Origin of the sequence: Hafnia alvei, assembly GCF_034424155.1 — a bacterium.
Classification (GTDB): Bacteria; Pseudomonadota; Gammaproteobacteria; order Enterobacterales; family Enterobacteriaceae; genus Hafnia; species Hafnia alvei.
The window spans coordinates 4,492,314-4,722,999 of sequence record NZ_CP139992.1; the positions used below are offsets into that span (position 1 = coordinate 4,492,314).

Below are 230,686 nucleotides of genomic sequence, written 5' to 3' on the forward strand. Positions count from 1 at the left end.
GACTTTCCAGCCAAAAACATAATCAGGTGCTTTTTTACCAGCGACTTTTTTCGCCGCACCGCTGTTTCCCATCACCTCCCTAAACGGCAACGGTTTCCCCAACGGATCGACGGTGGCTTTAAATTTTGCATGAGCGATCGCATCGTCATAGGCGATCACACCCTGATCAAACACGATGTCATCGATCTTAAAAGACCACGCAGACTTTTGATCTTTGGCTTGATCGTCCGTTGATGAATTAGCGAGTTCAAACGTCCAGTTATTCTTACCATTCGCGAGCCTACGCAGTGAAGCATCTGGCTGTTTGAGTTTAATGCGGGGGATATAAACCTGTTTGCCGAGTAGCGCTAGCGGGGCGAGGCTGGCATCAACCCGTTCCAACGTAACCATCGAGACCGCGGGGATCTCCGGTGGATTGCCGAGCACAATATCTTCAGCGTGAATATGCGGCCAAGGCACCCAAGAACGCCAGCCCGTTTCATCGGTCGGGCGTGCCCAATCCACGCCAAGATCGCCTCGAATAGCGAACGGCCGATTAAGTTCTGTAGAGACTTTCTTATTGATCGTCGGCTTGAGGCGGTTCCAATCAAAGGTCATTACAAAGACAACGATCCCAACGATCAATACCACTAAGATCCCTGCTAACCAGCTAAATGCTTTTCCTGTTCTGGTCATGGCATATCCTAAATATTTAATCTAATTGATGATGTTTCCCACACATAACCATAGGTTAAATATTAAAGATATGCCCGTTTACGGGCAAAACAGAAGGCTTGCTACCCGTAAAAACTATTCGCGAAAGAACGTGGGTAATTGATGCAGAGAGTCGAACCGATTCGGACGTGAGAGGTAGAAACCCTGCGCAGCACAGGCCTCTGAACGTTTTACTAACATCCATTCCTGAGGGGTTTCAACACCCTCGACAATAACACCTTTGGTATAACGGCTCATCAGCGCCACTAATGCATAAAACAGCCTAACACCCTCATGGCTTTCACGTAAAAACGAGAACAGCGCACGATCGAGTTTGACGAACTCATAGCGGCACTCCATCAGCGAAGAGAAATTTGCTAACCCGCTGCCGAAATCATCAAGCCATAAACGATGCACATCTTCTAGCGACTGAATGGGGATAGTCAGCGCCGCATACGCATGTTCAACCATTTCAAAGCGCAAATAGGGCATACTTTCCAGCAGATTACGTGCTTCTGGCAATAGCTGAATAGACTGCAGAGTTTGTCCATCAACGTTCACAGATACCAACAAATCGCGCTGCTGAATAAAGCTATGCCAATGCTGAATCAGTCTAAGCTGTTCCAGCACCACATCTTCACGCAGATCCTGTGAGATTTGCTCGAAATAATCTTCAGGCGATAAGCGGCAATCAGGATTATCAGGGTGGTAAACCGCTGTCAGCAATTCAATCGCTAACGGCACACCGCTGGTACAGTAAATAGGCTGGAAGGTATAGCTTCTCTGGCACTGGCTCCAGAAATTTCGCTCGCGGGTAGGCTCCAGTGTGGGCAACGTGGGCATAATCCACCCCGCCTCGATTGTCTTGCCAATTTTCATGTATCCACCATCCGCATACATCATGTGAGAACCACTTTCGTTGCCCTGACGGACAATGAACAAAATCAGTTATCGGCAAGGATCCTTAAATCTTTATAGCCAAAATAATTCAAGTGACTTGAATACGGCTAACGAATCAGCGGTAACCAAATAGCGGAGCTTGGCAAATGAGCTACGCTATTAATTCGTTTTATGGGAATTTATTAGCCTATTTTTTTACACCAATGGAGTATCAAAATGCCTTTCGTTAATATCAAAATCACTCGTGAAGGTGCCACTACCGAACAAAAAGAAGCACTGATTGCCGGTGTCACACAGTTACTGGTCGATACGATGGGGAAAAACCCAGCCACCACCGTGGTTATCATTGAGGAAGTCGAAACCGATAACTGGGGAATTGGCGGAAAAAGCGTGACCGAGCTGCGCAAGAAAAAGTAGCGCCTAGATAGCAAGATCGAAAACTATCGGTTCACCGTGAGATGAGGCATTCAACCACGAATGCCCCTTTTTTAGATCCACATCATATAAAAATAGAACACTGTTTTATTTATATTGACGCTGAGTTTTCCAACGGGGAAACTAAGATAACTGCGTTTTTACGACCTCAATAAAACAGGCTTTCCTTCATGACCATTGCTTCCCATTCCAATGCAAAAATTGCCGTTATCGGCGAATGTATGATTGAACTGTCGCAAAAAGGTGCGGATCTTTCCCGTGGCTTTGGTGGCGACACGCTGAATACCTCGGTTTATCTTTCACGTCAGGTGCCTGAAAATGAACTGGCCGTGCACTATGTCACCGCGTTAGGTACCGATACGTTCAGCAACGAAATGTTGGATGCGTGGCAGCGTGAAGGGGTAAAAACAGAGTTAACCCAGCGCTTGGATAACAAACTTCCCGGCCTCTATTTTATTGAAACTGATGCCAGCGGCGAGCGTACCTTTTACTACTGGCGCAACGATGCTGCTGCGCGCTATTGGCTAGATGGCGAAAACGCCGATGCGATTTGTGACCAATTAGCCCAGTTTGATTATCTCTATCTCAGCGGAATTAGCCTCGCGATCCTCAACGACAATAGTCGTGAGCGCTTACTCACTTTATTAAAACGCTGTCGCGCCAACGGGGGCAAAGTTATTTTTGATAATAACTACCGTCCACGTCTGTGGCAGAACATCGAACAAACACAAGCAGCCTATACCGCCATGCTTGCCTGCACCGATATCGCCTTTTTAACGCTGGATGATGAGGATCTGCTATGGGGTCAAAAACCTGCAGATGAGGTCATTGCACGCACTCACGCGCTAGGCGTGAGCGAAGTGGTGATTAAGCGCGGTGCTGATTCTTGTATGGTCTCAGTCGACGGGCAAACCGTAGATGTACCCGCGGTTAAACTCCCCAAAGAAAAAGTGGTTGATACCACTGCCGCAGGTGACTCATTCAGCGCCGGTTATTTATCAGTCCGCCTACTTGGTGGAACACCAACCGCATCGGCACAGCGCGGACATCAAACCGCTAGCACCGTCATCCAGTACCGTGGTGCTATCATCCCGCAGGAAGCAATGCCTCGCCAATAATCTTTCGATGTCCCATCCTTCCCCTTTATAAGGAAAAGGATGGGAAATCATACCTTTAACAGTCTTCCTGAAATCTATTGGGCTGAAGTTGGCTCTTCTTTTGCCGCCGGGTCCGCCTGTGGTGCAGTAGCGGAAGATGACACATCTTCTGGCACTGCATCAGTGGCCGCCGAGGCATCTTCCATGTTCAGCCCCATGGTATTGTTGTAGACGTCACGCAACGCCTTCACGTTTTCCTCAGGTTCACCGCGTGGCTGGCGCAAGATCAAGGTGGGTTCACGAGAAAGCTGGTTATGCAGCTCCTGATTCAAATCATCCAGAGACAGCGTTGCCAAGAAACTCTGACGCAGCTTTTGGTAGGTTTCAGGAGAAATATCCACTACACCGCTTTGCTGCGAACGCAAATGCTGGCTCATCAGAACATCGGTGTCCGTACGCGCATAAGTCGCAAACAGCTTGGTTAGCTGATCTTTCTTCTGCGCAATCATGGTGTCGAATTCCTGCTGCGTAACGCCGTCATCATGCACCGCAGACATTTCCGTAGCGATAAAGCTCAGAGCCTTATTCAGGTTGGCCTGCGTAGTTGACAGATGGATAGCGCACTGAGAACGCTGATATTGCACCTGACAATCAAACATCAGATTGACCGACCCTTTCAGATCGCTGTTTGCCAACACCTGCTGTAAATGGCTGAACAGCGCTTCGCGAGCAAAATCACTTTTCCAGTAACGTTGAAGAACCTGAGAATCACGGATTGGCTGCCAAGGCACATCCCACGTGATCGACAGCGTATCCTGCTGCGCATTCTCGGCAATCAGGTTAATTGGCGTAGTCGGCAGCGGAGCCAGCGTTGGTAAGGTGGCTGGCGTTTCACGCTTGCCTTTCAAATCGGCAAAAGCCTTGTTGATCTGCTCGCTCAGAGAGCGGGAATCAACGTTACCAACCACGTAAAGCGTCATGGCGTCTGGCGTATACCACTGCTGATAAAAAGCCTTCAGCTGTTGAGTATCTACCGGACGATTTGGCCCCTGACCAGGCTCATGCCCAAGCATCGTTGAGCCTTTGAGACGAAGACGCCATAACGGATCGTTGGCGTCAGAAGGCAGCGTCGCCACTAAATTTTCTGGAGATTGCAGGGCGCTAATCACCGTATTGCTATCAATATTCAGCTTGCCGGCGGTATTCGCCAGCCACTGCAACGCTTCTTTCAGCAGCTCAGGGCGGTTATTCGGCAAGCTTAAATTGTATGCGGTGTAATCATAAGAGCTCACCGCCGGAGGTAACGGGCGCTGAGGGTCGATACTCTGCTGCCAGAACGATTGGAGCTGGCTCGCAGTAAAGTTATCGCTATGCGTTAATGCTAAACGCGGCAACAGATGGGCAAAGCCCACCTGCTGATTTGATTCTACAAGTGAGCCAGTGCTCACTATCATACGCAACTCAATCCGATCGGATGGGCGCTGTGGTGTGGCTAACAACTGCCATGAAAAACCATTATCCAGTTTTCCTTCCTGCCACGCGGGATCGGGCTGTAGTGCTTCAGAATGCACAGAGCTGCTGGCCGCTGCCAACAACAATCCACCAACCATGAGCCGAATTTTGGTGCCTTGCATGTGAACCCCTACTAAATACTGACAAAAATGTGCGAATTCCCCTGAGGAAGATAACCCATCTGGCCTGTAAAAACGGCTAACTCAACGCGATGAGTCAAGCATCGATTTTTAGACCACAAGAGTGGGATTATGTCACCCGACAGAGAGAAAAAAAGTTCTAAACAACATCGACACCAAACAACAAAAGGCTCAGAAAGGTCGCAAGTTAGGATCGCTCGCGCATCTGAAACCGAAAGTATGACGAATGAGTTGTTGTAGAAATGAATGGGCACATTATAAAGATGCCCCCGCTCGCATCAAGCGAATGGGGGCAATCCGTCATGTTCGGTAACAAAAACCGAGGAATAGGAGGGTTATAGGGTCTGTGTTTGGGCTGCGTTGCGGTCTTTTTTACCTAAAACCGCTTTCATTTGTTTTTCATCCAGCTGGCGAACACGCTTCGCAACCACAATTGTCGCCACGCCGTTACCAATCAGATTCGTCAACGCACGCGCTTCTGACATAAAGCGGTCAATACCAAGAATCAGCGCCAAACCCGCTACCGGTAGATGCCCTACCGCTGAAATGGTCGCTGCCAGAACGATGAACCCACTTCCGGTTACACCTGCGGCCCCCTTCGATGACAGCAATAGAACCACCAGCAAGGTAATTTGATGCCAGATATCCATGTGTGAGTTGGTTGCCTGCGCAATAAACACCGCCGCCATGGTCAGGTAAATCGAAGTGCCATCGAGGTTAAAGGAGTATCCGGTGGGTATTACTAACCCCACGACCGATTTCTTACAGCCTACTTTCTCCATCTTATCCAGCATGCGCGGCAGCGCAGATTCAGAGGAGGAAGTCCCTAATACAATCAGCAGCTCTTCTTTGATGTAGGCAATGAAGCGGAAGATACTGAATCCGGTGGCCTTGGCGATGGAACCCAACACAAACACCACAAACAGCACGCAGGTGATATAGAAGCAGATAATTAACTGCCCCAACTGCACCAGCGTTCCGACGCCGTATTTACCAATGGTAAAGGCCATCGCACCGAATGCACCGATTGGAGCCAGTTTCATAATCATGTTAATGATGCCGAAAATGACCTTCGAGAAGCTGTCGATGAAGTTAAACATCATCTGTCCTTTCTCGCCCAAATGATGCAGCGCAAAACCAAACATCACGGCAAACAGCAGAACCTGAAGGATATTCCCACTCGCAAAGGCACCAATGACGCTGCCTGGAATAATATCCATGATGAAGGCAACCAAGCCCTGTTGCGCTGCCTGATCGGCATAGACCGCCACCGCTTTGGCATCCAACGCGGCAGGATCGACGTTCATACCCGCGCCCGGCTGGACAATGTTCACGATCACCAAGCCAATAATCAGGGCAATAGTACTCACGACTTCAAAATAAAGCAGAGCAATTGCGCCGGTACGGCCAACGGCCTTCATGCTTTCCATACCTGCAATCCCAGTTACCACCGTACAGAAGATAACTGGAGCAATAATCATTTTGATCAGTTTAACGAATCCGTCGCCCAGAGGTTTCATCTGTGCGCCGAGGTCAGGGTAGAAATGGCCTAGTAATATCCCCAGAGAAATAGCTAATAACACCTGGAAATAGAGGCTTTTAAAAAGTTTTTTTTTCATATTTATACACTTCCTTATCGGGTACGCACGCATCAGATACAACGCACTAAAGGCCGGGGTTACACTCGGTACAACCATCCTTTATGACTCTGTACTGCGTTGGACGCAAAATAACACCGGCGTAACAATATGGAAATGCAATGTTGTAATTAGTAACCAAATTTTATCATTTTTATGAGCTGAAACGCATCAAACCCGCAACGAAAAAAGGGTTATCACTACAAAGGGAAGGGATTTTTATGGAAGGATGGCCAGCGAACTGGCCATAATCAGTTGTTTACTAAGCGTAATCTTTAAATAAGAAAATACTTTCTCTCAAATTCTTCCTGCGGTAACGCAGGAGAGAACCAGTAGCCTTGCGCATAGTAGATACCGTGTTCAAGCAGCCACTCACATTGCATATGGGATTCAACACCCTCGGCTACTACGTCTAACGCCAGCACATCGGCAATGGACGCCACAATACGAACCAAAGCGTCATCGGCAGGGATCTGGTCGACAAAGTTTTTATCGATCTTAATAATGTCCACCGGCAGATGCTGCAAGTAGTTCAAGCCAGCGTAACCCATACCAAAATCATCTAAAGCAATCTTGATACCGATTTTGCGCAAACGCGCCAACATCTCTGCGGCCTGCTCCATATTGCTGATATAAGCCGTTTCCGTTACCTCAAGATGCAGCATGTGCGGATCGAGTTGGTACTCTCGCAACATTTTTTCCAGCAGCTCAACGTAACTGAGATTAGCAATCTGAATACCTGAAACGTTTAGCGAAATCGGTACGCCGATATTCTGCTTTTGCCAAGCCGACAGTATTTTCATCGACTCGCTAATCACCCATTCATCCAGCGCTTCTATGCCACCCACTTCTTCCGCCAACGGGATAAATTCAGAAGGTAAAGTCAGTTCGCCGTCTTTGCGATTCCAGCGGATCAGCGCTTCTGCACCTGCCAAACGCCCTGTACGCAAGTCAATCTGCGGTTGAAGATAAAGAGAGAAGTCGCCTTGGGTGAGCGCGTTCATAATTTCAGTTTCTTTGGTTAACCGCTCTTTAGCCTTGCGGGCCAGCCTCGGTTCAAAGAACAGGATTTGGTTTTTGCCTTCACGCATCGCCATATTCATAGCGGAACTTGCCTGACTCAAGAGAAGTTCAGCCTCTTTTTTGGCATCCATCGTCTCTTCAGCATTTGGCTGATAAAACGATATCCCAATGCTAGCCGTAGGCCGTAGCGCCAACGTTTCCAGATCAAGCTGCCGCGTAATGGAGTCCATCAGGTTTTTCGCCAAGAGCATCAGCGAATGCGGCCTTTCAACGTTACGCACCAGTACCACAAAGCGATCCTGATTAACCTGCGCCAGCATATCGGCTTCGCTCACACACTCATTCAACCGGCTCACTAATGACGCCAGTAACGCATCGCGCTGTGTGGTGTCCAATACCCCCATCGCCTCTTGCAATGTACTGATATTAATCACAACAATGCCGGAATTCTCTTTGCGGCAAACCAATAAATGCTGCTCCAGTAAAGGAACAAACAGCGTCATATTAGGCAAATTGGTCAGAGGATTGCGCGTAGACATGCGGCTCATCACCTGATGAGCTTTCTCTAACGCCTGCTGATTACGATTATAGTTGCGTACCAATAAGCCCAGCTCATCATCTCCGTGCGATGGAGGTGGCGTAAGCTGATGAAAATTAGGGGTATCAAGCGGCATGCTGCGCAACTCTTGCGCCAGCGCACGCAACGGGTAGACCAATAGCCGATTCATACACCAACTGATGGCAACGGTAAGAATCAAGGCCAGCAAAAGATAGGTCGATACCATGGTAGACAGCGTCGACAAAATAAACTGATAAATGCGGAACGAATCGGCCTGTAAAACCAAGTAAGACGACGGCTGCCGCGCCGCGATATTGCGTTCAATGCCGTAAAGCGGCATTGAAACCTGAACGGGCAGATCGAAAATCTTCATCACCGCTTCAGGTACGGCTCGCTCTTGAGGAAAACGTCCTTTTAGCGCCTGAAGCTCATTGGGCAACATCACGTCGGCACGGCTCAGAATGCCGATCGGAACTAAACTATCGAGAATTTTTTGGGCTCTCACCGCGTCCATATTCAACATGGCTTCAGAAAGCGGCTCACGTACCGAATGGGCCAAATTCTCCAGTTGCTGGACGTAGTCCTCCTTACGCTGGTCCACAAAATGGAACAGCTGAATCACGACAAAAATACAAATCGTAATGAGCGCCACAACCGACACCATTGCCATTTGTTTGATCGTTAAGGAACGACTGACTCGCAAACTGTCTCTCCGATAACATCTAATTTAAACAATAAGAATCCAATACGTGGGGGATACTGTTAGCTAAACACCCCATTGACCCAGCCAGAGTATACTTGATCACATCTGTTTTTAACCCTTAAGCCGAATTCTTTCACAAACAATTACACGCATTTAAGCATAATCGGGTGACGTCGATGCATTTTGCACCATTTTTAACGCCAAATTGGACTCAGTTCAATGCCGACAAAAAACAAAAAGGCCCGTCATGCACAGTACATGCGGGCCTTTTAAGCTTGACCTAATCAAATTCGATATAGAATGATTACTTGAAATCAGCGTATGGCGTTAATGGCTGTGGTGGCAGATCCATATCACCTTGCCAGCCAGCCGCCGAATAGCGGACATAAATCAAACCGTGACTCGGGGTATAGTCTTTCGCTTCCTGAATATCGACGCCTGCACCGATAAACCAGTTCGAAGTGACTCGGCGTTCAATAATCGCTCGTAGGGTATAACCTACGCCGCTGCTGCTGCTGCCACTATCCGTATCATATTTATCAGTGTATTTGTTGTTCGCTTTGTCCGGCGTAGGGATCAAACTTTTAATCGGGTAGCGATCGACGGTGTCGGTTTTCGAATGCGACCAAGACACCGAACCACCCAATTCCCAAGACCAGTTTTCGGTACGTTGGCGATAGTTCACAGGTACACCAAAGGAAACGTATTCCTGCGGGCTATAGTAACCACCTTGCCCCAGCGTATATCCGCTCAAATCCTTATCGTAGTGCCAAATCATATTACTCAGGCCTACGGTCACACGGCGGTTATTTTCGTTGATCAGCTTGTAATAGTACCCCGCCATCCAACGTACGCTGCTGTTGTCAGCAACGTTTTTCCCTGTCAGTTGATCGGCGCTCAAATCAGCCCAAACGCCATGCGCTTCGCCGCGATCGTAGCTGCCGCTGATCCCCAAACCGGTACGGCGTACACCGCCCCATGTAATGCCCGTTTGATCGTCTTTTTGACCACCGAACGCCAACAATGAACTTGATATCGGGCGACGATGAGCATTCACCGTCCAGCCAATATGGTTCCAGTCATTGCTATAACTCAGCCCACCGACCCAGTCCACCACGTCGAAGCCCATTGGGGTGGTACCGAAATCCCCTTCCCAATGGTCATTTTTCCAGCCAGCGGAGAGACTCGCACCCGTTGAGTTTTGGCTATTACCGGGCTTACAGCCGTTAACGTAACAGGTACCAAATTTCTCTTTGTAAGCCCCACCTTTAAAGGAACCCTCCTGCATATTTACCACATCGGTACGCAGGAACATCCGCCCATCGTAGAGCGGTGCATCCATCTGCAGCATGGTGGTATTAGCCGTTAAATCGGAGTAGCCACCGGTACCGCTAGAACTCGCATAGTCATGATCCAGCGTGACATTCACATCCTGCTGTCGATACAAATCAGCCGCATCGGAACGCACACCACGCTTAAGCCAATCATCTTTTTCATCGTTACGCGTTAGACGAGTGAAAGTATCGTTATCCTGCGGTTTGGTTGGCGCAATGCCAGAGGTCACCATCGCATCACGGTAATAATCGAGCGCTTTATCAGGGTTCCCTTGCTTTTGTTCAAAGCGGGCCGCGTCGCGCATCACCAGCGCACCGTCCTGCCCTGGTTCTTTGGCCGCCTGCGGAGTAATACGATCAAAGATCGCCTGCGCTTTCGCCATATCTCCCACGGATGCCCAAGCTCCCGCCACGCGGCGTTCGGTATTCATGCTTGGCGCTTCGGTCGGTTTAACCTGCTGCAATGCCTGTAACTGAGTGCGGGCTTGTTCAAGCTCACCTTGCGCAACGAAGGCTTCAATTTCGCCTAGATGAGCGGAGTCATTATCAGGCTCGCGTTTTAGCACATCGCGATAACCCGCCAGCGCCGCGTCATAATCTTCGCGCTCTAATGCCCAATCGGCGAGCGTTAAATCAACGCGTGTATTGGCTGGCTGTTGACGTAGGTAAGCAATCGCTTCGTCTTCATGCCCCGCATCACGCAGGTCTTGGGCTTTTTTAAGCGTTTCGCTGAAGTGCAAACGGTCAGAAAGCTCACGGATATTGGCATCCCACTTCGCCTGCGGTAATCCATCAATCTGCGCTAATGCCGCCCGATCGCGATCGGTACCAGAAAGATAAAGCGCGTGCGCATAAACCTGTTGAGGATCACCCGGAAGCTGCTGCGCTAAAGCATTGAAAGCGCGGTCGGCTTCATCGGTACGCCCGGCCGCATGCAGGTCTTTAGCAAGGCGGTATGTCAGCCATACGTCATTGGGTGAAAGTGTCAGCGCCTGTTGTAACTTAGCTGCCGCACCTGCCCACTGTTGCTGCTGTTCAAGAGCCTGCGCCTGCTGTTGCAATACGTCACTTTGAATGCTGTTTATAGCACTCTGCATCGTCTTACGCTGGCTACGCGGCAACTGATCCAGATAGGCCATGGCCTTCTCGGGTGACTGGCGTTGGTAAATGTTCACTAACCCACGCACCGCGCTGCTATTGGTTGAGTCGAGGCGCAGTGCCTGCTGATACAATCGTTCTGCGCCCGCATCATCTTTACGTGCAACCGCAACATCAGCTAAACCCAGTACGGCATAGCTATCCGTATTATCGATCCCACGCGCCTGCTGATATTTTTGCTGCGCAATATCCAACTGATTGGCCTTCAGCGCTTTGTCGCCAGACTGGATTGCCAACCAATACTGATTACTTTTAATTAAGCTGACCCACTTATCGCGGTCATATCCGGTCGGATCGGCTTTTAATGCACGTTGGAAATACTCTAACGCTTTTGCACGGTTATCCTGTCGCGCATAGGCCTGACCCAGTGCGCCTAGCACGTCGGAATCATTTGGGCTTGATGCCAATGCCTTCTGCAACTCAGGGATCGCCACCCCGCCTTTTCCGGAGTCAACCATCGCCAAGCCGCGTGAACGGGCAACAAAAGCGGGATCGGAGAGTAATTTTTGCTGGTCGTCTAACTTCTTGCGCGCTTCAACGGTGGAAGGATCTTGCGCGAAAATAACCAGATAACGCTGCAAGGCCGCAACGCTTTGTTCACCGACTGGAATACGGTTAATCTCAGCCATCCACAGATCCGCGGCATCTCCGCGCGTGTTGCTATCCGCCGCCATTTTCTCCAGCACCGCATAAGCTTTCTGCGTTTGGTTGGTATCCAAAAGCATACCCGCCAGCGCCCGGCGCAACTCACCATTACCCGGATTGGTTTGGCTCAACGCTTCCAATTTGGCAATGACGTTGTTTTCTTGACCCGGCTGACGAGCAACGACGCGCAGATACTCCACCGCTAAATCAACGGTCGGCGGCGTACCTTCAAACAATTTATCATAAGCGGCCACCGCCTCAGGAACATGGCCTGCGGTCGCTAATAGACGCGCCTGCTGTAGCTGTTGACGGCCTTCCGGCGTGGTCAGCGCCATATTCAGTTTTGCCTGCTTATAGGCCTCTGAATTCGGCGCCTGCGCTTTCAATTTATCTAGCTGCTGTTGCGCAACCTGCTGATCGCCTTGACGCAACGCCAAGCGCATACGCGCCGCCATCACGTCGGGATTGTTAGGATCCATCAGCTCTAAGCGATACAGCGATTGCGTGACCAGGTCATCGCGATGACTGGCTTCGCCCACGCGAATTTGCTCGAGCAGCCACTGCTCAGGCGAAACCGCTGCATCTGCGGCAACGCCTGCACCAGACAGAGAGGCGAGAGATAAACCGATCGAGAGACTCAACCCGCTTAATGAGAGGTTGCGGTACTTGCGCATGTGCTGCTGTCCCAGTGAGGTAAAAGCTCACCTTTTAAATTAAAACGAAAACGTTGTTGGTCCCATCCTTGACCAAAGAGCGTTAATACGTAGCTGTAATAAGCATCATCGCCCAGCGGATTATCTTGTACCCGTTGGCGCTGAACCGCTTGCGCATCAGAACCGGCAAGGAACGGCAGCAACGCCGCTGAAAAACCTGAATTGCCATATCCTGACGCTTTGCCCGTCGCAACATCGACTTTTTCTGGTGGATATCCAAGCTCGGCGGTCATCGCCGCCATCGGCTGCCACTGCTTAATCAACGCGGCTTTGTTAGGATCGTTATCAGCCATCATGCCCGCCCACAGATAAACACGGATCGCGTCATAACCGCTGACGTTAGGCTTATCCGGCGTGGGTTCCCAGCCTTTGTCTTTGCGCCAGTCTATCCAGTCTGGCACAAATCCTTTCGGTGAACTCTCCAACAACAGACGCTGATTATTTTTATGCAGCGCAGCCCAAGGGCCATGGAAACCGGCCATGCGAGCCATCAGCTGCGGCGGTAAATAGCTTGGGTTAACGGTCCATACCGGCGAATGCGCAAAACCGACGCGCCCTGGCAACAACATTTCACCAAACCCTGGCAACTCAGCCACTTCCTCACGCGCGATGCGCTGAAGCAGCAAAACGCCTAGAGATTGATAGCTGCGCACTTTCCATAAACGGCCCGCTTCCATCAGCGAATAGGCAATCCACAGATCGGAATCCGAAGCCGAATTGGTATCGAGAACGCCCCATTCCTGCTTGCCGTTTTTATCTTTCTCTTTCATACCCCATAGCCAAGCGGGTAAGCGAGCGCTCAGATCGCCCTGCGCTAAATTGTTCTGCGTCCATTGCAGAATATTTTCAAACGTAGGTCGGTCATTGGCGACCAGAGCGAAGAACAGGCCATAGCTTTGGCCTTCAGAGGTCGTAATTTTTTTCGGGCTGCTGGTGTCGATCACCCGCCCTTGTTCACTAATATAGTGCTGTTTGAACTGCTGCCACTCTGGCCAATCACAACTAGCAGCAGCCTGAGTGCAAAAACTCAGCAGGAGCAGACACAGCGCAACCGCGCTGAATCTCGGCTCATGTCGTCCCCCTACGCAGGGGGACTGAGTGAAAAACCTAAACATCATTAATCACGCTCATCAGGAGATAAACGACGACGGCGTAAAATCCGTAGCAGACGCCATAGCACGATGGCCAACAGTACGACGCTCACCGCTGATAACACGGCAACCAGAATCGGATGCGTCGAGAATACATGCCACAGACGTTCCCACCACGGCAGATGACCCACGTAGTAAACATCGCCCACGCGCAGGCTGTTCACACCAGACTCACGGATGACTACAACAGAACCTGACATTGAGGCTTTCTTACCGCTGTCGATCATCGCGTCATTAAGCAGGCTATAGCCACGTGGGCTGTCTGCCAGCAAAGCAACAATGCTACGCTGATCGTGATACGGAGACTGGAAACCAATCACCGCGGCCATGGCACCTTCAGAGCGAATGGTGGTCTGCGAGTCAGGCTTCATTGCGGAAGCTTCTGGCATGATGGTGTCGAGATTTGGTCGACGCATCGGCATTTTGATCCAGCTTTCCGTTGCATCCACCAGCAGATCGATTTTGTCATCCTGTTTGAGTGCATCAGGAATTGAGCCAATTAACAGCACATCGGTATCTTTATCTTTTACCTGTGCCCAATCATCGGTCAGCGATACATTCAGCGCAGGGAAACCGGTTTGAGCACCAATGCTGCCCAATGCGTTTAGCATGGCCGTGACTTGAGCCGGCGTAGATTGTTTACCCACAACCACTTCAGTTTCTGACAAATCGGCTAAGCGACTGAACGGGAACCCGGCGTTGGCGAACGAACGTAAATCCGGCATCGCCATAAAATGACGATAGCCTGAGAAGTCGATGGTTGAAGTGCCATCAATCGCCACCGTGTTAGGGACTGGCTGTGAGGTCACACAGTTATCCACTGACCCGCCGGAAATGGGATTCGCGTAGTCAAAATCAAAGCGCAGCTGGTTACTGGCACCCAGTTTCAAGGCCGGAATAGCCACATCAGTATTTTTATCAATCAATCCTTGGAACAGCGGCAAGCGCATCAACAATGCACCTTTATCGTGCTCAGGCACCAAATTGAACGATTGGATAAACTGATTGTTTAGGCTGATCCGCATGCGGGAACCGTCTTCGCTCGCAGGCGACGTATAACGGTACTTCATACGCATATCAATGCCGGTACTGCGGATCAAGAACAGGTCTGGCGGCAGGTTTAGCGTCACGCTAATCGGCGACGGCTCTAAACCTGTCGATTGCAACTGCTCTGCATAGGTCTGTAGCTCGGAGAACGTCATTGGGCGGTCGGTACGTACCCAGTTTGGCGCATCGTATGGCACGCGAGGTGCCAGCGTTTTAACGCCTTCGACCTCAACGCTGTCACCACGGAACAGAATGTTGCCCTGCGCAATACCGCGCACCGCCGTCATCAGGTCTTTATCATCACGACCCAACACCAGCAGCAATTTCACATACGGGTTATCTGGGCGACTGATCATCTCAACCACAGGCCCATTCACAGCCGGATAATCGCGCAGGAAATCAGGGCGCTTATCGTTGGTCGCAAATACTACGCCGTGTTTTTCCGGCAGTTGGTTAAACAGAACAGGGAAGTTTTGCCCACGCCATTGCGCTTTGCTACCAAACCAAGATGCCAGCACGCCCGCAGCGCGTTGTTCTGACAAGTTAGGCTGACCGGCAAAGACGATAGGCAGCGTTAGCGCACTATAATCGCGAGCATCAAAGAAAGGCTCAGGGAAATGCGACAAATCATTTTTCAGCGGCAACCCTTGGTAGGTCAGGCTGATGGAGCTGTTTTTGCCCACGTCTAGCCAGAGTGCGGTACTCGCTGGATTCTCACAAACGGCACGATAGTGACCAACAAACTCCAGACGAACGCGGTTAAAATCGCTGATGTAGCGAGAATCAATCGGTACCTGTGCGCTGTTTTTCTTACCCAACTGCTCTTTCGCAATCGGCAACACGCCCATGAGTTCATCGTTAAGAAAAACTTTTACCTGAGACTCCACGGGGAATAGCGCGGGCGACGGCGTAAACTCTAAGTTCAGCATCGCATTCGATACCACTTCATCGCTACGCACGCCAAACTCAAACTGTCCGGTAGGATCAACGCCGCGCAAATGCATACTGCCCGGTGCCGGTGCAATCTTAGCGAAGGTTAAGTTAACGTCACGCGTCGGGATCCCAACGACCTGAGGTGCTGGCGCGGCGGGATCGGTCAATGCGGTCGTAGCGGCATTTGTTGTCGCCACATTCTCTGGTTCGGTTACAGGAGACACCGGCTCAGCATGCACCAAAGTGCTAATACCCAATGCCACAGCAGTTAGCCAAAATATTTTTTTATTCATCGCATTATCATCATGTTGAGCCAATGTCTGATTCACCACTTTACTCTTCGTATCTCATCGCACAGAGTCTCCGCTGCGCCTTGAAATCGATGAATAAAGAAAAGTCCCGAAACGCTTATTATTTTTCCTGCCTACTTAAGCTCTGCTCACCCCGCGTGGAATAAACGAAACCGTCCACGCAACCAGAGTGGTAAATCCAACAAACACACTACGTAAAATCGGCGGTGCGTAGTCGGCAAGGCTTTGGTATCCACGGAAACCGAGTTTCAAAATATCCACCAAACTCTCTACCGGTTTGTCTTCTGCAAAACTGTCTTGCCACAGCGCCCAAGTATCTGCGCGGGCAAACGTACACTGAATAAACTCAATGTGCTGGGCTACGCTCATGTTATCCATACGCAAACCGGCTTTTTGTCCGAAGACTCGCGTAACCTTAGCTGGGAAGGAATATTCCTGCTGTCCACGCTTTAGCATCAGCGTGATGTTCTCACCATCCTGCAACACATTGCCTGAGCGTAGCTCAATTCCCACGCCGCCATCAGAATAGTCACGCAGCGTACAAGGGAAAATATGGCCGTCTTTTCGCGCAATTGCCGCAGGCATCGCAATTTCGACACGGTGAGACTGACGAACCTGCTTAGTTTCAACCGATACCGCCACGGCACCGCCTAAAATGACCATGTTGTAGAACACCCACACCATACTCATCGCCACCGTCCAGATCTCATCTTCTGGCCCGAATGACATGCGCCAAATTCCCAGAATCAGCCCGGCAAAGTTCAGCAGAACCAAAATCAGATACGGACGGGTAATTACCCAGTCGACGTGCTGATGCTCAACCAAGCCACCTTTGGCAGTCACGTTAAATTTCCCTTTATGCGGATTAAATAACGCCACCGTAGTAGGACGTGCGATGTACCACGCCAGCACCGTTTCGTAGATTTCACTCCAAAACGAATGGCGGTATTTGCCTTGGATTTTTGAGTTGGTGAGGCTGGAATGCACAATGTGTGGGATAACATACAAAGCGATAGCCAGCGCCGGAGCAAAAATGATGTAGGCGTGCATCAGCAAGAACGCCAACGGCGCGGTTAAGAAAATAAGCCGCGGGATACCCGATAAGAAATGCAGCATGGCGTTGGCATAACAAATACGCTGCGCCAGCTTCAAGCCTTTGCCAAACAGCGGGTTATCCAAACGGAAAATCTGCACCATGCCGCGCGCCCAGCGAATACGCTGACCAATATGCGCCGACAAACTCTCCGTGGCTAAACCCGCCGCCTGTGGAATTCGAATATAGGCCGACGTCCATCCACGGCGGTGTAAACGCAAAGAGGTATGCGCATCTTCCGTCACGGTTTCAACGGCGATCCCGCCCACTTCGTCCAGCGCAGTACGTCGCAATACGGCACAAGAACCGCAGAAGAAGGTCGCATCCCACATATCGTTGCCGTCTTGCAGCAAACCATAGAACAAAGTGCCTTCATTCGGCGTGCGGCGGAAACGACCAAGGTTACGTTCAAAAGGATCGGGGGAGAAAAAGTGGTGCGGCGTCTGCATCATGCCGAGCTTTTTGTCTTTAAAGAACCAGCCCAGCGTTAACTGTAGGAATGAACGCGTTGGCACGTGGTCACAGTCAAAAATCGCTACAAATTCGCCGGTCGCCTGCTTCAGGGCGTTATTGATATTCCCCGCTTTTGCATGTTCATGCGTTGTACGAGCAATATATTTAACCCCTACCGTCTCCGCAAATTCACGAAACTCTTCGCGGCCACCGTCATCCAACAACCAGATATTCAGTTTTTCTTTCGGCCAGTCAATGCCCAACGCCGCGTAGATCGTTGGTTTAACTACGCTCATATCTTCGTTGTAGGTTGGCACCATGATATCGATAGTTGGCCACGACTTAACGTCTTCCGGCATCGGTGCTGGCTGGCGATTAAGCGGCCAAATGGTTTGGAAATACCCCAGAACCAACACTACCCACGCATAGGTTTCTGCGGCAAGCAGCAGCAACCCACAGATTAAACTGACCGGATCGTCCCAGTTTAGCGTTGAGGTATAGCGCCACCAGATATAACGACAAGAAACCGTTAACGACAGCACGATCATCATCAGAGAGGAGAAGCGCCCTGGAATACGCCGCACCACCATGGCAATACCCCACAGCAGCAGTACGAAAACAAACTGGGAACTTAAATCAAACGGCTGGGAGATACATAACAGCGCGAGGATGGTAGAGAAAACGCACATCACGCCTAAAATAATACGCCGAACGCCCTGCCCTAAACGGTTAAAGGCCTCTTCAGACTCTTCCGCACCGTGTTCCTGTACTTTATCAGGCAGACTTTTCAGCCAGCCATGATAGCGATTGTGCAAACCTTTAAAACGCTCACCTAAGCCATAATTTTTTACCGAGCGATGCGCGGAGAACACGATCAACCACAGGGACTGAATGGCATAACGAACGATATCTAACGGGCGTGGGCGCTGTGCATCAATATGGGGAAAAAGCGTGGTTTGCTGGCTACGGATCTGCTGCCAGCGCGGGGATTCCAGTTTTAGAAATAACCAGGCCATGGACAACCAAAAACACCCCAGCGCCGCGCCTAAAGGGGAGGCCTCGTTATACTGGCGGTATTGACGATAGCGATCGGCCAACGCCTGACGCGCTGGCGTCATTAGAAACAGATCGAGTATCCACCTCATAACGCCGACCCATCAGCAACGTTGCCATCGGCATCAAAATGCAGCAAACACCAATTAGCCAACGTCATAATTTCTTCGGTTGCCAGCGAGTGCGGATAATACTCGCCCACCGGTTGCTTGGCGGCGCTCGCCTCAGCCATCGCTTCGTCGCGGTGAATCACCATAGGCAACAGCGAAGGCAAACTTTGCAGCCACAGCTGATAAATATCTTCTTGCAGCTTACTGGTGGCAAGTAGTTGATTTGCAAGCAGGAACGTTCCCTGCGGCAGCGCCTGCTGATGTAAGCGCGTGTGGCAGTTGGTATCAGGAACAATAACGTTAATAACGCCATCGGCAAGAGAAGTGAAATGCTGTGTCAGCGGATGCATACCGTTTGGCACATCTAGCAAAATCCAGTTATAACGGCCATTGGCACGCAATGCTGGAATGTTTTGCGCCCAGTGCGTCCAGCGGTGTATGTCCGTAAAGAATTGCGCATGCTCATCTGCGCTAATCTGTCCGAAAGGTAGAAAATCAAGCAGGTCGGTGTAACGTAGCGCCGCATCTTGCCAAGCCGTACCATCAAATTCAGCACGCGCCCAACCGTTCGTGTGGGCGAAATCCGTATTGAAATGCATACGCAGCAAATTCGCAGGGGTGGCGTCGATGACTAACACGGATTCACCCAGTTGCTGCAACCCCCACGCTAACGCAGCGGTGATAGATGTGGTTCCCACACCTCCTCGCATTCCCTGCAAAGCAATAATTGCCATTACTTAGCGCTCCCTGCAAATTGCATCAGCTCCGCCAAAAGGGGCCAACGGCGGATCACTTCATTCATATGTTCTTGTCTAGATATGTCGATATAGTCAATTTTAGGAATAGAAAATGCTTTGCTTAGAGCTGCAATATCATTTTGGAAAGTAAAAGTAGGGCTATTCTCAATCGGATTATTTCTTTTATCATTCATTCTGCTATCCGTGAAAAATCGGCTATGGTTTATGATTATAGCTAGATAAAGAAAAGCTGTTTCTACAATATAATAGCGAGAACATATCAGTCTTAGTAATTTGTCGTGAATTATTTATAATGTTACATTCCTTTGGGAAATTTCGCTAGTAAACTGATATAAGTTCAATTAATTGGAGCCGCAGAAAAACAACGAGCAAAAGCATTTCGTGTGGCTAAGATAAATCTGTCAATTAGATAAAAACATCAGTTTTACTAGGTATAATCACATTCAGAGAAATTAAACTCTTATGGCGCTATCGTTTTCTCTTGGAGTTCATCAACTATGGGATGAGCTTCGCATTATGCAAGCTCCCGGCCTCTACTGGGTGAGCGCAGATCGCGAAGTTGATGCCAAAAGTTTTTGTCAGCAGGTTATCTCTAGCCAGCCAGCTGAAACACGCGCGGCGTTAATCAGCGTTAATCATCCTCCTCAGGATATCATCAGTGCCAACTACGCTCATGGGCCCGACAAACTTCCTATCTATTCTCTGCCTGAAAGTAAAAAAGCGTTATTTCAGCTGACTGAAGATTTAATGCGCGGTTTAAATCCGAAAAATCGTCTGTTGATGTTGTTAACCCCCTCCAGTATTTGGGAACAGCTGCAACCTTATGAGCTAACCGACTGGATGAGAAATACTGCCCGCTGGTTGCGCCAACAAAACTGTACATTATTGATTTTAGACTACGGGAAAAGCGCCAATAATCAAAGGGCAACGCTTCAGTCTCAACACCGTACGCTATGTGGCCTCGCGAGCCTACGATGGCTTCAGGACCTGCACCGTTATGACGTGGCGTATTGGTGTAACCAAAACGGTGTCACCGCGCAGCAAGACGTCAGCGTTTCTTTTGATGAGCAAGGTTGGCATGCACAGGAAGATGCGTCTCAAGCGCCACAGCCACGCAACGATGAACAGCTCTATCTAGCCCATAAAGGCGTGCTGGAAGGTGCTCCACCGCTGTCAGAAAATTGGCATCTATTTGAGAGCAATCTAGCGCTGTTTAATGCTGCCTATGCAGCACAAGCTTCAACGCTGGTGTTTCAGCTTTCGAACAGCGATCAGCTCGATGCACTGGCGCGAAAAATTCATACTTTGCGCCGTCAGCGCGGCAAAATCATTAAGCTCGTTGTGCGTGAAAGCACACCTTGCTTGCGTTTCAGCGATGAACGTTTGTTATTGGCCTGTGGTGCCAATCTGATTGTGCCGCATAATGCGCCACTTTCACGCTGTTTAACCATGTTAGAAGGGATTCAGGGACAAACCTACCCGCGCCATGTCCCTGCAGATATTAATCTGCTGATTGATGCAATGCGCCCGCTGAATTTGAAAGGATATATTCCTTACAATCCTTTCTGCGAAACGTTGATGTCATTGATGAATAACGCATTATTACCAGAAGACAGCAAAGGAATTCTGGTGGCATTGCGCCCGGTGCCCGGACTGCGCGCTGAACAAGCTCTCACGCTATGCCGCGCTCGCCGCTTCGGTGATTTAGTCACTATTGATGAAAACCGGCTCACACTGTTTCTTTCATCATGCAGAATCAATGACTTAGACGTTGCACTTAAACACATATTTCCACTGCCGGTCGAAGAAGTTTTCTCCAACCGCATGGTTTGGTATCAAGACAAACTGATCATCATGGAACTGCAGCAGATGCAGCTTAATAAGCCATCAAACTGGCATCTTTCCGACCGGCTCGCGCCGTTGGTCGGCAATAAAAGCAGTCCGGTGGCCGAAGAGCGTCCACCTCGGCATTCACCGCAGCCAATCAGCTTATCTCTAGCCTTACATCAGGAGCGTGCTGAATGATGAACGGGATGGATATACTGCAGCTTATCGTGCTTTGTGCGGTGATTTTGCTGCCATTAGGCTACTATTTGCGTAAAAAATTGCCGATGCTGCTTCAGTCAGTACGCCAAGTTTTATTCACGCCGCGCTATTTAAAATCCGAGGGGATCCTGCGGCGTAATACTCGTTTGCAACGTAACACTTCAGTCACGGTAGACCGTAAAAATGACCAAGAATAGTAATACCAAGAACAACATCGCGGACCTGTGGCACTACTGGCGTGGGCTAGGCGGTTGGAATTTCTATTTCCTACTTAAATTTGCCCTCTTGTGGTTTGGCTATCTCAACTTTGATGCACTTTCTAACCTGATTTTCCTCGCCTTTTTGCTTTTCCCTTTACCCAATGCCCGTTTACACCGCTGGCGTAACTGGATTGCCATACCTATAGGTATTGGTCTGTTTTATCACGATACGTGGCTACCGGGTATCAACAGTATTATGAGTCAAGGCTCGCAGCTAGCGGGCTTCTCAGCGTCATACCTTCTGGATTTGGTCAATCGCTTTATCAACTGGAAAATGATCGGTGCAGGCTTCGTAATGCTGGTCGGTTACCTGTTTATCTCACAGTGGATCCGCATAACGGTATTCGTGGTGGGTGCGCTCGTTTGGCTGAATGTGTTGCAAATAGCTGGCCCAGCTATCTCCTTAGTCCCTGATACAGCGAGTAATAGCACCGCGACTGCACCGGCGGCCAACGCCAATACTGGCTCTACATCAGCCGCTGCAACAGGCGACCTGCCGGCACAAACGGCACCACCAGATAGCAAGAACTTGGCCGCTTATCTCGATGCCTTCTATGCCAGTGAAAAACAGCGCCAAACTCAGTTCCCAGCGGCGCTACCAACGGATGCTCAACCCTTTGATTTACTGATTATCAATATCTGTTCTTTAGCATGGTCTGACGTTGATTCCATTGGCTTACAGGATCATCCGCTATGGAAACACTTCGATATCCTGTTCAAAAACTTTAACTCAGCCACCGCCTACAGTGGCCCAGCTTCAATTCGTTTATTACGCGCCAGTTGTGGACAGCCTTCGCATAAAGAGCTTTATTCAGCCGCGGGTCAACAGTGCTATCTGATGGATAATTTAGCTAAGCTAGGCTTTGGTCAGAACCTGATTATGGACCATAGCGGCAAGTTTGGTAACTATCTGGATGATCTACGGAAATATGCTGATTTGCAGCCACCGCTAGAGTCTCAGGCGGGGATTTCAAATGAGCTGACTTCCTTTGACGGCGAGCCCATCTTTAACGATCTCGAGGTGCTGCAACACTGGGAGCAAACGGTTGAAAAATCAGGGGATGCGCGTACTGCAACCTTCTTTAACCTGATTCCGCTGCACGATGGCAACCGAATGGTTGGCAGCAGTAAAGTTGCCGATTATAAGCCTCGCGCTCAGAAGCTGTTTGATCAGTTGGATACGTTCCTTACCCAGCTTGAGAAATCAAACCGTAAAATCATGGTTGTTGTTGTGCCTGAGCACGGTGCTGCGCTAGTTGGGGATAAAATGCAGATGTCTGGCCTACGTGATATCCCAAGCCCAAGCATCACTCACGTTCCCGTGGGCATCAAGTTTATCGGTATGAAAGCACCACAACCTACTGAAATCGTTGTCGATCAGCCAAGCAGCTATCTGGCGCTTTCCGAGCTGGTTGCACGCTCTGTTGACGGCAAACTCTTCACTGAGGCAAGCGTAAACTGGCAGGATCTCTTGAAGGGATTGCCTCAAACCGCACCGGTTTCAGAGAACGATAATGCCATCGTTATTCAGTATCAAGGTAAGCCATACATTCGCCTCAACGGTGGTGATTGGGTTCCTTACCCGCAATAAGATGCTATCGTTAAACAGCTAGAAAGGCTCCCAAATGGGGGCCTTTTTTCTTATGTATAACGCCTTAAAAAACATATTTATTCATTATGCCTATATATTTTTACATATACAGGAAATATATTTCCCTCGGGTAGACGTTATTTTAATATGGATATTTTAATGCATCTTTAACCCAGCAATATATATCTGCAAATACACGTATCCTTAGAATAACGGCAACCGACAATTAAGATTGATATTATTAACATCTGTTAAGATATTTCTAATAAAACAAAAGACTACTATAGCGTTAGCAGACTAATACATCTGGTTTATCTTTTTTTTGCATGCTAATAGTTACCTCATGTACAGATTCACATATAAGAGTACACCCATCCCTTATATCTAAAAAAAGAGCCTATACAGGCTCTTCAAATAAATATCTATATGGATAATCCGCTTTAGGCGCTCTGTGCAGCCTCATCCTGATCGACGGCAAAACAGGCAATAAGCAGATCGCCATACTGCTTAAGCTGCGGTTGTAACTGTTTGCAGGTGCCAAACGCACGACTACAGCGAGCATTAAACGCGCAGCCCGGAGGCGGATTCAACGGGCTCGGCAACTCGCCTGTCAGTTTGATACGCTCACGGCGCATATCGGGATTCAGGCGAGGCGTTGCCGACAGCAGCGCTTGGGTATAGGGATGGCGTGGGTTATTGAACACCGCTTCCTTCGGCCCTTTTTCTACACAACGTCCCAAATACATCACGATGACCTCATCCGCAATATGCTCAACCACGGAGAGATCGTGAGAGATAAATACATAAGACAGCCCCATCTCCTGCTGCAAATCCATCATCAGGTTCAGAACCTGAGCACGCACCGAAACATCCAGCGCAGAAACCGGCTCATCCGCAATCACGACGTCTGGGTTCAGCATCAGCCCACGCGCGATGGCAATACGTTGACGCTGACCACCAGAGAACATATGCGGGTAGCGATCGTAATGTTCGGTTTTCAACCCGACTTTCTCCATCATTGCCAAGGCCTTTTCGCGCCGTTCGGCACCGCTAAGCTTGGTGTTAATGGTGAGCGGCTCCTCAAGAATTGCACCGACTTTCTTGCGCGGATTCAGCGAAGCATACGGGTTCTGGAAAACGATCTGGATTTTCTGGCGACGTAGCTTTTCCGCCGTGGCGTCCGGCTTTAATAAGTCCTGCCCTTGGTAGTACAGCTCGCCGCCGGTAGGAATTTCAATCATGGTCAGCAAACGCCCCAGCGTGGATTTCCCGCAGCCTGACTCGCCCACTACCGCCAGCGTTTTGCCTCTTTCCAGCGTAAAAGAAACGCCGTCTAACGCTTTTACCAAGCGTTCAGCGCCAAACATGCCCTTCTTCACCGGATAGTGTTTTTTCAGATCAATGGCCTGAAGCAGCGGTGCCTGTTTGTTCAATATTGCCTGGCTCATAATGTTGGCCTCCCCGCATCATCGAGCGGCGTATGGCATTTCGCCTTACGTCCGTTGATATCCTTAAGTTCCGGTTCTACCTCACGGCACAAAGCCGTCGCATACGGGCAGCGCGGATTAAGCAAGCAGCCGTTAGGGCGATCGTATTTACCAGGGACAACGCCCGGTAGCGACGCCAAACGCGCCTTGTCGGCGGCAAACTCAGGTAACGCTCGCAGTAAAGCCTGCGTATACGGATGGCGCGGCGTGCGAAATATTTCCTGAGCCGTTCCAGCTTCAACCACCTGACCGGCATACATCACGATAATTTTATGCGCAGCTTCTGCTACCAGCGCTAAGTCATGCGTGATCAGCACCAGCGCCATGTTCTCTTTCTGCTGAAGATCCAGCAGCAACTCAATAATTTGTGCCTGAATGGTGACGTCTAACGCCGTGGTCGGTTCATCGGCAATCAACAGTTTTGGCCGACAGGCAATCGCCATCGCAATCATCACACGCTGACTCATCCCACCGGACAACTGATGCGGATACACATCCAAACGCGAGCCCGGATCGGGGATTCCAACCAGCGTTAGCAGGTCGATGGCGCGCTGACGGCGCGTGCTTTTATTCCCGCCCTGATGCACCTTGAGCGCTTCCATAATCTGGAAGCCCACGGTGTAGCAGGGATTCAGGCTGGTCATGGGATCCTGAAAAATCATGGCGACTTCCGCCCCCACGATTTGACGCCGTTCTTTCTCTGAAATTTTCTGTAAATCGATATTGTTAAAGCTCAGTCCGTTTGCCATCACGCGACCGGGAAAATCAATCAGCCCCATAATCGCCAGCGAACTCACTGATTTACCAGAGCCAGATTCCCCAACAATACCAATGACTTCACCCTGATTGACGCTGTAGCTGATACGATCTACGGCGCGAAACGGCGCGTCTTTTTCACCGAAGTGAACTGATAGCTCGTTAACTTCTAATAAAGCCATAATATTCTGCTCCCAAAAATCTACTGATGTTCTGTTGCCCAGTTCACACTGGGCGGTATCAGTAGACTTTTACTGTTTCAAACGCGGGTCTAGCGCATCGCGCAACCCATCGCCCATCAGGTTAAATGCCAATACCGTTAGCAGGATCGCAAGGCCGGGGAAGGTCACAACCCACCACGCACTTTGCGCAAACTGCAATACGTCAGACAGCATGGTTCCCCACTCCGGCGTTGGCGGCTGTGCGCCCATACCGAGGAAACCCAGCGCCGCCATGTCGAGGATGGCATTCGAAAATCCTAACGACGCCTGCACGATCAAAGGTGCTAAACAGTTAGGCAGAATATTAATAAACATTTGGCGCATGGCACCGGCCCCCGCAACGCGAGACGCGGTGACGTAGTCGCGGTTAACTTCCACCAGCACCGCCGCGCGCGTCAAACGCACGTAATGCGGCAAGGCAACAAACGTCAATGCCAGCGAAGCGTTAACGATTGAAGGGCCAAAGATAGCCACCAGCACTAAAGCCAACAGCAGGCTTGGCAACGCCAACATAATATCGACGATGCGCATAATGACGGCGTCAACTACTCCGCCGAAGTAACCCGCCAACAGGCCAAACACCACGCCGAGGATCAGCGACAAGACCACCACTAAACAGCCCACCAGCAACGACAGGCGCGCACCATAAATCAGCCGCGATAGCACGTCACGGCCAACATCATCGGTACCGAGAATAAATTTCCAACTACCGCCGTCTTGCCAAACGGGAGGTTTAAGCAGCGCATCACGAAACTGCTCTGCGGGGAGATGCGGAGCCAACACATTGGCGCCGATCGCTAGCACTAACACGATAATGATATAAACCAACCCCACTACCGCGCCTTTGTTGCGCTTGAAGTAATGCCAAAACTCCTGAAACGGCGTCATTGGTTTGGGCGCGCTCATTGCTGGGGACGTTGTTGTAACGTTAGACATCGTTGCGCCTCCTATTTCTTATGCCGAATGCGTGGATTGACGACGCCATACAGCACATCGACCAGCAGGTTGACCAAGATGATCATAATGGCCACCAACAGCACTCCGCCTTGCACCACAGGATAATCACGACGCTGCAATGCATCGATTAACCAACGGCCTAAGCCCGGCCAAGAGAAGATGGTTTCTGTCAGAATGGCTCCCGCCAGTAACGTCCCCACCTGTAGACCAATCACCGTCACCACCGGCAGCAACGCATTACGCAGCGCATGCACAATAATCACTCGCATACGCCCTAATCCTTTGGCGCGCGCGGTGCGGATATAGTCTTCACTTAGCACTTCCAGCATGGAGGAACGCGTCATACGCACAATCACCGCCAGCGGGATAGTACCCAGCACAATGGCAGGCAGAATCATATGCATGACCGCGTCTTTGAAATCGCCTGGCTCACCCCAAATAAGGGTATCAATCAGCATAAAGCCTGTGAGCGGTAAGCTTTCATCAAGGAATACGCTGTCATCGATGCGCCCCGATACGGGCGTTAGATTGAGCTGCACCGACACCAGCATGATGAGCATGATCCCCCACCAAAAAATAGGCATGGAATAGCCCGTCAGCGAGATGCCGACAGCGGTATGGTCGAAAACGGAGCCGCGCTTAACCGCGGCTAATACGCCAACCGGTATACCCACGAGAATGGCAAACAGCATCGCGCAGATACCCAGTTCTAGCGTGGCTTTAAAACGGGGCACAAACTCATCCCAAACCGGCGTGCGGCTTTTGAGCGAGGTGCCTAAATCACCGTGCAATACGTCTTTGACGTAGTGAAAATATTGTTGATACAGCGGTTTATCCAAGCCCATTTCCGTCATCATCTGAGCATGACGTTCGGCTGAGATCCCGCGCTCCCCTGCCATGATCGTGACCGGATCGCCGGGGATCATGTGAACAAAAGCAAACGTTAACAACGTAATGCCAATAAACGTTGGGATAACTAACCCCAAACGCCGGAGTATGAACTGCAACATATCCCGTACTCTCTATTTTTATGATGAAGCATTGCTCACAGTACAGCTACGACTAACAGAGACCCCACCCCAGCCCTCCCCTTCACAGAGGAGGGAGCAGATCGATAAAAATCACAATCGGCTCCTCCCCCTGACGAGGGGGAGGCTGGGAGGGTTAGCGGTAATTAGTCGAGAGACACCTGATCGAAGTGATGTTTACCCAATGGATCAACCACATAGCCTTTCACTTCTTTACGCACTGGCTCGTATACGGTGGAGTGGGCAATGATCAGCGCAGGCGCTTGGTCATGCATCACTACCTGAGCCTGCTTGTAAAGCTCGGTACGTTTTTCATGGTCGGATTCAGCGCGTGCAGGCTGGATCAGATCTTCAAACGGCTTGTAGCACCATCTTGAGTAGTTAGAACCGTCTTTCGCCGACTGGCAGCTAAACAGCGTTGCGAAGAAGTTGTCTGGATCCCCATTGTCCCCAGTCCAGCCCATCATCACGGTCTGGTGTTCGCCGTCTTTCGCACGTTTCAGGTACTCGCCCCACTCATAGGTCACGATCTTGGCTTTCACACCCACTTTCGCCCAGTCAGCCTGAATCATCTCAGCCATACGGCGAGCGTTCGGGTTGTATGGACGCTGCACCGGCATTGCCCAAAGGTCGATAGCAAAACCGTCTGCCAGACCCGCTTCTTTCAGCAGTTCTTTAGCTTTAGCAGGGTCGTAAGCGTAATCGGTGATCTTGTCGTTGTAGCTCCACATGGTTGGTGGGATCAGGTTTTTCGCAGGCTGGCCCGCTTTCTGATATACCGCGTCGATAATCGCTTCTTTGTTCACCGCCATGGTCAGTGCCTGACGCACTTTCACGTTATCCAGCGGTTTTTTCTCGACGTTAAACGACAGATAGCCGACGTTCAGCCCCGGTTGCTCCATCAAAGTAATGGATTTGTCTTGTTTCATACGGTCAATGTCAGCCGGATTTGGATACGGCATCACCTGACACTCATTCTTTTGCAGTTTGGCATAACGCACGGATGCATCCGGCGTAATGGAGAAGACTAAGCGATCGATTTTTGGCTTAGGTCCCCAGTAATCTTTGAACGGTTTGTAGAGGATTTTGGAGTCTTTCTGGTATTGCACCAGCTGGAATGGCCCAGTGCCCAGTGGCTCAAGGTCAATCTTCTCAGGCGTACCGGCTTTCATCATCGCATCGGCGTATTCCGCAGACAGAATAGAAGCGAAGTCCATCGCTAGGTCAGCCAAGAATGGCGATTCAGGGCGCGTCAGCTCAAAGCGAACGGTGTTATCGTCCACTTTTTCCACTTTGCTAATTAGCTCGCCCAACCCCATCCCTTGGAAATACTCATAGGTACCGCCAGAGACTTTGTAGTACGGGTTTTTATCATCTTTCTGACGCATGAAGGAGAACACGATGTCGTCGGCGTTCAGATCGCGCGTTGGTGTAAACAGCTTGCTGCCCTGCCACTTCACGCCTTTGCGCAGGTGGAAAGTATAGGTTTTGCCATCTGGGCTAATATCCCATTTTTCAGCTAAGCCGGGCTCAATCTCGGTAGTACCGGTTTTGAACTCAACCAAACGGTTGTAGATCGGCACCGAGCTGGCGTCGTAGGTGGTGCCAGACGTGAACAGCTGCGGGTTAAAGCCCTCAGGTGAACCTTCTGAACAATAAACCAGAGTTTTTGCCTGCGCACCGGCGGCCAGCGCCAGAGCAACCAGACCAATCCCCAACTTCAGCGCACCAATTTTCTTTCCACGGCGGGTGGAGGTGTTCTTATGAGAAGACATAACGCTTGGCTCCGTAGTGTGATGTGTGTGTTCTGCCAGATCTATTTTTTTATAGGCGATCCGTGCAGTTTTGGCTGACAGCCAAGGATAGGTGCAACCCGCATGCCAAAGAGAACGATTCTTCGGGGCCACATTGGGTAGCACTCGGAAAGGGATCCCAGTGTTAATCACCCACCTTATGCATACCAATTTCGCAAGTGTTTAAGGTGACGTCAATATAACCAAACGTGATTTACAAGGACTGTGATATACAGCATACAAACATTAAAGAAACGTATTGATAACATTTACAGGATTAAAATTTATGCTACCGCGCAAATATCAGCTCATTTCACCATGTAACAAATCTTTAATAGAGAATACAGCTGCCAAACTTGCTGAAAAAATTCTCGCTAAATGATGAATATCTGAACAATTGAGTTTGTAATCTGCGTTATCAGCAGGAGGAAATGCTGTGATCCGAGGTCCGATGCCCTGTTTCAGGGAGCCATTTTGGCCACTTCGCATCAAGTCAGAGCAGTTAGGATCGCGCTATGATGATGCAAACCGAGACTCAGGAGAGATAGCATGTCGATAGCAACATTTGCGCGTTTAACGGCTCTGCTTGATGAGCATCAGGCTCGTTATCGCGTTGTGGAACATCCTATGGCGGGGAAATCTGAAGAGGTAGCCAAAATTCGTGGTACACAGCTTGGGCAAGGAGCCAAAGCGTTGGTCTGTCATGTGAAAGGAAACGGTATTAAGCAGCATGTTTTAGCCATACTGCCCGCCGACCAACAGGCCGATCTCAGCGCGTTAGCACACGGCATCGGCGGTACGCGAGCGTCATTAGCCAGCCCGGTGGAAGTTGATGCATTAACCGACTGCGTATTCGGCGCGATCCCGCCTTTTAGCTTCCATCCAGACTTACTATTGGTAGCTGATCCGCTGTTATTCCAGCGCTTTGATGAATTGGCATTTAACGCCGGTACGCTTGAGCGTTCTCTAATCCTCAACACTCAAGACTATCAGCGCATCGCTCAACCTAAATTGGTCACGTTTATTCGCACCGAATAAGTCTCGCGAAAAACCTCCCCTTGACGCTTTAAAAAACAAGGGGAGGTTTATGCCGATTATCCGTTCATCGTGAGCTTAAACACGCTCATGCTTTGCATCAGGTTTCCGCTTTGCTCCTCTAAAGAACCGGTCGCAGCGGCAGACTCTTCCACCAGCGCCGCATTTTGTTGCGCCACCTGATCCATCTGTGAAATCGCCTGATTCACCTGTTCAATACCGCGGCTTTGCTCGTGAGAAGCCTCAGAGATCTCACTCATCAGCGCCGTTACCTGACGAATCTCCTTGGCGATATCAGCCATAGTATCGCCCGCGTTGGTCACCATTGATGAGCCCTCTTTCACCCGACGAGCTGAATCTTCAATCAACGTTTTAATCTCTTTGGCCGATTGAGCACTCCGCTGCGCCAAGTTGCGCACTTCACCAGCAACCACCGCAAAACCACGCCCTTGTTCACCCGCACGAGCGGCTTCAACGGCGGCGTTTAAAGCAAGGATATTGGTCTGGAAAGCAATACCGTCAATCACGCTGATAATGTCGGCAATTTTCTGTGAACTGGTCGAAATTCCCTGCATACGGGCAATGGCTTCACTGACGATTTCCGCCCCTTTATCAGCGGTATGAGAAACATTCCCTGCCAGCTGATTCGCCTGCTCGGCGTTGTCCGCATTTTGTTTCACCGTGGCGGTCAACTGCTCCATACTGGCGGCGGTCTCCTCCAGCGAGGCAGCCAATTCTTCCGTATGCTGCGATAAGTTTCTGTTACCTACGGTCAGCTCTTTCGCCCCCACATCAACCTGCATACTGGCATCACGTACCTGACTCACCGTATCTGCCAGCGATGTTTGCATGGTGAGCACGCGCCGCCCCAGCTTGGCAATTTCTGATTTGCCTTCACTCTCAAGATCCTGAGACAAGTCGCCACTGGCAATCAAAGAAACATGCCCGTCTAAACTTTCCAATGGATTCAGGATGATTTTACGCAGCGCAACCCAGCACAGTGCACCAATCAGCAACGAAAATGCGAAAGACACACTGATAATAATCAGGTCACGTTGGTAATCATGTTGCGCATCCGATAATGCCTTTTGACCGACTTCATCGGCGAAGCCACGGAAATCACGCAGGTCCTGATCAAAATTGGCAGATAAATTGCGCAACTGATCTTCTAATAATGCGTAATAAGCCGCGCTATCGTTGGTTTTCAGCGCCTGTAGCATAGGACGCAGCGCTTGATTGACGTAAATTTGGTAGGTATTTTCCAGTTCGGCGCTCAGTTGCGCACCGCGCGGCGTCAGTTTTTTCAGATCGGTAAATTTCTGCATGGATGCATCAGCTTCACCGATCAATTTCTCCGCTCGCTGACGGCTATCATCTGCCGCTGCTAGTTTACCCATCTCCATTTGGCGAACAGATAATGCCCCCGCCGTACGAGCCCGTAGCGTGGCATTAAAGCTAGCGGCCAGTGGGCTCAGCTCTTCAGCCTGCACCTGATTAACAACGGCCAGTCTTTGATTAATTTGGCGAACAGATTGAATACCGATAATGCTGATCATCAGCAGCAATAACGTATAAACAAGCATGATGAGTGCCAGCCCACCACGGACTGTCAGGTGTTTACTCATAATAGTCGTATCCCTAGGAATGAAAGAGCCTGCAAAAGAAGACATCAGATGTGGTATCTCTCTCAGCCAGTACAAAATGCCTCTCTCTATGGAGAGTGAATTATGAACAGAGGGAACTGACTGAAGATTGATCAGTTTATCGGCATGCCTGAAGGGAACTTGAGAGAAACTTAATACGAAGAAAGGCGCTTCTAGGAATAAAAAAGCCGAGAGGAAGAGTTCCTCTCGGCTCATCAAGACTAACTTATTGAATTAAAAACGACACCAGTTGTTGTTTTCATTAATTCCGCCATTGGGCGAGGTATAGCCTAAGCACCCCAGAATCGAGTCATACAGCTCAACGTGCCGGTGAGTCTGCCCCTGTTTTGCCTGCTTTTGTACCTGCTCAAACATTTTGGCATTGTTGCCTGAAGCCAAAAACTTATCCGATGCCCATACCATCAGTGGCACACGGAACTGCTCTGGCGGAGCCATTTCACGCGGAGTGCCGTGGAAATGCTCATTATCGCTGATTGATTCACCGTGATCAGAGGCATAAAACACCAGTGCTTTTTTATCTCGCACCTGATCAATCACGCTTTTAATCATGTTGTCAGTGTACAAAATGCTGTTGTCGTAGGAATTCATCAGCTGTTCTTTGGTGCAAGAATCGTCTACGCCCATGCACTCCGGTTTAAACTTCGCATAGCTACGCGGATAGCGCTGCGTATACAAATAGTGAGAACCAGACGTATGCAGTACGACTAAATGCTTGCCGTTTGGATGCTTCTGTAATGAATTTTGCAGCTCTTCCACTAACAGCATATCGTCGACTGGCTTCCCATCGTTACGATGTTCTGCAGCAATCAGCTCACGGAATGAGAAGTTATCGGAGTCGGTATTGTTGTAGAACCAAATCTCACTTTGCATCGCAAAAAGCTCAGAACTGAATCCAAGCTGATGTAATACAGAGAAAATATTCTGTTCTTTCAGCGTACGCTGAGCGTTGTTTTCCGTTCCGCCCTCACGCACAAACATGCAGCGCAGGGAAAGTTTGGTTGATGTATCGCAGGACTCACCGCGGAATGCGGCCAGATTAGGCTCTTTAGCCAGCTGTGGCGTGGTGTCACGCTCATAGCCCAGAATCCCCATATGATCCCAACGCGCCGTTTCACCGATGATGAACACGACATAGGTATCATCTATCCCTTCAGGCGCGACGTAAGAAAAATGATCCGCGGGATCAAATAAGTCGGCTTCATCCTGTCGTTCATCCAGCGCGGTGTAGCCATATAATCCAAACGCCGCCAGCCAGTTTGATGGCAAGTAAGAGTGAGCTACCACACCACCATAGCTTGGCATATCAACGTTGTTTTTCTGGTCGATCTCTTTCTGGGCGGTACCCATTAAGTTTAATGGAACCCAGACCACCGCAACAATCAGCGCCATCCCAACCAAAGATATGATTCTTTTACCCGGTGTTTTTAGCTGCTCAAGCAACGTGTTACGCGCTGAACCTAACCAGATGATCGCCAAAGGAATAATGCTGGCGGCAACAAACCACAAAACAAATTTCCAGCCGACAACTTCGGAAAACAGACCCAAATCACCCGGGGAAAATACGGAAATGATAATGCCGTAGCCAATCACAACGTTAAATGCCGTCATGTAATAGCTTGCAGCCACGGATATTAGCGTGATGAGCGTAGCCGTAATTTTGAAGAACCAGCGCCCTCCCAGCGAAAACACTCTCAGGATAAAGAAGGTAAAGAGGAGAACAACCATGACCTCTAAACTTCCCGTTAACCATTTAGAAAAATGGAGCCCCTCTTTGACTTCATCAAAACGGCGTAAAAACACCGGAATATTAAGAAAAATACCAATATAAATCGCTAACAGCAGCGCCTGCATTGGTTGTGATAGCAATTTTATTTTTTGCATTACTTTCTGAAACCTTGTTGCTAACCCTAGAAAACATGAGACACACCGCATTCTAAATCGTTCAGATGCGGGAACGGAATTTACCAAGAAAGTTCTTAATCGGCGAGAGACTATTCAGCAGAAAAATGTCAGCACCAGCCCAGCGGCCTATGGTGACGGACTTAGAGAAGGGATGACATGGGGATCGTCTGAGAAGATGCCCCATGGCATGGGGCATCAAATAGAAGGGAAAGCAGGTAAAAATTAACGACGGCTCATCTCTTCTGATTTCGCCATACAGCTTTGCATCGCGTCCATCACGGCCGCACGCAGACCCTTTTGCTCTAACACTTTCACGGCTTCAATCGTGGTTCCCCCAGGAGAACACACCATATCTTTGAGCTCACCGGGGTGTTTACCGGTTTCCAGCACCATTTTGGCTGAGCCCATCACCGCCTGCGCGGCAAACTGATAGGCCTGAGCACGAGGCATTCCACCCAGCACAGCGGCATCAGCCATCGCCTCAATAAACATAAACACATAGGCAGGCGCTGAGCCACTCACGCCCACCACGGAATGGATTAGATATTCAGGAACAATAGCAGCCTTACCAAAGCTGCTAAAAATTTCTACAATCAGCGCGCTTTCATCTTCGCTCATTTGCTTATTCGGCGTAATGGACGACATTCCCGCATTCACCAACGCCGGCGTATTCGGCATCACGCGCACCACTTTTTGCCCATCTTTCAGCGCAAATTCAAGCGTTTCTAGCGTGACACCGGCCGCAATGGAAACCACAATCGCGTTTGGCTTGAGCGATTCTCTGATTTCACCCAAAACATTCGCCATCATATTCGGCTTAACACCAACGATCAGAATATCAGCCCGCTTAGCGACTTCATCTGCGCTGCTGGCACCTTGGCTACCAAACTCTTGGCTAATCGCCTCAACGCTTTGCGCACTACGGTTATACACCGTGATATTTTCCGGTGAGACCAGTTTACTCGCAACCAGACCACCTAAAATCGCCTTGCCCATATTGCCACAGCCAATAAAACCGATTTTCTTATCCACGATGTTATTCCCCACAGTGCAGTCCTCCACGATAACGCCCGTTGTATCGAACATAATTGACATCTTCAGATGCGATTTCTTAGGCTACCACCAAAACCGTGAGAAAGGCACAACCTCTGTCCTGAATCTAAAAAAACAAAAAGGCCTTTCCCATTGATTGGGAAAGGCCTTTTCTGTACCGCTTCTGAACTACAGATACTGCACTAAGTATGACGAGTATCGATTATTTATACAGTTCAGCAGTAGCATGCATTTTGTTATTTCCAGAGGTGGAAATAATGCGATAAGAAGATGCGCCAGCCTGTTCAGCTTTAGCCGCTACGCGAGCTTCCAACCCATCAAGGTTAGTTGCGCCACTGACGGATACAACGCCCATTTTCTGCATGTCAGACGTTGGCTGAGAAGAGAGGTCTGCGGCAGTAGCAGCAAATGCGGTTGCAGAGAGTGCGAAAACTACAGCTAAATTTTTGATGATTTTCATAACGTTTACCTTTCTTTAAATTTTGTCGTTTTGAAAGGCGCCCGCCTTCCGATGACTAAAGAATAGATCGGTTAACGAAGAGTTAAAATCGGATAGTTTTGAGCCTCTTGTTCAATTTTTTTGAATGCAATTTAAGCAACTTTACGTATGAATTTTAATCCGATGAGAGAGAGGCAAACGTAATATGCGATTTTTCAGATAAAAGGCTTTTAAAACAAATAGTAATCTTATTTTCAAGCTGGCCGACAAAAAAACACATATCCGACATTTCATTACAGACGGTATTTGTCAGGAAATATTCGTCAGCGCCATGCAAAACATCAGTCGAGATGTGCGATCACTTTCGGCAGACACAGCCTAAACCATGGCGTAAAACGTTCGGGCTCGAGCTGCATTTGCTCTAAGATTTCATCCACGGGATGATAAGCAAAAGCATCGGCCTCTTCTGCGTTAAGCTGTGGAACCACGTTGCTATGACCAATAAAAACATGTGCCAGCTCGTGTTCAGTTAGTCCCCCCCCAACGTCAAGGCAGTAACTCAGCTCAAAAGATTCATGCAGCGCGCAAGCCATTCCCATTTCTTGATAGAGCCGACGCATCGCCGCTTCTTGAGTATCTTCACCAGGGAGTGGATGGCCGCAGCAGGTATTACTCCACTGGCCACCGGCATGATATTTCCCCGCTGCTCGGCGCTGGATCAATAGCTCGTTATGATCGTTAAAAACGTACACAGAGATAGCGCGATGCAAAAGCCCCTGCTGATGAACCGCGAGCTTTTCCATTCTGCCAATCGGCATATCGTTTTCATCAACCAGAATCACTTCAATCATGGCCTTCCCCTCTCTCATCGTGTTACAACGGACCTCTATTAGCATACCTAATTGCTGCAAACTTTTTTTAATTTAACGCCACATCGTTCGCCCGCTAATCTAGCGCCAAAATATTATGGAGATACGCATATGAGCGGCATTAAAGATATTACTCAACTTCTGGCTTCGATGGAGCCGACACTTAACACTCAAGCTTTCGTTTTTTGTACCAGCCAATCACTCACGCTGGAACAAGCCGCCGCGCTAAACCCGCAGGGGCTCTTTTGGGAAACCGAAGGGATTACGCTGATTTTAACTCGTGAAGATGCCCAAGCGGCTGGCTTTGATGCCAGTTCAGATTTCCGTCAAATCACGCTCACGGTTCACTCTAGCCTTGAGGCTGTTGGACTAACCGCAGCGATTGCCGCCGAGCTCGCTCAGGCGGGTATCAGCGCCAACGTTGTGGCTGCTTATTATCACGATCACATTTTTGTTCCTGCCGCCGATGCCCAGCGCGCCCTAGCCGTTTTAACCCAGTTACAGCAGCGCAGTGCACTGGCTTAAATAGGCCAATAAAAAACCCGCAGAGGCGAAACCGCTGCGGGTGAATATCACGCGATAAAATTTTAAGCTCAGTTTTTTACCGATGCCTTTAACGAACCATCAGGATTCGTATTATCCAGCGGATATGGATTTTTATGTTGGCGGTTATAGTTCAAGGCATAAAGCGCCGTGATCACCATTAACACCACGAACGACCACATCACTTCCTGCGCACCGGAACCAACAACGGCCCAGATACAGTAGACAAACGCGATGCTGACAATCGCCAAATAAACAGGGCGAGCTTTACCGAAGTGACCGTGGCCTAGCAGCAGCAACGCCGCACAGGTATAAAGGTAAGGTACCAGCGTAAAGATCACACTCACCGACGAAACCAGACCAAACTCTTTCGCCGCATTAGGCGAAATGCTGCCGAACTGACAAATTGTCATTAATACGCCAACGATCAGCAAACCCGCAACCGGCGTACCCGCCTTGTTAACTTTGGCGAAAATGGGTGGGAACAAGCCATCATCGGCCGCGGCCTTCGCCGTTTGACCAGCCAACAACGTCCAACCACCTAACGAGCCCAAACAGCCTGCAGCCGCGCAGAATGAAACCACTGCACCAGCCGTATTGCCTAACGCCATACGCGCCGCATCCCCGAAAGGTGAAGCAGAAACACGCAGCGCCGCATTCGGGATCATCCCCATAATGGCGGTGGTGGATAATACGTAGCACACGGCGGCAATCAGCACCCCGCCAATGGTTGCAATCGGAACGTTACGCTTAGGATTTTTAACCACGCCAGCCGCCACCGAGGCACTTTCCACCCCGATAAATGACCAGAGCGTTACGCTCAAGGTGCTTTGGATAGCGCCAAATGTACCCTGACCGCTTACGTTCCACGCAGCCATGTAGGTTTCGCTGTGGAACCAAAACCAGCCGAATACTGCAATCCCTACGATAGGTATCAACGCCAATACCGTCGCCACCGCCTGAACACGGGTGATCATCTGTGGCCCAACAATATTGAGCAATACAAAAATCCACAGCACAACCACACAGGTAATGGTCAACACCATTGGATCTTTCAAAATAGGGAAGAAATAGCTGAGGTAGCCAACACCAATCACCACCATCGCGATATTCCCCACCCAGCAGGCTAACCAATACAGCACGTTGGTTTGGTAACCGAGGAATGGGCCAAAAGAACGACGGGCATAAGCATAAGAACCACCGGGACTGGGATCTAAAGACGACATCTTGGCATACACCATTGAAAGCGCTAATGCGCCAATGATAGTCACCAACCATCCGTAGATTGCAATTCCGCCGGTAGACGCTAAGTTTGCCGGTAATAAAAATACGCCGGAGCCCATAATATTCCCTGATACCATTAAGGTAACGGGAATGAGGCCAACTTTATGAGATTCAGAATCCGAAGACATAATCTAACCTTAAGTTAAATAGAATTTTTGGTAGAAATTATATTACTCTCAGAGTTAAATCATGGCAGTAGCAAACGGCTAACATCGCCATTTCCGGCATGTTTTTAGCCAATGACAATCCAGCTAAAATAATATTTATAAAGATAAATAATTAAAAGATTACATAACTTTTCAAACATTATAAATATATACTCAACCATCCCAATATAAATATATTCCTATATATTACCCAAGACGGTTCAAGTTGGATTTCGGCAGCAGTTCGATATTAATCAAGTAAACGATTTAGTAATTACTCTCAGCCAATAAAAAAGTAAACTCAGGCATTAAAAATATATTCAGTTATAGTGAGAATCTATGCAATCATTTTATCTCTATGCTGGTGCACGTAGTTTAGCGGCGTCGTCCCGTAATATTCTTTGAATACGGAGATAAAGTAGGACGTGCTGCTATAGCCGCACAGAGAAGAAACCTGTGAAATATTTTTATTAAAAACAATCAGTTGCTCTACAGCATAGCGCATTCTACAGTCAGTGATAATTTTACTGTAGGTGGTGTCTTCGTTTTTTAGCTTCTTTTTCAATGAGCTAGGGCTTAAGCATAGGCAGCTGGCAACGGACGTCAGGCTCCACTCTTTGTGCATATTGCTTTGAATAATGCTGTAAACATTCGCGCTAAGATTGCTTCTAATTTCACGAATAAGAAATGGTATTAGATTGTTATTATTTAAGAAAATAGATAAAACGGTGAACGAAAGACAACGGCTACGTTCGCGATCAACCTCACAGCCTTGCGCATCTTGCGATAGGCGTACCGCCTCTTGGAAAATATGTGGTGTCTGACAGCGTTCAATCATATAGCACGGTGTGGAACGCAGATTAGGAGACAGAGCGCTGATATCTTTTTTTAAGAAATGGATATAGTCCTTAATAACATCTTTATTCAAATATAATACTGCTGAGTCATCCAGTTCTGAAAAATCTATTACGTTATTTTTACATGAAATTAGCATCATGTGATTAGCTTTGAATGTAACTTCATTCTCAGAGTTAAAATTAACAGTGACATCTTTGCGTGTTAAAACGACAACGCAACCTTCGTTGTTACTGAGTTTCATATTAAGACATCCTACAGACGTAAAAGAATAAAATGCCGTTATTAACTTAGACTTATCGACTAAAGTAATAAGGCATAAAAGAAAAAGTAATACATATGACAATTCTACGACCAGACACTAAAATACAGAGCTTTTCTAATTATTCAATATCGCGGGGATAAATACTGCCGTATCATTTTTTTTACGCAGAGTAATTGTACAATTACAGAATAAAAAATAAACATACAGGTATGAAAAAGCGCGGGATATACCCGCGCAAATACTACAAGAGAAACTGCTTTATCTTTTTTTGCTGTGGTGTCTTTGCTTCATCACCAACGAAGGTTATTCCGTGCGAACACACATCACGTGATAAACACCGTTGATAATTTCAGTCCCTTCGGTTTCATGTTCAAAACCGGGGAATTCGTGGTCCCAAGCCTGTAGAGCGCGCAGATAACCGATCTGTGGACTCTCTTCGCCGCCGAAGCTTTCACCGGATAATAACATTGGGATTCCTGGTGGGTAAGGGATGATGGAGTTGGCTGCAACACGGTTGACCAGACCGTCAATCGCAACCATCTCCACCTTATTCGCCACAATGGCCTGATAGGCTGCACGCGGTGTCATCACCGCTTCTGGCAGACCAGAATAAGCCGTATTCAGTTTAGCACCTGGGTTATTTTTACGCAGATAGGCAAACATTTTGTCGCCCAAATCACGCAAGCCTAACTTGCCGTAGATTTCTGGCTGCTGCGCAACCAGATCGGGCAATACCGAAGATAGCGGGGTATTAGCATCATAATGGCGTTTAAACGAAAGCAGCGTGTTGATAAGCGTGCCCCATTTGCCTTTGGTAACGCCCATTGAGAACAGGAACATCACTTGGAAATCGGTAGTGCGCGTCGGCACAATGCCATGACGGCTCAGCCATGCGGTGACCAACGCCGCTGGCACGCCCTTCTCTTGCAACTCGCCGTCATCACCCATACCTGGAGCCAAAATACTGACCTTGATAGGGTCCAGCATGCTCCAGTTTTCAGGCAGATCTTTAAAGCCGTGCCAGTTATCTTCAGGATTCATCACCCAGCAGCTTTGTTCGGTTGCTAGAAGCTTAGCTGGCGCATCTTCAAACGCCATCTGCTTACCGGTTGCCGGATCGGTGACAATTTCTTGGTTCCACGGTTTGAAGAACCAATCACCATCCTGAGTAAACTCTTTATACAAACGCGCCATCGCCTGACGGAAGTCTACCGCCTCGTTGATCACTTCCTGCGTCAGAGAAAGACCGCTGTTGCCGTCCATCATCGATACAGCCACATCGTTAGAAGCGCAGATCGCATACAACGGCGAAGTGGTAGCGTGCATCATGTACGCCTGATTAAAGCGAGAAAAATCAACGGCACCGCGGCCGTCGCGCACATGAATATAAGATGCCTGAGATAACGCATTGAGCAGTTTGTGCGTTGAGTGGGTCGCAAACAGCGTTGGACCTTCATGATCGCCAGGTTCCCCACGCATAGCGTAGTGATCGCTATACATTGGGTTAAAACGTGCATAACCATACCAAGCTTCATCAAAATGAATTCGGTCAGTGGTTTTTTCTAATAAATCCTGCGCATTTTTGGCGTTGTAGCACACACCATCATAAGTACAGTTGGTCACCACGCTATAAGAAGGGCGCTGGCCCTGCTTGCTTTTACTCAGTGGGCTGTTAGCGATTTTTTCTTTAATCACTTCCGGCTGCATCTGCTGCGGATAAATTGGCCCGATAATCCCATAGCGGTTACGGCTAGGCAGCATGTAAACCGGTTTCGCACCGGTTAATATCAGCCCCTGCTCAATGGATTTATGACAGTTGCGGTCAATAACCACCACGTCATCTTCGGTCATACACGCCTGCATAATGGTGCGGTTCGAACCCGAAGTGCCCACCACCACAGAATACGAGTGATCTGCACCGAACACACGCGCCGCATTCTTTTCGCTTTCACCGAATGCGCCAGTGTGGTCGAGCAAAGAACCTAGCGAGGTGCGCTCAATCCCCATATCGGTGCGGAACAAGTTTTCACCGTAATAGTCGTGGTAAAAACGACCGGCTGGCGTTTTAGTAAAACCAACGCCGCCCTGATGGCCCGGCGCCGCCCATGAATATTCATGAACGTCGCTATATTTCATCAGCGCGGTCATCAATGGTGGCAGCAGTTGCTGATGATAACGGTTCATGGCAGCAACGGCGCGGCCGGCAATAAAATCAGCCGTGTCTTCAAGGATCCAAGCAAATTCATCGATTTGCTCCATCATCTCGCGGCTAAGTTCCTGAGTGGCTTTCTCTCTGTCACTCAACAAAAAGACCGGAACATTTTCCTGCCGCTCATGCAGTTTATTAAGCAGTTGCTGAGCCAGCACGTGCTCGGCGGAGTCATCCATTCCACGGCTAAACATCAGACAATCTATCGCTTCATTGGCAGACAAAATGGCAAAACCATCGTCAAATGAGGCGGCTTTGATCACCTCAACATTTTGACGATTCAGCTCATCAGCCAAACGTTCAACGGCAGCACCCACATAGGTGTCTTGATGGAGAAATTCACTTTCAACAATTAATACTTTCATCATGTGTTTATCCTTACAGATAAATGAACATAACGTTTAGTCGCGCTGAGGATACCTAGCTATACCCAAAATAATTCGAGTTGCATTGAGTAAACACGGCTAACAAAAATGCAGCTTGAAGTATGAAGGGTATATATTCTCAGAGCACTAAACCGCCATACAAATAGAATGAGTGTTAATGTTAAACCTTATATAACGCATTATGGTTTTATCCGCTCTTTCCTTGGAATTAGTATTGCCCTTATTTATCAACGTTGTAAAGTCAGGTTAAAAACACAAGATATTCGATACAAATCAATTAAAATCAATGATATAAGTTAAAATAAAGACTATGAAAAAGCACATTTAGCAATATGTTATACACAACGATTTTATTTTTTTACCTTATAGTGATATTTATTTATAATCTACCCAACGATTAGGTTTACATAAAAAACAAACGCTATTGTTCATCCACAAATCTTTACGATAATAGATATTCAGCCACCTTAATTATTTATTTTTCTAAGAGAGACACTTCACAAATAGCGCTCACCAACGGCAGTGCAGTTGGCTACCGTGTTATCCTTCATGACATCGTGTTATCTACCTAAGACATCCTATGACGAGCGAACATTTTGCAGGGAAGTATGAGGCCGAGCTGAAATTCCATCTCAGCGATCCCGCTGGCTTTCTCGAACGCATCACTTTGGCAGGAGCAGAACCTTTTCACCTCAATAACCATGAGATCGATTGCTACTATGACCGCCCAACGTCTGAGCACTCAGACTCAACGCTGAAAAAGAGCGGCATTAGCATGTGCATTCGAGAAATGCAGCCATCAGGCATTAAGCTGTGGATCGTTAAAGGGCCAGACGCGTCTGAATGCGAAGCGATTAATATTGATGATTGTGAAAAAGTGGCCAGCATGGTGGAAAAGCTCGGTTTTCGACCCAGTTTACGTATGGAAAAAAACCGAAGTATCTATTTCTTAGGCCGTTACCACATCACCTTCGATCATCTTCCTACTCTGGGCTATTTTGCCGAAATCGCCATCATGACCGACGATGAACAGGCGGTGCCAGAACTGCTCAACGATTTACGCCATCAAGCATTGGCATTAGGGCTTGAAGATTCACAAAGGGAAATACGCAGCTATCGTCAGATGCTAGAACAAACGCGCAGTGGCATTAATTAGCCTATTTTTATCCCGTTTATTCAAAGATCAAAAAAGCTGGCTGGTGATAATTTAAACATCACTGGAACTCCATCACTGGCTAGCAAATGAAAACATATAAGACCGTCACCCCAAATTTTTACACCCGATTTCAATGCACTGGCGCTGATTGCGTCGATCATTGCTGTACCGGCTGGAAAATATCAATTGATAAGAAAACCTATAAAAAATATACCGATTCTCACCATGAAAAGATTAAATCTTTCGCAAAAAACTCACTGCTATTAACCCGCAAAGGCTATGACAATTTTGCTACGGTAAAGCAAGATGAGTCAGGAAATTGCCCTATGCTCAATGAAGATAAGCTCTGTACCATTCACGCCAAAATGGGAGCCAATGCCCTGAGCGTAACGTGCAAAACATTCCCCCGCACTCAAAAACAGTATGCCAACGAGACCTTATTGAGCCTCACCATGGCGTGCCCTGAGGTAGCTAATCAAGTTTTATTTCAGCCAGATAGCATGTTAGTCAATGAAGACATCAAGCTCATTGTTGAAACGGCTAACCGGATTGGAAAAAAAGCGGCACACATTGAACGCTCTCAGACAACCCAACTAATTAACCTGTTTTGCAGCCATCTGGTCATGGCCGATAGCCCTGCCATCGAGGATAACCTGCTCGCTATCGTGCACCTTATTCTTTATTTACAGCAGATCGAATTCGATGTTGAAGCGCACCTTGACGATCTAGAGTCCTTATTCTTAACGCTAAATAGACAGCTATCCAGCGGAGATATGGCTCAACAACGCAGCCAAATTAGCAGCTCAGCGAAGATGAAGGTGATGCTATTAAGTATATTTGGCACAGCGATTAGCCAGTTAAATCGAGGGCGTGATTTTCTCGAGGAAAATCACCAAGCACTTGCTCATTATTTAGAATTAGACCAAGAGCCGAGCGATGCAAAGATAGGCGATAAATTTAGTCAATTAGACACGCAATGGAAAAAGGTCTTAGCTAACTCTTGTTTATCTGACGAGCATGTGATGAAAAATTATCTTCTTTATCATATGTATAATAGCGGCTTCCCTGGTCAGGATATGAACAATATCCTGCGCCAATACTATCTAATGATGACAGATTATTTTTATTTAAAAACCCAGATATCAATCATGTCCATGACCAGAGAAATAACGCAGGAAGAGATCATGAAATTATTTGGCTCGTTCCATGTGGTCTACAATCACAACAGCAATTTACCTAAAGAGCTGAATGCCTATATCGATCGGATAAATGTAAACGATGACTTATCCTGTTTGTTATTGCTAAATTAGATACAACGGCACAGCAAAATGGCTAACAAAAAGGAGCGGATATCCGCTCCTTTTTCACATAAATCATTCACACAAACAGAATGGCAGCCAGCCTAACGGATCACCATCACATTAACTTTCGCATGGCGCACAATGCCTGCCGCATTCGAACCCAATAGATAAGTTTTTACGCTTGGGCGGTGCGAACCAACAATGATAAGGTCAGCCCCCATTTCATCAGCCTGCTGCAATGCCTCATCACGCGGGGTACCAAAACGAATGGTGTAAGACATACGCTCAGCGGGTAAATCTACCCCCTGTATGAGTTCTCTAATTCTTTCTTCAGCATAGGTCACCGCTTTGTTTTCAAACTCTTTGATGCCAAAAGAGTATGCGGTAACAAAGGCCTGTGCATCGGGCAAAACATACAAAAAATGCACATCAGCATCTGACATTTTTGCCAAATACTCAACGTGACGCAGAGCGTTTTGAGTCAGAATATCCTCTTCAATATCTACCGGCACCAAAATGCTTTTATACATATTTATGACCTCTCCATGTAGAAAACTTATGAATAGAATAACCTTACCTAATTAACGGTGGAACCCATTTCGGCTGGAACTGTGAGACAAGACATGCGCCTTTACCCCATAAAAAAAGCCCCGCAAACTTTTGCAGGGCTTTCGTTGGTTCACTTTCTCACGCGTTACAGTGAGCTAGTGAACGTCCTTGAGATCACGTCTTGCTGTTGTTCACGCGTCAGCGCGTTAAAGCGTACCGCATAGCCTGAAACCCTGATGGTTAAGCTCGGATATTTATCTGGGTTCTCAATCGCATCCAGCAGCATTTCACGGTTCATAACGTTCACGTTGAGATGCTGTCCGCCTTCAACGTCTTCCTCATGATGGAAATAGCCATCAATCAGACCAACCAGATTATTTTTACGGATAAACTCGTCTTTGCCTAACGCCCCAGGGACGATAGAGAAGGTATAGGAAATACCGTCTTTTGCGTATTTGAACGGCAGTTTCGCCACCGAGGTTAACGACGCTACCGCACCTTTACGATCGCGGCCGTGCATTGGGTTAGCTCCCGGGCCAAATGGCGTGCCTGCACGGCGTCCGTCCGGCGTATTCCCAGTTTTCTGCCCGTAAACCACGTTCGAGGTAATGGTCAGAATAGACTGCGTTGGCTCGGCATCTCGGTAAGTTGGCAGCTTCTGGATCTTCTTCATGAAGCGCTCAACCAAGTCACAGGCAATATCATCGACACGATGGTCGTTGTTACCGAACTGCGGATATTCACCGTCAATAGCAAAGTCGATAGCCAACCCGTTTTCGTCACGAATTGGGCGCACTTTGGCATATTTGATAGCGGCGAGTGAGTCGGCAGCAACCGACAGCCCAGCGATACCACACGCCATGGTGCGAACTACATCGCGGTCATGCAGCGCCATTAACGCGGCTTCATAGCTGTATTTATCGTGCATGTAGTGGATAACGTTCAACGCAGTGATGTACTGCACAGCCAGCCAATCCATAAACGAATCCAAGCTCGCCATGACTTTGTCGTAATCCAAGACTTCATCTGTCATGGCTGGCACTTTCGGCCCAACCTGAATTTTCAGTTTTTCATCCACGCCGCCGTTGATGCAATACAGCAACGTTTTCGCCAAGTTGGCGCGGGCACCAAAGAACTGCATCTGCTTGCCAACCACCATCGGGCTAACACAGCAGGCAATCGCATAGTCATCACTGTCAAAGTCAGGGCGCATCAAATCATCGTTTTCATACTGTAACGACGAGGTCGCAATAGACAGATTCGCAGCATAGGCTTTGAACGCTTTCGGTAGGCGTTCAGACCACAGGATTGTCAGGTTCGGCTCTGGTGATGGCCCCATGGTTTCTAGCGTATTTAGATAACGGTAGGAGTTTTTGGTGACCAGCGTTCTGCCGTCTAACCCCATCCCGCCGATAACTTCGGTTGCCCAGATTGGGTCGCCGGAGAACAACGTATCAAACTCAGGCGTACGTAAGAAACGCACCATGCGTATTTTCATAATGAAATGGTCAATCAGCTGCTGTGCTTCCTGCTCATTGATCACCCCATTTTTCAGATCACGCTCGATATAAACGTCTAAGAACGTCGAAGTACGGCCCAGCGACATCGCGCCACCGTTCTGCGATTTCACCGCAGCCAAGTAGCCAAAATAGAGCCACTGAATAGCTTCCTGCGCATTCTGTGCCGGACGAGAAATATCAAATCCATATTTCGCCGCCATTTCCTGAATTTGCTTCAGCGCGCGGCGCTGCTCGGCTAATTCTTCACGCTGACGAATCACTTGCTCAAGCTGAATACCCTTCTCCAGTTTGCCCTGCAAATCAGCAAACTGTAATTCACGTTCACGAATCAGGTAACGGATGCCATACAGAGCCACGCGACGGTAGTCACCGATAATACGCCCACGACCATAGCCATCTGGCAAACCGGTTAAAACACCGGATTTACGGCAGCGCATCATTTCAGGTGAATAAACGTCAAACACGCCTTGGTTGTGTGTTTTACGAATATCGGTGAAAAGATATTTAAAATTAGGATCCAGCTTGCGATTGTAGGCTTCAAACGAGCTCTCAATCATATTGATGCCGCCAAACGGGAATAACGCACGTTTCAGTGGTTTCTCAGTTTGTAAGCCAACAATTCTTTCTAGATCTTGATGGATATATCCAGGCGCATGGGCGGTAATGGTTGTCGCAATATCATTATCAAAATCGACCGGTGCGTGAGTGGAGTTTTCAATCCGCACGCCTTCCATTACTTTTTCCCACAGCTTGGTAGTTGCTTCGGTTGCAGTCGAAAGGAAAGACTCATCACCTTCATAAGGCGTATAGTTATTCTGAATAAAGTCTCTTACATTAATGCTACCTTTCCATTCTGTTCCTGCAAAACCATTCCAAGCTTCGGTAAATATATTCTCAGTCACGTCCAGATCGATATTCATTATCAAGCTCCATGTACCATAGGTATCGCCCCTATTTAATTAGGGGCGAAAAGAGTATTTAGGCAGTATTTATTTAGGAAATAGTTAAATAACGTTATGCGAATGCAATATGTTCTGCGGAGGAACTCACGCGAATAGCATCCAGTGCAATCATCTTTTCTTCATTAGTTGGGATCACTGCGGCGATAACGTTAGAACTCGGCGCCGTAATCACTTCAGCCTCCCCAGTACGACGCAGGTGATTTTTGGCTTCGTCGAGTTCAAGGCCGAATACCGCAAGATGCTGTAGCGTTAATTGACGAATCAGCTCAGAGTTCTCACCAATGCCGCCAGTGAACACAATGGCATCAAGCTTATTCAACGAGGCAGCGTGGCCACCGATATGACGAGCTAAGCGATGCACAAAGACGTTAATTGCCAGCTGTGCGCCTTCATGCCCTTCTTCATACGCTTTTTGCAACACGCGCAGATCGCTTGAAAGCCCAGAAATACCTAACAGGCCAGACTCTTTGTTCACCATGAACATCAGATCTTCTAACGTCTTGCCGGTTTTATCCGCCAGATATGCCAGTGCGCCAAAATCAACGTCACCGCTGCGCGTTCCCATGACCAAGCCTTCCAGCGGAGTCATGCCCATCGATGTATCAACGCTTTGGCCATTTTGTACTGCACAGACCGATGCGCCGTTACCTAAGTGAGCGACAATAATCCCGGAGTTCTTTTCATCTAAACCTAATTGCTCAATCGCCTGCTGTGCGACATAGCGATGAGAGGTTCCATGGAAGCCATATCTTCTCACGCCATATTGTTTGAAATATTGCTGTGGAAGCGCATAGGTATAGGCTTCAGGTTTTAAAGTCTGGTGAAACGCGGTATCAAAAACAGCTACATGCGGTAATTCAGGGAATATATGGCGCGCAGCCATAATGCCCTCAAGGTTGGCATAATTATGTAAAGGTGCCAGAGAGGAAACATTAGTAATTTCTTGCAATACTTCATCATTAATTAATGTCGCATCGCTAAATGCTTCTCCACCGTGAGCAATACGATGGCCTACACACGAAATAGCGTCGCTGAGTTTTCTTTTTTCTAATTCTCTAACAATAGAATTCAATGCATCTTCATAACTACCGGTTTTTAAATTAATACTGATAGTTTTATCAATGGTCATTGAGGTATTTTCAATACCGACGTTATCAACAATGCCGGACATCATCACATCACAGTTATTTCCTTGCATAACAGAGAATTTAATTGATGAAGATCCACAATTAATCACTAGCACTACAGATTTTGAAGACATAGATATACCTCACAGCTAACTCCCCAGAGAGGAGTTAGCTGTTATTCTTTAAAATTTAGATTAAATAAGTTTGTAGAAAATATTCAGGATGGTCAGCAGGCCAACGATGGTAACAAAGTAGTTTTCTGGCTTGCCTTTATATTTCGCCAGCGCTGGCACTTTGCGAACCGCATACATCGGTAGCAGACACAGCAGGGAGGCAATGATAGGCGCACCCATGGCTTCAATCAGGTCCAGAATGTTCGGGTTAACATAAGCCACTACCCAAGTAGAGCCCATGATGAAGAACATGCTGATCAGGTTCAGTTTGCCGGTTGAATACTTCTTCTTGTCGCCTTTACAAGCGAACTTAACAATCAGGCCATTCATCCCTTCCAGCGTTCCCAGATAGTGACCGAAGAACGATTTGAAGATAGCGACCAGAGCAATCAGTGACGCGCCATATTCCAGTACGGTTGAGAAGGTAGATTTACCACCGGCCATGCTTGAGAAGTGGTTTGCCAGATAAGAAAGAACCGGAATGTTTTGCGCTTTAGCGTCGGCCATCATCGCTGGAGACAGCGTAAACAGGCAGCTGAAGGCAAAGAACATGACCACAGCAACCATCAGCATACTTGCGCGAGAGATGATTTTAGAGCAGCGGTCTTCGGTGAACTGCTTGCCAAATTCAGGCTCGTATTCTTCACGTTTTGATTCAACGAAAGAGGAAACGATAGGCGAGAAGTTAAAGGAGAACACCATGATGGCGATACCCAGCCAGACGTTAACCAGAATACCGTCGTGACCCAGCAGAGAGATGCTGCTAGTGCTAACTTGTTCAAATACAGACGCGTTCCAGTAAGGGATCAGCGACAGGGAAATCAGAACCAAGCTGGCGATGAATGGGAACACCAGGAAACTCATTACCTTCACCATCAAATTCTTTCCGAAGAAGATGATGAAAGCCATGGCCATTAACAGAACCAGAGCAACAAGGCCACGGTTCAACGGCATTAACTGCAGCTGGTTTTCCCAGAATGTCATGAAGGTGTTGGTGATGGTGACACCATAAATCCATAACAGAGGACAAATCGCGAAGAAGTACAGGAAGGTAATAATAACCCCACCTGTTTTACCAAAGTGCTCTTCAACCGTGTCGGTAATGTTGCCAGTGATATTGCTACCAGACAGGCACAGGCGCGCTAATGCGCGGTGACATAAAAAGGCAATTGGGTAGGCCAGCACAAGCATGATCAGGATAGGGATCAAACCGCCAAAGCCTGCACGGATAGGGAAGAACAGAACCCCTGCGCCGATGGCGGTGCCAAATAATCCAAGAGTCCATGTGGTGTCCGATTTCCGCCACATAGTTCCCTGATTCGAATAGGTAACGCTGTCTGTCGTCATACTGTAATTCCTCACGGATTTGCCCTTTTTTGAGGCTACATCACTGTAACCTCAGCTAGGGTCTATACCCTGTCGGGTGTTTGCATAGTTATTAGTGAACGTGATTCAGTCCCGTTATCTCTGATATTCTGGATAAATCAATATTCCCACCGGAAATAAGGCTAACGGTCTTTTTATTTTCGATATAGCCCTTGAGCTTACCGCTTAATATGGCCGCAGATGCCAATGCTCCAGCGCCTTCAGTCACGATCTTGTTTCGTTGGATAAGATCAATCATGCCGCGCTTAATTTCTTCTTCAGTGACTACCACAATGTCGGTTACCAGCTCTTTGACAATCTCATATGTCAGTTTACCTGGCGTCGACACGTCGCAACCGTCCGCAATTGTACCTGTTGTGCGGTGAGATAAAAATTGTCCTTCATGGAAAGATTTAGCCATTCCGTGAACGTTGACCGCTTGAACACCTATGATATTGATTGTTGGGTTAATTGATTTTAGTGCGATGGCGATACCGGAAATTAATCCCCCACCACCGATAGGGACAATAACGTTATCCACGTCATACAGATCTTCAAGGATTTCTAAACCGATAGTCCCCTGACCTGCAATCACTTTTTCATCGTCGTAAGGAGGAATAAAGATTCTATTTTCCAACTCAATTAATTCATGGGCTTTTGAGATGGTGTCATTAAAGCTATTTCCGTGCAGAATAACTTCAGCAGAATAATCGGCTGTTGCGGCAACTTTAGAGCTTGGTGCAGTACAAGGCATAACAACTTTGCTGTCAATTCCCAGCATGGCACAAGACAGGGAAACGCCCTGCGCGTGGTTACCCGCAGAACAGGCAATCACACCCTGCTCGCGTTCTTCTCTGGATAATGAAGCTAACTTATTAAAAGCACCGCGAATTTTAAAAGAACCGGTGCGTTGCATATTCTCAAATTTTAGGTGATGCTGCCAACTTACTGATTTAGTGTATGATGGTGTTTTTGAGGTGCTCCAGTGGCTTCTGTTTCTATCAGCTGTCCCTCCTGTTCAGCTACTGACGGGGTGGTGCGTAACGGCAAAAGCACCGCCGGACATCAGCGCTATCTCTGCTCTCACTGCCGTAAAACATGGCAACTGCAGTTCACTTACACCGCTTCTCAACCCGGTACGCACCAGAAAATCATTGATATGGCCATGAATGGCGTTGGATGCCGGGCAACTGCCCGCATTATGGGCGTTGGCCTCAACACGATTTTACGTCACTTAAAAAACTCAGGCCGCAGTCGGTAACCTCGCGCATACAGCCGGGCAGTGACGTCATCGTCTGCGCGGAAATGGACGAACAGTGGGGCTATGTCGGGGCTAAATCGCGCCAGCGCTGGCTGTTTTACGCGTATGACAGGCTCCGGAAGACGGTTGTTGCGCACGTATTCGGTGAACGCACTATGGCGACGCTGGGGCGTCTTATGAGCCTGCTGTCACCCTTTGACGTGGTGATATGGATGACGGATGGCTGGCCGCTGTATGAATCCCGCCTGAAGGGAAAGCTGTACGTAATCAGCAAGCGATATACGCAGCGAATTGAGCGGCATAACCTGAATCTGAGGCAGCACCTGGCACGGCTGGGACGGAAGTCGCTGTCGTTCTCAAAATCGGTGGAGCTGCATGACAAAGTCATCGGGCATTATCTGAACATAAAACACTATCAATAAGTTGGAGTCATTACCCAAATTATGAACAGTATTTCCATTTTAATTATTATATGAAGATTTAAAGAAAAAAATATTTTTGTATTCTTACAAATATAATTTAAGTGATATTAATGGATTGTTACTAATGTTGCAGATGCGTAGTTCGACACCCGATTATCAAGATGATAATAGGTAGATTAATTGTTAAGTTTCTAAATAAAGATTTAATTTTCACCCTTTAATAAATCACTTAGCATATTAATTAGCGATAGATGCCATTCTATCAACAGCTAAGGTTTATTTAATCTGTGATCAAGATCGTTCTCTTTTATTTATATCTGTGTCTATAAATATAAAAGAACTGCCTTTGTTTTTCGGTACCCAAAAATGCAAATAGTTAATATCACGCTAGATATAATAAGCTCGATCACGGATATCCACTTTCCGTTTGAAATCTGCTCATATAACGAGCAAATTTACTTGAAAACAAAATGCAATCAGCGCTATGTCATCGCGCATGCCTATGATTTACCGGCCAATCTGACATGCCCAGTCTTTGATAATCACTGGGATCTCAAACATGACTATAAATTTGAGGTCAGAACGACCAATGATTTACGAGATGCCTTGCTGATCGGCAACGTGATGGGATGGTGGTCAGGCAATGAAATCCAGCTACTGCGGCAACTCATTAGCGCAATGGACCATTCACTGGTTATTGTAGATTAGATTTCTTTATTTTTTATAATGTTAAGTATTATTTTGCTATTTATTCATCAGTGAAACGCCAAAGGAAATCAACGGCTTCCTCTGCATAATCAATCCCAATCCGCTTGCTCGCGATAATTTTCTCCACCTGCTTTTTATGCGCATCAATCTGTTCACAAATATAAAGCCGATCGCCCAATAGGGGCTCGTAATCAAACGTCCTATCAACGGCAAGGGCGCGGCAAAGTTTGCCTGGGCCGTTAGATAAATTTTTTACCTGTGGTTTTGTTAGCTCAGCTAAAGGCTTGGCATAGCGGTTTCGCGCAGCCAACTCAATACCTTGGACAATTTCGATACCCCGAACTAAAACCGCCGTTGCATCGTCAGCCTGCCCCGTGACTACGTTAAGGCAGTTATGCATGCCGTAGATAAAGTAAACGTGAGCTATGCCGCCAGCCTGAAAGAGCGGCTCATTTCTGATAGTTCGCTTGCCCCCATAGGCGTGGCTCGCTTTATCTATCGCGCTGTCATAGGCTTCCACTTCATTTATCCGCCCAATAATCTGCCCTTCTTCCTGCTCACGGACCAAATAACAGCCGATCAGCTGTTGGGCTACCGCAAGAGGAGCTTGAGAGTAAAAATCCAGCCCTAGCTTCTTCATATTCCCCTCTATTTCTTAGAAAAATAATCCAAGCATTATCTTAACAACAGCGCGTCTTTACGCGGTGATAAACCAAACATGTGCGAATATTCACGGCTGAACTGATTGGGGCTGTTATAACCCACTTGAAAAGCAATGGCCTCAGCGGTGCCTTTGCGTGACAAAAGCAGTTGGCGAGCCTCCAGCAAACGCAGTTGCTTTTGATACTCTAAGGGGCTCATCCCAATTAACTCTTTAAATTTACGGTGAAAAGCAGAGCGGCTAAGGTTTGCCGCTTTCGCCAGAGACTCAAGACTCAACGGCTCTTTGTACTTCTCTCTGAGCAAATCTAGCGCCCCTGCGACTCCCATTGAGTGAGTATCACGCGTAACAATGCGTGCAACATCAGCACCGTTAGGTCCCGTGAGTAGCCAATAGCATAGCTCCTGCATAAATCCAGCATAAAGAACGGGGATCGCTTCAGGACTATCAAGCAACCTTAGGCCACGTAACAAACAGCGAGAAAGTTGGGCATCGATATCTATCACAAATGCCGCATGCGGAGCAGTCTTTTGCTGTGGAAATCGATGCGAGAGCTGCATAAAAACATCGCGTACCACGGCTATATCGAATTCAATAATGACGCCTAAATAAGGCCGCAACGCATCTGCTTTCAGTATTCGGCTAACACCTGGCATTGCCGTTGTCACAATCAATGCCTGACCGGCCGCGTAATCAAAAGGAATCTCGCCAAAAACCGTGCGCTTAACGCCTTGCAGTACCAAACACAGCGCAGGCCGATGCAAAATGTGGCGAGGATATCGCCCATTACTCGCTCGAACCAACGTCACGCCGGGCAATAACGTTAAAAACGGGGTTTGTTCATGGCTTGAAAATGTATGCTTTGCTAGCAGAGATAGCAGCTCTTCGTTCATATTCGGGTTCATTACGAAAAAGACGATCTGGCAATAATACGCGCATAACAAGCACGCCACTATCTCCTTCTGCGCCTATCATTAACTTATCAAACCAACGAGGCGTTTTTATCATGAATCAGAATATCAAAGTTGCAGTTATCACCGGTGGAAGCCGAGGCCTTGGCCGCAGTACCGTCATCAATCTCGCCCAACGCGGCATTCATTCAATCTTTACGTATAAATCAGGCCAGCAAGAAGCGGCTGAAGTGGTGAAAGAAGCAGAGAAAGCGGGGGCAAAAGCCATCGCCCTGTATCTTGATACGGCTAACATCGCCGGATTTGATGATTTTGCTGCACAAGTGCAAGAAGCTCTGCGAGAACTCAATACTGATAAGTTTAATTATCTCGTTAATAACGCAGGTATTTCCAACCACACGCCATTTATGCAAGTGACTGAAGAAGAATTAGATTTACAATTTCAGGTGAACTTCAAAGGCGTATTTTTCCTCACCCAGAAACTGTTGCCACTGATGAAAGACGGTGGCCAAATCGTCAATATTTCTTCTGGTGTGACTCGCTTTGTGAACCCAAATAGCGTGGCCTACGCCACCGTTAAAGGCGCCGTTGAGGTTTTCACTCGTTATCTAGCTCACGATCTCGGTAAGCGCAATATTTCGGTGAATAGTGTCGCGCCAGGCGCCATTCAAACCGATTTTAGCGGCGGCGTCGTTCGCGATAATCCAGAAATAAACCAAGTCGTTTCAAACATGACTGCGCTTGGCAGACCAGGCTTGCCAGACGATATTGGTAAAATGCTAGCTTCATTCCTCTCTGACGATAATCATTGGATCAATGCACAACGCATTGAAGTTTCAGGTGGAATGCGGCTGTAAAAATCGGGCCCCTAGGGCTAAGCGAATAGAAATATCGAGCTTGGCCCTATTTAATAACTTCTAATATAAGCAATTTTCTTTTTTAAACGGCCTAATACCGAAATATAAAAACACGGCTGACAAATCATTTTCCTACCCACTCTCTATTTTTCCTCATCTTTGCCGATAACCTTTATAACGCATTCACTTCGTGTTGTGGCCAGCATTGTTTATTCCCAACACCTGCCGATTAACAATTGAGGTTTAGATGGATAGTTTTCAGAAAGATATCGATGAAAGGGCTAACCTAGCCTTATCCAACAAGTTCGAGCTGTTACTGTTTCGGTTAGGAGCAAGCCAACACGACAGCAAATCAGAGCTTTACGGGATCAACGTTTTCAAGCTGCGCGAAATTGTGCCCATGCAAAAAATCAATCGCGCGGCGGGTATGGTTTCGCCACTATTGGGGGTGGTGAATATCCGCGATCAGATTATGCCGGTTATCGACCTTCCGGCTGCGCTTGGCTGTACGCCTCAAACGGGTCTCAATCTACTTCTGATCACCGAGTATGCGCGTAGCACGCAGGCTTTTGCCGTTGAGGCCGTCGATAATATTATTCGCCTAGATTGGAGCCAAGTTCATACAGCTGAAGCCGGTGTCAGCAGCCGTAATATCACCAGCATTGCCAGTATGGAAGATGAAAATGGCAATAAAGATCTGGCGCTGGTGCTCGATGTTGAGCAAATTCTTTACGACATTATCCCCTCTGGCCGTAACGTCGATGTGGCAGCGATTAAAGAGAAAAGTTTTGCCTTGAAACCCGGTGCCATTGCGATTGTGGCTGAAGATTCGAAGGTCGCCCGTTCGATGCTGGAGCAAGGTCTAAAAGGCATGGGAATTCCTACGCAGATGCATACCACCGGCCTAGAAGCTTGGGAGAATATTCAGTCTATTGCCGCCGAAGCCAAAGCCGCAGGCCAATCAATAACCGATCGAATTGGATTGGTATTAACCGATATCGAAATGCCTGAAATGGATGGTTTCACCCTAACGCGGAATATTAAGAACGAAGCCACGCTGAAACAGATCCCCGTGGTTATCCACTCATCGCTATCAGGCAGCGCAAACGAAGACCATGTACGTAAAGTTGGGGCTAATGGCTACGTTGCAAAATTCGACGTTGCCGAGCTTTCAGAAGTGATCCACAAAGCATTGGCTGATGTTGCGGGGAGTTAATCAGCTTGCAGCCAAACTCAACATGGGCAGCGCGGTTCGTGCCGCCCATAAATAAATCTTAACTAGATCTTCAAGGCTTTCTGGATAGCATCGGCTAGAGATTCGATGTGTTTCTCTGCCGCTTGGAGTTGGTGGCTAACGCTGTTTCCATCATTGCTATCCGCCAAAGTGACTTTAATCAGCTCAAGCGCTGCGTTAACTGCGATAGTGCGCTGTTTCTGCTCACTTGAAACATGATCTGGGAAATAATTCTCTAACATAAACCGTCCTTATTTATTATCCAATAAATCATTAAATTCCTTTCACTTATTTTCTGCCGTTAGCTCTCTCGACAAAAAATAGTTCAAGAAGGTACGAATAACCGCAATAATCGCTAACTTCAGTAATTCATCAAGGCTCGGATTTATTGTCGTCGCCAAAATATCTGCTGCTAATTGAAACTCTAACGCCAAGGCTAACCAGCTACCAAAACGCGTTCTCATAATGTGGAAAATTGACTGGTTATTAAAATTAGGAATAACCGTCCACAGCGTTCTCACAAGCCCAATAAATACACATAAAACAGAGATAAGCTCTAAAAATGTCTGCAAGGTTTCAGACAAATAAATGATAATCTCTTTTATATGCTCCATTATTTTTAACCTTAATCCACAACGGCTGCTAAAAATTCAAAGGGTTTGGCTGGCTCAAAAGCGTGGGAAACTTCACCATTAAAATCAGCCATTTGGTTTACACCCAACGATAGTTTTCGCACCGGAGACTCAGCAGAAAGATCGGCCTGTTTTAAATCAACCCAAAACGTACTCATCCCAACGGCTGATTCAAAATAGTAGAGCTTATTTTTTTGATCGGAAATGGTACGCCAGCGGGTTGAGGAAATATTAGGCTCTGCCTGTGAGGTGATACCAAAGGGCACCGACACTGAACGCATAACGCTCACTACACTCGCAAGGGCAAGACGTGCTTCGTGATACTTAGGAATTGCATTAATGTAATATTTGGCACGAACGAAGCGATCTGCCGCACGATTGGTGCCAGGCAGCATAATATTACCGCCAATCCCTTCCCAATATTTATCAATGGCCAGTTGCTGATCGTAGGTTGGTGAGTTGGTTAAAACTTGATATTCGGGGCTATGGTGGATAACCAGTTTTCCATCGATATATTCAAAAATAGCACTATCACCGCTGGCATCAGACAACGCTAAATGAATGGTCGCCAAGCGCGGTTGGCCGGGAACATCACCCGTAACCACCACAAATGGCTCAGACTGTAATTCTTTCACCGCTTCATCCACCGTGGCGAAATTATCCAACGCATACTGAGCCCATGCGGCCAGCGAAAGGCTCGGCTTATCTTTAGAAGGTTTAGGATACTGCGACTCTGCCAGCCACAGCATATTGGCGACCAATCCTTTTTCATTCATTCCATCGGTCGTAGCAATGTTGTAGGCCGCCGTCGTTACGCTGCCATACTTTGACACCCATTCCACAGAATGAGCGCCAGCATTGCCGTTACGCGCCATTCCACGCGGAAAGATCCACAGATCGGAATGCAAATCTTCTTTCCAATCCATTGTGCGGCCAGTCATCACTAGCTTATCTTCACCCTGATATACCGCACGAGTGCATGCTAAAGCGAGCTGGGGGGAAAATAACATCCCAACCGAACAAATGAGCAATGACGCTGCTGAAAGCAAAATATTTAAATGCATTGGCTATCACCTGGTTATTTTTTACCAGTGTAAGTAGTGATGGATAATTAAGCAAAAGATGCCCTGCATAAAACGTATTTTGTTTGGATAGTATTTATATTTCAGGAATGGAGATGAGAGAGCGGGAAATAGCTTCCCGCCTACGGATGTAATAGAGAGTAAATGACTAGAATAAATCTTGAAACGATCCCAACCTGAATCCCCGCTCCGCAATCGCTTTTTTTAGCGAATCGGATGTCAACACATCCAGTTCGGCCAGGCGCGGGTAGCAATATTTGCTGGTCAGCAGTGTGTTATCAATAAACGCCGGATGGCACATAATCTCCAAAGAGCTATCACCACGTTCTATGGCACTATCTAGCGTGCTCAGAAACAGCGCTTCAGTAATTGACTCACCATAAAAACCGCTGTCGAACCCATGAGTGCTTTGCGCGCCGTGCAATTCCAACTGGGCTTTGCGAACGTCATCACGGTCGATGCGCAAACCCACGCCCTTTTCTTTCGCAAAAGCCGCCACTATAGGGAAAATCTGCGGGAACATATGCACGTGGTGATGGCTATCGATATGAGTCGGCAGCCTACCAAAAACGTCAACAAAGCGTTCGAATTGGCACTTTAGCTCTTGTTCAATTTCATCTAACGGCAGAGTTCCCTGTTCTGCCATTTCCCAGATCCATTTGCCCAATTCTCCATTGCGCGCCAAATTTGGCATCGGCGACAGCGGGCGTCCTAGCGTCAACGCAAAGTGCATTCCAACCGATAGCCCAGGGTTTTCAGCGCTCAGAGCAGCTGCATGCTCGACGCTTGCTGAGTTAACCAGTGCCGTGGTAGACGTCACTACGCCGTTTTTGAACGCCTCGATAATGCCGTAGTTTTGGGCTTTACAAAGCCCAAAATCATCAGCGTTCACTATCAATAATTTTTCCATAATCCCCTCAGCGAAACGCCTTCCCTTTACAGGGAAGGCGTTGGGTTATTTTAGTGCCGCGATAGTTTTGGCAAAGTTAGGCAGTAACGCTTCATGTGCCAACAACATTTCACGTGCTAGAACCTCTGCATCTTTATCAGAATGAATCAGCGGGCTCAGGTTCATCGCCAGCAGCACATCATTCAGCTCACCGCTTATTGCGGCAGCACTAGCGGCAATTTCAAAGCCTTTGATGGTGTGAATCAACCCTAACACTTTGTCATCAAAGTGCGTCAAACGTGGATGCGGCGTGGCGCCATCACGTCCAATAGTACAGGTCATTTCAACGGTCCAATCTGCCGGAATGTTATCAATATGACCATTGTGCGGGAAGTTAACGTATTGCTCAGTCTGCTTGTCGTTATAAATCGCGCTGATCACTTCGCAGGCCGCATCGGAATAATAAGCCCCACCGCGCAGCTCCAGCTCTTTTGGTTTTACGTTCAATTCAGGATTTTTATACAGATCAAAAAGCTGCTTCTCGACTTTTTGCACCACGCTTGCACGCGCGCCGCCTTTGTAGAATTCGCCCATTTCGATCGCCAGCATTTCTTTCTGCTTGAAGTAGTACAGCAGATAAGAACACGGCAGCAGCTTAAGAGAACGGATAAGGCCTTCGCTAAACGGCAAATCGAAGATATTTTTTACCGAACCGGCGGTTAACGTGCCGGAGGCTACGCCATCAAGCAGCTCTGCAAAGCGAGATTCTCCGTTAACGATGACGTCTTTAATAAAGACCATATGGTTCAGGCCAAAGAGGTCGATCGACAAATCATCCTGTGGTGTCAGTTTCAGCACATCCTGAATAAACATTTTCATGCCAACGGGGATGTTACAGACACCAATGAATTTCTTGAATTTGGTATGGCGGAATACGGCTTCTGTGACCATACCCGCTGGGTTAGTAAAGTTAATTACCCACGCGTTCGGGCAGATTTCTTCCACATCTTTAATGATGTCAAAAATAACCGGGATCGTGCGCAACCCTTTGAATAGACCGCCTGCACCGTTAGTTTCTTGGCCAAGATAGCCGTGGCTCAGTGGAATTCGCTCATCCAACTCACGCGCTTTAAGCTGGCCAACACGCAATTGTGTGGTAACAAAATCGGCATCTACAAATGCTTCACGGCGATCCAGCGTTTTATGCATAACAATCGGCACGCCTGCGCGCTCGACCATACGCTGGCAGAGGTCAAAAATAATATCCTGTTTCTCTTTACCGGCCTCAACATCAACCAGCCATAATTCGGTAATCGGCAATTCATTGTAACGTTTAATAAAACCTTCAAGTAATTCTGGGGTATAACTACTTCCGCCACCGATAGTAACGACTTTCAGCTTTTTACTCATAGGAACTCCCGTACAATATCATTGCACTTCATATTAAATTAAGTGAGATATACCCATCACACATCAAATCACAGGCGCGCGTTTAAAAAACAAAAGTTTTTCTGTCATTATCGTTATTAGGGTATATGTGAATGATTGAAGACTGTCTTATAAACAACAGTCCACATTCATTCATACATAGGTTAGTTAATACTGCACAACTTCTTTCTATAATTCTTCGGTGTAAACGATGTCAGTTTTTTAAAGTTTTTAATAAACATGCTCGGGCTGCTGTAGCCGGAATCAAATGCAATATCCGCAACCGAGTAATTGGTTATTTCCAGCTGTTTTTTAGCAAAATCAATGCGTATCTCATTAATGATCTGCATTGGCGTTTTTCCGTAGTGGCGCTGAGTGGCTCGAGTCAGATACTCTTGCGATTTTCCAGATAGCTCCACCATATTTGCCAAGGCCTTATCGCCAAACATCACCTTGTCATGCATTTTTTCTACCGCGTTCTTAAGCCAATCCGGCACATCAGCGATAACTTCGGTTTCTCTGTGATGACGTAAACGATTTACGATATAAAACGTCACCACTTCAAGAAACTCATTAAATTCGCCGTTCCTAAAATTAAGAGAAGAAATAACGGACTCTATATACGTTAGGAACTCAGTTTTTATCTGATAAACCTGTGATGCTACAAATCGATTAGGCAACAAAAATAAATAATGCTGCTCGAAAAACGCTTTGCTAATTCCGACGTTTAATATTCTCGTCGCACCGAACTCATAAAAACTTTGGTGGTTCGACCCTAATGGGATAAAGACAAAGTCACCACGTTCTAACAATACCTTTTTCCCATTGATATTTTGGTAATATCGTCCGGTCAGCACCACCGTAAACTCGTAGTAATCGTGCTCATGCAGCCCTGAAATGCTTTCTACTTTGTTGTAGATAAACATGTGAAAATTCTGACCATCGAAGAGCTGATTTTCACGTGCAGTCTTAATTTCCATGCTCAGTACCGATGGCTGCATAATAATTCTCTACGTTATTTTATTTTCTCATGAACCTCAATCAGTTCTGCAATCAGTTCACGAGCCAGCATTGATGTCATCAGGTGATCTTGCGCATGAACCAGAATCAAACTGACTTTGGTTTTCCCTTCGCCCTGATCGCCTTCAATCAGCTTGGTTTGCACCAGATGCGCTTCATTCAGCGATAAGCGAGACTGACTCATCAACGCTTTGGCCTGTTCGAAGTCACCTTCTTTGGCCTTTTTCAGTGCGCCATAGGCCAAGCTGCGAGCCTGTCCAGAATTGATAATGAGCCCCATCACCACTTCTTCCAGATCCTGCAATTCCTCTTCGGTATCAACAATGTTTTCTAAATCAAACATTTTAACTCTCCATAACGGGGCCGTTAGCGGCGGGGGAAAATGTTCTCCCCACCAACGGTAAGATTAGAATTTCAATGCGTTCGCAATATCTTCTTCGCTTTCTTCTTCTTCAATTATCGCCTGAGCCTTGTTAGACAGGATAACGAAAGGCATATAGACCAGCGTTGATACACCCAAGTTGAACAATGCGACTAACAGCGCAGCGATGCTGCCGTTACTGTTAAAGAATGCGCCCAGTCCGGTAGGCATGGTCCACGGTGCAAGGTTCGTCACCGGAGGAATGATGCCCATGCTGTACGCCGCCAGCGTGATGGCTGCCAGAATCGGCTGAATCAGTACGAACGGGATAAACATCACTGGGTTCATGATAATTGGCAAACCAAACAAGATCGGTTCGTTAATCTGGAAGATGCCTGACGGCAGCGCCAGCTTAGCCACTTGACGGTGATCTGCACGGCGTGAACCGATGAAGATAGCAATAATCAGACCCAACGTGGCCCCAGACCCCCCTAACAGAATGTAGGAGTCGAGCATAGGTTTAGCCCAGAAGTGGAAGGTTTTACCCGCTGCAATCGCCGCTTCAACAGAACCGTATTGTTTGTACAGGTCGATGTTTTCCAGTGCCCAAGGCGTCATGATGCCGTTGTCTAACGCCGTCAGAGCCAAAGAACCGTGCACACCAAAGAACCACAACAGGGAGTTGAAAATAACGTAAGCCCAGCCCACTACGCTGCCCATCGACGCCAGCGGCTTGGAGATGGAATCCATAATAATCTGGTGGAAGTTGTTGCCATATAATCCCAGCAGCCAAGAAATAATCCCGAAGATAGACAGGATAATAAAGCCTGGAATTAATGCAGAGAATGAGCGAGAAACAGAAGAAGGCACGCTATCTGGCAATGTGATAACCCAATTTCTGCGAATAATAAACGCAAACATTTCGGCAACCACCAACCCGATAATCATACCGGAAATAATATTCGAGCCACCCAGCCAGTTCGCACCTACCGCATAGGCTTCACCCACGCTGTAAGGTGTTACGGTCATAAACGCCGCAACGGATAATAAACCGGCTGAAAGCGAATCAACTTTACGCTCTTCGGCTAATGCCATCCCAATAAAGAAGGGCGCCATCAGCGACATAATCCCCAGCGTACCGTTATAAACGTTACCGCCAATAACTTTTAATCCGTTGAGTGTTTCAATGGTTGAAGCATCTAAACGAATACCGAGGGAATAAAAAAATGAGCCGTCGCCAAAGCTTAGAAATACGTTATTAATTAAAACAAACATGGCCCCCGCAAGGGTCAGCGGCATTAACTTAATAAAGCCATTTTTAATAGCGTTAATGTGAGGCTGTTTACCAATTTTGACGGCAAAAGGAAGAAGTATCTTTTCAAGTGAATCAATGGTTTTACTCATTGGTATTTTCCTTTAATGCCGCCATTCGGCGGCCAGAATATGAAATTCGCTCTTTGACTGGATTTCTCTTTGACTTAAAAATTCTTAATAAGAATTAAAATAAAAAATGACAAAAATAAAAATTACTGACTTGCTGCTGCTTTCTTGATCGCTGCAACCGCAGCTTTCAATACACCTAACCCATCAATTTTGCCGTACATAACAGAATCAATCACTTCAACGGGCTTTCCTGGTAATAACTTTTGGATCTCTGGCTGCATGTACGCAATTTGTGGACCAAGCAGAACCAGATCCGCCACGCCGCCCTTCTCGCCAGCCAGTGTTTCAGGGAATGCTTCGATAATGACCGGTACTTCATATTTCTCTGCTTGAACCTTCATTTTAGAAACCAGCAGAGAGGTGGACATTCCGGCGGAACAAAATAAATAGATGACTTTCTTTTCCATTATGAAACCCTCATATCCTCTATAGATTGCAGACCTGACACCATCTGCGTTCTAACCGGTGAGAACTCATCTACTGCCAATCAACAAAAATGACGAGTTGTCCCTGTTTGAATCGAGTATACGACATCGCTTTAGAGTGGGGTAATTCAGAACTAACAAAAATTGTCTCTCCTTGACCACTTGCTATGACCCTTTTCACATTCTGGGTAAATAATTCGCGGAAATAAATAAGATTAGGGTTATGCGCTGTAGGCATAACCCTACGAAAGAAAGTGCTTGGAGCCCGTGTCGGCTCAAAGCGAAGAGGGGGAATTCTGTTTAAATCTGGGCTTAATGAGACCTGCAACCTCGGTTTTTAAAGTAAAAAGCGCACCGGAAAGCGGACGTTCGCGAATCTCTTCATCAGCCATATTTTCACGCGTCGTGGTCACAAACAACGTCTTCATATCAGAACCACCGAAGCAGACCATTGTCGGACAGCGAACCGGCAGCCTATGCTCTTCAAGCAGCTCGCCGTTACGAGAAAAACGGGCGATGCGATAGCCATCAAACAGCGCACTCCAGTAGCAGCCTTCGCTATCCATCGCTGCTCCGTCTGGTCGCCCATTGCCGCGAGGAAAAGTTTTCCACACCTCACGCAGCCCCGGATTGCCCAGCTCATCCAATGGAGTACGGTAAATAACGTGGTTAGGCGTGTCGCTGGTATACATCCAACGGTTATCAGCGGAAAACGCCAAGCCGTTGGCGCCAAGAATGTCACATTGCAGAACCGTTGCTTTCAGCTCGGCATCAACACGACAGAGCAAAGCACCGTTGTAATCACGCGGAGCCCAATAGGTTCCGGCGTAAAAACGGCCTTGCTGATCGGTGCCGCCATCGTTAAAGCGCGCCAAGGCTGGGTTATTCGGGTTATCACATACCTTGTGCATCACTGCGCCGTGGCTATCGGTAAGGTAAATTCCCGAACGCATCGCAACAATAAACCCGCCTTGCTCACGCAGCGCAAAACAACCTACTTCCTCAGGAAAATTAAGTTTCTGATGCTGACCTGTCGTTGGCTGATAGCTATGGATCTCTTTCTGCAGAATATCAGTCCAATAAAGCGTTTGGGTTTGCGCGTCCCACGTCGGGCATTCGGGTAAAACACCCTGATAATCAAATAACGGTTCCAGCTTGTGCATCATCAGCGATCCTTATTGGGGGATTATCAACGCTGAGAGTATGCCGCATAGCAGTACAAATTGCCGTTATATACTGAGGGACTATTAATGCTATTTTTGACGAGGATGGAGTTCAGGGGAGGCAAATTGGCGGAGATCACAGGAGTCGCATTTGATAGATAATCATATTGAATCTATTGATTATTTTCTTATTCTCTTTTGATTCATGCCCCCAATTGTGCCCCCACATAGTTTTCCTTGTTAGTTAAGTGGCTAGACTTCCAAGGTTAAACTGCGCTCGATGAACATCCAATGGCGTTAACCAAGGTTCTTGATGTTGCCTTGAGAAATCTTTTCGGTCAACACGAACCAGTTCATAACGTTCTACCAGAAAATTAACTGCATCAGTGAGTGTTACGCCCGCTTCAATGTGATCACCTATAACAGTGTCATCATGGAACGGGGTGTCATTAATCGTGAGGCCGTAATGGTGTTCCAGCAGATACGTTAACAGTTGCTGCCATAACTGGACGGGCGACAGGCGTGGCGAAACCGGTACCGTAGCCGGTACAGTTGAAATTTGCATGAGTGAAGTCCTGGTAAAAGAAGAAGATAGAAGGTGTTACTGGGCTGGATAAATTGAAATGTAAACGTAGCCGCAACTGGCACGGGTATCAGCTACACAGGTTAATCCGGCAAGGTGAACCTTCACCTGATGTTGCCAACCAGGATTTAGCTCGCCGGAACGCAGCATATTTTCCAGTTGTGCGATAAACAGAGGGAAAGTTAGTTCCAGTTTCTGTAATTGCTCTGAACTAAAGCTCCCCGTCAAACCGGCTCTGTCAGCGAGGTAATGTAGGCTATTGCCTTCCTGAACTAATCTGGCTCCAAATCTTGGGGTGATATCGCTTTGTAACCCCCATTCATGGGATGGTGTAAATGGCATGAAAATCTCCGTTCAAAGCAAACCACGCTCGGCAAAAGAAACCACTTCGTTCCCGACAACGAGATGATCCAGCACTCGCACTTCCACCAGTGCCAACGCTTTTACGATCCGCTGGGTGATATGTTTATCCTGCTGGCTGATTTCTGTCGTACCCGATGGATGGTTGTGGGCCAGAATGACCGCAGCTGCATTGTGCTTCAGGGCCGATTTAACCACTTCACGTGGATGCACTTCGGTATGGCTGAGCGTGCCGGTAAACAATGTTTCTCGCTCCAGCAGACAATGCTGATTGTCGAGATATATCACGATGAAAGCCTCACGCTCCTGATGAGCCATTTGTAATTGCACCCAGTTTTTAGCAAAGCTGGTGGCGGTAAATGTCTCACTGGGTTGACGCTGGTACTTCTCCAGTAGGCGCAATGCACGGCGAATGACTCGCTGCTCATTTGAAGGAAATACAGGAGATAAATTGAATACAGACATAATCGTTCCTTAAAACAAAAAGCCCCACCGGCTTATTGGCAGGGCCTGAATAATGGAAATAAAGATTCATGAAGCAAGCTGCAGCATACTCTCGGCCATAACCCAGAGGGCACGATTGAGCTTCACATCACCGTCGATACCTTTAACAGCGCGAGTATGGGCACGCTTCCCTTTGGTTGTTCGTCCCAACAGACCGCCTTTAATCAGGTTTTCCTGAATACGCTGGTAAGTGGTCCAGAGATCGTTACTCTCGTCCTCCCATCTGCGCGGGGAAAGGATTTGCGATTCCGTCACCGGTTGATGCTCTTCACCAAAGCGATAGGTTAATGCTGCTTTCGCCATCGCCTGCTGCGCGGGTGGTGGTAATATCAGCGACTGCATGGCATCACGCTTCTCCTCTACCCGGTCAAATATCCCCAGTACTTCGTAAGCCCCTTCAATGACTTTCTCCACCACGTTACCCAGGTGCGGCACGCGTACTTCCCCAAACGACTGGCCGCAAATCAAACCATTCTGGCAAACCGATCTAAATAATCCCGGCAACATCTGGTATGAACTGGAGCCGTCATGGCTGTTAAGGAGGATGATTTCAGACACCTGTTTGCCGGTAATCTGGCCTTCGCGACGCAGGCGCAGCATGTGTTTGGTGTGCTCTCGCTTGCTCGGGTCACGCACGCGAGTCTGGCAGGCAAAGAATGGCTGGAAGCCTTCGCGTTGTAGATTATCGAGCAGGGAAATAGTCGGGATGTAGGTGTACCTGTCACTGCGGGATTCATGTTTTGCTTCGCTAAACACGCTCGGCACGTAATGGGCCAGTTCATCGCGGGTTAACGGGCGGTCGCGACGTACAAGATTGACTGCACCAAAGCGGCTGGCTAAACGGGTCATGTGTCATTCCTTTAAAAAATGGGCATAAAAAAGGCCACCCCGAAGGATGGCCCTGTCTGTTATTAATGAGTCTGATTAGGTCGCTGGTGGTAACGTTGGTTGCAGCGCAGGTGACACCAGTTCTGCAGAGCCGTGTCTTTCGGCCCGGTAGAGCTGGAGTTGCGCCAGTAACGGGGCTTTCCGTGACTGGAGATAAGCCAGGCACCATTCCCTTCTGACAACCAGTCTGACCGGTACGGGCAGAAGCTCATAAGCCTTACTGAACACCGACTCGATAAACACATCGTCACTGAGTTTATCTTCAGCAATGTTCAGCAAGCCGTTGATAACGATAATATCGAGCAATCGCTTATATCGTGTAGTACGGGATTCTGGCCCTTCTGTCGTTTGCTCACTGACATTTTCTTCAACCCGCTCAACCGGATTATCAGTGGAGGAGACATTTCGCCGCATACTGAATTTCTCTTTCAGTCCTTTGAGTTTCCCCTGGGTATTTTCAGACATATTACTTTGATCCTCTGAGCGCTCAGAAAGGGTGATCAGGCGAGTGTGGCGAGTTTTTTAATGATGCGTATCAGACTCAGTGTGGTGAGGCTGGCTCCCAGTGCTTTAACTCCAACAGAATTGCTGCGCATCAATGTCACACCGGCAACACTAAAAACAAGTTGCCAGGTACAGTCCACGGTTGGTGGCGTTTCCTGCTGTAATGTTTTTCCCACTGAACCTCCATTAGCTGAATACCGAATAAAAAGTTATGTCACTGATAAGGTTATTTATAACCATTGGGAACCCAATGGCCCTGCTTACGGATATCAGTAATGATATCTCCCTGGTTGATCGAAATTGTGCGCCAGCCCGGCTCGTTGGCGGACGGATTACCGTAGGAATACCCCACTGACATCGTGAATGTTTCACCTGTCGTGGTGGTTACATCAGCTTCATATGCCGCTTCGGTATTTTGTTTGCGGATGAAACGCACGGTATTAATGGCACGACAACGCAGACTACTTTTGGCATGTTCAAATGAGTTATCCGCCATCTGGCAACCTTCAGATTTAATTTCATCCGTCAGGCTTGTCGAAGCATTAAAGTTTTTAGGGGCAGGAACAAAGTTAGCCATATCACTGCGCATTGTTGGAGGATCTGTTTGAAGCACAAGATAAACAGGACAATCTGATTTTCCGACTTCACAGGCTTTTGCGACGTAATCACGTACCAGCCAGCCTTTATTGCCGAAATACTCAGCACCGCTCTCGTCTTTACATTGTGACCACGTGGCTTTTTGTCCCATCATCACGCCGTCTACCAGGGCGCAGGTGACGGCTTTTACAGGCTTCCCGTCCCAGCGAACAGCGTCAAAGGGTTGAATGCCGGTATGATTCACATCAAGCGTATAAGCCTGCGGGTTCTTCGTTATCCGGTCATTTGCCTGTTTCAGTTGATTACTGCCTTCCTGAGTCAGAAAGAAGGTATAGCGTTCGGGATGTATGTCGCCGTGAATTGTCATTGCAGACGAGACCAAAGGAATAAACAGTGCTGCGGAGCTGAGAGATAAAATAACGAGTTTACGCATAAGGTTTCCTTTCAGTTTATTAATGATTAATACAGTCCTGCCAGGTGGCATCAGCCAGCGCCTCATTCAGCCCTTTGGAGCTGAATTGTTTAGAGATAGCGGCATTCATAGAGGTCATTTTTATTACGTCTTTTTCACTTGCTGCTTTTAGCGCAGTAAAGGCCGTTTCATCCAGAGGATGGTTCGTACCATTGATATTGACTCCAGGTTCAGAAAGTCCAGTTTGTGACGAGACGCGGTAATCCTCTGCAGGCACGCTGTAAGCAGCAGCCAGCTTTCCGCTTGTGCAGGTCAGTGTGAGTACTTCACCTGAAGCATTTTGAGTATTGAGTTCAAACTCCATGGCACTGATGTTCCCGTACCAGTCCCCCCATTGCTGGTCAGCCTGTACGGCGCTGGCACTGTGACTGAGCAGCAGTAATCCAGCCAAGGTTGCATAATAGTTTCTGAGCATTGGGTTTCCTTTCCTGATGATTTAAATACAAAAAAGCCCGCTTCCGTTTTAAGGGGAGCAGGCTGATCGTATTCATTAAATGAGGCAGCGGATAATCGTTAATACAGATCAGTCCCCAGGAATTGATCGTTAATACTTATCAAAATAACGATCGATTTCCTATTATCAATAGGGTTATCCTATCATGATTTCAGTATCGATCGGTGCAACAGATCAATGGGTTAGCACAACACAGACAAAAACATGCCGGGGGTATTCATTCAGGTAATATAGAGTTGAAAAAATCTGGGACCCAGTTTTCTGAACTTTTGTTTTAAAAAAAAAGGTGAATACTGAGTCACTATATTAATATAATAAATTAATTTAAGTATTAAACTAAAGCTGAAAGTTATCACAACTGTGCTTTAGAACATTTAACTAAACCAGGGGTCAGCATCTGAGTGGTGTTCTGGAGTGTCATTATCTTGTTCATCTGATAAATGAGGATTTTTATTTCCGATATTATTCATAACTTTTTCCATTACCTCATGTGCCTTTTCTCTCAGGATATCCTTTTCAGTTTTTACTGTTTCCTCTTCAGAAGGACCAGAAACCTCTGATATGTTTTCACCTGAGATGAGTTCACTTTTTATTTTTTTAAAAAATGGGCTGTTACTTTTCCGCTTTGCTTTCCGATAGGATGATGATTCCCAAGACTTTTTAAATCTGGATATGAATTTCTTATCATAATAGTACATAAAGATATAAATACAACGGAGTGCAAGATATTTCTCGGTGGTGGTTGATGGCCTGAAAAGGCTAAGGAAATGAGGTTGATGAATATAACCACTCATACATGAGCAATATATTTCATCCAGAGTTTCTTGTGAAATAGTCTTATCATTCTCACTCTCTTCAATTATTTTTTCTTGTGCTCTTTTTATAGAGCCAGTAATGTAATTAATTTTATCTTTGCAGATATAATCCCATGCCCAGTTTATTTTTTCCTTTTCATTTTTCTTTAGCGGCAACCCAATTGCTAATGGGGAGTGCCTGTCCCACTCATACCTTATATCTGACATAATGGATAACTTTGACGAAAGATCCATGTGTGATCTGTCAAAGAAATCCTCTATACACTCAATGCGCTCACGATGACTTACAGGATATTGAATTTTAATGAATCGATGATAAGGTGTTCTTGTATGAACAGTCAGTATTTGATTATCTCCAAAATTTGACAAGGAGCTGTTCTTATTACTGAAAACCCTGATATATGCCCATGCAAAATAACAGGCATCATTGCTACGTTTAAACCAACCAAACTCTTTTATTGGTAATAATGCTTCTTTCGCTTTTTTAAATCTATAGGCGTATGAGAATAACTCGTCTGAATCCTTATAAAGGATCCGAAAAGCCTCGTTTATTGCCAGCGCTGCTAAATTACAGTCTTCACCATATATGTGATTCAGGTGGTATGTTTTGACTTCCTTTGTTTGTCGGTAATTTTCAATAGCAACATCGTTTCTTACCATCCATAAAAATAATCTTACATCACGTTTGGTTTTTATATCTATCCACATTTTTCTATTCAAGATTAGCTATCCTTTTACATTCAACTTTAAATGATCTTAAAAGGATACTTCACAGTCTAAATCATAGCAATGTTCATAGTTGAAAACACAGTGTAAAACGTAGGTGTAAAACCTCATGTACAGCTTGTTATAAGGCATTTTTCACATGAAAAATGACACTTTCATTGATGTGAAAGCACAATCAAAAACCACACGCTATACAAACCCGTCAGCAGAGGAGTCCCGGAGGTTGTCAGGGCATGCTTTATATAGAGACTGAAAGCCTTAACAAATCACTGAGCGGATGAATAGTAAAGCCGTACATATACGACCTATGACATGAAAGGATGCCACCCGGTGTCCTCCTGATACATTCCCGGAGTCCTCTCATGAGCACCATTGATATTCATAACGATAAGTTCGTCAGCATGCAGTTCATTACTGAACTGACTGGGTTATCCGATAAATGGTTTTATAAGCTTGCACAGGAAGGTAAGTTTCCAAAACCAGTGAAATTTGGCCGTAGCTCGCGCTGGATTGAACGTGAAGTAAAAGAGTGGCTGGAGGAAAGAATAAGAATGTCGAGAAGTAATGATGTTTCTGATTCCAGCGATGGAGAGTGTTAGTTAAAATTCCCCTTGAAATAAATCCATGTGTTTAGAATTAGAAGTACCACTATCATAAAAATAATCCCCTATGGAATGCCAAGAATATCGCCACTTATTAATGATTTTTTGGTTATTAACTTCGGAGTAAATTAAAGCATTAATAATAGCACAAAGCCCCATGTGAAGGTGCCTTATAATAATGATGATTGACGGTGTGGTAATATAAGCAGTACTTCATTCATTAATGCGGCATAGACAAATCACTCTAATTAAGCATAATCAAAGGCATTATACATTAATAATTACTGTAGTTAATTTTTGCATTATCAATAACCATTAAAATCAATTGGTTATGACTTGAAGGTGTTACCCTTTACTCTCAATTTTTACGTTATATATCCTCGTGATCACTAATATATCTATAAATTTATATTTCTGATATATCTTAAAAAGAGAATAACATGATTAATACATACAATCTGGATATGCGCCATGCACCCTTTAACGATCGCTATCTGCAACGATTATCTGGTGTGATATTTAATGCGGTACGTGAGCATCCACGAACAACGGCTATTAGAATTGATCTTCACTTACCTGATTACAAAGACAATGAAGACAGTTTAACTTGTATTGTAAATATTAATCAGGGATTGATGTCCCGCTTTATTGAGGCGTTGGATGCCCGTATCCAGGCATTCCTGAAACATAAAGCACAAACAGGTATAAGAACTTATCCCTGTCACTTACGTTATGCGTGGGTGAAAGAGAAGGCTGACAGTGATAAACCGCACTGGCACGTTGTGTTGTTTGTCAATAAAGATACGTTTAAAGGACCGGGTGATTATAACGGAAGAACTCGTAATCTGGCCTCAATGATCCAAGCTTCATGGAGTAGTGCATTAAATCTTCCCTTAGCCATTGAATATTTAACATTGGTTCACTTCCCCAATAACCCTTGTTATTACTTGAATTCAAACAAAGCAGCGGTGTTTCCGGACTCGTATGATGATTTAATGTTTCGCCTGAGTTATATGGCGAAAGAGCGTACAAAAGTGTACAGCAAAACGGAGCGATCATTTGGTTGCAGCCAATCATAAATCAAAAATGATGTCTGCTAATGTGTCGAGCTTAAAAGCTGCCATCCCTAAAAAGCTTCAGGTGATGTCGTAAACCCGTTATGAAACGTTTTACCTCTCAAATAAGCATCCACAACACATTAAAACATTGTTGCAATATTAGCCACCACTGCTTGTGCCATCGTTCTTGGTATGGTTGGAGACTATGCCCCGCACTTGCTGTGCGGGTAGTCACAAGAAAGCAAACAATCGTAGCAGGGCTAGTCTAGTGAGCGTGACTCAACCTTCAATGAAAATTAAAAAAACTGCATAATGAAAAGTAAGGTAAAGATGAGCTTGATGACAAATGGACTAAAGAACAATCTTGAGAGCGGTAAAGGCGCTTTTATGCTACCTCATTAGACGTGACCCGAAAATATTGCAACTTAAGGAGCAACAATGAACCGAGCGCAAGCCCAACAACTGCTGCAGACTGCTTTGGCTAACCCTGCTGCTGAATTTCGAGATGGTCAATGGGAAGCCATCGATGCATTGGTTAACCATCGTCAGAAGCTACTAGTTGTACAGCGTACCGGCTGGGGTAAGAGCTCGGTGTATTTTATTAGCACCAAAATCTTCCGCGACCGCGAGATGGGGCCTACGATTATTGTATCGCCACTGCTTGCATTAATGCGTAATCAGATTGATTCAGCGCATCGTTTGGGAATAGTTGCCGAAACAATGAATTCGACTAATAGGGATGATTGGCAGGCTGTAACTCAGCGTGTTCTCAATAACAAAATAGACTGTTTGCTCATTTCTCCAGAGCGACTAGCAAATGATATTTTTATCGAAACAGTCCTGCAGCCCATTGCCGATCGTATCGCCCTAATGGTGATTGACGAAGCACACTGTATTTCAGATTGGGGTCATGATTTTCGTCCTGATTATCGCCGTATCGTCAATATCCTTCGTCAACTGCCCGCCAACACCCCAGTACTAGGTACGACTGCAACAGCCAATAACCGAGTTGTTGACGATATCCAAACCCAGCTTGGCGATATACAAATCTACCGAGGCCCTCTAACTCGCGAAAGCCTCGCTCTTCAAACGATGTCTTTACCTGATCAGGCCTCTCGTTTAGCTTGGCTCGCCCAAGTTATTCCTATGCTACCAGGGACTGGCATTATTTATGCATTAACAGTTCGCGATGCCGACCAGGTGGCAGAATGGCTAAGCATGCACGGTATAGTTGCCAAGGCATACCACGGTAGCATTGAGGCGGAAGGTTTTGAGAACAGCAATGCTTACCGTGAGTACTTGGAAGAATTGTTACTTAACAACCAGCTTAAGGTTTTAGTAGCAACGACCGCGTTGGGTATGGGTTATGATAAACCTGATTTAAGTTTTGTAATTCATTACCAAGCTCCGAGTTCAATCGTTGCATACTACCAACAGGTAGGGCGAGCTGGGCGCGGCATTGCTCATGCAACAGGTATACTGATGTCGGGGATAGAAGATAACGACATTCACGATTTTTTCCGCGATTCTGCATTTCCATCGGAAGACCAGGTTAACGATATTCTTCAAGTGCTGGAAAATAGTGATGGTCTATCACTTCGCAGCATCGAGGAGGAAACTAACCTACGGTACAGTCAGATTGAGAAAGTACTCAAGTTACTGAGTGTAGAAAATCCGGCTCCTGTCATTAAAAATGAAAATCGTTGGGTTAGGACTGCAGTTCGCTATCAAATGAATCATGCCAGAATTGCTCATTTGACAGGACAACGTATTCAGGAATGGGAAGAGATTCAGGCGTACCTTAACGACCCTGGATGTAAAATGGCATTTCTACGCCGTTCTCTGGACGATCCCGATCCAACTCCATGTGGTAAATGCTCATCCTGTGTTGGTCAACCAATTATAAATCAAATCATTGACCCTGCTTTGGTGCATCGTGCAGGGACTTTCCTAAAACATGCAGAAATGCCGATTACTCCAAAAGCTCAGGTCGCAGCTAATGCATTTTTACAATATGGTTTCAGAGGCAATTTGCCTCAGCAGATTAGAGCGCAAGAAGGTAGAGTATTGTCTCGTTGGGGGGATGCTGGTTGGGGGCGCTTAGTAGCCGAAAATAAACGTGCGGATCATTTTGATGATGAGCTGGTGGTGGCTATGGCCGAGATGATTCAGCAGCGTTGGCAACCAAACCCAGCACCACAATGGATATGCTGTGTCCCTTCACGCAATCATCTACAATTAGTTCCTGATTTTGCTCGGCGCTTGGCAGTATGTTTGGGATTACCTTTTTTCGATGTCGTTAGCAAGATCAGAGATAACCAACCGCAAAAAGGTCAACAAAACCGTTTCCATCAATGCCGAAATCTTGACGGCGCTTTTGAGATTAATCAACCTCTCCCTAACACATCGGTTTTACTTGTAGATGACATTGTAGATTCAGGCTGGACGCTAACTGTCATCGCAGCACTCCTACAACGAGCAGGTAGTGGTAAAGTATACCCTGTGGCACTTGCTTCATCTTCGGTAAAAGAATCATGAATGTATCTAACTTATTGTCAAAAACGGCCCAAGCGACCTTACTTCTGACTAGTTATTTTTCTAAAGCAACTAGCGAAACCGCCAAACCACTTTCCAATGCTGAATGGGGTCGTTTTGCGCTATGGTTGAAAGAAAAAGCAGTAACGCCAGCTGATTTGTTGGAGTCTGACCCTCAAACCTTACTGAATGGCTGGTATGACTCCCGTATCAGTACGGATCGGATCATTGAGTTAATGAATCGAGGACATAGTCTCGCTTTGGCTATGGAGAAATGGCAACGGGCAGGCTTGTGGGTAGTGACACGTTCTGATCCAGAATATCCATGGAGATTAAAGCATCGCCTCAAAACAGACTCTCCCCCTGTTTTATTTGGCTGTGGTAATAAATCCTTATTAAATAGAGGGGGATTGGCTGTCATTGGTTCTCGAAATGCCAATGCATCAGACCTTAATTTTACCGATTACATTGGCGCTAAAGCTGCGGAAGAAAATATAGCCGTTGTATCTGGTGCTGCCCGTGGGGTGGACGAAACAGCAATGTTAGGTGCAATGAGGCAAGGTGGAACTGTAATCGGGATTTTGGCAGATAGTTTGTTAAAAGCTGCTACTAGCGTCAAATGGCGCAAGGGTCTTATGAATGACCATATTGTACTGATATCCCCATTTTACCCTGAAGCTAGTTTCTATGCGGGAAATGCCATGGCTCGCAATAAATATATCTATTGCTTGTCGGATAGTGCATTGGTTATTCATTCTGGTCGAAAGGGGGGAACAATTAGTGGGGCAGAGGAAAATCTTAAGAAAGGATGGGTGCCACTGTGGGTCAATCCAACAACCGACATAGATTCGGCTAATGCTGATTTAGTGAACAAAGGGGGATACTGGTTACCAAGTGATGATAATGGCCTATCAATCGAGGATTTGCTAAAAAATGATGACAGATCAAAAATGCAGTTAAAAGTAGAATCCCAAGATCTTTTTTCAGAATTGTCGCATCCAGAATTGATTATTGAACCTGCAGTAAAATCTTCAACCCAAGCTCTCAAGAAAGAACGGACTGCTACTATTAATGAAGAGACTCCCAATCTAGTAACTACGGAAAACCAATTAAAGGGAAAAGAGGTAGTTGTGAATTCTGTAGATTTTTATCGGCTATTCATGACAGAATTACAACGGTTGGCCGAATCGCCATTTACAGTCGATAAATTAACAGAGGTCACAGGGTTGAATAAATCGCAAGTGCTTGATTGGTTGAAACGCGCTGAAGAAGATGGTTTGGTAAAAAAACTAAACCGCCCTACAAGGTATCAATTAAATGAATAGTAAAAGGACATGGTATATCAACTATAACCGATCTGGCATTAATGAGTTTTAATTAAGCTTGGACATATGAAAATTTAGAATTGACCCTGATTGAAATATCATCTATCAGGGTTTAACAATTGAAGATAGTTTATGTTTTTCTTTCAAGCGCAACCCCTAGATCCGTGGCCATTTTTTGGATTAGTCTCCAATCTAGTGGCCATTCTTTTTCTAAAGTAGATTTCCGCCTTTTAATTAACCAGTAAACGAAAATAATAACGCTTTGTTCAAAGAAACTACTTTCTTTTTTACCATCTTGAATTAACGATTCGAGCTCAGGAGTATCTTCTATAAATTGATGTAATCTTTCTATCGTGTCGGGTTTGATCACTTCTTTAAATGTATCTAGTATTAATAAAGTCGATTTTTGGTTGTTTGGTCTATTCTTAGTTAAAGCCATGTAGAGATTATCTAAAGCTCGCTGAATTCCTGCGTAACCATCAGATGCTGCGTTGATTGCTTTTGAGACTGAACAAAAAAAATCATCCGTTGTTTCTATTAATGCCATACTTTTTGCTACAGTTCTATGTATATCTGGCTCAACTATAGTTTTTGCTTTATATATGGCATCATGAGTTAACTCTGCATAGGCATGTTGTAATAAAGATCTAACTTGTATCTCACACGGAATACCTTGATCAATGATAACTCCGTTATAATCAAAGGTTTCTTTCGCAGTTACAATAAAATGTACGGATTGGTATGTGAAAATTAGCGGTGTATTTAGTCTTTCTTCTTCGTAGTGTCTTGATGTCTTATAAAGCCATTTATCACTATTTTTTATTATTTCACATACTTCATCTATGTCTGAAGTAAGCAAAACGACAAACCTGATACCAACCTTATCTTCAATCTCTTGGTAAGGATTATTGTATGATTTTTCTTTTCGATGAAAAGCTTTATCGATTAGAGAAGTCTTTTCTTTTATTCTTGGTGTTGCAGGTTGCTTGAGAAAGTTATTAAGGTCTCGCTCTGTATTTTCTGTGAGTTTTTTGCAAATATTTGAGACGACAAAATCCCCCCATGCTTTATACATAGGTTGTTCTTTTTCCCAACGTTGCGAAAACTCTAATTCATTCATTAATTAGCTCATTCCTGAAGGGTTATCTTGTCCTTGATGAGGATTGTCGTCCACTCAGCAGGTTTACCATCTTTATCGAGTTCACCTATAGTAGATTCAATTACAATATGGCTTTTAAAGACTTCCGCAGGGGCTGTAATTTTTATATTTTTACTAAAGTTAAGCTTTCTTGTTTTTAGTTTGCTTTCAATATGCTCATTGTCTCTTGTGAAAGAGGTTTGTGGTATACCAGATTCATGAGCATACTCAAGATAAAGATCCTTCACATCATCATCAAAAAATCTTTCGGCATAATCTTTAGCTGAAATTACATCCGATTTCTCATGTTTAAGATATGTAACTAATGCATTTTTAAGCACATTTTTCTTTTCTTCGCTGACATCTAATTCATTAAGAAATTCACTCGTTTTTTCATAAAAATTCTTTGTTGTGCGAGCACTTGTTTCTGGGTAACCGCAACCCAAAAAATTTTGATAAAAATATTGAGCTGCTGCTTTACCATCCGATTTACTGATTTGATAGTCAGAAATCATCACATCCCATGATTCATTAAGATCAGTATTATTAAGAGAATTAGTTGATTGGAAAAAACCGGCGGTTTTATAAAGTTTCGTGGACGGTGTAAGTAATATTTCTTCCACGAATTTTAACGATATTTGGCCCGTATTTTTGTCAATAACTTTCTCATATGCACTATGAATATCAGCCTTGATAATCCCAATGAATTTTCTTTTGTTTACACTATAGTCTCCAGAAAAAATTACAACAATTCCGCCTGGAATTGCTCGTCTTGTCTGTGCATCAGCCAGTTTATTAGCTATTGTGTAAGTCTCATCAATATAATCCTCTCCCTCTTTATCAACTAAGGTCGTAGAAATATAAGGGACATAATCTTTTCCTTGTTCCTTAATTTGCATTTTTACTGCTTTAGAACCATCTCCTAAAGCATCAATTACTCGAGATTTGAAACCCTGCAAAGCATCATCATCAAATTTTATAAATGAGGAGCCTCTTGTTGGTTCTATTTTGCTTCCTTCTTCGTCGCGTTGATGAATTTGGTGGATAATTATCTTGTCAATATTTAGTTTGCTGATTTTCATTTCTGTGTAGTTCCGTCATATTGAACTTCTGATTTTATATTTTTGCTTTCAATATATTCTTTGTGAATATTGTTCCACTCTTGACTATCTTTTTCCCAAATAGATTTGTATTCATCAAAAAGACCATCAACATCTGATTGGATTATATTTTCTTTGGAATTTAAATAATTAACTTTGTTTCTAAGTTGATACATGGCTAGCAAAGTAGCTTTTTGCCTAAACCACAATTTTTGATAATCAAATCTCGCGGTCCATCCACTTACTAGAGTAAGACAGGCACTAACAATGAGAGCCGAGTTTTTCTGTATTTTTTCATATTCTGATATATCGAAGGCTAATATCAGTGTAATAACAGTGCTCAGAAATATAGTTATGAAAAAAAACACTTTTAATTTTGTTTTATTCCATTTTGCCTTGCACTTTATTATGTTAATACTTTTATTGATTTCATCCAATAAAAACTGCTGGGAAGATGTAATAGACAATTATCTCACCTGAAATATTTGCACACTGGTAATAAAATTGCTTGCAGTAACTGGTATGAGCTCATACCAGTTACTGCAAGTAAGGCTACCGCAATTGATGCACTCAATAGCTTTGCATAGAGATACTTTGAACAATGCTGTATGTAACTAGCTGATGCTGTTAACTATAAATGAGAATCAGAGCAAAATCGAGCGGTAGGTTAGATATACACAGAAAGCATATAAAACCATAGATATCAGTTTATTACACTACCGCATGTAAGATTCTACGTTCATGGTATAGATCAAATAAATAGTCTGAGTACCACTGCATCATCTCCCTGCGCCCCTCCAAATACTGAGCATGGTTATACGTCCCACGTATCGCGTTCTTATCCACATGCGCAAGCTGCGTTTCAATCCACGCTGAGTTAAAGCCTTCTTCATGCAGGATGGTACTCATCGTGTGGCGGAATCCATGCCCCGTCAGCCTTCCTTTATATCCCAATAACTCAATCACCTGATTAACGCTTTCCTTTGAGATCGGCTTCGTTCGATCATTGCGTCCGACGAATACAAGTGGGTACAGCCCGGTAATAGGCTTAAGTGACTCAAAGAGCTCTACAACCTGATCCGACATCGGAACGATGTGTGGTCGTTTCATCTTCATGACTTCAGCAGGGATCTCCCAGAGACGCTTTTCAAAATTAATATTCTCCCAACGGGCAAAACGTAATTCCTGAGTTCGTACCCCTGTAAGCATGATGATTTGAGTTGCAGTCTTGGTAATAACACTCCCGGTATAGCCTGCAAGATCTCTAAGAAAGTGAGGAAGCTCTTCGGCAGTTAGGAAAGGAAAATGCGTTTTCTTTGGTGTTGCGAGGGCTGTAGCGAGGTCAGGTGCAGGATTGTATTCAGCGCGTCCGGTCACGATCGCATGACGGAATACTTCACCGCAGCGCTGTCTGACTTTACGCATCTTTTCTAATGCGCCACGTTTTTCCATCCGGCGAAGAGTTTCCAGCAATTCCATGGGCTTAATTTCAGCTATGGGACGCTTACCGATGTAGGGGAAAATATCCTTTTCAAAGGTATCAATAATTTCATCACGATAACGTAACGACCAACGATCCGTTCTCAGTTGATGCCATTCCCGGGCAATAGCTTCGAAGGTATTTTCATAGTTGAGCTTTTGAGCGATTTTCTCTGCTTTCTTTAGCTCTCCGGGATCGCTTCCAGCAGATAGTAACTTTTTCGCAGCTTCACGTTTTTCACGGGCTTGAGCAAGAGACACCTCAGGATAAACGCCAAAGGCGAGGCGCTTTTCTTTACCTGCATAACGATACTTTAAACGCCAGTAGCGTGAACCGTTGGCGGTTACTTCAAGATAGAGGCCTCTACCATCAGATAGCTTGTACGGCTTCTCTTTGGGTTTGGCTGTATCGATTTGTCTGACTGTTAGCTTCATTGGGGGCATCTCAAAATGGGGCTATAAATCATGCCCCCCATTATGCCCCCAGAATACACTTGATTCTGATAGAGACAGTTGACCTCGGGAGAACATAATCAGCAGTAATTGCGGGTATTATAGGGGATTTAATTGAGACAGTGGAGTTCAGGAGAGGCAAATTGGCGGAAGATCACAGGAGTCGAACCTGCCCGGGACCGCTGGCGGCCCCAACTGGATTTGAAGTCCAGCCGCCCCACCGGGGACGATGATCTTCCATTGGGAGATCTGAAGAGTCGGCGATTATACCCTGAAAAACCTCACGTGCTAAGTGGAAAATCCCAGTTTCGCGATACGCTCTTCATAAATAAAACAACGTTTTATTTTAATCAACACAAGTTTGGTACTCTTTGCTGCATAAATAGCCGTCACCTTATCTGCAGGAGATACCATGTCTAAGAAAGTCGCTGTACTACTGGCGAAAGGGTTTGAAGAAGCGGAAGCGATCATGACCATCGACGTTCTGCGTCGTCTGGACATCCACGTCACCACGTTGGCCTGTCAGGATATGTTGGAGCTCACCAGCTATCACAACATTCGCATGTTTGCCGATGTACTTCTCGAACGCAGCATGGATGAAACCTTTGACGCCGTCGTTATCCCCGGCGGGCCTGAAGGAACCGTCAATCTGGCCGCCAATCCACTGGTTGTTGAATTTATCCGCCGCCACGACGCCGCAGGAAAATGGATCTGCCCAATTTGCTCTGCCGCCGCACGCGTTTTAGGAGGAAATAATCTCCTCAATGGCCGCCGCTATACGTGCTCAGGCGATCTGCATCAGGATGTTAAAGACGGCATCTACGTGGATGAAAAGATCGTCGAAGATGGCAATTTGCTCAGTGGGAAAGGCCTTGGCGTTGCTTTCGATTTTGCTTTCCACCTCGGCTGGAAACTCACCGGTGACGCAAGCAATATCGATTTTCAAGTAGACCATATTTATTACGACTACTGGCGTACACAGGCCTAATTTATAGGCGCGATAAATGTTAAGGTCGCGCCATATTTATAATTTAAATCATTGAATATAAAAACAAGTTATCGCGGTCACATAAAACACAAAACATAATTTCAGAATGAAAAAACACAATGGTTAGCGGCTTATCCTTGCTCTAAGAATGGCGTATCGAATCCACGATACAAACGCCTTTAGAGGGATATATGAGCAGCCACATTCTGACAAAGCGAGAAAAAATCGGCTATGGCCTCGGCGATGCCGCAAGCCATATTATTTTTGACAACGTCATGTTCTACATGATGTTTTTTTATACGGATATTTTTGGCATTCCCGCTGGCTTCGTCGGCACTATGTTCCTGCTAGCGCGTGCGCTCGATGCGATTTCCGATCCTATCATGGGGTTAGTCGCTGACCGTACCCGCACCCGCTGGGGCAAATTTCGGCCTTATGTGCTTTTTGCCGCTATTCCCTTTGGCATCGTCTGCATATTTGCCTATAGCACGCCCGAGCTCAGCCTAACCGGCAAAATGATTTATGCCGCCATCACTTACACCTTGCTGACGCTGATGTATACCGTCGTCAACATTCCGTACTGTGCGCTAGGCGGCGTGATTACCGCCGATCCGACGCAACGAATCTCTCTTCAGTCCTACCGTTTTGTGTTGGCCACCGCGGGCGGAATGTTAAGCACCGTGCTCATGATGCCGCTGGTCAGTCTTATTGGTAAAGGCGATCAGGCCTTCGGCTTTCAAGGCGGTATTGCGGTGCTCGCCTTAGTGGCCGTCATCATGCTGGCTATCTGTTTCGCCACCACCAAAGAGCGCATCAGCGATGAAGGCACAATGCAGGGCAGCATGCGTGAAGATCTGCGCGATATCATTCGCAACGATCAATGGCGCATCGTTGGCCTGCTCACTATTTTGAATATCTTGGCTGTCTCAGTGCGCGGCGGCGCCATGATGTACTACGTCACCTATATTCTCGGCAACCCGCTGGTGTTTACCTGGTTTCTCACCACCTATTGCGTAGGCAATTTGTTAGGCAGCGCAGCAGCCAAACCGCTGACCGACTGGAAATGCAAAGTCAGCGTATTCTGGTGGACCAACGCCCTTCTCGCCGTACTCAGCATAGCGATGTTCTTTGTGCCCATTGGCGCCAATATCACTATGTTTATCTTCATCTTTATCATCGGTGTTTTACATCAGCTCGTCACCCCAATCCAGTGGGTGATGATGTCCGACACCGTTGATTATGGCGAATGGAAAGGCGGCAAACGCCTCACGGGGATTAGCTTTGCGGGTACGCTGTTCGTCTTAAAACTCGGGCTCGCCCTCGGCGGCGCGCTGATTGGCTGGATGCTGGCGGGAGCGGGATATCAATCGGGAGCTGCCACGCAAAACAGCGCCACCATCATGTGCATTATCGCCCTGTTCACGCTGGTTCCCGCCGCTTGCTATTTCCTGAGTGCGCTTATCGCCGCTCGCCTATATACCCTGCGTACGCCGTTCATAAACCGCATTTTAAAAGAGCTGGCCGATGGCGTGCGCCGCAACGAACACGCATTCAATCAAGATATGAAGACAGCAGAGGATTTAAGTCATGAAAATCAGTGACGGCAATTGGCTCATCCATGAAGGACTCAACCTCATCCACCCGTTATACGTGTTTGACGTCGAGCAGCACGCCCGAGAAATGGTTATTTACGCCGCGCCGCGTGAAGCCAGCGCTCGATCAGCGCAGCTGGATACCCCGCTGTTTACACTACGCTTTTTCTCTCCACAGGAGGGTATCATTGGCGTACATATTGCACATTTTGCTGGACGAATAGAGCGCGGGCCGCACTATCCTTTACACCACACCACCGAACACCCCCTGCGGATGGAGAATACCGATGATTACGCCGCACTGCACAGTGGCGATTTAAGCGTTCGGGTAACCAAAGGGGAAAACTGGGCGCTGGATTTCCTGCGTCACGGCGAACGCATCACCGGCAGCGTGGCTAAATCGAACGGCTATATTCAAAATGCCAAAGATGGCAAAACCTATCTCTATGAACGTCTCGATCTCGGCGTGGGAGAAACCGTCTATGGCCTCGGCGAACGCTTTACGGCTTTCGTCAAAAATGGGCAAAACGTAGAAACGTGGAACCGCGACGGCGGCACCAGCACCGAACAGGCCTATAAAAATATTCCGTTCTATCTGACCAATCGCGGCTATGGCGTGTTAGTAAATCACCCCGAATGTGTTTCGTTTGAAGTAGGTTCGGAAAAAGTCTCCAAGGTGCAATTCAGCGTTGAGGGCGAATATCTGGAATATTTGGTCTTTGACGGCCCAACGCCCAAACAGGTTCTAGACCGTTATACTCGCCTCACTGGCCGCCCAGCGCTACCGCCAGCGTGGTCATTTGGCCTTTGGCTTACCACCTCATTTACCACCAACTACGACGAAAAAACCGTTAACCGCTTTATCGACGGCATGGCTGAGCGCAATTTGCCGCTGCACGTGTTCCATTTTGACTGCTTCTGGATGAAGGCATTTCAGTGGTGCGATTTCGAATGGGACCCTGAAACCTTCCCCGATCCGGAAGGTATGCTCCAACGCTTGAAAGCGCGCGGGCTAAAAATATGCGTGTGGATTAACCCTTACATCGGGCAAAAATCGCCGCTGTTTAAAGAGGGAATGGAGAAAGGATATCTGCTCAAACGCCCAAATGGCGACGTATGGCAATGGGATAAATGGCAACCGGGACAGGGCATCGTTGATTTCACTAATCCCGCCACCCGCGACTGGTATACAGGCCATCTCAAACGCTTAATCCACATGGGCGTTGACTGCTTTAAAACCGATTTTGGTGAGCGAATTCCAACCGACGTGGTATGGCACGACGGCTCCTGCCCGCAAAAAATGCATAACCATTACGCCTTTATTTACAACCAGTTGGTGTATGAAGTTTTACAACAAGAGTTAGGTAAAGACGAAGCGGTGCTGTTTGCCCGCTCGGCCTCGGTCGGCGCGCAGCAGTTTCCGGTTCACTGGGGCGGCGATTGCTACGCTACCTATGAATCTATGGCAGAAAGCCTACGCGGTGGACTATCTCTTGGGTTGTCTGGTTTTGGCTTCTGGAGCCATGACATCGGCGGATTTGAAAATACGGCACCGGCACACGTCTACAAACGTTGGTGCGCCTTTGGCCTGCTCTCCAGCCATAGTCGCCTGCACGGCAGTAAATCCTACCGCGTACCGTGGGCGTATGACGATGAAGCCTGCGACGTGGTACGTTTCTTCACCGAGTGGAAATGCCGCCTAATGCCGTACCTCTACGCCACCTCTGCTCAGGCTGCCAAAACAGGTACGCCGGTGATGCGCGCGATGATGCTGGAATTCCCAGAGGATCCGGGCTGCGATTATCTGGATCGCCAATACATGTTGGGAGATTCGCTGCTAGTCGCGCCGGTATTTAGCGAAAACGGTGACGTCAGCGTCTATTTACCCGCGGGCCGCTGGACACATCTCTATACCAACCAAGAAGCCACCGGTGGCTGGCACCGAGAACGGCACGACTTCAACAGTTTGCCGCTGTACGTACGCCCTAACAGCCTGATCGCTATCGGTAATAACAGCCAAAAACCTGATTATGACTACGCAGATAGCACCTGCTTCCATCTGTTTGCCTTAGAGGAAAATACCCAAACGCAGGCCGTTATTCCTGCTGCCGACGGTGAAACTCAATTTACGCTTTGCGTGCAGCGTAAAGGCAATCAGTTGCATGTTTCGAGCACCGGAAACGCTCAACGCTGGAGCCTATGCTTACGCAATATTCATCGAGCGATAGCACAGGAAAGCAGCACGGTGCATACGGGAGAAATGGGCGTTATCATCACGCCTGCTGATGGGGTTAACAGCCTGACCATCACGCTCAAATAACATCACTTTGCTAAAAAAACTGCCGCCAGCGCCTTAACCGCTGGCGGTTTTTTTAACGGTGTTCGGCGGCGGGCGCAGCCCATTCTTGCGGATAGCGCGATGGAACAAAGCGCAGCGTCAACAGCATTAAACCCACCACCAATAACGCGTGGAATATCCAATCCATCAGGAAGTTACCGCTGAGGCTACGCAACAATCCAGAAAGATAGGGTGACAGGCCTGCCACAATAAAACCGATCCCCTGCATGAAGGCCACCAAGCGCCCTGCAATCGCGGGTTGAGGCGAGTGGTCGAGCGCCAACACCAAACACAAAGGGAACGCGCCGCCGAGTCCAAAGCCGCACACAACAGCCCATAGCACGGACATCTGCAAAGGCATCCAGATAAAACCACAGAACCCAATCAGCTGTAGCATTAACGCCGCCAACAGCAGCACGCGTCGATCCTGACGACGCGCAAACATTGGCAATATTAATGCCCCTGCCGCCTGTCCAACCGTCATCAACGCCAGCAAACTCCCGCTAAACTGCGCGCTGGAGCCCAGTTGCATGTAGTAGGGCGGCAGCCATGCGATCAGGCTGGTATAACCGCCATTGATCAGTCCAAAATAGAGACCCAGCGTCCATGCGCGCGGGCTGATATGTAAGCGCAGCGGCTGGGCTGACACCGCGTGTTTTATTGGCTGCGCCAGCGTTTTGCTCTGTGGCCACCAGCCAATCAACGCAATTACAGCAGGTAATGCCCACCACGCCAAAGAGCGGTGCCAAACATCGCTGTGCTGCGCAAGCCACGGCGTTAGCGCGGCCCCCAAACCACCACCGCCCATCAGCGCCGCCGACCACAATCCCATCACCAACGGCATACGCCGCTGAAATGAGCGTTTAATCACCGCAGGCATAACGGCCTGAATAATCCCGATACCAATCCCGCCCAGCAATGCACTGCTTAACAGCACAAGACTTTGCGGAGCAAGCTCACGTAGCAGCGCGCCAACGGCAATCGCCAGCAAGCTCAGCGCCACGCTATTACGTTCACTGATATGGCGATCGACCCAGCCTCCCGCCAACGCTAATACGCCCATCGCCACCACCGGCAAGGCGGTTAATAATGAAACGGCGGTAAAGCTCATGCCGCTCGCTTCACGCAGCTGCGGCAATAATGGTCCGATAGAGGTAAGAAGCGGCCGCATATTCAGGCCGATTAACACCAAAACTAACAACATCAAACTTTGTTTTTGTGTCTGGCTCATGACTGCTTTTGCGCCCAACGTTCATACAGCTTGCGAGCGTTTAGCTGTGGTAAATGGTGAATCGGTAAAGATTGTTGTTCTAACGGCAGCTGTAATTGCTGATAAATCGCCGCAGTCGATAATTTATACTCTTCCCCATCCTGGTTACCGTTGGCGAAATACACCGCCTTTACACCGGTCAGATACATGGCGCTGAGGCACATCGGACAAGGCTGACCGCTCGCATACACCGTACAGTCACGCAGCGCGGCGCTTCCCAGATGAGCAGAAACCTCACGAATACCGTTCAACTCAGCATGCGCCGTTGGATCGCCATTGAGATGAATGGTATTTACGGCCTCGGCAACAATCTCACCGTTGCGCACAATCACCGCACCAAATGGACGCCCGCCCTGCTCAACGCTATCCGCCGCCAGCGCTAATGCACGCTGTAGATACTCATCATGAGAAGACATGTGTGACTCCTGTTAATAAAAAGTTAGCAGGGTAAGGTTATCTTGAATTAGGGGGGAGGAATAGTGCGGAATGAAACTTTGTCTCTGATTGGTTAGGTCATTACGGTGTAAGGTTTCGACCACCAGATTTATGGCTGAATGGGTGTAAGGTTTCGTTCGCCTGCTCGCAGTCGTGTTTCCATGCAACATCCGAGGTAGGCGACCGATGAGGGGCGCCAGCGCGCGCCCCTTCAATCCTCGCGCTTTTATCCGAGACACCATCTCCGCTCCGGTTTGGTATCGCCCATCCCGGGCGCCCCAAACTCCGCCGGTACATCCCTGTACCGGCGGCTCTCTCTACCAAGGCTTAAACAGTAAAAAGAAAATAGAGAAATAAAATAAGAAGATAAGAAGACAAAAATGTCTTTTGTTTTTTATGTTTAAAGAATGCATTTTAGAGCCGCCAGCAGGGGTGCTGGTGGCAGGTTGAGGGCGCACAGGGATGTGCGCTCCGAGACCGGTCGGCCAAGCAACGCGGTAAAAAGCGCGAGAGTGAAGAGGTTGCGCGCTGGCAACCTCTTCTCGGACGCCTACACCGGCGATTTCATGGAAACAAATTTGCTGACTGGCGGACGAAACCCTTCACAGCTCTATCATAGAGATAGAAAACCGCTGCCAATACGGACGCCTGCACAGTCTCAATGTGAAACTAGGTCTTTTAGGCGGACGTAATATGCATAAGACCTAAAATATTCGGCATAGGCAATTAGTACGAAACCCTTCACCGCTCTATCAAAGAGATAGAAAACCACTGCCAATAAGAACAATTGCCTAAGCGCTCAACCCCAACTCACAGCAGCGCCGCCAACCGATTCAAATCCGACTGAATCGCCCCAGCCGTCACATCGCGTCCTGCGCCTGGGCCACGGATAACCAGCGGATTATCACGATACCAGCGGCTTTCAATGGCAAACACGTTGTCACATGGCAACAGCGCCGCCAGCGGATGTTCTGGACGAACGGCTTCCACGCCAACGCGCGCTTTACCGTTGGCATCAAATCGAGCGACATAACGCAGCACCAGACCCATTTCGTTGGCGGCTTCTAAACGTTGGATCATTTGTTCGTTTAGGTCTTCGCCGTTTTCGAAGAAGTGATCGATAGATCCCCCTTCGCAGCCCGCCGGAACCAACGATTCCACACGCACCTGATTCGGTTCAATGTCATAACCTGCTTCACGCGCCAAGATCACCAGCTTACGCATCACGTCTTGACCAGAGAGATCAACGCGCGGATCGGGCTCGGTCAGTCCCTGCTGCCATGCTTGATCGACCAATTCGGTAAACGGAACCGTCCCGTCAAATTGCAGGAACAGCCAAGATAACGTACCGGAGAAAATCCCGCTGATCGACAAGATGGAGTCGCCACTGTCACGCAGATCGCGAACCGTATAGTTCACCGGCAAGCCAGCACCGACGGTAGCGTTATACAACCAGTGGCGGCCGGTTTTCTCAAAGGCATCACGGATTTGACGATAATCATCGCTGCACGATGCACCAGCTAATTTGTTCGCACTAATGACGTGGAAACCATAGCTGGCAAAATCACGATACTGCTGTGCTAACGACTCGCTCGCCGTAACATCCAGCACCACTAAATCGTCATAAGGATGAGCACGCATCCACAGGAACAGGCTTTCTTCATCCATCTCCTGTGCTTCATCATCAAAGAATGCCAATGCGCGGCTCGCGTCTAAGCCTTCATAATTCAGCAAGCTGCGGCTGCTATCCACCACCCCAGCCAGCACAAATTCAAAACCGCTGCGGGCAGAAATATTCTCCTGCTCACGCGCAAACAGTTCTAACCAGCGCGAACCGATGTTGCCCTTGCCCATCAATACCAGCCCAACACGTTTTTCAGCGCGGAACAGCGTGGTGTGCAAGCCTTGAATCAGGGCTTCAGTTGGGCCACGGCGCAATACCGCCACCAAGCTGATGCTGTCTTCTGACTGGCAGAAGAACTCAATTGGCTGATCTTTTAACTGCTGATAGAAACGGTGGCTGTGCAGGGGATTTTTGCATACGCCTGCGCCGACTAATGCCACCAGCGCTAGTCCTTCACGCAGTTGGAGCAAACCTGGAACGCCTGACTCTTCCAACAGCTTCATCGCGCTTTCCACCACTTCGGCGGTATAGCACAGCTGGATCATATGGCGATCGCGATGGACGCCGGTCGCTAATGGACGCAGCTGAGAGCGCTTGAGCACGCGGTCAATTTCCTGACGCACATGTTCAAAATCATGGCTTTGCGGAACGTTAAGCTCAATCAGGCACACTTCATCGTGGCTGGTAACAATTTTTGCACCGGTGCCAGATGCCAAAACACGCTCAATACGCGTTGATCCCTGCTCTGGCTGATAACTACAGCGCAGCTGTAAATCAATATCGCTGGCGGAAACTGGCTGCAACGTACGCGCATGCAGAACCGGCGCGGCTAAGCGTGCCAGTTCGCTGGCTTCATCTAAACGCAACAGTGGCAGCAGGCAGGCATCTTTAACCTTGCGAGGGTCAGCGCTGTACACACCGGCCACGTCGCTCCAAATCGTCACGCGAGAAACGCCCGCTAATGAGCCGATCTGCGTGGCGGAATAGTCAGAACCGTTACGCCCTAACAGCACGGTTTCACCCGCATCGTTACGGCAGATAAAACCCGTGGCGACGAGGCGTTTGTTAGGGTGCTGCGCCAGAAGTTGCTGTAATAGAGGATAAGATCGGCCTTCATCAACCTGTGGCTGGGCAGAACGTTCGGCGCGCAGGAAACTACGCGCATCCAGCCACTCTGACTCCATACCTTTCACGTTGAGCAGCGCCGACATCAAACGCGCAGACCAAATTTCACCGTGGCCCACCACTTCCGCATAGGTCGCATCGCACATCGGCTCATCGAGTAAAGCGGCTAGGCGCTCTAAATCCTGAGTAAAGAGCGCAACCAAAGGCTCGGCAAGTTCAGCGGGCAACAAACCCGTAATGAGTTCGCTCTGATAGCGACGTAACGCCTGCTGAACCTGATGCGCAGAGATCCGGTCGGTCTGGCTTAGCCTCAACCAGCTAATCAGCTGGTTGGTGGTGCTACCCGCTGCGGAAACAACCATCATATCGCCAGGGAAGCTGTACTCCGCCATAATCCCTGCGACGCGCAGATAACATTTCACATCGGCTAAACTACTGCCGCCAAACTTATGCAGCTGGCGTCCTACCGCCTGCCCCGCTACCGGTTGTGCGCTCATTCTTTACCTCTTAAAACCAGCCTAATATGCAGCGTTATCGCTTGAGAAACAGCACATTAGCGTTGGCTGTTAGCTTTCTGGAACGCCTGCTCCAGATCGGAAATTAAATCGTCACCGTCTTCGATACCTACAGAAATACGCAGCAGGCTTTCTGAAATACCTGCGGCCTTGCGCGCCTCTGGAGCCATACCCGCGTGAGTCATCGTGCCTGCGTGGGAAATTAAACTCTCCACGCCGCCTAAAGATTCTGCCAGTGTAAACAGTTGCAGCGATTTTAGGAATCGTCGCAGCAAGGCTTCATCGCCATCCAGTTCAAAGCTCAGCATCGCGCCAAATCCAGACTGCTGGCGGCAGGCAATTTCATGCCCTTGGTTTTCTGGCAAAGAAGGATGATAAAGCTTTTTCACCAGCGGTTGATGCTTGAGGAACTCCACAATTTTCAACGCGTTTTGCTGCTGTAGCTGAATGCGAGGGCTTAAAGTTCTCAGGCCACGCAGCAGGAGATAGCTGTCAAAAGCGCTGCCGGTCACGCCTATATTATTCGCCCACCATGCTAACTCGGTAACATGCTCAGGATCTTTGGCGATAACGGTTCCCGCTACCACGTCGGAATGGCCATTTAAATATTTGGTACAGGAATGCAGAACCAAATCTGCACCTAATTTTAATGGCTGTTGCAGCGCCGGGCTCAAGAAGGTGTTATCAACCACCGTTAACGCGCCCACGGCCTTAGCCGCTGTGCAAATAGCGGCAATATCCACCACGCGCAGCAGCGGATTACTTGGGGTTTCAATCAGCACCAGCTTAGGTTTTTGTTCCAACGCGGCAGCGAGAGCCTGCGCATCACCCTGATCGACAAACAGCACGTTATACGCCCCGCGCTTCGCCAAACTATCGAACAGGCGATAGCTGCCGCCGTAGCAGTCGTGCGGCGCCACCAGCAAATCGCCTGGTTTGAGGAAAACCGTACACACCAGATGAATTGCCGACATACCCGTGCTGGTCATCACCGCGCCAGCGCCGCCTTCTAGCTCAGCCAGCGCGCGCTGCACCACATCACGCGTAGGATTTCCACGACGAGAATAGTCATGTGCGCGCGGTTCATTGAAATCGGTGAAGTTGTAAGTACTGGAAAGATGGATGGGCGGAACGACGCAACCATACTGCTCGTCATCATTTAAACCACTGCGCACTGCAAGTGTTGCCTGCTTATATGTCACGTTGTTCTCTCCGCGCTGGATGATGTGTCGGGTGAAAGTGGAATAAAGATTAATCGCTTCACATATGGACGTCAATACTTCTAGACATCTAAACTTCTTTGCGTATAGATTGAGCCTTGAGGAAATAACCGCTAAAATTATGTCAGTTTGAGGTGTACTGAAGTCACAAAACGGTGGCATAAACCGATAAATCAGACACTTCGTGAGCATAAATCGTGAGGATCGGACATAATTAGCCGTTTCTCAAAATAACTAAGTCTAATTAAGGTATCCCCCCATGGCTGCTGAATGGAATGGCGAATACATCAGCCCTTATGCTGAGCACGGCAAAAAAAGCGAGCAGGTGAAAAAGATCACTGTATCTATTCCGCTGAAAGTGCTGAAAATCTTAACCGACGAGCGCACGCGCCGTCAGGTCAACAACCTACGTCACGCAACCAACAGTGAGTTGCTGTGTGAAGCGTTTCTGCATGCGTTTACTGGCCAACCGCTGCCTAACGATGCCGATCTGCGTAAAGAGCGTAGCGATGAAATCCCAGAAGCGGCAAAAATATTGATGAGAGAGATGGGTATCGACCCAGATACTTGGGAATATTAATGTTTGCAGTTCTGCAAAATAGAAAACCACGCTAAATGCGTGGTTTTTTTTGCGTGGAAACATGACCCCACCCTAGCCATCCCCTTCACAGGGGAGGGAACCGTTCGGCGTAGGTTGTGAGAATTCTCGATGTGCTCCTCCCCCTGCCAAGGGAGAGGCTGGGAGGGGGTCTTGGCAAGTTACGCAATAATCGGTGAATGAACCTCAGGGCGCACACCGAGCGTATGGCAGATGGCATAGCTCATTTCTGCGCGGTTTAGGGTATAGAAATGGAAGTCTTTCACGCCTTCACGGCTGAGGATTTTCACCATGTCCATCGCGATATTCGCGCCCACCATTTTGCGCGTTTCAGCATCGTCATCCAGCCCTTCAAACATGCTGGTCATCCAGTGCGGCACGCGCACGTTGGTCATGGTCGCAAAGCGCTGAAGCTGCTTAAAGTTCGAGACAGGCAAAATTCCCGGCACAATTTCCACGTCGATACCCGTCGCAACGCAGCGGTCGCGAAAACGCAGGTAGCTTTCAACATCGAAGAAAAATTGAGTAATAGCGCGGTTGGCACCGGCATCAATTTTACGTTTTAAATTAATAAGATCGGCCTGTGGGCTTTTGGCTTCAGGATGAACCTCAGGGTAGGCGGCAACGGAAATATCAAAATCGCCGACCTCTTTCAATAATGAGACCAGATCGCAGGCATACATATCGGGTTTACCGCCGCCCGCGGGCAAATCGCCGCGCAGAGCCACGATATGGCGGATACCGTTATTCCAGTAATCCTGTGCAATGGTGCGTAGCTCGTCACGGGTGGCATCAACGCAGGTCAAATGCGGTGCGGCTTCTAAACCGGTGCGGTCTTTAATGCCTTTGATAATGCTGTGGGTACGATCACGCTCACCAGAATTAGCGCCGTAGGTCACAGAAACAAATTTCGGCTTCAGGCTGCTCAAGCGGTCGATGGACTGCCACAGAGTATCTTCCATTTCGCTCGTGCGTGGCGGGAAGAACTCAAATGACACATTAATTTGTCCGTGCAGTTCTGCCAGACTTTGGTTCAACGCCTCGCGCTGATTTGCGTGAAAGAAACTCATACCCTGTCTTCCTCTTATTGACCTGTTCGTGCGTAGTCACACTTTTTATTATCGTTTTCATTAAGCGTCTATACGTTTAGACGTCTAAACATGAAATTGCCGTAAGTTGGTCACTGAGTCAACAGTTAAATGAATTTCTCGCATGATGAATGTTCAGGGGGAGGTGAAATAAATTCATGTCTGGTATTTCGTGAAGCAACCCCCCTCCCAGCTTCCCCCTTCGCAGGGGGAGGAGCAGATCGAGGATCTTGCAAACATCGCCGAACGGTTCCCGCCCCTGTGAAGGGGAGGGTTAGGGTGGGGTCGGCAACGAACTACCGCTTACTGATCTTATCCGCAATTGGCTTCACAACTTTATCGCCGTGATTACCAAAGAACTGATACAGAGAATCCGATGCTGTATGCGTTAGCACCATAATCTCGATACGACGGTTGGTTGCACTCAGCGGCTGATCGTTATCCAACAGCATTTGGTCAGCCATGGCGTTCACCTGCAATACTTTATCCATCTCCAAGCCGCCGCGTGCCAACGCCTTGCGTGCCGCCATCGCACGATCGCCCGACAGGTTCCAGTTGTTGTACAAATCCTGATCGCGGTAGCGTGATGAATCGGTATGGCCCGTAATAATAATTTTGTTGTCCAGTTTATTAAATACCGGCGCCAAGTCTCGTAGCAGGCGGTTAAAGAACGGTGTCAAAATGGCGCTACTGCGCTGGAACATTTCACGCTTTTGGTCGTCTTGTACCAAAATACGCAGCCCCTGCGGCACAATTTCCATCTTCATATTGGTCTGCGCGTTATACGCCGATGTGACCTGTAAGATGATGCGTGCCAGCTCTTCCATTTCTTGCTGAGAGCGTTTGTTAACCTCTTCTAGCGATTCCGTTTTATTGACGATGTCAGCCACGGATTGCTTTGGTTGGTCGCTCTTGATACCACCGTTGTCTGAGCCCGAGCCGCTGCCTTCGGTATTTTCATCACCGCTACGCTTACCTTCCAGAATCGGGTTACTTCCCCCACCAGAGTTCTTTTGCGTGATAGGGTTTATCGACATGCCATCAAAAATGGATTCGCTATTGAGGGTAGAGACAATTTCTTTACGCTCTTCTTCAGTCACCGAACCCATAATCCACAGCACCATAAACAGCACCATCATTGCGAGCGTAAAGTCAGCAAAGGCAACCTTCCACGCCCCACCGTGAATCGCATCGTGCGATTTACGCGAGGAGCGTTTGATTATCGTGGTGTGACCTTTACCTTTTGGGGAGCGCATCAGTTACCCCCCACCATCTGGTTCACCCAAGAATCCAGCGTAGCGAAGGTCGGTTTGGAATCCATTGGCAACATCTTACGGCCCGCATCCACGGCCAGCAGGGTTGGTTTGCCCGCCACATGGTTAACCAGCACGGTACGCACGCATTCCAGCACCGCCATCTGCGTTTTAGCGCGCTGTTCCATGGCATTAGCCACCGGATCCATCAGGCAGTAACAGATAAATACGCCCAAGAATGTACCAATCAGCGCCGCTGCCACTTTAATACCGATGACCGCAATCGAACCATCGATAGATTCCATGGTGATGATGATCCCAAGAACGGCGGCACAAATACCAAAGCCTGGCATCGCTTCAGCGGTACGCTGTAAAGAACGTGAAGGCAGCAGAAGCTCTTCTTCCATCGCGCCCAGTTCTTGCTCAAGAATACCTTCCAGTTCGTGTTCGTTGATCTTACCCATCGCCATCAAACGGAAGTTATCCGAGATAAAGGTCACCAGATCTTTATCAAGCAAAATCAGCGGGTATTTCTGGAACAGCGAGCTGCTTTCCGGTACTTCAATATGCTCATCCAGAACTTTCAAACCACCGTCCTGAACCAGTTCTAACAGCTCATATAACAGCATCAGCAGCTGACGCTGGTATTCGTCGGTGTATTCGTTTTTGCGCAGTGCACCACGGAATTGGCGCCACATTTCAACCAGCACATGTTTTGGGTTGGCCAAAACCATGGCCCCTAAACCCGCGCCAAGAATAATAACGATTTCGCCAGGTTGCCAAAAAGAAGCCAAACGCCCACCCGACATAATGAAGCCGCCGAGTACACAGACGAAAATAATAATCAGACCTAATAATTTCTGCATAGTGGTTCCACTTCTAGAAAAAGCTTTTAATTTTTTCTGTAATTTTCTTATTGAGCTGACAGACTCTGGCCTCGGTAAGATCCAGCACCAGTGCTATCTCTTTCAGACTCATTTCATGCTGATAATAGAGGCTCAAGATCAGCTGCTCGCGTTTGTCGAGGCTGGCCAAAGCAACACGCAAGGTATTGCTGACCATCATCTCGTCCTCCAACGGACGGCTATTGAGCGCGGAGCCCACGCCGTCGTTAGAGAGTAAATCATCAAGGCTTTCCAGCGACTTAGCGCAGTCGAGCAACAGATATTCCTGATACTCCTGCGGCGAGATCTCCAGTCGCCCTGCAATTTCTTCATAGCTAGGTTCTTTGCCTAGCTCTCGCGCCAGCTCGCGGATGGCGTCATTCAGTTTGTGGGTCTTCTGTCGTAAGCGGCGCGGGCGCCAGTCTAACTGACGCAGTTCATCTAACACGGCGCCGCGAATTCGGTGAATAGCATAAGCACCGAACTGCTCATCGGGATGTCCGTAACGACGCAAGGACGAGAGCAACCCCATTAGGGCGATCTGTTCCATGTCCTCGCGGTCGAGAACGCTGCTTGTTTGGTAAGACAGCTGTCTTACCACACGTTTTACCAACGGCAGATACGCAGTGAGATACTGCGTTTCTTGCGCCGGAGTCAGCGCTTCATTGGTCATAAAATCCATTATTTCCATTGCTCGTGTTTCTATCGCTTTCTATTGAAAGACCATCTTGCTAATGATGACATCGTGAAACGGCACGCCCGTATTCAGTGCTTTAAACTTCGTCACATACGCCGCCATTAGCTGTTCACGCAGCTCAACCACGTTCATGCCGCGAATATGTGAATATTCCATATCGGATAACAGGCTAACGGTCGCCCCACGGATTGCAGGAACCATCGCCTCGGTACGCGCAGTTTCCTTGCCATCAGACGTGGCGAGCGCCAGTTCTAAAAGTAAATAGCGTTCTTTTTTGTTATCGCTTTTCAGGGTGATAACAACGTTTTTGATTTCGACAAACTCTACGGTGGCCTCACCATCAGCGGAGGAGAACATCTTAGAAATTTTGTCACCCACACCGTTTTCGGGCTGAGCCAGAATGTGATTTCCCATTACGGCCAAAACCGCCGCCAGCACAGCGGCGACTAATGCAATTACCAAACCTAATGAAAATGTTTTTACGGTCATATATGTCTTATTCAGTAGTTCAAATTGTCATGAGGACAGATTCATCCTCGCGGGTTTTCTTCGATGATTCAGTGGCTTCACTGTCCAGCGGTGTACCCGAGAGAATGAAAGGCTGCTGAGCTTCGCCTTGATGCCCATGCCCTGATTGTTGCTGTGAGTTTTGCGAGGAAACTTGAACGTTCACCTGCACAAAGTTCTGGTCAGTCAGACTTTGGCGCAGTTCATTACTGACCTGCTGCAGGGCGCGATAAACCTCGCCTTGGCTGGCATTGATGTGCACCTGCAAACGTCCAGACTCAAATTGAATCGAGATATCGATCTTGCCCATATCCGGCGGATCGAGTCGGATCGTGGCATGTTGAACCTGATTTTTAACCTGAACCTGTAAGCGCTCACCGAGTGAATTTTGTAACTGCTGCGGCCAGCGCTCTTCGCTGGATTCCAGCTTCAGCGGCGCAGTAGTCGCATTAAAATTCTGCACCGTTGAAGCCACGTTATTACCTACGCTTGAAGGCGCAGACGTGGCTAACGACGCATTCAGGAGATCGCTGGGTACAGAGGAATGCTGTTGCATCGCAGGACTAAACGCTTCGTGGGTCTTGGTCATTGCCGATGAGATGGCAATATCAGACGGCGTAGCGTTTAACGCAGCGTTCAGCAATGACGCATTCACCGGCTGAGAAGCGCCTGTCGTCACCGGTTGAGCCGTCGTTTGGCGGCTTAGCATCAGCAATTCAGCAGAAGCGTGTTGCTCACCCTGCGGCGTTGCCGCCTGCTGAGCCGGTGGCTGGTAGGTGTTCAATAGCAGATTCAACATCTGCTGTTGATCTTCCTGCGGCAAGCTCGCCAGATCGTCGGCATCCGCATCGCTATCGGCAGAAGGCAGCGCAGTATCCGCGTTTGTGCCTCCCACAGCAGGACGCAACCCCGTAACACCAGACTGAGCAAGCAAAGAGCCCACCATACTGAGCAGCTCATGACTGAACTGCGCGGTGTTTTCCGGTAATGCGCCACTATTTAGCACTCCACCGACCGCCCCGATCATCGGCGCGGCGCCAGTCGAATCACCGATAGACACGGCAGAAGATGCGTCCATCGCAGTCGGCATTGAGCTAGAAACCAGATCCATCATGCTCATTATTCGCTGTCCTCATCGCCGCCAAAGGTGGCATAAGCGATTGCCCCTTCGCGGTTATTACGGTGCAAAGCCATCTTGTGCTCGAGTTCTGCGCTTTGCTGGCGGCAGATCTCATTCACGCGATGATGAGTATCTTTCAGCATCATCAAGGCCTGCCGCTTTTGCTCGCTCAACGGCTGCCCGCTGAGTGAACTCAGTAACGAAGCGATCTGCTTATCAACATTCCGCACCTGTACCCAATCACGCTGCTGAGTGGCACTCTTCAACGCGTTGGCAAGGAACTGAATCAGCTGAATATCATCCATTCTGCTTACCCATCTCTTCCCAACCTTCACGCAGGTTGTTGAGGATGGCTTCCACTTCATCAATGTATTCAACCGACAGCTTGTGGCTAGCGTCATAAAGACGGTAAACGCAGTAGTCATACAGGTTTGCCAAGCTCAAGGCCAAGTCACCACCCTTTTCGTAATCCAGCGCGCTTGTCAGCGCATTGAGAATATCGATGCACTTATTAATGCTCTGAACTTTACGTTCATAGCGCTTGGCAACAATGTGGCTCTTGGCGCGAACCAGTTCATCCATGAGACCGCTAAACAGCATAAGAACCAGCTGATGAGGGGTCGCGGCGGCGGCCTGAATCGCCAGATCTGAATCCTGATAAAGGCCGTATCCTTCCTGTTGAGTTCCGTACATAAAACCTGCGTTTCCTTAGACTAAGCCAAACATACTCATCGTGTTGTTCATCTGAGACATCACCTGTTGCAACTGGGTAAACTGCTTCAGATAACGGTTATAAGAGTTCTCATAACGGGTGCTAATTTTTTCACTGCGGTCAGTCAGCTGCGTTTCCTGACGATCCAGAGATTCTTGACGGCCCTTAATCACGCCGTTGGTGCTGTTCAGATATTTATCCAGCGACTTATCCATTTTCTTGATAAGGCCGTCATTGCCGTTAAACAGCGCGGTCAGCTGCGTCGGGTTATCTGTCAGCATTTTCTCGAGCTTTTCGCTGTCGAGTTCTAACTTGCCGTCTTTATCCGCGGTGATGCCGAACTTAGTCATGTCCAAACCATCGATATTGGTACGAACCATGTTGTTCAGTTCACGCTCTAACGATGCAATTCCCGCATCACCGGCAAAGGCACCACGATCTTTTCCACCGCTGCCGCTAGCGGTTAATTTGCCAAGTGAATCACGCATCGTGTTATAGGCATCGATGAATGCTTTTACCTGTGTTTCAGTTTCACTGGTGTCGGTGTTGACGTTGATACGCAGTGGCGCATCACCAACCTTCTGTGCCTGATTCAGCTCAACGGTCACGCCGTCAATAACACCGTCTAACTTATTGGTACTGTTAGTAATTTTCAGGCCTGTATCGTTACCACCCAAATAAACGATGGCGTCTTTGGCTTCAGAGATCGTGGTTTTCTTACCTGAATCCATTTCAGCCGGAATATCGCCACTCAGCTTAAGTTCGTTTTCTGCACCGGTTTTATCACTGCTGAGCATCAGCTTAACTTCGCCGTCGGTGCGGATTAGCGATGCGGTGATCGCTGGGCTTTTCTCTGAGCCATCGTTGGTTTTGTTGATGGCTCGAGCCAGATCTGACATGGTCTCTAGACCATCCATCTCGATATCAATAGACTTGCCATTGACCTCAAGCGTGAAGGTGCCCGTCGCGTTGTTGACGGCATCATCGGTCATATCGTCGAACGCCACCTGATGCGAGCCCGCCAGTTGCTCAACGTAAAGGTTGTATGTTCCTTTGGTGGCGTTGGAGTTGGCGGTGACATTGGCAATATTGTCTAAACTGGTGGTGACCTTATTGGTCAGCAGGCCATTATTGGTTTTATTCAGCGCCGTTAATGCGGTGCGGAAATCCGTCATGGCACTTTTCAGCGCTTTTAACGCATCTTGCTGGCCGGTTAACGACGTTTGCTGTTTCTTCAGGGCTGCCTGCAATGCCATAACATCGTAGCTAGCCAACTGCGTTGCCATGGTCTGTGGGTCAATACTCGTAAAATCTGACATGCTGATCCTCCGGACGCGCTGGCGAGTAGAAATGGTTACCTACAGGGTTACCGATAAATCCCCCACAGATAAAGCAAAGTACGTGCCAACTTTTTAGTTAATTTAAATCAATGAGATGGGTGACTACCGGAAGGTGTTTTTCCTGATATTGACGGAAAGAGGAAGTATTCCGGCAGAAATAAAAACACCGCCCAAGAGCGGTGTTTTTTTGCATTATGGTGTCATCGCTGATTAGCCCAGCAGAGACATCACCATGCCTGACATGCTGTTTGACTGCTTCAGCATAGACATGCTGGTTTGTGCCAACATCTGCTGACGCGTCATGGTTGATGCTTCAGAAGCGAAGTCGGCATCGCGGATGTTGCCCAGCGCCAGCTCGGTATTGTCCTGCATGTTTGCTAGGTTCGCAGAGGTATGCCCCAGACGGTTGATGTTCGCACCCAGAGATGAACGCAGAGAACCAACTTCTTTTAGCGCGCCTTCCAAATCAGCGATAGCGCCAGAAGCACTCGTCGCAGAATTCAGTTTCAACGCTCCCAGACCAGTACCAGGGACAGTTGTACCACTTGGGTTAGTGGTTGCTGCTGTACCGATAGTTTTGGTTAAGCCAGACAACTGGCTAGAAACATTAACATTCAGCGTTTCTGCGTTGCTAGAACCGATCTGGAAGTTCAGGCCACCAGTGCTAGCCAGACCTGTAGTACCGCTCAGCAGTTTAGTGCCGCCGTAGCTGGTGTTGCTCATAATGTTGCCCAGCTCAGAGTTCAGCTGATCGAATTCAGACTGCAGGGATGCACGGTCTTCACTTGAGTTAGTGTCGTTCGCTGCCTGAGTGGCTAAGTCTTTCATGCGGTACATGATGTTGCTGACTTCATCGAATGCGCCTTCAGCGGTCTGCAACATAGAAGTTGCATCGGCGATGTTGCGTTTTGCGACGGTCATGCCGTTAGTCTGGCCCTGCAGACGGGAAGCGATCTGCATGCCTGCTGCATCATCTGCCGCAGAGTTGATACGCTTGCCGGTACCCAGTCGTTCCATCGACGTAGACAGCAGGCTGTTAGATTTATTCAGCGCGTTCGTAGAAGCCATGGAAGAGGCATTGGTAAAGATAGATAAAGCCATTGTGTCGTCTCCTTCAGGGAATCCACCTATTTAGATTCCGCATCTCTCGTACTAATAGAAAACGACACACTGACTCTGCGAATTAAATCGAAAACTAAAAAAATTAAACAAAATTTTCATTGGCTAATGGTGACTGCCTGATAGATACAAAAACACCGCCCATAGGCGGTGTTTTCACGAGAGTCATGCGGAATATTAGCCCAGCAGAGACATTACCATGCCTGACATGCTGTTTGACTGCTTCAGCATAGACATGCTGGTCTGTGCCAACATCTGCTGACGCGTCATGGTTGACGCTTCAGACGCGAAGTCCGCATCGCGGATGTTGCCCAGTGCCAGCTCGGTGTTGTCCTGCATGTTTGCCAGGTTCGCAGAGGTGTGGCCCAGACGGTTAATGTTGGCACCCAATGTTGAACGCAGGGAACCAACGTCTTTCAGAGCGCTTTCCAGGCTTGCAATGGCGCCAGAAGCATTAGTCGCAGAATCCAGTTTCAACGCTCCCAGACCAGTACCAGGGACAGTTGCACCACTTGGGTTAGTGGTTGCTGCTGTACCGATAGTTTTGGTTAAGCCAGACAGCTGGCTAGAAACATTAACATTCAGCGTTTCTGCGTTGCTAGAACCGATCTGGAAGTTCAGGCCACCAGTGCTAGCCAAACCAGTACCGCCGCTCAGCAGTTTGGTACCACCGAAGCTAGTGTTATCCATGATGTTGCCCAGCTCAGAGTTCAGCTGATCGAATTCAGACTGCAGGGATGCACGGTCTTCAGTGGAGTTCGTGTCGTTCGCTGCCTGAGTTGCCAGGTCTTTCATGCGGTACATGATGTTGCTCACTTCATCGAATGCGCCTTCAGCGGTCTGCAGCATAGAAGTTGCATCGGCAATGTTACGTTTTGCAACGGTCATGCCGTTAGTCTGGCCCTGCAGACGGGAAGCGATCTGCATGCCTGCTGCGTCATCTGCCGCAGAGTTGATACGCTTGCCGGTACCCAGTCGTTCCATCGATGTGGACAGCAGGCTGTTAGATTTATTCAGCGCGTTCGTAGAAGCCATGGAAGAGGCATTGGTAAAGATAGATAAAGCCATTGTGTCGTCTCCTTCAGGGAATCCACCTATTTAGATTCCGCAATTCTTGTACTAAGAGAGAACGACACGTCGACGATGAGAGTTAAATAGAAAATAAAAAAATCTTCAGTTCGATAATTAGCTAGAAACTTCTTTCTTATATAGAAAAGCTTATTTTAAAAGATGACACCAATCAGCCTTCCTCAACCCAATCGCCATCAAGAATAAATAAACATGATGGTTATATTAATGGCACTCTCTATATACCCACATTAGAGAAAAGGAATTAATAAATTAAAATATTATTAATAGCGACACAAATCAGAAAAATCTTAAGATAAAAGTCTTATTATTTTTACATTATTTTCACTTTGCTTATAATGCATCAGCGTTACCTTATTAGTTAAATTAACCCACAATTAATCACGGTTAACGCATACAAAAAGATCACGCATTTCACAAATGAAATACAAAGGTATCTCAAAGGTACTATGTATTTACCTATAGACATATTTGGTCATAACTCCAGCGTAGAAATAGAGCTACAGGCCTTGCGTGTTGGTATTTGTTCGCGTAAAACAGTGTTCTCGGAAGAGAATCTTCCTAAAAGAGATCGATATTGACCAGACACCTTCCCTCAAAAAGAGGCTGTTTGGAACGCTTTCGGGCATAAGAACACGATGTTCTTCAGTCCCCCACCGCAGCGGGCGGCAATTCATTGACGAATTATAAACGGACTTTTTAACCCAATTTGCGTTAAGAGACGTTCTTTTGATCTCTCTAAAATACAATTATTTTACACATTAATGGTTTAATACTTCTGTAATTAAATGAATAAACGCTACTGTTCTGTTAATGATTGGCTCCTGGACATTTCTTCCGGTTCAATATTGCATTTAAATACCGGCGAAAGAAAAAGACTCGGTGAATACCAATTAAAGCTATTAGATATCCTGACTCAGCATGCGGGAGAAATCCTCTCACGTGAAGAGCTAACCAATATGGTTTGGGAAAGGCGAGTGATAGGAAATAATAGCCTTCCTAATGCCGTGCATGCTTTACGTGTTGCGCTAGAAGATGATGGTAAACAACAAAAAATAATCAAAACCATACCTAAAAAAGGTTATTTACTAGAGTCATCTTATTGCCGCTGTATTGAAACAGAATCATCAAATGAGAATAAGAATATAACAGAGATACCTCCTGAAGGTATTTCTACGAATTCAAACAGCTACAATGAAGAAGAAGCATCGTCTGATGTCGTTAGCGTGGAAACTTCGTCTCTGGGGATCAGTCCTGAACCTGGATATTATCAGGAAGCCTCCCAGCTAAACGAGCCTCAGCCCGCCAGAAAGCATTCATGGTTAGCCTATGCGGTTCTCATGCTGGTCGCCGTACTGGTCAGCGGCGCGATGGGCTATAAGTACCTGACGCTCAATAACAAATCGATCGCTGCCGCTCAGCAGGAAAACAACGTCTACAGCAATATTCGTTTGTATCAGATCGTGCAAGATGGCGACACATCGACATCCAAAGATTCACTTTATATCAAGCTGAAGGACACGCTTTACCAACTCAACCAGCGCTTGAAGACCAAAAACATCTACATGGATGTTTACTATAAGGTCTCTGATCAAGTGCTGAACTATACGTTTTCAGTGGAAACCACCTGTGCCAACCAACAGCTCGCCATGACGATCTACCATTGGCGAACCGATACACGTCAGCTTAGCAACCTGATCTTTCGTGAAACTGTGAGAAAAATAAATGAAATTCCAGCCTGTCAGAGCCAATAAGCTGATATGGATGCTAAGCCTGCTTATTTTGTTAATCGGAATACTCGGCTACACCGCATTATCCGTCGCGACGCCAAGCCTGAAACCAAGGCAAGGCACGGTGCAAATGGGCTTTTATGATCTGATGTCTCAGCAGAAAGAGCTCTATGACTCTCATTTAACCTCAGTGAACGGCACTATTCTTAACACCATCACTAACCCAAACGACACGCGCTTTGTGGTGAAAGGGAAATTTACGGAAACTCACCGCGAATTAGGCAAGGTGTACTATCTCTACTCGCAGATTTATTACAGTACGCCTCAACGACGTCTGATGATCGATGGGCTGATTGATTTTTTACAGAATAATGAAGTGTGGATGATCCCACTGAAACTAGACGGCCAGCCGCTGGTGATAGGGCAAACCGGAATGATATTTTTATATCCTTTGGGGCATTAGTCTATACCCCCCTCCCAGCCAAGAAAAAAGCTAGGGCTAAACCCCCTCCCAGCCTCCCCCTTCGCAGGGGGAGGAGCCGATCGAGGATCAATCCAACATCTCTGAACGATTCCCCCTGCCAAGGGGAGAGTTAGGGTGGGGTCATTGAGATAACACTCTCCCTCCAGCCTCACTTCGCAGGGAGGAGCAGATCGTAGATCAGCCCAACATCACCGAACGATTCCCTCCCCTGCCAAGGGGAGGGTTAGGGTGGGGTCATTGCTGAGATTTTCACCCCAACAAATTCTTCACTGTACCCAAGCGCACATTGGCCTGCGCACTCAATGCCTGATTAAGGCTAGAAAATTGGCTGCTGCTGTTTTGTAGATGCTCACCTAATGCCTGAGAGACAGCCAGCGCCTGCTGCGGCTCATACGGCGTGGCCATTCCCTCAATGCGCGTACGAACACGCTCTTGCTGAAAACGTAATTTTCCACGCTGATGGGTGATTTGCTCCAGCGCGGTTAACACTTCCGTTCCCCGCTCGCGCAAACGCTCTGGCTGCGCTGCAATTTGTTTAAGCACGTCGCCAATCGCGGGCTCAGCCTGTGGTGTGAGCGATGAGAACGTTGAGTTAAAACGCTTTCCCTCACCGCGTACGCTTAAATGCGTACTCACTCGCTCCCAACGCGACTCATCGACGCTAAACGTCACATCACCGGCGCTATCTTGGCGGGCATGCACGCCAAAACGTCCTAATCCTTGATTCAAACGCATCACCGCCTGACGCTCAGAGCCATTTTGCGTGAGTGATACCGCGGCCATTTCTCGTTTGTTGCCACCGAGAGAGAAAACTAACGTCTCAGCATCTCCGCCCTGCAACAGTTTTTCACCCTCTGGCAGCGCAAAATTCACCTGCGTTTTGCCTTCCAACTTCACGTTGAAATGGCGATCAACGGTATTGCCGGAAAGCTGAGCGCGGTTATCCAGCAAGCTTTGCAAACCTTTCGCCTGCTGACGAATGGTATCAGGTCGAGTTTGGCTGTGTGTCGCGGAATGGCGCAGCTGCAAGAGCTGGCTTTCCGTTTGCGATAGAAAACTATCTGCCTGCTGAACCGCCGTTAATTGCTGGTTAAGCTGAACGTTATAGCGCAGCGGGCGCGCTGAAATCAGAGGTGATTCAGGGAAACTAGCCGGTGAAGCTGACGTGGTATCCGTAATGCCACGATTGCGAACCGACTGTGGGGCATCAATACCTCCCCGCGTCAGCGGGGAAGTGGTTGAGGTTTGTAACGAGGAAGTGCTAAGACCAACTTGCATATCAATTACATCATGCTAAAGAGTGAGAGCTGACTAATCATGCTGTAGGTTTTATTCGAAACCTGCATCGAGTTGTAATACAGCTGAAAATTGACCGACGCCGTGGCCATATCTAAACCTGACAAATCTTTAGCGACCATATCATTAGCCGTTTTCACGTCCGTATGCGCATCATCCAACATCGTTAAACGATTTTGACGCCCACCGAGATCGGTAAAGATCGCGGCCACATCGTCTGAAGAATCTTTTACGGCACCCATCAGCGCATTGAGCTCATCCGCATAGTCAGAAGCTGGAATATTCGGATCCTGCATTTTCTCACTGATCGACTTCAGCTTGTTTAATAAATCCAGATCGTTACCACTGCTCGAAAAAGCTCCGCTCAGGTTGGTATTTTCAGTGATGCTCACGCCGTTAGCCACTGCGGTTTCACGCGTACCGTCGTTACCGTGGTATTCATAGCTCTGGGTGGTTTCGTTCCACACTACCGGTTTCTGATCGGTTTTGGTGCCAGAAAACAGATAGCGACCGTCTTCGTTTTTCGAGTTCAGCGTCGCCACCAGAGAATCGAGCATGGAGCCAATCTCTTTGCCAAAGCCGGACATATCTTCGCTGCTGTGAGTATCGTTAGACGCCGCCAACAGTTTGTCATTAAGCGATGTCAGCTGATTGTTCAGCGCCGTCACGTGCGACTCCTGCATCGATAGGTTGCCAGACAAACGCGAGATATTGCTCTGATACTGGGTGATCGCAGACTGTTCACGGTTAAGCTGCACCATACGCGAACTGGCGATGGGATCGTCAGAAGGAACATTGACGCGCTGCAATGTCGACATCTGCTGCATCAGTTTATTCATCTGGGTACCGTTTTTACCCATCTGGTAGGTCATCATATTGGCGTTGTAGAGGCCGCTGACTCGCATGTTAATTCCTTATTATTATCAGAGCAGATTCAGTAAATCGGAGAAGATCTGGTTACCCGCCGCAATCACTTTCATATTTGATTGATAGGCATTCATGTAAACCTGAAGATTAATTGCTTCTTCGTCCTGATCGACCGCGCTGAGGTTGTCACGCTGATTCTGCGCTTCTACATAGACAGATATGGCTGCTTCGGCTTCGGTCTGGTTCTCACGGCTAGCAATACCGATAGAACTAATAATCGCGGCGGCACCTTCGTTGATGCTCATATTGCCCATGCCGCCGATATCCACCTTCTTGTTTTTCAGTTCAATCAGCAAATTCAGGTTATCGCCGTTACCCGTTTCATCATTTTTACCTGAAAGCGCCAGCTCATCGGGTTTGATGTCGGTGATGGTCAGCATGCCTGCTGGATTACTCAAATCGAAATTAAACAGCGGCTTACCCGGCTGACCATTCAGATCGAAACCTTGTCCGAGCTGATCGTTGAACATGGTTGCAATAGATTCCGCCATGCCCTGAACCGATTCCTGCATTTCTTTGAGCGTACCCTGCTCATAATCATTCAGCGCACCAAGCTGACCGCCGGTTGCCGGATTAATCGAGTATTCAGAACCAGCATATTTTAGCGTCAGTAACTGACTGCCATCTGGCTGGGTCGTGGTGGCGAGTTGGCCCGAACTCTGCCCGTTAACCAACGGCTGACCATTCGGCAAAGCGACCGTGTAATTGCCTTTCGCGTCTTCGCTGACTTTCACGTCAACCATGCTGCTCATCTGTTTCACCAGCTCATCACGCTGATCGCGCAGCACGTTGGTGTTACCGCCGGTGGCTTCAAGCTCAGCAATTTTCTGGTTATAACCTGCAATGTTCGAGCTAAGCGTATTCACGCTGTCTACCGTGGCATTACGCTGACTATTGATTGACGTCTTCTGGCTAGTAATAAAATTATTAATGTTATTAAAACGCGTCGCCATCGACTGCGCTTCGTTGATTAATTGCTGACGCAGCGCAGGAGAATCGGGCTCGGTGGTGAGCTCATTAAGCGAAGCAAAAAGTTTATCGATACCGTTGCCCAAACTGGTGGTATCCGTGCCAATCACCGACTCCAGCGCACCAATATACTTCTGCCCAGAATCATAATAGTTAGCTTTGCTGTTGGTGCCCCATACCTGACTGGTCAAATACTGATCCGAGATGCGGCGAATACTGTCAACCTGAACACCGTTACCCGCAGACAGCCCCACGGAGCCCATCGGCCCTACGGCACTTTGCAAAATACCTTGGCGGCTATAGCCCGGCGTTAAGGCATTCTGAACGTTCATACCAACGGTATTCATACCTAACTTGGCGGCTTGAATGCCGCTGTAAGCGTTACTGATTAAACTCATAATGATTCCTGTCCGCGGCTAAGTACTGGGATAACGGGCGTTTCAAGCTCTACGGGCTCTGGCGCTTCTACAGAATCAGAAGCGACATTTTCGCCCTCAATCTTAAGTGCGCGTTCCATTCCCTTAACCTGAGGATCAAGCTGGTTAATCAGCATGGTGGCGATTCCGCTACTGCGCTGTGAAGCCAGCTGCGAGGCCAGTTTGTCATCATAAAAATCACGCATCATGCGCTGCTGCTTGCTGTTGAACGGATCATCATCCGCCGCTAACGCATCCGACGCTTTGCGCATCTGCTGCATCATCGAACGCAGGAACATTGCTTCGAACTGCTCGGCGGCCTGATCTAAATTCTGTGCTTTCAGCGTGCCAGTGAAATCTCCCGGCAGCACGGTACTTTGGCGATTAATGGCATCAATCATGGTTTTTTTCCTTAAATAACCACGAGTTCAGCGTCTAACGCGCCTGCTTCGTGTAATGCCTGCAAGATAGCCATGGTGTCATCCGGCGCGGCGCCTAAGCTATTGATGGTGTTTACGATGCTACGCAGGCTGGTGCCTGCGGCAACGGTCACCATCTGGCCTTGGCCTCGGTTCACATCAATATCGCTTTGTGGTGTAGTGACCGTCTCACCGTTGCTGAAGGCATTAGGTTGGCTTACGTTGCGGCTTTCGCGAATGCTGACGGTTAAATTACCGTGAGAAACAGCGGCAGCCCGCACCACAACGCCGTCGCCAATCACTACCGTTCCTGTTCGTGCGTTAAACACCACGCGAGGCGGCTGTTTACCGGCGTTAATCTGCACGTCTTCCAGCATCGACATAAAGGCTACGCGAGCGCCTGCGTCCTGCGGCGCTCGCACCACGACGTTGGTCGCACTTTGCGCCGTGGCAGTATTCGCACCAAAGGCCTGATTCAGCGCCACGGCAACGTTGTTTGCCGTTTTAAAGCTTGGACGTTTCAGGTTCAACGTAACCAGATTACTCACCTGAAAATCGCTAGGAATTTCACGCTCAATCGACGCCCCGTTCGGTACGCGTCCAACGGTTGGCGTGTTCATGGTGATACTGGAACCGCTATCGCCTTCGGCTTTAAAACCGCCGACCACCACGTTCCCCTGTGCCAATGCATAAACTTCGCCATCGGCACCGCGCAGTTGAGTCAGCAGCAACGTACCGCCGCGCAAGCTTTTGGCATCACCGATAGAGGAAACGGTGATATCAACAGACTGCCCGCGTGCATACATCGGAGGCAGCGTGGCGCTAATTGCCACCGCCGCCACGTTTTTCACTTTAGGGTCAATCTTGGCCGGTAGCTGTACGCCAAACTGACGCAGCATATTGGTGACCGATTGGCTGGTGAACTTCACCTGATTTTTGTCACCGGTGCCGTCTAAACCCACCACCAAACTGTAACCAATCAGTTGGTTACCACGAACGCCTTGCACATCCACCAGCGAGCCTAATGGCTGCGCCAATGACATTGAACTCCACAGGAGGGCGACAACCAGCGTAAGGAATCTGCACATGTTGAACATCTCCTGAATTAAATAGGGAACAGCGGATGGTTAAAGATCCGCGTCAGCCAACCGGCTGAGTTGGAGTCACTTAACGCACCACGGCCTGCATACGAGATACGCGCGTTCGCAATGCGCTGCGACGAAATGGTGTTATCACGCTCGATATCATCGGTTCGAACCAATCCGGTGACGCGCATATATTCATCGCCCTGATTGAGGGTCAGCCACTTCTCGCCGCGCACCACTAAAACCCCGTTAGCCAAGATTTTATGTACCGCCACGGTGATAGAACCGCGCAGCATATTTTGCTGAGCGGAAGAGGCATTGCCGTTAAAGGAGCGATCCGCACCGATAGAGCCACTCAGCTTATCTACTGAGTGGCCAAAGGCTTCCGGTGCGGCAATAGACGCATCATTCTTCTTGCCGAAGTTGGTGCGCGCCTGTTTGCTAGACTGCGTAGACTCATCAAGTCGTACCGTCAGAATATCGCCCACGCGGTATGCACGGCGATCCTGGGTCAGAGACCAGTTGTAACCGGCGTTGTATAGCCCGCCACCCTGCACTGCAACCGGCTGCTGCAGTATTTCCTCTGGCGGCGCATAGGCCGCATCATCCTTGTGAACAAGCAGCGCAGGGCTTTCACAACCCGCTAGCGCCATCAACAGGACACACATCAACATCTGCTTTTTCATAACGTTCTTCGCTTTACTCTTTCACCAAGCCGCCGTTACAGCGACTGAGTGACAAACTTCAACATATCATCTGCAGCCGAAACCATTTTCGCGTTCATTTCGTAGGCGCGCTGAACGGTGATCATGTCGACCATCTCTTCAACAACCTGTACGTTTGAACCTTCCAATGTTCCCTGCTCCAACTGTCCAAGGGCATCTTCACCCGGTACGCCTTCTACGGCTTCGCCACTGGCCGCCGTTTCGCGGTAAAGATTGCCGCCTACCGCTTCTAAACCGGCCGGATTAACAAAATTCACCAGCGTGATTTGCCCAAGCTCTACCGGATCGGCCTCGCCGCCCACGGTTGCAGACACGGTGCCGTCTTTCGCAATCGACAGCTCTTTGGTGTTAGCCGGAAGCTCAATCGCAGGCACTAACGGTAAACCAGCGGCGTTAGTCACCACGCCGTCGGCGTTAACCTGTAGGTTGCCCGCACGCGTGTAGGCAATATCACCGTCTGGCGTTTCTACTTGGAAGAAGCCTTGGCCCGTAATCGCCACGTCCATCTGCTGCTTGGTGATCTGCATGCTGCCCACGGAGAACTCTTTTTGAGTCCCCACGATTTTCACACCGGTACCGTACTGAATGCCGGTTGGAGCCACGTTGTTCTGATCAAGCTGCGCGCCTGGAGCTCGCTGAGTTTGGTAGAACAGATCGTCAAACATCACGCGGTCGCGTTTAAACCCAGTGGTATTCACGTTCGCCAAGTTATTGGAAATGGCGCTCATTTTGGCGTCTTGCGCTGCAAGGCCGGTTTTGCTGATCCATAAAGCTGGATTCATGATTTATTCCTTAATTTAGCTGCCACGGATCAGTCGATTACCGGCCGTCGCCAAATCTTCTGCGGCTTTCATCATCTTGATTTGGGCTTCAAACTGGCGGTTCAGCGCAATGCTGGAAACCATTTCGCTAATCGCTGAAATATTGCTGCTTTCCAGATGTCCGGCAGCGATTTCAACGGCATCGCTGCGTGGGTTATTCCGCGTGGTGCTCACCAACAAACCGTCCGCGTCTTTTGAAAGCTGATCCGCAGGAATATCCACCAGTTTGATGCGATCGACATCCATGGCAGCATTGACGTCACCATCTTGCGGAACAATCGTAATGGTGCCGTCATCGCCAATGGAAAGATCGGAAAACGGCGGTAATACCACCGGGCCGGTTTCACCAATCACGGGGCGGCCGTTAATGGTTAAATCGCCTTCAGGGCTGACATCCATCTGACCGTTGCGGGTGTAAACCTCGCGGTTGCCGTTACCCACGGCAATCAGGCCATTGCCTTTAATGGCTATATCCAGCTCACGTCCGGTATCTCTCACCGCACCCGGCGTCATATCCACCCCGCTGTTTTGCTCCTGCACCAGATAGCGCGAGTCATAGCCCGACCCCGCCACCTGCTGTGATAAAGCGCTTTCTAAGTCACCACGAAATCCGCTGGTGTTCACGTTCGCCAGATTATTCGAATGAATCTGCTGCTGTGACAGGCTGCGGTTAGCGCCGCTAACGGCGGTATAAATTAAGTGATCCATTAGACCCCGACATCATGCTGTCATTGGTGCTGATAACTTTAGTGTTAGCCTGATAGTTACGCTGCGCGGTCATCAACCCTACCAGCTCGGCGGTTAAGTCGACGTTAGATTCTTCCAATGCACCCGCTTTAATAGAACCCAACAGGCCTGAACCTGGTGCGCCGGTCAGCGGTGTACCCGATGCAGAAGTTTGCGCCCACGTAGTACCATCTTGTGAAGCCAGTCCATCTGGGTTGGTAAAGTTGGCCAAAATCAGCTGGCCTTGCAGCATGCGTTCGCCATTTGAGAAGGTGGCATAAACAAAGCCTTCTTCATCAATCTGCTGACCCGTTTTTTCACCAGAGGCGTAGCCATCACCTTTGTTTTTGGTTACGGAGAAATCAGAACCAAATTGGGTCGTTCCCGCGTAGTTCAGCTCAAGGTTCAGATCTTCAGCGCCAGGTATAGACAGTGAAATATCAACGGCTCCATTGGGTACTTCCATCACGCCCTGAGCGCTAAAGGAAATCGTCTGGGTAGCCCCTTTCGTTGGGTCAGTCGCATCGGGAACAGGCTCACCATCCATGTAGTAATGGCTGGTCCAAGTGTTATCTGCGTTCTTCACAAAATACTGCGATAACGTGTGCTCACGGCCCAAAGAGTCATAAACCTGCGTGGTGTAGGTATTGTTATATGAAGAGCTGTCTTTCGGATCTAACGGCGTGACCTTAGGTACTTCGGCGTTAGCATCCAAGTTAGCCGTGAACTCCAGCCCGTTGGTGGCTTTGGCGGGAATCGCACCGCTGCTAATATTCAGATTACCCACGTTACCCACCTGCAATACGCCGTTGGCATCAACCGGATAACCTTGCAAATTCATACCCTGACGATTGACCAGATTCCCGTTGGTATCTGTACCGAAATACCCTGCGCGGGTATAGGCTTCAGTACCTGCGCTATCACGCACCACGAAGAAACCGTTACCTGAGATCGCTAGATCCAGCGCGCTTGAAGAGGCCATGATATTACCGCCACGGGTAATACTTTGCGTGATACCACTCACGCCCACGCCCAGCGGCTGGGACTGTGCGTACAGCGCAGAGAACTCCGCACGGCCCGACTTGAAGCCCACGGTGCCGGAGTTAGCAATGTTGTTACTGATAGCGCTAAGCTGCTGAGTGATGGCGTTCAAGCCCGAAGTTGCGATACTAAAGCTCATAAAATCTTTCCTGATCTAAATTGGGTTAGTGTTCGAAAGTGTTCCGTTTTCGAAATTACGCTTTGCGAGTGTCGGTATTATTGGATGGGCTATTCATCCCAAACTGGCTGATGTAGTTATAAGGAACCTCACCCAGCCCAGCGATATTCAGCATGGTGGCACTGCCATCCAATGGAATACGCACATTGTTAACCACGCCACCCACTTCAATTGGAACCGACTCTTCACCGGTATCCGTCACCACGCTTAGCGTGTACTTGCCTTCGGCAAGGCCCAGCTCTTTCGGGTCAATTTTAAAATCAACCTGTCCGGCTTCCTGCTGGCCTAGCTCAATTTTGTGCTCGGTACCGGCTTCATCTTTGACGTACACCGTCACCACGCCTGCGGCGTGATCCAGTGACAGACGACCGTCGATGACCGTACTGCCGTCAGTTTCGATTTTGTCGGTCTGAACCATCACCTTCTGCCCTACTAAGTTGCCGGTAGACAGGGTTTGCAGGTTATCCATCAACACCGCATTGTTTTGCATCAGCGCAGACATGGACTCCATCGACTGCACCTGAGACAGCTGCGCCAATTGGCTAACGTATTCGGTACCATCGGTTGGGTTCAGCGGATCCTGGTTTTGGATCTGCGCAACCAATAGCGTCATAAACAGGTTGTTCATGCTCGCGGCGCTGTTATCGTTACTGGCAACACGGCTGTTATTGCTAGTTGTATCCGTATAACTCTGCGCGTCATTGACGTTCATGCTTAAGCTTCTCCAAGTCTCAGCAGGCTCTGCTGCATACTTTTCACACTGTTAAGAACTTCGACGTTAGTTTCGAAGCTACGGGATGCCGACATCATGTCCGCCATCTCTTCCACGACGTTGATGTCAGGATAAAAGACGCAACCCTGATCGTTGGCCATGGGATGATTCGGTTCATAGCGCTGCACTGCGTTACCGGTTTCAACTACGTCCATGATTTGGACACGAGCGCCGGCCAAGGCTTTGTTGTCCATCAGCTCGCTGTTCTGATACACCGCGGCAAACACTGGGCGGCGAGCTTTATACACGGCCCCCTCGTTGTCCGCTGGCGACTCCGCGTTCGCCAGATTACTGGCGATGGTGTTCAGGCGAACGGTTTGCGCCGTCATTGCTGAACCCGAAACGCGATAAATATCCGTAAATGCCATTGTCCGTTGTTACCTAAATCAATTACTTACCGTCAATTGCCTTTTTAAGACCCACAAACTTCATGTTTAAAAACGCTAAGCTGGTTTGGTAATCCAGCGCGTTTTTCGAGAACTCAGCCTGCTCAACGTCCAGAGCAACCGTGTTGCCATCGCTAGCGGGCTGATAAGGCACGCGATATTTGAGTTCTGCCGAGTTATTCGTCGAAAAGTTCAAACTCGAACGTTGCATCTCAGCGGCAAAATCAATATCTTTAGCCTGAAAGTTTGGGGTGTCGACGTTAGCTAAGTTCGCCGATAACAGCTCTGCTCGGGAAAGTCGAAGCTGTACCGCCTGTGGATGAACACCTAATGCCTTGTCAAAACTTAAGCCCACTGAAACTTCCTCTCATCACGTCGTTGTAAAATGTTGTTTCTCTGTCATTTACTGCTGTCCGCTACTGATATAGCAATTACCATGCCAGAGTTATAACAATATGATTTTTAAACAAGTTACGTCTAAAATTAGCCATCCTAGGAAACGTTCTTTCCTTCCGCAGCATGCCCTTGTCCGAGCTCTCGTGGTTTTCGGGCTGTGTACCCTTCCGCTCGCCTCAGGCTGGGCGATGAAAGAAACCTCCAAGCCCAGCACATCTAGCGCTCGCAAGCAGATTTATGCCCTCGCGGTAGAAGTGGCCACGGCCGATATCAATCGCGAGGCCAAACGTAAAAATTGGAAAGATTTCAACGCGAAAATGAACGTGTTTATTCCGTCGGAGGTCAGCAGCTATCGGGTTTGTTCCCAGCCATTGCAGGCCGCGCTGCCGACCGGAGATACACGCGATCTGAGCCGTCTGCGTTATGACATTCGCTGTGAAGATGCCAACGGGTGGGAGGTCGATGTAACCGTGAAGCCGGATATCTATCTGCCGGTCATTGTGGCGAAGAACACCCTTGAGCGCGGTGCGGTCATTTCCCCTTCTGACATCGAGTTAAAAAAACGCAATATCTCCAGCAGCCGCGCGGGGGTTATCACCAATCCTGATGAAGTCGTGGGATTAACCGTGAAACGCCGTATTCGCGATTTACAGCCTATTAGTCCAGCCCAGCTCGATCAGCCCATCATGGTCGATCGCGGCCAGCGCGTCGTGATGATTGCCGAACAAGACGGCATCGAGGCTCGCACCATGGGCGAAGCAATGAAAAAGGGTCGTAAAGGCGACATGATCAAAGTGAAAAACGAAAGCAGCCAGCGCGTGGTCAGCGCCGTTGTCGACAATATGGGCGTTGTACGAATGCTTTACGCACCGGGTCAGTAAAGTTTTTGCACGGATAATTAAGTTTTGCCGTTGGCTGGTCGCTATAGTTGGGTATGGAAGGAAGACTTCCGCCTCTAGTCGATAATCTAAATCGATAAGCTAGTGGTTAACCTTGCGCAGCCAGACAGAAAATGACCAACGGGATGCCCGTTTCGGAGAGATGCAATGAAAGTAACTTCAACCCAGTACAACCTGACTCAGGCCGTCAACAATACTGCAAACACGAAGAGTGCCAATGCAGAGTCTGCGACCCCCTTACGTGCTCAGGCCACCACACCGGTTGATCCCGTGCTGGGTGAAGCTCAGGGGCAACTTGCGGCCATGCCGGAAGTGGATATGGATCGCGTTAACGCGATGAAAGACGCCATCAGTGCCGGCAAAATTGACATCAATCTGGACGAACTCACGCTCGCCATAGAGAAATATTACAAAGGATAGAAAGGAAATATGACTACGCCTGCGCAAAAGGTTAATACGCTAATTCAAGATATCGTCAGCGATCGAAAGATCTATATTGAGCTTATCGGCCAGCTCGAAAAACAGCGCGCATACATCATTGCGCGCAACGCCGACGATCTCAGCACGCTCAACCATGAGCTGGTCGAAAACTACCAGCGTCTGACAGAAAGCGCGCAAAAACGGCATGACATTTTACAGTCTCTGGGCGTTGCCGGAGGACGTAAAGGCATCACCGATCTCTTTGCTCGCCTGCCTGAACAGCATCAGCCGAAGGTTAATGCACTGTGGGCAGACCTTGAGCAACAGGCCAGACGCTGTAAAGAGATCAATGAACGCAACGGCGTGATGCTGCACATGCAACAGGAAATTGTGAATAACCTGATTAACGTCGCCCAGCCAGAAGCTTATTTGTATCAGGAAGGGTGAGAGCACCTATAGTGAAAACTATCATCACATTTGGCACTTTTGATATCTTCCATGTCGGCCACCTTGCGATATTACAGCGAGCAAAAGCGCTGGGTGACCGGCTTGTTGTAGGTGTTTCATCCGACCGCTTGAATCTACAAAAGAAACAGCGTAATCCCATCTATTCTGAGTCCGAAAGGATAGCTATCCTTCGTAATATTAAAGATGTTGATGACGTTTTTCTTGAAGAGTCATTGGAGGAAAAGGCTGAATACATCCAGAACTATCGAGCCGATATATTAGCAATGGGTGATGATTGGGAAGGACACTTCGATCATTTTCGCGATATTTGTGAAGTCGTTTACTTCCCACGTACACCGTCTATTTCAACCACAGAAATTATTGAAATTGTTCGATCTGTAAGGCGCTAAGCAGCCCTAGAAATAGCGACGAGAAACATAAACTCGCCGCTCTATTTCCTATCATCCAGCTATCTTGACTGTGTAACTACACGAGAGTTCTTCTCTGCAATTCGCTCATCCAAGCGGGCGCGTAAATCGCAATAATTCTCTTGGATAACACGATGACAGTTTTCCCCTAAAAACCGAGTTATATGGGGATGCGGTCCACCTAGACGACCTTTACCCAAGCGCTCAACATTTAAACGTTTTTCACCAGCTTCTGATTCAACAAATAGGGATAAAAGATCAAACTGATTAGCAGTATCAGCCTGCCAAGCAAACATTTGATACCCCCCATTGGAATACAACAGATGAAAGAAATCTGACGTTATAGAATAGCCTTTATGCAGTGGACTTTCTGATGAAGACTCAGGCTGCTGACTAAATAAATTACGGCTAAAGCAATATTTTCTTTGCCCGGACAAAGCTGAATACGAGGGAGTTTGGGGAGTATCTAAATAAGGCAGGCCTATGAGGTCAAGCGTAGTTTGCTTCAAATCTGTCAAGCTCACAAGATGGTTAATATCTTGATTTACGCGGCTAGGATCAAATATGAATGCAGGTGTATGGACTAGAGAGGTATAAGGCTCAATTGAGTGGGCAAAACCACCGTTATAACCATGATTCCAAAAATCATCTCCATGGTCACCAAACCCAACAATGATCGTATTCTCCAACTGCTGATGCTTTATTAGCAACTGAAGGATATGGCCAATTGTGTTATCCATACTTTTATAACCAAGTTGCCAGTTTTCAAAACTATGCTGCCCACTGCGTTTAATCGCATCGGCATAGCAGAGATGGCTACTCAAATTCCAACAATAGAGAGCAAATGGCTGTGTTTTATCTGCCACGATCTCCTCTGCCTCAGCCAACATTTCTATTGATGAGTCGTGCCAGTGAAATGACTGACTGCGACTCCACACAGAATCCACACTAGCCCAACTTTTAGGATAACCAATACCTTGGGTCTGATAGCCAAACATCTGTAGCTGATCAAATAGTGTATCGCTTGTACGATTAACGGAAATCCCTTCCTCTAAAGCAAAGTTGTGCTCTAAAACATCATCATCGCCATGGACCAAATCACTCAGTGCCATAATTGATGATGTAGCCGTAGATATAAAATTATTCATCCGTAATGATCGGCTATATATGGAGTTCAAGCATGGGAACCATTGGCGATGCCCGTAAATTGCATGATTAAGACTTTCCAAATGAATATAAACAAGGTTTTTTTTCATAATTTATTCCTTTAGTAATAGCTCAATCATGCTGTTGTCAAATGTAGGGATACCTAATGCACTAGCAACTTCTTTGCGCTCAGAAAAACTGTCATCAATAAATATAGATTTATCAGCAGAAATGAAATCTGATTTCCTCTCTCCATTTGTCAGGTGGATGATTTCATCAAAAATCACATTTAATCTAAGCTGAAGCAATAAATGGTGAATATCTCCGCGATGCCTAGTGATTAAATATATTCTTTTACCCTCATTACGACATTGGTATAACAATGTAATTAATGGCAAACACACCTTGCCACGGAGGTACAAAGTATCATCAAAATCCACATAAATATTGTTATACTCAAGATTGTATTTATATCTATTACTCAAACCACGACTAACGCTAACCTCACCAGAAAGTATCGATATATGGAAATCTTGATTTAGATGCTCATAAAGCGATAGCAATGGAAAATTAACTCCGCGCACTCGGTTTAATGACATGGTTCCAGCAACTCTAGGGGCAACCTCAAGCAAGGTAAGAACACCATCAGCACTATATTTCATCTGAAAAAACCATGCGCCATAGAGCCCTAGTCTATTACCAATACACTCTGCTATGGCTTGAATATTTTTAATTGAGACCGTAGAAGAACTCATAGCAATACCACTACGGATCCGTCCTCGCTGGCGTGCCTGAGAAAAAAGCAAACCTCGCTTACGATCAGAAAAACAGTCAACTGTAAATTCATCACCAGGTAAGTATTCACATATAATCGCATCAGGTGTAATGCGTAATACGTGTTCTAAATCCTGATAATTATCTACGCGTACAGCACCTTGCGCACCTTGACCACGGTCAGGCTTAACAAATACTGGCCAGCTTGGAATTTTTGATTCGCTATAGACATTTGGGACAGAAATTAAACCGGCTAATGCCAAATATGTCGATCGTTTAGAGCGTGTAATACGGCATGTCTCCACACTAGGAGCAATAACAGCCGCACTAAATTCTTTTCGATTTTCAACCAATGCTAATAATACGTCATCATGGGCTGGATAAATAAAATCAATTTTATTACTTTTGATAAAGTCAGATAACTCGGCGATCCATCCCTCTTGCTCAACCATCGGCAAATAGGCATACTCATAATCATAAAACTGAGCATGATTGTCATAATTAGCTCCGGCTAAAAAGAGTGTGACATCCTTACACCAACGGAGCGATGACCATATTTCACGCCCAATTTCTGTACCCGCAGGGAAAATTAATACATTCATTGAATAGAAACCAATTCAATCACACGCCAAATTTCATCATCAGTAAGATCTGGATATATAGGTAAACAGATAACCTCGTTAGCTAATCGATTTGCTACCGGAAGGTTATGGCGATTTGAGCTTGAATAACCTTGATACATCGCTAACTCTGAAATCAATGGGTAGAAATATCTGCGTGCTAAAATATTATTTTGCTTTAGCTTTTCACAGAGTTTATCTCGACTCAAAGGGTAGTCTTTCTCAATAAAAATTGGAAAATAACTACAATTATGCCGTATCTCACCCCACTCAGGGGCCAGTCTTATACCTTTAATATTCGATAAATTCTCTCGATATATTTTATCAAGATACTGACGACGCCGAATACCTTCATCAATATGCTGCAACTGTAGTAACCCAAAAGCAGCCTGTATTTCATTCATCTTGCCATTTAAACCCGGTGCAACAACGGTCACTTCATCAGCAAAACCAAAATTTTTAAGAAAATCGATTCTTTTTTTTGTTTTGGCATCAGGGCTAATAATTGCTCCACCTTCAAACGTATTAAAAACTTTAGTTGCATGAAAACTTAAAACTGACAGATCGCCATGACGCAAAATTGATCCACCAATATCCTCTACAGCAAAGGCATGTGCTGCATCGTAAATAGTTCGCAAACCATATATGTCAGCAATATTGGCTATCGATTCGGTGTTACATGCTCTTCCGTAAACATGTACGGGCATAATTGCACTCGTATTTGGCGATATTGCCTGTTCAATCAAATTAGGGTTCAAATTGCAGCTGTCAGGTTCAATATCAACAAAAACCGGCTGTAAATGATTCCATAAAAGGCTATGAGTCGTTGCCACAAATGAATAGGGCGTGGTAATAACCTCTCCCTTAATTCTTAGTGTTTGCATCGCTACGATAAGCGCAATAGTCGCATTCGAAAATAGCGATATATATGGGATACCTAAATACTCGGCTAATAATGCCTCTAGCTTCTGATGAAATGGTCCATTATTTGTTAAATTCTTAGTTTGCCAAATCTCTTCAAGCATAGGCATAAATTCAGCCAGTGGTGGCATTGACGGCTTAGTCACCGTCAGTAAAGAGAGATCCTTTGAAGAGGAATCAGACATATTAATATCCCTTCAATTTCTCAAGAGCACTTTGATAACAAGGCTGTGTTTGAAACTCTTTAATTCGTGATTCCATATCCTGTATTAATATTTCCAACTCTATTGGCGTATTTAACACTTGGCTTGCGATACCATATAAAATAGGAAGCACGCTAAGGCGTTCATCGCAATAGCTTATAGATAACAATAAATGTTTTTTCATTAAAGCTATTTCATTGTTCTCTAAAAATATGCAAAAGAGTAAATAATGTAGTAGTGAATCATTTGGTCGCTCAAGCAGTAACTCATTAATACTTTCATGCGTGGGTTTTTCATGATTAGCATAGTGCTTCCAACGCAGCGCCATTGCATCTGGCCACTCCGGCTCATCACACCAAGACTCTAATATCATCATTCTATTACGATACATTAAGGTATTTTTGTCTTGTCGATACCATGTGTTATTATCATGCCGACGATAATAAGCGACCGTCCGAGGATCACAAACAAACGGTCCAATTTTTGCTAACCGCAAAAACATATCCCAGTCTTCCTGCACCAAGTCTGGATGGGAACGCTCTAGCTCTACATAAGACGAACGGCGAATTAGCGAGCCAATATATAAGCCACAATTACCATTCACTAACAGACGTGAAAAAGCATCTCCATTAATAAAAAAATTTGGGTATGGAGCCAATTTCCCATCAGACGTCAGAACCTCAATGCCGCCGTAGCAGAGTGTACAGTCAGGATTAGCTTCTAGCAGGCCTACCTGACGCTCTATTTTTTCTGGCAAAATCAAATCATCTGAATCAACAACAGCAATATATTTTCCACTAGCACAGTTCATGGCCTGGATAATTGGCTTCTCACCTTGCTTGATCTTGTCTGTATAATAATTATCTTTACGCTCTATGAATTTTAACCCATGTTCTATTTGATATTTTTTAATTATTTTTTGAGAGCCATCGGTAGAGGCATCATCAACAACAATGACTTCAATATTTTTCCAAGTCTGCGCATAGATGCTATCTAAAGCAGAGCCGATAAACTTAGCGTGGTTAAAACTTGTGACAATTACGCTAACTAATGGCGTATTCATAAAAAAGAACATCTCCTTCACAGACTTCAAAATAGGTTATAGACTCAGATAGATATTTTCTTATAACATTGAAAACAACAAACGTTAATGAGGGAACAATTTCTGTCGTAAACTAAGTAAATACAAATTAGTCTGTCTATTATTTATCGCTAGATCGCAAATAACCTTAGCCGCACGCACTCCCGCTAACCCATCCTGAAACTCATCACAATAATATTTTTGATAATGCGCAATTTCATCATCAGCACGGTGATATTTAACTTCTGATTTTAAAACATGAAGCAGAGATTCTAGATCGCCCGCTGTATGCAAATAGTCACGAGCCTTTTGCTCAGCGCTATCCAGCGTTGTCAGTGTTTGATTATTTCTAATCATCTTTTTCATTCCGCTCCATTCCAGCAGGCATGTTTTCTTGCCAGCCTGAATGGAGTCAAAAATGAATCCACTGTTATCAGTTAAGACAATATCAGCTGCTGCTAAAAGGCAAAATGTAGGAACACCATCAACCAAATAATCACTCAAATAGCGCTGAGCCAAGGCTAATGCAGCGCTATCAGACTGTCGGAAACGTGTTCCATGATGGAGCTTAACAATAAGGTTCACATCATCTGTTAGAGAAGCCAGTTTTTCTGCCCAGTGAGAGACGGAACTTAAATCACCATAGGTTGGTGCATATAGCACCGTTGGGCGAGACTTATCGCCCTGTAATGCCTCAACTAGCACCGAGTCATACTTATGATGATACCAATCATCAAACTTAGGATTTCCCACCACAACAGCCGTATCGAAAATGTTTAGACGCTCTTGAGAATAGCGCCCATAGCATAAAATAGAGTCATAAAACGTATTCCACCACGCATGTCCCCATACATCTTTGGCTAAACCATACATCGCTCTAACGTGAAACTGTGCCCGTCCATGTAAGATTGGAGAATAATATGGGCTAACCATGCAGGTCACCGCTAGCCCTTCTTTATGCATCTTACTGATTCGCAGCAAGCCGAGATTTTTATGCTGAGGAAGCGTTTTAATATAGGTGGTCATGTCATTGAGGAAGCTTTCCTCCATCAGGTCATTGATCACCAGATAACAAACATTGTTACTCTCTAACAAAGCCAAAATAATGTTTTTATAAACATCATAGTGAAAAGCTGTTTCCATAAAAAAACCGATGGATATAGGCGCTGTTTTTTTTGTCATTTGTCCTTCCTCAATACCAACTAGCGCACTGGATTAAATAAGCGCCAAACCCGTCAGCAAACTGTAATCCGCAGTATGATCGGCATTGAACTGGGCTGTTTCCGTTGTCTGCCATGCAAAATAGGCGCTGAACAGCGTCACCACGTTTTCTTCGGTTAATTGCTCGTTATCGGTTAACCACATCGCGCACAGCATTTTCAGGCGGAAGAAATGGCGCACCAGTGCCAAGAATGATTCGCCATAGTTCTTGGCATCGATGCCAGGGAACACGTGGTGATATAGGCTATACAGCAGCGCATTGCGCAGAATATGCGGCTGTTCTGTAAAGAGAGTTTGGGTCTGCCAAGCGGCCTCCAACTCCTGCAAGCGTTCTGCTAAGCGTGCCGGTTGCATAATGCTTAGCTCACTGAGTTTCAGCATCATCGGCATTTTTTGCGGTAAAGGCAGGTTCAGATTCAAACGCAGCGCGCCCATTCCTTGCAGCGCCTCAAGTCGGCTCTCAACAATCGGCGGCAACATCCCCAGTTGCTGCTGGAGCACATTTTGATCGGCCAGCAACATCAGCTGTTCACCCATGGAAGCAATCTGCTCACAGGACTCATCGCCTTGCTCTGACAGAGTTTGCGCCTTGCTCAGCAGCACGCCGATGGCATACAGGCTGCACTCCAAATTCATGGCACGCTGAATGGTTAAATTGATGCACTGCTGGTTCACCTGCTCCAGCCACGGGCTGAGAGCCTCTTTCGCCATAGCCTGTGTTTGAACCGGATGTAGCACAAAAGCCTCAGGGTTGAGCAATGTCTCACGCACCGCGCTTTCACAGCCCAGCATCAGGCTTTCACGCTCTTGATTCTGGAAGCGTTGAGTGACTCGCGGATATTCGCCCTGCTCGGCTTTACACTTAGGGCAGTTGCACGTTTCCTGAAGAGCCACAAAACGAGCCACATATTCAGGCTGATAACTTTCAATCAGTTGCATTTCAATCTTCTCCAGAACAGCGCGCTTACGCGCTGCTCTTTACTTAGGTTTTCTAAAGAACCAGTGAGTGCAGTCAATTTCTTTATCCTGCAAGTAATCCCAATCACGGTTCAGGTAAGCGAAGCTGGGGTGAAATGCCAGCCAGCAATGTTGTTGCATCAGCTCTTTCCAGCGCATATCCATGCGTGCGGCTTTGGGTTCAGCACCCGCTTGCAACGAGGTTAAACATTCACGGTAGTGGGTCAGTAATATATTGAAATAGCTGCTATTAACGGCATACGCGCAGCCACAAAGCGCGTCATAAACTCGGCCAACCGACGGCAAGCTTTCCATCAGGTGCATCTCAAAATGCTTAGCGCCTAACAGCACGACGTTCCATTCGATATTGGGCAACGCTTTGAGCAAACCGTTGACGTTGGTGACCGTGTTTTCTTTTTTCACAAACTGGATATCGGCATCCAAAATCAATACGTTGCGCCATTCCTGCTGTTGCGCCTGCTCCAGAACATGGCAATGCGTGGTGAGCTCTGAAATTTCTCGCGTTGATTCAATCCGCTTAGGCAAACACACCAGCCGTTCAGAAGGAATACCAAACGCCATCAGCGCCTGACAGCGATCGGGCAAGTCGGCTTCGCACGCAGGATCAAACAGCACCACCACTTTCTCAAAGCATTCCCAGTAAACAGGCTGAGTCGAAGGCGTTAGGCTTAGGCGGCGGTAGTGCGCCAGCAGATTAGTATCTTGAACGAAGTCTTCCAGCGTCAGATCAACCGGTTCACAGCTCGACATGATGTAATCTTTGTCATAGGTGTTAGCGCTGTGCGATACACACAAAATGGCGCGCTTAGGGTCGATTTGTAAAACCGGCGCGGTAAAATTATTCAGAAAGCCCTGTTCTTCAGCCAGCATCGCGTCATGCTCATAACGATGCTTTCTCAGAAACTTTTTGTGATAGGCAAACGTACCGTTGAGCGCATGATTTGGCCCAAAAGGATGAGTGCGATAGATTTTATTGAGATGGCTGTACCAAACGTAGATCTGATCGGAACCTGAAAACAGCGCGTTGTTACGCTGCAGTTCATCCACCTGATAAGAGATTTTTTGCGGCGAATAGTAGTCATCATCGTCGAAACAGACGATATATTCACCTTTAGCCAGATCGTTAAGCATGTTGCGCTTTTCACCCAGCATCAGACGGCGATCGCTGTGAATATAGCGTACGTTCTCCATGCTAGGGTCAACCAGCATATCAACCAGATCTTGGCTGCTGTGTGGCGAATCATCCACGATGATCAGTTCACGGCGATCGGCGGGGTAATCCTGATATTGATAGATATAAAGCAAGTAGGGTAAAAACTCGCGGCGGTTGTAGCTCGGACACACCACGCTCACAAAAGGCTTTTCGCCTTCAATCCGATGACTGCCCTGGCGTTGGAGCAGATGGTTCATCAAATTCGACGAGGTATTTTTTTTATTATTCAGTTTGTTATTCACACTTATGTACCGTATCTGATTAACGTGTCGCGGCCTGACGGCGCAGCCAGCACTGGGTCGAGATCGCATCAGTCACTTTTTGCGCCTGTCGCTCACGTTCACGCACCACGAAATCACGGCGCTGTTCGAGTACCAACTCCACGCTTTTCTCACGGCGCGCTTCATGGACTAAATCTGCCTGTAGCTGCTTAGCCTGAATATCCGCCAGTGCCTGTTCCTGTCTCTGCCATTCGATCACGCGTTGAATGTTTTTCTTATAGCCAGACTGATTATTCATCAGCAGTGCCGAACTCCCCTGTAGCTGCGGCACTCCGGCCGAAAGCTCGGTAAGTGCGGCAATATTGCGTTCATAGCGCTGGCAAAGCTGCTTCTGCGAAGAGAGCTTCCCGCTGATGTCCTGTACCGCACGGTTACGCAGTTGGCGCAGCTGTTCCAGCGTTGAAATCATCTTGCTCATAGGGATACCTATCGGGTTAAGCCTGTGCCAGAAGGCAAAGATCGCTGATGGTGCCGTTAAGCAGCGCGGCGTCTGAGACTTCCTGCTGCAAGAAATTGTGGATTGCCGGGGAGAGTTTTACCGCGCGATCGGCCATGGGATCGGCTCCCGCCACGTAGCCACCAAGGGGGATCAGCGGTTTGATGCTCATGTATTCGGCATACAGCTGTTTGAGGGTGCGAGCTGCTCGCTGGTGATCGCGCTGCGTCACCTGACTCATACAACGGCTGATTGACTGACCAATATCGATAGCCGGATAGTGCCCTGCTTCTGCTAAATGACGAGACAAAACGATATGCCCGTCCAGCACCGCTCGCGCGCAGTCCACGATCGGATCTTGCTGGTCATCACCTTCGGCTAGCACCGTATAAATTGCCGTCATGGTGCCCGCGCCGGTGCTGTTGCCTGCGGTTTCCACCAGTTTAGGAATGATGCCAAACGCCGAAGGCGGATAGCCTTTGGTTGCCGGAGGCTCGCCCAATGACAGCGCAATTTCACGCTGCGCCATCGCATAACGGGTGAGTGAATCCACCAGCAAGAGTACGTCTTTGCCTTTGTCGCGGTAGTAACTGGCAATAGAGTGGCAAAGTTCGGTAGCTTTGATACGCATCAGCGGCGATTCATCCGCCGGCGCCGCAACGATCACGGATTTCACCATGCCTTCAGCGCCCAGCGAATTATCAATAAACTCTTTCACTTCGCGGCCACGTTCGCCGATTAACCCAACCACCACCACTTCTGCTTGGGTATAACGGGTGATCATGCCCAGCAGCACGCTTTTACCCACGCCGCTGCCGGCCATCAGACCGACACGTTGCCCTTTGCCGATGGTGAGCAAACCATTGATAGCGCGCACGCCAACGTCTAATGGCTCTTCAACCGGACGTCGCGTCAGCGGGTGAATTTGCGCAATTTGCTGAGGCAATAAGGTATCGCCACCAAGTTTGCCCTTGGCATCCAGCGGTTCACCTAATCCATTCACCACGCGGCCTAGCCACTGATCGCCAATCAATACGCCTTCATCTTTTTCAGCCGGAAATACGCGCGCGCCCGCAATTAAACCGACGGGGTGTTTGAACGGCATCAGGTAAGTGACATCGCGGTCAAAACCGACCACCTGCGCATCCATCAACTCATGTTCGGTGCTTTCTACGCGGCAAAGTTGCCCCACCGCTAAGCGGCAGCCAACACACTCCAGCAGAATGCCGTTTACTCGCACCAAACGACCGGCCACGCGTGCCAGATTGATGTTTTCAATGGATTTTAGCGCCTGCTCAAAGTCGGTATTTATCATGCAACTAGCTCATCAGCGGTATCAGGCAATAAACTGCTTTGCAGCACGTCCATGCACTGATCGAGGCGATGCTGGCAGCCAACATCCATTTCGGAGGTGTCTGTCACTACCCGACACTCACCCGGTGCCATATCCGCATCCGCACACAGTCCCCACTCGCGCGCCTTATCAGGCTCGGCTTCGCTAATGCGGCGGAATTCTTCAGGGTTGAGATACACCTTGAGCTGATCGGGGATCTGCGGCAGGCTGCTGAGCGCTTCTTCCACCAGCGTTAATAGCTGGGTTGGCTGTAACGTCAGCTCGCAGCGGATCACCTGACGTGTCACTTTTTCTACCAGCTGTAATAGCTCTTCACGACGGCGAAGTTCATAGCCATCAAGATAACGCTGTAGCTGAGCGGTGAGAGAATCAAGCGGCTCAGCGGCATCGATAAATTGCTGTTTTCCAGCCAGTTTTCCTTCGGCAAAACCTTTGCGCATTCCCTCTTCAAAACCCGCATTCGCGCCTTCCTGATAGCCTTCCTCTTTGCCTTCTTCCAGACCCTGAGCAAAACCACGGTTCAATCCGTCCTGAAAACCATCCATCAGCTGCTTTTGATATTCTGCTGGATCGAGCGCCTGCATTACGTCGCCGCTTTCGCCCGCTAAGCCATTGGCTTTCTGCCAGCTTTTCCGCAAAGGCGGAAACTTATGCTGGCGTGGAACGGCGCTTTGACGCGCAGCGGAACGGCGGCTATTGAGCGGTGCAAAAACTGATTTTTGGTTTTCTTTATGCATGACCGTTATTCCACCGTTTGCTCAGCGAAGAGCTGTACCTGAATTTCGCCATCTTCAGCCAGCGAGCGCACAGAGCTCATGATCTCTTTACGAACCTGTTCAATACGGCTAACCGGCACTGGGCCTAAACGGGCCGTGGTGCTTTGCAGCAGTTGAACCTGACGTTTTGGCATTACGTTGAAAATGGACTGACGTAAAACGGTTTCGGTGCCTTTCAGCGCTACCGCCCAATCTTCAATCGGAATTTCATCCATCAGACGCTGCAACGTGGCGGTGTTTTGACGGCTAAGAATGAAGAATTCGTACATTTCATCTTTCAGCTCATCCACGACTTCTTCGTCACGCTCACGCAATTGGTCTAACAAAATTTGCTGATTAGAAGGAATACGGTTCACGATATTTGCCGCATGCTTAATACCGGTGACCTTCGAACCGTGTTCTGACAGCACGGCAACGCCGCGTTCAATCAGTCGATCCAGTTCATCAATGACGTCGCGGTTCACGTCATCCAGCTTAGCGATGCGGTAAACCACTTCGTCCTGACGCTCTTCAGGCAGGTAAGTCAGAATGCCAGCCGCCACTTCCGGCGGCAGGAAAGCCAAGAACACGGCCTGTAACTGCAAGTGCTCTTGCTCAATCAGCGCGGCCAACTGGGGAATATCTACCCACTGCAAACGCGCCATGCGATAGCGAATTTCATCGCCATAAATACCGTTGATCACGCTGCGGGCGATTTCACCGCCGAGTGATTTTTCCAAGATCCCTTGCAGGTAAGTTCGCGAAGCACCGTTAATGCCGCTTTGTTCCTGATAATCTTGGAAGAAGTTATTAATCGCCTGACGAGCGTGCGCCACCTTAACGCCGTGCATACGCGCCATGGTTTCGCTGATGCGAATCACTTCCTCACGGCTGAGTTTTTGCATCACGGTCGCCGCTGCTGCTTCGCCAATGCTCAGCATCAAAATAGCGGCTTGTTCTATGCGGCTACGTTCGCTGTTGGCGTTCGAACCGATTCGACTACTATTGTTTTGTGCCATCACGCTCATTGCTGTTAATCCATTGTTTCAATACTTCAGCCACTCGCTCGGTTTCACGTTGAGCCAGCATTTGCATATATTCCACCTTGGTCTCCAGACCGGAGCTTTGCGGCGGCAGATTGTTGTCTTCTTGGAAGGCGATGGCATTCGGGAGCCCTTGGGTGAGCCCCTCATCCGTCGTCACCATATCTTTTTCAAGTAGCTTGTTATCTGGCATTTCATCAGCGATGGCATCAACGGTCACAGGATCACGTACCTGACTGAATCGACGCGCAACCGGACGCACACCAAACAGCACGGCGAGCAGAGCCAAGAAGCCGATTCCGCCCATCTCACCCCAGCGCTGAATAGCGGGATCTTGCCACCACGTCATGACCGGCATGTCGATATCGGCCGGTGCCGTAAATGCCATCATGTCGAGCGTGAGCGAGTCGCCGCGATCGCGGCTGATGCCGGCCGCATCTTCAATTAATTTAGTGAGGCCGGTAACCTGAGTTGGCGTCCATTCGGCTAACGCCGGAGCCGCTTTATTCAGCACAATGGCGACCGTCATTTTTTCCAGCTTGTATCCCGGATGACGGATATGACGCACGTCGCGATCGTAGGCGTAATTACGTTGAGCCTGATTGCGCGTGGAGAGTGCCTGTTGGTTGTTCGCATCGGCAGGAGCAGCGCCTGCCGCAGGCGCTGGCGGAGCCGGACGGTTACTCAAGGAACCCGGAACGCCCATCGCTAATTCGTTGGTGGTGTTTTCCTGATTCACGCTTTCATTGCTGATGCGCGGATCGCCGCCCAGACGTTCCTGCGTTTCTTCAACGCTGCTCATATCAACCTGTGGCACGACGCTGATACGGTAGTTGGAAGTCCCCACCACGGAGCTCAGCAGGTTAGCAATATTCTTTTCGGTGTCGGCTTTTAGACGGTTGATCACGTCGTTGCCCTGACGGATACCGGCAATGTTGGAATTACCCGCTTGGAAGCCTTCAGACAGCAAAGCGCCGTTCTGATCGACAACGCGCACGTTAGCGACTTTCATGCCGGGAATGCTACCGGCAACCAGTTGCACAATCGCCCCAACCTGCTGATCGTTCAGCTCTTTGCCATAGCGTAAACGCACCACCACGGAAGCGCTGCTGTCGGGTTTATTGCTCATCACAAACGAACTGGATTCCATCAGGCCGAGATGCACGCGCGCATGCTCAACCGGATCTAACCCCATGATGCTTTGCGCCAACTCACCTTCGAGACTGCGTTTGTAGCGAACGTTCTGGATAAACTGGCTGCTGCCCAGCATCTCCTCTTTATCCATCAGCTCGTAGCCGCTTGGCATTACCGCCGAAATACCTTTGGCTGCCAACGCCATACGGGCTTTTGGCAGACTGCTTTCATCAATCAGGAGTTGGCCGTTATCAGGATTGATACGGTAAGCAATATTCTCTGCCCCCAGAACTTCAACCGCCTGTGAAACCGGTATGTTTTCCTGAGAGCCAAATAGCGCGACATAGCCCTGATTGCTGCGCCATAAAGAAATGACAATAGCGCCGGTCAGCACAACGGCTGCGGCGCCAATCATCACCATATTTTTATTGATACCCTGCGGCAACGCGGGGATTTTTGCTTTGATTTTGTTTAACACTGACTAACCTTTAGAGGGCGATATTCATAACTTCGTCCAGCGCCGTGGTGAGCTTATTGCGCACCTGCACCATGGCAGAAAAGGCCACGCTGGCTTTCTGGCTTTCCAGCATTGCGCCGGTTAAATCATCACTTTGGCCGGTATCAATCGCCGTTTGTTTCGCGCTGGCAACATGCTGCATTTGATCGACATGGTTGATGGCGTTATTCATCACCTGACCAAAAGAAACAGACTGCGGCGCGGAAGAGAACAACGAGGTATTCGCTGGTGCAATAGCCATGTTTGGCGCAATGCCCGCCGACGCTGCCACCGCGGTTTGCTGCATGCGCTGCATCATTTGCATTTGCGACGCTGGCATACCTAAACCTTCAATCTTATCCATCACTTATTTCCTTTATGGGGTGAGCGACACCTTGCCAACACCCTCCCAACCTCCCCCTTCTCAGGGGGAGGAGCCGATCAGGGTTTTCGCAACCTACGTGAACGGTTCCCTCCCCTGCGAAGGGGAGGGTTAGGGTGGGGATGAATGACAAGGCCAGCTCACCCCAGCTTCGCAATTACGAATAACATTCCACATCAATGCCTTCATCACGCATTGAGGCGAGTCGGTAACGCAGCGCACGCGGCGTAATACCTAAAAATTCGGCTGTTTTAGATTTGTTACCTTTATGGCGTTTCAGCAGATCGACGATGTACTGGAATTCCGCCATACGGCCGTGCAGCTTCACGTTACGCATAGCAGGAACGGCACCGCTTGCCGAAACAGGCGCGTTTTCATCATAGGCAGGCAACATCGGCATTCCCGGTGCGGCTGGAATGGGTGTGGCGGCTAGGCCAAAATCGCTGCCTTTAATCACGCCGTTATTACTCAGAATCAGTCCGCGCTGAATAACGTTTTCTAATTCACGTACGTTGCCTGGCCAGTTGTATTGCAACAATGCCTGACGTGCTTCATCAGTCAGCTGAGTTTTACCCGCATGGAAAGCCTGATATTTTTGAATAAAGCGTAGCGCCAAAGGAATAATATCTTGGGTGCGCTCACGCAGCGGTGAAATATGTATAGGCACCACGGATAAACGATAGAACAGATCCTGACGAAAACGCCCTTCAGCAATCTCAACTTGCAAATCTTTATTGGTTGATGCAATTAAACGAATATCAAGAGGGATACGTTTATGGCTACCTAAACGCTCAACTTCCTGCTCTTGTAATACACGTAATAATTTAGCCTGTAACGAAAGTGGCATATCTCCAATTTCATCAAGCAATAAAGTTCCACCGTTAGCCTGTTCGAATTTACCTGGAACGCTTGTCACTGCACCGGTAAAAGCCCCCTTCTCATAACCGAATAAAATAGCTTCCAGCATACTTTCTGGAATCGCTGCGCAATTTACGCCGATATAAGGTGCATTTTCACCAAGGGCATGATGATGAATGTACTTAGCCACACACTCTTTACCCGTACCGGTCTCACCCGTAATGAGTACGGAAACATTAAAGTTGGCCACGCGACGGGCTAATGAAAATACGCTAACACTGGATGGCGCATTAGCAATAAATCCGTTCTCATTGTGAGATTGGTGATCGACGATAATATTCATGGTGTATTGCAGCCTCTATAAACCGAGAGTGGCCTACATATAATATGTAGGTATCTTCATACCGTATTAATGTGTGCTGCAAAGGTGATAACGACAGAGTATTTTTCTCTATACAAGCAATGACACATTAAAAGAGAGAAAATATTAAAACCTCTCTTTGTTACCGGTAATTCATTCTACTTAACAATTATAAAACATATTTACAATCTAGTTGTATCGCCTCATGGATAATAAACATAGTTATTAGTTTACTTAGGTGACGATTCAATAAAACGGAGTATATAGATACCTTAATCATTGTCTTGTTTTTAATGAGTATTAAAAAATAAAGACTTTATAATCAATAAGATAAAAAGTTATTAATGGGTATTAATCTAATATAAATAATAGATTAATAAGCCAACACCCCTTGTATAGAAAGTGGAATGCAGGTTTAATCCTATTCCCGTGAAAAAGGATGTGTTGTGAAGATTGTCGAGCGTTATCGGTTTAGAGTTGTAGCTCTCAAATAAATAGTACGACTCACTGAAATCATAACTTAAGTAACAAATGAATTTTTTTACACATTTTTTGGCAAGCACTATTCGAACCTTGATGTACCCAAGATATTTCACGACTCAGGGTATGACTGAAGAAGCTTAAGCTGCCAGAAGAAAGTCACACTTGGAATAAAAATGCAGCCTTCAGCAAACAGAATCAGAATACACAACAAAAACCAGCATCCTGACTTGGTTAAGCTGGAAGTGAATAAGCTTGGACGTCCTTATCATAAACTGCCTAAGATTATGAATGACTGCTTTGACATCCTAGATGCCAAGCTGAGTATTTATTTCTTGAAGAAATACCGTGTTAATGTCGCGTTAAATAAAATGACATTTAAAATGGACTGTAATTACAAGAACGCGCAAATTTTTTCTACGCCTTATGGAAATATTGCATTTGATATCGACCGTATTTTATTGCTCGATATTCTTCACGATTATTATGGCCTAAGCAAAGACAACACGCGTCTATCTCCTGATTTAGAACAACCTACAACAAAAACAGAAGAACGACTAAAAACAAAACTGGCGCAAGAATTAACGCAATTAATTATCAATCAGGAAACGTTTGGTGAATCATTAGAAATAAAAAATGATTACTCAACGGTAATTAGCCAGTGGTCTTATTGCGTGACGTTTTGGTTAGAAGGCTACGAGAAAGGGGGGTTCTCTATTCTATTAGATAACCATCACGTGGATAAAATGCTATCTAATATGCGTGGGCCAATCGAAGAAACTCAGCCGCGTGAAAATATTACCCCTGCTCAAATTGAACGCATGTTTTATGGTTTACCGTTGAAACTGAATGGCCGACTGGCGAGTTTAAATCTAACGGTTTCCCAATTATTAAATATTGAAGCTGGCGATGTCATTCCTATTTCGTTGAATGAGCAGCTTCCTATCTTTATCGGTAAAGAGCAGATGTTTAGCGCCGTGGTAGCAGAAGACCGCGGCAAATTGTTCTTGTCTGAATTCAACGATAAAACCACCGAGATGAACTATGAGTGATCAACAAACCGACCTGGCGCAGGATCTTAACTTCGACGATTTCAATCTGTCTGAAGCCCCTCAGACTGATACGACAGAAAGCCAGAATCGCGACAGCGCTCCTCGCTACGATTTGCAACAGGACAGCAACGTCGAAAGCCCGCTAGATAAGATGCGCAAAATGTCGCTCTTTAGCCGCATACCTGTCACGTTGACCTTAGAGGTTGCCTCCGTAGAGATTTCTTTGGCTGAGCTGATGACGGTTAACAACGATTCCGTGATAGAACTCGACAAGCTCGCAGGCGAACCGCTGGATATTAAAGTGAACGGCATCTTGTTCGGTAAGGCAGAAGTCGTGGTACTTAATGATAAATACGGCCTGCGCATTATCGAGTTCAACAGCAAAGACTTAGGCGAGCTGGCACGATGAATCGCCTGATCCGCTCCGGTGGCTTAACGCTACTGCTTACCATCGGATTGCTTTTCTCTCCGCTGCTGCTTGCCGCAAACGGAGACGTGACGCTATTTAGCACCGCAGATAACGGCGGCGGTCAGGATTACAACGTCAAAATTGAAATCCTGATCCTGATGACCTTGCTTGGCCTGCTGCCAATCATGGTGCTGATGATGACCTGCTTCACCCGCTTTATTATCGTGCTGGCCATTTTGCGTCAGGCGTTAGGTCTACAGCAAAGTCCACCCAATAAAATCCTGACCGGCATCGCGCTGGCCTTAACGCTATTGGTTATGCGTCCAGTTTGGACCACGGTCTATAACGATGCCGTGGTGCCCTATCAAAGCGATCAGATCACCATGAAAGAAGCATTGGTGAAGGCTGAAGCGCCGCTGAAAAAATACATGCTGGCGCAAACCAGCCAAAAAGCGATGGCGCAGATGATGGGCATTGCACAGGTGACCGGAGCGGCCGAAGAGCAGGATCTGACCGTAGTGACGCCAGCCTATATTCTGAGCGAGCTTAAGACCGCGTTTCAGATTGGCTTTATGATCTACATTCCGTTTTTGGTCATTGACCTGATCGTCGCCAGCATTCTGATGGCGATGGGTATGATGATGCTATCGCCGCTGATCGTCTCACTGCCGTTCAAGCTGATGCTGTTTGTACTGTGTGACGGGTGGACGCTTATCGTCGGTACCCTAACCTCTAGCGTGCAGGGATTATAGCCATGATGACGATGGACGTTGCTGGCGACATCATGGCCAGCGGTATTCGCCTCGTGCTGATGATCTCTGTAGTGGCGATTATTCCCAGCCTGTTGATTGGCCTGTGCGTGAGTATTTTTCAGGCCACCACTCAGATTAACGAGCAAACTCTGAGCTTTTTACCCCGTCTGGTTATGACGCTACTGGTGCTGATCTTTGGTGGAAAATGGATGCTGACTCAGTTGTCCGATTTCACTATCGATATTTTCCACCAAGCTGCGGTACTGGTTGGATAAATCGCTATGGGCATTGATATTCAGACGTTAATTACGCCGCTGTTGGCGCTTTGGCTGCCTTTCGTGCGTATTTTATCTTTTCTGCATTTCTGCCCGATTTTCGATCAGAAGTCATTTTCACGCCGTATCAAAATTGGCACCGCGCTGGGGCTTTCTATTCTGATAACCCCCATGCTGCACAATAACGTGGTGCTCACCGAGCTGATATCGATGCGCAGCGTGATTTTGATGGGCGAACAAATTCTGTGGGGTTTTCTGTTTGGAGCGACGCTACAGCTGGTGTTTGTTGCGCTGCAAACCGCGGGGCATATTCTTTCAATGAATATGGGACTCGGTATGGCGATGATGAACGATCCCAGCAGCGGCTCGTCCACTACCGTGATTTCACAGATTATTTTTGTATTTTGCGCCCTGCTATTTTTCACCATGGATGGGCACCTGCTGTTTATGACTATCCTGTACAAAGGCTTTGTCTATTGGCCTATCGGGCAAGCCATCAATGAGTTTTCACTGCGCACGCTGGCGCTGAGCTTGGGCTGGATTATGTCGTCAGCCACGCTGATTGCCTTACCGACCACCTTCGTGATGCTGATTGTGCAGGGCGGATTTGGTCTGCTTAACCGTGTATCGCCTACGCTGAATCTGTTTTCTCTCGGCTTTCCTATCAGCATGCTGTTTGGCCTGCTGTGTATGACGCTGATTATCGCTAACGTCCCCGACCATTATCTCAATTTAACCAACGAGATTTTGGCACGCCTCGACAATATGAGGGTGAACTGATGTCTGCCAGTTCAGGTGAAAAGAGCGAAAAACCCACCTCGGGCAAACTGAGAAAAGCCCGCGGCAAAGGGGATATTCCACGCTCCAAAGATATGACGATGGCGACCGGTTTACTGGCCTCGTTTATCACCATGACGGTTTTTTTCCCTTTTTATAAACACCTAATCAGCGAGTCCTTTATGTCGGTGAGCATCATGGGAAACAAGCTGGATGATGATGGCGTGATTGAGCAGTTTTTACTGCGTAACGTTTTTATCTTATTGAAGTTTATCGCCACGCTGATCCCAATTCCGATCGCCTGCATTGTGGCCAGCTTGGTGCCGGGTGGCTGGATTTTTACGCCAAATAAATTAATCCCTGATTTTAAAAAAATTAATCCGATCAGCGGCGTAAAACGCATGTTCTCCGCCAGCCACTACGTAGACGTGGGCAAGATGCTGGCGAAGTGTGGGGTATTGCTCGTCACGCTCTACATGATGGTGCATGACTCTCTGACACCGCTGTTACAGCTGCAAACCATGTATCTGCGTCAGGCCATTATGGCTGGCTTCGACATTTTGCATCACGTTCTCAGCTATTTCGTGGCCATTATCGTCCTATTTGCCTTTATTGACGTGCCGCTGAGCAAATTCATGTTCACCAAAAAGATGCGCATGACCAAGCAGGAAGTGAAAGAAGAGTACAAAAATAACGACGGTAATCCGCAAATTAAAGGCCGTATTCGCCAGCTACAACGTCAGATGGCCATGGGGCAGATTAACCAAACCGTGCCCACCGCCGACGTGATCCTGACTAACCCAACGCACTATGCGGTGGCGTTGAAATATGACCCCGATAAAGCCCAAGCGCCCTTTATTGTCGCTAAAGGCGTGGATGATATTGCGCTTTATATCCGTGAAGTGGCGATGACCAATAACATTGAAGTGGTGGAGTTCCCGCCGCTAGCGCGTGCGGTTTATCACACCACTCGCGTAAATCAACAGATCCCGGCGCAGCTGTTCCGCGCTATCGCACACGTATTGACCTATGTGATGCAGATTAAATCTTGGCGTTCAGGCCAAACCGAATTTAAACCCCGTTTGAATACGCAAATCGAGATCCCGAAAGAGGTGCTAAAGACGCATGGCAAACAGTAAGTTAAAGCTGGCTTTTACAACATTAAGGCAGGGAAAAGTCGGCGTTCCGATCCTGTTGCTGTGCGTGCTGGCAATGGTTATTTTGCCGTTGTCACCGCTGGTGCTGGATATCCTATTCACCTTCAACATCGTGCTGGCGGTGTTGGTGCTATTGGTTGCGGTCAACAGTAAGCGTCCACTCGACTTCGCCGTTTTCCCAACGATTTTGCTGATAACCACGCTGATGCGACTGACGCTAAACGTGGCATCCACCCGCGTGGTGTTACTTCACGGTCACGAAGGCGTAGGCGCTGCCGGTAAGGTTATCGAGGCCTTTGGTCAGGTGGTCATTGGCGGTAACTTCGTCGTGGGTTTTGTGGTCTTCGTGATTTTGATGATCATCAACTTCGTGGTTGTTACCAAGGGTGCTGAACGTATTTCCGAGGTTTCTGCTCGCTTTACGCTAGACGCTCTGCCGGGTAAACAGATGGCTATCGACGCCGATCTGAACGCCGGTTTGATCAATCAGGAACAGGCCAGAGCACGCCGTAAAGACGTGGCCAACGAGGCCGATTTCTACGGTGCGATGGACGGTGCGTCGAAGTTTGTGCGTGGTGACGCCGTTGCCGGGATCATGATCCTGATTATCAACGTAATCGGCGGTATCTGTATTGGTATCTTTAAATACGATTTGGATGCCAGCCATGCGTTCCAGCAATATGTTCTGCTGACGATTGGTGATGGTCTGGTAGGTCAGATCCCATCCCTGCTGTTGGCGACCGCCGCTGCAATTATCGTGACCCGCGTGAGCGATGGTGAAGACGTTAGCGATGAGATCAAAACTCAGCTGCTAGCAAAACCGACCGTTCTCTATACCGCTGCGTTTGTGATGTTCATTCTGGCCGTGGTGCCAGGCATGCCGCATATTGCCTTCCTTAGCTTCACTGGTTTGCTCTTGTTCGCCGGATGGAAGCAGAGCAAGAAGGTGCAAAAAGCCGAGCCGATCACCGATATGGAGGCTATCAGCGAAGCCATTTCCAAAGACAATACGCCGGTTGTGAGCTGGGATAGCATCCCGCTTATCGAGCCTATCGGTTTGAACTTGGGGTATAAGCTGGTCACGCTGGTTGATTCAGCCAAAGGCAGCCCGCTTTCTCAGCGTATTCGCGGTGTTCGACAAGTGATATCTGAAACCTGTGGCGTATTGCTACCCGAAATTCGGATTCGTGAAAACTTCCGCCTGAAGCCAGCCCAGTACGCCATTCATATCAACGGGATAAAGGTGGCAACCGGCGAAGTTCACTCCGACAAATTAATGGCTATTCCGGGCGCTGAACTGTATGGCGAAATTGACGGCGTATTAGATACCGATCCGGCCTATGGCATGGCGATCATCTGGATCGTGCCAGAACAAAAAGCCAAGGCGTTAAACCTAGGCTATCAGGTTGTGGATTGCGCCAGCGTGGTCGCGACGCACGTGAATAAAGTGGCGCGTCACTATTTGCCAGATTTGTTCAACTATGACGATATCACCCATCTTCATGCGCGTTTGGGCTTACAGGCCCCCAAACTGGCGGAAGATCTGGCTGGCGCGCTTAACTTCAGCCAACTGCTACGCATTTATCGTCAGCTACTGACCGAACACGTTTCGTTAAAAGATATTGTGACCATCGCCTCTACGCTGTTAGAAAGCGCCGCAGTAACCAAAGACCCTATCTTGCTAACCGCCGACGTGCGCTACGCGCTACGCCGCGCCATTATTAATAGCGTCAATGGCGATAAAGGTTCTCTGGCGGTATATACCATTGATAATGAGTTGGAAAACTTGCTGCTGAGTGCCCTGAATCAGTCTCAGCAAGCAGGCAAAGTGGCGCTAGATAGCTTCCCAGTTGATCCAAATATTTTGTCGCAGTTACAAAATACCATGCCGATGATCCACGAGCAGATGAAGGCGCAAGGGCACGCCCCTATTTTGCTGGTTGCTCCGCAGCTTCGCCCTATCCTTTCACGCTACGCACGCCTATTCGCCGCAGGGTTGCAGGTGCTTTCGTATAATGAAGTGCCGGATGACAGTGATTTGAGTATTGTGGGGACGTTGGCTTAGGTGGATTAAAGACCCCCTCCCAACCTCCCCCTTCGCAGGGGGAGGAGCCGATCGAGATTCTTATAAACATCGCTGAACGGTTCCCTCCCCTGATAAGGGGAGGGTTAGGTGGGGTCGCTACCCAGTATTGCGACAAGCCCCTCCCAACCTCCACCTTCGCAGCGGAAGGAGCCGATCTAGATTCTTACAAACATCGCTGAACGGTTCCCTCCCCTGATAAGGGGAGGGTTAGGTGGGGTCGCTACCCAGTATTGCGACAAGCCCCTCCCAACCTCCACCTTCGCAGGGGGAGGAGCCGATCTAGATTCTTACAAACATCGCTGAACGGTTCCCTCCCCTGACAAGGGGAGGGTTAGGGTGGGGTCGTTAGCCAAACATCACCGGCTAACGTGAGATCGCTTTATCATTGCCTATTCGGTGGCGGCAATGTAAACACCTCCAACGCCCGATATAACTCTCTGAAAATACGTCTTCTTTCTTGATAACTCTCATATCGTGCCGCATCAGGTTTATGCACCTGTTCCAGCGGAAGTTCGGGGAGCAGTTCGGCGAGCGGCGTACTCGGATGCAGTGCGATTTGGGCGAGTCGTGCGGCACCTAACGCTGGGCCAACGTCGCCACCGGTTCGGTACTCAAGCGTTTGACCACTGATATCAGCCAGCATCTGCCGCCAATATGCGCTACGTGCGCCGCCGCCGATCAGGGTAATGCGCTGCGGTTTTAGGCCCGTGGCGTGCAAAACATCCATCCCATCCGCCAGCGCAAAGCCCACGCCTTCTAATACGGCTCGGCATAAATCGGCGCGCTGGTGCTCATGAGTCAGCCCCCAAAATGCGCCCTTGGCTTCTGGATTATTATGCGGCGTGCGCTCGCCGGAGAGATAAGGTAAAAACCACAGCGGAGCCTCTGCCGGAGCGCTGCTTTCCACCTCTTTTAGCAGCTCAGCCACGCTGCTAAGCCCCGTGAGTTTCGCGACCCAATCCAAACACGATGCCGCGCTGAGCATCACTGACATCAGGTGCCACGTATTCGGCAATGCGTGGCAGAAACTGTGTACCGCGCTTTCTGGATTACTTAAGAAACCATCACTGACGGCAAAATAGACGCCGGATGTGCCAAGCGAAAGCATCGCCTGACCTGAACGATATAAACCCACACCCACAGCACCCGCTGCGTTATCGCCACCGCCCGCCACCACGGGCACAACCGGCATATGCCAACGCTGCGCAATGGATGCCAGTAATTCGCCCGTAATCTGCGAGCCTTCAAACAACGTAGGCATATGGCTGCGATTAAGCCCCGTTGCTGCCAGAAGTTCATCACTCCAATCACGCAGGCCTACATCTAGCCACATCGTTCCTGCTGCATCGGACATATCACTGGCAAAAACACCGCTCATCTTCCAGCGGAGGTAGTCCTTGGGTAACAGCACCTTATCTATCTGAGCAAACACGCCGGGCTCATGCTTTGCCACCCATTTCAGCTTCGGCGCGGTAAACCCCGGCATCATTAAATTACCGGTAATCTGGCGAGAGTTGGGCACGCTCGCCTCTAATTCTCGGCACTCCTGCGCGCTGCGCCCATCGTTCCAGAGAATTGCCGGTCGCAGAATATTTTGCTGTTTGTCGAGCAGCGTAGCCCCGTGCATCTGGCCTGTCAGCCCAACCGCTCGCACGTTGCTCAGTGAATGCTTTTGACCCAGCGCCAGCACCGCCGCGTCCGTGGCACGCCACCATGATGCGGGATCTTGCTCAGACCATAATGGATGTGGACGATTGACCTGTAACGGCTCGCCATGGCTGGCTATCACCTTGCCCTCTTCGCTGAGCAAAATGGCTTTTACGCCGGAGGTCCCTAAATCAATACCCAGATACATGGCGCAACTCCTGTTCTCAAACGGTTCCTCCCCCTATTTAGGGGGAGGTTAGCAAGGGAAAGTATCAACCAAAAATATAACGATTAACCACGTTTTCCAGCAGCTCTTGATGTCCGCTCTGATGCTGCGGCGCGAGCTGGTTTTGCTGTGCATATTGCGCAATACCATCCAGAGAGAGTTTTCCCTGCAAGATTTGCTGACCAAATTCGCCGTTCCAGCCGGAATAACGTTTCGCAACGCGACGATCGAGTTCACCATCTTCAATCATTTTGGCCGCAATTTTCAGCGATAGCGCCATCGTATCCATGGCGCCAATATGACCGTAGAACAAATCATATTTATCCGTGCTTTGGCGACGAACCTTGGCGTCGTAGTTCAGACCACCGGTGGTGAAACCGCCTGCTTTGAGGATTTCAAACATGATCAGCGCATTTTCTTCTACGCTGTTCGGGAACTGATCGGTGTCCCAGCCGAGCTGCGCATCGCCTCGGTTGGCATCTACCGATCCAAAAATACCCAGTGCAATCGCGCTGGCGATCTCGTGATGGAACGTATGACCCGCCAGCGTGGCGTGGTTGGCCTCGATATTTACCTTAATCTCTTTTTCTAAACCGAACTGTTTTAAGAATCCATAAACCGTCGCAACATCATAGTCATATTGATGCTTGGTTGGCTCTTGTGGTTTTGGTTCGATCAGCAACGTGCCTTGGAAACCAATTTTGTGTTTGTGATCGACCACCATCTGCATGAAACGCCCTAACTGCTCGCGCTCTTGGCGTAAATCGGTGTTCAGCAGGGTTTCATAGCCTTCACGCCCGCCCCACAGCACGTAGTTTTCGCCACCCAATTTTTTGGTCGCCTGCATCGCTTGGCAAACCTGAGTGGCAGCCCAAGCAAAAACGTCTGGATTTGGGTTAGTAGCCGCACCTGCGCCGTAGCGCGGATTCGTAAAGCAGTTCGCCGTGCCCCACAGCAGCTTCACACCGCTGCTTTCTTGCTTCTCAGCTAGCACGTCGGTCATCACGGCAAAGTTATTGACGTATTCTTTCAGCGAAGCGCCTTCGGGCGACACGTCGATATCATGGAAACAGTAATACGGCACATTCAGCTTGTGGAAGAATTCAAAGGCGACATCGGCTTTGCGCTTCGCCTGTTCCAGCGCTTCGCCCGGCTGCTGCCAAGGGCGGTCAAATGAGCCGATACCAAACATATCCGCACCATTCCAGCAGAAGGTATGCCAGTAGCACGCCGCAAAGCGCAGGTGCTCTTCCATGCGTTTACCAAGAACAATTTCGTCTGGATTGTAATGGCGGAAAGCTAAAGGATTAGTGCTATGAGTTCCTTCAAAACGAACACGTTCTAGTTGATCAAAATACGATTGCATGGCGATACCCTCTAAGTAGGTTCAGTGTGCGTTGACGTCACCATCTTGAAAGTCTCACTTCACCATATCAATTACGAAATCTCACACCGCCGTTAAGAGAATTATTAATTGTGCTCTATATCTCAAAGTCTCAAAAAATACCCCTCAAAGGGGTGAAGTATGATGTTTGTCATAAAAAACACAATTCATAACTCAGAAGCAAAATATGACAATTGTTTTAAAACGATTGCCACTAGAGGATTAACTCCGTTTTATCTTAAGGCTAAACCTCTTATCTGATTTTTATTAGAAGTTCAGTATCACTCTACGGATAGAAATAAAAAAGAGCTTTTTTATTAGAAATCAGATGTTGCATGTCTAAAAAGTAAGGCAGGGCAATTACTATGAAACAGCACTATAACTCATCCTATATCTTTAGAATCACGCTGGTTGCCACACTGGGAGGTCTCCTTTTTGGCTATGATACGGCGGTCATATCAGGTACGGTTGATTCGATAAATCAAGTATTTGTACAACCACAAGGCCTCAGCGAAGCCGCTGCCAACTCACTACTAGGCTTCTGCGTAGCCAGCGCGCTGATTGGATGCATCATCGGCGGTGCAATGGGTGGCTATCTCAGCAATCGCTTTGGTCGTCGAAATTCATTAATGATCTCAGCACTGCTTTTCCTTATTTCTGCTATCGGTTCTGGGTGGCCAGAATTAGGGTTAAGCGCTATTAACCCAGATGGAGGCATACCCGTTTACTTATCAGGGTATATTCCTGAGTTTGTTATTTATAGAATAATTGGTGGCGTCGGCGTAGGATTAGCGTCAATGCTATCCCCTATGTATATTGCAGAAATTGCACCGGCTGAAATAAGAGGTAAATTAGTTTCATTCAACCAGTTTGCTATTATTTTTGGCCAACTGATGGTTTATTGCGTTAACTATTTTATCGCGCGCTCTGGCGATGCGTTATGGCTAAATAGCATCGGTTGGCGCTATATGTTTGCGTCAGAGGCGATTCCGGCAATTTTATTCTTTGGTTTGCTATTTTCCGTGCCAGAAAGCCCTCGTTGGCTTATCGCTCGTGGTGAAACCAAACGGGCAAGCGATATTCTGACTCGCATCATGGGGAAATTACAGGCCGAACCTGCGCTGAAAGAAATTACTCGCTCGCTCAATAATCCAGAACATGCCAATGCACGATTGCTGATGTTTGGTGCGGGTGTCATCGTTATCGGCGTCATGCTTTCAGTATTCCAGCAGTTCGTTGGGATCAACGTGGTGCTGTATTACGCACCAGAAGTGTTTAAAACCTTGGGAGCCAGCACGGATATTGCCCTGCTACAAACCATCATTGTGGGGGTTATCAATTTAACCTTTACCGTAGTCGCCATTATGACGGTCGATAAATTTGGCCGTAAACCTTTACAGATCATCGGCGCATTGGGTATGTCGCTTGGGATGTTTGGCTTAGGCACCGCTTTCTATGCCCAGCTTTCTGGCGTGGTGGCGCTCGCGTCAATGCTGTTTTACGTGGCGGCTTTTGCTATGTCGTGGGGGCCGGTTTGTTGGGTACTACTGGCAGAAATATTCCCTAATGCAATCCGTAGCAAGGCCTTAGCGGTCGCCGTGGCAGCTCAATGGATAGCCAACTATTTTGTCTCTTGGACGTTCCCAATGATGGATAAAAACTCCTATCTGGTAGCGCATTTCCATAACGGATTTTCCTACTGGATTTATGGCGTCATGGGCATTCTCGCCGCATTGTTTATGTGGAAATATGTTCCAGAAACCAAAGGAAAATCACTCGAGGAACTCGAATCACTCTGGACTCATCATCCTCGCTCACAGGATCAAGACATTAAAATCTAAAATCCTTCATACTCATCCGGCGTAAAGTCGGATGAGTGTTGTGAAATAATGCTTTATCCCCTTCACGCCCGATTTTGCTTCCCTGTTTGCGCCTTACTCATCATCGTTTAATGGAGTCAGCATGTTCGCCAAACGCTATCGCATTACATTGTTATTCAATGCCAACAAGGCGTATGACCGTCAGGTGGTGGAAGGTGTGGGTGAGTATTTACAGGCTTCTCAGTGTGATTGGGATATTTTCATCGAAGAAGACTTTCGTTGCCGTATCGACAATATTAAAGATTGGCTGGGCGATGGCGTGATTGCCGATTTTGACGACCGTGAAATCGAAGCGTTGTTAAGCCATCTCGAAGTGCCGATTGTCGGCGTCGGCGGCTCTTATCATCGTGAAGAAGACTATCCACCGGTTTCTTACATCGCCACCGATAACCATGCTCTGGTCGAAAGCGCATTTTTGCATCTCAAAGAAAAAGGCATCAATCGCTTCGCTTTTTATGGCCTGCCAACCAACAGTGATAAACGATGGGCGCAAGAGCGAGAGTATTCTTTCCGCCAGTTGGTTGCTAAAGAGCAATACCAAGGCGTGGTGTATCAAGGAATGGAAACCACGCCAGATAACTGGCAATACGCACAGAACCGGCTAGCTGACTGGGTGCAAACGCTGCCGCCACAGACGGGGATTATTGCCGTTACCGATGCGCGTGCTCGCCATCTGTTACAGGTATGCGAGCATCTTGATATTGCCGTACCTGAAAAAATTAGCGTCATCGGTATCGATAACGAAGAGCTCACGCGATATCTGTCACGCGTGGCGCTTTCATCAGTCGCACAGGGCACGCGCCAGATGGGTTATCGCGCAGCTAAAATGCTGCACCAGCTGCTATCTAGCGGAAAGCCGTCAGTACCTCAACGTGTTTTAGTTCCGCCGATAAAAGTCGTTGAACGGAGATCGACCGATTTCCGCTCGCTAAGCGATCCGTCCGTCATTCAAGCCATGCATTTTATTCGTCACCATGCCTGTGAAGGGATCAAGGTTGAGCAAGTTTTGGATGCCGTGGGCATGTCTCGTTCAAATCTAGAGAAGCGGTTTAAAGATGAAACAGGACAAACCATTCATGCCGTAATCCATGAAGAAAAGTTGGATCGCGCACGCAATCTCTTAATCGCCACCTCGCTATCGATCAATGAAATTTCCCAGATGTGCGGGTATCCGTCGCTGCAATATTTCTATTCAGTATTTAAGAAGGGATACAGCATGACGCCGAAGGATTATCGCGATCGCTTTGGTGACAATATTGGATAACGAAACATTGGTGGATAAAACAGTAACTTGATAAGAAAAATCTCAGCCAACTCTAACTAAAACCGCCGCTTTAAAGTCAGCCCAAAATGAATTGGCGTTAAAATCAAAGCGGCGGGAACACGCTATCAGTCGATCTCGTCACTCAAGATGTAGTCAGCTAACTGCCAATTGACGGGCGAGCCTTGATAGTAAGGCATAACGGTGCCTTTTCGGATATTTAGAACAGGATGTGAAGATGAGTTCATCATCCGCCATACCCCAGTTTGTGGACATTCATGTCCGCTTGCTCGCTGGATCCCGAGCGGCTTCCGTGTCATTTCGTTTTGATTCTGAGATATAAGTTCAGTTGATAAGTAAGCAAAATTATTACTTTCTATTCTCATGACATCCTCAAGCAATAAAAGAAAGAACATTTATTAAAAGCGACATGAGTTAGAAAAATCTTAAGCGCAAAAAATAAACACAAAGATGATAAATAATTTGTTGGTTAATGTTTTGCCAAATATACTGGCGATGATTAATCCGATTTACTCTTATTAGGTTTTAATATGTGTGTTAGAAACACATTAATTAAGTTTCTCTGGGTTCTGCTCGTTGGCTTAACCAGTAGCCAAGCCATGGCAGTCAACTGCCAGCGTGCAACCACGCCGCTGGAAAATACCATCTGTAGTAACGATGGCCTGCATTGGCTAGACACCACGATGACCATTATTTATCGTGCCATGCTGGTTAAAGAAGATTCGCTGAAAGTGCATAGCCAGTACGAAAACTGGGAAAAATCGCTCGAAAAGTGCACCAGCGATAATTGTATCGAGCGCGCTTATTATGAGGGTATCAGCACCCTTTCTGATGCCGATACTAACTTCCAATGGGATGGGCAGTGGTGGAATCTCAGCGCGGGTAATATGAGCGGGGGCACCGTTCAGTTCAGTCGCAATAACGAATGGGGTTTTAACATTGATATCCATGCCTGGACAGGTATGAACGGTGATGAATATACCGCTGAAGCCCGTAAGCTTTACGGCATCGGTATCGTCGATCGCGTGACGGATACTAGCAGTTGTAAACTGCTGCTGATTCCTAAAAAGGATGGCTCGCTGCAAATTCATAGCAATGCCGACTGGGGATGCAGAATGTCTATGCCTGATGGCGTATTCATCGATGGGAAATATACAAAAGCTACCAAGGATCCTCGTCCAAAGCCTTCGTTGTTATCCATTGGCATTATTACGGAAGCCGCTCGCGACCAGCAATTTCGTGAGCTTGTGGGTGTTGATTACCAGCGCTTTGTCGATACCGCGAACGTCTATATTTATAGTGAAGATCTCGACAACATTGGCGCACGAGTCGTTTCGATGTGGGTGCGTGGCGCATCAAATAATAAAGCCGCTATTATCATGTACACGCCAGAAGGCGATATGTGGGCAGGTTTGATTGTGCCAGACAAAAATGGCCAACTGGCCATGCGCTATTACAGCTCAAAAAATAAGGACGAGAAAATGATGCCAAGAACCTTGGCGTCGTGGAAACTTCATTTTTTAGAGAAGTAACCGGTGCCACTTTAGCCCCATTCTCACCAGTGTGAGGATGGGGGATCGCTATGAAACCCAGCCTTTTCTATCGATTTTTCCTAACACCCAACTGCACAATAAACTTCCCGCCAGCGCGAAGAAAAACACCATGAAAATATCCACCAGCGGCCAGCTGCGTGCGTCTAAATGATGGGTGCGAATGAAGTGGATAAAAAAGGCATGGAAGCCATAAATTGCCAACGAATGACGTGAAATAAACGCCATCCATCGAGATTGAGTGTGATTAAAGTTATTCTTAAAGAATAGAAAAATGGCACAACTCGCTATAAACACCAGTGGCCCGCAGTACATGTAGTAAGTATCAGCAAATCCGCCGTTGTGCTGTGTTTGGCGGTAGGTGGAAAATGCAATTGCGACCACACACCCGATAAAAATTAGCGCCGCACTCCAAGATACACGTCGCAGCTCGGTATGTAACATCCCCAGAGATCGGCCCATCAACGCATAAAGCAGGTAGTAAAACATGTCACCAGAGATGTGCAGATTAATCGGGAGCAGCTTAATTCCTTGATAGCTGTATTGCGGCAAATTAGGGTTGGCAATAACCGCCAGTACGGCAACTACTATCGCCAAATACCGCGCACTCACCGCACGCACGCTAATTAATGGGGAAATGATATACAGGGCCAATATCGCATAGAAAAACCACAGGTGATAAAACACCGGCTTCACGAGAAAATATCGAATAGAAAGCCACGGGTTAATATGTGTCAGCAAACTGATATACAGCAGCCCTAGGGCGCTGTAAAAAAGCAAACAGCGCAAAACATGCAGCACATGCCGCCCTTGAGCCGACTTCTCGCCAAAAAACAGATAGCCAGAAATCATGAAAAATAAGGGTACACATACCCGAGACGCCGAATTAAGGAGGTTAGCGACATCCCAATTTATTTGGCCAATGCTAAACCCACTGGTGACATAGTAGGTTGTTGAATGGATCATCACTACCATGAGGCAAGCCGTGGCGCGTAAGTTATCGATCCAAATGATTTTCTGACTCATGTTTTGCGCCAAGCCCTTACCAGAATTCCGTATAACACCGACGGTGTTTTTGTTAAAAACAGGTTAACCTTCCGACCCCTCCGTCAGCAATCAGAAGAATGCCTAAGCTAATCGTGATTTATATTTTTGAGTGACACATCACTGATTGCCAAGCGTGATAATTGACGGCAAAATAGCCACTCAGCCTTACGTTGTTCGTAAAACATAATCTGTTCACCGACACATCGCCGGTTTTTTTCCCTTTTCTGAATAAACAAATAACTAATAAATATGCAAAAGTCTCTCTCCGCCGCAGGGCGATTGGGCCGACAGGCGCTGCTGTTTCCGCTTTGTCTGGTTCTGTATGAATTCACCACCTACATCGGCAACGACATGATCCAGCCCGGTATGTTGACCGTGGTGCAAGAATTTAACGTTGGCCAAGAATGGGTACCAACGTCAATGACCGCTTATCTGGCTGGCGGCATGTTCCTGCAATGGCTGCTTGGGCCATTGTCAGACCGCATCGGGCGTCGTCCAGTTATGTTGGCGGGCGTGGCCTATTTTGTCGTGATGTGTTTAGCCATTTTGCTGGCACAGACGATTGAACAATTTACGCTGCTGCGCTTCTTGCAGGGCGTGAGCCTGTGCTTTATCGGTGCCGTGGGCTATGCCGCTATTCAAGAGTCTTTTGAAGAATCGGTGTGCATAAAAATCACCGCACTGATGGCGAACGTGGCCCTGATAGCTCCCTTGCTGGGGCCGTTAGCCGGTGCCGCTTGGGTGCATATTTTGCCGTGGCAAATGATGTTTGTGATGTTTGCCGCACTCGCCGCGTTTTCTTTCTATGGATTGTGGCGTGCGATGCCTGAAACCGCGACGCGCCGTGGTGAAAAGCTGTCGCTGAAAGCGCTGGGGCAGGACTATAAACAGGTGCTATCGAACCGCCATTTTCTGTGTGGTGCGCTCGCGACCGGCTTCGCCAGTTTGCCGCTTTTAGCCTGGATTGCGCAGTCTCCGGTCATCATAATTAGCGGCGAAGGTTTAAGCAGCTATGACTACGGCCTTCTACAGGTTCCGGTGTTCGGCGCTCTGATTTTAGGCAACTTTACGCTAGCAAAACTAACCAGTACCCGTAGCGTTCGCTCCCTGATTAAACTAGGCGCATGGCCAATGATGCTGGGACTCGCAATCGCGGCGATTGCCACGGTACACGCATCTCATGCCTATCTGTGGATGACCGCGGGGCTAAGTATCTATGCCTTCGGGATCGGAATCGCTAACGCAGGGCTATATCGTTTAACGCTGTTTTCCAGCGATATGAGCAAAGGCACCGTGTCGGCGGCAATGGGTATGCTGAGCATGCTGATTTTTACCGTCGGCATTGAGTTAACCAAACACGCTTATCTGCTCGGCGGCAATAGCTGGTTCAGCCTATTTAACCTGATGAGCGGTATTATTTGGCTAACGCTAGTGGTGCTATTTTTACGTAACAAACAGGTCGGAATGCCGCAGGCGGCATAATTTGGCCGCCCTTCGCATTGGTCGAAGCCGCTCGGAGAAATTCCACGCATCACCGAGCGGTTCCCTCCCCTGCGAAGGGGAGGGTTAGGGTGGGGCTACTATTCACCAAGCCTTACTGAATACTGCCCTCATCATCATCTTCGGTCGCAGGCAGTACCATATACGTCCCTTCAAACACCGCACCTGGATGCTCATCGCCATATAAATTCACGGAAAGCTGAACGCGAGCTTTGCGCCCACGGGCAAGCCTGTCCAGATCGCCGCTGACGGAGCTGAGATCCGCAACCGCGCGTGGTCGACCGGTAATCGGTGCGCTATAGCGTATATGTGCATCGGCAAGAATAATGGTTCCACCTAAATGGCGTTCACGCAGCAGCAGCCAAATCAGCCCCCAGCCCGTTAACGTTGCCAGTGAAAACAGACTGCCTGCAAACAGCGTTTGATGCGGATTTTGATTGCCTGACTCCGGCATGGTGGTCACAAAACGCTGGCCGGTATATTGGCTGATACGCACACCCATTTTTTCACTGAGTGGGATGTTTTCGTACCATGCTTTTTGCAACTGAGCGCACCAATCGGGACGATGCAAAATATCATCGAGCGTTGCTACCGGTTTAATCATCAGGAAATGACGCACCGGCGTAGTTTGCGGCGCGGTAATCTCCCCCTGATTTTCAAAACCCAGTTTGGCAAAAAACTCCACCGCATCTTCACGTGCGCTACATACCACGCGTTTAACCCCTTCCTGACGCGCTACAGACTCCAGCGTCATCGCCACCAGCGTTCCTAACCCTTTGGCCTGTACGGTGGGATCAACCGCCAGAAAGCGGATAGAGGCTTCATTATCGGCATTAATATATAAGCGCCCGATGGCAACCGGTTTACCCGACTCATCAACCACCATTTGATGGTGCGCCATCGCATCATAGGCATCACGCTCCGATCCCACCGGTTGATGCAGCGGCTTACGCAGCATTTCCCAGCGAAACTGGTAATAATCTTTTAGCTCTTGCTCTGTAACCGGAACTCGCAGGTGATACATAACTTGCTCTCTCTGTTTTACAGCATTCGCGTTACAACCCCCTCCCAACCTCCCCCTTCACAGGGGGAGGAGCCCACCAGTTTCTCATGTTAGCTGGGTTTCTCATTACAACGAGGAGAACGCACTAAACCTGGAGCCAGAAAGTGACCGGCCCATCATTGAGTAGTGAAACCTTCATATCGGCTGCAAACTGCCCGGTTTGGGTGTTGATGCCGGTTTCACGGCACTGGCCCACGAAGTATTCATACAGGCGTTCTGCTTCATCGGGAGCGGCGCCACCTGAAAAGCTCGGTCGCATCCCTTTTTGGGTGTCTGCGGCTAAGGTAAATTGGGAAACCACCAGTACACTGCCACCGGCTTGCTGAACGTTAAGATTCATCTTGTCGTTTTCATCGCTGAAAATGCGATAACCCAATACTTTGTCACGCAGCCGTTGAGCTTTTTGTTCGTTATCTTCTTTTTCAACGCCCAGTAATACCAGAAGGCCTGGGCCGATTTCGCCCACGGTTGTGCCTTCAACAACAACGCTGGCATGAGTTACTCTCTGAATTAACGCTATCATTTAGTTCTTCTCTTCCTTATCGTTTTCTGGCGATGTTGCTTGAATTCTCTGGTTTTCTTCTCGTTTTGCGCGCTGATGCATGGCGCGGTATTCACTGAGCGAGACGGTAATCTCTGCGCCTAATAACACAATGCACCAACTCCAGTAGACCCATACAAACAGTATCGGTATCACGGCCAGTACGCCATAAATCAATTGATACGATGGAAACATCGTGACGTATAGCCCAAAGCCTTTTTTACCCAGTTCGAACAATAGCCCCGCCACCACCGCGCCGATCAGCGCATCTCTGGCGGGAACTCGCTGCGTGGGCACGACGCAGTAAATGAGCCAGAAACTGGCGCAGGAGAGCAAGAGAGGAAAAATGCGCAGTACCTGATCCACCAGCGAATACACACCGGTCATCGCCAGCCAGCGGATGGAAAGCAGATAGGTGCTAATCGCCATGCTGGCCCCCACTAAAATGGGTCCAAGGGTTAATACCATCCAATAGATCGCAAATGAATAGACGATTGGCCGCTGGGTACGGCTACGCCAAATATGGTTTAGCGCACCGTCAACGGAGGATATCACCAGCAGAGCCGTGACAATCAGCCCAACGGCACCCACGGCGGTCATCTTGCTGGAGTTAGCGACAAACTGTTCGATATAAGACTGCACGACATCGCCAGCAGCGGGAACGAAATTGGTAAAAATAAAGTGTTTGAGCTGTTCAGAAACTTCGCCAAACATGGGAAAAGCGGCAAACAGAGAGAAAACCACCGTGACGAGAGGAACCAGAGATAACAAAGAAACATAGGCCAGACTGCCCGCCATCATGCTCACTCGGTCGTGATTAACTCTGGCCCACAAGAGACGCCCAAATGAGACGCAAGACTTTGCTGACTGCCAAGAAAAAAGGGTCATGCCCCCTCCTGAAAACAACGCTCAGACCATGACATTACGGCCTGAGCGGTTAAACATCTTTTAATGTTAACGTTTTCTTGGGGTTGCGCAAAAAAATGCGAAGGACAAAACGAATTATCCCATTACCTGCCCCTCTTATTACCTACCCCATAGATAGGTTAGGCAAAATACGCGGGCACCACTTGGTTATCCGTGACGAGAATAGACTTAATTCCCAACGCCGCCGCGGCCGCAACGTTTTCAGCGTTGTCATCAAAGAATACCGCATCGCTGGCTGGGCAATGTTCCTGAGCCAGCACGTGCTGGTAAATCTCCACATCGGGTTTGCGCATACCAAGATCTTGAGAGAGGTACATGTGATCGCTGGCAGCCTCCACTTCAGGATAATGCTTTGGCCAATAGTTGCTGTGTAGGCGGTTAGTGTTGGAGAGCACAACCACACGATTACCGTAACTACGCAACTTTTTCATCAGCTCAATGACTTCTGGACGTAGACCAACAAATACCGACTGCCAGCCTAACTCAAACTGTTCGAAGCTGAGTGCTATCCCCATTTCAGCACAGAGTTTGTGCGCGAACTCTTCATCGGTAATCGTACCACGCTCATGCTGCTGGAAAACTTCACCCATTTTGAACCTTTCGGACAGGGTTGCCAGCGGCACACCGCTATATTTGCTCCAAACACCGAGCACGCGCTTAAAATCAATATCTACAATCACATTCCCTAAATCAAAGATGTACAACATGTGCCGCTCCTGATTTTTTGTGAATTTTTACTCTAACCTGAAATCGTGCGCTGAAATAGGCACCGTCTCTAAACGCCGCAACGAATACAGAACATTCAAAATCCGCTGTTCTGAAGCTTTGCACAACACCCTGATAGTAGAACTCCCTACTTAAGCGCGCAAAAATTGGACATAGATCACAATTCCTCACTACGTATGACTATTTCAATAGCAGCAAAACCTTTATTTCCCTGTGGGTATAAGAATTTTCTAAGTTCCGCCGATAGAAAATCAAACATCGCATATTTATTACCCAAATAAGGCCGGAAATTATGTTTAAAAACCTAACAATCAGAACAGGACTGCTCATTTTATTAGCCGTATTTGCCTTACTTCAATTTACGTCCAGTGGAATCGGGATGTATTTTCTTCACCAGAACGATGAGGACGTTAACTTTCTGGAAGTTACCGCAAGCGAACAAAAAGCGCTCTCTGATTCACGTGATGCCGTCTTACGCTTGCGTTCGATTATCGACAGCACGGTTATCCAACTGACCAATAATATGCCGGTTAATGTGCCTCAGGTCGTCAAGCACTGCGCCAAGAATTACAAACCTCGCAGACTAACTTTGACTTGTTTATGAAGATCCCTGGCATAACCATGAGCCGACCAGAAATCGGTAGAATTATGGAGAAAGCGCAGGCGGATCAGGTTTCAAGCGCGTTGACGAATATTGGCTTATTGGAAAATTTCACCACACCAGAACAGCTCCAACAGTCGATGACAAGCCATCAAGAATCTCGCCTAAAGGTGCGTAAAGAATATGATGATCAGTACACAAACTACGTGAGCCTACGTCAGGAAAATCTGGTCAAGGCGAGTGCCGATAGCACAGCCTCTTACACGTTCTCCATTCAAATCATGTGCGCTATTTTAGCCGCCGTGGTGGTGCTATTTATCATTGCTTACTTCTGGTTGGATCGCATCTTGGTGAAACCATTGAACAAGGTATCCGGCTATTTTGCTCAAATTGGTAAAGGCGATCTTCGTCACCCGATTGAAGTTGAAAACAATAATGAAATTGGTAAGTTATGTGCCGCGCTGCAAGAGATGCAATATGAGCTGATTGAAACCGTGACGTCTATTCGCGATGGGGTGGAATCCATTAATATTGGCACTCAAGAAATTGCAGCAGGCAACACCGACCTATCTAGCCGAACGGAAGAGCAGGCATCCGCGCTGGCAGAAACAGCCGCCAGCATGGAGCAGATATCGTCTACGGTTAAGCTCAACGCGGATAACGCCGTGCAAGCCTCTTCCATGATCCAAACATCGGCCTCTATCGCTCATGAAGGCGAACAGCAGATGAAAAACATGACCACCAAAATGCATGCCATTAAAACCAATGCGCAAAAGATGGGCGATATCATTAGCGTCATCGATAGCATTGCTTTCCAAACCAATATTTTAGCCCTGAATGCCGCCGTGGAGGCCGCTCGCGCAGGTGAAGCCGGTCGTGGGTTTGCCGTTGTCGCCAGCGAGGTGCGTAACCTTGCCCAACGCTCTGCGCAGTCAGCCAAAGAAATTAACAGCCTCATTTCTGAATCTGCTTACCAAATTCAAGAAGGTGCGGAACTGGCAGATAAAACGGGGTCAACAATCGCGGAAATGACCAGCGCTATCTCGAAGGCAAGCACGATGATGGACAGCATCTCTTACGCCTCTGAAGAACAAAGCCGCGGTGTCGAACAAATACGCGTAGCCATCACCCAGATGGATCAGGTTACTCAACAAAATGCGGCCTTGGTCGAGCAGGTCGCAACCACAGCTGCGAACGTTGAGGATCTGTCAGGAACCCTAACGCAGGCCGTCGCCGTCTTTCAAATTAAAGGTCAAACCACAACGCCGGTAAAAAACTCAGCGACAGCAAAAACAGCTGAAACGCTAGATGATGAAAACTGGATCTGATTTTTAGGTATAAAAAAAGGGCACCCAAAGGTGCCCTCATATCAGACTTAAACAATCGTTAAAGAAGATTAGTCTTCTTTAGGGCCACGAGCTGCGCGGCGACGGTCGTTTTCAGTCAGGTGACGTTTACGGATACGTACAGAAACCGGAGTCACTTCTACCAATTCGTCGTCATCGATGAATTCCAGAGCCTGTTCCAGAGACATTTTAATCGCAGGAACCAGAGTCGTTGCTTCATCAGTACCAGACGCACGCATGTTGGTCAGTTTTTTACCGGTCAAGCAGTTAACGGTCAGGTCGTTAGAACGAGTATGAATACCGATGATCTGGCCTTCATAAACTTCTGCACCGTGACCCAAGAACAGCTTACCGCGATCCTGCAGACCGAACAGAGCAAACGCAACCGCTTTACCCTGACCGTTAGAGATCAGCACGCCGTTCTGACGCTGGCCGATTTCGCCTGGACGTACATCGTCGTAATGGCTGAAGGTGGAGTACAGCAGACCAGTACCAGAAGTCATAGTCATGAATTCGGTACGGAAGCCGATCAGGCCACGCGCAGGGATGATGTAATCCAAACGGATACGACCCTTGCCATCTGGAACCATGTTTTTAACGTCGCCCTTGCGTTCACCCATGGCTTGCATGACTGAACCCTGGTGCTGCTCTTCGATATCCAGAGTTACGTTTTCAAACGGTTCTTGCATACGGCCATCAATCTTACGGTTGATAACCTTAGGACGAGATACTGCCAGCTCGAAACCTTCACGACGCATGTTTTCGATCAGAACCGACAGGTGAAGTTCACCACGGCCTGAAACGCGGAATGCGTCAGCATCTTCAGTTTCTTCAACGCGCAGAGCAACGTTGTGTACCAGTTCTTTCTGCAGACGCTCCAGGATCTGACGGGAGGTCACGTATTTACCTTCTTTACCGCAGAACGGAGAGGTGTTTACGCAGAAGTACATGGTTACAGTTGGTTCATCAACGCTCAGCGCAGGCAGAGCTTCAACATTACCCACTTCACAAATGGTGTCGGAAATGTTCAGTTCACCCAGACCGGTGATTGCGATGATGTCGCCAGCTTCAGCAACGTCAGCTTCGATACGCTCCAGACCCATGTGGGTCAGAACTTTACCGACTTTACCGTTACGAGTTTTGCCTTCGCTATCGATCAAAGTAACCTGTTGGTTAGGTTTGATTTTACCGCGTTTGATACGGCCGATACCGATAACGCCAACGTAGTTGTTGTAGTCCAGCTGAGAAATTTGCATCTGGAAAGGTGCATCAGCTTCAACTTGTGGCGGAGATACATGGTCAACAATCGCTTGATACAGCGGAGTCATGTCGTCGGCCATATCGTTATGGTCCAGACCCGCGATACCGTTCAACGCAGATGCGTAAACGATTGGGAAGTCCAGCTGCTCGTCGGTTGCGTCCAAGTTAACGAACAGGTCGAATACCTGATCGACAACCCAGTCAGGACGTGCGCCCGGACGGTCAACTTTGTTGATAACCACAATTGGTTTCAGACCGTTAGCAAATGCTTTTTTGGTCACGAAACGGGTCTGCGGCATAGGGCCATCCATTGCGTCAACAACCAGCAGTACCGAGTCAACCATAGACATTACACGTTCAACTTCGCCACCGAAGTCAGCATGCCCCGGGGTATCCACGATGTTGATACGGTAGTCTTTCCAATTAATGGCGGTGTTTTTCGCGAGGATGGTAATCCCACGCTCTTTCTCCAAATCGTTGGAGTCCATTACGCGTTCAGTTGCTTCTTCACGTTCACCGAACGTGCCGGATTGTTGTAGCAACTTGTCAACCAGGGTAGTTTTCCCATGGTCAACGTGCGCAATAATGGCGATGTTACGCAGATTTTCGATCACAGCTTTGCCTCAGGCATTAGAAATAGCGCGCTATTGTACACGTAATAAGCGAGGGACTAAACAAGATCACAAGCATCTCTTATAAACAACCGTAAAAAGGTGAGTTTGTGATCCTATTCACGATGCCAAACGGCGCGGGAATGAACAATTTGCACTGGAATGGTGCATATGAAATCTTACACTGCACCATTCTGGTGCGGAATTCGATTCTGGTGCATAGTCTCCTATCACCAGATACGCCAATTATGCGCTTTCCGAGCGATTTGTAAAGTTGGCATGGTTTTAGCTTGTATAAATTTATGGTGAAAAAACCATTTATATATACAGATTCGTTCCACGACGACCTTAGGCAACCGGGAGTAGAGTATGTCCGCTGAACACGTATTAACAATGCTGAATGAGCATGAAGTCAAATTCGTAGACCTGCGTTTTACTGATACGAAAGGTAAAGAACAGCACGTTACGATCCCTGCTCATCAAGTCAATGCCGACTTCTTTGAAGAAGGTAAAATGTTTGACGGCTCCTCTATCGGCGGCTGGAAAGGTATCAACGAATCCGACATGGTGCTGATGCCAGATGCAAGCACTGCGGTTCTGGATCCGTTCTTTGAAGAACCGACTCTGATTATCCGTTGCGACATTCTTGAGCCAGGCACCATGCAGGGCTATGACCGCGACCCGCGCTCCATCTCTAAACGTGCAGAAGATTACCTGCGCGCTTCAGGCATCGCAGACACCGTTCTGTTTGGGCCTGAACCAGAATTCTTCCTGTTCGATGACATTCGTTTCGGCAGCAGCATTCGTGGCTCCCACGTTGCCATTGACGATATCGAAGGCGCATGGAACTCCAGCACCAAATACGAAGGCGGCAACAAAGGCCATCGTCCAGCGGTGAAAGGCGGCTATTTCCCAGTTCCTCCTGTCGATTCTTCACAGGACATCCGCTCGACCATGTGTCTGACCATGGAAGACATGGGTTTAGTGGTTGAAGCTCATCACCATGAAGTTGCAACCGCCGGTCAGAACGAAGTGGCAACCCGCTTCAATACCATGACCAAAAAAGCTGACGAAATTCAGATTTACAAATACGTGGTTCACAACGTGGCTCACGCATTCGGCAAAACCGCGACCTTCATGCCAAAACCAATGTTTGGCGATAACGGTTCTGGTATGCACTGCCATATGTCCCTGTCTAAGAACGGAACTAACCTGTTCGCAGGCGACAAATACGCAGGCCTGTCTGAAATGGCGCTGTACTACATTGGCGGCGTAATCAAACATGCTAAAGCGATCAACGCGCTGGCAAACCCAACCACCAACTCCTACAAGCGTTTGGTTCCAGGCTACGAAGCACCAGTTATGCTGGCTTACTCTGCCCGTAACCGTTCTGCCTCTATCCGTATTCCAGTGATCGCCAGCCCGAAAGGACGCCGTATTGAAGTTCGCTTCCCAGATCCAGCGGCTAACCCATACCTGTGCTTCGCGGCACTGCTGATGGCAGGCTTGGACGGTATTGTGAACAAAATCCATCCTGGCGATGCGATGGATAAAAACCTGTACGATCTGCCTCCAGAAGAAGCGAAAGAGATCCCAACCGTTGCGGGCTCTCTGGACGAAGCGCTGGCCTGTCTGGATGCTGACCGTGAATTCTTGACCCGCGGTGGCGTGTTCACCAATGACGCGATCGATGCTTACATCAAACTGCGTCAGGAAGAGATGGAACGTGTTCGCATGACGCCGCATCCTGTTGAGTTTGAACTGTACTACAGCGTCTAAAACCGGCGTCTAAAACACGCTCATGCGCTTGGCACGTCTTATGGCGTGCCGCAAAAAGATTCAAATTGGTTCGTCGATTTTTTGTTGCCGTGGAAACTTTATACCCATCTTCGGATGGGTTTTTTTCTCCACTTTTTTTGAGCACCTAACTGATGGGCACCCGCGGAGAAATTTTTTACTCGCCAAATCCCACGGTTTTGAAAGCATGCTAAAGTGCATTTATCTTATTTGCACCAAAACAGTGCAGGAGCCCGCAATATGGCCGACCAATCCATGACCGATGCGCAAACCGCACGTAAACAGCCTGATTCCGGGCAAATTCTCAATTCACTGATTACCTGCGTATTGTTGCTTGATCGCAATCTGGCGGTTCATTACGCCAATCCAGCCGCGCAACAGCTGTTGGCTCAAAGTTCTCGCAAGTTATTTGGCACCCCGCTCCCAGACTTATTAGGCTACTTCTCGCTGAATATTCGGCTGATGCACGATAGCCTGCACGCTGGACAGGGGTTTACCGATAATGAAGTCACGCTGGTTATCGATGGTCATGCTCATATTATGGCGCTCACGGCACAACCCATGAGTGATGACTTTATCCTGTTGGAACTCTCTCCGATGGATAGCCAGCGCCGCCTCAGCCAAGAACAGCTACAGCATGCACAGCAGGTCGCCGCCCGCGATTTGGTGCGTGGATTAGCTCATGAGATTAAAAACCCGCTTGGTGGATTACGCGGCGCTGCGCAGCTGTTAGCTAAAGCCTTGCCCGATCCCTCGCTGACCGAATACACCAAGGTCATCATCGAGCAGGCAGACCGTCTAAGAAATCTGGTCGATCGGCTGTTAGGCCCTCAGCGCCCCGGTCAACACGTCACACAAAGCATTCATCAGGTAGCAGAACGTGTTTGCCAGCTGGTTTCACTCGAATGCCCCGACAACGTCACGCTGGTTAGGGATTACGATCCGAGCCTGCCGGAGCTTGAGCACGATCCAGAACAAATTGAACAAGTACTGCTCAATATCACTCGCAATGCGCTTCAGGCACTAGGAAACGCGGGAGGTACGATTACGTTGCGCACTCGAACCGCATTTCAGCTCACACTGCATGGCGAGCGCTATCGCTTAGCGGCGCGTATTGATATTGAAGATGATGGTCCGGGGATCCCCGCCCATCTGCACGATACCCTGTTTTATCCGATGGTCAGTGGCCGCGAAGGTGGCACCGGACTCGGCCTGTCGATTGCCAGAAATCTCATCGACCAACATCAGGGTAAAATTGAATTTAATAGCTGGCCGGGGCATACCGAATTTTCGGTTTATCTGCCTATTCGCAAGTAATTTACAACATTTACTAAGCGGCCTTCCGTAAACAGAGGTGATTATGACAACGCAACAGGGAATCGTCTGGATCGTTGATGATGACAGTTCCATCCGCTGGGTGCTGGAACGTGCACTGACCGGCGCGGGTTTGCGCTGCGTCACGTTTGAGAACGGAAACGAGGTGCTGAGTGCTTTAGCCAGCCAAACGCCGGACGTTTTGTTATCCGATATCCGCATGCCCGGCATGGATGGTTTAGCGTTACTTAAGCAGATAAAACAGCGCCACCCCATGCTTCCGGTCATCATAATGACAGCGCATTCAGACTTAGATGCCGCGGTGAGCGCCTATCAGCAAGGTGCCTTTGATTACTTGCCTAAGCCTTTCGATATTGATGAAGCGGTCGCCCTTGTAGAGCGGGCGATCAGCCACTATCAGGAACAGCAGCATCCAGCGCGCAGCGAACCCATTAACGATCCTGCGGCAGATATCATCGGTGAAGCACCGGCGATGCAGGATGTTTTTCGCATTATTGGCCGACTTTCGCGTTCTTCAATCAGCGTATTGATTAACGGTGAATCCGGTACGGGTAAAGAGCTAGTCGCGCACGCGCTACATCGCCACAGCCCACGAGGCAAAGCGCCGTTTATTGCGCTGAATATGGCCGCCATCCCTAAAGACCTCATTGAGTCAGAGCTGTTTGGTCACGAAAAAGGAGCCTTTACCGGCGCTAATCAAATTCGTCAGGGCCGTTTTGAACAGGCAGACGGCGGCACGCTGTTTCTGGATGAAATCGGTGATATGCCACTCGATGTGCAAACACGCTTGCTGCGCGTGTTAGCCGACGGTCAGTTTTATCGCGTTGGCGGATATGCTCCCGTCAAAGTCGATGTACGTATTATTGCCGCAACGCATCAAAACCTTGAACAACGGGTGCAGGAAGGAAAATTCCGTGAGGATTTATTCCACCGCCTTAACGTTATTCGCGTGCATTTGCCTCCGTTGCGCGAACGTCGTGAAGATATCCCTCGCCTCGCGCGTTACTTTTTGAAAGTGGCCGCCACCGAATTAGGCGTTGAAGCAAAAATTCTTCACCCTGATACCGAGTTGGCGCTCACTCGTCTTCCGTGGCCAGGCAACGTGCGTCAGCTAGAAAACACCTGCCGCTGGCTTACCGTTATGGCCGCCGGGCAGGAGTTGCTGGTTCAAGATTTGCCAAGCGAACTGTTTGAAACCAGCGTACCGGAATCCACCAGCGGAACCGCCTCGCCCGATCATTGGTCTGCGCTTTTGGCTCAGTGGGCAGAGCATGCCTTGCGATCTGGGCATCAGGATCTGTTGTCTGAGGCACAGCCAGAAATGGAGCGTATTCTGCTGACGACCGCGCTGCGCCATACTCATGGCCATAAGCAAGAGGCCGCGCGGCTGCTCGGTTGGGGGCGCAATACCCTGACACGTAAGCTAAAAGAGTTGGGAATGGAGTGATCATTAGCCGATCATCAGTGGTTTGTTAATATGTTGTATCTGGTTAATAAAAATACAATCTGGCGCACAAAAAAACGGCTATGCCGATCTTTTACTGCACACCGCAGATCGGTATGATCATCGGCACAGTTTTTGGAGGTTATGATGATCGATTCGATACTGAGCTTGATCTCGCAGGGTGCTGAGCTCGCCACCGCCGCCGGACACTCATCGCAGACAGCATTTGCCGCCGTGCTATGTGCCGCGCTGCTGAGTTTTTTGGGTTAACCATTTCACTCTCCCCCTCCCATGAGAAAGGGCGTTGTTCTAGCAACGCCCTTTTTTGTTGGTTGAATCCTTAAAACTCATCGTGATTAAGACTCAATTCAGAACCCTGTTTGCATCTTTCGCTGTTATGCTGAAATGAAAGAGCCTGAATTATCAGCCAATCCTGACGCCTATCTCCTAGGAGTAAACATGAAACCTGCCATCGTTCTCTATAAAACGCTACCCGCTGACCTGCGCCAAAAGCTCGATGAACACTTCAGCGTGACCGCCTTTGATGAGCTTTCTCATCAAACCTTCCCTGCATTTTTACAGGCGTTAAAAAACGCAGAAGGATTAATCGGTTCTGGCGGGCGTATTGACGCTGACCTACTGGCACAAGCGCCTAAGCTTCGAGCCGCTTCAACCATTTCAGTCGGCTACGATAATTTTGACGTCGACGAGATGACTCGACGTAATATCTTGCTGATGCATACACCCACCGTGTTAACAGAAACCGTCGCGGATACGTTAATGGGGCTGATGCTGGCCACTGCGCGTCGCATTCCAGAATTAGATGCATGGATCCGTGACGGACACTGGAATGATAGCCTTGGGGCCGATCATTACGGAACAGACGTTCACCACAAAACCGTGGGTATTCTTGGCATGGGGCGCATTGGTATGGCGCTGGCGCAGCGCGCTCACTTTGGTTTTGGCATGAAAGTGCTTTATAACACCCGCACGCCAAACCCAGAGGCGAATCAAAAATATCAGGCACAGCATTGCGATTTAGATACGCTGTTGGCCCAATCTGATTTTGTTTGTATCACGCTACCGCTGACGTCACAAACGCACCATATGATTGGGCGCGCGCAGCTAGACAAAATGAAAAAAAGCGCCATTTTAATCAATGCAGGTCGCGGGCCTGTTATTGATGAAGATGCCTTGGTCGAGGCATTGAAAGACTGCACCATTCTCGCGGCGGGCTTAGATGTGTTTGAGCGTGAACCGCTGCCTCATGATTCAGAGCTGATGAAACTCAAAAATGTGGTTTTAGCGCCGCATATTGGCTCAGCCACTCATGAAACCCGCTACGGTATGGCGGCGTGCGCCGTCGATAATCTGATTGCTGCATTAAACGGTACGGTGAAGGAAAACTGCGTCAACCCTCAAATTGCGGTCAAAAACTAGACGCATAAATCACCGATGGGCAGGATAGTCTGCCCATATTTCAGTGGTGAATAGGGGGCGTTAAAGAATACGTTATAAAGAATAGTAGTGCTCTTTTACACGCAGCCAATCTTCAGTAGGGATCGGCTCTAAGTATTTCTCTAACTGTTTAAAATCATGCTGTACCGCTTTTTCTCTCACCCAACGGCGGCGACTCTTTTCAAGATCCAAAAATCCAGCCTCAACGTCCCCATGACTTTTCACATAGATATGCCGAACATAGCAGCAACCGTGCTGCCGATTTACGCTATGCATTTTTTTAAAGGCAACGGCAATCTGCTTGAGAAGTTCATTCATCACCTCAGGCTCACAGGCTTGATTCTGTTTCTGCGTATACCAATCACCAATACAAACAAAGTCCTTCATGTCTTCCGTTACAAGTAGGGCACGCCACTCGCCATTAATTTGCAGCGCTTTACCGTATACGATTTTGGGGACAATCACGCCTGCCGCAGAGAGTTCGTTGATCACCTGAATTTCGCGCACAATGGTTGGACGCCCAAATGGATAACGAAGAGAGTGGAATAGGTGCATCACCTGACGTTTTACATAAAGCGTTTTGCCATCACGTTCAATGCGCTGAACGCCGCTCATGCCTTTGCGGCGCTCATTAGGCTCTTCAACCCAATCGCCTTCTGTATCCCACCAACGCTGAAACTCTTCTAATTCTGCTCTCGATGCCATATCAACCCCTCGTGTAAAAATCCATTCACGCAGACCGTTATTGCTTAGTTTTAAATCAAACGAAAAAAATACACACATAGAGAAATAATAACCACTAAAACTAGTAGTAAGTTATCTTAAAGAGCTCATTGGGCACAAAGCGTACTTCTGCATATCGCCAGAAAACGTCAAACACATCATCACGATGACTTGAATGGTCGACAAAACATCCAATACGCAAACGTAATAGGTGAATCGTTTCATAATGACTACGGTTATGTGGCTTACCCCACAGATGTGCGATGCTGCTTTTGCGAGAATCCACAATAATTGTAAGCAGCTAGACGTTAACCATTGATCAACGGCGAGCGAGTTCGATGCCGCCTTTTATTAGCAGTAGAATCAAGGATGTGTACGATGAGCGATATCGCCCTTACGGTTAGTCTGCTGGCGCTCGTTGCCGTGCTGGGATTGTGGATCGGCAATTGGCGCATTTATGGTGTTGGCTTAGGCATCGGGGGCGTGCTTTTTGGCGGAATTATCGTCGGCCATTTTGCTCAGACGTACGCACTCGACCTCAACGGCGATATGCTGCACTTCATCCAAGAATTCGGCCTGATTTTATTCGTGTATACCATCGGGATTCAGGTCGGCCCCGGCTTCTTCTCCTCGCTACGCGTTTCGGGACTCAGGCTTAACGGCTTCGCCGTTCTGATGGTGGTGCTGAGCGGCGTCGTGACGGCGCTGATCCACAAACTGTTTGGTGTTCCTCTTCCCGTGATACTAGGCGTATTTTCAGGTGCAGTGACCAATACCCCCGCGCTTGGAGCCGGACAGCAAATTCTGACCGATTTAGGCTCCGACCCTGCGCTAGTCGATAAGATGGGCATGGGCTATGCCATGGCCTACCCGTTTGGGATATGTGGCATTTTGCTGGTGATGTGGCTGCTACGCTTGATATTTCGTATCAGCGTGGATGCTGAAGCCAGAGATTTTGACGCTAAAAATGGCTTGAAGCATGAGCTACTGCAAACCATGAATATCTCGGTGCGTAACCCCAATCTGGCGGGAATGCCGATTCATAGCATCCCTATTATCAATAGTGATGAAATCGTCTGTTCACGCTTAAAACGTGGCGAACATCTGATGGTGCCGCTGCCCGATACGGTGCTGGAGTTAGGCGATCTTATCCATCTGGTTGGGCAAAAACAGGATTTAGAAAACGCGCGTTTAGTCATTGGCGATCAGGTCGATACATCACTGTCTACACGCGGTACAGCGCTTCAAGTGAGTCGCGTAGTGGTGACGAACGAGAAGGTGTTAGGTAAAAAAATTCGCGATCTGAATTTAAAACAGAAATACGACGTGGTGATCTCTCGCCTTAATCGCTCTGGTGTTGAGCTGGTCGCAAGTAGCAATGCAAGCCTACAGTTTGGCGATATTTTGAATCTGGTGGGAAGACCCGAATCTATCGATCGCGTGGCAGATATCGTCGGCAACGCCCAGCAGAAACTGCAACAGGTTCAAATGCTGCCGGTGTTTATCGGCATTGGGCTCGGCGTTTTACTCGGATCCATTCCCCTTTTCATTCCCGGATTCCCTGCCGCATTGAAATTAGGTTTGGCGGGTGGCCCGCTAGTGGTCGCGTTGATCTTAGGGCGTATCGGCAGTATTGGTAAGCTGTATTGGTTTATGCCACCTAGCGCCAACCTTGCCCTGCGCGAACTCGGCATCGTACTGTTTTTATCCGTGGTCGGTCTGAAGTCTGGTGGCAATTTCGTTGATACATTGCTTAATGGCGATGGTTTGTCGTGGATTGGCTATGGAATATTAATTACCGCAATTCCACTGCTTACAGCGGGGATCCTCGCTCGCGCGATGGCGAAAATGAACTATCTAACCATCTGCGGCATGCTGGCTGGCTCGATGACCGATCCTCCAGCGTTGGCCTTCGCCAACGGGCTACATCCTACTAGCGGTGCAGCAGCGCTCTCGTATGCGACGGTTTATCCACTCGCGATGTTCTTAAGGATTATGTCGCCACAGTTGTTGGCGGTGATTTTTTGGGCCATGTAGGGGCGGGGATTTTATGGAGTAGTGTAAGGTTTCGAACGCCGAGTATGTCTGTACTGAAGCTCATACAAGACAATCTCAATATTACAGATATACGTAAGGTTTCGAACGCCTGTGAGCATTTGCATTTCTATGAAGCCGTTGGCGTAGGCGTCCGATGAGAGTCCCGTTGCGCCGGGACTCTCAACTCGCGCGCTTTTGACCGAGCCGTTTGGCCGACCGGTCTCGGAGCGCACGTCCTGTGCGCCCTCAACCTGCCACCAGCATCCCTGCTGGCGGCTCTAAAATGCATTCCATCTAACACGGAAAAGACAAAAAATACTTTGTCTGTCTTCTTATCTTCTTATTTGTGTAAGTCTTGGTTGGGAGAGCCGGCACGACAGGGATGTCGTGACGGAGTTTGGGGCGCCCTGGATGGGCGATACCAAACTGGAGCGAAGATGGCGTCTCGGATAAAGGCGCGCGGGTGTTGGGTGCGCGCGCTGGCGCACCCGACTCGAACGCCTTCGACGAAAGCTATATGTAAATACCGCAACGGATAGGCGGTCGAAACCTTACACCACAGTCGAATAAACGATACGCCCTCTCTGCTAGACGTAATTAAGCTTACATTTTGCAATGACAATCCCACCCCGATCACACTTCTGAATTCATCCCAAACCAATCTGTGACAACTGTCATACATCCTCATTATTTCGCTTTTTTATGGAACCGGTTCCAAATATCGTGGCGTTATTGAATTGATGATGAAGTGACCATCATTGGAGTGAATATGAAAAGAGATATCGTTGTTGTGACCGCCGCGTATGGATGGGACAACGTTAAAAAGCTCGGCGGACAGGCTAACTTACTGCCGATTATCGCTGAGTCAGGAGCCAACGGCGTTGAAATTCGTCGTGAGCTATTATCTGACTCAGAGCTAAACACCTTAGGTCATTTAGCCCGTAAAATTGCTGACCATCAGCTTTTTGCCGTTTATTCAGTCCCGGAGGGATTGTTTGCCCTCGATGGTTCACTGAATCCACAGCTCGAAAATCGTTTACAAGAAGCCGCTGAGCTCAATGCTCGCACGGTGAAATTCTCTCTTGGGCATTACCAGCCAGGCTATGACATCACTGAACTAAACGCCTTGCTCAGCAAGCACCCAGTGCAGCTCGTCGTTGAAAACGATCAAACACCGGATTGCGGCATTTTTTCACCGTTAAACGCATTCTTTGCCACGGTACAAGATTGTCATTCCCCAATACGCATGACCTTCGATATGGCGAACTGGGATTGGGTTGGCGAAGACGCACATATCGCCGCGCAAAAACTAGCTCACATGGTGCATTACGTGCATGTGAAGGCCGCGGAAAAACGACCTCAAGGCTGGTGCGCAGTGGAATTAGATAATAGCGACGGTCGCTGGAAACCGTTACTGGCAGAGCTTCCCCATCAGGCAATGCGCGGCATTGAATTTCCATTAGAAGGCGATGACTTAACCTCAGTAACCCGCCACTACGTTAATTTATTGAGAGCAGACTAATATGAAAACTTCCCCGTTAGACGTAATCACCTATGGCGAAGCAATGACCATGTTCGTCGCTAATGAAACCGGTGAACTGGATCAGGCTATGCAGTTTACCAAGCGTATCGCAGGCGCTGAGCTGAATGTATCTATTGGTTTATCTCGCCTCGGAATGAACGTGGGCTGGGTTAGCCGTGTAGGTAACGACTCCTTTGGCCGTTTTACGCTCGCGACGCTGCAACAAGAGGGAATAAACCATCAGTGCGTTACCGTTGATGAACGCTTCCCAACCGGTTTCCAACTGAAATCCAAAGCTGAGAATGGAACCGATCCCAAAGTAGAATACTTCCGCAAAGGATCGGCGGCCAGCCATCTTTCTGTTCACGATTTCGATCGGGCCTATTTCTCACAGGCTCGTCACCTTCACTTGAGCGGCGTTGCGGCGGCACTTTCCACTGATTCTTTGGCTCTCGCCAACCACGCGGCGCAAGAAATGCGCGCGATGGGCAAAACTATCTCTTTCGACCCTAATTTGCGTCCAGTGCTATGGCCAAGCCAGCAGGTGATGTGTGAAAAGCTGAACGCTTTAGCTTTCCAGGCCGATTGGGTATTACCGGGTCTGAAAGAGGGGCAAATCCTCACGGGCAAACAAACACCGGAAGAGATTGCTGATTTCTACCTTAACCGCGGCGTAAAAGCCGTCATCATCAAGCTCGGGCCAGATGGCGCTTGGTTTAAAACCGCAGACGGCCACCAGCAACATGTGGCAGCCGTACGCGTTGAAAATGTGATTGATACCGTTGGCGCGGGTGATGGTTTTGCCGTCGGTGTTATCAGTGCATTACTTGAAGGAAAAGCGCTACCGGATGCCGTTATGCGCGGCAACAAAATTGGTGCGCTAGCGGTGCAGGCCATTGGGGACAGCGAAGGCTTACCAACCCGTGCTGAACTTGGCGAATAATAAATAACGCATCCACCTCTGGGCCCTACATCCCAAGGATGTATCTGAACCATACTGAAGGATTATAACCATGAGCAAATCAACGATTGCCCCGAAGCGCTGGTGGTACATCATGCCGGTGATTTTTATCACCTACAGCATGGCTTATCTTGATCGCGCGAACTTCAGCTTTGCCTCTGCCGCTGGGATTAATGAGGATCTTGGCATCACCAAAGGAATGGCCTCTCTGCTGGGAGCCCTATTCTTCCTCGGCTATTTTTTCTTCCAGATCCCTGGAGCTATTTACGCCGAACGCCGTAGCGTACGTAAGCTGGTATTTTGGTGCCTGATCCTGTGGGGCATGTGTGCCACGCTAACCGGCTTGGTCAGCAATATTCCCGCGCTGGCGGCTATTCGATTCGCTCTTGGGGTGGTTGAAGCGGCGGTTATGCCCGCCATGCTTATCTACATCAGTAACTGGTTTACCAAAGCTGAGCGTTCCAGAGCCAATACCTTTTTGATTTTAGGTAATCCGGTCACCGTTCTGTGGATGTCTGTGGTTTCTGGCTACTTGATTCATGCCTATGGCTGGCGCGAAATGTTCATCATCGAAGGCTTCCCTGCGGTTATTTGGGCTTTCTGTTGGTGGGTGCTGGTTAAGGATAAGCCTGAGCAGGTTGGCTGGTTAAGCGAGTCTGAAAAAGCCGCGCTGCAAGCCAAACTGCTTGAAGAACAGCAAGGCATTAAGGCCGTACGTAACTACAGCGAGGCTTTCCGTTCGCGTAACGTCATCATCCTGTGTGCTCAGTATTTTGCATGGAGCATCGGCGTGTACGGCTTTGTGCTGTGGCTGCCTTCGATTCTGCGCCACGGTTCTGACATGGGAATGGTGGAAGCTGGCTGGCTCTCAGCTGTGCCTTATTTGGCTGCAACCATTGCGATGATCGTGGTGTCTTGGGCATCCGACAAAATGCAAAACCGTAAACTGTTCGTATGGCCGTTGCTGTTGATCGGGGCACTGGCCTTTATCGGTTCTTATCTCGTCGGCGCTAATCACTTCTGGTGGTCTTACGCGCTGTTGGTTATCGCAGGCGCAGCGATGTATGCACCTTATGGCCCATTCTTCGCCATTATCCCTGAAATGCTGCCACGCAACGTTTCCGGTGGGGCGATGGCCTTAATCAACAGCATGGGTGCGTTGGGTTCTTTCTTTGGCTCTTGGTTTGTCGGTTATCTGAATGGTTCTACCGGCTCTCCAGCCGCATCCTACGTATTTATGGCCGGTGCACTACTGGTCGCCGTTTGGTTAACACTTATCGTTAAGCCCTCAGATACGCAAAAAAAAGCCACCGTTAAACCGGCGTCAGCCGTTGCTCAGGGGAAATAGTTTTATGAAGCAATCCATTGTTCTGTATAAAAAAATACCCTCTGATTTGCTACAACGATTAGAAGACAATTTTGATGTCCGATTCTTTGATGGAATCAATGAGACTAACCGTGCAGAAGTTCTCGCCGCACTAAAAAATGCCGATGGTATGATTGGCGCAAGCGTACCAGTGCGCGCTGAGTTGCTAGACCATGCGCCCAAGCTAAAAGCGATCTCAACCATTTCAGTTGGCTACGATCAGTTCGACGTCGGCGATCTGACACAGCGCAAAATTGTGTTGATGCACACGCCAACGGTGCTCACCGAAACTACGGCCGATACCGTATTTACGCTGATTCTGATGACCGCTCGCCGCGCTTTGGAAATGGCGGAAATGGTGAAAGCCGGAAAATGGACACGCAGCATCGGCAGCGATAGCTATGGCGTCGACGTTCATCATAAAACGATAGGTATTTTGGGTATGGGCCGTATCGGCGCTGCGCTGGCGCGCCGAGCTCACGCGGGTTTTGGCATGAATGTTTTGTACTGGAACGATCGCCCCAATACGCAGGTGGAAGAGGAGTTTAACGCTCGCCGCTGCGAGCTGGATGAGTTACTCGCTCAGTCTGACTTCGTCTGTATCACGCTGCCTTACAGCGAGCAAACGCATAAGCTTATCAACGCCGAACGTTTAGCAAAAATGAAATCCAGCGCTATTTTGATCAACGGCGCACGCGGCAAAATTGTCGATCAGGCTGCATTAATTAAAGCGTTAAAAGACGGTACGATTCGCGCTGCGGGGTTAGATGTGTTCGAAGTGGAACCATTGCCTGCTGATTCAGAATTGCTGCAGTTACCTAACGTTGTTGCACTGCCTCACATCGGCTCAGCAACGGAGGAAACCCGCTATAACATGGCGGCCTGCGCGGTGGATAATCTGATCACGGCATTAACGGGGGAAGTAACGGAAAACAGTGTGAATGCACATTTGTTGAAGTAATTGCTTCGATCTTCACTTCAGGTCTTGGTAGGTTTAGCCACATCGGCTCTTCCTACCAAGACCGATATCTTCTAGATCACCCGCGAAAACTGCTGCATTCTCGCCTGCTTGCGCAGATAGATATCAAAGCACATGCAAATATTACGGATCAGCAAACGACCGCGTGGCGTCACTTCAATGCTGGCTGGCGTGATTTCCACCAGCCCATCATCGACCAAAGGTGCCAGTAGTTTTAAGTCATCCGCGAAATAATCGGCAAAAACAATCGCGTATTGGCTCTCAACTTGGGAATAGTCTAGGCGGAAGTTGCAGATGAGATTTTTAATCACATCACGGCGCAAACAGTCATCCTCAGTCATCGAAAGCCCACGCCAAAGCGCATGACCATGATCTTGCACGTCGGCGTAATACTCTTTCAGCACTTTGCGATTCTGCGCATAGCTATCCCCGATCATGCTTATCGCGGAAACGCCCAGTCCGAGCAGATCGCTATCGCCCTGCGTGGTATAGCCTTGGAAGTTGCGATGCAATTTGCCTTCACGCTGAGCCACTGCCAATTCATCATTAGCATGAGCGAAGTGGTCCATGCCGATAAACTGATAGCCAGACCCCGTTAGCATCGCGATAGTTTCTTGCAGAATAGACAGCTTGCTGTCTGCCGATGGCAGGTCTTCGTCTTTAATTTTACGCTGCGCGGCAAATAGCTTCGGCATATGCGCATAGTTAAATACGCTCAGACGATCAGGATTGAGCTCAGCCACTTTTTGCAGCGTATAGCTAAAGCTCTCTGGCGTTTGCTTTGGTAAGCCGTAGATAAGATCGATATTCGTGGAGGTAAAACCGATCGCTTTAGCCCGATGAATCAAATCGAAGATAAACTGTTCGTCTTGCTCACGATTCACCAGCTTCTGAACTTCTTTGTTGAAGTCCTGCACGCCCATACTGAGGCGATTGAAGCCTTCTTGCCGCAGGTGGTCGAGCACATCCAGCTCAATTTCACGCGGGTCGACCTCAATTGAAATTTCTGCATCCGGCAGAAAATCAAAAGCATCGCGCAACATATGCATTAAGCGGGAAATCTGGTTTTTATCTAGATAAGTTGGCGTACCACCGCCCCAATGTAATTGGGAGACTTTTCGCCCCACAAACATCGGTGCACGTTGGCGAATTTCAAATGCCAGCTTATCAAGATATTCGTCCGCTTTATGTGTTTGGCGGGTAACGATCTTATTGCAGCCGCAGAAGTAACACAGCTTGTGGCAAAAAGGGATATGAACGTAAAGCGAAAGCGCACGTTCAGGGTAACGAGCTACCGCATTCGCAAACTCAGTCTCGGTGAAACTTTCGCTGAATTCTAATGCAGTAGGATATGAGGTGTAACGCGGCCCAGAATAGTTATATTTTTGAATCAGGGCCAGATCCCAGACAATTGCCTGTTCCGACATGCTTACTCCTTCCGATGATTTCGTCTGCCAGACCGGTGACGAGGAAGCCGTGAAAACTGGCGGGTCATGGCAGCTTGCCGCCAGCGTTGTTTACGCCGCGACAGCCACCATAGTTTACCTAATAACCACAGCAGATAACACGTAAGCAGTAAGGCTATTGTTAGGATTAGCCCCATTGACGATTAAAATACGTCTTTCGGGTTACCGCGTTTGAGCAATTTAACGATGTCTTCTTTTGGCTCTTCTTCATCGACTTCGTCATCTTCGTCGCCCAACTCGATGCCTAACTCTTCCATCAGTGCATCAATGCGGTCCAACATATTGTCAACGTAGCTTTGCTCTTCTTGGTTGAGATCTTCACCATCGTCGAGACGGATCAGCAGCTCATCCAGACGCGGATCGTTTTCCAACTGAGTCAGCTCTTCTTCTGGCGTCAGTCGTTTTTTCGCTTCCGGTTTAGGCGCTTTTGCTTTTGGCTTCTTCACTTCTGTTGCCACCAGCGATACAGGCACTTTACTGCCGATACGCGGATCTACAACTTTGGCTGCATCACCGGTTTTTTTGTTGGCAGCTTCTGGGTTGGCACGGCCACCCGATTTGTTACCGCGGTGCTTTTTCTGGCGCTTACGGGCACGAGCTTCCAGATCGAGCTCAACACGGGTTTTTCGTTTTTGTTTTGGCGCTGAAGTTTTAGCTTTCGGCGTTTTATTGGCAGGACTCATTAGCGTGTACTCACAGAGAGATAAATCGAGTAGAGAAATATTAGCGAGCTCAGGTTAATTCCTGATACGCCAGTCTCCGACACCCGTAAAACAGGCGTTTAGGCTGAGGGGGCGGACAATGCGCACACCCTACCAGAAAGCACACAAAGAAAAAAGGCGACAGCCTAAACTGTCGCCTTAATTCTAGCCTTCAAATGAAGGATATTCACGCAATTCAATCCTTGAATGCAGTCAACGTCCCGGTTTTTCCCTTTGCCGTTTTGCTCCTAGCATCCTCTTCCTGAGGCTCTTGTCCTTGTTGCGCCAATCCCAGCGCTAAACTCATCCTGAGTTCGTGTCTTCCTTTACGATATACATCCTGTATATCTTCGCTAATCCTTTAGCGTGAATCCTTTCTCTCGTTACGCATTCTTGCGTTCCCTGAGATTCGTCTTCCTGACGAAGTTTTCCGTGCCGTTATCCTTGGCGTTGAAAGATACTTTAAAGTATTGGCTTACTTTCTCAATGGGTTATCACGCCCGCTAACATGTGATCTTTATCACGTTGTTTTGTAATTATATGAATCTATTACTTTAATAAATTCAGGCTTATAGCGGAAAACGTGATTGCCCGAAAAATGAATGGTCAATGTCTTACACGGCTGTAAGCCGTGAGCTTACAGCAGATAAACAGCGGTTTTATGCGCTCTTTACGGCTGATGCAGTTATAATCCCCACCAGATACCCCCATGCTTTAATGGAGACGAACGTTTTGAACCGTAAAACTTATAACTATCATGTGACACACTTCGTCACCAGCGCCCCTGATATTCGCGCACTGCCAGCCGATACCGGAATTGAAGTCGCCTTTGCTGGTCGCTCTAACGCCGGTAAATCCAGCGCCCTTAATACGCTGACCAACCAAAAAGGCTTAGCGCGTACGAGTAAAACGCCAGGCCGTACTCAGCTGATTAACCTGTTTGAAGTCACCGACGGTATTCGTTTGGTTGACTTGCCGGGCTATGGCTATGCTGAAGTACCGGAAGAGATGAAACGCAAATGGCAGAAAGCGCTAGGTGAATACCTGCAAAAACGTAACTGTCTGAAGGGATTAGTGGTGTTGATGGATATCCGTCATCCACTGAAAGATCTCGATCAGCAAATGATCCAATGGGCCGTAGACGTTAACCTACCAGTTATGCTGCTGCTCACCAAAGCCGATAAGTTGGCATCCGGCGCGCGCAAAGCTCAGCTAAATATGGTGCGTGAGGCTATTTTGCCATTTATGGGCGATATTCAGGTTGAAGCGTTTTCTTCACTGAAGAAGTTTGGCGTCGATAAGCTGAGTGAAAAACTGAATACGTGGTTCAGTGAGATTGAGCCTGAAACACTGTCTGAAGAAGATGAGGAAGAAGGCGGGGAATAACTGCCTAACATCTTATTGAACAAGTTATTGAACAAGGTCGCTTAGGCGGCCTTTTTTTGGTTTTGACAAAAAAAAACGCCCCAGTCATAAAAGACTGGGGCGGCTAATATTCAGCCAAATCCGATTACGTGAAGTAAAAGGTCTGAAAGATAGAACATCTTACCTCTGTACCCTACGCCTGTAACTCTACAACATTTTCAGACGAGGGAAAACACTTTTTGTAGCTAACTTACAAAGATGCGTTCAATTAAACAGCATAAACGGCGTAATGAACGCGATTTTATGTAGTTAAATTACATAAATAGATTAATTAACCATCATTTAGTGAGCTTGATCCCAGTTTTCACCGGTACCCACATCAACTTTTAACGGAACCGCCAACTCAAGGCTTTTCTCCATGAGTTCACGAACTTTCTCAACCGTTTGATCGATGATGGACTCATGAACTTCAAAGACCAATTCATCATGCACCTGCATAATCATGCGAACTAAAGGTTCTTTCTGTTCCAATAACCATGCATCAACGGCGATCATCGCACGCTTGATAATATCAGCCGCGGTTCCTTGCATCGGAGCATTGATCGCGGCGCGTTCTGCCGCCTTACGGCGCATACCGTTACGGGAATGAATTTCAGGAAGATAGAGGCGACGGCCATCTAGCGTCTCTACATATCCCTGCTCTGCCGCCTGCTGCCGTGTGCGCTCCATATATTCCAGCACGCCAGGGTAACGCTCAAAATAGAGGTCCATATAGCGCTGCGCTTCGCCACGAGCAATATTCAACTGACGAGCCAAACCAAAGGCACTCATGCCATAAATCAGCCCAAAGTTAATCGCTTTAGCACTGCGGCGCTGTTCACTGGTGACATCTTCAAGCGCTAAGCCAAAGACTTCTGCCGCCGTGGCACGGTGAATATCTTTACCAGCGGCAAACGCAGTCAGTAGTCCCTTGTCACCCGACAAGTGCGCCATGATGCGTAATTCAATCTGAGAGTAGTCGGCCGCAACAATTTTATAGCCCGGTGGCGCAATAAAAGCCTGACGGATCCGGCGTCCTTCATCATTACGTACTGGGATATTCTGCAGGTTAGGATCGCTGGAAGAAAGCCGTCCGGTTGCGGTAACCGCTTGGTGATAAGAGGTATGAACCCGACCAGTCGCGCCATTGATCATCTGCGGGAGCTTATCCGTATACGTACTTTTTAACTTCGCTAAACCGCGGTGTTCCAAAATAATGGTTGGCAGTTCAAAACCCTGCTCCGCTAATTCAGCCAGCACTTCTTCATTTGTTGAAGGCGCGCCACCCGGCGTTTTTTTCACCACAGGCAGCTTCTGCTTTTCGAATAAAATTGCCTGTAACTGTTTTGGCGAGGAGAGGTTGAAGGGTTCCCCTGCGGCCTCATGTGCCTTCTTCTCCAGCTCATCCAAACGGATAGCCAGCTCCTGAGAATGTTTGCCCAGAATATGGCTATCGATCAGTACGCCGGTTCGCTCCATACGCGAAAGCACCGGAACCAAAGGCATATCGATATCGGTGAAGACTTTCTTCAAACCCGCTTCTTTTTCTAGCTGTGGCCAAAGTTTGAGATGCAGCTGTAAAGTCACATCAGCATCTTCTGCCGCATAAGGCGCAGCCTGCTCAAGTGCAATTTGGTTAAAGGTCAGTTGAGATTTACCCTTACCCGCAATTTCTTCAAAGGTAATGGTTTTATGATTCAAGTGGCGCTCTGCCAAGCTATCCATATCATGGCGACCGGCAACGCTGTCGAGATCATACGATTCCAGCATCGTGTCGAACGCAATGCCTTTTAGCTCAATGCCATAACGCGCCATTACGCCTTGATCGTATTTTAGGTTCTGCCCAACTTTCTGTAGATTGTCATCTTCCAATAGGGGTTTTAACTTCGCCAAAACGGTATCACGGCTCAGTTGATCTGGCGCATCGAGATAATCATGGCCGACCGGAATATAAGCCGCCACGCCAGGCGCAGTCGCAAATGACAGGCCAACCAGATTGGTCGTTAAGACATCCAGAGAGTCAGTTTCCGTATCGAAGGCAAAGACCTTCGCGGCTTTTAAGCTGGCGATCAAATTATCCAGCGCCGGCTCATCCAGAATAGTTTGGTAATTTTCCTGTGATAAAACCGACGTAGCTTCTTCCACTACAGCGGCCTCTAGCGGCTCACTGGCAGCTTTCGCGGATTTACGCGCCGTTGGTGCTTTCTTTTCACCACTGAGCCAAGAACCAGCCTCAGCGTCTTCTAACCAGCGTTTAAACTCATAGCGGCTAAATAATTCGTGCAGCTGTTCAGTATCCATCGGCTTGAGCTGGAGATCGTCGCAGGTAATATCCAACTCAACGTCAGTTTTAATCGTTGCCAGCAGGTATGAAAGATCGGCCTTATCTTTATTCAATTCCAGCTTAGCGCCCATCGTTTTGGCACCGCGGAAGCTCAGCGTCGCCACTTTATCCAAATCGCTATAGATCTGTTTTAGGCTACCAATACCTTGCAGCAGCGCCTGAGCCGTTTTCTCGCCAACCCCAGGTACGCCTGGAATGTTATCCGAGGAGTCCCCCATCAGGGCGAGGAAATCGATGATTAACTTCGGTGGCACACCATACTTCTCACAAACTTCCTGTGGCCCCAAAATGGTGTTATTCATCGTGTTGATCAACGTGATATTTGGCGTCACAAGCTGCGCCATATCTTTATCACCGGTGCTGATCAATACATGGCGTCCCGCCTTTTCAGCAGCCTGCGCCAACGTACCAATAACATCATCAGCCTCGACGCCAGAAACGGCCAAAAGGGGCAAACCAACGGCCTGAACCATTTTATGCAGCGGCTCTATTTGCTCACGCAAGTCATCTGGCATAGGTGGGCGATGTGATTTGTACTCAGCAAACAACTCATCACGGAAAGTCTTTCCTTTGGCGTCGAATACCACAGCGACGTGACTTGGCTGATACTGCAGCATCAGGCTGCGCAGCATATTCAACACGCCATACATTGCCCCGGTAGGCTCTCCCGCACGGTTCGTTAACGGAGGAAAAGCATGGTATGCACGGTACAGGTATGAGGATCCATCAACTAGGATCAGGGGGTTTTCAGGGATTTCGGCCATAGTATGTCTTTATCGTGATGGTGGACTTAGAGGTAAGGATGCCATACCTCGGGGCAAGAGACGAATTTTAGCGGGAGATTTGATGAGTAATGCGATCAAGTATTCAGATCTGAATGATCAAATTGTGGATAAGTTTGTGAACAAAAGATCATGATTTTAATAATAGGTGTTCTCATCCAGACTTTATTTACAATTTCATTAGTATTTTAAATAACTTACATGTAAAGATCCCTGTTAGAACATAAAATAGCCAGCCCCCACACGATGTGGATAATATTTCAATTAGTCACCGTTATTTTCATATTACTGATAATGCCTCATACAGATTAGTCTAAATAATCAACTATGCTAATGCTTTTGAATTTATCTTTCATATATCTGGCGAAATGCTGTTGTTCAATAAGCCTTCTGGTAAAATCGCGCTTTGATTCCTCAAATGCTATTACACGAATAAGCTAATGCCTACGTTGATTGCCTTGGTTCTATCACCCATCCTATTTGTGTTAACCACGGCGTTGACCATCCTCGTGACAGTTTTATGTTCTATACCGATTACGATCGCAGGCATCATAAAGCTACTACTCCCCATCCCTTTTATTTGGCGATATATCTCAAGCTTTGCTGATTTCATGATGTGGTGCTGGTGCCAAGGCTTATCGATGCTGATGAGGCTTAACGTTGGGTTAAAGTGGGAGATAGATGGCTTAGAGGATCTGAGCAAAGAGAATTGGTATTTGGTCATCAGCAATCATAAAAGCTGGACCGATATTGTCGTGCTCTGCGTATTATTGCGGAATCACATTCCAATGAATAAGTACTTTTTGAAGCAACAGCTTGCTTGGGTTCCTTTCGTTGGCTTTGCCTGCTGGGCTCTGGATATGCCGTTTATGAAACGCTATTCGCGCAGCTATTTACTGAAGCATCCTGAATTGCGCGGTAAAGATATTGAAACCACACGCCGCTCCTGCGAAAAATTTCGCCTGCGCCCGACCACCATTGTTAATTTTGTCGAAGGATCGCGAAGCACTGAAGAGAAGCGAGTAAGAACGCACTCTCCTTATCGGAATTTGCTCCCCCCCAAAGCAGCGGGCATCGCATTCACGCTAAGCGCATTGGGCAATCAGTTTGATCGTGTATTGAATATTACACTAGTTTACCCAGACAATAATCACAGCCCATTTTTAGATCTACTCTGTGGCAGAATGAAGAAAATTGTCGTCCGAGTAGAAACATTGCCCATCACCGCGGAAATGCACGGCGATTATTTCAACGATAAGGTCTTTAAACGACACTTTCAGCTCTGGTTAAACAATCTCTGGCAGCAAAAAGATCGGCTTATCGATCACCTTAAAAAGGTGTATGCAGAACCACATAAGTAAAAAAACCGGGCAAAAGCCCGGTTTTTTATTACTGAGACAGACGCAGGATTATTTCTGCTTCAGCAGGAAGTTTACAACGTGAGAGAACTGCTGAACGTAGGAATCCATGGAGCTGGTATCCAGACCATCGTTTTTGACCATATATTTGCCATTAACGAAGATAGCAGGGACGCCGCGCAGTTGCAGATCTTCAGCTGCTTTCTCTTGCTGTACAACTAAAGATTTCACCACGAAGCTATTCAACGCGCCATCATAGTCTGCGGCGCTCACGCCCGCCTTAATGAAGACGTTACGGATATCTTCAGGGCTCTGTACGCTTTGAGTTTTCTGCACAGCTTCAAACATTGGCTGAGTGATTTTATCTTCAACACCCAGTGCCATTGCAACAGCCCATGCTTGAGTTAACTGCTTGCCCAACGGGCCTAAGAATTCAACGTGATATTTGGTCATTTTCACGCCTTCTGGCAGGCCTTTGCGTACTGCATCAGAAACGTGGTAAACCTCTTCGAACTCATAGCAATGTGGGCAGTAGAATGAGAAAAACTCTAAAACCTGTGGCTCATTAGTGATGCTTTTATCCAGCTTCACATACTGATCGCCTTCAGAAAATTGAGCCGCAGAGGCACCAAATGCCATTGCGATCCCAACTAACGCCAACCAAATCTTTTTCATGCAAACTTCTCCATCGTCTTAAGTTTTTTGATTTAATACATCGGCATTAGCTGCAACGGTGGTGCTTGTAACAGCTTAACCTGTTCCATGAAGGCAGATGTTTGTCTCAACCAGAAACTCTCATCGGTCATCCACGGAAAACTCTTTGGAAAGGCAGGATCTTGCCAGCGGCGGGCAACCCATGCCAAATAGTGCACCATGCGCATAGCACGCAGCGGCTCTATTAGTTTTAGCTGCTGAGAGTCAAAATCAGCAAATTCGCCGTAGGCCTCAAGCAAAATATCCAATTGGATCAGCTGATCTTGGCGCTCACCATGCAATAGCATCCATAAATCTTGAACCGCTGGACCATTGCGCGCGTCATCTAAGTCAACAAACAGCGGGCCATCTCGCCACAGTATATTGCCGGGATGGCAATCACCATGCAGTCGTACCGGCGCCCAGTCGGTTGTCCAATACTGCTCCACTTCCAAAATCAATGACTCTAGAGCAGCAAGAAACGCAGGTTTTAGCTTAATGGGTATTAATGAAGTACGCTCTAAAACAGCCCTTGGCTGATAGAGATACTCATCCAACCCCATGGTTGGACGCTCGGTGAAGAGCTTCTGCTGTCCAACTTGGTGGATACGCGCCATATAACGCCCAACCCATTCAAGCTGATCGTCGTTGTCAATTTCATATGCACGGCCACCCACGCTTGGAAACAGAGTAAAGGCATAACCAGCAAAATGATGAAGAGTTTGTCCATTTAATGACAACGGTGCAACAACCGGGATCTCGCTGTCAGACAGCTCACGAGCAAAGCCATGTTCCTCGCCAATTTGGCTATCTGACCATCTTTCAGGACGGTAGAACTTCGCAACATAGCGCTGACGCTCTTCATCCATCAGTTGAAAGACACGGTTCTCATAGCTATTGAGCTCGGTTAAGCCGGAATCAATACGAATCCCCGTACTCTCGATGGCATCGAGAATAAGATCTGGCGTAAGTGTTTGAAAACTGAAAGTTGGATTAGTCATAGTCAGGCCAGAGCTCGCGCAATAAACCAAGATGATAACATTATCAAATCGACCTACCGCGCTGTTTATGCGCTATCTTGTCTGAAATTAGTCTTTGATTACGCCTCTGGCACGCAGAATAGCGGTCTTAAAGTCTTCCTCGTAGTCTTTCTTTAGACCAGGGATAACTTCAGTGCTGGCGCTGTTACGCATCTTAAGATGATAAATGAGAATATCGTCGGTCAGGTCAGCTAAATCGCCTTTAAACCCTGCTTCATTGGCTAGTTTTTGCAAAAATTGAACCAGATTTAAATCAGGTTCTTGTTGCCAAGCTGGATGGATCAGTTCAATGAGTTCATTAACGCGATGGCATTTCATTATGTATTTCTCCCTGATGCTTAATGGGCAGACAAATTATCAGTCTTAATTTACCAAAGATAGCCCTTGCTCGTATAACATTCACTTTTTACAAACTATTACACGCACAGGAAACTCGGAGACAGGCGCGTTACAATAGCCTATTAGCGATAGAGAGAGACACTGTATGTATGACATCGAAGGTGTAATTCTAGCAGGAGGAAGAGCCTCTAGGATGGGTGGTAATGATAAAGGCCTCGTTCTACTCAATGGCAAACCTCTTTATCAATATGTGCAGGAAGCTCTGGCACCTCAGGTAACAAGACTGTCCATCAATGCTAATCGCAATATATCAATTTACCAACGTTCAGGGCTAAGCGTATTCCCTGACGTTCTTAACGATTACCCCGGACCATTAGCAGGAATGCTAAGTGGTTTGCAGCAAAGCCACCATGAGTGGGTTGTGTTTGCTCCATGTGATGTTCCTTTTATTCCAACAGATATCGTGCATCATCTATGGACATATAAAGCAGATAAAAAAGCCGCATACATATTTGATGGAAACAGAGCACACCCAACAATTGCGTTATTGCATCGCTCTCTCATTTCACCGCTGATGAATTATCTTGAACGAGGCGAGCGCAAATTAATGATATTTTTAGAACAATGTGAGGCCCAAAGGGTTACGTATCCTAAAAAAGAGTGCTTCATTAATTTCAATACATACGAAGAGTGTTTGCGTTGCGAGCAGAAGCTAAAGGAACAAAAATGAAGAACAACATACCTTTGCTTGGTATAGCGGCTTATAGCGGGACAGGAAAAACAACGCTATTAAAAAAGCTTATTCCGCTTCTGAATACTAAAGGGATAAGAATCGCGCTTATTAAACACACACACCACGATATGGATATTGATACGCCAGGAAAAGATAGCTACGAGCTTCGTAAAGCAGGTGCAGAGCAAACCTTGGTGGCAAGTGACAAACGATGGGCGCTAATGACGGAAACGCCAGAGGAAGAGCCTCTGGATTTACAATTTCTGGCTTCGAAGATCGATCCCTCTCGCTGCGACCTTATTCTGGTTGAAGGCTTTAAGCATGAACCTATTCCTAAGATCGCGTTATACCGTGAATCAGTCGGGAAGCCTTTTGCTGGAATAATTGACGATCACGTAGTGATGCTGGCGAGCGATGGAAACATTAACTGCAATCTTCCTATGTTAGATATTAATAACATCGGACACATCGCAGATTTCGTCGAAGAGTGGTTAAAGCAGCAGTAAGATCTACCTACCTACATAAAAATAATAAATAGCCGCGTTAGCGGTTATTTATTTGATAATTTTTTCAAATTCCCCATAGCAAAAAACCCCAGTCTTTCGACTGAGGTTCTTTACTTTAATTAAAGCCTGGCAGTTCCCTACTCTCGCATGGGGAGACCCCACACTACCATCGGCGCTACGGCGTTTCACTTCTGAGTTCGGCATGGGGTCAGGTGGGACCACCGCGCTATCGCCGCCAGGCATATTCTGTTAATTAACCCGTGCTCCGTATCTCTACAGCTCACCAGTCAATCCAATCTGTTCAACAAGCTTACTCTTTGTGTTTTCGCGTCTCTGCGTCTTAAAACACCTTCGGTGTTGTAAGGTTAAGCCTCACGGATCATTAGTACTGGTTAGCTCAACGTATCGCTACGCTTACACACCCAGCCTATCAACGTCTTAGTCTTAAACGTTCCTTTAGGAGACTCAAGGTCTCAGGGAAGACTCATCTCGAGGCAAGTTTCGCGCTTAGATGCTTTCAGCGCTTATCTTTTCCGCATTTAGCTACCGGGCAATGCCATTGGCATGACAACCCGAACACCAGTGATGCGTCCACTCCGGTCCTCTCGTACTAGGAGCAGCCCCTCTCAATCTTCCAACGCCCACGGCAGATAGGGACCGAACTGTCTCACGACGTTCTAAACCCAGCTCGCGTACCACTTTAAATGGCGAACAGCCATACCCTTGGGACCTACTTCAGCCCCAGGATGTGATGAGCCGACATCGAGGTGCCAAACACCGCCGTCGATATGAACTCTTGGGCGGTATCAGCCTGTTATCCCCGGAGTACCTTTTATCCGTTGAGCGATGGCCCTTCCATTCAGAACCACCGGATCACTATGACCTACTTTCGTACCTGCTCGAGCCGTCACTCTCGCAGTCAAGCTAGCTTATGCCATTGCACTAACCTCACGATGTCCGACCGTGATTAGCTAACCTTCGTGCTCCTCCGTTACTCTTTAGGAGGAGACCGCCCCAGTCAAACTACCCACCAGACACTGTCCTCAATCCCGATTAGGGACCGGAGTTAGAACATCAAACATTAAAGGGTGGTATTTCAAGGTTGGCTCCACGCAGACTGGCGTCCACGCTTCAAAGCCTCCCACCTATCCTACACATCAAGGCTCAATGTTCAGTGTCAAGCTATAGTAAAGGTTCACGGGGTCTTTCCGTCTTGCCGCGGGTACACTGCATCTTCACAGCGAGTTCAATTTCACTGAGTCTCGGGTGGAGACAGCCTGGCCATCATTACGCCATTCGTGCAGGTCGGAACTTACCCGACAAGGAATTTCGCTACCTTAGGACCGTTATAGTTACGGCCGCCGTTTACTGGGGCTTCGATCAAGAGCTTCGCCTTGCGGCTGACCCCATCAATTAACCTTCCAGCACCGGGCAGGCGTCACACCGTATACGTCCACTTTCGTGTTTGCACAGTGCTGTGTTTTTATTAAACAGTTGCAGCCAGCTGGTATCTTCGACTGGCTTCAGCTCCATCCGCAAGGGACTTCACCTACGCGCCAGCGTGCCTTCTCCCGAAGTTACGGCACCATTTTGCCTAGTTCCTTCACCCGAGTTCTCTCAAGCGCCTTGGTATTCTCTACCTGACCACCTGTGTCGGTTTGGGGTACGATTCAATGTTACCTAGAGCTTAGAGGCTTTTCCTGGAAGCTTGGCATCAACTACTTCATCACCGTAGTGACTCGTCATCACGCCTCAGGGTTAATAAAAGCGCGGATTTACCAACGCTTTCCCCCTACACGCTTAAACCGGGACAACCGTCGCCCGGATAGCCTAGCCTTCTCCGTCCCCCCTTCGCAGTAACACCGAGTACAGGAATATTAACCTGTTTCCCATCGACTACGCCTTTCGGCCTCGCCTTAGGGGTCGACTCACCCTGCCCCGATTAACGTTGGACAGGAACCCTTGGTCTTCCGGCGAGCGGGTTTTTCACCCGCTTTATCGTTACTTATGTCAGCATTCGCACTTCTGATACCTCCAGCAACCCTCACGAGCCACCTTCAACGGCTTACAGAACGCTCCCCTACCCAACAACACCTAAGTGTCGCTGCCGCAGCTTCGGTGCATAGTTTAGCCCCGTTACATCTTCCGCGCAGGCCGACTCGACCAGTGAGCTATTACGCTTTCTTTAAATGATGGCTGCTTCTAAGCCAACATCCTGGCTGTCTATGCCTTCCCACATCGTTTCCCACTTAACTATGACTTTGGGACCTTAGCTGGCGGTCTGGGTTGTTTCCCTCTTCACGACGGACGTTAGCACCCGCCGTGTGTCTCCCGTGATAACATTCTTCGGTATTCGTAGTTTGCATCGAGTTGGTAAGTCGGGATGACCCCCTAGTCGAAACAGTGCTCTACCCCCGAAGATGAGTTCACGAGGCGCTACCTAAATAGCTTTCGGGGAGAACCAGCTATCTCCCGGTTTGATTGGCCTTTCACCCCCAGCCACAAGTCATCCGCTAATTTTTCAACATTAGTCGGTTCGGTCCTCCAGTTAGTGTTACCCAACCTTCAACCTGCCCATGGCTAGATCACCGGGTTTCGGGTCTATACCTTGCAACTTGACGCCCAGTTAAGACTCGGTTTCCCTACGGCTCCCCTATTCGGTTAACCTTGCTACAAAATATAAGTCGCTGACCCATTATACAAAAGGTACGCAGTCACCCCATAAAAGAGGCTCCCACTGCTTGTACGTACACGGTTTCAGGTTCTATTTCACTCCCCTCGCCGGGGTTCTTTTCGCCTTTCCCTCACGGTACTGGTTCACTATCGGTCAGTCAGGAGTATTTAGCCTTGGAGGATGGTCCCCCCATATTCAGACAGGATGTCACGTGTCCCGCCCTACTCATCGAACTCACAACGTATGCATTTTCAAGTACGGGGCTATCACCCTGTATCGCCGGACTTTCCAGACCGTTCCTCTGACACATACGCTGATTAAGGTTCTGGGCTGCTCCCCGTTCGCTCGCCGCTACTAGGGGAATCTCGGTTGATTTCTTTTCCTCAGGGTACTTAGATGTTTCAGTTCCCCTGGTTCGCTTCGTTAAGCTATGTATTCACTTAACGATAGTGTGACGAATCACACTGGGTTTCCCCATTCGGAAATCGTCGGTTATAACGCTTCATATCAGCTTACCGACGCTTATCGCAGATTAGCACGTCCTTCATCGCCTCTGACTGCCTAGGCATCCACCGTGTACGCTTAGTCACTTAACCTCACAACCCGAAGGTGTCTCTTTAATGAACGCGGTTACGAACCGGTTCAAGACAGCATTCAAGATTGCAAAAAATTGAGAGACTGCTTAATGCAAACTGTGTCAGTGTTTGACCGAAGTCATTCTCACAGTTGCTTAAGCTTTCAAATTTCAGCTTGTTCCAGATTGTTAAAGAGCAATATCTTAAACACGACTCGTTAGAATCATCTTTAAGATTTTTCGTTCATCAGAACGGGTGATAATGTCTTTCACTCATTATCGGAATGGCGTCCCCAAGGGGATTCGAACCCCTGTTACAGCCGTGAAAGGGCAGTGTCCTAGGCCTCTAGACGATGGGGACACGAAAATACCGACAAAGCTTTCACTTTCTCGTTTCGTATCATCATGAGTCTTAAAACTCACAACATCAACAGGTGCTCTTGCTCATTAATTTCATCAGACAATCTGTGTGGACACTGCACTTAACGCTATCTTTAGGTAAGGAGGTGATCCAACCGCAGGTTCCCCTACGGTTACCTTGTTACGACTTCACCCCAGTCATGAATCACAAAGTGGTAAGCGCCCTCCCGAAGGTTAAGCTACCTACTTCTTTTGCAACCCACTCCCATGGTGTGACGGGCGGTGTGTACAAGGCCCGGGAACGTATTCACCGTAGCATTCTGATCTACGATTACTAGCGATTCCGACTTCATGGAGTCGAGTTGCAGACTCCAATCCGGACTACGACATACTTTATGAGGTCCGCTTGCTCTCGCGAGTTCGCTTCTCTTTGTATATGCCATTGTAGCACGTGTGTAGCCCTACTCGTAAGGGCCATGATGACTTGACGTCATCCCCACCTTCCTCCGGTTTATCACCGGCAGTCTCCTTTGAGTTCCCACCATTACGTGCTGGCAACAAAGGATAAGGGTTGCGCTCGTTGCGGGACTTAACCCAACATTTCACAACACGAGCTGACGACAGCCATGCAGCACCTGTCTCAGAGTTCCCGAAGGCACTAAAGCATCTCTGCTAAATTTTCTGGATGTCAAGAGTAGGTAAGGTTCTTCGCGTTGCATCGAATTAAACCACATGCTCCACCGCTTGTGCGGGCCCCCGTCAATTCATTTGAGTTTTAACCTTGCGGCCGTACTCCCCAGGCGGTCGACTTAACGCGTTAGCTCCGGAAGCCACGCCTCAAGGGCACAACCTCCAAGTCGACATCGTTTACAGCGTGGACTACCAGGGTATCTAATCCTGTTTGCTCCCCACGCTTTCGCACCTGAGCGTCAGTCTTTGTCCAGGGGGCCGCCTTCGCCACCGGTATTCCTCCAGATCTCTACGCATTTCACCGCTACACCTGGAATTCTACCCCCCTCTACAAGACTCTAGCTGACCAGTTTCAAATGCAGTTCCCAAGTTAAGCTCGGGGATTTCACATCTGACTTAATCAACCGCCTGCGTGCGCTTTACGCCCAGTAATTCCGATTAACGCTTGCACCCTCCGTATTACCGCGGCTGCTGGCACGGAGTTAGCCGGTGCTTCTTCTGCGAGTAACGTCAATCACTGTGGTTATTAACCACAATGCCTTCCTCCTCGCTGAAAGTACTTTACAACCCGAAGGCCTTCTTCATACACGCGGCATGGCTGCATCAGGCTTGCGCCCATTGTGCAATATTCCCCACTGCTGCCTCCCGTAGGAGTCTGGACCGTGTCTCAGTTCCAGTGTGGCTGGTCATCCTCTCAGACCAGCTAGAGATCGTCGCCTAGGTGAGCCATTACCCCACCTACTAGCTAATCCCATCTGGGCACATCTGATGGCGTGAGGCCCGAAGGTCCCCCACTTTGGTCCGAAGACATCATGCGGTATTAGCTACCGTTTCCAGTAGTTATCCCCCTCCATCAGGCAGTTTCCCAGACATTACTCACCCGTCCGCCGCTCGTCACCCAGAGAGCAAGCTCTCTTGTGCTACCGCTCGACTTGCATGTGTTAGGCCTGCCGCCAGCGTTCAATCTGAGCCATGATCAAACTCTTCAATTAAAAGCTTGATTTGCTTCAACAAGTGAAGCGATGCTCGAAAATTAACTTTCGTAATAATTCACTAAATGAATTACTGCTTGGTCACTCTTCAAGACTTTAATATTTTATCGTCCGAGGACGTTAGATATTGTCTTGTGAGTGCCCACACAGATTGTCTGATAAATTGTTAAAGAGCGACGCCAATCAAACATAAGTCCTCATTGGCGTGGGCTGCGTATACTACGCTTTTAGCCCGAAGAGTCAAGCATTTATTTTTCAACAAACTGCATAACTCATTAAATCTTCTTGCTGTCCAAGCGATGTTTGCATCGTTATTCCCGGTCAGTGGTGGCGCATTATAGGGACTTCTCAGCAGGTGACAAGTGTTTATTTCATAAAACTTTCTGAATGCATAATATTTCAACATTAAGCTTAAAAAACGTAAAATACGCGCCACTTTTAACCGAATAAAGACATTGCGGTTTGCTTTTGTAGGATAAAATAAGAGTGAAACAAAGGTAATTATGCCAGATAGGACCTAAAGCCATGCAACTCAACGCACAACAACAAGCTGCACAACGCAACCTTTCTTATCTCTTAGCAGAAAAGATCGGTCAGCGTATTCTCTCTGGAGAATATAAGGCAGGCAGCATCCTGCCGGGGGAGCTCGAGCTTGGAGATATTTATGGTGTCAGCCGTACTGCCGTTCGTGAAGCAGTAAAAATGCTGGCAGCTAAAGGGATGGTATTGCCTCGCCCAAGAATTGGTACTCGTGTTATGCCAAGTAGTAACTGGAACTTCTTAGATCAGGAGTTATTAACTTGGTGGCTAACCCGTGAGAATTTCGAGCATGTAAAAGAACACTTTTTAGTTCTACGCCATGCACTAGAACCACAGGCCTGCCTATTAGCGGCGCTCCATGCCTCAAAAGAGCAGAAAGCTGAACTCAATACATTAATGGAAGAGATGCGCGAATTGAATAACCGCTTTGACCGCGAGCGCTGGATCAAAGTAGACGTTCAATTCCACCAGCTTATCTATAAGGCCAGTGCGAATCCTTTCCTAACATCATTCGCCAACCTATTCAGTTCCGTTTACCAAAGCTATTTCCGCGCAATCACCGGTGATGAAGTTATAAAGCTCAGTCTTCATCAGGCTATTGTTGATGCAATTTTGACTGGAAACAGTATGGATGCATTTATTTCCTGTCAGGCTCTGCTAGGACAAAAACACGACTAAACGGTATACCTATGACAAAAACTGCCCGTAGTATGGCTGGCTTACCTTGGATTGCCGCCATGGCTTTTTTCATGCAAGCCTTAGACGCAACCATTCTGAATACAGCTATTCCCTCTATTGCGCGTAGTTTGGATCGCTCCCCGCTGGCCATGCAATCTGCCATTATCAGCTATACGCTGACGGTTGCGATGTTAATCCCCGTCAGCGGGTGGGTTGCAGATAGATTTGGTACCCGCAAAGTGTTTATCTTCGCGGTTTCTCTGTTCTCACTGGGTTCTCTCTCCTGTGCATTGTCAGGCTCCCTGACGATGCTAGTCTGCTCACGCGTGCTTCAAGGCATTGGCGGCGCAATGATGATGCCGGTTGCGCGATTAGCACTACTGCGTGCCTACCCTCGCAGTGAATTATTGCCGGTCTTAAACTTTGTCACGATGCCAGGGCTGATCGGGCCGGTAGTCGGACCTATGCTCGGCGGTTGGCTAGTCACGGTGGCAACTTGGCATTGGATATTCCTAATCAATATTCCTATCGGTGTTGCAGGTATTTTTTACGCCCGCCGCTATATGCCTGATTTCAAGACCCCAACCCGACGCTTCGACTATATTGGCTTCTTAATTTTTGGGGTAAGTCTGGTTTGTCTTTCTACCGGTATGGAGCTTTTTGGCGAGAACGTGCTGCCAGTTATCTATGCGTGGCTGATTCTATTCGCTGGTGTTGCGCTTCTATTTACCTATGTTCTGCATGCTCGTCGCCATCCGCAGCCGCTAATTGATTTACCGCTCTTCAAAACGCGGACATTCTCCATCGGTATCGTAGGTAACGTAGCTTCCCGATTGGGTACGGGATGTATCCCGTTCTTAATGCCATTAATGTTGCAGGTCGGTTTTGGATACTCAGCCATTATTGCTGGCTGCATGATGGCGCCAACCGCGATAGGTTCGATCATTGCTAAGTCAACCGTAACCGGCGTATTACGCCGATTTGGCTATCGTAAAACGTTGGTCTGCGTAACGATGATTATTGGGGTGATGATTGCGCAGTTTTCACTGCAAGATCCTGACATGCCGTTATGGATGCTAGTTTTGCCGTTATTCTTGCTAGGGATGGTGATGTCGACGCAGTTCACATCGATGAACACCATTTCGCTGGGCGATTTAACGGATAAAAACGCCAGCGCGGGGAATAGTGTTCTCGCGGTAACCCAGCAACTATCTATTAGCTTTGGGGTCGCAGTCAGCGCTGCCGTGTTGAGATTCTATGACTCCCTGTCATTTGGCTCACTAGTCGATCACTTCCACTACACCTTTATTACTATGGGCGTAGTCACCATTTTCTCTGCGTTGATCTTCTTAATGTTGCGCCCTACCGATGGCGATTCCCTTATCAAAGGGCGTAAAGCGCAGCTGCGTAGAAAAAGTCGTGGGGCTAAATCTGCCCAACAGAATCCCTAACCATTAACTCTGGTGTTAAAACCAGAGTTTGCGGTTCGAGATCAAGATTCATAAGGCGATGTAAAAGCGTATCGACTGCCAATTCACCCAGCTCATCTTTGGGCTGGTGAATGGTGGTTAACGGCGGAGAAAGATATTGCGACATTTCGATATCGTCGTAGCCGACCACAGCCACATCGCAACCAACCTTAAGCCCTGCTCGGTACAACGCCTGATAGACCCCAACCGCCATAGCATCATTCCCCGTGAAAACAGCATGCGGCGGTTCTGGTAGAGCAAGCAGCTGATTCATGGCATCAACACCGCCAGAAAATTCAAAATCACCAAATATTACGTATTCATCAGGGATCGCAATGCCTGCCTGCTGCATTTCATAACGGTAGCCTTCCAAACGCTCCCAAGCCGGCGTTTTATCTTTTGGCCCCGCAATACAGGCAATCTTGGTATAGCCTCTATCTAACAGATGACGTGTCGCAATTTTCCCGCCGAGAAACGAGTTGTCTTGAATAACATCATTCGGACCATCAAAGACGGCCCAGTCCATCATCACAGTGGGAAGCGATGGATATCGGCTAAGCATTTCGCGCGCAGGACGATAGCTTTCGGTGCACATCATCAATAGCCCATCAACTCGCTTTTGTAGCAGAGTTTCAAGGCTCTGATTCATACGAGCTAAATCGCCTTCGGTATTACATAAAATCAAACTATAGCCGCGCTCGTAACAGCTGCGCTCAACGCCGCGTACCACTTCAGCGAAGAAGGGGTTGTTACTGGTTGTCACCAGCATGCCGATGGTTCGAGTTTGATTTAGCTTTAAACTGCGTGCCAATGCTGAAGGGGCGTAGTTAAGCTCTTGTACCGCAGACAACACTTTGTCACGCACGCTGTCGCTGACAAAGCGGTTGTTATTGATGACATGAGAAACTGTTGAGGTTGATACGCCCGCTAAGCGGGCGACGTCTTTCATGGTGGTCACTCAGAGCTACTCCTAATACTGCGACTCTTAGTGTGACTGGAGAAAAGAATCGATCTCTTTGCGCCAAGGAACGGAAGGTTGAGCGCCTTCACGCGTCACGGCGATGGCGGCGGCGGCATGAGCAAAACGCACCGCGGCGTTAATTTCAGTGCCTTCCAGCAACGCTGTTACTAAAGCACCGTTAAATGTATCGCCCGCAGCGATAGTATCAACGGCTTTTACTTTAAACCCTGGAATCGTTTTACCTTGTTGATTTTGGCTCAGCCATACGCCTCGGCTTCCCAAGGTAATCAACACGGTTTTTATCCCTTTTTGATGCAGAACTTCAGCAGCCCGCTGAGCACTCGCATCGTCTTTAATTGTAATACCCGTTAGCTTTTCAGCTTCTGTCTCATTGGGCGTGATGACGTCAATATTAGCGAGTAAGTCATCAGGCAGTTCGCGAGCCGGTGCCGGATTCAAAATAACCTGAGTATTATGCTTACGTGCTAACTGAGCCGCAGCCATAACCGTTTCTAGCGGCGACTCTAGCTGCATGAGCAATGCATCGGCATCTTCAATCAACTTTTGATGCTTAGATAAGTAATCAGGTGTTACCGCGGCGTTAGCGCCCGCGCTAATCCCAATCACGTTCTCTCCTTCCTGATTAACAAAAATCAGTGCGACGCCGGTGGTTTCACCGTCAATAGCTTCGATGGCTTGAGTATTGATACTATCGCTAGAGAGTTGCTGGCGAATACGTTCACCGATGTCATCCTGACCGACGCACGCAATAAAGGAAATATCGGCACCGCTACGACCGGCAGCTACCGCTTGGTTAGCGCCTTTACCACCAAAAGCCACTTTATACTGCTGACCTAAAACGGTTTCTCCCGGACGCGGGAAATGCTCGATATTTAGGATATGATCAGCATTAATACTGCCCAATACCACCAGTTTGCCTTTTTGCATCTTGCTCAATCCCTTAAATGTACGCCACCACAGGGAACCTGCAGCGGCGCGATTGTATTACTAGGTAACGGTATTACTCAGTAACCAGTTTCAGCTCAACAGGAATATTGGCTGGCACTTTTTCGCCTTTCAATACTTTATCTGCTGTTTCTACGCCAATCACGCCAATTTGCTCAGGCTGTTGAGCAACAGTTGCGCCCAGTTTGCCGCGCTGAACCGCTTTCACACCGTCTGCGGTGCCGTCAAAACCAACCACCAGCACATCAGCTTTACCCGCAGTTTGCAACGCACGCAGTGCGCCTAAAGCCATTTCATCGTTCTGTGCAAACACCGCTTGTACCTGTGGATGTGCCGTTAGCAGGTTCTGCATAACGTTCAAGCCCTTGGTACGGTCAAAGTCAGCAGGCTGGCTGGCCAGCATATTGAATTTGTGTTCTTCCTGCGCTTGCTTGAAACCTTCGCCACGTTCACGCGCGGCTGACGTTCCCGCAATACCTTCTAACTGAATAACTTTGGCATTATCGCCCAATTTCTTGGCGATAAACTCACCCGCGGCCTTACCACCCGCAGCGTTATCAGAAGCGATATGGCTTACCACAACGCCTTTATTCGCCGCACGGTCCAAAGTAATAACCGGAATTTTGGCCTGATTAGCCATCAGAATCGCATTACCTACCGCATCAGAGTCGGTTGGGTTAATCAGCATCAGTTTGGTGCCACGTACGGTTAAATCCTGTACGTTAGCCAGCTCTTTCGCTGGGTTATTCTGAGAATCCAAAATCACCAGCTTGTAGCCTAATTTATCGGCTTCTTTCTGCGCACCGTCTTTCATGGAAACAAAGAACGGGTTATTCAGCGTGGATACCACCAGCGCGATAGTGTCTTGCGCCATCGCATTTGCGCTCAGAGTTGCACTTAAAGCCGCAGCGGAGATCAGTGTTGCCAGTTTTTTCATATTCATTATCGTCGTTTCCTGTAGGGGAGATTATTTGTTGCTTTTGTTGTCTACCAGAACCGCCAGCAAGATAACCACTGCTTTAACGATCATTTGGTAGTAAGACGAAACACCCAGTAAGTTCAGACCATTATTCAGGAAACCTAAGATCAATGCGCCGATCAATGTCCCCATAATGCGGCCTTTACCACCCGCTAAACTGGTTCCTCCCAGTACAACGGCGGCAATAGCATCTAACTCATAGCCTGTACCCGCCGTTGGCTGTGCTGAGGAAAGACGAGCAACCTCGATAACACCGGCCAGAGCAGAGAGCAAACCACACAGCGAATAAACAATAATTTTTACACGGTCAACGCTAATACCTGACAGGCGGGTTGCCGACTCATTACCACCCAACGCATAGATATAGCGGCCAAGGCGCGTGTGATGCAGCATGTACCATGCTAGAGCGAACACAATCACCATCAACCAGATTGGGGTTGGGATCCCTAGAGGGCGGCCAATACCGAACCAACCAAACAGATCTGCCGCGTCCGAGAAGCCGGTGTTTATTGGGCTTCCGTTGGTATAGACCATGGTCACACCGCGCAACAACAGCATCATCACCAGCGTTGCGATAAAGGCCTGCACTTTGCCTTTGGCGACAATAACCCCCGTACATCCACCGATAGCGGCGCCGAGTGCCAGAGCAGCAAATACGGCAACAAAGGCGTTAACCTCAAGCCCAACAATAGAAGCGGCAACGGCACCGGTGATCGCTAGCAACGATCCGACGGATAAATCAATGCCCGATGTTAGGATCACCAGCGTCATCCCCACCGCCATAATGGCGTTGACCGATGTTTGCTGCAAAATGTTGAAGAGGTTATTGAGCGTAAAGAAATTAGGGCTCATTGAGGATACAACCGCAATCAGCACCAGCAGGGCGATCAGCGACTTTTGCTCCAGCAATAATGTTTTTAACTGATCTTTACTAAACCCACCTTGCTTCTGGGTTGTCTGGGTGTTCATCTGCGATTACTCCTGCTTCACGCCGTATTGCTTGCCAACGGCGGCTGCCATCAGCACTTCTTGGGTTGCCTGTTCAATTGGGAATTCCCCACTGAGGTGGCCATCATGCATCACCAGAATACGGTCACTCATACCAAGTACTTCTGGCATTTCAGAGGAGACCAAAATGATGCTTAGCCCTTCTTGCTTGAACTGGTTAATAAGTTGGTAAATCTCTTTTTTAGCCCCGACATCGACGCCACGCGTTGGCTCATCAAGAATCAGCACTTTCGGACGCGTCATCAGCCCGCGGGCTATCGCCACTTTTTGCTGATTACCGCCGGAGAGCAAACCAATCGGTTGATCCATCGACGGTGTTTTCACATTAAACAGGCGCATAAAATCGCTTACGGCTTCCTGTTCTTCAGCATGCTTTAGAGAACCATTCGCTCGGCTGAAATAGCGCAATGCGGTAAGAGACATATTCTCTTTCACCGACATTCCCAACACTAAACCATCACGTTTACGGTCTTCAGAAATATAAACAATGCCGTTTGCCAAACCATCCTGCGGTGAGTGTGTAACCACCTCACGCCCATCCAGCGTGACAAAACCCTGTTTGCGCGGTAACGCACCGTACAGAATTTTCATTAATTCGGTACGCCCTGCGCCCATCAGGCCAGAAACACCGAGAATCTCGCCGCGATACAGATCGAAACTGACGTTTTCAACGCCAGGCCCATACAAGCCTTTTACCTGCAAACGTAATTCACCACGTGGCTGATTCAAACGCGGGTACTGTTCTTCCAATTTGCGGCCAACCATCATCTCAATCAGTGAATCTTCTTGCAGCTCACTAACCGGGCGTTCAGCAATGAACTGACCGTCACGGAAAATCGTGACGTCATCGCAAATTTCAAAGATTTCTTTTAGACGATGGGAGATATAAACAATGCCACGACCTTCGGCCTTCAGTTCCCGAATCACTTTAAACAGGGACTCGGTTTCGGTGTCTGTCAGCGCATCGGTAGGCTCGTCCATGATGATAACTTTGGATTCGAAGCTCAGCACCTTAGCAATTTCGACCATTTGCTGATCGCCAATGGATAAATCGCCCACCAGCCGATGGCTGCTGTAGCTGATATTGAGGCGAGCCAGCAATTTGTCCGCTTCGGCATACATTTTTTTCCAATCAATACAGCCCAAGCGATTCACAAACTCACGACCTAAGAAAATATTCTCGGCAATGGTGAGTTGTGGAATGAGGTTGAGCTCTTGATGGATGATGCCGATACCCGCTTCCTGAGAAGATTTAGGGCCGTTAAATGTGACTTCTTTTCCGAGGAAGTTTTGGGTGCCCGCATCTTTTTGATAGATACCGGTAAGAACCTTCATCATGGTGGACTTACCCGCGCCGTTTTCCCCCACTAACGCCATGACACGTCCGGGGTAAACATTTAGCGCAGCACCAGATAGAGCTTTAACGCCGGGAAAGCTTTTATCAATGCCTTTTAAAGCTAATAACGGTTGCATAGCGGCCTCAGAAGGTTACGCCAGAATAAAGCAGCACATTCGCATACGGAGAACACTCTCCGCTGCGAATCACTGCCTTACTGGTAGAGCTCAGCACTTTAAATTGCTCATGGCTGACATACTCCACCGTGATGGTATTTCCCTGGTGTTGTTCTAGTTGTTTCAAATTAGCTAATAACTGCTGATGGATTTCGGCGTTTTTGCCCGGCATCTCTTGCGCAATAACCGCTTTTTCAACCTGCATTTCTTGTGTAATCACACCCACAACCTGAAGAAAACTAGGAACACCGTGGGTTAACGCCAAATCGATACGTTGAGTTGAATCAGGGATCGGAAGCCCTGCATCACCCACCACAATGGCGTCGGTATGACCTAAACGAGAGATGAGATAAGAAATCTCGGAATTGAGTAAGGTGCCTTTTTTCATTTTCTGCTCCATCAGCGAAACGTTTCGCTTGTAAGAATTCTAGGTGCTAATGAATGACTGGCAACTACTAAAGTTGAGATTTGTGATCGCTATCGAAACGTTTCGATAGCAGAAGCGTTTCAGCGGATATAAGCATCTAGGCGAGGCTGAAGCTGCTTATTATTTTCAGCGTTTAAGTCTTGGTAGGGAGAGCCGACGAGACAAGGAAGTCTCGTCGGCGTTTGGGAGCGCAGGGATGCGCATCCCAAACCTTGCGGAAATACCATCTCGGAAAAAAGCGCGAGGATACAAGGGGCGCACGCTGGCGCCCCTGCCCGTACGCCAACACAAATGCCGCGAGGGTATGTGCTATTAATAGGCGTACGGAACCTTTCACCAATCGATCTAAATTTCCACCTGTGTTCCAAGCTCAATCACGCGGTTTGGCGGGATCTCAAATTGGTCAGCAGCCTGTAGCGCATTTCGGCTTAATGCCATAAACAGTTTGCCACGCGCTTTCAGATACCAAGGTCGTTTGCCTAAGATCAGTGATTCGTGTGACATGAAGAACGATGTTTCCATCATTCGGCACGGCAGGCCTTCTAATCCGCAACGATGGAAGATCTCCTCCACGTTTGGCGTTTCTTTAAAGCCATAGCTAGCAACGACACGCCAGAAAGTAGGGGAAAGCTGCTCAATGGTCACACGACGAACGTTGTGCACATAAGGTGCATCTTCCGTACGGAGCGTCAGTAAGATCACTCGCTCATGCAGCACCTTGTTATGTTTCAGGTTATGCAGCAACGCGAAAGGAATAACGTTCATCGCACGCGACATATATACAGCCGTTCCTAGCACACGCACTGGCGGTGATTTCTCTAGCGATGCAATCATCGCTTCCAGAGAATTACCGTGTTCATGCAAGCGGCGTAACAAACGGAAACGCTCGCTTTTCCATGTCGTCATGATGATAAACATCACCAGACCAAGGGCAAGCGGCAACCAACCACCCGAGAAGAACTTCAGGGCATTGGCGGTAAATAGCGGTATGTCCATGCATAGCAGTCCAGCAATCAGGATCATCACCACGAAGCGGTTCCAGTGCCAGTTTTTCACCGCCACGGTACAGCTGAGAATACTGGTTAATACCATGGTGCCTGTTACCGCGATACCGTAGGCCGCGGCCAGATTACTGGAGTGTTCAAAGCTGGCAATCACAATCACCACGGAGATATACAGCGCCCAGTTAATCGCAGGAATGTATATCTGCCCAGCTTCCATATCCGACGTATGAATAATTCGCATCGGAGGGAGATAACCCAAGCGAACAGCTTGGCGAGTTAAGGAGAATACGCCTGAGATAACGGCCTGCGAGGCAATAACGGTCGCAAAGGTCGCCAAAACAAGAAGCGGGATTAATGCCCAATCGGGTGCTAATAAGAAGAACGGGTTTTTGATCGCTTCAGGGTTTTTCAGCAGTAATGCACCTTGCCCAAAATAGTTCAGGATCAGCGATGGAATGACAAAGAAGAACCATGCCAAACGAATAGGCTTCTTACCGAAGTGTCCCATGTCGGCATACAGCGCTTCAACGCCGGTAATAGACAATACAACTGCCCCCAGCGCAAAGAACGCCATGGAACGATGTTCAACGAAGAACCCAATCGCCCATTTGGGATTTAATGCCGTCAGCACCGCGGGATTGTCCATGATGCTGCGCGCACCAAGAATGGCCAGCGTCAGGAACCATAGCACCATCACCGGCGCAAAGAGTTTACCAATACTTCCCGTACCATGTTTTTGAATGAAAAACAGAATGGTAAGAACCAGTATAGAAAGAGGAACAATGTACGGATCAAGCGACGGCGCCGCTATCTCAAGGCCTTCTATCGCTGACATCACTGAAATTGCAGGCGTAATCACCACTTCTCCATAGAAGAAGCTGCCGCCTATTAACCCCAAGATCACTAAAATCGCCGTCACTTTAGGCGCTGTATTACGCCCCGCTAATGACATCAGGGTTAATATCCCACCTTCACCCGCGTTATCTGCACGCATGACGAAAGTCAGGTATTTAAGGGATACAATGAGGATCTGCATCCAGAAAATCAGTGAGAGAAAACCAAATACAATTTCTGGTTCAACATTAAAACCGTAGTGACCAGAAAAACACTCGCGTAAGGTATATAAAGGGCTTGTACCTATATCGCCATACACTACGCCGATAGCGGCCAGTGTGACTGTCGTTAATGAACGTTTATGCTCTGAACTCATAACTTGTTTCTTTTGCTGGAACATCTATAAGCGATGCGCGTACTGACAGACCGAGCGCTCATAAAAAACGCACAGTATGCATAAATCAGCACAATTTCCTACTATTTAGATTAAAGGAAATATGACTGAGCCTGTGAAAACCGGCATATAACAAGCTTAGAAAGCTTTAAAAAAATCAACAAGCTAAGCAATGAAATAAAGCTGGTCAACGCTCCAAGAAGTCGATAAAACAAAACAATCCTTGTTATGAATGGGACTATTATGACGCAATCTAGCCAATTGGCCGAACGTATTTCGCGATTAAGCCATGCTTTGGAAAATGGACTTTACGAACGACAAGAGGCCATACGGCTCTGTTTACTAGCCGCCCTATGCGGTGAAAGCGTATTTTTACTCGGCCCTCCGGGGATTGCAAAAAGCCTTATCGCTCGCCGTTTAAAATTTGCATTTCGCCATGCACGCGCTTTTGAATATCTCATGACCCGCTTCTCCACCCCAGAAGAAGTATTTGGCCCATTATCAATTCAGGCGCTGAAAGACGAGGGGCGTTACCTACGCTTAACCCACGGCTATTTGCCCGAAGCTGAAATTGTTTTCTTAGATGAAATTTGGAAAGCGGGCCCCGCTATCCTGAATACGCTTCTGACTGCCATTAACGAGCGCCGTTTTAGAAATGGGGACAGTGAAGAAGCCATTCCAATGCGCCTGTTAGTCACTGCATCGAATGAGTTACCTGAGTCAGACAGCAGCTTAGAAGCGCTCTATGACCGTATGCTTATTCGTTTATGGCTAGATAAGGTGCAAGAGAAGCAGAACTTCCGTGCCCTAATCACCAGCAGCCAAGATGAGAACGCAAACCCAGTCCCTGAGGCATTGAGCATTTCTGACGAAGAGTTTCATGCCTGGCAGCCACAGATCGGCAAAGTCGCGCTCTCGACCCACTGCTTTGAGCTCATCTATCAGCTGCGACAACGAATCAATATCTTAGACGATGCCCCCTACATTTCTGACCGTCGTTGGAAAAAGGCGCTGCGTCTTCTTCAAGCCTGTGCTTTCTTTAGCGGCCGCACCGAACTGGCCCCGCTTGACCTGATTTTGCTGAAAGACTGTCTATGGCATGATTTCGCCTCTCGCCAGATGCTTAACCAGCAGATTCAACAAATGTTGACCGATCAGGCTTATCAACAACAAAGCCTACTACTACAGTTACAACAAACTGAAGCGAGTTGGCTTCAGTCTCAACAAGAACAAAGCCAGCAACAGGCCATGACGCTACCGGTGAAAACAGGGCTGTTTAACCGTAAACAGGCGCACTCTCTGCCGGATGATTTCCCCGTCGGTAAAGTTACCTTAATGCTGTTCAAGCCGTTAAAAATTCATGATATGCAGGTGACTCATATCGTTACCGACTCAGGCGATCTCTCGCGCTGGTTACAAAAAGGCGGGGAATTCCGCGCCAAGCTTAACGGCATTGGTTTTGCTTTGCCGATTGATATCACTCTCGACGACAAGCACCAGCTACAAATACGGGATGTTAGCTATCAAACCACCATGCTTTCGCTGCCAGGTAAAAAAAATGGAGATATTCCTGCCGATATACAGGAGAAAATCCAACAGATCGAAAATACGCTGAGCGAGCAGCGACGCCTTTTTGCCTCTCATCAACCTTGCCTATTCGTAAGCAGCGATTGGCTAGCCCAAATTGAAGCCAGTCTAGCGAGCATCGATGAAAAGCTACGCACGCTGAAAGCTACGCTAAGAGGCGCGTAATATGCCGACTCTTGAAGCTGTTGAAGCCTTTTTGGTGGTCAATGAAAACGAACTGATGCAGGATTTTCTCATTGGTTTGATGGCCGCCCCACAGCTGGCGGTTTTCTTTGAGAAATTCCCACGCTTACGTTCGATCCTTGAGGGCGAGATCCCAAGCTGGCGCAATCGACTGGAAAGGAGGATCAAAGAAACCTCCGTACCGGAGGATCTCGCGCATGAGTTCACGCTTTATCAGCATCAGTTAGGGCTTCAAAGCGCAGATTTCTTTCAGCAACTCACCGAGACGCTAGCCATATTACGTGAGCATGAATCGCCTTTTATCTATGAGGCCGAATCACTTTGCCCCGATGGCGCCACGCCGCGCAGCATTAGCTTTCAAACGTTGTTCTTACAGCGTTGGAGACTAAGCCTGATCGCCCGCACCCTAACGCTTCATCATCAGGTATTAGATGAAGAGCGAGAGCTGTTACAAGCCGAGTTACAGCAGCGTATGCAGATCAGCGGGGCGCTGGAGCCGGTATTAGTCGATAACGAAAACGCGGCGGGCAAGCTGTGGGACTTAAGTAAAGGAGAGTTACACCACGGCGATTATCAGCTCATGGTGCAATATGGCGATTTCTTAGCTCAGCAGCCTGAATTGAAAAAACTGGCTGAGCAGCTCGGTCGCAGCCGCGCATCAACCGCTGAAGATAAGCAAAGCACCGAGCAAGAAGTGGCTCGAGTCATGGTACGTGAGCCCGCCATCATGCCTGAAGAAGTCAGCGGGATTCACCAAAGCGACGATATTTTACGTCTTCTGCCGACTGAACTCTCGATGCTAGGAATGGAAGAGCTGGAGTTTGAGTTCTACCGTCGATTGCTGGAGAAACGCCTACTCAGCTACCGCCTACAAGGCGACGTTTGGCGTGAGCAAGAATTTCAGCGCCCGATCACCTATCAAAAAACCCATCAACAGCCGCGAGGTCCTTTTATCGTCTGCGTGGATACATCGGGTTCCATGGGCGGGTTTAACGAACAGTGTGCCAAAGCATTCTGTTTGGCGCTGCTGCGGGTGGCACTTGCCGACAATCGCCGCTGCTACATCATGCTGTTTTCCAGCAGCGTGGTGCAGTATGAACTCACCGCAGACTCAGGCATCGATCAGGCTATTCGATTTTTATCACAGCGATTTCGCGGCGGGACTGATTTAGCCCAATGTTTATCGTACACCGTGGCGATGATGAAACAATCGGCGTGGAAGCAGGCTGACGCCGTGGTTATCTCTGATTTTATCGCTCAACGGCTGCCAGAGGATATGGTGAAACAGGTTCGCCAGCTCCAGCAAAACAATAGCCACTGTTTTCACGCAGTGGCTATGTCTGAGCACGGAAAACCCGGCATTATGAAGATCTTTGATCATATCTGGCGTTTTAACACCGGGATCAAAGGGCGCCTGTTACGGCGCTGGAAACGTTAATACTTAGAGCAGCGAGTCAATTTGATCGCGAACTTCTGGTGCCCAAACACCGCACTGTACCTGACCGATGTGCTTCTGTTTTAGCATCAGCATCACCAAGCGAGACTGACCAATGCCACCGCCGATAGTCTGTGGCATTTCCCCACGAACCAGCGACTGATGCCATTCTAGCTTCATACGCTCTTCGTCGTCGGTCAGTGCCAGCTGGCGCTTCAGCGTCTCCGCGTCAACACGGATGCCCATAGAAGAAAGCTCAAACGCATCTTCTAACACTGGGTTCCACACCACGATATCGCCATTCAAACCAGCAAATCCTTCTTCACCAATCGACGTCCAGTCATCATAGTCCGGAGCACGAACATCATGCGCTTTGCCGTGCGATAGCTTTCCACCGATACCAATCAAGAATACCGCCCCTAATTCTTTCGCAATGGCACGTTCACGGCCTTTTGCATCCAGATCGGGGAAACGGCGCAGCAGCGTTTCGCTGTGGATAAAATGGATCTCTTCTGGCAAAGAAGGTTCGATACCAAATTCAGCGGCAACTTCTGCTTCAGTTGCTTTCATTGCGGCGTAAATTTTACGTACGGTTTCTTTTAAAAACTCTGGCGTACGCTGACCATCACCCATAACGCGTTCCCAATCCCACTGGTCAACGAAAACCGAGTGGATTGGCGTCAGACGGTCTTCGTCTGGGCGCAGCGCTTTCATGTGGGTGTATAAGCCTTCACCTGGGCCAAAATCATGCATACCCAAGGTTTTACGTTTCCATTTAGCCAGAGAATGCACAACTTCAAACGTATCTTGCGGCAACGTCTTCACTTTTACCTGTACCGCTTTTTCACTGCCAGACAGGTTATCCTGAGTACCATCACCTAAGCGGCTCAGAATAGGCGCTTGAACTTCAATTAAACCAAGCTGTTTTTCCAGTTGGCGAGAGAAGGAAGATTTCACGAAGCTGATTTGTTGTTGTTTTTGTATAAATTGTTTTTTCATTGCCGTTCTCACATTAACCTGTCTTTGTTAAAACAGATTAAGCAACAGAATGGCATCAAGATTCAATATCCAACAATAAATATTGCCTTTTAGGTTTTATTCCATCATTTTTAACCCGTTAAAAATAACTAATCGCTAAAAAAGAGGTGATAAATTGGCAGAAATTTACCAGATCGATAATCTCGATCGCGGCATTCTTAACGCTTTAATGGAAAATGCGCGCACGCCATACGCTGAATTAGCCAAAGTCTTCAACGTGAGTCCAGGCACCATTCATGTTCGCGTGGAGAAAATGAAGCAGGCGGGAATTATTACCGGAGCCTGTATACAGGTGAGCCCAAAGAAGCTGGGCTACGATGTTTGCTGCTTTATAGGCATCATTTTGAAAAGTGCCAAAGACTATCCATCTGCATTAGCACGGTTGGAGAGTTTAGAAGAAGTGGTTGAAGCCTATTACACGACGGGGCACTACAGCATCTTTATTAAGGTCATGACACGATCAATTGATGCGCTACAACACGTACTTATCAACAAGATCCAGACCATCGACGAGATCCAATCTACGGAAACGCTGATCTCCTTGCAGAATCCCATCATGCGCGATATTACGCCCTAAGTTATTTTCTTTCATACCCACATTATCCACAGGTAGATCCCAGCCCTTTCCCGGCGTACAATAGCCGCCTTTATAAAGGTTGGGATCATTATGGCTGATATTACTCTCATCAGTGGCAGCACCTTAGGTAGCGCCGAATATGTTGCTGAACACCTGGCTGAAAAGCTGGAAGAACAGGGCTATTCCACAGAGATACTGCATGGCCCAGAACTCGATGAAGTTCCCATGCAAGGTATTTGGCTGGTTGTGACGTCAACGCATGGTGCTGGTGAGCTTCCCGATAACCTCCAACCTTTATTCGAACAGATTGAAACACAGCAGCCGGATCTTACTCAGGTTCGTTTTGGCGCAATGGGTCTCGGTAGTAGTGAATACGACACCTTCTGTGGAGGGATCAAAACTGTCGATCGTATTTTGATCGCGTTTGGCGCTCAGCGGATCGGCGATATGCTGGAGATCGATATTACCAAACACGATATTCCAGAGGATCCCGCTGAGATTTGGCTCACGAAATGGGTCAAAGTTATCAATTAAGCGTACAAATTGTGCGATCGGTATGTGGATAAGTATGCTTAAAAGGGTCTGATAACCGGTAGTTATCCCAATAACAACCGGAGTACGTTTTTCAGCCTGTGTATAAAGTGCCATTTAGATCCCAGCTTATACGGAATGGGATCACCGATCATCCACAACCAATGATCCTTGATAGGATATTGATCTTAATGTTGAAATTAGGCTTATCCACAGAGGATCGCGATCCTAGTAGTAAGATCTAATAAAGAGATCCTTAAATAAAAAGATCTTTTTAATACTTAGTGATTCTCCTACCCGTTTGACCTTCCTCTAAACTTGAGTAGAATCCCCACCCCAAGGCAAAAACGATCGTTCATAGCCTTCCGGTCTTCGCGAGGTGCAGTACCATGTTTTATCCAGATATCTTTGACGTCATCATTATCGGTGGTGGCCATGCAGGCACAGAAGCTGCAATGGCGTCCGCTAGAATGGGGCGACAAACTTTATTATTAACGCATAACATTGATACGCTTGGACAAATGTCTTGTAACCCGGCGATTGGTGGTATCGGAAAGGGACATCTGGTTAAAGAAGTCGATGCGTTAGGCGGCTTAATGGCGACCGCAATTGACCACGGCGGCATTCAGTTTAGGATACTAAACAGCAGCAAAGGCCCAGCCGTTCGAGCTACTCGCGCTCAGGCAGACCGTGTTCTGTATCGCCAAGCGGTACGCACCGCATTGGAAAACCAGCCCAACCTGATGATCTTCCAACAAGCGGTTGAAGATCTGATTGTCGAGAACGATCGTGTGGTTGGTGCGGTAACCCAAATGGGCTTAAAATTCCGTGCTAAGGCCGTCGTATTGACCGTTGGAACCTTCCTTGATGGAAAGATCCACATTGGTCTAGAAAATTACAGCGGTGGCCGTGCTGGCGATCCTCCTGCTATCGCCCTTTCTCGTCGTCTACGTGAATTACCACTGCGCGTTAACCGTCTAAAAACGGGAACGCCACCGCGTATTGATGCCAGAACTATCGATTTCAGCGTGTTAGCACCCCAGTATGGTGATAATCCGTCTCCAGTATTCTCGTTTATGGGTAATGCTTCTCAGCACCCAGAACAAATGCCGTGTTACATCACGCATACCAACGAACGCACTCATGATGTGATCCGTAATAATTTGGATCGTAGCCCAATGTATGCCGGGATCATCGAAGGGATCGGGCCACGATATTGCCCATCGATCGAAGACAAAGTTATGCGCTTTGCCGATCGTAATGCTCATCAGATCTTCCTGGAGCCTGAAGGGCTAACCAGCAACGAAATTTATCCAAACGGGATTTCAACCAGTTTGCCATTTGACGTTCAAATGCAAATTGTTCGCTCAATGGAAGGTATGGAAAACGCGCGAATTGTTCGTCCTGGCTACGCCATTGAGTATGATTTCTTCGATCCACGTGATTTGAAACCAACGCTGGAAAGCAAACATATCCAAGGTTTGTTCTTTGCTGGGCAGATCAACGGCACGACCGGCTATGAAGAGGCTGCCGCTCAGGGGCTATTGGCGGGTCTGAATGCGGGACGCTTTGCTAACGAAGATGAAGGTTGGTCACCGCGTCGCGATCAGGCCTATCTTGGCGTGCTGGTGGACGACCTGTGTACTTTGGGTACCAAAGAACCGTATCGCATGTTTACCTCTCGCGCGGAATATCGCTTGATGCTGCGTGAAGACAACGCTGATTTGCGTTTAACAGCTATCGGTCGTGAACTTGGCTTAGTTGATGATGTACGTTGGGCTCACTTCAATCAGAAGCTTGAAAATATTGAGCGCGAACGTCAGCGCCTGCGTGATATTTGGGTTCATCCAAACTCTGAGCATGTTGCTCCGCTGAATGAAATCCTAAAAGCGCCTCTTTCCCGTGAAGCTAACGGTGAAGATCTGCTGCGTCGTCCTGAGATCGATTATGCCAAACTGACCAAGCTTGCTCAGTTTGCACCTGGCTTGGAAGACGAAAAAGCGTCTGAGCAGGTCGAGATCCAAGTGAAATACGAAGGCTACATTGCTCGTCAGCAGGAAGAGATTGAAAAACACCTGCGTAACGAAAATACGTTGTTGCCGGCTGACTTGGATTATTCGCTGGTTTCTGGGCTGTCGAATGAAGTCATTGCGAAGCTTAACGATCACAAACCAAGTTCAATTGGTCAGGCATCACGTATTTCTGGAATAACGCCTGCCGCCATCTCAATTTTGCTGATTTGGCTGAAAAAACAGGGCTTACTGCGACGTAGCGCTTAAATCTGTCTAAAACCGCACCAAACAGTGCGGTTTTTTTATTGCTATGCTTCACTCTGTTCCGATTTAACTGCATCATACTGGGCTGGGCCTTTTAAGGCTGATGCCCATGTTTGACCGAGGATTCTTCAGTGCAAAAACAACTCGATACTCTGCTAGCTAAAGCTGGAATTTCGCTAACCGATCAGCAAAAACAACAGCTATTAGGGTATGTTGGTTTGTTGGATAAGTGGAATAAGGCCTATAACCTGACTTCTGTCCGCGATCCTAAAGAGATGTTAGTTCGCCATATTCTCGACAGCATCGTGGTTAACCCTTTCCTGAAAGGCGACCGCTTTATTGATGTTGGCACTGGCCCTGGTCTTCCAGGGATCCCGCTGGCCATCGTTCGTCCAGATTCTCATTTTACTCTCCTCGATAGCTTAGGTAAGCGCGTGCGTTTTCTTCGTCAGGTGCAGCATGAGCTGAAGCTGACTAACATCGAGCCGGTACAAAGCCGAGTTGAAGAGTTCCCCGCAGAGCCACCGTTTGACGGCGTTATTAGTCGCGCATTTGCCTCTCTGCAGGATATGATTTCTTGGTGTCACCATTTGCCAAAGGCAGAGACTGGCCGCTTTTATGCGTTGAAGGGGGTTCGCCCTGATGACGAACTGGCGCAGTTACCTTCGGGCATTGAGCTGGTGTCCGTTGAGCGGTTACATGTGCCTACTCTTGATGGTGAAAGGCATTTGGTTATTCTTAAGGCAAACTAATTTTGCCTTTTGTCAAAAAAAGTTAAAAAAGTTACGGCTGAGAACTAATCATTGAATAGCTAAATTATTAGCCTGATGGGGTTTGTTTTTTTACTTTTATTTCACAATTAGCGCTATTAAAAGACGATATTCTTACCGAACGCACTGTATGTTTAGCATTCGAATGAATTGAATGCGTTATTTCTAGTTGGATTAAAGGTAGAAATAAACAATTAAAGATGTCTAGTTTGTCAATAATATGTTTATTTCTGGTTTGTGAAATGAAGCCTAAACTTTTAATTTTTAACTTTATGATTTTAAATAAATTAAAGCGCTCATTTAGCTAAAACACAGTAAAGACCACATGGTATATAAGACTTCTCTGTTTTTACTTTTGTGATCTGTGATCGCTCATATATTGTAACGGTGGAATTGTCGGACAAAGCAATGAGATATGGTATTCTGACAATTCTTAGCGATTGTCGTTAAAAGGTGAAAGTATTTAATTTATTATTCACTTTTTCGCTACTTATCCATTGAATTTGTTGTTGTGCACCGTATAATTTGCTCGTTTTTCTAGCTTGACTCGGCCTCGTAAAGGCAGTTTTATTACGTCACTCAATCAGCATACCCCCAGAGGGGTACGGAGAGAGCAAACGTCATGTCTGTAACGCTTTATAGCGGCAAGGCAGCGCGAAAATTACTGGCTCTGCAGTTACTGACTTTTGTTCTGTTCGGCATCGGCTTTTCAGCTAAAGAGATAAGCTGGGGTTTTTCAGCCGTTCTCGGTGGCTTGTCAGCGTGGTTGCCTAGCGTCGTTTTCATGCTGTTTGCTTTGCGTCATCAAGCTCATACTCCAGCAGGAGGCCGAGTAGCATGGTCTTTTGCTATTGGTGAGGCGTTAAAGGTCGTCAGCACGATTGTTCTTATGATCGTGTCACTGGGGTGGTTTAAGGCGGCGTTATTCCCGCTTGGCCTGACTTATATCGCTGTGTTGGTTGTTCAGATCGTGGCACCAGCAATAATAGGTCGCAATAGCTGACCTGTTGTAAAACGGCCTTAAATTAAAACAGTTACCGTACTTAACTACTTAAAGGGTAAGAGGCATCATGTCTGCAGGAGAAATCTCTACGCCACAAGAGTATATCGGTCACCATCTGACACAGCTTCAGATCGGGACGGGATTCTGGTCGATCAACATTGACTCAATGTTTTTCTCCGTTGTCCTCGGCCTACTCTTCTTGGTTATCTTCCGCAAAGTGGCTAAAAACGCGACTAGCGGTGTTCCGGGTAAATTACAGTGTGCGGTTGAACTGGTTGTCGGCTTCGTCGATAGCAGCGTGCGCGACATGTATCACGGTAAAAGCAAGGTTATTGCCCCTCTGGCTCTGACCGTGTTTGTTTGGGTTTTCCTGATGAACCTGATGGACTTGCTGCCAATCGATTTCTTGCCTTACATCGGCGAGCATATCCTTGGTTTACCAGCGCTGCGTGTTGTACCTACGGCTGACGTAAACGTTACGTTGTCGATGGCGCTGGGCGTATTTATCCTGATTCTGTTCTACAGCATTAAGATGAAAGGTGTCGGTGGGTTCGTTAAAGAACTGACCATGCAGCCGTTCAATCATCCTGTATTTATTCCAATCAACCTTATTCTGGAAGGCGTCAGCCTGTTGTCTAAGCCGGTTTCACTGGGTTTGCGACTGTTCGGTAACATGTATGCCGGCGAGCTGATTTTCATCCTGATTGCCGGTCTGTTGCCGTGGTGGTCACAGTGGGTGCTCAATGTTCCATGGGCTATCTTCCACATCCTGATTATTACGCTGCAAGCCTTTATCTTCATGGTTCTGACGATCGTCTATCTCTCGATGGCGTCTGAAGAGCACTGATATTTTTAATAACACTACTGCGTTTAAACTGAAAGAAACTGGAGACTGTCATGGAAAACCTGAGTATGGATCTGCTGTACATGGCTGCCGCTGTGATGATGGGTTTAGCGGCAATCGGTGCTGCGATCGGTATCGGCATCCTGGGTGGTAAATTCCTGGAAGGCGCTGCACGCCAACCTGACCTGATTCCTCTGCTGCGTACACAGTTCTTTATCGTTATGGGTCTGGTGGATGCTATCCCAATGATCGCTGTTGGTCTGGGTCTGTACGTCATGTTTGCTGTCGCGTAAAAGAGCCTTGGCTCTTCTACCGTAAAGAAACACATACCAATTAACTATTTAAGAGGCATTGTGCTGTGAATCTTAACGCAACAATCCTCGGCCAGGCCATCGCGTTCATTTTGTTCGTATGGTTCTGCATGAAGTATGTATGGCCTCCAATTATGGATGCCATCGAGAAACGTCAAAAAGAAATTGCTGACGGCCTCTCAAGTGCAGAACGTGCGAAGAAAGATTTGGACTTAGCTCAAGCCAATGCGACCGACCAGCTGAAAAAAGCTAAAGCCGACGCTCAGGTGATTATTGAACAAGCGAACAAACGCAAAGCTCAAATCATCGACGAAGCTAAAGTAGAAGCTGAGCAGGAACGTAACAAAATCGTGGCGCAGGCGCAGGCTGAAATCGACGCAGAACGTAAACGCGCTCGTGAAGAGCTGCGTAAGCAAGTTGCTACGTTGGCTATTGCTGGTGCCGAGAAAATTATCGAACGTTCCGTGGATGAAGCTGCTAACAGCGACATCGTTGATAAACTGGTCGCTGAACTGTAAGGAGGGAGGGGCTGATGTCTGAATTTATCACGGTAGCTCGCCCCTACGCCAAAGCAGCTTTTGACTTTGCCGTTGAGCACCAGAACGTAGACCGTTGGCAGCAAATGCTAGCGTTCTGCGCTGAGGTGACCCGCAACGAGAACGTGGCTGAAATGCTTTCTGGTGCATTAGCACCGGAAACATTATCCAACCTGTTCATTGAATTGTGTGGTGATCAGCTCGATGAATCCGGCCAGAACTTTATTAAAGTGATGGCTGAGAACGGACGTTTATTAGTTCTTCCTGAGGTGTTGCAGCAATTTAATACGCTGCGCGATGCGCTGGAGGCCACGGTTGACGTGGAAGTTACTTCAGCAGCAACTTTAAGCGATGAGCAACTGAATAAAATCAGTGCCGCGATGGAAAAACGTCTGTCACGTAAAGTGAAGCTGAATTGCAAAATTGATAAGTCTGTCATGGCTGGCGTGGTTATTCGCGCTGGCGACCTAGTGATCGACGGCAGTATTCGCAGTCGTCTGGAACGCTTGGCAGACGTCTTGCAGTCTTAAGGGGACTGGAGCATGCAACTGAATTCCACCGAAATCAGCGAACTGATCAAGCAGCGCATTGCTCAGTTCAATGTGGTGAGCGAAGCTCACAACGAAGGTACTATTGTGTCCGTGAGCGACGGTATTATCCGTGTTCATGGTCTGGCGGATGTTATGCAGGGCGAGATGATCGCGCTGCCAGGCAACCGCTACGCTATCGCACTGAACCTAGAGCGCGACTCTGTTGGTGCGGTAGTTATGGGTCCATACGCTGACTTAGCCGAAGGCATGAAAGTTAAGTGTACTGGCCGTATTCTGGAAGTACCGGTTGGTCGTGGCCTGTTAGGTCGCGTGGTTAACACCTTGGGTGAACCTATCGATGGTAAAGGTCCTGTAGACAACGACGGCTTCTCTGCCGTTGAAGCTATCGCACCGGGCGTTATCGAACGCCAATCCGTTGATCAGCCTGTACAGACTGGTTATAAGTCCGTTGATGCCATGATCCCAATCGGTCGTGGTCAGCGTGAACTGGTGATCGGTGACCGTCAGACCGGTAAAACCGCTCTGGCAGTTGACGCCATCATTAACCAGCGTGATTCCGGCATCAAATGTATTTATGTCGCTATCGGTCAGAAAGCTTCGACTATCGCAAACGTCGTTCGCAAACTGGAAGAGCACGGCGCACTGGCTAACACCATTGTTGTTGTTGCATCTGCTTCTGAGTCTGCTGCGCTGCAATACCTGGCTCCGTATGCCGGTTGTGCGATGGGCGAATACTTCCGTGACCGTGGTGAAGACTCGCTTATCATTTATGATGACCTGTCTAAACAAGCGGTTGCTTACCGTCAGATTTCCCTGCTGCTTCGTCGTCCACCAGGTCGTGAAGCATTCCCAGGCGACGTCTTCTATCTCCACTCCCGTTTGCTGGAACGTGCTGCGCGTGTTAACGCCGATTACGTAGAAGCTTTCACTAAGGGTGAAGTAAAAGGCGCTACCGGTTCACTGACGGCTCTGCCGATCATTGAAACTCAGGCGGGTGACGTTTCTGCGTTCGTTCCGACCAACGTAATTTCGATTACCGATGGTCAGATCTTCTTGGAATCTAACCTGTTTAACGCCGGTATTCGTCCTGCGGTAAACCCGGGTATCTCTGTATCCCGTGTTGGTGGTGCTGCTCAGACCAAGATCATGAAAAAACTGTCCGGTGGTATTCGTACCGCACTGGCACAGTATCGTGAACTGGCTGCGTTCTCTCAGTTCGCATCCGATCTGGATGATGCAACCCGTAAACAGCTGAACCACGGTCAGAAAGTGACCGAGTTACTGAAACAGAAACAGTATGCACCGATGTCGGTTGCAGAGCAGTCTCTGGTTCTGTTTGCAGCTGAACGTGGCTATCTGGAAGACGTTGAACTGGCTAAGATCGGCAGCTTTGAAGCTGCTCTGATGGCTTATGTTGAACGTGAGCACGCTGACCTGATGCAACAAATCAACCAAACTGGTGCTTACAATGACGAGATCGAGGGCAAGCTGAAAGGCATCCTCGATACCTTCAAGGCAACCCAGTCCTGGTAATACCGTTACGGCCTGATGGTTTTCGTTAAAGAATGCTGTCGGGCCGTAAGGTCTTGAGGAGAAGCAGAGATGGCCGGCGCAAAAGAGATACGTAGTAAGATCGCAAGCGTCCAAAACACGCAAAAGATCACTAAAGCGATGGAAATGGTCGCCGCCTCCAAAATGCGTAAAACGCAGGATCGCATGGCGGCCAGCCGTCCTTATGCAGAAACCATGCGCAAAGTGATTGGTCACCTTGCCCTTGGTAATCTGGAATATAAACACCCGTACCTGGAAGAGCGCGACGTTAAGCGCGTGGGGTATCTGGTGGTTTCTACCGACCGTGGTCTGTGTGGTGGCTTGAACATTAACCTGTTCAAAAAACTGCTGACGGATATGAAAAGCTGGAACGAAAAAAGCGTTGAAGTTGATCTCGCGCTGATTGGTTCCAAAGCAGCATCTTTCTTTGGTTCTGTGGGCGGTAATATCGTTGCACAGGTAACCGGTATGGGTGACCACCCTTCCCTGTCTGAATTGATTGGGCCGGTAAAAGTGATGTTGCAGGCTTATGATGAAGGGCGTCTGGACAAACTGTATGTGGTGAGCAATAAGTTCATCAATACCATGTCTCAAGAACCTCAGATCCTTCAGCTGTTGCCGCTGCCACCGTCTGATGATAGCGAGTTGAAGAAGAAATCATGGGATTACCTGTACGAACCCGATCCTAAGGCGCTGCTGGATACCTTGCTGCGTCGTTATGTGGAATCTCAGGTTTATCAGGGCGTCGTGGAAAACCTGGCCAGTGAGCAGGCCGCTCGAATGGTTGCGATGAAAGCCGCAACTGATAACGGCGGTAGCCTGATCAAAGAGCTGCAGTTGGTATACAACAAAGCTCGTCAGGCCAGCATTACCCAAGAGCTCACCGAGATCGTCGGTGGAGCCTCCGCGGTTTAAGCTAGGTTTTACGAATTACGTAGAGGATTCAAGATGGCTACTGGAAAGATTATCCAGGTTATCGGCGCTGTGGTGGACGTCGAGTTCCCGCAAGATGCCGTGCCTAAAGTGTATAACGCACTTGAGGTGAAAGGCGGTGCCACTAAACTGGTACTGGAAGTTCAGCAGCAGCTAGGCGGCGGCGTTGTACGCTGTATCGCTATGGGTACTTCTGACGGTCTGCGTCGCGGACTGGACGTTGTTGACCTGGAGCACCCGATTGAAGTCCCAGTAGGTAAAGCGACCTTAGGCCGCATTATGAACGTACTGGGTGAGCCAATTGATATGAAGGGTGATATCGGCGAAGAAGATCGCTGGGCTATTCACCGTGAAGCTCCAAGCTACGAAGAACTGTCTAACTCGCAAGAACTGCTGGAAACTGGTATCAAGGTAATGGACCTGATTTGTCCGTTCGCTAAGGGCGGTAAAGTTGGTCTGTTCGGTGGTGCGGGTGTTGGTAAAACAGTAAACATGATGGAGCTGATCCGTAACATCGCGATCGAGCACTCAGGTTACTCTGTATTTGCCGGCGTGGGTGAACGTACTCGTGAGGGTAACGACTTCTACCACGAAATGACCGACTCCAACGTATTGGACAAAGTATCACTGGTTTATGGCCAGATGAACGAGCCACCAGGAAACCGTCTGCGCGTTGCGCTGACCGGTCTGACTATGGCTGAGAAGTTCCGTGACGAAGGTCGTGACGTACTGCTGTTCATCGATAACATCTACCGTTATACCTTGGCCGGTACCGAAGTATCTGCACTGTTGGGTCGTATGCCTTCTGCGGTAGGTTATCAGCCAACGCTGGCGGAAGAGATGGGTGTTCTGCAAGAACGTATCACCTCGACCAAAACGGGTTCAATCACCTCTGTTCAGGCCGTTTACGTACCTGCGGATGACTTGACTGACCCATCACCAGCAACCACCTTTGCTCACTTGGACGCAACCGTGGTACTGAGCCGTCAGATCGCTTCTCTGGGTATCTACCCAGCCGTTGACCCGCTGGATTCCACCAGCCGTCAGCTGGATCCACTGGTTGTGGGTCAGGAACACTACGACGTGGCACGTGGCGTGCAGTCTATTCTGCAACGTTATCAGGAACTGAAAGATATCATCGCGATTCTGGGTATGGACGAACTGTCCGAAGACGACAAACTGGTCGTTGCTCGTGCGCGTAAAATCCAACGTTTCCTGTCACAGCCATTCTTCGTTGCTGAAGTCTTTACCGGTTCTCCGGGCAAGTTCGTCTCGCTGAAAGATACCATTCGTGGTTTCAAAGGCATTCTGGATGGTGATTACGATCATCTGCCAGAGCAGGCGTTCTACATGGTTGGCACCATTGAAGAAGCAGTGGAAAAAGCCAAGAAACTGTAACGCCTTGAGAGGAGGTTGATATGGCTATGACTTACCATCTGGACGTTGTCAGCGCAGAGCAGAAAATGTTCTCTGGGCTGGTACAGAAAATCCAGGTGACAGGTAGTGAAGGTGAGCTAGGGGTTTTCCCTGGTCACGCCCCGCTGCTTACTGCCATTAAGCCTGGCATGGTGCGTATTGTTAAACAGCATGGTGAAGAAGAGTTCATCTACCTGTCCGGCGGTATCCTTGAGGTACAGCCGAGCTCGGTAACCGTGTTGGCAGATACCGCCATTCGTGGTCAAGACCTCGACGAGGCGCGAGCGATGGAATCTAAGCGTAAAGCGGAAGAACACATCAATAACTCGCACGGCGATGTTGACTATGCTCAGGCATCAGCGGAATTGTCCAAAGCGATCGCGAAACTTCGCGTTATCGAATTGACCAAGAAAGCGATGTAAGCAGACTCCAAATAAAAAGCGGCTGAAAGGCCGCTTTTTTTTATTCTGAAAATAAGACTTTCCCCAGAGCAAATCTCGCCTAAACGTTGTGCAATTAACCTATTATTTGTCTCTGTTCGCAGACATATTTTCCCATTCTGCCCGCTGTTATTTATTATGTGTCTATTCCGCAGCCAGCGCGACTTACGAAAGTTTTGTGCTGAGAAATATGTAGTAATTCTGTTACCAAACAGGTTTACTTTGCCCATCAATTTGAATGAATCAGGTTGCTTATGTCTAACAGTTCTTTAAGCGTTGTTATTCTTGCCGCAGGCAAGGGTACTCGTATGTATTCCGATCTTCCTAAAGTGCTTCATCCTCTGGCTGGAAAGCCAATGGTTCAGCATGTCATCGATACGGCTTTAAAGTTAGGCGCACAGAACGTGCATCTGGTTTATGGCCATGGTGGAGATCTGTTAAAAGAAAAACTGTCAGACCAGCCGCTGAACTGGGTATTACAGGCCGAACAGCTGGGTACCGGGCATGCGATGCAACAAGCGGCGCCACATTTTTCTGATGATGAAGATGTGTTGATGCTGTACGGCGATGTGCCACTTATTTCCGGTGAAACTCTACAACGCTTGTTAGCCGCTAAGCCGCAAGGTGGTATTGGTTTGCTGACCGTTAAGCTTGCGAATCCTACAGGCTATGGCCGCATCGTGCGCGAAAACGACAACGTTGTGGGCATTGTTGAACACAAAGATGCCACGGCAGAGCAGCATAAAATCAATGAAATCAACACCGGCATTCTGGTTGCTAGCGGTCGCGATCTAAAGCGTTGGTTAGGCAAACTCAACAACAATAACGCGCAGGGTGAATATTACATCACTGACATCATCGCGTTAGCGCATCAGGAAGGTCACCGTATCGAAGCGGTTCATCCTGACCGTTTGAGTGAGGTTGAGGGCGTTAATAACCGTCTGCAACTGTCAGCATTAGAGCGTGAATATCAATCTGAACAGGCGCAGAAGTTGCTGTTAGCTGGCGTGATGCTGCTTGATCCTGCTCGTTTCGATCTGCGCGGTGAACTGATCCATGGTCGCGATATCTCCATTGATACTAACGTGATTATCGAAGGTACCGTTAAGCTAGGCGATCGCGTGCGCATCGGCACTGGCTGTGTGCTGAAAGACTGCGTTATCGGCGATGATTGCGAAATTAGCCCTTATACCGTGATTGAAAACTCTACTTTAGCGACGGAATGTACCGTGGGGCCATTTGCTCGCCTGCGTCCAGGTGCGGATTTGGCTGAAAAAGCGCATGTTGGCAACTTCGTAGAGATGAAGAAAGCGCGCTTGGGCAAAGGCTCCAAAGCGGGACACCTTTCCTACTTAGGCGATGCGGAGATTGGCGACAACGTGAACATTGGTGCGGGTACGATCACCTGTAACTACGATGGCGCCAATAAATTCAAGACCATTATCGGTGACGATGTGTTTGTGGGTTCTGATACTCAGCTGGTGGCTCCAGTCACCATTGGCAACGGTGTCACTATTGCTGCGGGCACCACCGTAACGAAAAACGTGGCGGAAAAAGAGCTGGTTTTAAGCCGCGTTAAGCAAACGCATATCCAAGGCTGGAAGCGCCCAGTAAAGAAATAGCTGCTAAATAAGATAGGTTATCCCCGTTAAATCCGGTTGATGATTACATTGGTAATCTATTTTGCACTGTGCCTTGTTTATCAAGGCACAGAACAAAATAAGCAGTAAACAATAATATCCCCATAGGGGAATCGCCCCAATCTCTACAGGCTCGGGGCACCAAATCAGATCGTACGGACATCGACAGAACAGCTAACGAAAGGCTGTTCTTGTTATAGGAATCAAACACTATGTGTGGAATTGTTGGCGCAGTTGCGCAGCGTGATATTGCAGAAATCCTGTTAGAAGGTCTGCGTCGTTTAGAATACCGTGGTTATGATTCTGCGGGTCTGGCGGTTGTTGATCATCAGGGGCATATGCAGCGTATCCGCCGCGTCGGAAAGGTACAGGCTCTCAGTGATGCCGTAGCGGAAAGCCCAATGACCGGTGGAACCGGTATTGCGCATACTCGCTGGGCAACACACGGTGAACCCACCGAACATAATGCGCACCCGCATGTTTCTGAACATATTGCCGTGGTACACAACGGTATTATCGAAAACTACGAATCTCTTCGTGCGTTGCTGATTGAGCGTGGCTATCACTTTACGTCTGAAACTGACACCGAAGTGATCGCGCATCTCACCCATTGGGAGCAGCAACAGGCAGGTGGCTCGCTACTAGAAGTTGTTCAACGCGTTATCCCACAGCTGCGCGGTGCTTACGGTACCGTCGTGATGGATGCCCGCCATCCCGATGTACTGGTCACCGCTCGCTCTGGCAGCCCGCTGGTAATTGGTTGCGGGATGGGCGAAAACTTTATTGCCTCCGATCAGCTGGCACTGCTGCCTGTGACCCGCCGTTTTATCTTCTTGGAAGAGGGCGATATTGCTGAAGTAACACGCCGCACGGTGAAGATCTTTGATAAAGAAGGCAATGCCGTTGAACGCGCAGAAATTGAATCCAACGTGCAATATGACGCGGGTGACAAAGGCGCATATCGCCACTACATGCAAAAAGAGATCTATGAGCAGCCGTTAGCCATCAAAAATACCCTTGAAGGGCGTTTTAGCCACGGCAAAGTGGATCTGGGTGAACTTGGTGAGAAAGCCGATACGCTGCTGGCGAAGGTTGAGCACATCCAAATTATCGCCTGTGGGACTTCATACCACTCGGGTATGGTGGCGCGCTATTGGTTTGAATCTCTGGCCGGTGTGCCTTGTGACGTGGAGATTGCTTCTGAATTCCGCTATCGCAAGTCTGCAGTACGCAAAAACAGCCTGATCATTACGTTATCTCAGTCGGGTGAAACGGCGGATACGTTAGCGGCTTTACGTTTGTCCAAAGAGATTGGCTATTTAGGCTCGTTGGCTATCTGTAACGTAGCCAGTTCGTCGCTGGTGCGTGAATCTGATTTGGCTCTGATGACCAAAGCGGGAACAGAAATCGGCGTTGCGTCAACCAAAGCGTTTACCACTCAGTTAACCGTTTTGCTGATGCTGGTGGCGCGTATTGGCCGCCTGCATGCGATGCCTGAACAGGTTGAGCACGATATCGTTCACGCCCTTCAAGCACTGCCTGCGCGTATTGAACAGATGTTATCAATGGATCAGGGCATTGAAGAACTGGCCGAAGATTTCATGGATAAGCAGCATGCCCTATTCCTCGGTCGTGGCGATCAGTATCCCATCGCAATGGAAGGGGCTCTGAAGCTTAAAGAGATCTCCTATATTCATGCAGAAGCCTATGCGGCTGGTGAACTCAAACACGGGCCACTGGCGCTGATTGATGCCGATATGCCGGTGGTTGTGATTGCGCCAAACAACGAACTGTTGGAAAAATTGAAATCCAATATTGAAGAAGTTCGCGCGCGCGGCGGTTTGCTGTATGTCTTTGCCGATAAAGACGCTGGTTTCACCGATAGCGAAGGGATGCGCATTATTTCTCTGCCGCACGTAGAAGAGGTCATTGCACCGATCTTCTATACCGTTCCGCTTCAGTTGCTTTCGTATCATGTGGCGCTCATCAAAGGCACTGATGTCGATCAGCCACGAAATCTGGCTAAATCGGTAACCGTTGAGTAACCCCATCTCTAAGCCCCGTTCGCGGGGCTTTTTCATTTTTCTCCGCCAACAAACATTTCATTTGTAATAAAACTGTCATATTCCATACATTTTACTGTCATCAAACTGCCTTATTTTCCCTCCTGCACCATACTTAAACTTGATTGTTCACACTGATGCTGATGAATAACACTCCCTGTGGAGGGAATATGAAGCCGATGCGTTCCTTGGTTGTCACTAAAAAAATGGTTACCCATAAGACTGTTGCTGCCATTGTTGCTGCAACTTGCTCTCTGACTACAATGTCTGCATCCGCTGCGACCAGCTTGACCGGTGCCGGTGCGACTTTCCCCGCGCCTGTTTATGCTAAGTGGGCAGATACCTATCAGAAAGAAACCGGTAACAAAGTTAACTATCAAGGTATTGGTTCTTCCGGCGGCGTTAAGCAAATTATTGCAAACACCGTTGATTTCGGTGCATCTGATGCGCCGCTGACCGATGAAAAACTGGCCGCAGACGGTCTGTTCCAGTTCCCAACCGTTATCGGTGGAGTGGTGCTGGCGGTGAATATTCCGGGATTGAAATCTGGCGAACTGACGCTGGATGGCAAAACTCTGGGTGATATCTATCTGGGCAACATCAAAAAATGGAATGATCCAGCGATCACCAAATTAAACCCAGGTTTAAAACTACCAGATACTAATATTGCCGTGGTTCGCCGCGCTGATGGCTCTGGCACTTCTTATGTTTTCACCAACTATCTGGCGAAAGTAAACGCAGATTGGAAATCTAAAGTTGGTGCAGGTTCTACCGTTAACTGGCCAACCGGTTTGGGCGGCAAAGGTAACGACGGCGTTGCTGCGTTCATCCAGCGTCTGCCAGGCTCCATTGGCTATGTTGAGTATGCTTACGTTAAGCAAAGCAAACTGGCTTATACCAAGCTGATTTCTGCGGATGGTGACGCTGTTCTACCAACGGAAGAGAGCTTTAGCAACGCGGCTAAAGGCGCTGACTGGAGTAAATCCTTCGCCCAAGACCTAACCAACCAGAAAGGCGCTAATGCATGGCCTATCAGCTCCACCACCTTCATTCTGGTGCATAAAGATCAGCAGAAACCAGAGCAGGGCGCTGCGGTACTGAAATTCTTCGACTGGGCCTATAAAAATGGCGGCAAAGAAGCCAGCGCCTTGGACTATGCACCGTTGCCTAACGCTGTCGTTGAGCAAATCCGTGCAGCATGGAAGACCAACGTAAAAGACAGTTCAGGTAAAGCGCTGTACTAATGTTTCATCCGCTTCCAGAGCCGATGCTTTGGAAGCGGAACTCTAGTTTAAGAAGAGAATCACATGGCTGATCATCCGTTATCTAAGCCTTCATTGCCCAAGAAAGAATCAAAAATAAAACCACCGAGCAAAAACGGTGACGTTATCTTTGGTGCTCTAGTCAAACTAGCAGCGCTGATTACCCTATTGTTGCTGGGCGGCATCATTGTTTCGCTGTTTATCGCGTCGCTGCCGAGCATTCAGAAGTTTGGCTTCGCTTTCCTGTGGTCCAAAGAGTGGGACGCACCGGCGGAGCAGTTTGGTGCGTTGGTGCCGATTTACGGCACGATCGTCACCTCTATCATCGCCTTAGTCATTGCCGTTCCTGTGAGCTTCGGGATCGCGTTGTTCCTTACTGAACTCGCGCCAAACTGGCTGCGCCGCCCGCTGGGTGTTGCGATTGAGCTGTTGGCCGCTATTCCGAGCATTGTTTATGGCATGTGGGGCCTGTTTGTTTTTGCTCCGCTGTTTGCCGAATATTTCCAAACCCCGGTGGGTGATGTGCTTTCCGGTATTCCGATTGTGGGTGAACTCTTTGCTGGCCCTGCGTTTGGTATCGGTATTTTGGCTGCCGGTGTGATTCTTGCCATCATGATCATTCCTTATATTGCCGCCGTAATGCGTGACGTTTTTGAGCAAACGCCGGTGATGATGAAAGAATCTGCCTACGGCATTGGCTGTACGACGTGGGAAGTGATGAGCCGCATTGTTCTTCCGTTCACCAAAAATGGGGTGATCGGCGGCATCATGCTGGGGTTAGGGCGCGCGCTGGGCGAAACCATGGCGGTAACTTTCGTCATTGGTAATACCTACCAGCTCGACAGCGCTTCGCTGTTTATGCCAGGGAACAGTATTACTTCTGCGTTGGCGAATGAATTTGCTGAGGCCGAGTCAGGTCTGCATACGGCGGCGCTGATGGAGTTAGGCCTGATCCTGTTTGTTATCACGTTCATTGTGTTGGCGTTGTCCAAGCTGATGATTTTACGTCTTGATAAGAATGAGGGACGTTAAGATGGCGATGATTGATATGAATGACGCACAGGCTTTAGCCAGTTCACGCCGAAAAATGCAGGCATGGCGTCGTCAGAAAAACCGCATTGCGCTGTTTTTGTCGATGGTCACGATGGCCTTTGGGCTGTTCTGGCTGGTGTGGATTTTGTTTTCGACAATCACGAAAGGCGTTGATGGCATGTCTATCGCGCTGTTCACCGAAATGACGCCTCCTCCAAACAGTGAAGGTGGAGGTTTGGCTAACGCCATTGCCGGTTCTGGCTTGCTCATTCTATGGGCGACGGTGATTGGTACTCCGCTCGGAATTATGGCCGGTATCTATTTAGCTGAGTATGGTCGCAAAGGATGGTTGGCGAATTTTATCCGCTTTATTAATGACATCTTGCTCTCTGCGCCGTCTATTGTGGTTGGACTGTTTGTTTACACCATCGTGGTTGCCAAGATGCAGCACTTCTCCGGCTGGGCGGGAGTGATTGCGCTGGCGCTGTTGCAGATCCCTATCGTTATTCGTACTACTGAAAATATGCTGAAACTGGTGCCCGATAGCCTGCGTGAAGCGGCCTATGCGCTGGGAACACCAAAATGGAAGATGATCTCTGCTATCACGTTGAAAGCATCGGTGTCCGGCATCATAACCGGCGTGCTGTTAGCGATTGCGCGTATTGCCGGTGAAACTGCACCGCTGCTGTTTACATCGCTCTCCAACCAGTTTTGGAGCACCGATATGTCGCAGCCGATTGCCAACCTTCCGGTCACCATATTTAAGTTTGCAATGAGCCCGTTTGCCGAGTGGCAAGAGCTGGCTTGGGCTGGGGTATTACTGATTACCCTATGTGTTCTGCTGCTAAACATTCTGGCGCGCGTCGTTTTTGCTCAGAAGAAGCGCTAACAGAAAGCATTAATTATTGCAGGCGTTGCTTATCGGTAAGAAAAGCAGCGTCGTGAAAAAGAGAGATTAGAGATGAGTATTGTTACAGACACGACCAACAGCAAAATCCAGGTTCGCGATCTTAACTTCTACTACGGCAAGTTCCATGCGCTGAAGAATATTTCGCTGGATATCGAAAAGAACAAGGTGACGGCGTTTATCGGCCCGTCAGGCTGCGGTAAATCTACATTGCTGCGCACTTTTAACAAAATGTTCCAGCTCTATCCTGAGCAGCGCGCAGAGGGTGAAATCCTGCTTGATGGACACAATATTCTGACTGATAACTCAGATATCGCCCTGCTGCGTGCCAAAGTAGGCATGGTATTCCAAAAGCCAACGCCTTTCCCGATGTCAATTTACGATAACATCGCCTTTGGCGTGCGTTTGTTTGAAAAGCTGTCGCGTGCCGAGATGGATGAGCGCGTCCAGTGGGCATTAACCAAAGCGGCGCTGTGGAACGAATCAAAAGATAAACTTCATCAGAGCGGCTACAGCCTGTCTGGTGGACAGCAGCAGCGTTTGTGTATTGCGCGTGGAATTGCTATTCGCCCTGAAGTGTTATTGCTCGATGAGCCTTGCTCAGCGCTGGACCCGATTTCCACCAGCAAGATTGAAGAGCTGATCACCGAACTGAAAGAAGACTACACGGTGGTGATCGTAACGCATAACATGCAGCAGGCTGCCCGTTGTTCAGACCATACCGCGTTTATGTATCTGGGCGAACTGATTGAATTTAGCGATACTGACACCCTGTTTACCTCTCCGGCGCAGAAGCAAACGGAAGATTACATCACTGGCCGTTACGGCTGATTACGGGACTTATCATGGATAATTTAAACCTAAACAAACATATTTCCGGTCAGTTTAACGCCGAGCTGGAGCACATCCGCACTCAGGTGATGACCATGGGTGGGATGGTTGAACAGCAGCTTTCAGATGCGATTACCGCTATGCACAACCAAGACGGTGAGCTGGCAAAACGCGTTATTGAAGGCGATAAAAAAGTTAACATGATGGAAGTGGCGATTGATGAGGCCTGCGTGAAGATCATCGCTAAGCGTCAGCCCACCGCCAGTGATTTACGTTTGGTCATGGCGATCATCAAAACGATCTCCGAACTGGAGCGTATTGGTGATGTAGCCGATAAAATTTGCCGTACGGCGTTAGAGAAGTTCTCGCATCAGCATCAACCGCTGTTGGTTAGCCTAGAATCTCTGGGTCGCCACACCGTACAGATGCTGCATGACGTGCTGGATGCATTCGCCCGCATGGATCTGGACGAAGCGGTGCGTATTTATCGTGAAGATAAAAAGGTCGATCAGGAATATGAAGGCATTGTTCGCCAGCTGATGACCTACATGATGGAAGACACGCGCACCATTCCAAGCGTTCTCACCGCGCTGTTCTGTGCGCGTTCCATTGAGCGTATTGGCGACCGCTGCCAGAATATCTGTGAGTTTATTTTCTACTTCGTTAAAGGGCAGGATTTCCGTCACCTTGGCGGTGATGAGTTGGATCAGCTGTTGGCGAAGGATGGGAATAAGCCGACTTGATGTAAGGTGGAGTCGAACTGCTGTGTAAGGTTTCGTTCGCCTGTTTATGCCGAAGTGTCGGGTTACGTCCGCTTTGAAGCGTTGCATTTATATGTAATGTCAGCGTTCGCGTCCGTGTCGGAGGGCTCAATCGCCGCCCTCCGACGCCTCGGCTTGGCACCACCTCGACAGCCCGCTGCGCGGGTGCCCTCATTTCATCATTTCGGTTTTAACGGAACGAACGGCAATCGCCATCCTGGCTCCTCCGTTCTTTCGGCGACATCCCTGTCGCCGAATCCTAACCTACATGATTCACTCGGCTGCTCGGTAACGTGCCGGAAAAGGTCAATGTCAAAACCAAGTCTTCACTAATTGAAAAAACAAAAAGACAAAAACTTCTTTTGTCTTTTACGTGTTAGATGAAATGCATTTTAGAGCCGCCAGCAGGGATGCTGGTGGCAGGTCGAGGGCGTACAGGATGTACGCTCCGAGACCGGTCGGGCAAACGGCGCGGTAAAAAGCGCGTGAGTTGAGAGTCCCCGCGCAACGGGACTCTCATCGGACGCCTACGTCAGTGGCTTCATGGAAGTACTCATGCTGGCTGGCGGACGAAACCTTTCACTGTTCCATCATAGACGGCCTCTTAACCAGACTAAAACCTCACCCTCTTACAACAAATTCATCTATCCATATCCTCTAATAGTATTTCCAGTTCTATGTGGGTTAAGCGTAATTTAATCCTGTCGCTAAAAATAAAGCCGCAAAAACATACTTCTGGGCACAATACCTTTAGGAGCTTTTCCATGAAGCAACGCGTTCTCGTTCTGTCCTTGTTAGCCAGCCTTTCCGCTGTTTCTGGTTTGGCTCATGCCGATAAACTCGATGATATTCAAAAGGCTGGCGTTGTGCGTATCGCCGTTTTTGATAGCAATCCGCCGTTTGGTTATGTCGATCCACAAACCAAAAAGCTGGTGGGTTATGACGTAGACGTTGCCGATGCCATCGGTAAAGCGTTGGGCGTGAAAGTTGAACTGCGTGCTACCAACCCTGCTAACCGAATTCCACTATTAGCGTCTAAAAAAGTCGATTTGATCGCAGCGAACTTCACCATTACGCCAGAGCGCGCCAAAGAGGTGAATTTCAGCGTGCCGTATTTCCGTACTGGGCAAAAATTCATTGCCCACAAAGGCGTGTTGAAACAGCCTGACGATATTGCCAAGCTGCGTATCGGCGCTGATAAAGGCACCGTGCAGGAAATTACGCTACGCGATAAATATCCAACCGCTAAAGTGATCTCCTACGATGACACGCCGCTGGCATTTGCCGCACTGAGAAACGGCAACGTTCAGGCGATTACCCAAGACGATGCCAAACTGGTTGGGCTGCTAGCCAATGTACCGGAAGCAGCAAAAGCTGATTTTGAAATCTCACCTTTCAGCATCACCAAAGAGTATCAAGGCATTGGTTTGCCAAAAGGCGAAGATCGTCTGACGACTAAAGTGAATACCGTGTTGGAAGGTCTGGAGAAAGATGGTCAGGCTGAGAAAATTTACGATCGCTGGTTTGGCCCAGAAACAAAATCTGCCCAGCCACGTGGTGATTTTAAAATTGGCCCTGTTGATATCAGCAAGTCCTAATCCATTCTGAATAAGTGCGGCCGCGCTGCTGTGTCTAGGCGTGGTCGCATTTCCCGTATGACTTGGAATAGCCGTTATCGAGGCGGTTATTCCAAGTGGTTTGGGAATATCGCGATCGGTGAGCATGATGAACGGACAATCTTTTTACGATGTAATTCTGGCACCACAGTATCTGCATTGGCTGTGGTCTGGGTTTCTGATTACGCTGGTTATATCTGCGTGTACGGTCGTTCTTGCTACCTTGCTTGGCCTGATATTAGCGGCGTTGCGTGATAGTCCACTGCGCTGGCTGAGTTTGCCCGTTGTGGCCTACAGCTCGGTTTTTCGCAACACGCCGCTGCTGGTTCAGCTCTTTTTCTGGTACTTCGGTGCGGGACAACTTCTACCGTCCGTTGTGATGCAGTGGCTAAATACGCCGCATGAATGGGTGATTGGTGGATGGACTCTCGCATGGCCGTCGTTTGAGTTTTTGGCCGGTTTAGTTGGCCTGACGCTGTATTCCGCAGCGTTTATTTCTGAAGAGATCCGCGCAGGAATTCGCGGTGTGGCAAGCGGGCAAAAACAGGCCTCGCAGGCGCTAGGACTTAGCCTTTGGCAGAGCATGCGTTATGTCGTACTGCCGCAGGCGGTGAAGATTGCTATGCCACCGCTATTAGGGCAGTACATGAATATCATCAAGAACTCTTCATTAACCATGGCCATCGGTGTGGCGGAGCTTTCGTATGCTTCACGGCAGGTTGAGACCGAAACGCTAAAAACATTCCAAGCGTTTGGCGTTGCGACCCTACTGTACGTCTTAATTATTGCGCTGATGGAAGGTTGGGGCATGTGGTACCAGCAGCGTCGCCGGATGCAGGAGCGCTATTAGAATGGATTTCACCGTTATTCACGATAACCTCAGCTATCTGCTGTGGGGGCAGTTTCCCGATGGTCCCTTAGGGGGCGCTGCGTTAACGCTGGTAATGAGCCTGATTGCCGGGCTGATTTCTGCCGTGTTGGGCACGCTGTTGGGGATTTGCTTGGCGATGTCGCGGGGTTGGCTGGGCGCGACCTTGGCGACGGTGCTGGGATTTTTCCGCGCTATTCCGGTTATCATGCTGATCTTCTGGACTTACTTCCTTCTCCCGATCGTCTTTGGCGTTGATATCCCCGAGATCACCACGGTGGTTTGCGCGTTAGCATTGATCGCATCAGCCTATTTGGCTCATGCCGTTGCGGCTGGGATACACGCTGTAGGGCGTGGACAATGGCAGGCAGGGCTTTCTCTGGGGTTAAATCGCTGGCAGGTTTTGGGGAATGTGGTGTTGCCTCAGGCGCTGCGAATGATGGTGCCATCGTTTATTAATCAGTGGATTTCATTAATTAAGGATACTTCGCTGGCGTATATCGTGGGCGTGAGTGAACTAACGTTCCTAGCCACGCAGGTTAACAATCGCAGCATGGTGTATCCGATGGAAGTGTTTATGTTTGTAGCGGGTGTCTATTTCGTGATGTGTCTTGCGCTGGATGTGGCTGCCAACCAGCTGAGTCGGCGTTTTACGTCGCAAAATATCGTAGTAAAACGCCGCTGGTGGCAGTTGAAACCTGCGTTACCGGCAAGCTAAAACTATTTGGTCAATGACCAACCACGTTCACGCCATAACTCTGGCAGCAGGCTGAGATCGTCAAAAGAGGTCACCAGTGGATGCTCAATCACTGGATTATGGGCGTCGCCGCAGTAGTAGAACACCGGAATACCGGCAGCGATACCCGATTGCACGCCTGATGGTGAATCATCCACTAAAATACACTCTTTAATATCGACGCCCATCTCTTTGGCTGCGTGGAACATCAGGTCAGGGTCGGGCTTCCAGCTCTGAATATCGTAGCCGCTGTAGAGTCGGTCACCAAAATAGTCCAGCATTCCCGTTGAGCCCAATGAGTTCTGCATTTTGCTGACCGGTCCATTGGACGTGGTGCACATCGGCACTGTTATCTGTGACAGCAACGATTCTGCATGGGGAATCGGCTTCAACTCAGTGGTAAAGAGGCGAGCGACTTCGTCGCGGTAAATTTGCTCCATTTCATCACGATCGGACTCGAAAGCATGTTCTTGTTTGATGCGCTCGATGATCTCGTAGAGCTTAACGCCTTTGAATTCCTTGAAAACGCGATCCAATGACAGATGTACACCGTAATGGGCGAACATATGAACGTAAGCTTTGCTGCACAGATATTCGCTATCAACCAGCGTGCCGTCACAGTCGAAGAAAATACAATTGATAGATGTCATTGGGCTTCCTTGTTTTTCATGGCAAGCGGCAGCCTAGCGCTGCCGTCGTCAGAGATAAACCAGTGCCCAGTTTAATCGCTTAAGACAGAAAAGCGAGTCTCAGTAAATGCGAAGCGATCGACGTCAAACAACCCTAAGCTGGTTAATTTCAGTGAAGGAATGACCGGCAAAGATAAAAACGCCATCTGAATAAACGGCTCATTTAGCGTCACGCCACAGCGGCGGCAGGCATTTTTCAGATGGGTGATATCGTCAGCGATCTCTGCTGCCGGTTTGTCACTCATCAAGCCTGCAATAGGCAGCGAAAGGTGACTTTTTACCTCGCCCTCATCGGCGACGCATAAGCCGCCACCTTGTGAAATCAACTGGTTAACGGCGATAGCCATATCGCGAGCATGATGACCGATCACCACGATGTTGTGGCTATCATGGCTTACGGTTGCCGCCATGGCTCCGCGTTTAAGGCCAAAGTTTTGTAGCAAACCTAAGGCGGGCGGTTTTTGATGACCGTAGCGTTCCATGACCGCAATTTTGCAGACATCATCGTGATCGAAACGCTCGCCCTGCCAAATAACGGGCAGTTCGCAGGTAATCAGTTCATTTGGGATCACCTGTATTGCCCGATAGCGTTCCCCGATGTCCAATGGAAGCGTAAGCGCAGATTCATCAACCGGCGTGCGTTGAATTGTATTTTGTGTCGGTGGCTGAGTTTGCTGGTAACGCTGTTCGCTCGTTGCGGTGAATTGTTGGGCATCAACCCGTTTTCCTCCAGCAATCACCTGCTGAATTTCAACCTGCTGCACATCATTGAGTAAAACGATATCCGCTCTTTTGCCTGGAGCAATAAGCCCCAGACGTTTTAAGCCGAAATGCCGTGCCGGAGACCAGCTTGCGACGCGATAGGCAACATGAGCCGGTATGTTGTGCTGATTGATTAGGCGATGAATGAGGGCGTTGATATGGCCTTCATGCGCAATCTCCCACGGGTTGCGATCGTCAGTACAGAGCATGCATTGTGGGCTACTAAATTCAGTAATCAGCGGCGCTAGCGTATCTAGATTGCGTGCAGCGGAGCCCTCTCGCATCATGAGCGCCATCCCCAGAGACAGTTTTTCGCGCCCTTCTTGTAGCATGAGTGTTTCGTGGCAGTTTTCTACGCCAGCCGCCAAATATCCGTTTAGATCTTTGCCGCTTAACATGGGGCTGTGGCCATCAAGGGTTAAATGGCGAAAGGCATCCAGCTTGTCCATGATGTCGCTGTCCCCAGCAATCACGCCGGGGAAGTTCATCATTTCCGCCAACCCAAGGACATGCGAGTGATCGCGGTATTTCAGCATTTCATCTAAGGGAAACTCGGCTCCGTTGATGTCGCTACCGGCTAGGGCGGGCACGCATGAGCTAATTTGCACGAACTGATTTTGTTGCGCCTGCTCCGCACAGCGCAAAAACCATTCCAACCCTTGTTTACCCATCACGTTCACAATCTCGTGCGGGTCGCAGACGATGCTGGTCACGCCCAATGGTAACGTTGCGCTTTCAAACGTTATTGGCGTCATCATGCTAGATTCAATATGCAGGTGGGAATCAATAAATCCCGGTACTGCAATAGCATTATTGGCGTCAATTCTGCGATGAGCTACAGCACCGGCATAGGCAGGACCGACGCCCGCAATATTTGCACCACAAATGACAATAGGGCCCAGCAGTTCGCCACCGTTTATCAGATCGAGGATACGAACATTGTCAATAATGCAGTCAGCTGCCTCATCGCCGCGTGAAACGGCCAGAAGGCGGATCATTTCTTCACGCGAAAGCGATTGCGTATGCTTATTATTTATCCCTTCCATGTTAATTTACGCTCCTTAAAATTGTTTTTATCATATTGATATTAATATTTTTTTATCTATATAAACGCATTATATGAGAGCCTAAATAGGTCTACGTGACACCGCTCACTAAAATGACGAGTAAAAAAACATCTAGAAATCTGTGTGACGGGGATCATTATTTAGCGCTTTTGGTATAGGATACTCTCCCAAAGCCAATATCCATCCGGATTTAATAGAATGAATAATTCAACTTCAAACTCTGCTCAAGGGCAGGGGCTGTTTGAGCGTGTCTTCAAATTGCAGGAGCATGGCACCACCGCAAGGACTGAGGTGATCGCCGGTATCACCACGTTTTTGACCATGGTGTATATCGTTTTCGTCAACCCGCAAATCCTCGGCGCTGCAGGTATGGATACACAGGCTGTATTCGTTACCACCTGTCTGATCGCTGCTTTCGGTAGTATTTTCATGGGGCTGCTGGCTAACTTACCGGTCGCGCTGGCTCCTGCTATGGGGCTGAATGCCTTCTTTGCCTTTGTTGTTGTTGGCGCTATGGGGCTGACATGGCAGGTTGGTATGGGCGCTATTTTCTGGGGTGCCGTTGGCCTATTGTTGCTGACCATCTTCCGCATCCGTTACTGGATGATTGCGAATATCCCGATGAGCCTGCGCGTGGGTATCACCAGCGGTATTGGTTTGTTTATCGCGATGATGGGTCTGAAAAATGCCGGAATCGTTGTGCCAAACAAAGATACGTTGGTTGCGGTTGGAAACCTGACCTCGCATAGCGTTCTGCTGGGCGCTTTGGGTTTCTTTATCATCGCGATTTTGTCCTCTCGTAGCTTCCATGCCGCCGTATTGGTTTCCATCGTGGTGACCACGCTTATCGGTTGGGCACTGGGTGATGTGCAGTATTCCGGTTTGTTCTCCATGCCGCCGAATATTACCAGCGTCGTGGGTCAGGTTGATTTATCTGGCGCGTTAAATATTGGTCTGGCGGGCGTGATTTTCTCCTTCATGCTGGTAAACCTGTTCGACTCTTCTGGCACATTGATTGGTGTAACTGATAAAGCTGGGCTGGCGGATAAGAGCGGTAAATTCCCACGCATGAAACAGGCGCTGTATGTCGATAGCATCAGCTCTGTTGTTGGTTCTTTCATTGGTACGTCTTCGGTGACGGCCTATATCGAGAGTACCTCAGGTGTTTCCGTGGGGGGCCGTACAGGCTTAACTGCGGTAGTCGTCGGCATTCTGTTCCTGCTGGTGATTTTCCTTTCGCCGCTGGCGGGAATGGTTCCTGCTTATGCTGCGGCAGGCGCGCTGATTTATGTGGGCGTATTGATGACGTCTAGTCTGTCTCGCGTGAAGTGGGATGATTTGACTGAAGCTGTACCGGCGTTTATCACTGCGGTCATGATGCCGTTTAGCTTCTCGATCACGGAAGGTATCGCGCTTGGCTTTATCTCTTATTGCATCATGAAGTTAGGCACCGGCCGCTGGCGTGAAATTAGCCCATGCGTAGTGATTGTGGCGCTGCTGTTTGTGCTGAAGATTGTATTTGTTGATGCGCATTAATCGCGCTTGAAGTAAGCCCCTTAGAATATCCCGTTTGCTGGGATTAGCCTCTCCCTGAGAAGAGAGAGGCTGGGAAGGGGCTTTTTAGTTCTGCTTACCCATTCACTTTTCTATCAATCACTTCTCTATCAACCGACGCGGCGCACATAATCTGCAAATGCAGACAGCTGTTTGCCTAAGAACTCAATGGTTGACGTATCCGTTAACGTGCCCTTCTGCTCATCCACTTTGTTCTGGATCACGCCACCCATAAACTCAGGTTTGTTCATCACCTGACAGTCTAAGAACACCAAAATCTGGCGCAGATGGTATTGGCAGCGCGCACCGCCAACCGGGCCCATTGAGCTGGTTTGGATCGCCACAGGCTTTCCAGCTAACGGCTGATTTGGCAGACGAGAGATCCAATCGATAGCGTTTTTCAGACCACCTGGAACAGAATAGTTATATTCAGGGGTGACGATGATAACGCCATCAGCCTGACGAATTTGCTCGGCAATCGCCTCAATTTGAGCAGGGAAGCCTTCATCCTGTTGGCGATCTGCGTCATAGAGAGGGATATCGCGAATGGATGGTAATGCTTCAATGGTTACGCCTTCAGGCGCTAAGCCCGGTAGCGCATTGGCGACGATCCCATTGTAGGAACCTTTACGTAGGCTACCGAGTAAAGTGACAATTTTCAGTGGTTTATCTGACATAAGTTCTCCATTTCTTGATGTAATATAACCGGATATGTAGAACTCATCTTAGATCAATAATCAATCATAGAGTAGATAAGTTGTTATCAGACTTATCATTTAAGCCGTTTGTATTGGCGTGTTGCTGGTAAAGCGCAAATAGGATGCGGACTCTTTTAACTCAGCCTGCTTCTCTGCGGTGATATTGACCAGCTGGTTTTCTTCTTGATCCATCAACCAATAATTAAGCTGTCCCAACGTGGGTGATTTACTGCATGCCCACGCGATCTCGCCTTGTATCGCGCTAATGGTTTCGACCTGCGGTGTGACCGTTGAGCGCAGTTTTCCTGCGCCCGGTAAAAGGCGTAGCGTTTGCAAACCGCTGGTACCCAGCCCTGAGATCTTAAGAACCGATTCACGGATAGCCCAAAGCTGAGTTGTTGCTTCCAAGCGATCGGCTTGCCCATCGATCCAAATTTTTTCGCCGCTGGTAATATACTGTTGCTGAAGATGAATAAAGCCGCCCTGACGCGCTCGGATAATTTCGACGTCCATACCGACTTTCCCGTTGGTGCCAAGCATCAATGCGATGACGCTACCCGCGTACCCCAAGCTAAAGTCGGGAAGTGTTGGATCAACAAAGCACGGCCTTCCGCTGGGTGCAACGGCCAAGCGCGGTAATTTTTCATAGCCATAAAGCTGAAACATGAGTTCTGCAAGCAATGCTCGGCCATGCAAAAAACGTTCACGGCGTTTGGGCGAGTAGTGAAGCGAGGTGGTGATCAAATCGTCGGTGAGACGATGC

Annotated in this window: 203 protein-coding genes, 2 tRNA genes, 3 rRNA genes and 2 pseudogenes (2 of these 210 only partly in view); 82 read left to right on the plus strand and 128 right to left on the minus strand. The window is 48.2% G+C overall.

The genetic code is table 11. The features are described 5' to 3' along the window. A protein-coding gene (locus U0008_RS20755; protein ID WP_043489639.1) for an AsmA family protein crosses the window boundary here: on the minus strand, positions 1-675 show its beginning. 1,377 nt of this gene lie to the left of the window's left edge; 675 of the gene's 2,052 nt are visible here — the first part of the coding sequence; it begins with the start codon at positions 673-675; its stop codon lies beyond the left edge, outside the window. Positions 676-789: 114 nt separating this feature from the next. Further along, positions 790-1,572, minus strand: coding sequence for a cyclic-guanylate-specific phosphodiesterase (gene pdeH / locus U0008_RS20760; protein ID WP_043489708.1), 783 nt, complete (start codon positions 1,570-1,572; stop codon positions 790-792). A 237-nt stretch (positions 1,573-1,809) separates the two neighbouring features. On the opposite strand from pdeH, the gene U0008_RS20765 reads away from it, so the two are divergent. Both U0008_RS20765 and kdgK read left to right on the plus strand, forming a co-directional pair. Beyond that, complete coding sequence (locus U0008_RS20765; RefSeq protein ID WP_025799514.1) at positions 1,810-2,010, plus strand: 2-hydroxymuconate tautomerase family protein; 201 nt, start codon at positions 1,810-1,812, stop codon at positions 2,008-2,010. Between the two features lie 188 nt (positions 2,011-2,198). Next, entirely contained in the window at positions 2,199-3,146 is a 948-nt protein-coding gene (kdgK, locus tag U0008_RS20770) for a 2-dehydro-3-deoxygluconokinase (protein ID WP_043489642.1), read from the plus strand. 74 nt (positions 3,147-3,220) lie between these two features. Here kdgK and U0008_RS20775 read toward each other — a convergent pair whose 3' ends face one another. The 9 genes from U0008_RS20775 to bcsR form a co-directional block, all read right to left on the minus strand. Continuing rightward, positions 3,221-4,759, minus strand: coding sequence for a M16 family metallopeptidase (locus U0008_RS20775; protein WP_043489644.1), 1,539 nt, complete (start codon positions 4,757-4,759; stop codon positions 3,221-3,223). Between the two features lie 353 nt (positions 4,760-5,112). Further along, positions 5,113-6,396 (minus strand): dicarboxylate/amino acid:cation symporter, encoded by a 1,284-nt coding sequence (locus tag U0008_RS20780; RefSeq protein ID WP_327058434.1) that lies wholly within the window; start codon positions 6,394-6,396, stop codon positions 5,113-5,115. A 293-nt stretch (positions 6,397-6,689) separates the two neighbouring features. Then, positions 6,690-8,699 (minus strand): biofilm formation regulator HmsP, encoded by a 2,010-nt coding sequence (gene hmsP, locus U0008_RS20785; RefSeq protein WP_204354938.1) that lies wholly within the window; start codon positions 8,697-8,699, stop codon positions 6,690-6,692. Positions 8,700-9,003: 304 nt separating this feature from the next. Next, positions 9,004-12,510 (minus strand): cellulose synthase complex outer membrane protein BcsC, encoded by a 3,507-nt coding sequence (gene bcsC, locus U0008_RS20790; RefSeq protein WP_043489658.1) that lies wholly within the window; start codon positions 12,508-12,510, stop codon positions 9,004-9,006. Continuing rightward, entirely contained in the window at positions 12,483-13,667 is a 1,185-nt protein-coding gene (gene bcsZ / locus U0008_RS20795; protein WP_080723884.1) for a cellulose synthase complex periplasmic endoglucanase BcsZ, read from the minus strand. The genes bcsC and bcsZ overlap by 28 nt, the downstream gene beginning before the upstream one ends. Beyond that, positions 13,667-15,973, minus strand: coding sequence for a cellulose biosynthesis cyclic di-GMP-binding regulatory protein BcsB (gene bcsB / locus U0008_RS20800; protein WP_043489712.1), 2,307 nt, complete (start codon positions 15,971-15,973; stop codon positions 13,667-13,669). The genes bcsZ and bcsB overlap by 1 nt, the downstream gene beginning before the upstream one ends. A gap of 135 nt (positions 15,974-16,108) precedes the next feature. After that, positions 16,109-18,682 (minus strand): UDP-forming cellulose synthase catalytic subunit, encoded by a 2,574-nt coding sequence (gene bcsA / locus U0008_RS20805; protein ID WP_043489662.1) that lies wholly within the window; start codon positions 18,680-18,682, stop codon positions 16,109-16,111. Beyond that, complete coding sequence (gene bcsQ, locus U0008_RS20810) at positions 18,679-19,434, minus strand: cellulose biosynthesis protein BcsQ (RefSeq protein ID WP_043489663.1); 756 nt, start codon at positions 19,432-19,434, stop codon at positions 18,679-18,681. Before bcsQ ends, bcsA begins: the two co-directional genes overlap by 4 nt. Next, complete coding sequence (bcsR, locus tag U0008_RS20815; RefSeq protein ID WP_043489666.1) at positions 19,434-19,631, minus strand: cellulose biosynthesis protein BcsR; 198 nt, start codon at positions 19,629-19,631, stop codon at positions 19,434-19,436. Before bcsR ends, bcsQ begins: the two co-directional genes overlap by 1 nt. 289 nt (positions 19,632-19,920) lie before the next feature. Between bcsR and bcsE the strand changes: the two genes are divergently transcribed. The 3 genes from bcsE to bcsG are packed head-to-tail and all read left to right on the plus strand — an operon-like array spanning position 19,921 to position 23,355. Beyond that, on the plus strand, positions 19,921-21,483 hold the full coding sequence (gene bcsE / locus U0008_RS20820) for a cellulose biosynthesis protein BcsE (RefSeq protein ID WP_043489668.1): 1,563 nt from the start codon (positions 19,921-19,923) through the stop codon (positions 21,481-21,483). Then, complete coding sequence (bcsF, locus tag U0008_RS20825) at positions 21,480-21,701, plus strand: cellulose biosynthesis protein BcsF (RefSeq protein WP_040044433.1); 222 nt, start codon at positions 21,480-21,482, stop codon at positions 21,699-21,701. The genes bcsE and bcsF overlap by 4 nt, the downstream gene beginning before the upstream one ends. Further along, positions 21,688-23,355, plus strand: coding sequence for a cellulose biosynthesis protein BcsG (bcsG, locus tag U0008_RS20830; protein WP_043489671.1), 1,668 nt, complete (start codon positions 21,688-21,690; stop codon positions 23,353-23,355). The genes bcsF and bcsG overlap by 14 nt, the downstream gene beginning before the upstream one ends. A 440-nt stretch (positions 23,356-23,795) precedes the next feature. On the opposite strand, the gene dppF is transcribed toward bcsG, so the two are convergent. The 5 genes from dppF to dppA all read right to left on the minus strand — a co-directional run bounded on the left by dppF (position 23,796) and on the right by dppA (position 29,579). Beyond that, positions 23,796-24,803: a dipeptide ABC transporter ATP-binding subunit DppF gene (gene dppF, locus U0008_RS20835; RefSeq protein ID WP_043489673.1), complete on the minus strand. Its 1,008-nt coding sequence runs from the start codon at positions 24,801-24,803 to the stop codon at positions 23,796-23,798. Continuing rightward, complete coding sequence (gene dppD / locus U0008_RS20840) at positions 24,800-25,780, minus strand: dipeptide ABC transporter ATP-binding protein (protein WP_043489675.1); 981 nt, start codon at positions 25,778-25,780, stop codon at positions 24,800-24,802. The genes dppF and dppD overlap by 4 nt, the downstream gene beginning before the upstream one ends. A 69-nt stretch (positions 25,781-25,849) precedes the next feature. Beyond that, complete coding sequence (gene dppC, locus U0008_RS20845; RefSeq protein ID WP_025799544.1) at positions 25,850-26,755, minus strand: dipeptide ABC transporter permease DppC; 906 nt, start codon at positions 26,753-26,755, stop codon at positions 25,850-25,852. Between the two features lie 11 nt (positions 26,756-26,766). Beyond that, entirely contained in the window at positions 26,767-27,786 is a 1,020-nt protein-coding gene (dppB, locus tag U0008_RS20850; RefSeq protein WP_043489677.1) for a dipeptide ABC transporter permease DppB, read from the minus strand. Positions 27,787-27,950: 164 nt separating this feature from the next. Next, positions 27,951-29,579 (minus strand): dipeptide ABC transporter periplasmic-binding protein DppA, encoded by a 1,629-nt coding sequence (gene dppA / locus U0008_RS20855; protein WP_046360031.1) that lies wholly within the window; start codon positions 29,577-29,579, stop codon positions 27,951-27,953. Positions 29,580-30,146: 567 nt separating this feature from the next. Between dppA and U0008_RS20860 the strand changes: the two genes are divergently transcribed. Continuing rightward, a complete protein-coding gene (locus U0008_RS20860) occupies positions 30,147-30,635 on the plus strand; it encodes a YbaK/prolyl-tRNA synthetase associated domain-containing protein (RefSeq protein WP_043489679.1) in 489 nt (162 codons plus the stop codon). Between the two features lie 56 nt (positions 30,636-30,691). On the opposite strand, the gene U0008_RS20865 is transcribed toward U0008_RS20860, so the two are convergent. The 5 genes from U0008_RS20865 to idi form a co-directional block, all read right to left on the minus strand. Further along, positions 30,692-32,257: a methyl-accepting chemotaxis protein gene (locus U0008_RS20865; RefSeq protein WP_043489681.1), complete on the minus strand. Its 1,566-nt coding sequence runs from the start codon at positions 32,255-32,257 to the stop codon at positions 30,692-30,694. Positions 32,258-32,509: 252 nt separating this feature from the next. Further along, positions 32,510-34,177 (minus strand): kdo(2)-lipid A phosphoethanolamine 7''-transferase, encoded by a 1,668-nt coding sequence (gene eptB, locus U0008_RS20870; RefSeq protein ID WP_040044426.1) that lies wholly within the window; start codon positions 34,175-34,177, stop codon positions 32,510-32,512. 243 nt (positions 34,178-34,420) lie between these two features. Beyond that, on the minus strand, positions 34,421-35,230 hold the full coding sequence (gene proC, locus U0008_RS20875) for a pyrroline-5-carboxylate reductase (RefSeq protein ID WP_043489716.1): 810 nt from the start codon (positions 35,228-35,230) through the stop codon (positions 34,421-34,423). A gap of 223 nt (positions 35,231-35,453) precedes the next feature. Then, on the minus strand, positions 35,454-35,711 hold the full coding sequence (bhsA, locus tag U0008_RS20880; protein WP_025799557.1) for a multiple stress resistance protein BhsA: 258 nt from the start codon (positions 35,709-35,711) through the stop codon (positions 35,454-35,456). A 320-nt stretch (positions 35,712-36,031) separates the two neighbouring features. Continuing rightward, on the minus strand, positions 36,032-36,541 hold the full coding sequence (gene idi / locus U0008_RS20885) for an isopentenyl-diphosphate Delta-isomerase (RefSeq protein WP_040044424.1): 510 nt from the start codon (positions 36,539-36,541) through the stop codon (positions 36,032-36,034). 129 nt (positions 36,542-36,670) lie between these two features. Here idi and U0008_RS20890 point away from each other — a divergent pair, with 129 nt between their 5' ends. After that, complete coding sequence (locus U0008_RS20890; RefSeq protein WP_043489683.1) at positions 36,671-37,084, plus strand: ACT domain-containing protein; 414 nt, start codon at positions 36,671-36,673, stop codon at positions 37,082-37,084. Positions 37,085-37,152: 68 nt separating this feature from the next. Here U0008_RS20890 and adiC read toward each other — a convergent pair whose 3' ends face one another. The 3 genes from adiC to adiA all read right to left on the minus strand — a co-directional run bounded on the left by adiC (position 37,153) and on the right by adiA (position 42,226). Continuing rightward, complete coding sequence (adiC, locus tag U0008_RS20895; protein ID WP_040044422.1) at positions 37,153-38,514, minus strand: arginine/agmatine antiporter; 1,362 nt, start codon at positions 38,512-38,514, stop codon at positions 37,153-37,155. Positions 38,515-38,869: 355 nt separating this feature from the next. Next, positions 38,870-39,631: an AraC family transcriptional regulator gene (locus U0008_RS20900; protein ID WP_043489686.1), complete on the minus strand. Its 762-nt coding sequence runs from the start codon at positions 39,629-39,631 to the stop codon at positions 38,870-38,872. 324 nt (positions 39,632-39,955) lie between these two features. Then, positions 39,956-42,226 (minus strand): arginine decarboxylase, encoded by a 2,271-nt coding sequence (gene adiA / locus U0008_RS20905; protein WP_043489719.1) that lies wholly within the window; start codon positions 42,224-42,226, stop codon positions 39,956-39,958. Positions 42,227-42,827: 601 nt separating this feature from the next. Between adiA and U0008_RS20910 the strand changes: the two genes are divergently transcribed. Both U0008_RS20910 and fliB (U0008_RS20915) read left to right on the plus strand, forming a co-directional pair. Further along, complete coding sequence (locus U0008_RS20910; protein ID WP_043489688.1) at positions 42,828-43,403, plus strand: class IV adenylate cyclase; 576 nt, start codon at positions 42,828-42,830, stop codon at positions 43,401-43,403. Positions 43,404-43,489: 86 nt separating this feature from the next. After that, positions 43,490-44,713 carry a flagellin lysine-N-methylase gene (fliB, locus tag U0008_RS20915; protein ID WP_043489691.1) on the plus strand — a complete coding sequence of 408 codons (1,224 nt, stop codon included), beginning with the start codon at positions 43,490-43,492 and terminating at the stop codon, positions 44,711-44,713. 92 nt (positions 44,714-44,805) lie between these two features. Here fliB (U0008_RS20915) and U0008_RS20920 read toward each other — a convergent pair whose 3' ends face one another. From U0008_RS20920 to tdcB, 5 genes and pseudogenes are all read right to left on the minus strand, one after another. Beyond that, positions 44,806-45,234, minus strand: coding sequence for a universal stress protein (locus U0008_RS20920; RefSeq protein ID WP_025799572.1), 429 nt, complete (start codon positions 45,232-45,234; stop codon positions 44,806-44,808). Between the two features lie 164 nt (positions 45,235-45,398). Continuing rightward, positions 45,399-47,693: a formate C-acetyltransferase gene (gene pflB / locus U0008_RS20925; protein WP_043489692.1), complete on the minus strand. Its 2,295-nt coding sequence runs from the start codon at positions 47,691-47,693 to the stop codon at positions 45,399-45,401. Between the two features lie 94 nt (positions 47,694-47,787). Then, on the minus strand, positions 47,788-48,996 hold the full coding sequence (gene tdcD, locus U0008_RS20930; protein WP_043489695.1) for a propionate kinase: 1,209 nt from the start codon (positions 48,994-48,996) through the stop codon (positions 47,788-47,790). Between the two features lie 60 nt (positions 48,997-49,056). Then, a complete protein-coding gene (gene tdcC / locus U0008_RS20935) occupies positions 49,057-50,382 on the minus strand; it encodes a threonine/serine transporter TdcC (RefSeq protein ID WP_040044416.1) in 1,326 nt (441 codons plus the stop codon). A 91-nt stretch (positions 50,383-50,473) separates the two neighbouring features. Then, a pseudogene (gene tdcB, locus U0008_RS20940) lies at positions 50,474-51,331 on the minus strand (bifunctional threonine ammonia-lyase/L-serine ammonia-lyase TdcB); the annotation flags it as partial. A gap of 54 nt (positions 51,332-51,385) precedes the next feature. Here tdcB and U0008_RS20945 point away from each other — a divergent pair. Both U0008_RS20945 and U0008_RS20950 read left to right on the plus strand, forming a co-directional pair. Further along, a protein-coding gene (locus U0008_RS20945; protein WP_251122262.1) for an IS1-like element IS1A family transposase occupies positions 51,386-52,083 on the plus strand; the annotation gives its coding sequence in 2 pieces (ribosomal slippage) (positions 51,386-51,635 and positions 51,635-52,083; 699 coding nt in all). A 459-nt stretch (positions 52,084-52,542) separates the two neighbouring features. Next, on the plus strand, positions 52,543-52,791 hold the full coding sequence (locus tag U0008_RS20950; protein WP_130993085.1) for a hypothetical protein: 249 nt from the start codon (positions 52,543-52,545) through the stop codon (positions 52,789-52,791). A gap of 40 nt (positions 52,792-52,831) precedes the next feature. On the opposite strand, the gene U0008_RS20955 is transcribed toward U0008_RS20950, so the two are convergent. Together U0008_RS20955 and U0008_RS20960 are read right to left on the minus strand one after the other, a co-directional pair. After that, positions 52,832-53,431: a DNA-3-methyladenine glycosylase gene (locus U0008_RS20955; protein ID WP_043489729.1), complete on the minus strand. Its 600-nt coding sequence runs from the start codon at positions 53,429-53,431 to the stop codon at positions 52,832-52,834. Between the two features lie 35 nt (positions 53,432-53,466). Further along, the gene (locus U0008_RS20960) at positions 53,467-54,345 is read right to left on the minus strand and encodes an AraC family transcriptional regulator (RefSeq protein ID WP_043489732.1); all 879 of its coding nucleotides are present in this window, start codon (positions 54,343-54,345) and stop codon (positions 53,467-53,469) included. A gap of 113 nt (positions 54,346-54,458) precedes the next feature. Here U0008_RS20960 and U0008_RS20965 point away from each other — a divergent pair, with 113 nt between their 5' ends. Together U0008_RS20965 and U0008_RS20970 are read left to right on the plus strand one after the other, a co-directional pair. After that, positions 54,459-55,220, plus strand: coding sequence for an SDR family NAD(P)-dependent oxidoreductase (locus tag U0008_RS20965; RefSeq protein WP_043489734.1), 762 nt, complete (start codon positions 54,459-54,461; stop codon positions 55,218-55,220). 247 nt (positions 55,221-55,467) lie between these two features. Next, the gene (locus tag U0008_RS20970) at positions 55,468-56,436 is read left to right on the plus strand and encodes a chemotaxis protein (RefSeq protein ID WP_025799585.1); all 969 of its coding nucleotides are present in this window, start codon (positions 55,468-55,470) and stop codon (positions 56,434-56,436) included. Positions 56,437-56,498: 62 nt separating this feature from the next. Here U0008_RS20970 and U0008_RS20975 read toward each other — a convergent pair whose 3' ends face one another. The 19 genes from U0008_RS20975 to U0008_RS21065 all read right to left on the minus strand — a co-directional run bounded on the left by U0008_RS20975 (position 56,499) and on the right by U0008_RS21065 (position 70,794). Further along, positions 56,499-56,696: a hypothetical protein gene (locus tag U0008_RS20975; RefSeq protein ID WP_025799586.1), complete on the minus strand. Its 198-nt coding sequence runs from the start codon at positions 56,694-56,696 to the stop codon at positions 56,499-56,501. 42 nt (positions 56,697-56,738) lie between these two features. After that, positions 56,739-57,068: a DUF1622 domain-containing protein gene (locus tag U0008_RS20980; RefSeq protein WP_038502556.1), complete on the minus strand. Its 330-nt coding sequence runs from the start codon at positions 57,066-57,068 to the stop codon at positions 56,739-56,741. A gap of 11 nt (positions 57,069-57,079) precedes the next feature. Further along, complete coding sequence (locus tag U0008_RS20985) at positions 57,080-58,150, minus strand: linear amide C-N hydrolase (protein ID WP_043489738.1); 1,071 nt, start codon at positions 58,148-58,150, stop codon at positions 57,080-57,082. A 166-nt stretch (positions 58,151-58,316) separates the two neighbouring features. Then, the gene (gene chbG, locus U0008_RS20990) at positions 58,317-59,078 is read right to left on the minus strand and encodes a chitin disaccharide deacetylase (protein ID WP_043489740.1); all 762 of its coding nucleotides are present in this window, start codon (positions 59,076-59,078) and stop codon (positions 58,317-58,319) included. Positions 59,079-59,123: 45 nt separating this feature from the next. After that, positions 59,124-60,467, minus strand: a complete 1,344-nt coding sequence (locus U0008_RS20995; protein WP_043489741.1) for a 6-phospho-beta-glucosidase — start codon at positions 60,465-60,467, stop codon at positions 59,124-59,126. A gap of 182 nt (positions 60,468-60,649) precedes the next feature. Continuing rightward, a complete protein-coding gene (gene chbR, locus U0008_RS21000) occupies positions 60,650-61,486 on the minus strand; it encodes a transcriptional regulator ChbR (protein ID WP_025799591.1) in 837 nt (278 codons plus the stop codon). A gap of 14 nt (positions 61,487-61,500) precedes the next feature. After that, positions 61,501-61,848: a PTS N,N'-diacetylchitobiose transporter subunit IIA gene (gene chbA / locus U0008_RS21005; RefSeq protein WP_043489743.1), complete on the minus strand. Its 348-nt coding sequence runs from the start codon at positions 61,846-61,848 to the stop codon at positions 61,501-61,503. 63 nt (positions 61,849-61,911) lie between these two features. Next, positions 61,912-63,270, minus strand: a complete 1,359-nt coding sequence (gene chbC, locus U0008_RS21010) for a PTS N,N'-diacetylchitobiose transporter subunit IIC (RefSeq protein WP_025799595.1) — start codon at positions 63,268-63,270, stop codon at positions 61,912-61,914. Between the two features lie 122 nt (positions 63,271-63,392). Continuing rightward, positions 63,393-63,716 carry a PTS sugar transporter subunit IIB gene (locus U0008_RS21015; protein WP_025799598.1) on the minus strand — a complete coding sequence of 108 codons (324 nt, stop codon included), beginning with the start codon at positions 63,714-63,716 and terminating at the stop codon, positions 63,393-63,395. Between the two features lie 293 nt (positions 63,717-64,009). After that, complete coding sequence (locus U0008_RS21020) at positions 64,010-64,897, minus strand: SMP-30/gluconolactonase/LRE family protein (RefSeq protein ID WP_121626068.1); 888 nt, start codon at positions 64,895-64,897, stop codon at positions 64,010-64,012. 244 nt (positions 64,898-65,141) lie between these two features. Then, the gene (locus U0008_RS21025) at positions 65,142-65,462 is read right to left on the minus strand and encodes a TA system toxin CbtA family protein (RefSeq protein ID WP_043489747.1); all 321 of its coding nucleotides are present in this window, start codon (positions 65,460-65,462) and stop codon (positions 65,142-65,144) included. 36 nt (positions 65,463-65,498) lie between these two features. Further along, positions 65,499-65,822 carry a type IV toxin-antitoxin system YeeU family antitoxin gene (locus U0008_RS21030; protein ID WP_043489749.1) on the minus strand — a complete coding sequence of 108 codons (324 nt, stop codon included), beginning with the start codon at positions 65,820-65,822 and terminating at the stop codon, positions 65,499-65,501. A 12-nt stretch (positions 65,823-65,834) separates the two neighbouring features. Further along, positions 65,835-66,305: a RadC family protein gene (radC, locus tag U0008_RS21035; RefSeq protein ID WP_043489751.1), complete on the minus strand. Its 471-nt coding sequence runs from the start codon at positions 66,303-66,305 to the stop codon at positions 65,835-65,837. 66 nt (positions 66,306-66,371) lie between these two features. Beyond that, positions 66,372-67,193, minus strand: a complete 822-nt coding sequence (locus tag U0008_RS21040; protein WP_043489753.1) for a DUF932 domain-containing protein — start codon at positions 67,191-67,193, stop codon at positions 66,372-66,374. A gap of 75 nt (positions 67,194-67,268) precedes the next feature. Further along, positions 67,269-67,697, minus strand: coding sequence for a hypothetical protein (locus U0008_RS21045; protein ID WP_043489755.1), 429 nt, complete (start codon positions 67,695-67,697; stop codon positions 67,269-67,271). A gap of 35 nt (positions 67,698-67,732) precedes the next feature. Continuing rightward, positions 67,733-67,912 carry a hypothetical protein gene (locus U0008_RS21050; protein ID WP_043489757.1) on the minus strand — a complete coding sequence of 60 codons (180 nt, stop codon included), beginning with the start codon at positions 67,910-67,912 and terminating at the stop codon, positions 67,733-67,735. A gap of 50 nt (positions 67,913-67,962) precedes the next feature. Next, complete coding sequence (locus tag U0008_RS21055; protein WP_043489760.1) at positions 67,963-68,766, minus strand: hypothetical protein; 804 nt, start codon at positions 68,764-68,766, stop codon at positions 67,963-67,965. A 19-nt stretch (positions 68,767-68,785) separates the two neighbouring features. Further along, entirely contained in the window at positions 68,786-69,220 is a 435-nt protein-coding gene (locus U0008_RS21060) for a hypothetical protein (protein WP_043489762.1), read from the minus strand. A gap of 413 nt (positions 69,221-69,633) precedes the next feature. Further along, positions 69,634-70,794, minus strand: coding sequence for a hypothetical protein (locus U0008_RS21065; RefSeq protein ID WP_248298839.1), 1,161 nt, complete (start codon positions 70,792-70,794; stop codon positions 69,634-69,636). Between the two features lie 368 nt (positions 70,795-71,162). On the opposite strand from U0008_RS21065, the gene U0008_RS21070 reads away from it, so the two are divergent. From U0008_RS21070 to U0008_RS21085, 4 genes are all read left to right on the plus strand, one after another. Next, positions 71,163-71,399, plus strand: coding sequence for a helix-turn-helix transcriptional regulator (locus U0008_RS21070; RefSeq protein ID WP_043489769.1), 237 nt, complete (start codon positions 71,163-71,165; stop codon positions 71,397-71,399). 443 nt (positions 71,400-71,842) lie between these two features. Beyond that, on the plus strand, positions 71,843-72,481 hold the full coding sequence (locus U0008_RS21075) for an inovirus Gp2 family protein (protein WP_043489771.1): 639 nt from the start codon (positions 71,843-71,845) through the stop codon (positions 72,479-72,481). Between the two features lie 417 nt (positions 72,482-72,898). After that, on the plus strand, positions 72,899-74,998 hold the full coding sequence (locus tag U0008_RS21080; RefSeq protein WP_043489774.1) for a RecQ family ATP-dependent DNA helicase: 2,100 nt from the start codon (positions 72,899-72,901) through the stop codon (positions 74,996-74,998). Beyond that, positions 74,995-76,320 carry a DNA-processing protein DprA gene (locus U0008_RS21085; RefSeq protein ID WP_043489776.1) on the plus strand — a complete coding sequence of 442 codons (1,326 nt, stop codon included), beginning with the start codon at positions 74,995-74,997 and terminating at the stop codon, positions 76,318-76,320. Before U0008_RS21080 ends, U0008_RS21085 begins: the two co-directional genes overlap by 4 nt. 130 nt (positions 76,321-76,450) lie before the next feature. Here the strand turns inward: U0008_RS21085 and U0008_RS21090 are convergent, their stop codons facing one another. The 5 genes from U0008_RS21090 to U0008_RS21110 all read right to left on the minus strand — a co-directional run bounded on the left by U0008_RS21090 (position 76,451) and on the right by U0008_RS21110 (position 80,729). Then, positions 76,451-77,440, minus strand: a complete 990-nt coding sequence (locus U0008_RS21090; protein WP_043489778.1) for a GTP pyrophosphokinase — start codon at positions 77,438-77,440, stop codon at positions 76,451-76,453. Positions 77,441-77,448: 8 nt separating this feature from the next. After that, on the minus strand, positions 77,449-78,540 hold the full coding sequence (locus U0008_RS21095; RefSeq protein ID WP_043489780.1) for a nucleoid-associated protein: 1,092 nt from the start codon (positions 78,538-78,540) through the stop codon (positions 77,449-77,451). Then, the gene (locus tag U0008_RS21100; RefSeq protein ID WP_051874047.1) at positions 78,537-79,025 is read right to left on the minus strand and encodes an SLATT domain-containing protein; all 489 of its coding nucleotides are present in this window, start codon (positions 79,023-79,025) and stop codon (positions 78,537-78,539) included. Before U0008_RS21100 ends, U0008_RS21095 begins: the two co-directional genes overlap by 4 nt. Positions 79,026-79,269: 244 nt before the next feature. Then, positions 79,270-80,472 (minus strand): tyrosine-type recombinase/integrase, encoded by a 1,203-nt coding sequence (locus U0008_RS21105; protein WP_019078030.1) that lies wholly within the window; start codon positions 80,470-80,472, stop codon positions 79,270-79,272. Between the two features lie 162 nt (positions 80,473-80,634). Further along, positions 80,635-80,729, minus strand: a tRNA-Sec gene (locus U0008_RS21110). 173 nt (positions 80,730-80,902) lie between these two features. Here U0008_RS21110 and U0008_RS21115 point away from each other — a divergent pair. The 3 genes from U0008_RS21115 (at position 80,903) to yicI (ending at position 85,390) form a co-directional block, all read left to right on the plus strand. Continuing rightward, a complete protein-coding gene (locus U0008_RS21115) occupies positions 80,903-81,478 on the plus strand; it encodes a DJ-1/PfpI family protein (protein ID WP_043489784.1) in 576 nt (191 codons plus the stop codon). A 191-nt stretch (positions 81,479-81,669) separates the two neighbouring features. Continuing rightward, on the plus strand, positions 81,670-83,079 hold the full coding sequence (locus U0008_RS21120) for a glycoside-pentoside-hexuronide family transporter (protein WP_025799604.1): 1,410 nt from the start codon (positions 81,670-81,672) through the stop codon (positions 83,077-83,079). Then, complete coding sequence (yicI, locus tag U0008_RS21125; protein WP_043489786.1) at positions 83,066-85,390, plus strand: alpha-xylosidase; 2,325 nt, start codon at positions 83,066-83,068, stop codon at positions 85,388-85,390. Before U0008_RS21120 ends, yicI begins: the two co-directional genes overlap by 14 nt. Positions 85,391-85,442: 52 nt before the next feature. Here yicI and U0008_RS21130 read toward each other — a convergent pair whose 3' ends face one another. The 4 genes from U0008_RS21130 to metB form a co-directional block, all read right to left on the minus strand. Beyond that, on the minus strand, positions 85,443-86,612 hold the full coding sequence (locus U0008_RS21130) for a cyanate transporter (RefSeq protein ID WP_230793528.1): 1,170 nt from the start codon (positions 86,610-86,612) through the stop codon (positions 85,443-85,445). Positions 86,613-86,635: 23 nt separating this feature from the next. Continuing rightward, positions 86,636-87,094: a nucleoside deaminase gene (locus tag U0008_RS21135; protein WP_043489791.1), complete on the minus strand. Its 459-nt coding sequence runs from the start codon at positions 87,092-87,094 to the stop codon at positions 86,636-86,638. A gap of 829 nt (positions 87,095-87,923) precedes the next feature. Continuing rightward, positions 87,924-90,359 carry a bifunctional aspartate kinase/homoserine dehydrogenase II gene (locus U0008_RS21140; RefSeq protein WP_043489794.1) on the minus strand — a complete coding sequence of 812 codons (2,436 nt, stop codon included), beginning with the start codon at positions 90,357-90,359 and terminating at the stop codon, positions 87,924-87,926. Positions 90,360-90,415: 56 nt separating this feature from the next. Further along, complete coding sequence (gene metB / locus U0008_RS21145) at positions 90,416-91,579, minus strand: cystathionine gamma-synthase (protein WP_040044400.1); 1,164 nt, start codon at positions 91,577-91,579, stop codon at positions 90,416-90,418. A gap of 277 nt (positions 91,580-91,856) precedes the next feature. On the opposite strand from metB, the gene metJ reads away from it, so the two are divergent. Beyond that, positions 91,857-92,177, plus strand: a complete 321-nt coding sequence (metJ, locus tag U0008_RS21150; RefSeq protein WP_025799616.1) for a met regulon transcriptional regulator MetJ — start codon at positions 91,857-91,859, stop codon at positions 92,175-92,177. A gap of 179 nt (positions 92,178-92,356) precedes the next feature. Here the strand turns inward: metJ and metF are convergent, their stop codons facing one another. The 11 genes from metF to U0008_RS21205 all read right to left on the minus strand — a co-directional run bounded on the left by metF (position 92,357) and on the right by U0008_RS21205 (position 101,983). Beyond that, positions 92,357-93,265, minus strand: a complete 909-nt coding sequence (gene metF / locus U0008_RS21155) for a methylenetetrahydrofolate reductase (RefSeq protein ID WP_025799618.1) — start codon at positions 93,263-93,265, stop codon at positions 92,357-92,359. A 314-nt stretch (positions 93,266-93,579) separates the two neighbouring features. Continuing rightward, positions 93,580-94,539: a putative lateral flagellar export/assembly protein LafU gene (lafU, locus tag U0008_RS21160; RefSeq protein WP_043489797.1), complete on the minus strand. Its 960-nt coding sequence runs from the start codon at positions 94,537-94,539 to the stop codon at positions 93,580-93,582. Further along, positions 94,539-95,402, minus strand: a complete 864-nt coding sequence (gene motA, locus U0008_RS21165) for a flagellar motor stator protein MotA (RefSeq protein ID WP_025799621.1) — start codon at positions 95,400-95,402, stop codon at positions 94,539-94,541. Before motA ends, lafU begins: the two co-directional genes overlap by 1 nt. Before the next feature lie 13 nt (positions 95,403-95,415). Beyond that, the gene (locus tag U0008_RS21170; protein ID WP_040044399.1) at positions 95,416-96,102 is read right to left on the minus strand and encodes a FliA/WhiG family RNA polymerase sigma factor; all 687 of its coding nucleotides are present in this window, start codon (positions 96,100-96,102) and stop codon (positions 95,416-95,418) included. A 30-nt stretch (positions 96,103-96,132) separates the two neighbouring features. Then, complete coding sequence (locus U0008_RS21175; protein WP_025799624.1) at positions 96,133-96,606, minus strand: flagellar basal body-associated FliL family protein; 474 nt, start codon at positions 96,604-96,606, stop codon at positions 96,133-96,135. A 19-nt stretch (positions 96,607-96,625) separates the two neighbouring features. Continuing rightward, positions 96,626-97,744, minus strand: a complete 1,119-nt coding sequence (locus U0008_RS21180; protein ID WP_162178812.1) for a flagellar hook-length control protein FliK — start codon at positions 97,742-97,744, stop codon at positions 96,626-96,628. Continuing rightward, positions 97,744-98,049: a hypothetical protein gene (locus U0008_RS21185; RefSeq protein WP_025799628.1), complete on the minus strand. Its 306-nt coding sequence runs from the start codon at positions 98,047-98,049 to the stop codon at positions 97,744-97,746. The genes U0008_RS21180 and U0008_RS21185 overlap by 1 nt, the downstream gene beginning before the upstream one ends. After that, positions 98,042-98,437: a flagellar export chaperone FliS gene (gene fliS, locus U0008_RS21190; protein WP_025799630.1), complete on the minus strand. Its 396-nt coding sequence runs from the start codon at positions 98,435-98,437 to the stop codon at positions 98,042-98,044. Before fliS ends, U0008_RS21185 begins: the two co-directional genes overlap by 8 nt. Positions 98,438-98,452: 15 nt before the next feature. After that, entirely contained in the window at positions 98,453-99,775 is a 1,323-nt protein-coding gene (gene fliD / locus U0008_RS21195; RefSeq protein WP_043489801.1) for a flagellar filament capping protein FliD, read from the minus strand. 231 nt (positions 99,776-100,006) lie between these two features. Continuing rightward, entirely contained in the window at positions 100,007-100,897 is an 891-nt protein-coding gene (locus U0008_RS21200; RefSeq protein WP_046449644.1) for a flagellin N-terminal helical domain-containing protein, read from the minus strand. A gap of 195 nt (positions 100,898-101,092) precedes the next feature. Next, complete coding sequence (locus tag U0008_RS21205; protein WP_046449643.1) at positions 101,093-101,983, minus strand: flagellin N-terminal helical domain-containing protein; 891 nt, start codon at positions 101,981-101,983, stop codon at positions 101,093-101,095. Between the two features lie 809 nt (positions 101,984-102,792). Here U0008_RS21205 and U0008_RS21210 point away from each other — a divergent pair. Further along, entirely contained in the window at positions 102,793-103,758 is a 966-nt protein-coding gene (locus U0008_RS21210) for a winged helix-turn-helix domain-containing protein (protein WP_043495817.1), read from the plus strand. Then, a complete protein-coding gene (locus U0008_RS21215) occupies positions 103,730-104,197 on the plus strand; it encodes a hypothetical protein (RefSeq protein WP_051874189.1) in 468 nt (155 codons plus the stop codon). Before U0008_RS21210 ends, U0008_RS21215 begins: the two co-directional genes overlap by 29 nt. Positions 104,198-104,467: 270 nt before the next feature. Here U0008_RS21215 and U0008_RS21220 read toward each other — a convergent pair whose 3' ends face one another. From U0008_RS21220 to U0008_RS21275, 12 genes and pseudogenes are all read right to left on the minus strand, one after another. Continuing rightward, positions 104,468-105,496 (minus strand): hypothetical protein, encoded by a 1,029-nt coding sequence (locus U0008_RS21220; protein WP_025799641.1) that lies wholly within the window; start codon positions 105,494-105,496, stop codon positions 104,468-104,470. Positions 105,497-105,501: 5 nt separating this feature from the next. Next, positions 105,502-106,419 carry a flagellar hook-associated protein FlgL gene (gene flgL / locus U0008_RS21225; RefSeq protein WP_043489819.1) on the minus strand — a complete coding sequence of 306 codons (918 nt, stop codon included), beginning with the start codon at positions 106,417-106,419 and terminating at the stop codon, positions 105,502-105,504. Positions 106,420-106,437: 18 nt separating this feature from the next. Then, positions 106,438-107,808, minus strand: coding sequence for a flagellar hook-associated protein FlgK (gene flgK / locus U0008_RS21230; protein WP_043489821.1), 1,371 nt, complete (start codon positions 107,806-107,808; stop codon positions 106,438-106,440). Positions 107,809-107,945: 137 nt separating this feature from the next. Further along, positions 107,946-108,227, minus strand: a pseudogene (locus tag U0008_RS21235) (rod-binding protein); the annotation flags it as partial. Between the two features lie 11 nt (positions 108,228-108,238). Next, complete coding sequence (locus tag U0008_RS21240) at positions 108,239-109,333, minus strand: flagellar basal body P-ring protein FlgI (protein WP_025799649.1); 1,095 nt, start codon at positions 109,331-109,333, stop codon at positions 108,239-108,241. 17 nt (positions 109,334-109,350) lie between these two features. Next, positions 109,351-110,016, minus strand: coding sequence for a flagellar basal body L-ring protein FlgH (flgH, locus tag U0008_RS21245; protein WP_043489823.1), 666 nt, complete (start codon positions 110,014-110,016; stop codon positions 109,351-109,353). Between the two features lie 35 nt (positions 110,017-110,051). Beyond that, a complete protein-coding gene (flgG, locus tag U0008_RS21250; protein ID WP_043489825.1) occupies positions 110,052-110,837 on the minus strand; it encodes a flagellar basal-body rod protein FlgG in 786 nt (261 codons plus the stop codon). Positions 110,838-110,852: 15 nt separating this feature from the next. Further along, the gene (gene flgF / locus U0008_RS21255; protein WP_043489827.1) at positions 110,853-111,584 is read right to left on the minus strand and encodes a flagellar basal-body rod protein FlgF; all 732 of its coding nucleotides are present in this window, start codon (positions 111,582-111,584) and stop codon (positions 110,853-110,855) included. Beyond that, entirely contained in the window at positions 111,556-112,782 is a 1,227-nt protein-coding gene (gene flgE / locus U0008_RS21260; RefSeq protein ID WP_051874048.1) for a flagellar hook protein FlgE, read from the minus strand. Before flgE ends, flgF begins: the two co-directional genes overlap by 29 nt. 55 nt (positions 112,783-112,837) lie before the next feature. Further along, on the minus strand, positions 112,838-113,533 hold the full coding sequence (gene flgD / locus U0008_RS21265) for a flagellar hook assembly protein FlgD (protein WP_025799659.1): 696 nt from the start codon (positions 113,531-113,533) through the stop codon (positions 112,838-112,840). A gap of 2 nt (positions 113,534-113,535) precedes the next feature. Beyond that, positions 113,536-113,961, minus strand: a complete 426-nt coding sequence (gene flgC, locus U0008_RS21270) for a flagellar basal body rod protein FlgC (RefSeq protein WP_043489830.1) — start codon at positions 113,959-113,961, stop codon at positions 113,536-113,538. Positions 113,962-113,983: 22 nt separating this feature from the next. Then, entirely contained in the window at positions 113,984-114,334 is a 351-nt protein-coding gene (locus tag U0008_RS21275; RefSeq protein WP_025799662.1) for a flagellar basal body protein, read from the minus strand. A gap of 229 nt (positions 114,335-114,563) precedes the next feature. On the opposite strand from U0008_RS21275, the gene flgA reads away from it, so the two are divergent. The 4 genes from flgA to U0008_RS21295 all read left to right on the plus strand — a co-directional run bounded on the left by flgA (position 114,564) and on the right by U0008_RS21295 (position 116,551). Further along, positions 114,564-115,256 carry a flagellar basal body P-ring formation chaperone FlgA gene (gene flgA, locus U0008_RS21280; protein ID WP_043489833.1) on the plus strand — a complete coding sequence of 231 codons (693 nt, stop codon included), beginning with the start codon at positions 114,564-114,566 and terminating at the stop codon, positions 115,254-115,256. 165 nt (positions 115,257-115,421) lie between these two features. Further along, a complete protein-coding gene (locus U0008_RS21285; RefSeq protein WP_025799665.1) occupies positions 115,422-115,694 on the plus strand; it encodes a flagellar biosynthesis anti-sigma factor FlgM in 273 nt (90 codons plus the stop codon). 9 nt (positions 115,695-115,703) lie between these two features. Beyond that, complete coding sequence (locus tag U0008_RS21290) at positions 115,704-116,141, plus strand: flagella synthesis protein FlgN (RefSeq protein ID WP_043489835.1); 438 nt, start codon at positions 115,704-115,706, stop codon at positions 116,139-116,141. 11 nt (positions 116,142-116,152) lie between these two features. Then, complete coding sequence (locus U0008_RS21295) at positions 116,153-116,551, plus strand: FAD synthase family protein (RefSeq protein ID WP_025799668.1); 399 nt, start codon at positions 116,153-116,155, stop codon at positions 116,549-116,551. Between the two features lie 59 nt (positions 116,552-116,610). Here U0008_RS21295 and U0008_RS21300 read toward each other — a convergent pair whose 3' ends face one another. The 14 genes from U0008_RS21300 to U0008_RS21365 form a co-directional block, all read right to left on the minus strand. Beyond that, the gene (locus tag U0008_RS21300) at positions 116,611-117,825 is read right to left on the minus strand and encodes a sulfatase-like hydrolase/transferase (protein WP_121626066.1); all 1,215 of its coding nucleotides are present in this window, start codon (positions 117,823-117,825) and stop codon (positions 116,611-116,613) included. 3 nt (positions 117,826-117,828) lie between these two features. Then, positions 117,829-119,091 carry an ATP-grasp domain-containing protein gene (locus U0008_RS21305; protein ID WP_043489839.1) on the minus strand — a complete coding sequence of 421 codons (1,263 nt, stop codon included), beginning with the start codon at positions 119,089-119,091 and terminating at the stop codon, positions 117,829-117,831. Next, complete coding sequence (locus tag U0008_RS21310) at positions 119,088-120,215, minus strand: DegT/DnrJ/EryC1/StrS family aminotransferase (protein ID WP_043489842.1); 1,128 nt, start codon at positions 120,213-120,215, stop codon at positions 119,088-119,090. The genes U0008_RS21305 and U0008_RS21310 overlap by 4 nt, the downstream gene beginning before the upstream one ends. A gap of 1 nt (position 120,216) precedes the next feature. Beyond that, a complete protein-coding gene (locus U0008_RS21315) occupies positions 120,217-121,296 on the minus strand; it encodes a glycosyltransferase family 2 protein (RefSeq protein WP_043489844.1) in 1,080 nt (359 codons plus the stop codon). A gap of 84 nt (positions 121,297-121,380) precedes the next feature. Beyond that, positions 121,381-122,496: a CDP-glycerol glycerophosphotransferase family protein gene (locus U0008_RS21320; RefSeq protein WP_043489846.1), complete on the minus strand. Its 1,116-nt coding sequence runs from the start codon at positions 122,494-122,496 to the stop codon at positions 121,381-121,383. Positions 122,497-122,529: 33 nt separating this feature from the next. Beyond that, positions 122,530-123,474: a flagellin lysine-N-methylase gene (gene fliB / locus U0008_RS21325; RefSeq protein ID WP_043489849.1), complete on the minus strand. Its 945-nt coding sequence runs from the start codon at positions 123,472-123,474 to the stop codon at positions 122,530-122,532. A gap of 39 nt (positions 123,475-123,513) precedes the next feature. Then, a complete protein-coding gene (locus U0008_RS21330; RefSeq protein WP_227660068.1) occupies positions 123,514-124,968 on the minus strand; it encodes a glycosyltransferase family 2 protein in 1,455 nt (484 codons plus the stop codon). Between the two features lie 19 nt (positions 124,969-124,987). Then, complete coding sequence (gene fliJ / locus U0008_RS21335; RefSeq protein WP_043489850.1) at positions 124,988-125,425, minus strand: flagellar export protein FliJ; 438 nt, start codon at positions 125,423-125,425, stop codon at positions 124,988-124,990. Between the two features lie 16 nt (positions 125,426-125,441). Beyond that, positions 125,442-126,758 carry a flagellar protein export ATPase FliI gene (gene fliI, locus U0008_RS21340; RefSeq protein WP_043489852.1) on the minus strand — a complete coding sequence of 439 codons (1,317 nt, stop codon included), beginning with the start codon at positions 126,756-126,758 and terminating at the stop codon, positions 125,442-125,444. Then, entirely contained in the window at positions 126,755-127,534 is a 780-nt protein-coding gene (gene fliH / locus U0008_RS21345; protein WP_043489854.1) for a flagellar assembly protein FliH, read from the minus strand. The genes fliI and fliH overlap by 4 nt, the downstream gene beginning before the upstream one ends. 5 nt (positions 127,535-127,539) lie before the next feature. Next, positions 127,540-128,580, minus strand: a complete 1,041-nt coding sequence (locus U0008_RS21350) for a flagellar motor switch protein FliG (protein WP_025799690.1) — start codon at positions 128,578-128,580, stop codon at positions 127,540-127,542. Further along, positions 128,555-130,207, minus strand: a complete 1,653-nt coding sequence (fliF, locus tag U0008_RS21355; RefSeq protein ID WP_043489857.1) for a flagellar basal-body MS-ring/collar protein FliF — start codon at positions 130,205-130,207, stop codon at positions 128,555-128,557. Before fliF ends, U0008_RS21350 begins: the two co-directional genes overlap by 26 nt. A 10-nt stretch (positions 130,208-130,217) precedes the next feature. Beyond that, positions 130,218-130,589 carry a flagellar hook-basal body complex protein FliE gene (locus U0008_RS21360; protein WP_043489859.1) on the minus strand — a complete coding sequence of 124 codons (372 nt, stop codon included), beginning with the start codon at positions 130,587-130,589 and terminating at the stop codon, positions 130,218-130,220. A 175-nt stretch (positions 130,590-130,764) separates the two neighbouring features. Further along, the gene (locus U0008_RS21365) at positions 130,765-131,808 is read right to left on the minus strand and encodes a sigma-54 interaction domain-containing protein (RefSeq protein ID WP_025799695.1); all 1,044 of its coding nucleotides are present in this window, start codon (positions 131,806-131,808) and stop codon (positions 130,765-130,767) included. Between the two features lie 728 nt (positions 131,809-132,536). Between U0008_RS21365 and U0008_RS21370 the strand changes: the two genes are divergently transcribed. The 7 genes from U0008_RS21370 to flhA are packed head-to-tail and all read left to right on the plus strand — an operon-like array spanning position 132,537 to position 138,793. After that, a complete protein-coding gene (locus U0008_RS21370; protein ID WP_226930032.1) occupies positions 132,537-133,358 on the plus strand; it encodes a FliM/FliN family flagellar motor switch protein in 822 nt (273 codons plus the stop codon). Then, positions 133,351-133,767 carry a flagellar motor switch protein FliN gene (fliN, locus tag U0008_RS21375; RefSeq protein ID WP_043489861.1) on the plus strand — a complete coding sequence of 139 codons (417 nt, stop codon included), beginning with the start codon at positions 133,351-133,353 and terminating at the stop codon, positions 133,765-133,767. The genes U0008_RS21370 and fliN overlap by 8 nt, the downstream gene beginning before the upstream one ends. After that, positions 133,764-134,519 (plus strand): flagellar type III secretion system pore protein FliP, encoded by a 756-nt coding sequence (fliP, locus tag U0008_RS21380; RefSeq protein ID WP_025799701.1) that lies wholly within the window; start codon positions 133,764-133,766, stop codon positions 134,517-134,519. The genes fliN and fliP overlap by 4 nt, the downstream gene beginning before the upstream one ends. A 2-nt stretch (positions 134,520-134,521) precedes the next feature. Then, positions 134,522-134,794: a flagellar biosynthesis protein FliQ gene (gene fliQ, locus U0008_RS21385; protein WP_025799703.1), complete on the plus strand. Its 273-nt coding sequence runs from the start codon at positions 134,522-134,524 to the stop codon at positions 134,792-134,794. A 6-nt stretch (positions 134,795-134,800) separates the two neighbouring features. Next, positions 134,801-135,574, plus strand: a complete 774-nt coding sequence (fliR, locus tag U0008_RS21390; RefSeq protein ID WP_043489864.1) for a flagellar biosynthetic protein FliR — start codon at positions 134,801-134,803, stop codon at positions 135,572-135,574. Continuing rightward, positions 135,574-136,710 (plus strand): flagellar biosynthesis protein FlhB, encoded by a 1,137-nt coding sequence (gene flhB / locus U0008_RS21395; RefSeq protein WP_043489867.1) that lies wholly within the window; start codon positions 135,574-135,576, stop codon positions 136,708-136,710. Before fliR ends, flhB begins: the two co-directional genes overlap by 1 nt. Then, entirely contained in the window at positions 136,697-138,793 is a 2,097-nt protein-coding gene (gene flhA, locus U0008_RS21400) for a flagellar biosynthesis protein FlhA (protein WP_051874049.1), read from the plus strand. The genes flhB and flhA overlap by 14 nt, the downstream gene beginning before the upstream one ends. A gap of 403 nt (positions 138,794-139,196) precedes the next feature. Here flhA and xylB read toward each other — a convergent pair whose 3' ends face one another. Next, complete coding sequence (xylB, locus tag U0008_RS21405; protein ID WP_043489881.1) at positions 139,197-140,669, minus strand: xylulokinase; 1,473 nt, start codon at positions 140,667-140,669, stop codon at positions 139,197-139,199. Positions 140,670-140,733: 64 nt separating this feature from the next. Continuing rightward, positions 140,734-142,053, minus strand: coding sequence for a xylose isomerase (gene xylA, locus U0008_RS21410; RefSeq protein ID WP_025799713.1), 1,320 nt, complete (start codon positions 142,051-142,053; stop codon positions 140,734-140,736). 383 nt (positions 142,054-142,436) lie between these two features. Here xylA and xylE point away from each other — a divergent pair, with 383 nt between their 5' ends. The 3 genes from xylE to U0008_RS21425 all read left to right on the plus strand — a co-directional run bounded on the left by xylE (position 142,437) and on the right by U0008_RS21425 (position 146,765). Then, on the plus strand, positions 142,437-143,912 hold the full coding sequence (gene xylE, locus U0008_RS21415; RefSeq protein ID WP_043489883.1) for a D-xylose transporter XylE: 1,476 nt from the start codon (positions 142,437-142,439) through the stop codon (positions 143,910-143,912). Between the two features lie 121 nt (positions 143,913-144,033). Then, positions 144,034-145,215: a D-xylose utilization transcriptional activator XylR gene (gene xylR / locus U0008_RS21420; protein WP_025799717.1), complete on the plus strand. Its 1,182-nt coding sequence runs from the start codon at positions 144,034-144,036 to the stop codon at positions 145,213-145,215. A 548-nt stretch (positions 145,216-145,763) separates the two neighbouring features. After that, positions 145,764-146,765 (plus strand): lysozyme inhibitor LprI family protein, encoded by a 1,002-nt coding sequence (locus U0008_RS21425; protein WP_043489885.1) that lies wholly within the window; start codon positions 145,764-145,766, stop codon positions 146,763-146,765. 48 nt (positions 146,766-146,813) lie between these two features. Here the strand turns inward: U0008_RS21425 and U0008_RS21430 are convergent, their stop codons facing one another. Next, complete coding sequence (locus U0008_RS21430; protein ID WP_043489887.1) at positions 146,814-147,809, minus strand: acyltransferase; 996 nt, start codon at positions 147,807-147,809, stop codon at positions 146,814-146,816. Positions 147,810-148,079: 270 nt separating this feature from the next. Here U0008_RS21430 and U0008_RS21435 point away from each other — a divergent pair, with 270 nt between their 5' ends. Next, positions 148,080-149,312 carry an MFS transporter gene (locus U0008_RS21435; RefSeq protein WP_043489888.1) on the plus strand — a complete coding sequence of 411 codons (1,233 nt, stop codon included), beginning with the start codon at positions 148,080-148,082 and terminating at the stop codon, positions 149,310-149,312. A 112-nt stretch (positions 149,313-149,424) separates the two neighbouring features. Here the strand turns inward: U0008_RS21435 and fabY are convergent, their stop codons facing one another. The 4 genes from fabY to yihX form a co-directional block, all read right to left on the minus strand. Then, positions 149,425-150,354 carry a fatty acid biosynthesis protein FabY gene (fabY, locus tag U0008_RS21440; RefSeq protein ID WP_040044547.1) on the minus strand — a complete coding sequence of 310 codons (930 nt, stop codon included), beginning with the start codon at positions 150,352-150,354 and terminating at the stop codon, positions 149,425-149,427. Positions 150,355-150,478: 124 nt separating this feature from the next. Continuing rightward, complete coding sequence (gene dtd, locus U0008_RS21445) at positions 150,479-150,916, minus strand: D-aminoacyl-tRNA deacylase (RefSeq protein WP_025799727.1); 438 nt, start codon at positions 150,914-150,916, stop codon at positions 150,479-150,481. Further along, complete coding sequence (locus U0008_RS21450; RefSeq protein ID WP_025799731.1) at positions 150,917-151,822, minus strand: virulence factor BrkB family protein; 906 nt, start codon at positions 151,820-151,822, stop codon at positions 150,917-150,919. Between the two features lie 158 nt (positions 151,823-151,980). Continuing rightward, entirely contained in the window at positions 151,981-152,568 is a 588-nt protein-coding gene (gene yihX, locus U0008_RS21455) for a glucose-1-phosphatase (protein WP_025799732.1), read from the minus strand. A gap of 311 nt (positions 152,569-152,879) precedes the next feature. Between yihX and U0008_RS21460 the strand changes: the two genes are divergently transcribed. Both U0008_RS21460 and U0008_RS21465 read left to right on the plus strand, forming a co-directional pair. Continuing rightward, a complete protein-coding gene (locus U0008_RS21460) occupies positions 152,880-153,191 on the plus strand; it encodes a Tar ligand binding domain-containing protein (protein ID WP_226930031.1) in 312 nt (103 codons plus the stop codon). Positions 153,192-153,208: 17 nt separating this feature from the next. Further along, positions 153,209-154,516 (plus strand): methyl-accepting chemotaxis protein, encoded by a 1,308-nt coding sequence (locus tag U0008_RS21465; RefSeq protein WP_226930030.1) that lies wholly within the window; start codon positions 153,209-153,211, stop codon positions 154,514-154,516. 68 nt (positions 154,517-154,584) lie between these two features. Here the strand turns inward: U0008_RS21465 and typA are convergent, their stop codons facing one another. After that, on the minus strand, positions 154,585-156,408 hold the full coding sequence (gene typA, locus U0008_RS21470) for a ribosome-dependent GTPase TypA (RefSeq protein WP_025799735.1): 1,824 nt from the start codon (positions 156,406-156,408) through the stop codon (positions 154,585-154,587). Between the two features lie 366 nt (positions 156,409-156,774). Between typA and glnA the strand changes: the two genes are divergently transcribed. From glnA to ghrB (U0008_RS21495), 5 genes are all read left to right on the plus strand, one after another. Further along, positions 156,775-158,184 (plus strand): glutamate--ammonia ligase, encoded by a 1,410-nt coding sequence (gene glnA / locus U0008_RS21475; protein ID WP_040044551.1) that lies wholly within the window; start codon positions 156,775-156,777, stop codon positions 158,182-158,184. Between the two features lie 273 nt (positions 158,185-158,457). Beyond that, positions 158,458-159,519 carry a nitrogen regulation protein NR(II) gene (glnL, locus tag U0008_RS21480; protein WP_025799737.1) on the plus strand — a complete coding sequence of 354 codons (1,062 nt, stop codon included), beginning with the start codon at positions 158,458-158,460 and terminating at the stop codon, positions 159,517-159,519. Positions 159,520-159,562: 43 nt separating this feature from the next. Further along, positions 159,563-160,984, plus strand: coding sequence for a nitrogen regulation protein NR(I) (gene glnG / locus U0008_RS21485; RefSeq protein ID WP_043489893.1), 1,422 nt, complete (start codon positions 159,563-159,565; stop codon positions 160,982-160,984). Between the two features lie 144 nt (positions 160,985-161,128). Beyond that, positions 161,129-161,251 carry a YshB family small membrane protein gene (locus U0008_RS21490; protein ID WP_147288302.1) on the plus strand — a complete coding sequence of 41 codons (123 nt, stop codon included), beginning with the start codon at positions 161,129-161,131 and terminating at the stop codon, positions 161,249-161,251. A 189-nt stretch (positions 161,252-161,440) separates the two neighbouring features. Further along, positions 161,441-162,421: a glyoxylate/hydroxypyruvate reductase GhrB gene (ghrB, locus tag U0008_RS21495; RefSeq protein ID WP_043489895.1), complete on the plus strand. Its 981-nt coding sequence runs from the start codon at positions 161,441-161,443 to the stop codon at positions 162,419-162,421. A gap of 72 nt (positions 162,422-162,493) precedes the next feature. Here ghrB (U0008_RS21495) and inaA read toward each other — a convergent pair whose 3' ends face one another. Then, a complete protein-coding gene (inaA, locus tag U0008_RS21500; RefSeq protein ID WP_043489898.1) occupies positions 162,494-163,144 on the minus strand; it encodes a lipopolysaccharide kinase InaA in 651 nt (216 codons plus the stop codon). A 396-nt stretch (positions 163,145-163,540) separates the two neighbouring features. On the opposite strand from inaA, the gene U0008_RS21505 reads away from it, so the two are divergent. The 5 genes from U0008_RS21505 to ghrB (U0008_RS21525) all read left to right on the plus strand — a co-directional run bounded on the left by U0008_RS21505 (position 163,541) and on the right by ghrB (U0008_RS21525) (position 170,009). Then, positions 163,541-165,199 carry a putative transporter gene (locus U0008_RS21505; protein ID WP_043489901.1) on the plus strand — a complete coding sequence of 553 codons (1,659 nt, stop codon included), beginning with the start codon at positions 163,541-163,543 and terminating at the stop codon, positions 165,197-165,199. A gap of 769 nt (positions 165,200-165,968) precedes the next feature. After that, positions 165,969-166,721 carry a sugar phosphate isomerase/epimerase family protein gene (locus tag U0008_RS21510; protein WP_043489903.1) on the plus strand — a complete coding sequence of 251 codons (753 nt, stop codon included), beginning with the start codon at positions 165,969-165,971 and terminating at the stop codon, positions 166,719-166,721. 1 nt (position 166,722) lies between these two features. After that, entirely contained in the window at positions 166,723-167,664 is a 942-nt protein-coding gene (locus U0008_RS21515) for a sugar kinase (RefSeq protein ID WP_043489906.1), read from the plus strand. Positions 167,665-167,734: 70 nt separating this feature from the next. Continuing rightward, the gene (locus U0008_RS21520) at positions 167,735-169,030 is read left to right on the plus strand and encodes an MFS transporter (RefSeq protein WP_025799748.1); all 1,296 of its coding nucleotides are present in this window, start codon (positions 167,735-167,737) and stop codon (positions 169,028-169,030) included. A 4-nt stretch (positions 169,031-169,034) separates the two neighbouring features. Further along, on the plus strand, positions 169,035-170,009 hold the full coding sequence (gene ghrB, locus U0008_RS21525) for a glyoxylate/hydroxypyruvate reductase GhrB (protein WP_043489909.1): 975 nt from the start codon (positions 169,035-169,037) through the stop codon (positions 170,007-170,009). A 71-nt stretch (positions 170,010-170,080) separates the two neighbouring features. On the opposite strand, the gene hemN is transcribed toward ghrB (U0008_RS21525), so the two are convergent. Next, positions 170,081-171,454 (minus strand): oxygen-independent coproporphyrinogen III oxidase, encoded by a 1,374-nt coding sequence (hemN, locus tag U0008_RS21530; protein ID WP_043489911.1) that lies wholly within the window; start codon positions 171,452-171,454, stop codon positions 170,081-170,083. A 182-nt stretch (positions 171,455-171,636) separates the two neighbouring features. After that, the gene (yihI, locus tag U0008_RS21535; RefSeq protein WP_025799753.1) at positions 171,637-172,176 is read right to left on the minus strand and encodes a Der GTPase-activating protein YihI; all 540 of its coding nucleotides are present in this window, start codon (positions 172,174-172,176) and stop codon (positions 171,637-171,639) included. A 750-nt stretch (positions 172,177-172,926) separates the two neighbouring features. Between yihI and yihA the strand changes: the two genes are divergently transcribed. Then, positions 172,927-173,580: a ribosome biogenesis GTP-binding protein YihA/YsxC gene (yihA, locus tag U0008_RS21540; RefSeq protein ID WP_025799755.1), complete on the plus strand. Its 654-nt coding sequence runs from the start codon at positions 172,927-172,929 to the stop codon at positions 173,578-173,580. 110 nt (positions 173,581-173,690) lie between these two features. On the opposite strand, the gene U0008_RS22600 is transcribed toward yihA, so the two are convergent. Next, positions 173,691-173,738, minus strand: coding sequence for a small protein SpfP (locus U0008_RS22600; protein WP_071892919.1), 48 nt, complete (start codon positions 173,736-173,738; stop codon positions 173,691-173,693). A gap of 163 nt (positions 173,739-173,901) precedes the next feature. After that, on the minus strand, positions 173,902-176,706 hold the full coding sequence (gene polA / locus U0008_RS21545) for a DNA polymerase I (protein ID WP_043489914.1): 2,805 nt from the start codon (positions 176,704-176,706) through the stop codon (positions 173,902-173,904). A 458-nt stretch (positions 176,707-177,164) separates the two neighbouring features. Here polA and U0008_RS21550 point away from each other — a divergent pair, with 458 nt between their 5' ends. Continuing rightward, positions 177,165-178,085, plus strand: coding sequence for a 1-acylglycerol-3-phosphate O-acyltransferase, YihG family (locus tag U0008_RS21550; RefSeq protein WP_025799760.1), 921 nt, complete (start codon positions 177,165-177,167; stop codon positions 178,083-178,085). 48 nt (positions 178,086-178,133) lie between these two features. Here the strand turns inward: U0008_RS21550 and dsbA are convergent, their stop codons facing one another. The 3 genes from dsbA to U0008_RS21565 form a co-directional block, all read right to left on the minus strand. Next, a complete protein-coding gene (gene dsbA, locus U0008_RS21555) occupies positions 178,134-178,757 on the minus strand; it encodes a thiol:disulfide interchange protein DsbA (protein WP_040044562.1) in 624 nt (207 codons plus the stop codon). Between the two features lie 32 nt (positions 178,758-178,789). Beyond that, a complete protein-coding gene (locus U0008_RS21560; protein ID WP_043489917.1) occupies positions 178,790-179,776 on the minus strand; it encodes a serine/threonine protein kinase in 987 nt (328 codons plus the stop codon). A gap of 87 nt (positions 179,777-179,863) precedes the next feature. Next, positions 179,864-180,133, minus strand: coding sequence for a YihD family protein (locus U0008_RS21565; protein WP_043489920.1), 270 nt, complete (start codon positions 180,131-180,133; stop codon positions 179,864-179,866). Positions 180,134-180,299: 166 nt separating this feature from the next. Here U0008_RS21565 and mobA point away from each other — a divergent pair, with 166 nt between their 5' ends. Continuing rightward, entirely contained in the window at positions 180,300-180,884 is a 585-nt protein-coding gene (mobA, locus tag U0008_RS21570; RefSeq protein WP_043489923.1) for a molybdenum cofactor guanylyltransferase MobA, read from the plus strand. Continuing rightward, positions 180,881-181,393 (plus strand): molybdopterin-guanine dinucleotide biosynthesis protein MobB, encoded by a 513-nt coding sequence (gene mobB, locus U0008_RS21575; RefSeq protein WP_025799768.1) that lies wholly within the window; start codon positions 180,881-180,883, stop codon positions 181,391-181,393. Before mobA ends, mobB begins: the two co-directional genes overlap by 4 nt. A 124-nt stretch (positions 181,394-181,517) precedes the next feature. On the opposite strand, the gene rrf is transcribed toward mobB, so the two are convergent. From rrf to U0008_RS21595, 4 genes are all read right to left on the minus strand, one after another. After that, positions 181,518-181,633 (minus strand): 5S ribosomal RNA (gene rrf, locus U0008_RS21580). Positions 181,634-181,754: 121 nt separating this feature from the next. After that, positions 181,755-184,663: ribosomal RNA gene (locus U0008_RS21585) — 23S ribosomal RNA — on the minus strand. Positions 184,664-184,926: 263 nt separating this feature from the next. Further along, positions 184,927-185,002, minus strand: a tRNA-Glu gene (locus U0008_RS21590). A 138-nt stretch (positions 185,003-185,140) separates the two neighbouring features. After that, positions 185,141-186,683 (minus strand): 16S ribosomal RNA (locus U0008_RS21595). Together the 16S, 23S and 5S rRNA genes with 1 tRNA gene alongside form the textbook arrangement of a ribosomal RNA operon. Positions 186,684-187,208: 525 nt before the next feature. Between U0008_RS21595 and U0008_RS21600 the strand changes: the two genes are divergently transcribed. Together U0008_RS21600 and mdtD are read left to right on the plus strand one after the other, a co-directional pair. After that, positions 187,209-187,901: a FadR/GntR family transcriptional regulator gene (locus tag U0008_RS21600; protein ID WP_043489930.1), complete on the plus strand. Its 693-nt coding sequence runs from the start codon at positions 187,209-187,211 to the stop codon at positions 187,899-187,901. A gap of 11 nt (positions 187,902-187,912) precedes the next feature. Continuing rightward, a complete protein-coding gene (gene mdtD, locus U0008_RS21605; protein WP_043489933.1) occupies positions 187,913-189,352 on the plus strand; it encodes a multidrug transporter subunit MdtD in 1,440 nt (479 codons plus the stop codon). Here the strand turns inward: mdtD and rbsR are convergent. From rbsR to kup, 7 genes are all read right to left on the minus strand, one after another. After that, complete coding sequence (rbsR, locus tag U0008_RS21610; RefSeq protein WP_043489935.1) at positions 189,327-190,328, minus strand: ribose operon transcriptional repressor RbsR; 1,002 nt, start codon at positions 190,326-190,328, stop codon at positions 189,327-189,329. The two genes, mdtD and rbsR, sit on opposite strands and share 26 nt — an antisense overlap. A 27-nt stretch (positions 190,329-190,355) precedes the next feature. After that, positions 190,356-191,279, minus strand: a complete 924-nt coding sequence (gene rbsK / locus U0008_RS21615) for a ribokinase (RefSeq protein ID WP_025797426.1) — start codon at positions 191,277-191,279, stop codon at positions 190,356-190,358. Between the two features lie 73 nt (positions 191,280-191,352). Then, positions 191,353-192,240, minus strand: coding sequence for a ribose ABC transporter substrate-binding protein RbsB (gene rbsB, locus U0008_RS21620; protein ID WP_025797424.1), 888 nt, complete (start codon positions 192,238-192,240; stop codon positions 191,353-191,355). 24 nt (positions 192,241-192,264) lie between these two features. Beyond that, on the minus strand, positions 192,265-193,245 hold the full coding sequence (gene rbsC, locus U0008_RS21625; RefSeq protein WP_025797422.1) for a ribose ABC transporter permease: 981 nt from the start codon (positions 193,243-193,245) through the stop codon (positions 192,265-192,267). A gap of 6 nt (positions 193,246-193,251) precedes the next feature. Beyond that, complete coding sequence (rbsA, locus tag U0008_RS21630; protein ID WP_025797421.1) at positions 193,252-194,757, minus strand: ribose ABC transporter ATP-binding protein RbsA; 1,506 nt, start codon at positions 194,755-194,757, stop codon at positions 193,252-193,254. A gap of 7 nt (positions 194,758-194,764) precedes the next feature. Then, a complete protein-coding gene (gene rbsD, locus U0008_RS21635; RefSeq protein WP_040045296.1) occupies positions 194,765-195,184 on the minus strand; it encodes a D-ribose pyranase in 420 nt (139 codons plus the stop codon). 384 nt (positions 195,185-195,568) lie between these two features. Next, on the minus strand, positions 195,569-197,437 hold the full coding sequence (gene kup / locus U0008_RS21640; protein ID WP_043489939.1) for a low affinity potassium transporter Kup: 1,869 nt from the start codon (positions 197,435-197,437) through the stop codon (positions 195,569-195,571). Between the two features lie 261 nt (positions 197,438-197,698). Here kup and ravA point away from each other — a divergent pair, with 261 nt between their 5' ends. Further along, on the plus strand, positions 197,699-199,207 hold the full coding sequence (gene ravA, locus U0008_RS21645; RefSeq protein WP_043489942.1) for an ATPase RavA: 1,509 nt from the start codon (positions 197,699-197,701) through the stop codon (positions 199,205-199,207). 1 nt (position 199,208) lies between these two features. Further along, positions 199,209-200,663 (plus strand): ATPase RavA stimulator ViaA, encoded by a 1,455-nt coding sequence (gene viaA, locus U0008_RS21650; protein WP_025797414.1) that lies wholly within the window; start codon positions 199,209-199,211, stop codon positions 200,661-200,663. Positions 200,664-200,666: 3 nt separating this feature from the next. Here the strand turns inward: viaA and asnA are convergent, their stop codons facing one another. After that, a complete protein-coding gene (asnA, locus tag U0008_RS21655) occupies positions 200,667-201,659 on the minus strand; it encodes an aspartate--ammonia ligase (protein WP_043489944.1) in 993 nt (330 codons plus the stop codon). A gap of 154 nt (positions 201,660-201,813) precedes the next feature. On the opposite strand from asnA, the gene asnC reads away from it, so the two are divergent. The 23 genes from asnC to U0008_RS21770 all read left to right on the plus strand — a co-directional run bounded on the left by asnC (position 201,814) and on the right by U0008_RS21770 (position 225,135). Further along, positions 201,814-202,275, plus strand: coding sequence for a transcriptional regulator AsnC (asnC, locus tag U0008_RS21660; protein WP_004093884.1), 462 nt, complete (start codon positions 201,814-201,816; stop codon positions 202,273-202,275). A 90-nt stretch (positions 202,276-202,365) separates the two neighbouring features. After that, entirely contained in the window at positions 202,366-202,809 is a 444-nt protein-coding gene (gene mioC, locus U0008_RS21665) for an FMN-binding protein MioC (RefSeq protein WP_025797409.1), read from the plus strand. A gap of 386 nt (positions 202,810-203,195) precedes the next feature. After that, positions 203,196-205,085, plus strand: coding sequence for a tRNA uridine-5-carboxymethylaminomethyl(34) synthesis enzyme MnmG (mnmG, locus tag U0008_RS21670; protein WP_043489948.1), 1,890 nt, complete (start codon positions 203,196-203,198; stop codon positions 205,083-205,085). A 128-nt stretch (positions 205,086-205,213) separates the two neighbouring features. Next, on the plus strand, positions 205,214-205,834 hold the full coding sequence (gene rsmG, locus U0008_RS21675; RefSeq protein ID WP_043489950.1) for a 16S rRNA (guanine(527)-N(7))-methyltransferase RsmG: 621 nt from the start codon (positions 205,214-205,216) through the stop codon (positions 205,832-205,834). Positions 205,835-206,474: 640 nt separating this feature from the next. Then, the gene (gene atpI, locus U0008_RS21680; protein WP_025797404.1) at positions 206,475-206,855 is read left to right on the plus strand and encodes a F0F1 ATP synthase subunit I; all 381 of its coding nucleotides are present in this window, start codon (positions 206,475-206,477) and stop codon (positions 206,853-206,855) included. A gap of 67 nt (positions 206,856-206,922) precedes the next feature. After that, the gene (gene atpB / locus U0008_RS21685; RefSeq protein WP_025797402.1) at positions 206,923-207,702 is read left to right on the plus strand and encodes a F0F1 ATP synthase subunit A; all 780 of its coding nucleotides are present in this window, start codon (positions 206,923-206,925) and stop codon (positions 207,700-207,702) included. Positions 207,703-207,752: 50 nt separating this feature from the next. Next, the gene (atpE, locus tag U0008_RS21690; RefSeq protein ID WP_004093904.1) at positions 207,753-207,992 is read left to right on the plus strand and encodes a F0F1 ATP synthase subunit C; all 240 of its coding nucleotides are present in this window, start codon (positions 207,753-207,755) and stop codon (positions 207,990-207,992) included. 65 nt (positions 207,993-208,057) lie between these two features. Continuing rightward, positions 208,058-208,528 (plus strand): F0F1 ATP synthase subunit B, encoded by a 471-nt coding sequence (gene atpF / locus U0008_RS21695; protein ID WP_004093905.1) that lies wholly within the window; start codon positions 208,058-208,060, stop codon positions 208,526-208,528. Positions 208,529-208,542: 14 nt separating this feature from the next. Continuing rightward, entirely contained in the window at positions 208,543-209,076 is a 534-nt protein-coding gene (gene atpH, locus U0008_RS21700) for a F0F1 ATP synthase subunit delta (protein WP_025797389.1), read from the plus strand. 12 nt (positions 209,077-209,088) lie between these two features. Further along, the gene (gene atpA, locus U0008_RS21705) at positions 209,089-210,630 is read left to right on the plus strand and encodes a F0F1 ATP synthase subunit alpha (RefSeq protein ID WP_025797387.1); all 1,542 of its coding nucleotides are present in this window, start codon (positions 209,089-209,091) and stop codon (positions 210,628-210,630) included. A 69-nt stretch (positions 210,631-210,699) separates the two neighbouring features. Next, entirely contained in the window at positions 210,700-211,563 is an 864-nt protein-coding gene (atpG, locus tag U0008_RS21710) for a F0F1 ATP synthase subunit gamma (protein ID WP_025797385.1), read from the plus strand. Between the two features lie 33 nt (positions 211,564-211,596). Beyond that, the gene (atpD, locus tag U0008_RS21715) at positions 211,597-212,979 is read left to right on the plus strand and encodes a F0F1 ATP synthase subunit beta (RefSeq protein ID WP_025797384.1); all 1,383 of its coding nucleotides are present in this window, start codon (positions 211,597-211,599) and stop codon (positions 212,977-212,979) included. 20 nt (positions 212,980-212,999) lie between these two features. Continuing rightward, positions 213,000-213,419 (plus strand): F0F1 ATP synthase subunit epsilon, encoded by a 420-nt coding sequence (locus U0008_RS21720; protein ID WP_004093913.1) that lies wholly within the window; start codon positions 213,000-213,002, stop codon positions 213,417-213,419. 272 nt (positions 213,420-213,691) lie between these two features. Continuing rightward, a complete protein-coding gene (gene glmU / locus U0008_RS21725) occupies positions 213,692-215,059 on the plus strand; it encodes a bifunctional UDP-N-acetylglucosamine diphosphorylase/glucosamine-1-phosphate N-acetyltransferase GlmU (RefSeq protein WP_043489953.1) in 1,368 nt (455 codons plus the stop codon). 230 nt (positions 215,060-215,289) lie between these two features. Further along, on the plus strand, positions 215,290-217,122 hold the full coding sequence (gene glmS, locus U0008_RS21730; RefSeq protein ID WP_043489954.1) for a glutamine--fructose-6-phosphate transaminase (isomerizing): 1,833 nt from the start codon (positions 215,290-215,292) through the stop codon (positions 217,120-217,122). A gap of 224 nt (positions 217,123-217,346) precedes the next feature. After that, entirely contained in the window at positions 217,347-218,384 is a 1,038-nt protein-coding gene (gene pstS / locus U0008_RS21735; protein WP_043490045.1) for a phosphate ABC transporter substrate-binding protein PstS, read from the plus strand. Between the two features lie 63 nt (positions 218,385-218,447). Continuing rightward, entirely contained in the window at positions 218,448-219,434 is a 987-nt protein-coding gene (gene pstC, locus U0008_RS21740; RefSeq protein WP_043489957.1) for a phosphate ABC transporter permease PstC, read from the plus strand. A gap of 1 nt (position 219,435) precedes the next feature. Further along, positions 219,436-220,323: a phosphate ABC transporter permease PstA gene (gene pstA, locus U0008_RS21745; RefSeq protein WP_025797378.1), complete on the plus strand. Its 888-nt coding sequence runs from the start codon at positions 219,436-219,438 to the stop codon at positions 220,321-220,323. Positions 220,324-220,395: 72 nt separating this feature from the next. Beyond that, positions 220,396-221,172: a phosphate ABC transporter ATP-binding protein PstB gene (pstB, locus tag U0008_RS21750; protein ID WP_025797376.1), complete on the plus strand. Its 777-nt coding sequence runs from the start codon at positions 220,396-220,398 to the stop codon at positions 221,170-221,172. A gap of 14 nt (positions 221,173-221,186) precedes the next feature. Continuing rightward, complete coding sequence (gene phoU / locus U0008_RS21755; RefSeq protein ID WP_025797374.1) at positions 221,187-221,915, plus strand: phosphate signaling complex protein PhoU; 729 nt, start codon at positions 221,187-221,189, stop codon at positions 221,913-221,915. Between the two features lie 782 nt (positions 221,916-222,697). Beyond that, on the plus strand, positions 222,698-223,531 hold the full coding sequence (locus U0008_RS21760; RefSeq protein ID WP_025797372.1) for an ABC transporter substrate-binding protein: 834 nt from the start codon (positions 222,698-222,700) through the stop codon (positions 223,529-223,531). Positions 223,532-223,658: 127 nt separating this feature from the next. Continuing rightward, positions 223,659-224,399, plus strand: coding sequence for an amino acid ABC transporter permease (locus tag U0008_RS21765; protein ID WP_043489959.1), 741 nt, complete (start codon positions 223,659-223,661; stop codon positions 224,397-224,399). Position 224,400: 1 nt separating this feature from the next. After that, positions 224,401-225,135, plus strand: coding sequence for an amino acid ABC transporter permease (locus U0008_RS21770; protein WP_043489962.1), 735 nt, complete (start codon positions 224,401-224,403; stop codon positions 225,133-225,135). A gap of 2 nt (positions 225,136-225,137) precedes the next feature. Here U0008_RS21770 and yieH read toward each other — a convergent pair whose 3' ends face one another. Both yieH and adeD read right to left on the minus strand, forming a co-directional pair. Continuing rightward, positions 225,138-225,803, minus strand: a complete 666-nt coding sequence (yieH, locus tag U0008_RS21775; protein ID WP_043489964.1) for a 6-phosphogluconate phosphatase — start codon at positions 225,801-225,803, stop codon at positions 225,138-225,140. 71 nt (positions 225,804-225,874) lie between these two features. Beyond that, entirely contained in the window at positions 225,875-227,650 is a 1,776-nt protein-coding gene (gene adeD, locus U0008_RS21780) for an adenine deaminase (protein WP_043489966.1), read from the minus strand. Between the two features lie 219 nt (positions 227,651-227,869). Here adeD and U0008_RS21785 point away from each other — a divergent pair, with 219 nt between their 5' ends. Further along, positions 227,870-229,207: an NCS2 family permease gene (locus tag U0008_RS21785; RefSeq protein WP_025797361.1), complete on the plus strand. Its 1,338-nt coding sequence runs from the start codon at positions 227,870-227,872 to the stop codon at positions 229,205-229,207. A gap of 128 nt (positions 229,208-229,335) precedes the next feature. Here the strand turns inward: U0008_RS21785 and U0008_RS21790 are convergent, their stop codons facing one another. Both U0008_RS21790 and U0008_RS21795 read right to left on the minus strand, forming a co-directional pair. Further along, the gene (locus U0008_RS21790) at positions 229,336-229,902 is read right to left on the minus strand and encodes an NADPH-dependent FMN reductase (protein ID WP_043489969.1); all 567 of its coding nucleotides are present in this window, start codon (positions 229,900-229,902) and stop codon (positions 229,336-229,338) included. Positions 229,903-230,001: 99 nt separating this feature from the next. Continuing rightward, on the minus strand, positions 230,002-230,686 hold the 3' portion of the coding sequence (locus U0008_RS21795; protein WP_025797358.1) for a 4'-phosphopantetheinyl transferase family protein. 50 nt of this gene lie beyond the right edge of the window; the window shows 685 of its 735 coding nt (coding positions 51-735); its start codon lies beyond the right edge, outside the window; the stop codon is at positions 230,002-230,004.

Bases quoted from the DNA above. Each gene is read 5' to 3' on its own strand.
- adeD (WP_043489966.1), bottom strand. From the start codon at position 227,650: ATGGAAGGGATAAATAATAAGCATACGCAATCGCTTTCGCGTGAAGAA.
- U0008_RS21015 (WP_025799598.1), bottom strand. From the start codon at position 63,716: ATGGAAAAGAAAGTCATCTATTTATTTTGTTCCGCCGGAATGTCCACC.
- bcsA (WP_043489662.1), bottom strand. From the start codon at position 18,682: ATGAGGTGGATACTCGATCTGTTTCTAATGACGCCAGCGCGTCAGGCG.
- U0008_RS21175 (WP_025799624.1), bottom strand. From the start codon at position 96,606: ATGACCGTAAAAACATTTTCATTAGGTTTGGTAATTGCATTAGTCGCC.
- U0008_RS21785 (WP_025797361.1), top strand. From the start codon at position 227,870: ATGAATAATTCAACTTCAAACTCTGCTCAAGGGCAGGGGCTGTTTGAG.
- xylB (WP_043489881.1), bottom strand. From the start codon at position 140,669: ATGTATCTGGGTATTGATTTAGGGACCTCCGGCGTAAAAGCCATTTTG.
- U0008_RS21045 (WP_043489755.1), bottom strand. From the start codon at position 67,697: ATGTCTGAAAATACCCAGGGGAAACTCAAAGGACTGAAAGAGAAATTC.
- U0008_RS21720 (WP_004093913.1), top strand. From the start codon at position 213,000: ATGGCTATGACTTACCATCTGGACGTTGTCAGCGCAGAGCAGAAAATG.
- bcsZ (WP_080723884.1), bottom strand. From the start codon at position 13,667: ATGATGTTTAGGTTTTTCACTCAGTCCCCCTGCGTAGGGGGACGACAT.
- fliJ (WP_043489850.1), bottom strand. From the start codon at position 125,425: ATGAGCAAGATGATTTCAACGCTGGAACAGCTGCGCCAACTGCGTAAC.
- U0008_RS21115 (WP_043489784.1), top strand. From the start codon at position 80,903: ATGTCTAAGAAAGTCGCTGTACTACTGGCGAAAGGGTTTGAAGAAGCG.
- adiC (WP_040044422.1), bottom strand. From the start codon at position 38,514: ATGTCTTCGGATTCTGAATCTCATAAAGTTGGCCTCATTCCCGTTACC.
- U0008_RS20985 (WP_043489738.1), bottom strand. From the start codon at position 58,150: ATGCATTTAAATATTTTGCTTTCAGCAGCGTCATTGCTCATTTGTTCG.
- U0008_RS21120 (WP_025799604.1), top strand. From the start codon at position 81,670: ATGAGCAGCCACATTCTGACAAAGCGAGAAAAAATCGGCTATGGCCTC.
- U0008_RS20980 (WP_038502556.1), bottom strand. From the start codon at position 57,068: ATGGAGCATATAAAAGAGATTATCATTTATTTGTCTGAAACCTTGCAG.
- U0008_RS21285 (WP_025799665.1), top strand. From the start codon at position 115,422: ATGAAAGTAACTTCAACCCAGTACAACCTGACTCAGGCCGTCAACAAT.
- U0008_RS21025 (WP_043489747.1), bottom strand. From the start codon at position 65,462: ATGCAAATTTCAACTGTACCGGCTACGGTACCGGTTTCGCCACGCCTG.
- dppC (WP_025799544.1), bottom strand. From the start codon at position 26,755: ATGTCTAACGTTACAACAACGTCCCCAGCAATGAGCGCGCCCAAACCA.
- U0008_RS21365 (WP_025799695.1), bottom strand. From the start codon at position 131,808: ATGAATATTATCGTCGATCACCAATCTCACAATGAGAACGGATTTATT.
- U0008_RS21315 (WP_043489844.1), bottom strand. From the start codon at position 121,296: ATGAATACGCCATTAGTTAGCGTAATTGTCACAAGTTTTAACCACGCT.
- asnA (WP_043489944.1), bottom strand. From the start codon at position 201,659: ATGAAAAAACAATTTATACAAAAACAACAACAAATCAGCTTCGTGAAA.
- U0008_RS21215 (WP_051874189.1), top strand. From the start codon at position 103,730: ATGAAATTCCAGCCTGTCAGAGCCAATAAGCTGATATGGATGCTAAGC.
- U0008_RS20965 (WP_043489734.1), top strand. From the start codon at position 54,459: ATGAATCAGAATATCAAAGTTGCAGTTATCACCGGTGGAAGCCGAGGC.
- mobB (WP_025799768.1), top strand. From the start codon at position 180,881: ATGAAGAACAACATACCTTTGCTTGGTATAGCGGCTTATAGCGGGACA.
- yihI (WP_025799753.1), bottom strand. From the start codon at position 172,176: ATGAGTCCTGCCAATAAAACGCCGAAAGCTAAAACTTCAGCGCCAAAA.
- yicI (WP_043489786.1), top strand. From the start codon at position 83,066: ATGAAAATCAGTGACGGCAATTGGCTCATCCATGAAGGACTCAACCTC.
- hemN (WP_043489911.1), bottom strand. From the start codon at position 171,454: ATGTCGGAACAGGCAATTGTCTGGGATCTGGCCCTGATTCAAAAATAT.
- glmU (WP_043489953.1), top strand. From the start codon at position 213,692: ATGTCTAACAGTTCTTTAAGCGTTGTTATTCTTGCCGCAGGCAAGGGT.
- U0008_RS21290 (WP_043489835.1), top strand. From the start codon at position 115,704: ATGACTACGCCTGCGCAAAAGGTTAATACGCTAATTCAAGATATCGTC.
- flgG (WP_043489825.1), bottom strand. From the start codon at position 110,837: ATGAATCCAGCTTTATGGATCAGCAAAACCGGCCTTGCAGCGCAAGAC.
- bcsR (WP_043489666.1), bottom strand. From the start codon at position 19,631: ATGAATGATAAAAGAAATAATCCGATTGAGAATAGCCCTACTTTTACT.
- U0008_RS21070 (WP_043489769.1), top strand. From the start codon at position 71,163: ATGAGCACCATTGATATTCATAACGATAAGTTCGTCAGCATGCAGTTC.
- pstS (WP_043490045.1), top strand. From the start codon at position 217,347: ATGGTTACCCATAAGACTGTTGCTGCCATTGTTGCTGCAACTTGCTCT.
- chbR (WP_025799591.1), bottom strand. From the start codon at position 61,486: ATGCAGCCATCGGTACTGAGCATGGAAATTAAGACTGCACGTGAAAAT.
- flgF (WP_043489827.1), bottom strand. From the start codon at position 111,584: ATGGATCACTTAATTTATACCGCCGTTAGCGGCGCTAACCGCAGCCTG.
- U0008_RS21550 (WP_025799760.1), top strand. From the start codon at position 177,165: ATGCCTACGTTGATTGCCTTGGTTCTATCACCCATCCTATTTGTGTTA.
- U0008_RS21310 (WP_043489842.1), bottom strand. From the start codon at position 120,215: ATGTCTGATTCCTCTTCAAAGGATCTCTCTTTACTGACGGTGACTAAG.
- yieH (WP_043489964.1), bottom strand. From the start codon at position 225,803: ATGACATCTATCAATTGTATTTTCTTCGACTGTGACGGCACGCTGGTT.
- atpH (WP_025797389.1), top strand. From the start codon at position 208,543: ATGTCTGAATTTATCACGGTAGCTCGCCCCTACGCCAAAGCAGCTTTT.
- glnL (WP_025799737.1), top strand. From the start codon at position 158,458: ATGACCGATGCGCAAACCGCACGTAAACAGCCTGATTCCGGGCAAATT.
- flgE (WP_051874048.1), bottom strand. From the start codon at position 112,782: ATGAGCTTTAGTATCGCAACTTCGGGCTTGAACGCCATCACTCAGCAG.
- U0008_RS20910 (WP_043489688.1), top strand. From the start codon at position 42,828: ATGACGAGCGAACATTTTGCAGGGAAGTATGAGGCCGAGCTGAAATTC.
- pdeH (WP_043489708.1), bottom strand. From the start codon at position 1,572: ATGAAAATTGGCAAGACAATCGAGGCGGGGTGGATTATGCCCACGTTG.
- U0008_RS21560 (WP_043489917.1), bottom strand. From the start codon at position 179,776: ATGACTAATCCAACTTTCAGTTTTCAAACACTTACGCCAGATCTTATT.
- flgC (WP_043489830.1), bottom strand. From the start codon at position 113,961: ATGGCATTTACGGATATTTATCGCGTTTCGGGTTCAGCAATGACGGCG.
- motA (WP_025799621.1), bottom strand. From the start codon at position 95,402: ATGCAGAAATTATTAGGTCTGATTATTATTTTCGTCTGTGTACTCGGC.
- atpE (WP_004093904.1), top strand. From the start codon at position 207,753: ATGGAAAACCTGAGTATGGATCTGCTGTACATGGCTGCCGCTGTGATG.
- U0008_RS20780 (WP_327058434.1), bottom strand. From the start codon at position 6,396: ATGAAAAAAAAACTTTTTAAAAGCCTCTATTTCCAGGTGTTATTAGCT.
- U0008_RS21565 (WP_043489920.1), bottom strand. From the start codon at position 180,133: ATGAAATGCCATCGCGTTAATGAACTCATTGAACTGATCCATCCAGCT.
- bhsA (WP_025799557.1), bottom strand. From the start codon at position 35,711: ATGAAAATCATCAAAAATTTAGCTGTAGTTTTCGCACTCTCTGCAACC.
- U0008_RS21790 (WP_043489969.1), bottom strand. From the start codon at position 229,902: ATGTCAGATAAACCACTGAAAATTGTCACTTTACTCGGTAGCCTACGT.
- pstB (WP_025797376.1), top strand. From the start codon at position 220,396: ATGAGTATTGTTACAGACACGACCAACAGCAAAATCCAGGTTCGCGAT.
- dtd (WP_025799727.1), bottom strand. From the start codon at position 150,916: ATGATAGCGTTAATTCAGAGAGTAACTCATGCCAGCGTTGTTGTTGAA.
- U0008_RS21430 (WP_043489887.1), bottom strand. From the start codon at position 147,809: ATGAGTCAGAAAATCATTTGGATCGATAACTTACGCGCCACGGCTTGC.
- rbsD (WP_040045296.1), bottom strand. From the start codon at position 195,184: ATGAAAAAAGGCACCTTACTCAATTCCGAGATTTCTTATCTCATCTCT.
- U0008_RS21350 (WP_025799690.1), bottom strand. From the start codon at position 128,580: ATGAGCGTGATGGCACAAAACAATAGTAGTCGAATCGGTTCGAACGCC.
- chbA (WP_043489743.1), bottom strand. From the start codon at position 61,848: ATGTTTGATTTAGAAAACATTGTTGATACCGAAGAGGAATTGCAGGAT.
- U0008_RS21600 (WP_043489930.1), top strand. From the start codon at position 187,209: ATGCAACTCAACGCACAACAACAAGCTGCACAACGCAACCTTTCTTAT.
- dsbA (WP_040044562.1), bottom strand. From the start codon at position 178,757: ATGAAAAAGATTTGGTTGGCGTTAGTTGGGATCGCAATGGCATTTGGT.
- dppF (WP_043489673.1), bottom strand. From the start codon at position 24,803: ATGAGCCAGGCAATATTGAACAAACAGGCACCGCTGCTTCAGGCCATT.
- fliH (WP_043489854.1), bottom strand. From the start codon at position 127,534: ATGCATAAAGAAAACCAAAAATCAGTTTTTGCACCGCTCAATAGCCGC.
- flgK (WP_043489821.1), bottom strand. From the start codon at position 107,808: ATGAGTTTAATCAGTAACGCTTACAGCGGCATTCAAGCCGCCAAGTTA.
- U0008_RS21465 (WP_226930030.1), top strand. From the start codon at position 153,209: ATGAGCCGACCAGAAATCGGTAGAATTATGGAGAAAGCGCAGGCGGAT.
- U0008_RS20865 (WP_043489681.1), bottom strand. From the start codon at position 32,257: ATGAGTAAACACCTGACAGTCCGTGGTGGGCTGGCACTCATCATGCTT.
- U0008_RS21130 (WP_230793528.1), bottom strand. From the start codon at position 86,612: ATGTTGTTAGTTTTGGTGTTAATCGGCCTGAATATGCGGCCGCTTCTT.
- U0008_RS21055 (WP_043489760.1), bottom strand. From the start codon at position 68,766: ATGCGTAAACTCGTTATTTTATCTCTCAGCTCCGCAGCACTGTTTATT.
- bcsQ (WP_043489663.1), bottom strand. From the start codon at position 19,434: ATGGCAATTATTGCTTTGCAGGGAATGCGAGGAGGTGTGGGAACCACA.
- U0008_RS21220 (WP_025799641.1), bottom strand. From the start codon at position 105,496: ATGCAAGTTGGTCTTAGCACTTCCTCGTTACAAACCTCAACCACTTCC.
- U0008_RS21360 (WP_043489859.1), bottom strand. From the start codon at position 130,589: ATGGATAAGATTGAAGGTTTAGGTATGCCAGCGTCGCAAATGCAAATG.
- U0008_RS20920 (WP_025799572.1), bottom strand. From the start codon at position 45,234: ATGTATAAAAGCATTTTGGTGCCGGTAGATATTGAAGAGGATATTCTG.
- U0008_RS21080 (WP_043489774.1), top strand. From the start codon at position 72,899: ATGAACCGAGCGCAAGCCCAACAACTGCTGCAGACTGCTTTGGCTAAC.
- U0008_RS21435 (WP_043489888.1), top strand. From the start codon at position 148,080: ATGCAAAAGTCTCTCTCCGCCGCAGGGCGATTGGGCCGACAGGCGCTG.
- ghrB (WP_043489909.1), top strand. From the start codon at position 169,035: ATGAAGCAATCCATTGTTCTGTATAAAAAAATACCCTCTGATTTGCTA.
- chbG (WP_043489740.1), bottom strand. From the start codon at position 59,078: ATGGAAAAATTATTGATAGTGAACGCTGATGATTTTGGGCTTTGTAAA.
- U0008_RS20860 (WP_043489679.1), top strand. From the start codon at position 30,147: ATGTCGATAGCAACATTTGCGCGTTTAACGGCTCTGCTTGATGAGCAT.
- U0008_RS21425 (WP_043489885.1), top strand. From the start codon at position 145,764: ATGTGTGTTAGAAACACATTAATTAAGTTTCTCTGGGTTCTGCTCGTT.
- rbsK (WP_025797426.1), bottom strand. From the start codon at position 191,279: ATGCAAAAAGGCAAACTGGTGGTATTGGGCAGTATTAATGCTGATCAT.
- bcsG (WP_043489671.1), top strand. From the start codon at position 21,688: ATGACCAAGAATAGTAATACCAAGAACAACATCGCGGACCTGTGGCAC.
- fliB (WP_043489849.1), bottom strand. From the start codon at position 123,474: ATGCAACTGATTGAAAGTTATCAGCCTGAATATGTGGCTCGTTTTGTG.
- fliQ (WP_025799703.1), top strand. From the start codon at position 134,522: ATGATGACGATGGACGTTGCTGGCGACATCATGGCCAGCGGTATTCGC.
- U0008_RS21770 (WP_043489962.1), top strand. From the start codon at position 224,401: ATGGATTTCACCGTTATTCACGATAACCTCAGCTATCTGCTGTGGGGG.
- fliS (WP_025799630.1), bottom strand. From the start codon at position 98,437: ATGTACGGAACTCAACAGGAAGGATACGGCCTTTATCAGGATTCAGAT.
- flhA (WP_051874049.1), top strand. From the start codon at position 136,697: ATGGCAAACAGTAAGTTAAAGCTGGCTTTTACAACATTAAGGCAGGGA.
- U0008_RS21515 (WP_043489906.1), top strand. From the start codon at position 166,723: ATGAAAACTTCCCCGTTAGACGTAATCACCTATGGCGAAGCAATGACC.
- atpA (WP_025797387.1), top strand. From the start codon at position 209,089: ATGCAACTGAATTCCACCGAAATCAGCGAACTGATCAAGCAGCGCATT.
- xylE (WP_043489883.1), top strand. From the start codon at position 142,437: ATGAAACAGCACTATAACTCATCCTATATCTTTAGAATCACGCTGGTT.
- bcsF (WP_040044433.1), top strand. From the start codon at position 21,480: ATGATGAACGGGATGGATATACTGCAGCTTATCGTGCTTTGTGCGGTG.
- fliD (WP_043489801.1), bottom strand. From the start codon at position 99,775: ATGTCAGATTTTACGAGTATTGACCCACAGACCATGGCAACGCAGTTG.
- mdtD (WP_043489933.1), top strand. From the start codon at position 187,913: ATGACAAAAACTGCCCGTAGTATGGCTGGCTTACCTTGGATTGCCGCC.
- flgL (WP_043489819.1), bottom strand. From the start codon at position 106,419: ATGCGAGTCAGCGGCCTCTACAACGCCAATATGATGACCTACCAGATG.
- U0008_RS21180 (WP_162178812.1), bottom strand. From the start codon at position 97,744: ATGAGCATGATGGATCTGGTTTCTAGCTCAATGCCGACTGCGATGGAC.
- flgD (WP_025799659.1), bottom strand. From the start codon at position 113,533: ATGAACGTCAATGACGCGCAGAGTTATACGGATACAACTAGCAATAAC.
- kdgK (WP_043489642.1), top strand. From the start codon at position 2,199: ATGACCATTGCTTCCCATTCCAATGCAAAAATTGCCGTTATCGGCGAA.
- U0008_RS21765 (WP_043489959.1), top strand. From the start codon at position 223,659: ATGAACGGACAATCTTTTTACGATGTAATTCTGGCACCACAGTATCTG.
- U0008_RS21030 (WP_043489749.1), bottom strand. From the start codon at position 65,822: ATGCCATTTACACCATCCCATGAATGGGGGTTACAAAGCGATATCACC.
- metJ (WP_025799616.1), top strand. From the start codon at position 91,857: ATGGCTGCTGAATGGAATGGCGAATACATCAGCCCTTATGCTGAGCAC.
- xylR (WP_025799717.1), top strand. From the start codon at position 144,034: ATGTTCGCCAAACGCTATCGCATTACATTGTTATTCAATGCCAACAAG.
- U0008_RS20955 (WP_043489729.1), bottom strand. From the start codon at position 53,431: ATGAAGAAGCTAGGGCTGGATTTTTACTCTCAAGCTCCTCTTGCGGTA.
- flgA (WP_043489833.1), top strand. From the start codon at position 114,564: ATGAAAGAAACCTCCAAGCCCAGCACATCTAGCGCTCGCAAGCAGATT.
- fliB (WP_043489691.1), top strand. From the start codon at position 43,490: ATGAAAACATATAAGACCGTCACCCCAAATTTTTACACCCGATTTCAA.
- bcsC (WP_043489658.1), bottom strand. From the start codon at position 12,510: ATGCGCAAGTACCGCAACCTCTCATTAAGCGGGTTGAGTCTCTCGATC.
- ravA (WP_043489942.1), top strand. From the start codon at position 197,699: ATGACGCAATCTAGCCAATTGGCCGAACGTATTTCGCGATTAAGCCAT.
- flgH (WP_043489823.1), bottom strand. From the start codon at position 110,016: ATGAAAAAGCAGATGTTGATGTGTGTCCTGTTGATGGCGCTAGCGGGT.
- U0008_RS21505 (WP_043489901.1), top strand. From the start codon at position 163,541: ATGAGCGATATCGCCCTTACGGTTAGTCTGCTGGCGCTCGTTGCCGTG.
- U0008_RS21170 (WP_040044399.1), bottom strand. From the start codon at position 96,102: ATGGATTTTATGACCAATGAAGCGCTGACTCCGGCGCAAGAAACGCAG.
- glnA (WP_040044551.1), top strand. From the start codon at position 156,775: ATGTCCGCTGAACACGTATTAACAATGCTGAATGAGCATGAAGTCAAA.
- rbsC (WP_025797422.1), bottom strand. From the start codon at position 193,245: ATGAACACCCAGACAACCCAGAAGCAAGGTGGGTTTAGTAAAGATCAG.
- fliR (WP_043489864.1), top strand. From the start codon at position 134,801: ATGGGCATTGATATTCAGACGTTAATTACGCCGCTGTTGGCGCTTTGG.
- pstC (WP_043489957.1), top strand. From the start codon at position 218,448: ATGGCTGATCATCCGTTATCTAAGCCTTCATTGCCCAAGAAAGAATCA.
- U0008_RS20765 (WP_025799514.1), top strand. From the start codon at position 1,810: ATGCCTTTCGTTAATATCAAAATCACTCGTGAAGGTGCCACTACCGAA.
- metF (WP_025799618.1), bottom strand. From the start codon at position 93,265: ATGAGTTTCTTTCACGCAAATCAGCGCGAGGCGTTGAACCAAAGTCTG.
- pstA (WP_025797378.1), top strand. From the start codon at position 219,436: ATGGCGATGATTGATATGAATGACGCACAGGCTTTAGCCAGTTCACGC.
- U0008_RS20970 (WP_025799585.1), top strand. From the start codon at position 55,468: ATGGATAGTTTTCAGAAAGATATCGATGAAAGGGCTAACCTAGCCTTA.
- idi (WP_040044424.1), bottom strand. From the start codon at position 36,541: ATGATTGAAGTGATTCTGGTTGATGAAAACGATATGCCGATTGGCAGA.
- U0008_RS21460 (WP_226930031.1), top strand. From the start codon at position 152,880: ATGTTTAAAAACCTAACAATCAGAACAGGACTGCTCATTTTATTAGCC.
- U0008_RS21135 (WP_043489791.1), bottom strand. From the start codon at position 87,094: ATGTCTTCTCATGATGAGTATCTACAGCGTGCATTAGCGCTGGCGGCG.
- U0008_RS21075 (WP_043489771.1), top strand. From the start codon at position 71,843: ATGATTAATACATACAATCTGGATATGCGCCATGCACCCTTTAACGAT.
- U0008_RS21450 (WP_025799731.1), bottom strand. From the start codon at position 151,822: ATGACCCTTTTTTCTTGGCAGTCAGCAAAGTCTTGCGTCTCATTTGGG.
- fliP (WP_025799701.1), top strand. From the start codon at position 133,764: ATGAATCGCCTGATCCGCTCCGGTGGCTTAACGCTACTGCTTACCATC.
- mnmG (WP_043489948.1), top strand. From the start codon at position 203,196: ATGTTTTATCCAGATATCTTTGACGTCATCATTATCGGTGGTGGCCAT.
- U0008_RS21200 (WP_046449644.1), bottom strand. From the start codon at position 100,897: ATGGCTTTATCTATCTTTACCAATGCCTCTTCCATGGCTTCTACGAAC.
- U0008_RS21140 (WP_043489794.1), bottom strand. From the start codon at position 90,359: ATGAGCGCACAACCGGTAGCGGGGCAGGCGGTAGGACGCCAGCTGCAT.
- U0008_RS21040 (WP_043489753.1), bottom strand. From the start codon at position 67,193: ATGACCCGTTTAGCCAGCCGCTTTGGTGCAGTCAATCTTGTACGTCGC.
- U0008_RS21300 (WP_121626066.1), bottom strand. From the start codon at position 117,825: ATGAAAAAAAACCTTGTTTATATTCATTTGGAAAGTCTTAATCATGCA.
- U0008_RS21210 (WP_043495817.1), top strand. From the start codon at position 102,793: ATGAATAAACGCTACTGTTCTGTTAATGATTGGCTCCTGGACATTTCT.
- fliN (WP_043489861.1), top strand. From the start codon at position 133,351: ATGAGTGATCAACAAACCGACCTGGCGCAGGATCTTAACTTCGACGAT.
- U0008_RS21320 (WP_043489846.1), bottom strand. From the start codon at position 122,496: ATGACAAAAAAAACAGCGCCTATATCCATCGGTTTTTTTATGGAAACA.
- rbsA (WP_025797421.1), bottom strand. From the start codon at position 194,757: ATGCAACCGTTATTAGCTTTAAAAGGCATTGATAAAAGCTTTCCCGGC.
- mobA (WP_043489923.1), top strand. From the start codon at position 180,300: ATGTATGACATCGAAGGTGTAATTCTAGCAGGAGGAAGAGCCTCTAGG.
- phoU (WP_025797374.1), top strand. From the start codon at position 221,187: ATGGATAATTTAAACCTAAACAAACATATTTCCGGTCAGTTTAACGCC.
- inaA (WP_043489898.1), bottom strand. From the start codon at position 163,144: ATGGCATCGAGAGCAGAATTAGAAGAGTTTCAGCGTTGGTGGGATACA.
- U0008_RS21095 (WP_043489780.1), bottom strand. From the start codon at position 78,540: ATGAAAATCAGCAAACTAAATATTGACAAGATAATTATCCACCAAATT.
- U0008_RS21205 (WP_046449643.1), bottom strand. From the start codon at position 101,983: ATGGCTTTATCTATCTTTACCAATGCCTCTTCCATGGCTTCTACGAAC.
- chbC (WP_025799595.1), bottom strand. From the start codon at position 63,270: ATGAGTAAAACCATTGATTCACTTGAAAAGATACTTCTTCCTTTTGCC.
- bcsE (WP_043489668.1), top strand. From the start codon at position 19,921: ATGGCGCTATCGTTTTCTCTTGGAGTTCATCAACTATGGGATGAGCTT.
- bcsB (WP_043489712.1), bottom strand. From the start codon at position 15,973: ATGAATAAAAAAATATTTTGGCTAACTGCTGTGGCATTGGGTATTAGC.
- atpB (WP_025797402.1), top strand. From the start codon at position 206,923: ATGTCTGCAGGAGAAATCTCTACGCCACAAGAGTATATCGGTCACCAT.
- U0008_RS21020 (WP_121626068.1), bottom strand. From the start codon at position 64,897: ATGCACAAGCTGGAACCGTTATTTGATTATCAGGGTGTTTTACCCGAA.
- polA (WP_043489914.1), bottom strand. From the start codon at position 176,706: ATGGCCGAAATCCCTGAAAACCCCCTGATCCTAGTTGATGGATCCTCA.
- U0008_RS21510 (WP_043489903.1), top strand. From the start codon at position 165,969: ATGAAAAGAGATATCGTTGTTGTGACCGCCGCGTATGGATGGGACAAC.
- fabY (WP_040044547.1), bottom strand. From the start codon at position 150,354: ATGTATCACCTGCGAGTTCCGGTTACAGAGCAAGAGCTAAAAGATTAT.
- dppA (WP_046360031.1), bottom strand. From the start codon at position 29,579: ATGTCTTCTCATAAGAACACCTCCACCCGCCGTGGAAAGAAAATTGGT.
- rbsB (WP_025797424.1), bottom strand. From the start codon at position 192,240: ATGAATATGAAAAAACTGGCAACACTGATCTCCGCTGCGGCTTTAAGT.
- pflB (WP_043489692.1), bottom strand. From the start codon at position 47,693: ATGAATATCGATCTGGACGTGACTGAGAATATATTTACCGAAGCTTGG.
- tdcC (WP_040044416.1), bottom strand. From the start codon at position 50,382: ATGACGACAGACAGCGTTACCTATTCGAATCAGGGAACTATGTGGCGG.
- radC (WP_043489751.1), bottom strand. From the start codon at position 66,305: ATGTCTGTATTCAATTTATCTCCTGTATTTCCTTCAAATGAGCAGCGA.
- ghrB (WP_043489895.1), top strand. From the start codon at position 161,441: ATGAAACCTGCCATCGTTCTCTATAAAACGCTACCCGCTGACCTGCGC.
- dppB (WP_043489677.1), bottom strand. From the start codon at position 27,786: ATGTTGCAGTTCATACTCCGGCGTTTGGGGTTAGTTATCCCAACGTTT.
- viaA (WP_025797414.1), top strand. From the start codon at position 199,209: ATGCCGACTCTTGAAGCTGTTGAAGCCTTTTTGGTGGTCAATGAAAAC.
- U0008_RS21105 (WP_019078030.1), bottom strand. From the start codon at position 80,472: ATGAAGCTAACAGTCAGACAAATCGATACAGCCAAACCCAAAGAGAAG.
- U0008_RS21240 (WP_025799649.1), bottom strand. From the start codon at position 109,333: ATGTGCAGATTCCTTACGCTGGTTGTCGCCCTCCTGTGGAGTTCAATG.
- atpD (WP_025797384.1), top strand. From the start codon at position 211,597: ATGGCTACTGGAAAGATTATCCAGGTTATCGGCGCTGTGGTGGACGTC.
- atpG (WP_025797385.1), top strand. From the start codon at position 210,700: ATGGCCGGCGCAAAAGAGATACGTAGTAAGATCGCAAGCGTCCAAAAC.
- mioC (WP_025797409.1), top strand. From the start codon at position 202,366: ATGGCTGATATTACTCTCATCAGTGGCAGCACCTTAGGTAGCGCCGAA.
- xylA (WP_025799713.1), bottom strand. From the start codon at position 142,053: ATGCAATCGTATTTTGATCAACTAGAACGTGTTCGTTTTGAAGGAACT.
- glmS (WP_043489954.1), top strand. From the start codon at position 215,290: ATGTGTGGAATTGTTGGCGCAGTTGCGCAGCGTGATATTGCAGAAATC.
- U0008_RS21090 (WP_043489778.1), bottom strand. From the start codon at position 77,440: ATGAATGAATTAGAGTTTTCGCAACGTTGGGAAAAAGAACAACCTATG.
- U0008_RS21520 (WP_025799748.1), top strand. From the start codon at position 167,735: ATGAGCAAATCAACGATTGCCCCGAAGCGCTGGTGGTACATCATGCCG.
- U0008_RS21185 (WP_025799628.1), bottom strand. From the start codon at position 98,049: ATGGATGATATTCAGCTGATTCAGTTCCTTGCCAACGCGTTGAAGAGT.
- U0008_RS21490 (WP_147288302.1), top strand. From the start codon at position 161,129: ATGATCGATTCGATACTGAGCTTGATCTCGCAGGGTGCTGAGCTCGCC.
- dppD (WP_043489675.1), bottom strand. From the start codon at position 25,780: ATGGCTTTATTAGAAGTTAACGAGCTATCAGTTCACTTCGGTGAAAAA.
- yihX (WP_025799732.1), bottom strand. From the start codon at position 152,568: ATGTTGTACATCTTTGATTTAGGGAATGTGATTGTAGATATTGATTTT.
- glnG (WP_043489893.1), top strand. From the start codon at position 159,563: ATGACAACGCAACAGGGAATCGTCTGGATCGTTGATGATGACAGTTCC.
- U0008_RS20900 (WP_043489686.1), bottom strand. From the start codon at position 39,631: ATGAAACTCAGTAACAACGAAGGTTGCGTTGTCGTTTTAACACGCAAA.
- U0008_RS21305 (WP_043489839.1), bottom strand. From the start codon at position 119,091: ATGAATGTATTAATTTTCCCTGCGGGTACAGAAATTGGGCGTGAAATA.
- flhB (WP_043489867.1), top strand. From the start codon at position 135,574: ATGTCTGCCAGTTCAGGTGAAAAGAGCGAAAAACCCACCTCGGGCAAA.
- tdcD (WP_043489695.1), bottom strand. From the start codon at position 48,996: ATGTCTTCAAAATCTGTAGTGCTAGTGATTAATTGTGGATCTTCATCA.
- fliI (WP_043489852.1), bottom strand. From the start codon at position 126,758: ATGATAAATACCGACTTTGAGCAGGCGCTAAAATCCATTGAAAACATC.
- eptB (WP_040044426.1), bottom strand. From the start codon at position 34,177: ATGCAAAAAATAAAATTGCTATCACAACCAATGCAGGCGCTGCTGTTA.
- U0008_RS21085 (WP_043489776.1), top strand. From the start codon at position 74,995: ATGAATGTATCTAACTTATTGTCAAAAACGGCCCAAGCGACCTTACTT.
- U0008_RS21760 (WP_025797372.1), top strand. From the start codon at position 222,698: ATGAAGCAACGCGTTCTCGTTCTGTCCTTGTTAGCCAGCCTTTCCGCT.
- U0008_RS20975 (WP_025799586.1), bottom strand. From the start codon at position 56,696: ATGTTAGAGAATTATTTCCCAGATCATGTTTCAAGTGAGCAGAAACAG.
- U0008_RS20890 (WP_043489683.1), top strand. From the start codon at position 36,671: ATGAGCGGCATTAAAGATATTACTCAACTTCTGGCTTCGATGGAGCCG.
- U0008_RS20775 (WP_043489644.1), bottom strand. From the start codon at position 4,759: ATGCAAGGCACCAAAATTCGGCTCATGGTTGGTGGATTGTTGTTGGCA.
- atpI (WP_025797404.1), top strand. From the start codon at position 206,475: ATGTCTGTAACGCTTTATAGCGGCAAGGCAGCGCGAAAATTACTGGCT.
- U0008_RS20995 (WP_043489741.1), bottom strand. From the start codon at position 60,467: ATGAGTAAAAAGCTGAAAGTCGTTACTATCGGTGGCGGAAGTAGTTAT.
- U0008_RS21060 (WP_043489762.1), bottom strand. From the start codon at position 69,220: ATGCTCAGAAACTATTATGCAACCTTGGCTGGATTACTGCTGCTCAGT.
- lafU (WP_043489797.1), bottom strand. From the start codon at position 94,539: ATGCGCTCCCCAAAAGGTAAAGGTCACACCACGATAATCAAACGCTCC.
- U0008_RS20960 (WP_043489732.1), bottom strand. From the start codon at position 54,345: ATGAACGAAGAGCTGCTATCTCTGCTAGCAAAGCATACATTTTCAAGC.
- adiA (WP_043489719.1), bottom strand. From the start codon at position 42,226: ATGAAAGTATTAATTGTTGAAAGTGAATTTCTCCATCAAGACACCTAT.
- kup (WP_043489939.1), bottom strand. From the start codon at position 197,437: ATGAGTTCAGAGCATAAACGTTCATTAACGACAGTCACACTGGCCGCT.